The organism is Psychroserpens citreus, assembly GCF_055686305.1.
This window is the reverse complement of record NZ_CM145999.1, coordinates 320858-551543: the sequence shown is the minus strand read 5'-3', so window position 1 is coordinate 551543 and position 230686 is coordinate 320858. Positions and strand designations below refer to the sequence as shown.

Sequence of the window (230686 nt, the reverse complement as noted above, 5' to 3'; positions counted from 1 at the left end):
AAAGTTATTGAACGCTCATTATAAGATTAAAAATGAAGGACTTGAAGAGTTAATTGGTAAAACACTAAACTGGAACTAATTTTATGATGAAGTTATTTAATAAGAATAGCGGCTTAAAGATATTTTGTGTTGGACTTAATAAAACAGGAACAACTACTATTGAAAAAGTTTTAAGTGACTTTGGTTATAGATTAGGACAACAGTCTGAGGCAGAACTTCTTGCTCGAGATTGGTATAATAGAGACTTTAAAAGAATAATTAAATTTTGTTCAACTGCTCAGGCCTTTCAAGATATTCCTTTCTCGCTACCTTATACTTATGCCTTTTTAGATGAGCATTTTAAAAATGCTAAGTTTATTTTGACAGTTAGGGATAATCCTAATCAATGGTATAATTCCATTACAAAATTTCATTCAAAATTATGGGCAAATGGACATGATTTGCCTACAATACAAGATTTAAAAAATGCTAAATATCGATATAAAGGATTTGCTTATGATATAAATAGATATATGTTTAATACACCTAAAGAAGCTCCGTATTTCAAGGATACTTTAATTGAGTATTATAACAATCATAATTATTCTGTTATTGAATACTTTAGAAGTAGGCCAGATAGGCTTGTGATAATTAATGTTTCAGAAGAAAAAGATTATTTAAAATTGTGTAACTTTCTTAATAAAAAACCAATCCATAATGGATTCCCGTGGGAGAATAAAACAAGTAATATTTAGTTTATGATCAACGTAACCAAAACTTTTTTGCCGCCAATAGAGGAATATCAGGCTATTTTGAATTCGGCATGGGAAAAGGGCTGGATAACAAACAGAGGTGCATTAGTTTTAGAGTTAGAACATAAATTAAAACACTATTTAAATGTAAACAATATTATTATTACTAATAATGGAACGATTCCATTACAAATAGCATTAAAGCTATTTGGTGATCAAGGTGAAATTATAACAACACCATTCTCTTATGTGGCAACAACTTCCTCCATTATTTGGGAACATTGCAAACCTGTTTATGTGGATATTCATCCTGAATATCTAACTATAGATGAAACTAAGATAGAAGCAGCAATTGGGCCTCAAACTAAAGCTATATTAGCAACCCATGTGTTTGGTAATCCATGTCATGTAGAGGTTATTGAAACCTTAGCAAAGAAGTACAAATTAAAAGTCATTTATGATGCAGCACATTGTTTTGGTGTGACATATAAAGGAAAGTCTATTTTTAACTTTGGAGATATTAGTACCTGTAGTTTTCATGCTACAAAATTATTCCAAACAGGTGAAGGTGGTGCTATGTTTTGTAATGATAAAAAAGTTTATGATAAACTATATTATAGCCACAATTTTGGTCACGATGGTCCTTTAAATTTTCATGGTTTAGGTATTAATGGTAAAATCTCAGAGCTTCAAGCAGCTATGGGACTTGCGGTTTTTCCATATTTAAATACAATATTTAAATCGCGAAAATATGTAGTGGATTATTATTTTGAACACCTAAAAAATGTAAATGTAAAATGCTTAAAAATTAGAGCGCATACGAAATGGAACTATAGTTATTTTCCAATTATTTTTGAGACAGAAAAAATATTATTAAAAGTTGAAGAGACTTTAAAAGCACAAAAGATTTTTCCAAGGCGTTATTTTTATCCTTCATTAAATTTATTGCCTTACGTAGAGGGATCAGTTATGGAAATTTCTGAATCTATATCGTCTAGGGTTTTATGCTTACCTCTATATGTAGGTATTGAAGAATTTCAATTAAGTAAAATTGTAAGTATTATAAAGCAAGAGTTAAAATGATAATAGTTGGAGCCAAAGGTTTAGCAAAAGAATTGTTGCAGATTGTTTCTGTTGATATGAAGTTTCCTGATAAGGATATTGTTTTTTTCGACAATATAACTCAGGACTTAACTCAAAGGATATACGATAGATTTGAAATTTTAAACTCTTATGAATCAGTAGAAGCCTATATGTCTAAATCTGAAGCTAATAGTTTTGTATTAGGACTTGGTAATCCAAAACTAAGAGCTCAACTCTTTAATCAATTTATTCAGTTTGGAGCTAAGCCCCTATCAATTATTTCCAACACTGCTGAAATAGGGCATTTCGGAGTAACAATTAATGAAGGAACATCAATTATGTCTGGAGCAAGAATATCTAACTCAGTAAAAATTGGAAAGGGTTGCTTAGTATATTATAATTCTATTATAACTCATGATTGTAAAATCGGTGACTTTGTTGAGGTGTCTCCAAACGTAACAGTTTTAGGTAGATGTAATATTGGTGATTATACAACTTTAGGGGCCTCAAGTGTGATTTTGCCTGATGTAGTTGTTGGGAAAAATGTAACTGTTGGAGCAGGAACAGTTGTTACAAAGGATGTTTCAGATAATTGCACAATTATGGGCGTTCCTGGTAGGGTTGTTTTAAAAGAAGAAAATAAATGATGGTTTCAGTTTGTATGATTACTTATAATCATCAAGAATATATTTTACAATCTTTAACAAGCATTTTAAATCAAAAATGTAATTTTGAGTTTGAAATTATATTGTCAAATGACTGTTCTACAGATGCAACAAATACCATAATACAAGACTTTGTAAAGCAACATGACTTGCACAAAAAAATAAGATATTTTAATCAAAAAGAGAACTTAGGTATAACTCCAAATTTTATTTTTGCAATAAAACAATGTCTTGGTAAATACATAGCTATTTGTGAAGGAGATGATTTTTGGACTGACCCTTTAAAATTGCAAAAACAAGTCGATTTTTTAGAGCAGTATTCTCATTTTTCAGGTATAGCTACAAACGCTTTAGTAACCTATGACAATTCTAAAAGAGAACATTTATTCAAAGCTAAAATAAAACCTGTTTTAGAAACGAATGATTTATTGGAAGCTAGGCATTTTCATACTGCAACTTTTATGTTTAAAAATGAGAGTTTTAAGGAGGATTTTCCTGAAAAAATATTGTCTGCAGATAGAACATTGTTTTTATTGGTATCTTGTTTTGGCCAAATAAAAGTATTGAATGATGTTACCGCAGTATATAGAAAAAATGATGGAGGAATCTCTAGAAAAGTGACATCAACACAAATGAAATTAGATTATAAAATTGTCAATTTTATAAAAAAATACAATTCAGAATTTAATGTCGATAAACTTAAAAGCTTCATTTCAACAACGGTCTTGGATTACTCATTTAAAATTTATTTTTTAGATTTTATTAAAGCTTCTTTTGTGCTTGTTTTGTATAGGGTTAGAATGGCTAAAGACATGAAAAGTAAATTTGTTTCTATAAAAAAGAGTTTAAGAATTATTAAAAATAATCTAGATAAAGTTATTTTAAATTGAAAGCTGTAGAAAAATATAAACGTACCTTATTAGGGTTTCTTAAATCTTTTTATCCTGTAGATAAATTTTTGTATTTAAGACATCTTTCTCACTCAAGAATGCATTCAGACGATTTTATATTAATTTATACAATGGGCAAAGTGGCCTCTACATCTGTATTCAAATCTTTAAAAAAAACGTTTCCCAACAGAGATATTTTTCATTTGCATAGACTAAATTCTTCATATCTCAATGAGAGAGAACAAATGATAAAGCGTGAGTTTTTTGGAAAAAAGCAATACTCAAAGCATCTTACTACAGATTTACTATGGAAACCTCAATGGGTTAAGGCAATTGTCAAAAAAAAGGATTTTGAAACCTTAAAACTCATAACTATTGTTAGAGAGCCTATTAGCAGAAACATATCATTATTTTTTCAATGGATAGATTTTAATGAAAATGAGGATAGCTATAATTTTAAATCAAGAAATAGAAATTACCCATTCAATGTTACTACACCAAAGCATGATTTGTCAAAACTTTATGAATTATTCTATAATAAATTTGTTGTAAATTCCCATTTAGAATGGTTAGATTCTGAAATGAAACATGTTTTTAATTTAAATCTTTTAGATATCTCTTTTGATAAAAGTAAAGGCTATACGATGTATAATAATGATGATGTTGAGTTGTTAGTGTTAAAGTTAGAAAGTATGAATGATTGTTTTCAAATAGCAATGAAGGGATTCTTTAATCAAGATATTGAACTCATGTCTGCAAATATAGCAGCCAATAAAGATATTCATAAAGTTTATGTCGATTTTAAGAAGCAAATAAATCTTCCAAAAGATTATTTGAACCAGATTTATGACTCAAATTATATGAAACATTTTTATACAGAATCTGAAATTAATAGCTATAAAAATAAATGGTTTAAAAATTAATATGAATTGGTTTATATAGTAATAGTAACATATAATGGTCTAAAATGGATTGATAAATGCTTGAAGAGTATAGACTTTGATAGCTATAATGTTGTAGTTATTGACAATGCTTCTAATGATACAACGGTATCTTATATTAAAAATAACTATCCAAGAGTTATATTATATGAACAACAAAGAAATTTAGGTTTTGGACAGGCCAATAATATTGGTATTAAGCATGCCTTAAATGCAGGTGCTAATCATGTCTTTTTGCTTAATCAAGATGCCTATTTAATAGACGCAGTTTTAGATAAATTGGTGGATTTTCAAAAACAAAATTCTCAATTTGGTATTTTAAGTCCTATACATGTTACTAGAAACAAGAAAGCATTGGAAAGAAGTTTTTCTAAATATATGCGACAAGAATTGACTGGGCAGTTTTATTCAGATTTTGTACTTGATAATCCCATTTCTTCAGCATATCAAGTTCCATTTGTTAATGCTGCTGCATGGTTGATTTCACGTCAATGCATAGAAAGAATTGGTGGGTTTGATCCTTTATTTTTTCATTATGGAGAAGATGATAACTATTGTCAACGAGCTAATTATCATAGCTTTAAGGTTGGTGTTTTGCCAAAAGTCTATGTCATTCATGATCGTGAGCAGAAAAAACAAATAAAGCCTCCAAAGTTTAGTCCAGACTATTTTAAACATATTGAGAGGTCATATAAAATTACTTTTGCGAATATAAATACAGAAAATGAACTCAATTTACTTGAAAATAAACTGCGTAATTCTATTTTTAGACTTCAAACAAAATTGAAGTTTAAGCAGGCGGCTGGGTTTAAAAGAGAATTAGCACTTTTATTAAGAATAAAACCGTTAATTAAAAAAAGTAGAACCATCAATAAAACTAGAGGAATGCATTATTTACAATAGTACATTTTTTAATAGGCATGAATACATCATTACCATTAGTAAGTATAATTATTCCATCTTATAATTCTAAAGATTATATAGCAGAAACGATTAATAGTGCTTTATGTCAAACCTACAAACCTATTGAAATTATTGTTGTAGATGACGGGTCTACAGATGAAACTTGCCAATTGTTTGCAGAATTTGAAGCCAATGGAATTGCTTGCTATCAAATTGAAAATGCTGGTGCTTCTAATGCGCGTAATTTTGGATTAAAAAAAGCTTCGGGAGACTATATTCAGTTTTTAGACGCCGATGATATATTAGATAAGTTTAAAATTGCCAAGCAGATGGAGTTAATGATTGCGAGTAAAGCAGATGTATGTTATACACCCTGGATCGACTTTAAAAAACAAATAGGGGATTCTCAATCACAATTCAAATTTTCACACTTGAACCATAATATGAAAAGGTCAGGTATAGAGCTCATGATTAGCTTCGGTCAAGACAATTGGTTCATACCAACAGTGTCTTGGCTAGTAGATAAAAGATTGATTGATTTAGCTGGAATCTGGGATGTAGAGATGTTAATTAATAATGACGGAGAATATTTTTCAAGAGTTTTGTTTTGGGCAAAGCTAGTAGTTTGCTGTAATACTCCTCTAGCTTATTATAGATTGACTCCTAATAGTTTAAGTAAATTAAATAGCGTGCCTAAAATAGAAGCGGCATTTAAAAGTTATCAGAAAATAGAAAAATTACTTGCTCCAATTAACAATATTAATTTAATGAGTTACCCTAAACGGCTATATTACAAACAATATACGTTTACAAAAAAAAAATACCCTGCATTAGCAAAAAGAGCAGCAATTCATTTTGACCAAATTAAGGCGCCTTGTTTTTTAAGTCAGCAAAAAAAAATACTGGAAATTTATTGGTATTCTTGGACTATATAATGGGACTAAAATTTATAAGATGTTATTACCTATTCGAAATATGTTTAGAAAAAAATAAATAACAACATATGAGTAATAATAGATAACTAGTTAATCAATGAAAAAAATTTGCTTCGTATTACCTGTTTTTCCGGCCGTTTCTGAAACGTTCATAACGAATCAAATTATTCAGTTAAAGCAAAAGGGTTACGATGTAGTAATTCTAACTCATAAGTTGCAATCGATAGAAGAATCGTCGCAAAAGGAATTAATACTGAAATACGATCTATTAAAAAAAGTGATTGAGGTTGATTATGAAATCCCAATATCTAAGCTAAGCCGCTTAATTAAAGGTCTTTTGCCAATTGTTAGATATTTAAAAAGCTGGGTAAAAACACCCAATATTTCATTTAGACATCGATTCATTAATTTGCCTTACCTCCTAAAGTTTTATGGTAAATTAAGGCATATTGATGTATTTCATATTCAGTTTGCTGTTGGAAGTAGAGGGATTGCTGAAATGACAGAAAATGGCTTGTTGAATGCTAAAGTTGTCACAACCTTTCATGGCTATGACGCGCATTATTCTAATGAAAACCAATTAAATAGTTTGAAAGCCAGATATAAGACTTTGTTCGATATTTCAGATTTTATAACCGTAAATACTGGATATTTGGTTCCTAAAGTTATTGCCCTAGGTTGTGATAAACAGAAAATCAAGACTATTCCCATGGGAATTGATGTTAACTATTTTAAATCGACCGATGTAAAGCAACTGCCTTTAAATGATGTTGTTCATTTGATTTCTATTGGTCGCTTAAAAGCACTTAAAGGTTTTGAGTTTGCAATAAAGGCAGTGAAATTATTAATAGATCAAGAGGTAAAAGTGAATTATACTATTGTTGGTGTTGGAAATTTATACAATCGATTGCAAGCGCTAATAACACAATTGGGCCTAGATAATGAGATTCAATTGGTTGGGAAAAAAAGTCAGGACGAACTAAAAACACTTTTAAAAACTCATCACATTTATTTAATGAGTTCAATTACAAACGCAAAAGGGCAATCTGAAGCACAAGGTCTTGTAACTGCTGAAGCTCAAGCTTTAGGTTTGCCTGTTGTGGCATTTAATTCTGGAGGATTGTCTGAGACTATTCTAAATAATGAAACCGGTTTTCTTGTACCAGAAAAAAATATTGAAGCTTATGCAAATGCAATTTTAAAATTAATTAATGACCCAGATCGTTATCAAGAAATGAGTAATCTTGCTAGAGATTTTGTTGTTGAGAAGTTTTCTAATGAATTGATGACATCTCGCTTTATAAAACTTTATAACGCCAATTAGAATATGGTAGAAGATCCTTTAGTTTCAGTTGTTGTTCCAATTTTTAATAGGAGAGATCTATTAATGAATACACTAAAGTCTGTGAAGTGTCAAACATTTTCAGATATAGAAGTATTATTAATTGATGATGCATCTGAAGAGATTTTCAACATTAAAGAATTTGAAGATTTTTTTGAACATATTTCTGTAACCTATCATAAACTGAAAATAAATGGAGGACCAGGAAAAGCCAGATCTATTGGAAGAAATTTAGCTAAAGGAAAATACATAGCGTATTTAGATTCCGACGATTTATGGGAATCAACTTTTCTAGAAAAAACGGTTGCAGTGCTTAAAAATGATTCTAGTATTTCGATGGTCTTTACAAATGTGTTATTAAAAAGAAAAACCAATGCTTCCCTACGTTTATCATTAAAATCAGGAATATATGATTTTTTCGATTTAACATTCGAAACAAAAATCTATTGGGCTACAGGAGCTGCCTTGTGGAAAAATGATATTAGTTTAAGTAGTCATTGGTATAGCTTTAGAGACCATGAAGATTATGTTCATGATATTTTGAGCTTAATTAATAAGCCAAAAATTTATCATATTGAGGAAGCCTTGTGTATTGTTAATAAAAATGAAGTGCTTGGTATTTCAAGATCTAATACCCAAATGCTTAAAAGTCTTTCGCTAATTTCAAAATCAAAAAAAGTATTTCAAAAATTCTCTGAAAATAACAAGAAAGACTTGTTTTTAAGTTTTGTGTTTTGGCGATTATCTAAACGACATTACAGAGTTGGTGATCTTTTTTCTCTTTTTTCTCTATATATAAATCTAATGAAATGGTCTAAGGATAAAAAAGATTTAACTATTACTTTTTTGAGATTAATCAAACATAAATTAAAATAATTAAGTGCTATTAAAAGGATGGTAGATAAGTGTCAATTACCAAAATATATTTTTGATAACTTTACTTTTTTTGAACTTGGTTTACATTATTAGGGTCAAGTTAGTGCTAGAGGCATTTAACAAAACACGAATCACAAATTAATTACTATTAATGAGATAAGTATATATGTTTAATAAACTACATGCATATTGGTATTCCATGGAGAGGGATGATAATAAAAATAATTATGGAGATGCTCTAGCACCTTATATAATAACAAAATTATCTGGAAAAAAAGTGAAACGATATATTCCAAAAAAGTATCACTTTAATTTTTTTATCAAACCATATTTTACGGTTGGAAGTATTCTCAAAACAGTAGATAAGAATTCAATAGTTTGGGGTAGCGGTATAAAAAAGAGAAATGTAAAAGTGAAGAATGCTACTTTTTGTGCCGTTAGAGGTCCATTAAGTAGACAAAGATTATTGGAACTTGGACACGACGTCCCTGAAATGTATGGAGATCCAGCATTGTTAATGCCACAGTTTATCTCAAATAATGAAAAACAAATTTATGATTTAGGGATTATACCTCATTATGTTGATTATGAAAACATGATAGCCAATTTCCCTGGTGATGATAAATATCAAGTTATAGATTTTATTACTGATGATGTAGAGAAAACAACTAAGGAAATTCTAAAATGTAAACGTATTATTTCTTCTTCATTACATGGTGTTATTGTTGCTCATGCTTATAATATTCCGGCATTATGGGTGAAATTTTCAGATAAGGTTACAGGTGATAACGTTAAATTTTTTGATTACTTTGAATCAGTAGGTATAAGTTATAATAAAGAGTTTTCTTTTAATCCAGATAAGGAACCTCTCACTGAATTGATAAGTTTATTAAATGAAAATCAAGATTCGCTATTGGCAGATGAGAAATTATTAAAATTGAGACAGAAGCAATTAATAGAAAGTTGTCCGTTTATATAATTTGTTAATTCTTATTTGTTGAGGATGATTTTGTTGATTTCCGATTAATTTGGTTTTCAAACCATTTTGAAAATTTTAGAGCTCCTTTGTAATTGAGGTGCTGTAAATCACCGTATTCAGAATCTTCCAAAATAAAATCCTTAAAATCTAAAAAAACAATATCTTTAAAATGCTTTTCGCGATACTTTTGGAATAGAACTTCATATTTCCTACCGATGAATTTTGAATGATAAGGACTTCTTACAAATTGAATATTTATGCTTTTAAGGTTACATAAATCAATCATTTTTTTTAAATATTCAATATCATAGAGCGATGTTTTTTTCTGCTTTTCCGAATACTGAGTTTTTACATCATAGCTTAAAGTGTCTAGAATTGATGCCATATGATTCCATTTTACACGACGGTAACCTCCAATGGAGTCAATAAAATTATATTCATTGTTTACGATTCTGTTAAGGTTGCGTTTTAGCCCTTTTAGTAAGGCCTGTTGATACCCCATATGGTTTTTGGTGGCAAGTATTTTATGATCAGAAAAATTGAAAAAAGAAAGGTTATTAGGGACTTGATGTTTAATAAAACGATCTTGCCAAATTTTTTCATCTTCTCTAATAAGAATAGTTGTTGGATTTAGTTCTATAAATACGGTATTTATTTGCGGGTTTTGTTTTAAAACTTGTTTAAGTTTTTGGTAACTATAAAAATAAGATTCTCCTGAATTTGCTAAATTTTTAAACTGAGATATTAAAGTGTCATCAAAAGCACATTCAGGCTGTGAATTACCTAATACTATTTTTGTAATATGCGGTGAGAGTTTGAAGTTTGCATGTTTATTAATTGCATAGCTACTAATAGCTACAAGGATTCCCATACTTCCATATAAAAATAAAAAAAAGAGTAACGTTTTTTTTAAAAAGACCTTCATGACTTAAAACTGAAAATAGATAAATGCTTGTTCGTTTCTATTAAACCAAAAAATAACAATAATTAAAATATAATAAAATCCTAACCTAATTGGGCGCTTCCATTTTATTCCTATCGATTCAATTGCATACTGATTGCGTCTTCCAATCCATTCTATGACAAGAAACAAGGTGATCAGAAAAATTAAATATGTTGGTCTAATTTCTGGTATTGAGAATATAGACCAATCACATAGCTCTTTTAAATAGCTTAGGGCATGACTAATACTTTCAGCTCTAAAAAAAATCCAAGCAATAGTGGTTAACCCAAATGTAAGCAGTATACCTAATAGTTCTTTTGTTGAAGGCCAGTTTTTGTCATGGGCAACAACATCTAAATGGCGCCTGTTTTGTTTGGCTAATAATAATGGTAAAAAATAGACCGCGTTAAGCGCTCCCCAAACTATATATGTCCAGTTGGCGCCATGCCAAAATCCGCTAATAATAAATATTATAAATACATTTTTTATCACCTTTAATGTTGTGCCGCGAGATCCTCCTAAAGGGATGTATAAATAGTCTCTAAACCAAGTAGATAAGGAGATATGCCATCGACGCCAAAACTCAGCAATATCTCTTGAAAAATATGGAAAAGCAAAGTTCTGTTTAAGATTGAAACCAAAAAGTCTGGCCGTTCCAATTGCAATATCTGAATATCCTGAAAAGTCACCATAAATTTGAAAAGCAAAAAAGATAGCTCCTAGAAGTAAGGAACTTGCTGTATATTCATAATGATTGTCAAATATGGTGTTTACAAAAACAGCACAATTATCAGCAATAACTATTTTTTTAAAGAATCCCCAAAGCATTTGTCTCAAACCATCCACGGCTTTATGCTGGTTAAAAACTCTTTTTTTGTAAAACTGTGGTAATAAGTTAGTGGCTCTTTCAATTGGACCTGCTACAAGTTGTGGAAAGAAACTAACAAATGCTGCGAAAGCAATAATGTCTTTAGTAGGTTCTAGCTTTTTTCGATAGACATCTATAGTATAACTTAATGTTTGAAATGTATAAAAACTAATACCAACAGGCAGGATGATGTTTAAAGTGTTGGTATTAATTGGAGATCCAAAAAAGGAAAATACCGAAATGAAGTTGTCTAAGAAAAAATTGTAATATTTAAAGAACCCTAAGAATCCAAGATTAGCAAAAACACTAAACCATAAGAGCACTTTTCGTTTATTATTGTTTATCTCTTTTTTAAGGTATAATCCAATGGTGTAGTCTATGAGAGTGCTAATAATAATTAAGGATAGAAAGCGCCAATCCCACCAGCCATAAAAAACATAACTAGCTAGGACAATTAAAAAGTTTTGAAGTTTTAATTGCCTGTTAGTAACAAACCAATACAATAAAAATACAAGTGGTAGAAATAAAGCAAAATCAATCGAATTAAATAACATAATTATATTTTACTACTTATTTCTTTTTTAACGTTTTAAAAAAAAGTCTCATTTTTCTAATAACATAATATTGAATAGAATGTGAATGTTTGTAAGTTATTTTTTTAGTAGATCCTTCTTTTGTTTTGTTAGCCCAAGCCCAATCAGAATCTTCTTGTATTATAAAGTTCCCATAATTTGGGTGTTGCATTACAAGTAGATCGAAAATCTCTTTGATATGTGGTGTGATAAGCTCATCTTCAGAAAGGCCTCTATGTGTTATTCCATCTGTAGCTTCTTTTCTCTTATCAGCTCTAGCATAAGTCCAATTAAAATCGTCCCAAATAATCCAGCCGTTTTCATTCAGCAGTTTATCACATAAAAAAAAGGAACTACTATCTATAGTCCAATTCTTGGGACCATCTATTATTATTAAATCATATTTAGGTTTACAAATGTTGTCACTATTTTTTGAGCAGGTTTTAATCTCATCATGTAAAAACCAATTGTATCCAGATTTCATTCGATAAACATCGACATATTGTTTTAAGCTCAAACTGTTTAATTGTGTTTCAATTGATGGCTTAAAAGAGTCTTTTACTGCCTCTAAATCTACTGAAACTAATTTGCCGCCACCAATTTCATCTAATGCTGCAGCCATATAACAACTTGCAGTACCATGCGCAACACCTAATTCAAGAATATGCTTAGGTTTATGTTTTAAAATAAAGTTATATAAAGACTCAGCATTATTTTTAGAAATGTACGGAACGTCTTTTACACTATTGTATACCTGATCAAATGTCATTTTAGTCGGTTATTTAGCTTAAAAATTAATTTCAATCTGCAAGATTATCTCAAAGATAACTTTTATCTTTTTTCATAATATAAATTTGGTTTTTTTTTGATTATAAAATGTAGTAGTTTATACATAATTGGAGAATTTTATATGTAAATACATAAAAGTTTTTCTAATAGACTATGTCTTGCCATAGATTATTTTAAATTTACCATTAAAGATGAATCTCGATGAGTACTAATTTTGATACACCTAATTATCAGCGTTTTTTTTATAACAAAAAGAAACGCCTTTATGGTAGATCATTACTAGAGGTTTACGATCAAAATCCATTGTCAATGGAAGGATTGAGATGGTTTTTAGAGTTAGGTTATATACCTGGAAATATGACTTTATTTGAAGATATAGAAGTAATAACAGACTTTCATACCAGAGCATTGGTCAATAATAAAGAATTAAAACTCACCAAGTCGTATAATTTTGAAGATGTAATAGATACAAAGATTCACGAAGGAAAATCTAAGGAACAATTGATCTCTGAAGGCGGTAAACTTTTTAATCAAGTTATTGATAAATTGTATGAAAGCCAAACAAAAAGCGTTGTCTTACCAATTACCTCTGGACTTGATAGCCGTATTATACTTGGAGGATTGCTGGAGTGTACTGAAGCTAAAAATATTACGGCATTAACTTGGGGTTTTCCCAAGAGTTATGATTTTGAAACAGGTATACGTATCAGTAAAAAATTAGGTATAAAGCATCATGCTTTGAATATTGATGATTATCAAATAACCGAACCGCGTTTAAAAGCATTTGCAGAATCATCTGATTTCTCAGTACCTTTATTTGATCATTGGCCTAAAGATTGGGTTAAACAAATTGTAGATGAAGTTGACGGCTCACTTTGGATGGGTTTGTTAGGAGGAACATTGTCTGGTTCTAATTTGCCACATTCTTTTGTTGATGATGCGTTGACAAATTTCTTGAAAACTAATAAGCGTATTAATTCGGTCATAAGTTTGAGTACAGCAATGCTTGGAGAAAAACCGAATAGAAGTGACTTAGAACAAATTGTACGTGGTTTTGAGTCTGTAAATACTGATGCGTTAGATATTTATTTACACCATCATCATTTAATAGCTCCAACAAAGATTCATCGTGACTTGAGTTATGTTTTGCCGTTTACAAGTCCACAACTCATGCGATTTTTTCTTTCACTTCCGCAAAAGTATCGAGCAAATAGAGGTCTTTTACGTGATATAATTATAAACCAATATCCATATTTATCGAGATTCCCAAGTAATCGAAATGGTGGTTTAGGTCTAGAAGTAAAAGGTAAAAAAAGGGCTTTAATAAAACGTTATAGACAAGTTTTTGGTGATTGGGATACACCTAATAAGAGACGAAAATATCTGTCCTTAAATAAATTAATGAATCAAGATAATAACGTTGCTAATTTGGTTAATGAAAAATTAGAAAGGTTAAAGTCGAGGCGTATACTTAATAATGATAGAATGACTATTCTAAATCAAGAATTTTTAGGTTTGGGCCAAAGAAAAATTGATCATAGTAGAGCTATAGATGCATTAGTATCATTGGAAATTATATTAGAAATGGTTGAGTCGAAAAGGTGAAAACATAATTGTCAATTTCTATACATTTGTCGTACTTATAAAAGAAAATTTTTTAATCTAACAGTTAGGTAAATTAATGCAAAACAACCTCAGTAAATCATTAGCAATTATTGTAAGAGCATCTGGCGAGTCTACAACTCATATACTTTTAAAGCAGCTAGAGAAACAAATTACAATTAAAGATTGTTTACATGTTTTGGATGAAGAAGAGTGTTTTGAAGATAAATTAAAACACGGATTTGAACTAGGGTTGAAACAAGAAAAGACATTTACTGTATTTATTGATGCAGATATATTATTAAGGAAAGATGCATTAAAAAAAATAAGAAAGTTAATACCCAAGCTCAGCGACACTGAATTAGGTTTTGGGTTGCGTTTATGGGATAAATTTTATGATAGACCTAAATTTAGAGGGCTTCATGTTTACAGAACTGAATTATTGAAAAAAGCACTTCAATTTATTCCTGAACACAAGAAATCTTTGAGACCTGAAACATATGTAAAGCAAAAATGTGAAAATATTGGATTTAAGTGGCGAAATGATATATCCTTATATGTTGCAGGAATACATGATTATTTTCAGAAGCCAGATGATATATATTACAAGTTTCTCATTAGATCAAAAAGATCTGAAAGCCATTTAAAACATTTAAAACAAAGTTTTCGTGCGTCGATTGATTATGAATTTAAAATCGCGTTAAAAGGAATTGAAGATGGAGAACGATTGACGGATATAACTAATAATAAATTTTTATATGCAAATACGGTTGATGGATTTTCAGAATTGAATCAGAAGTCCATTTATAACAACGAATCCATTGATCGGTTGGTGATTTTAAAATTATTAAAACATTATAAACTGAATCAACTTTTTTGGAAATCAATTTAATTCGAAAACCTAAATTTTTTAAGCATTAAATAATTCTAGCTGTATATAATTATGACTTTAAGTATTATTACACCACATTATAATGAATATCAAGGGTTGGTTAGGATTTATGATTGTTTACTCAAGCAAACAAATGATGCATGGGAATGGATTATAGTCGATGATTTTTCGGAGAGTATTATGCTTAATAATGTAAAAAAATGGTACGAGAAAATTAATGATAATCGAGTTAAGCTTATTTGTAATTCAACTAAAACTAACGGTTCGGTATGCAGGAATAAAGGAGCAGAATCATCCCAAAATGAACTTCTAGTTTTTTTAGATGCTGACGATTATATTACTAATGATTTTGTAGAAAATAGGCGAGTAGAGGTAAATGAATTTACTGTGTTTAAAAACATAGCTGTAGATGATAAATATGAAGGGATAATACCGTTACCCAAAAAAACAGGAAATTATTTAGATTATTTTTTAAAAACACAATTTATTTGGTTAGTCACGTCCATAGTATGGGATAGACATTATTTTTATAAAATTGGAGGATTCAATCCTAAATTAAAAAGATTGCAAGATGTAGAATTAAGTATTAGAGCATTGCAGAAAAGTTCTAAATATACTGTTCTAGATAATACAATAGATTTTTATTATCGTGTTAAGCCAATTCGGGAGCGAAAGAGTTTTGTTAAGCCTGTTTGCGATTCAGTCTATTTGTTCATTACCGAGTTGTTAGATGTGTCAAATTTAACTACACATCAACTGTCATTATTATCTAATTATTATTATTTCTGTATTAAGTATTTAGAGCGCTCTGAAAGCTTTGAAGATGTTGATTTGGTAAGGCGTAATCTTACTTTGTTTTATGATAAACGATATATAAACATATGGTCTTATTTCATTGGGGCTATGATATTGAAATTATATGTTTCAAAATACCTTTCGAGCCAATTGTTTTTGCGTATAAATAGATACCTTTTTAAATCTCAATAAGGTATTTGAGCCTTGGATTTATGAAAAAATTTATCAATGATTTGTTTATAAAAACCTCTAGCTGTTGGCTGATATTTTGTTATATTAGTCCCACTATTAAGCATGACTATAGCGACCACAATTCTACCTCATAAGCAAGAGTTTGCAAAAAGACTGCAAGCTGAACATGTACTAAACCTTGAAGCTATTTGCATTTATGTAGCAACAGGTTTTTTCATGGATGATGATACGTTCTGGAAAGATATAATTTGCTTGCTCCCAGCGCACAATCATGTTTTAGATGCAAATGGATGTCTAATAGAGAGTGAGTTTAATTTTAAATGGCATTATAAACCAAGAGACATTACCTTTGAAATGGCTCTTGATGAATATGTTGAATTGCTTACTAGAATTATTAAAGAACAGGTAGGAGATTCACGAGTTATTTTGCCGCTATCGGGAGGGCTAGATAGTAGAAGTCAGGCATTAATATTAAAAAACTTACCAAACCAAGTTCAAGCTTTTAGTTATGCCTTTCAAAATGGTTATCCAGAACATAAATTAGCTCAGCAAATTGCAAGCGCATGTAATTTTGATTTTAAATCTTTCAAAATAGCAAAAGGATATTTATGGGATTCGATAGACGAATTATCAACAATTAATGCATGCTATTCAGAATTCACTCACCCACGTCAAATGGCTGTAATCAATGAATTAAGGAATATGGAAGGTGTATTTTCATTGGGGCATTGGGGAGATGTGTTTTTTGATAGAGGCATTCCTCAAGGTAAAAATGAGTCTGATGTTGTTCCGTACTTATTAAAAAAAATGGTTAAACCCAAAGGCTTAAAACTAGCTGAACAGTTATGGCAGGTATGGGGACTAAATGGTGATTTTAAAACCTATTTGATTTGTCGAATAGAATCGGCTTTGTCAGAGATTAAAATTGATAATCTAAGTGCTAAGGTTCGAGCTTTTAAAACTAGTCAGTGGGCGCATAGATGGACCACAACAAATTTATCTGTATTTGAAGCTACACATCCAATAACAATGCCCTATTATGATAATCGTATGTGTGAATTCATTTGTACTGTACCTGAAGAGTTTTTAGCAGATAGACGACTCCAGATTGCACATCTAAGACAGGATAGTAGTTTATCTAAAATTACCTGGCAAGCTCATAGACCGTTTAATCTTAATAATTATCATAATAATAAATCGCCATATAATTTACCTTTTCGTATTTTTAATAAAGCCAAAAGAGTAACACAAGAATTAATAGGAAAACCTTATGTGCAGCGTAATTGGGAATTGCAATTTTTGGGTAACAATAACGCTAAACATTTGGAGCGTTATTTATTTGATGATCGTTTTTTAGAATGGATACCTAAGGCGGTAATAAAATCATGTTATGATGATTTTAAAAATGGAGATAGTGTTGCTAGCTCTCATGCAGTAAGTATGTTACTAACCTTATCTGTCTGGAAAAAAAAATATGACGTTGTAAATTTTAATTACCAATGATCAAATTAATATGTTGCTAAATAGATGAAACATAAACGAAAGAGAATTTTATATACAATTCCAAATTTTAACACTTCTGGTAGCGTAAAATCAGTTTATGACTTAGTTGAAAAATTAGATAAGTCAATGTTTGAACCTGAAATATGTTGTTTTCACGATAAAGGACCATTTTTTAAGGAAGTGGAAGCACTTGGAGTTAAGATTCACTTATTTCCGTTTACTACACATTACAGACCTTGGTCAACATTTTTGTTTCGAGTATTGAAAATCAAAAAGTTTTTTAAATCCAATAAATTTGATATTATTCACTCATGGCATTGGAGTTCTGATATATCAGAACCTTTAGCAGCAAAGTTAGCTGGAATTCCATATGTGTATACAAAAAAAGCAATGGGCTGGGGAAATAGATTTTGGAAATGGCGTTCACAATTAAGTTCTAAAGTGATTGTTGTTAATGAAGATATGGTGAAATTATATTTTGAAAGCATGCTTGATAAAATAACAAGATTCCCATTAGCCATTGATGTAAATCGCTATATACCAATTCAACCTTCTGAGAGTTTAAAAGAGCAATTAGGTATAAAACCCGATGATTTTATAATTATAACTGTTGCAAATTTAGTAGAAGTAAAAGGGATAGAAACACTACTTGAGGCAGTAAAAGTATTGAATAATACGAATATTAAAGTGCTTGTTGTTGGAGGGGATTCTAGCGACTACGCTCAGGGCTTAAAATCGCGTTACAGTACTTGTAATTATGTCAAATTCCTTGGAAAACAAATGGATGTGAGGCCTTATATTAGTGTATCTCATTTGTTTGTTATACCAACTAAAGATGAAGGTCGAAGAGAGGGGATTCCTAATGCGCCATTAGAAGCTATGGCAATGAATAAAATTGTTTTGGGTTCTGATATTTATGGCATAAGAGATATTCTAAATGTATTTCCAGATTATATGTTCAAAGCCGATGATATTATAGAATTAGCTGAAAAAATCAACAAAATAATCAATATGCCTATAAAAGAACGAATGCAAATGGAAACCCAAATGAGAGCACGTGTAGTTGAAGAATTCTCTATAAAAGACTTTATAAGTCGTCATCAAGCTTTGTACTTGGAATTATCTGATTCTAAATAGCATAAGTCGCTAAAAGATTTATAACTTTAAGATTATTAAAATTAAGTTTTGGAAAAACCTCTAAAAGTAGCCATATATACAGGAGTTACTAAAAGTACCACATTTATTGAACGATTAGTTAAAGGGTTAGCTGTTTGTGGGACATCAGTTTATGTTTTTGGAGCATATTCTGGAAAGTTATCTAAAACTAAAAATGTGAACTATATATACCATAAAAAGAAGTGGCATAAATTATGGGTGCTTTTAAAGTATACTATTTTGCTTATCCTTTTTAAGCCCAAAGAGCGTAAAACTTTGGATAATTTTATTAGTACTAAACAGAAAAATAAACGCCTTTTACGACTTAAGTATTACCCGGTTTTATATCATAAACCAGATATATTTCACATACAATGGGCTAAAAGTATTGATGATTGGATTTGGGTAAAAGATTTTGGAATGGCCCTAGTTGTAAGTTTGAGAGGAGCTCATATTAATTATTCGCCTATTCTCGATGTGCAATTAGCTTCAACATATAAGAAGTGGTTTCCAAAAGTTGCTGCATTTCATGCGGTATCTTCTGCAATTGCTTTAGAAGCAACAAAATACAATGCACCTTTAAAGCACATAAAAGTAATAAAGAGTGGTTTAAAATTAGATGAATTCAAATTTGAATTAAAAGAATTTAATTGCAATTCGCTACTCAATATTGTATCTGTTGGTAGAGATCACTGGAAAAAAAACTATACAATGTCTTTAGATGTGATGTCTAAGCTTAAACAAAATGGTATTGCATTCCATTATACTATAATTGGAACAGATCAAAGTGAACCACTAATTTATCAAAGAGCACAATTAGACTTAATTTCTGAAATAAGCTTTGTGGATGCTTTGCCTTTTGAAGAGGTGCAATCCGCTATTAAACGTGCTGATGTTATGCTGCTTCCTAGTGTAGAAGAAGGAATTGCAAATGTTGTGCTTGAAGCTATGGCTCTTGGGACATTAGTGATTAGTACTGATTGTGGTGGGATGGCTGAAGTTGTAATACCAAATAAAACGGGGTTTTTAATACCAAATAGGGATGTACAATCTGCCTTTGAAGCTATTAAAAAAGTATCGCAATTGTCTGCAACAAGTTATCGGGAGATAACAAAAGAAGCAAGAGCTTATATCGAAAAACACCATAATGAAAACTTAATGGTAGAACAAATGCAAAATTTGTATACCAATCTAAAATTTATGAGGCTATGAAAATTGGATTGGTTTTAGCTTCGGCTCCAGGGTATTCAGAAACTTTTTTCTTCTCTAAAATAAAAGGACTTCAAAACTCTGGACATAATGTGTGTGTGTTTTGTGCAGATAATTCTAAAAATTTTAGTGCATGTCAAGTTGTTTTGTTTCCTAAACTACACACTTCTACTTTTATACAATTATTCATGTTATTAAGAGTTTATTTGAGCTTGATACCTTATTTAAAACCGGTTTTAAAATTCATTAAACTAGAAAGAAAAGATGGTGTTTCTTGGTTAAGATTATTAAAACGTATTTATAATTATGCACCAATTTTTAAAATACAACTAGATTGGTTGCATTTTGGATTTGGTACATTGGCTATAGGTGGTGAAAACCTTGCTGAATCTATTTCCGCAAAAATGGCCGTTAGTTTTAGGGGCTTCGATATTGGAGTTTATCCGGTGAAATATCCAAATTGTTATCGTAATATTTGGGACAAAGTTGATAAAATACATGTCATATCTGATGATATCTCTGAATTATTATATCAGAATGGATTTAATGATCAAGCTCCAGTTATCAAAATCACACCAGCAATAAATACAGCATACTTTAGTTCTACCAGCAATCACACCTTAAAAAAAATGCCAATACAACTTATTTCAGTAGCTAGATTGCATTGGAAGAAAGGGCTACATTATACCATAGAAGCACTGTCATTATTGAAGCAAAAAGGTGTTAATTTTCAATACCGAATTATCGGTACAGGTATAGAAGAAGAAGCTTTAAAGTTTGCAGCTTATCAATATAATTTGCAAAATGAAATCATATTCATGGGGAAGCTTAAACACGAAAGTGTAAAGGATGAGCTAACTAAATCGGATATCTATATTCAATATAGTGTTCAGGAAGGCTTTTGTAATGCTGTTTTAGAAGCTCAAGCCATGGGTTTAATGTGTGTGGTTTCTAATGCTGAAGGCTTATCTGAAAATATTCAAGACAAGCAATCGGGCTGGGTGGTTCCTAAACGAAACCCTATTGCTTTAGCAAGCAAACTGTTTGAAGTTATAAACTTATCTGAGGCTAAAAAAAATGAGATTAAAACTTTTGCAATATCACGGATTCAAAAGGAGTTTAATTTAACTAAGCAAGAGAAGGAGTTTATTGCTTTTTATGAAGATTATCTGTGAAATTCTGTTTGTTCTTTTATGTGCCATACATTTTGTAGACCTTTCTAGTCTATAAATAGTCATTAATTGACTATTTTCGCTTCATTGAAATTGACATAAACTGAATTTTAATGCGCTTAAAAAATAAACTTAGGACAATTATTCGCAAACTTATAACCCAAGAGCAAAAATTGATATCCAAAGAGTTAATTGGTGTTTCTTTAAAAGTAGTTCCTGGGACTATTAGAGATAAAGTAGATCAAGATGATGCATGGTGGTTTTACTTAGCAAAACACCATAATACTATATTTGACATTGGATGTAATGTTGGATATACTTCTTTGTTAGCATTGATTCAAAATCCAAATCGGCGTATGGTTTTAGTAGATCCAAACCCGAAGGCACTTCAAGTGGCTGCTCAAAATTTAATTCAGAATGGCATTGGAAATAAAGTTCAATATTTGGCCGCTTTTGTAGGTGACAAGGTAGATGATAATGTGAAGTTTTATACTGTAGGGTCAGGAGCTGCTGGTAGTATGCATGCTTCGCATGCTCAAACGGCTGCATCTTTAAATGCGTTTATTAATGTCAAAACTGTAACTTTAGATTATTTGTATGAATATTATGATTTATATCCTGATATAGTAAAAATTGATGTTGAAGGAGCTGAATTGTTAGTGATGGATGCGGCAAGAAAATTTGCTCATGATACAAAGTGCTCTTTTTTTATTGAAATGCATGATATTCCCGATTTAGGTATGGAAGCATCTGGTCAATTTATGATAGATTGGTGTAAAAATCAAGGTTATAAGGTTTGGTATCTTAAATCTGGAAAAGAACTTACAAATGCTGAAATAATAAAAAATCGTGGTAAGTGTCATTTACTTCTCATGCCAGAAGAAAAGTTATATCCTGATTATTTAAAAGGTATTTCTCAATATGCCGAACTACCTGATTATGTGTAATGATTTTTGAATTTTTAAAATATTTGCAACCTACCCATTATTTTCAACTTAAAATTAATGGCAAATATATATATCCAATAATTGAAAGTTTACCTGATGATATTAAAGCTCAACTTTCAGTAGATTATTCATTTAAAACTCATGAGGCACAAGAATATGATTTGTCATGGCAGGCTATTTATAAAGGATATATTGGTGTAGCTCCTACCTATGAAAGTTTTAAAAATGTGACTCTTTTTGATAATTATCATTTTATTCGAAAATATTTTCATCCAGCTTGGGTGTTATATGTTTTAATAATACGGTTAGTTACATTTCATAACCCTTTTAAAGAAATTACCAATTGGTTTAAAACTAGACATGTAAAAAGATCTACTAGCATTAATGAACCCATAGTTTATGAACAATGGGAAACTTTTCAGTCACCTTTAGTAATGCAAAAACTTAAAGTGAGTGTAATTATACCAACTTTAAATAGATATCATTATTTAAAAGATGTATTAAAGGATTTAGAGGCACAGGATTATTCAAATTTTGAGGTTATAGTGGTGGACCAATCTGATAATTTTAATCCAGAATTTTATAATGCTTTTAGTCTTAATTTTCAAATAGTTCAACAAGAGGAAAAAGCCTTATGGTTGGCTAGAAATAATGCAATAAAAAGATCGAAAGGTGATTTTGTAGCATTGTCTGAAGATGATGTTAGAATTGAACCTGATTGGATAAGCTCACATCTAAAATGTCTCGATTTTTTTAACGCTGAAATTTCAGCCGGAGTATTTTATCCAGATGGGCAACAAATTCCGAAAGAACGATCCTTTTTTGCTGTGGCGTCTCAATTTGCTACTGGCAATGCTATGCTTTATAAAAAAGTCTTCCAAAGCGTAGGGTTATTTGATAGACAATTTGAGAAACAACGGATGGGAGATGGAGAATTTGGGTTACGTAATTATTTAAAAGGTGTAAAAAGTATTTCTAATCCATTTGCTTCATGTGTAGATGTGAAAGCGGCAACAGGTGGTTTAAGAGAAATGGGGAGCTGGGATGCATTTAGACCTTCAAGTTTTTTAGCACCAAGACCTATACCAAGTGTATTGTATTTTTTTAGAAGATATTTTGGAAATAGAGCATCAAGGTATGCAATGTTGCGTACTGTACCAATATCTATTATTCCTTACCAGTTTAAAAAGAATAAACCTTTACTAGTGATTGGGGTTTTATTGACAATATTAATTTTCCCATTCATTGTATACCAAGTTTTTAAATCTTGGAGTCTTGCTAGTAAAAAAATAAATGAAGGACCAATAATTAATGACTTGGAATGAATAATAGTTGTAAACATATTGTTATTGTAACCTCCGAGTTTCCTCCGCAGCCAGGTGGTATAGGAAATCACGCTTATCATTTGGCATTAAGTTTATCACAAAACGACTTTAAAGTTACAGTAATTGCTGATCAACGTGAATTTTCTAATGATTCTGAACATGATTTTGATGCGAACTTACCATTTTCAGTCAAAAGGATTCAAATGCGCAAGTTAAGAGTATTGATGTATGTTGATAGAATTATAAAAACAATGCGAATAATGAAAAAAACGGATGTCATTATGGCAACTGGTAAATTTTCGCTTTGGAATGTGGCGCTATGTAATACGTTTTATAAACTGCCAAATTTGGCTATAATTCATGGAACAGAAGTTAATTTTAAATCACCAATTGTTAGATCTATGATAAATAAATCGCTTAAGCGGTTTAAACGTATTGTTGCTGTGTCTAACTACACAAAGCAATTAGTCTCTCATCTAAAAAAGGATGTTGTAGTTATACCTAATGGCATTGCTATAAGTTCATGGACAATGCCTTCAACAAAATTAAAACTTAAAGGATATCCAGTACTAACTACTGTGGGGCGTGTGAGTATTAGAAAAGGACAATTGCAAGTGATAAGATTATTGCCGCATTTACTCAAAGCATATCCCGAAGTACATTACCATTGTGTTGGATTGCTTGGAACTATGGATGATTGTCTTGCTGAAGCAAAACGCCTTAATGTAGCATCACATATTACCTTTCATGGTGTGCTAAGCAATGAAGATTTAAAAAATGTTCTTGCTAATACTAATGTTTTTGTAATGTTAAGTCAAGAGAGTCCAACTGGAGATGTAGAAGGTTTCGGTATTGCTATATTAGAAGCAAATGCCATTGGAATCCCAGCAATTGGATCTGTAAATTGTGGTATAGAAGACGCTATTGATAATGGAGTTACAGGGTTTTTAATTGATAGTCAAAATCAAGAAGACTTTAAAACCAGTATTGATCAAATATTAGATAATCAACATGTATTTGAGAATAATGCTCTTGAATGGGCAAAACAACATGATTGGAATGAGATAATAAAACGTTACATTACTTTAATATCATGAAAACCTTAACCATAATTTCTCATACAGAACATTATAATCAACCAGATGGTACTATTGTTGGGTTGGGTTCTACTGTTACAGAAATTAATCATTTATTGGAGGTTTTTGATAAAGTCATCCATATAGCAATGTTGCATGCTGGAGCTCCACCGCCAAACACTTTACCTTATGCTTCAGAATATATAGAATTTGTTCCTTTACCTGCGGTTGGAGGTACTAAGGTTATTGATAAACTTTTAATTATAAAAAATGCTCCACGCATCATAAAAACGATACGGAATGCGATGTGCAAAACCGATTATTTTCAGTTTAGAGCACCAACAGGAATAGGGGTTTATGTTATTCCATATTTAATATATTTCAGTAAAAAAAGTGGATGGTTTAAATATGCTGGAAATTGGAAACAAGAACAGGCTCCAATCACTTATCGTTTTCAGCGTTGGCTACTTATGCATCAGAATAGAAAGGTTACTATTAATGGTTTTTGGGAAAGTCAACCTAAACAGCGTTTAAGTTTTGAAAATCCCTGCTTAACGCAGAATGAAATTAAAAATGGTCGTTCAATCGTAGCAAATAAAGTCTTTAAAAGAGATACTCAATTATGTTTTGTTGGCAGGCTTGAAACTGCTAAAGGCTTAGATTTAATTATTGATGCGCTTGAAAGTTTTAATGCTGATGAGCTGTCAAAAATTCAAAAAGTACATGTTGTTGGTGATGGCCCTAGAATTGGAAATTATAAGAAGAAAGCAGTTGAAAAGAAACTGCCATTAATTTTTCATGGTTATTTGCCAAGACATGCTGTTCATGAAATTTATAAAAAATGTCATGCTATAATATTACCCTCAGCATCCGAAGGGTTTCCAAAAGTGATTTCTGAAGCCATGAATTATGGTTGTGTGCCTATTGTCTCTAATGTGTCATCAATAGGTCATTACATTAAAGAAAATGAAAATGGATTTTTAATTGAAACTTTGAATGCTCAAACGGTTTCTAAGGTACTTCATAACTTTTTAAGTATATCAGAAGCTGAATATAAGAGCTTAATTAATTGTGATGAGGATGAGGTAACTAGGTTTAGCTATGCTTATTATAATGAACGTATTAAAACTGAAATACTTTAGCTCTACCTTTGAAATTCATTTTTATCTAAACATTGTATTTTTTTAATGATTACTAAAAGTATCTCCCAGTTAGTTTTAATACTTTTAACTTTTTCTCGTAATTTGTTCTCAACTCAATTAAGAATAATTGCTGTTACATATTACAGCTAATAGATTGAGAATTGAATCGGTTGCCATTTTATGATTAAATCAATAAAACTCATAAGAGAGAATTTAGAACAAGAGCTTAACTTTGTTCAAGTTCATCAGCATCAAATTGAACTTGATTCTAATTTTATAGATGAGTTTTCTGCAACCTTGAAAATTGAATTTGAACTTCCAATTTTTCAATTTAGGAATCATGATTATACTTGGATGCCATTGATGAAAATTCAATATTCTAATTGGTATTCTCCAAAAATAATTAAACTACAAAATGATCAACTTATACAAGCTAATCAACATATTGGGGTTTGGGAAGTTAATGCTAAGACACCTAAGATTTTATTTTGGCATTTTAATCCTTCTAAATCTAGTCCTATTGCAAAGTATGATTCGCAGTATTCAAAATATATAGTTGAAGCACAATCTAAAATTAAAGCAATACAGCCCCTAGCTTTAATGTTTCCGAATAATCATGGCATAGAAATTAGTAGATCCAAAATTCCGTTTTCATCTATTGCCTGTTTTACCGACCATTGCGATTTTGACACCTTGACTAATTTGAAACAGCAACGACAGTTTTTTAATAAGTATCAAATAAAGATTACCAAAGGTTTTTTTCTAAATGATTTTTCGAAGCGATCAGATACTGCATCTTTTAAGTTACATAGCGAAGAGCTAAAAAAGTGGCTTGAGGAAGGTCATGAATTGGCTTATCACTCCATATCACAATCTATAAAACCTTTAAATGAAGGTTTTGATGATTTTGAAGCATTTTGTCCACCTTTAGATGGGATTAGTTCGTGGATAGATCATGGTTTTCAGCCTTACAATACGTCTTTATACCAAAATCATGAACGTATAAAGGAAAATTATAGCGAACTATTGAAAGAAAAAAAGATTAAAACATTTTGGAATTATATAGATTCTGGTACTGTTGTACAAGGAGTTATTAACCAATTAAATTCAAATCAATTTACTTTAGGGACGTATTATAAAGGCATTAAACATTTAAAAGCAAAGAAATTACTTCCTTTACTTATAAAGAACATCATTTTTCATTACTATAATTCTGATGATAGTTTAAAGCTTTATAGGGAATTAGCTAGCTATTTTAAAGACTTAAGTGCTAAGAAACCTGTAAAAAAACATTTTGGAGTTATTATCAACTTATTTAAACTAACTAAGTTGTTGTTACCCATCTTTTTCTTTTGGAAGCAAAAAAAACATGAAGTTTACCCTTTGGCAAGATATGCTCCGGTTACTTTTAAGCAAAACATCTCAGGTAATACATTTACTGTATTTCAAACCATAGAAATGGTTGATTTTAAAAACGGTCTTAGCCCAGTTAATTTAGATATTTTTATAAAAGAAAGAGGGTTGTTTATTGCGCATACATATTTTTCAGCTCCTATGAATTATCATCATGGGAAGTTGTTTGGAAGTAAACATAAAATAGATAAACAAGTTGATGATAATTTTTTCTATTTATCAAAGAAAATTGCTTCTAACGATATATGGAATCCAACTTTAAAGCAATTAATTAGTCAATTACAAAAATTAAGTGAGGTAAGATTTAATTGTAACATAAAGGGAGAAATAACAATCATAGACGAGAATCAATTAGAATTTAGAAAAGTGTAATGAAGAACTATATTTTTACACAAGAAGAAAGTTGGATTCAAAAGTGGGATCAATTTGTGTCTAAAAACGATAAAGGGAGTCATCTTATGCTTTCTGATTGGCTAAAATCTTATAAATCTTATGGTTTTGATTATGAGATTGGTCTCATTCTCGAGAATGACAAGATTATGGGAGGATATGGCGCAGTGATTCCAAAATTTTTAGCCTTTAAGTTTTATATTATTCCTCATGGACCTATTTATAATTATGGGTGCGAATCCTTTTTGAAAGAACATATAGTAGATATTAAAAGTCATGCTAAATCAATAGGTGCTTGTTATATGCAATTGAGTATGCCTATTTCTTCAAATGAAAAAGTAAGTAAGTATGTTTATCCAAACGAAGTTGCTGATGTCCTTAGCAAAATAATGCAACCTGGTAAGCATTTCTCTTACGTGTATTCATCTTATGGTATAAATTGGGTTGATTTATCTAGGTTTGATAATGCTGAATCGTTTTTAAATCATTTGACACCAAAAGTTAGGAGAAATATCAGGATGCCTTACAATAAAAATGCACAAATAAATTTTGTAACCGATATCAATGAAATAGAACAAGGTTATCAAGTTATTGAAGAAAATGCTAAGCAAGGAAATTACAATGTGCGCGCATTTAAAGAATTTAAAGATACAATTGAACAATTAATAGCTAAAGGACATGCTTTTTTTATAACTTCTGAAGTTGAGGGAACTATTAAAGCTGCTGCTTTTTTTGTGAGCAATGAAGGCTACATTACGAATATCACGGGAGGTGTTTTTAGAGAAAAGCCAGATATTAAGTTAGGGTATATGTTGCAGTGGGAAATGATTAAAAAATCTTTCGAACTTGGTTTACAAGGCTACAATATTTCTATGGGTGGTTCTCAAGGTGTTCAAGAGTTTAAAACAAAATTTGGTGCAGAAGCAATACATTTTGAAACACCTCACTATCATATTATATTAAAACCATTATATTACAAGTTGTATGCTGTTTTTAATAAGTATCTTAAACCGTATAAGGCTCAAATATCCAAATTATTGGCTCGTATTAAATAATGAATAAAATTTTAAAAAGGTTTAGAATTGTTGATATTGATGTTTTTGTTTACAAAATTGAGCATCAAGTTAAATTTGATTTACCAGACTTTTCTTATGATATAAAGAAATCACGTTTAAAAAATAAATGGTACTACAGCATAATAAATAACAATACTTTAGTGCATGCAAGTTATTTGTATGATTCGGTTTATTTACTTAGATTATTGAAAAGAAAAGGCCCAGTAATAGGTGATTGTTTTACTCATAAAGCCTATCGCGGGCAATCCATATACCCTTATGTGATCAATTCAATTGCTTCTGAAAATTTAAGCAAAGGACTTAAAGAAATATTTATAATAGTGAATCAAAAAAATATAAGTTCAATAAAAGGGATTGAAAAAGCTGGCTTTAGTAAATTTGTAGCCATTAAAGGATCAAGATGGCTCTGGTTTTATTTAAAAAAACAAATAACTCACTTTTGAAATATAACTATCATAACTATTTATGAACTCTAAACTAACAACTAAATTTAAAATATTTTTATCTAAAATTCTTGTGAATTCTGATAGGTTTCGCTATTTGTTTTGGCTTCCTAAACTTGAGGAGTTTCACAAAAATTATGGACGACATGGCGCCACTGTAAAAAGTAGAAACCGACTTTATGCCTATATTAATAAAGCAATTGATAATGAGGCTATAACCTATTGCGAATTTGGTGTGTTTGAAGGAGCAAGTATAAAGTATTGGTCAACATTAAATACTAATGTATTGTCAAAGTTTTTTGGTTTCGACACATTTAGTGGTTTGCCTGAGAGTTGGGATAACTTTACTGGAGGCCTTAAAAAAGGTTTTTTTGATACCAAAGGAGAGACGCCAAATATTGACGATACAAGGGTTTCTTTTTATAAAGGATTATTTCAAGATACGTTACCAGGGTTTTTAGAATCCTATGATTCTAATAATGTATTAATTGTAAATATTGATGCAGATTTATATTCATCTACTTTGTTTGTTTTAACTCAAATGCATAAACATTTAAAGAAAGGGTCAATAATTATTTTTGATGAATTCTCTAGTGTTTTACATGAATTTAGAGCCTTTGAAGATTATTGTCTTGCTTATGATGTTAAATTTGAAGTGATTGCAAGTAGTAAAACTGCTAAAAGCTATTATGCTCATGTAGCAGTGAGAATTATTTAAAGCTCTGATTTATTAGTATTAAGACATTTTTTTTACATATTTTTAACACTTGCTATTGATTTAATTTTTGTTGATGATTTTTAAGAAGATACTTTGGACATTTAAACGGCATCCTTTTTTATACCGATCCCGATTTAAATTGCTTTCCAAAAATTCAAGTGTTAGTGAGATTAATGCATATTCCTACAATAATATAAATAGGAAAGATGAAATACCTAAATACTTTTTTGAGGTTAATAATTTGATTTTTTCAAATGATCGCCCGTCCTCTGAGTTTGAACTTGTAAAATCTTTAGTAGATTGGCTTGGGATAAATGTTAAAGGTGGACCAGGTTTGAGTTTTCCGTCTGAAGAAGCTCTTCGAGTGATGCTCGAAGGTAAAGGAGGTGTTTGTAGTGACATGGCTCAAGTGTTTAATAATTTTTGTGTAATTAATGATATCAAAGTCAGAGAATGGGGTTCTACTAGAGCACCTTATGAAAAAGAATTTGGTGGACATTCATTTAATGAAGTTTACATTAAAGAATGGCAAAAATGGGTGCTAATAGATGTGTCATACGGTATAATGTTTTATCATAATAATCAACCGCTATCAGTTATTGAATTATATCAGCTATTCCGGAAAGGCGAGGATGTAACTTATAAAGCATTTGTGAATTCTGGAAGTATGTATGAATCGAGTGTTCAAAGAAATTATTTAAACCCAAAAACGGTCCCTTTTTTAATATGTAATTATTCTAATAAAACTTATGACAAGTTTTTGAATTACACAAGACCATATTTACCGGTGTTTATTATTCACTTTATGCTGTATGTTTTAAATAAAAGCTACCATTATAGATTTCCGTTAAATGATTATAAAGAAATCTTCTAAAATAATACAGTAATAATGATTTCATCTAAAAATAAATTTAAGATATTTATTGAATTAATAGCGTAATTCCTTCATCATTATAATTAGAAAGTGAAAACCAATATCACATATCCTATTGCCGTTGGGCTTCATGTCGCTATTGGATTAATAATCTATCTTAATGAAAGTTTGTCTAAGGTTTATTTTGCTTTGGCTTTTACATTTTTTATGTATAGAATAATCTTAATTGGAGACAAAAATAGGACTTTTGAGATTTTAAAAGCCTGTGCTTATTTTGTTGGTGCTGAAGTTTTTTTTAGAACAACACGTGGAGCTATCTCTTATGAAGCTGGAAAATACTTAGTAATTCTTTTTATATTGATGGGAATGTTCTATAAAGGAATTTCAGGTAAATCCTACCCTTATTTTATATATTTAATGCTTTTAATTCCTTCAATATTCGTGGCTTCAACTACACTAAGTTTTGATGCTAACTTTAGAACTAATATTGCATTCGTATTGAGCGGTCCATTATGTTTGGGTTTATCAGCATTATTCTGTTATGAAAAGAAGATAACGTTTAATCAGATTTCAAAAATCTTATTATTTATGTTGCTTCCTATTATAGCCCATACGGTATACGTGTATTTTTATGCACCAAACCTACAGGATATATTAAGAAGTACGGCATCAAATCGAGAAGCCGCTGGAGGATTTGGTTCAAATCAAGTTGCAACAGCTCTAGGTCTTGGAATGTTTATAGTTGCGATTCGATTGTTTTTAAATTCTGCTACCATCGGTATAAAGTTGTTAAATGTTCTACTTTTGGTCTTTATCTCCTATCGAGCAGTAGCAACTCTAAGTAGAGGAGGTGTGGTGGCTGCGTTAATGTGTATTGGAATATTTTTGATATACTATTTTGCACAGGCAAAACCTAAGATTAGAAATAAAATCATTAGTGTTTTTGTGCTATTTGTTGGGGCATTAGCAATAGCTTGGTTTGTGAGTTCTAATGAAACAAATGGGCTTACAGAAAAGCGCTATGCAAATCAAAATGCGAGTGGAATCAAGAAAAAAGATATTACCACTGGTCGAACTGATTTATTTCTAGGGGAAATTGAAGGTTTTATTAGCAACCCGTTTTTTGGAATTGGTTCGAGTCGTGCAAAAGATAGACGTATTGAAGAAGAAGGCCAAGGTGTAACCTCTCACAATGAGGTGAGCCGAACATTAGCTGAACATGGTATTTTGGGAGTTGTGATTTTGTTAATACTTATTTTTAAACCACTTGATTTACGAACTAAAAATAGGCAAAATTATTACTTTTATGCATTTATGGCTTTTTGGTTTGCCACTATAAATCACTCTTCAATGAGGATAGCAGCGCCAGCATTTGTATATGCATTAGGGCTTTTAAAAATAGTTAATGAAAAAAATCCTTTACATAGGAAACAATTTAAGAAGTCATAACTCTAATTTATCTGGAATACAAGTTTTAGGAGGCTTGTTAGAACAGGAAGGGTATGAGCTTTATTATGCGTCTTCTTATTCTAATAAAATTATGAGAATGCTAGACATGATTTGGTCTTGTTTAGTGTTATTTAAAAAAGTTGATATTGTATTAATAGATACTTATAGCACTCAAAATTTTATATATGCACGAATTATAGCTAAAATTTGTAGACTCTTAAGACTACCTTATGTGCCTATTTTGCATGGTGGTAATTTACCTAGCCGATTAAAATCAAATCCTAATCAATCTAAACATTTGTTTGGAAATGCTTACTATAATATAGCTCCATCTCATTATATACAACAAATTTTTGAAGATTTCGGATTTAAAAACATGGTTTGTATTCCTAATACTTTGGAAATTGAGAATTATCCGTTAGTAAATAAATCTTTTGAAACGCCGCATCTTCTATGGGTAAGGTCATTCTCAAGTATATATAATCCTTCTCTTGCGGTAAAAGTTTTTAAATTAGTTAAAGAGAATTACCCTAATGCTACCTTATGCATGGTAGGACCAGATAGTGATGGAAGTCTTAATGAAGTTAAAGAATTAGCTCAAACTTTGAATGTTGATGTTAAGTTTACTGGCAAGTTGAGTAAACAACAATGGGTTGAATTGTCAAAAGATTACAACATTTTTATCAATACAACAACTATCGATAATATGCCTTTGAGTGTTATTGAAGCCATGAGTTTAGGTTTGCCAGTGGTTTCAACAAATGTTGGAGGAATACCATACTTAATTACAGATAAGAAAGATGGGTTTTTAGTAGAATCCAATAATGCTAATGAGATGGCCAAAGCTATTGTTAAAGTACTTAATGAAGAACTAAATCGTCAAATTATAATAAGAAATGCCAGAGAAAAAGTCTTAGAGTTTGATTGGAAAGAAATAAAAAAACTCTGGTTTAAAGTCTTAGCTATGGATAATTGTTAACTTATAACTTATTATCTTTACAGGATTCTTAACCAACTAATGAGCCGAAAAAAAGATATACATTTTGAAATTTCTGAGCGTAAAGTATTATTACGTATTCTAGATTTGTGTATGGTAATACTGGGGTTGTACCTTTTACAAATCAGTATAGATTATGATTACCTCACAATAGAAGGTGATAATTTTGTTCCATTACTCGTTTTAGGTGTTTATATTACAATTTTTGGAACTGTATTTGAAATTTATGATCTACAAAAATCGAGTAAGTTAGATGTTACATTTAGAAATATTGTTTTAACAGCATCTACTACGGTGTTATTTTATTTGTTAACACCATTTTTAACGCCTTTTCTTCCAGAGCAGAGACTTCAGATTATTTATTTTTATCTATGCATCATTACGATGATTTTTATTTGGAGATGGGCATATATTGCATTTATTTCTAGCCCAAGATTCTATAAAAAAGTTCTTTTAGTTGGTGAGATTTCAAATATTGAAAATATAATAAAACCATTAAATCGAGTTGATCCAAATTATAAGATTGTTGGGTTTATAAATTCTGAATCTGAAGTTGAATCTCCAATAAAGTTTAAAGGTTTAAAAGAATTTGCGTCTGCCGATTTGATGAATGTTATTAGGGATGAAAAGATTTCTGAAGTTTTAGTAGCAACTTACAATTCTGAATCCATTACTCCGGAAATTTATCACGATTTAATTGCATTACTAGACCAAGGATTTACTATTCGCGAGTACACACAAGTATTTGAAGAGATAACTTATAGGGTGCCCATTCAATTTGTTGGGAAAGATTTTTATAAATATTTCCCATTTAGCAGAAGTAATCAAAATACATTATATCTCTTTTTTCATAGGACCTTCGATATTTTGTTTTCAATTTTAGGACTCTTGTTTGGAATAGGTATATTACCCCTAATTTTAATTGGTAATGCGATTGCTAATAGAGGCCCATTGTTTTATTTTCAAGAACGTGTTGGGCAAAATGGTAAGCTTTTTCAGATTGTAAAATTAAGAAGTATGATTGTTAATGCTGAAACAGGAAGTGCTAAATGGGCTCAAAAGAATGATTCAAGAATCACAACTTTTGGAAAGTTTTTAAGACGCTCCCGAATTGATGAAATTCCGCAATTTATTAATGTGCTTAGAGGTGATATGAGCATAATTGGTCCAAGACCTGAGCGACCATTTTTTGTTAATGAGTTGTCTCGAATTATACCATTTTATGAAACTAGACATATTGTAAAGCCAGGTCTTACTGGTTGGGCACAAGTAAATACACGTTATGGCGCATCGGTAGATGATAGCTTAACCAAGTTGCAGTACGATCTATATTATATCAAACACAGAAGTGTGTTTTTAGATATTAATATTATTGTTAAAACCCTAAGTACTATATTGTATTATAGAGGACAATAGTTCTTATTCTTTTGGTCTTCGGAAAAAGCCGATTAAGAATATAAATATTAAAATAAAAATACTTATTCTGGCAATATAATCGCCAGCTATGACATAAAAAGTCTTTCTATTATTAGTGATGACTTGTCCCGACAAAGCCCCTTTTTCTCCATAATCAAGACGTTTAGTAATTTCTCCTTTAGCATTGATAATCGCAGAAATTCCAGTATTGGCACTTCTAGCAATATCACGTCTAGTTTCTATAGCACGCAATCTTGCATAACTCAAATGTTGTTTATGGCCTTGGGTTTCATTCCACCAAGCATCGTTTGTAATAATAGTTAGAAAGTTCGCCTCATTTCTCACATATCCAGTAACAAATTCACCATAAACCGATTCATAACAAATAATAGGAGCAGCTTTATATTTTGAATTAGAAGATGTAAAAACGCCTCGATGATCTTGAGTAGTTTTCATCGCAACTGTGCCACCAAGATCAATCATAACATCACCTAGAATTGGTTTCAATATGTCTTGGTATGGGAAGTTCTCTATGCCAACTACTAATTTTGATTTGTTGTATTGCTGTACAGTATCTGAAGTGTTTAAAAGTATAGCCGAATTATAATCATCATACCATGTATTTGGACTATGTCTATAAACGTTGGTTTCTTTTCGAATCCTACTTTTATCTTTAAACATATCATAAAACGAAATTCCAGTTAAGAGATTCGCATTTGGGTATTCTAGTATGTAACGTTTTAAACGACTTTTTAATAATGAATGGTCAAATTGTTTAAGTCTAGTACTTTCAGCTAAAAAGGTTTCTGGAGCAATAATGAAATCAGTAGAATCGGTGATTTTTGAATTTGATAATTCAATGAGTAACTCTGTGAATTTAATATTGGTCATATTATACTTTTCAGAATAAGGATCAATATTAGGTTGTATTGCAATAATATTTACAGTGTCACCTTCATGTGAATATGTGTTGTAGATAATCAATGAAATACCAATAGGAATAATAATCAAGCTAGCACATTTCAGAAGTACTGATTTCATTATTGATTTTGATGGTGTTTTTAGATAAGATAGTAGACCTTTAAACATTATAGCATTTATAATCCATACCCAAAGTGTACCTCCAAAGGTGCCAGTATATTCATACCATTGAATCCACGTGATGTATTCTGAAAATCCATTACCTAGATTAAGCCATGGCCATGAAAATTCCCAACCCAAATGTAATTTTTCAAAACTAATCCATAGTGTTACTAAAAAAAGTAGAGCTCTGTTTTGTGACTGTCGCTTGGCATATTTATGATAAAGAAGAAAAAGTAATGCCATTAATGCCGAATTTACAAAAACAGCAAAAGCTGCCCCAAAAATATCAGCAAATCGTAACCAACTTGTGGTAATAAGGTTCCAAATCACAAAAGTGAGATAGGAGAGTCCGAAAATTTTGAGTCCTTTTCGTTTTACATCAGATAAACGCAGTTGTTGCTCTGCAAGAAGTAAAGGGACAAATGCAACAAATAATAACAAAGGAAATCCATAAGTTGGCCATCCGAGTGTTAATATAAGTCCTGAAGCTAAGGCGAGTAATAGTTTATTCACTATCTAAAGATACTAAAATCGAGTTTTAATGAAAATACATTAGAGTACAAAGCGGCACTTTGATCTCCAATGTCTGTAAATGCATAATCTATTTGAATTCCTCTATACTTAAATCCTAATCCTAAACTAGGCTGAAATGTTAAGTCTTCAGAGTTATCTATTTGTAGTTCATTTTGAAAATTACCAACTCCTGCTCTCAAAAACACGAGGTCAGTATATCCAAACTCAAAACCTAACGCAGGATTAACACTGGCAAAAGAACTTGAGAAAATATCATTGTTCTCTTCAAAACGCACATTCAAATCAAAAGAGGTGAGTAATGAATAATCGTAATGAAAGATGAATTTTTTAGACATTCCAATTTGTAGTTTAGGAATTGTAATTTCAGTATCTTCAGGAACGGTCTGATTTTGACCTTCTATAGCATTTTGAATATCTTCAAGTTTATCATCGTCAAACGACCATGCATTAAACGTGGTAGTGATGTCTCGAGCCATAATTCCAAATTTCCAATTATTTTTGGTTTCAAACTGAATTCCAGCATCTAATCCAAATCCCCAAGAATTTGCAAAATCACCAATAATACGTCTAACAATTTTAGCATTAACACCATAACTTAGTCCATCTAGCGGTAATTTTCTGGCATAAGAAAAGGTTAAGGCATAATCTGAAGTGGAGAATAAACTCACTCTATCATAATTGATATTACCCTGATCATCTATTAACTGAGTGGTATCAAGAATATCATCAACACCAAAGCGAATAAGTGATAAGGCTACTGCACTTCTGTCATCTAATGGTTTTGCAAATGCGATATAGTTATAGTTAGCAATATTAGCAAAATAGCTAGAATGTAATAAGGCTAGTTGATTATCTTCTAGATGCACAAGCCCAGCTGGATTCCAATATCCAGAATTTACATCAGCGGAGTGAGAAACTACACTATTACTCATGCCAAGAGCTGCTGCATCTACACCAATATTCAAAAATTCATTAGAATATTTAGTCTGAGCAGTACATAAAAACATAATCAAAGTCGAAGCGATGAATAAGTATTTTTTCAATAGCAAAAATTTTTACAAAGATGCACAATTTTATTCACCTATTAAACTGTAAATATGGCTAGATATTGTACATGACTTGCAATAGTCGCAAATAGTTTGCTATTTTTACACAAATCTAAATGAATGGCTTTAAAGAACTACATTCCAAATTGTATTACACTACTCAACTTACTCTCAGGAAGTATTGCAGTTATATTTGCTGTTCACAATAATTTTGTAGCTGCAGCATTATTCGTTTTCTTAGGGATTTTCTTTGATTTTTTTGATGGTTTATTGGCAAGAAAACTGGGTGTTCAAAGTGATTTAGGTGTGCAATTGGATTCTCTGGCCGATATGGTGACAAGTGGATTAGTGCCTGGGATAGTAATGTATAAATTAATTTCAATGAGTATTAATGCTCCGGAAATAGTAACGCAAAAGAATTGGAGTTCTAGTTTTAGTTTTTCTAATATAGACATAGCTCCAATTGCCGTTATTGGATTGTTTATTACGTTAGCTTCTGGTTATCGATTGGCAAAATTCAATATAGACGAAGATCAACAAAGCTATTTTAAAGGCTTACCAACACCTGCAAATACATTGTTAGTGATGTCATTGCCTTTAATTGTTGAATTTCAGAATAGTAGCTTAGTGACTTCATTAATTTTAAATCAATGGTTTTTAATAGTGTTTACACTAATAAGTTGTTTTTTATTAACATCTAATATGAAATTACTTGCATTAAAATTTAAAGATTTTAGCTTTAATAATAATAGCTATCGATACATTCTCATTGTTTCTGCAATTGTATTATTAGTGTTGTTCCATTTTATTGCTATTCCATTTATTATTGTATTATACATTATATTATCATTGCTCGATAATTTAACAACTAAATAATTTTTACTCATGTTAGAAGTCATTTTTACATTATTAATGCTTGTAATGTTGCAAGCAGTTTTAGGATTTGATAACTTACTTTATATTTCCTTAGAGTCTAAAAAAGCACCATTGTCTGATCAAAAACGGGTTAGAAAAGTGGGGATTTTAATTGCTATTGTACTTAGAATTGTTTTGCTGTTTGTATTAGTGTCGATTATAGATTTTTTTCAAGAACCGTTTTCTTTTCTAACTGGTCATATAGATAATGTGTTAGATTTTGCTTTTAATGGACATAGTCTAATCGTTCTTGCTGGAGGTGGATTTATCATTTACACCGCTATCAAAGAAATATGGCACATGATTGCGAAACATGATTTGTCTGAAGCTGTTGAAGACAATGGAAAAGGAAAGAAATCATCTAATGCTGTTATTGCTAGCATAGTTCTCATGAACTTAGTGTTTTCTTTTGATTCTATTCTCGCAGCAATTGGGTTAACAAGTGATATAGAAAACTCAACAACAGCTTTTATCGTGATGGCTATTGCAATTGTATTGAGTGGAATTTTAATGTTAGTATTGGCTGACCGAATTTCAACATTTTTAGCAAAAAATAGAATGTATGAAGTATTAGGATTGTTTATTCTATTTATTGTAGGTATAATGTTGGTTACTGAAGGTGGACATTTAGCACATTTAAAAATCTTCGGAAATGAGATTGTTCCAATGAGTAAGACGACCTTCTATTTTGTAATAGCTATATTGGTAGTAACAGACGTTGTTCAAGGACGTTATCAGAAAAAATTGATTGCTGAGCAAGATCGTAAAAGTGCACTAATAGATGCAAAAAAGGAGGACATTTAAAACTCTAACTTCTTTTTGCGAAGTTCAAAGTTCTGTCCTAAGTAGACTTTACGTACCATTTCATCACTAGCTAGTTCTTCAGGCTTTCCAGCTTTTAAGATACTTCCTTCAAACATGAGGTAAGTTCTATCTGTTATGGCTAGAGTTTCTTGAACATTATGATCAGTAATTAGAATACCGATGTTTTTCTTTTTTAGCTGAGCAACGATACGTTGGATATCCTCAACAGCAACAGGGTCAACTCCAGCAAACGGTTCGTCCAAAAGAATAAAATCAGGATCTGTAGCCAAGGCACGTGCTATTTCTGTACGTCTTCGTTCACCACCAGATAATAAATCACCTCTGTTAGTTCTAATATGACCTAAACTAAATTCTTCTATCAGTGATTCCATTTTGGCTTCTTGTTCTTTCTTACTTAATTTGGTCATTTGAAGCACACTCAAAATGTTGTCTTCAATGCTCAATTTCCTAAAAACAGAAGCCTCTTGAGCTAAATACCCAATACCATTTTGGGCTCTTTTATACATTGGGAAACTTGTAATTTCAGTGCTGTCTAAAAAGATGTTGCCACCATTAGGTTTAATTAAACCAACAATCATATAAAAAGAGGTTGTTTTACCAGCTCCATTTGGTCCTAGCAATCCAACAATTTCTCCTTGGTTAACTTCTAACGATACATCTTTAACGACTTTTCGTCCGCTATAAGATTTCATTAAATTATCGGCTCTTAATTTCTTCATGATGGCTAAAATAGTAAATTCAAAAAGACTAACTTTTTAGTTTATTATAAGTTTAACGCTCAGATTCTAATGCATCCCAGTATTCGTATGCTTTTCGTAAATGTGGAATCACAATGGTGCCGCCTACTAAGGTCGCAATACTTAAAGCTTCTACTACCTCTTCTTTTTTGAGACCTACTTTGTAACTAGATTCAAGATGATATTTAACACAATCATCACAACGTAAAACCATAGAGGCCACAAGACCTAAAAGTTCTTTTGTTCTCTTATCTAAAGCGCCTTCAGTAAAGGCATTAGTGTCTAGGTTAAATATACGCTTAATGACTTTATTATTATCTTCTATAATTGCATCGTTCATTTTTGAACGATAGGCATTAAATTTGGAAACGATATCAGACATTGACTTTTAGTTTTTTGTTTTGGTTACGAACAACAATTTTTGAAATATAAATACTTACTTGATATAAAATCAATATTGGAATAGCAACAATCACTTGACTAGCTAAATCTGGTGGCGTAATGATAGCTGAAAGAATCAATACGATAACCAACGCAAATTTTCTATATTTCTTCATGATTTGAGGTGTAACCAATCCTATTTTAGTTAAAAAATAAATAATTATTGGTAATTCAAATACAAATCCAGATGCCAGACAAGATGATCGTAACGTCGATATATAAGAACTAATATCAAACTCATTAGATATTTCTGGGCTCACACTATAATTCGCCAAGAAATTTATAGATAGAGGTGTCACGATATAATACCCAAATAATACACCTAAAAAGAATAAAAAGGAGGTGGTGAAAATAAAACCTCTAGAGTGTCGTCGTTCTTTAGCGTGCAAACCTGGACTAATAAAGCTCCAAAACTGATAAATGATATATGGGAACGCAATAACAAATCCAGCATAAATAGAGGTCCAAATATCAGCCGAAAACTGTCCTGCCATAGTTCTACTTTGAATTTTAAAAGGGAACTCAGTAGCACAAAAAGTGACGTCATTAATTCCTATAAATTGAGAAGCCTGGCATAACCATTTATATGTTGGGAAGTCCATGCGCTTTGGCGCAAAGATTATATGTTCAAAAATAAATCCACTAAAAATAAAAGCGATCGTTGCGCAAATTAGTATAGATAATGTAATTCGTATTAAATGCCATCTTAAGTCTTCGAGATGATCCAAGAAAGACATTTCATCAGTATTTTTTTTAGCCATTATATAATACCTTCTTTAATTAAATCATGAATATGAATAACTCCAGCATATTCACCATTGCGCTCAACAAGTAGTTGAGAAATACCATGCTCTTCCATAAGCTCCATGGCATCAATTGCCATAGCATCCTCATTAATTCGTTTCGGGTTACTACTCATGATATCTTTGGCTGTTAAATGAATAAAGTCTTCACTTTTAGAGAGCATACGTCGTAAGTCACCATCTGTGATGATTCCTTCAATTTTATTCTGATTAACCACGGCAGTGACACCAAGCATTTTTTCTGAAATTTCTACAATCACGTCCTTGGCACTTGTTGTTAATTCTACCTTTGGTTTTTTGTTAACCGATGATAGGTCACTAACTCGTAAATACAGACGTTTACCAAGAGCACCGCCTGGATGATACTTCGCAAAGTCTTTACTTGAAAACCCTCGGAGTTCTAATAAACAAACCGCTAATGCGTCTCCCATAACTAATTGGGCTGTTGTACTTGTTGTAGGAGCCAAATTATTAGGGCAAGCTTCTTGTTCCACATGAGCATTCAGAATAAAATCGGCTTGTTGTGCTAAAAAGGATGTATTATTGCCTGTGATAGCAATCATTTTGTTCTTTGCATTTTTAATCAATGGCACTAAGACTTTAATTTCTGGAGTGTTTCCACTTTTTGAAATGCAAATCACGACATCATCCTCTAAAATAAGTCCTAAGTCTCCATGAATAGCATCTGCAGCATGCATAAATACTGATGGTGTACCTGTAGAATTCAAAGTGGCAACAATTTTGTTAGCGATGATAGCACTTTTTCCAATACCTGTGATGATGACTCTGCCTTTAGAATTATAAATTAAAGATACTGCATTAGCAAAGTCATCAGTAAGTAAATGACTCAAATTGGCAATGGCATCACGTTCTAAATCTATAGTTTTTTTTGCGGTTTCAAGAATAGATTGAATACTGTTCAAAATTAATTTTTTTAGAGTTTGATGGGTATAAAGAAATTGTTATCTTTAGGTTTATGCAAATGTATCAAAAATACTAATAGGGATTAATGAGTATAAAAGAAATTGATATACATTCTGCACTCAAACAATACTTCGGTTTTTCGCAATTTAAAGGACTTCAAGAAAGTGTTATTAAAAGTGTTGTTTCTGGTGAGGATGTATTTGTTATTATGCCAACAGGAGGTGGGAAGTCATTATGTTATCAGCTTCCAGCATTAATTAAAGAAGGCACAGCAATTATTGTTTCACCATTAATTGCCTTAATGAAAAACCAAGTTGATGCTATTCGAGGTGTTTCTAGTGAAGAAGGCGTAGCTCACGTTTTAAATTCTTCTCTCAATAAAACTGAAGTCAAACGGGTTAAAGAGGATATCACCAATGGTGTTACAAAACTTTTGTATGTTGCACCAGAATCACTTACTAAAGAAGAACATGTTGAGTTTTTAAGAACAGTTACCATTTCATTTATGGCTGTCGATGAAGCACATTGCATCAGTGAGTGGGGACATGATTTTAGACCAGAGTATAGAAATCTGAGACATATTATTAAACGTATTGGAGATAATATTCCTATTATTGGTTTAACAGCAACAGCTACCCCTAAGGTTCAAGAAGACATTTTAAAAAGCTTAGATATTCAAAACGCAGTAACATTTAAAGCGTCGTTTAATAGGCCAAATTTGTATTACGAAATACGTCCTAAGACCAAAAATGTAGATGCCGATATTATTCGTTTTATTAAAAAGAATGAAGGAAAATCTGGCATTGTCTATTGCTTAAGTAGAAAACGTGTTGAGGAATTAGCACAAGTTTTGCAGGTTAATGGTATTAAAGCGGTTCCTTATCATGCAGGTTTAGATCCTAAAACGCGAGTGAAGCATCAAGATATGTTTCTTATGGAAGATTGCGATGTTGTAGTGGCAACTATTGCTTTTGGGATGGGAATTGATAAGCCTGATGTTCGATTTGTAATACATCATGATATACCTAAAAGTATCGAAAGCTATTATCAAGAAACTGGTCGTGCAGGGCGTGATGGTGGAGAAGGACATTGTTTGGCTTACTATGCATACAAAGACATAGAAAAATTAGAAAAGTTTATGTCTGGAAAACCTGTTGCCGAACAAGAAATTGGTCATGCTTTATTGCAAGAGGTTGTCGCTTTTGCTGAAACATCTGTGTCTAGGCGAAAATTTATTCTACATTACTTCGGCGAAGAATTTGATAATGCTACAGGAGAAGGTGGTGATATGGATGATAATGTTCGTAATCCCAAAAAGCAACATGAAGCGAAAATAGAGGTAGTAACGCTTTTAGAAACAGTTGAAAAAACCAATGAGAAGTATAAATCTAAAGATTTAGTACAAGTGTTAATTGGTCAAACAAACGCTTTAATTTCATCTCACAAAACCGATGGGCAACCATTTTTTGGTGTAGGTAAAGATAGAGATAAACGTTATTGGATGGCTTTAATACGTCAAGTGCTTGTAGCGGGCTACCTCAAAAAAGATATAGAGACTTATGGTGTTTTAAGATTATCTAATGAAGGTCGTGAATTTATACAATCACCGCAAACCTTTATGATGACAGAGGATCATGTTTTTGATATTGAAAGTGATGATGGTATTGTTACAGCAGCCAAAGGTGGAGGTGGAGTTGCTGATGAAACTTTAATGAAAATGCTGAAAGATTTGCGTAAACGAAATGCGAAATCATTAGGAGTTCCACCATTTGTGATTTTTCAAGATCCTTCATTAGAAGATATGGCTCTTAAATATCCAATTACTATTGAAGAAATGAGTAATGTTCATGGTGTTGGAGAAGGGAAAGCAAAAAAATATGGTAAAGATTTCGTTGCATTAATTGCTCAATATGTTGATGACAATGATATTGTTAGACCAGACGATTTTGTAGTGAAGAGTACTGGATCTAATTCAGCAATAAAATTATATATCATTCAAAATGTAGATCGTAAATTGCCATTGACAGATATAGCTTCATCTAAAGGGATGACCATGCCTGAATTTATTAAAGAAATGGAAGCCATTGTGTATTCTGGAACCAAATTAAATATCAATTATTGGTTAGATGATATTTTGGATGAAGATCAGCAAGAAGAAATTCATGACTACTTTATGGAATCTGAAACTGATAAAATTGATGTTGCTATCGATGAATTTGATGGTGATTATGACGATGAAGAGCTTCGTTTATATCGTATTAAGTTTATTAGCGAAGTTGCCAATTGATTGTTAAGGTGTTTTTTCCTATTGATAGTCGTTGATACAATATACAATTGTCTGCTGCTGGACATAAGATGTTATCTAAAATTCATGATTTTGCAAATCCGCTAAAATCTCAAATAGATAAGGTTGACCAATTAGGTTTAGAATCATTATTTAATACATTGCGGCCTTATTTATAAATTGAACCAAAATGGTGTATTAACAGTTCAGCGTACTTGTTTTGGTTGTAAGTTTTATCAAAAAAATAACGATACCGATTATTGTGGTTTACTTGAAAGTGTTTTACTCAATAAGGATATTAGGTTAGACTGTCCAGAATTTGAAGCAAAACCTTAAGATGGTTTGTTTTTTTTAGCTATGGTTTTGAACGTTAGATCATAGCTTTTACATTGTAATATTAATTCATCAATAGTCACAGGATCTATTTTGGCAGCATCTTTTTCTTCAATCTGAAAATCGATTTTAGTGATGCTTCTTCCTTTTACATCTGTTGGATCAGATTCAAACTCTACAGATTCTGAATCGAGCTCAAGAGTGAAATTTTTACTTTTAATAGTCAAATGTCCTCCTTTTTTAGTTTTTACTTTGAAATTCCCACAGATAACTGTTTGAAACGAATAATAACCGCCAAGTTCGTTTAATCCAGCATACAACACATTACTTTCAGAAATAGCAAATGGCTCATGTTCTATGGCAGCCATTATGGCTTCAATAGTATCCGAATTGGATGTAGAGGTTTCAGTTTTAGAATTTCCGAAAGTAGATTTCAATTTATTAATAAATCCCATGTGATGAATATTTTTTACAAAACTAAAGTAAATAGAAATAATTCCAAAGGTTTGTATTTATAGTGATTGTAGAATCAAATTCTTTATACTGCTTCTCACTTCTAATAGAGTTTGTTATCTTTGCACCTCAATTAAAATAAAACACGATGCAAGACGGTTTATACGCAAAATTTAATACCACAAAAGGCGAAATTTTAGTCGCTTTAGAATATCAAAAAACACCAGGAACAGTAGGTAATTTCGTAGCATTAGCAGAAGGAAATTTAGAGAATGCTGTAAAACCTCAAGGTACTCCATACTATGACGGTTTAAAATTTCATAGAGTTATTCCAGATTTTATGATACAAGGAGGATGCCCACAAGGCACAGGAACTGGTAATCCAGGATATAAATTTGACGATGAGTTTCATCCTGATTTAACTCACAACGGACCAGGTGTATTGTCTATGGCAAATGCAGGGCCAGGAACTAATGGAAGTCAGTTTTTTATCACACATGTAGAAACACCATGGTTAGATAATAATCATACTGTTTTTGGAAAAGTGATTGAAGGTCAAGATGTGGTTGATGCTATTGCTCAAGGTGATGCAATCGAAACGCTTGAAATTGTTAGAGCAGGATCTGATGCCGAAAATTTTAATGCAGTAGAAGCCTTTAGAACTTTTGAAGGAGCAAGAGAGAAACGTATTGAAGCAGAACGCGAAGCGGCAAAAGCGGAGTTAGATAAATTGGCTTCGGGATTTGAAGAGACTAAAAGCGGATTGCGTTACCAAATCATCCAAAAAGGAAATGGTAAAGCAGCCGAGGCTGGCAAGATGGTATCTGTACATTATAAAGGTCAATTAGCAGACGGAACCGTATTTGATTCGTCGTACAAAAGAAATGCACCTTTAGATTTTCAAGTAGGTGTTGGTCAAGTTATTCCAGGATGGGATGAAGGCATTTGCTTGTTAAATGTTGGAGATAAAGCACGTTTAGTAATACCAAGTGATTTAGGTTATGGTTCTGCAGGTGCAGGAGGCGTAATACCTCCAAATGCAACCCTGGTATTTGATGTAGAATTAATGGATGTGAAATAAACTTCACGATACATAAAAGTAAAAGCACCAATTGTTGGTGCTTTTTTTATGAGAAGATTTAAAGTAAATCAATTGTTTTTATAGGTTAAGTTAACGGTTAGTTCACCTGTTTTTTGATTAAAAATCACCTTATATGTAGAGTGCTTATTGTCGTTTTCTTTGATATATAAATTATCAATAAGCGAAAAATTATTTCGAGTTACATAACGTTCAAGATCTATGGTTGCAATATCGACTATAAATTTTGAAATTTTAGTATTGTTTTTACATTCACAATCGGTTGAGATCACTTTAGGGATGTCTACACCTGTTCTTAATTCAATATTGTCTATGTTAAAACTACTGCAAGATTGCGAATTAAATATATGCCATCCAAAGAGATGGATGCCTCCATATAACAGTCCAAAAAAGACAAAAACCAGTGTGATACCAATAGCTACTTTTTTCATGTGGTCAATTTTTATTATAACGCTAGTAAAGACTAGTTTAGTATTTCCACGAAACGTATTAATTAAAAATATAAAGTTGAAAATGAAAAATAAAAAAGCACTCTTATTAAGAGTGCTTTGAATATATAATATAAAGTAATAATTACTTACGTTTAGCTACAAATGTACCATTGGGTTGAATCATTTTCATTTCCTTTATTGTACCATCTTCAGATTCTAAAAATTCGATTTTAAAACCTTCCATAGTCTTAAATGAAAATTTATGTTTAGCTGTAGGTATTTGTTCGTATTCAGGTTGCCCTTTTACAAATACATAGAGAGCATCTTTTTTAGTATACACTTTTATTTCTGTACCTGACACATCATATGCACCAACATACATATCTAGAGTTTTAGTGTCAACATCAATCGTGTTAGGTGTGCGTTTAAATACAACAGGATCTACTGTTGGTTCTATTTTCATTTTTGCTCCAGAAATGTCCCCGGCGTCATTGGTCATAAATGTTACTTTTATTGATTTTCCATATTGGGTTGTATCTATTTTGTTGTCAACTACATCTATAAGTTCAAAAACATCATAATGATAATGATGCAAATAGATATCATCATCATTAACTTTAGTAAATAAGGAATCATTTTTTGATATAATCTCAAATGTGCCATACCCTCCATGAGAGTAACTTCCTGTATAGTCTAAATTAATATGTGAAGGTTTTGTATTTTTAACATAAGAGCTTTCAGTATCTTCTTTGAGTTCAGCCTGAGCTTTTTTGTTTTTTTCTAAGCGCTTCTGATAACGTCCAATCCAATCAGAACGTTCCAAACCGAGCATACGGTCTGCAATTGTATTTCTTACTAGTGAAGGAACAGCCGATCCGTTTTGATTTGTTAATACAACGATGCCAATTTTGTCACTAGGGAAGAAAGCAACATTTGCTGAGAAACCATTAATGTTTCCTCCATGCTCAACACGATAGTGGCCTTTGAACGATTGTAAAAACCAGCCATAACCATAATTTGCAAAATGAATATCTGGAAACTCATCGTCTGGAGTATTAGCATTTACAACCATTTGAGAACTCAAAGCTTCATTGATATAGTTTTCAGGGATAATTTCTTCACCTTTAAACTTCCCATCATTAATCCATGTGATTAGCCATTTAGACATATCATTTACGCTACTATTAATACTTCCAGCAGGAGACATTCCGGCAATATCATAATAATCCATTTTTTTAATAACATCATCTTTTAACTCATAACCAAATGCTGCATTTGTACTTGATTTCATCTCAGCAATAGAGGTGTTAGACCTGTTCATGCCTAAAGGCTCGAAAAAATAGTCATTGATATTATCTTCCCAACTTTTACCAGTGATTCGTTCCGCAATAACACCTTGAGCTAAAAAACCAAAATTATTATAATACCATTGTTGTCTTATTCCTGTAAAAGGTTCTTGATATTTTATTCGCATTAAAAGAGAGTCTTTGTTATGTGTTGGGAAATAATACCATGAACCATCATGTCTAGGAAGCCCAGTACTATGACGCATCAGATCTTTAATAATTATGTTATTATTCATGTTATCATTGTAGAACTCTAATTCTGGAATGTGTTGTCTGGGATTATCATCAAAAGATAGTTTGTCCTCCGCACGTAATAACCCTAAGATAGAAGACGTAAATGCTTTTGAAGAAGAACCAATAGCATATAAAGTATTTGCATCTGCCGCAACTTTATTTTCGTAATCACTATAACCAAAGCCTTTTGCATAAATTAGCTTGTCACCTTCAACAACGGCCACAGCAAAACTAGCTGCTTGGGTGGTTTCTAGAATCTTATTTAAATCTTTATCGATACCTTTTAAACGTTTGTCTTGAGAATGTGTCAGATTCAAAACGAATAGACAACATAAAATAATAGCTAATTTCTTCATAACGTTAATGTTTTTAATTTCAATAGATGTTCTATAAGTAGTAAAGTCACAACATAAGTTACTCGTTTTTTTAATTTTTTCACAATTCATCCATAAAAAAATACAATTCGGTCATTCCCTTTTTTATGAACTAGTGTATTACTAGATATTTGTCTCATCAATCAAGCTGGAGCAATTTCACAGCGCAAATCAATAGTATTATGCAAACCATTGTAAAAATTATCATCTTCTTATTATGTAGCCACTTACTACATGCTCAAGATATGAAAGAGCAAGATGTAACTGTAGTAGTCAAAAATCTTGATAGCAATACAGGAAAAGTATTCATTTCAATTTATAATTCAGAAGCCTCTTTTTTGGGTAAAGGATTTAAAGGAACCAGTAGCGACATTAAGAATAATAGCTGCGAAGTTACTTTTAAAAGCATACCACCAGGAGTGTATGCAATCTCATTGTTTCATGATGAAAATGAAAACAACAAGTTAGATAGTAACTTTTTAGGAATTCCAAAAGAAGATTATGGTTGTTCTAATAATGCAAAAGGATTTATGGGACCACCAAAATGGGAAGATGCCAAGTTTGAAATAAAAGATAAATCAATAACACAAATCATAACACTTTAACATCATGAAAAATTTAATGATCATTGCATTTGTATTAATTTCAGGATTAACTAATGCACAAACCAATTTTGAGAAAGGCATGCAAAAGGCGTTTAGTCTTTGGCAAGAGAATAAAATGGACGAAGCAGAAAATATGTTTGAACGTATTTCAAATGCTGAAACAAATCAATGGTTGCCTCACTATTATATTGCTCAAATTAATAGTTTAAAGAGCTGGAACATTAAGGATGAAGCAGTATTGAAAGCGCAGCTAGAAAAGGCTCAAGAACATATTAATAGTGCTATGGCAATTAGCGAGAATAATCCAGAAATTATGGTAATGCAAGCACATGTTTTAACAAATTGGGTTGCTTTTGATGGGATGACTTATGGTATGAAGTATTCTGCTAAAATAGCTGAATTATATGCGAAAGCTGAAAAGCTAGCACCAGAGAATCCTAGGGTTATTTTTGGAAAAGCTGAATGGGGAATGGGTAGTGCTAAATTTTTTGGACAAGACACAACGCCTTATTGTGAGGCGATAGAAAAATCCATAGATCTTTTTACTAACTTTAAACCAGAAAGTGAATTGCATCCAAATTGGGGAAAAAATAGAGCTGAGCAGGTTGCGAAATCTTGTAAAGAGTAAATTAGAACACAATGTCAAAGTCAATTAAAAATATTATTATAACGTTCATTATTGGATGTATTGTTTTCATCATAGGGAACCTGTTTTCTGATGGGTTTCAATTTGAGACAGTAAATGATTTCTTAATTGATTTTGGATTCTATCAGTTGTATTCATTTGTTTTAGGGTATTCTAATATGGCGTTTTTTGATTATATGGAACATATAAGCTGGAAAAAAGGAGATACTATAAAACGAATAATCATCGGAATTATAGGTGCAGTAATTATTACACTAATTGGAATATTTTTATTGAGAGCTTTCATATCGATCATCATATATGATGCTACTTGGAACTCTTTTATAGAAAGAGAAAGCTGGCAAGGATACAGTTTTGGGTTATGGATTACCTTAACAATTGTTTCTGTGTTTCATGTCATATTTTTCTATAATCGTTATCAAAAAAATAAGATTAAAGAACAGAAAGTAATTGCTGGAGCTGCAAGTGCTACGTTTAATGCTTTGAAAAATCAGTTAGATCCACACTTTTTGTTCAATAGTTTAAATGTACTAACAAGCTTGATAGAAGAGAATCCAAAAAATGCTCAAAAGTTTACAACCTCATTATCTAAAGTCTATCGTTATGTACTTGAACAAAAAAATAAGGACTTAATTACTGTAGATGAAGAATTAGATTTTGCCCGAACCTATATGTCGCTCCTTAAAATGCGCTTTGAAGATAGTATTATTTTTGATATTCCAGATAAAGCGCAAAATCCAGATAGTAAGGTAGTCCCATTGTCTTTGCAATTATTATTAGAAAATGCTGTAAAACACAATATGGTTACTAGTACTAAACCATTACATATTAAAATTTATGAGGCTGGAGGAAATCTCGTAGTAGAGAATAATTTACAACCAAAACAAATTGTAAAAAAGAGTAGTGGTGTTGGATTAGAAAACATCAAACAACGCTACAAACTATTATCAAATAAAACAGTATCAATCAATCAACAAGCAAAACGTTTTGCAGTTGCAATACCAATGCTTACTAAACAAGTATCAATCATGAAAGCAATAGAACCAAAAACAAATTTTGACGATAGATATATCAGAGCACGCAAGCGTGTAGAAGATATGAAAGAATTTTATTATAGTCTTATATCATACTTTGTTGTGATACCATTTTTAATATTTATTTGGTATCGTTATACACCGCATACCATTCAATGGTTTTGGTTTCCAATGTTAGGTTGGGGTATGGGATTAGTATTTCATGCTTACAAAGTATATGTGAATGATGGTGTTCTTGGGAAGACATGGGAAGAGCGTAAAATTGAAAAGTTTATGCGCGAAGAAGAAAAGGAACGCTGGAATTAAATTATAAAAACAATGGAAAAAAGTATAGAACCTTACGACAAGCAAAGATCAGCTAGAAACACTTTTGGAAGAGAAGAAGCTTATTTGAGAGCACAGAAAAAAGTAAAAGCACTCATGGGATTTTATTGGCACCTCGCTTCATATATCATTATTAATATTTTTATCATAAGTATGATTGTAATTAATGGAGGGCGGTTTTGGAGCTTTGGTACATTTGCAACAGCCTTCTTTTGGGGCATCGGACTATTTTTTCATTTCCTTGGTGTATTTGGTCCCGACTTTTTGTTTGGCAAAAATTGGGAAGAGCGTAAAATAAAGGAGATGATGGATAAAGACAATAAATATTGGGAATAATGGAAGCAAAACATTCAATAAATCAGGAGCGTTATGAGCTTGCTGCAAAACGCGTAAAACGACTCAAAGGGTATTATTTTCATGTAATGATTTTCATCATTATTAATACCATAAGTGCTGCTATAAATTATCGAAGCTTAGATGATGGTGAAAGTTTTTTTCAATGGCATAACTTTATTAGTCTATCCATTTGGGGGCTAATTTTACTTATTCATACGGCCTCAGTATTTTTGCCAAATATAATTTTTGGTAAAGGTTGGGAAGCCCGTAGGATTAAAAAGTATATGGAAGAAGAGCATCAGCATTGGGAATGATTAACTTAAGTTTTTATAAGTATGAAATTAAGTCAAGACGAAAAAAGACACTTAAAAGCGAAAGATAGAGTTCACAAAATAAAAATATTTTACATACATCTAGTATTTTATGTTATTGTTGTTGCGCTTATCTCCTACAATTTCTATATTATAGAAGAGGGCCCATATACAAACAATATCACAGCGTTAAATGTTTCTGTATTGGTATTATGGACCTTATTTATTATAATCCATGGATGGTCTGTGTTTAAAGGCCGTTTTCTATTTAAGAAAAGCTGGGAAGATAAAAAAATCGAGAAACTTTTGCATGAAGAGGAAGAGGTAGTGGAAACAACATTTTGGGAATAACACTTAGTATAAAGTTTGAAAAAAAATAAGCAATGAATGTTATTATTATAGAAGACGAAAAGCCTTCAGCTAGACGATTACAGCGCATGTTAACCGAACTTAATATGGAAACGCAAACTATGTTGCATTCTGTTGAAACGTCTCTAGAATGGTTTAAAAACAATGAGCATCCCGACTTAATATTTTTAGATATTCAGTTAAGTGATGGATTATCTTTCGAAATTTTTGAGATCATAGATATTAACTCGGCAGTTATATTCACTACTGCTTATGATGAATATGCACTTCAAGCTTTTAAACTTAATAGTATAGACTATTTATTAAAACCTATTGATGAAGATGATCTCGCTAAAGCGGTAACAAAATACAAAGAACGTACGCCACAACAACAGTCGGTGACTTTAGATTTTAATGATATTAAAAAGTTGTTGGTAAACCCTATTGAACGCGAATATAAAAAGCGCTTTTCGGTAAAAGTAGGCCAGCATTTAAAACTTATAAATATAGATGATATTGAGTGTTTCTACAGTGAAAATAAAGGAACTTATGCCTATACGTCTGAAGGCAGAAACTATTTGCTAGATACCACCTTAGAACAACTTGAGGAAGAACTTGAACCTCATAAGTTTTTTAGAATTAGCCGAAAGTTTTTTGTTAATGTCAACGCTATAAACGATATGGTAAGCTATACAAATTCAAGACTACAGATTAAACTAAATACGTTTAAAGAACAAGATGTAATTGTAGCTAGAGAACGTGTTAAAGATTTTAAACAATGGTTGAGTTAAAAAATATCGAAGATATCACCAACATCTCCTAAAGAATCTCCAATATCACCTAGAAAGTCGCCTGCACCAGTAAATAAACCGCTAAACCCAGCTTCAAGAAAAATATCTAAAAGTAGTAAATCGGTAAGTGATGTATTCCAGTAATCTTTAGACTTTTTTCGAGACTCTTTTTTCCATTCTTTATACTGTTCTTCTGCTTTAGGTTTGATAATTACAGGTGTGTTGGACTTAGCATTGCCTAACATTTTATCATAAGCGTCTCGCTTTTTTTGATTCGATAAAATCTCAAAACCTTCAACGAGCATCTCAAATCGTGTTCTGGCACCTTCAGATTTATTATTATCTGGATGGTATAAAGCAATTTCTGTTCTAAATGCTTTTTTGATGGTATCCAAATCAGCCGATTGGTCTACATGTAATAATTGGTAATAATTATGTAATTGCATGATGTCATAAGTTTGAAAGATGATGGTCTACCAGTGATTTGAATTCTTGATGATTATCTACAAATAATAGTAGTTTAGTATAAGATTTTGGTTTTCCATAAAGATAATGTAACTGCTGAGGCGTTTTTAAATGTATCATTATGTTACTCTGCTCTAGTTCACCTAAAAGTGACAGTGTTTTTGTGCCTTTGTTTTTATCAAAATCTGATGACTTTGCAAATTGTACACTTTCAATAGTATTATAAGCAATTGTCGTGTTGCTTAACATTCCAAATTGTAATACCAGATGATTAGTATCAATCACTATCGGACGTTTAGGAACCGATCTAATGATGCCAATTAATTGTAAGGCTGAGTAAAAACTTAAAATAGTTAATACCCAAGCAACTATGATATTCCATTTTGCTACAAGAACATGAACTGTAATCATTTCAATGCCAACTACAAAAATAAATGCTCCAAGAGTAGACAAGATTCCAGAACCTTTAAAATTGGAAAATTCGTTGTTTTTCAATGCGATTTTTTTGAAATTAAAAAAACCATAATAAAATAAAGCAATTTCGTTAGCTACAAGTTTTGCCGCTATTTTTGGGAATAAAGAATTGCAAGTTTCAACCAAAGTACTGTAAAAATCATGATGCTGGGTTGCAACTGCTTTATAGGTATTTACAGCTTTCCGTACCTTCAGTATAACTAAGGTTAACACGCTTATTTCCACAATTGGTATTAACCAAGTTTTAGCTATACTAAGTAAGTTTTGATGCTCTGTAGGAATGACATAAGATGCAATAACTACTGAAGCAATTAAGAAAGGCGCTACAGTGAGGTTTGAAATATTTCGTTTCCGAATCAATAAAAAATAAATCAAAGGAATGGTGATGATAAAATCTATTGTAATAAATGTGGAGAGTTGATTTTGATTGGCTAGATATAGATTTGAATTTAAAAGAAAAACTAAACTCAATATCAGTGCTAAAGGAATTAAAAAAACGATGGCGTTTTGCTTCAGTGTCATAGTTTTAGTCATAATGTATCCACTTTATTTAATCGTCTATAGGACGCAATTTAACCCAAAATGTTACGTTTTTTGGCAGTTAATTCTTTAAAAACTGTAACTGAGCAGATTTATTTGTTTATGGCTAATCAAAACTTTAGTTTTCGATTACAAAAATTTAGTTATGTCACTAAAATATAAGTTTTTAGTTTTGATGTGTGCTATTGGTACACTCACTTTTGCGCAAGATTGGAAAACCTATCCCTATAATCCAAGTGGTCAAATTGCCTTTCCTTTAGATGAAGGCAGGCATACTGCTGAACCTATAGAGTGGTGGTATAGTTCAGGGCATCTTGTTGGGCAAACCTCAGGGAAGAGTTATAGCTTTATGTATACGTTTTTTCACTATCCACAGTCTGGTTTTGATGGTTTCAGAATTTTGAATATTACCGATGATGATACAGGAACTTTTTATCAGGATGTAAAACCTTTAAACTATACAACTTTATCAACGTCTGGTTTTGATATTGAAGCTGATGTGTTTTTAGCAGGTACAGAATATTGGCGTAATGCTGTAGATGGGGCCAATACACCAATTCCATTTGAATATGAACTGTTTGCATTGACCTCTAGTGCTGGCTTAGATATTATGTTTGAAACCTTAAAACGGCCACTTATTCTTGGCGATGATGGGTTTTTAAATCAAGGATTAAGTAACTATACCTACTATTATTCACAAACGTCTAATGCCATAACTGGATCGATAACTTTTGGTGGAACAACCGAATCTGTAATTGGTACAGGGTGGATTGATAGACAATATGGAGACTTTAACCCTTTAACAGGTGAAAAATATGAATGGTTTAGTATGCAATTGTCTAATGGAATGGATCTTAATATGTGGAATATTTTTACTGCAGATCGATTAATCCCTAATACCGAAGCATACAAAATTTTGTCAGCTTATGTTGATGAAACTACACAATATACAACCGCCGATTTTCAAATTGAACGTTTAGCTTATAATTGCATGCCAGATGGAGAGCGTTGCTATTCTAAACAATGGCGATTAACATCCGTAATCAATGACCTAGATCTTACAATTACTACCTTGCACGATAATACCGAAGTAAGCTTGCCATTTCGTTTTTTTGAAGGCGCAACCTCAATTACAGGTACAGTAAATGGTTTAGCAGTAACGGGAATTGGTTTTACAGAATTATTACACGATTATCAACATCCAGATATTACAATTACTACACCAAATTCTGGAGTCTATGATACGAGTTTGCCAATTACTTGGGAGTTAAATAATCCCGATGATGGTCGTCAAATTTTTTATGATGTTGCATATAGTATCGATAACCAATCGACTTTTACTACGATTGCGTCAGGTTTAACAGATACGTCTTATCTCTGGAATAATCCTACAATTTCAGACGGAGACTCTATATGGTTTAGAATTTCAGCATATTCTATTGATGGTGTATTAAATAATACAGTTATTAGTGATGTGGCTTCAACGACCACCTTATCGTTAGATACCTTGACAATGAATTCCATAAAAGTAGTGTTTCCAAACCCAGTAAGTCATACTTTTACGATTCAATTAAATGATGTAATTAATGGAAGTTATTCGGTTGTAGATATAAGTGGACGTGTAGTGTTTACTTCGGAAATATTAAACACCAATACAATTGCTATTGCAACAAACGATCTAAATTCTGGAGTTTATGTGGTGCAACTTAGGGCTGAAAAAGGAACTTCAAGTTCGTATAATGGCCAAATAAACCTAAAGTTTGTAAAACAATAAATTTAGTCTTCGATACGATTGTCATCAAAAGCAGAAGGCAATAAATTAGGAATTAATTTTGCGAAAAGTGGTAATAAAATAGCACCTCCTGGTAACATGAAAATAGCCAAACTTGGTATAGTTTTTAGCATATCCAACAGTTGATCTTGCATCTGTTTTTGCTCTTCTTTACTCAAATCGGTATGAGTAGATTTTGAAATCAATAACATCAAATCTTTACTTTGACGCATTTCTTTGACCAAACGTTTACTATTACGTCGAATAAGCTTGTTTACCAATTGTGATGAATTTTCATAGAAGTTTCCCATTGGGTTTGTTTGTAAAAACAACATCACCTCTTTTTTATGAGCATCATGAAATTTAGAAACACATAAAATAGAATCATGTATTTCGGAAGCATCTAGGTCTAATTGCTTTGCCAATTGTTTTAAGAATTGATATTCCGATTTTTCTAAGATTTCATCATCCCAAACCGAAAGGCACATCAAATCTAAAAGATATTTCTTTTCATTATACTTGATGTCATAATCAATATCGAAAATAAGGTCTTCAATGTCAATATCGCTATTATCTAAAAAAGCTGTTGAAGATTCAAAAATGTCTATAATTTCTTTATCATAATCACTAATCTTACTTTTAGAATTTAGCGATTGGTATAATGTTCCTATAATGATGCTTTCAAGTTTTGCAGCATAAGATTTAGGTTCGATGTCTTCTACTAAAAATGCTTGGAATGTAAGTATATCAGCAAATAACAATGAATTGGTGATCGATTTGTTAAAATTTCTGGTTAAAACATTATCATCAATTTTTACTCGATCATGAATGAGGCGTTCCAGCATTGAGGTTTCACTTTTGCCAATAACCAGTTTGTCCCAAAGTGATAAATCTGATACTTCAAGTGCTTTATAAAATCGTAATAAATCTGTAATGAACTCCTTTTTTGAAAAGTTGTTGTTTTTAAAATAGTACACCTGATATAAGCCTGTAATTAAATTGACTTTTGCCAACTCGTCTTCAGAGTAATTATGAATCTGTTCAATATTATCTGTTATGGAGACATTAACTCCATAGATAAACCCATAATCCTTTAAGCTACTATAAAGGTCGCTATAGTGCTCAAAAGGGATGCCTTTTTTTGACAATTGTGAACAGAATTTTTCAATCCAACCACTCGCAGATGGGTTCATGACTTCAATGTTTTAATCTTCACAAATTTAAATTTTTATCTGGTATAAATTGGGTTTTAATTCTCAATGAGCTCTTCTTCATCAAAATCATCATCGGCTTTAAGAAAGAACTTCCCAATTAAAATAGGAGTAAGCATACAGATAATTCCAATGATTGATTTTATATCAAAATCTGCAACAAAATTCATGACAATAAGATAAATACCTGAGAGTAAGAGAATACTTTTAATCCATGTCTTATTCCAAGTAAAGGCACCTATGATATAGCATATTCCTATAAGGCTATACATAGCAGTGTTGATGATATCATTGGTTTCTGGAGCATATCTAAAAAACCAATTTGAGATTTTAGCTAGTAAGACTAGAATTAATAAGCTCATTAGAATAATGTATATGACTTTCTTCATGGTTTTTATTGAGTTTTAAAATTAAATGACCATTCTATGTATTTATAATTCAAAAACCTTAGCGTACTGTTGCTAACTAGTTCGACTCAAACAAATTTTATAGGTTTAAGTGTCTCTATATTAGATGTATAAAGTACTGATTTCTTTCCTAAAACTACAAAAAAACCAAATACAAAATTTACGTAGAAACTACGTATTTTTATAATAAAAAACGCCAGACTTTCGTTTGGCGTTTTGTCTATATTTATGTGGTATTTTGCTTATTCTATAATGCCACCACAGCTAACACGACTTCCTGCTGCTCCAGAAGGTTGCGAGGTAAAATCATCAACACCTTGGTGTACGATAATCGCTTTTCCAACAATGTCTTTGGTCTCATCTCCACAGCCAATACACCATTCGTCTGTAATTTTTGTGATGGTAGCATGACCATTAGCGTCTGCTGTTAAATTTCCAATATCACCTTTGTGATAACCCGCTTCAGCTCCCCATTTGCCGTGAGGTTGTCCTGTTGGGTTCCAGTGACCTCCTGAAGATTTACCATCGTCAGAAGTGCAATCTGCCTTTTCATGAATATGTATAGCATGAGTGCCTTCTGTTAATCCTCCTAATACAGCAATCATAGTCACCACACCTTGATCTTGAGTAAATACGATATTTCCTGTTACATTACTATTACTTTTAGACTCTAGCGCAACAGTTATTTTTTTCTTGTCGGCATAGTAGGCTGGTTCGTCATTGGCAGTAGGACGTTCACTGGCTTTCTCAGTAGATTTGGTGTCTGTGGTTTCGGTATCAGTTACCTTCGGAGTGGCTTCTTTTTTATCAGATTTACAAGAGAATGTCAAGCCTAATACTAAAATGCTAATGTATAATATCGAACGTTTCATGGGTTTTGTTTTAAGTGTTATTTAATGTTGAAAGATAATCAATATTTAAATCGTAAGAAAATTTTTCAATTTATTTTCAGGACATGATTTATGTCATATTTTGTCTCATGTAATGGCTGTAATTTTGACTTAAATATAATTGTTTAGGTATGTGCAATTCATTAGTCAATAAGTATAATGTGGCTGGCCCTCGTTATACAAGTTATCCAACTGTTCCGTATTGGGACAACGCGTCTTTTTCACTTAAAAAATGGAAAACGTCATTGTCCTTATCCTTTAATGAAAGTAATAGTTCAGAAGGTATTAGCCTGTATATTCACTTACCATTTTGTGAGAGTATGTGCACCTTTTGCGGTTGTAATAAACGTATTACAAAACGTCATGATGTCGAAGAACCATACATAAAGGCAGTTCTCAAAGAGTGGAGTTTGTACTGTGAATTGTTAACTGGTCGTCCAAAAATAAAAGAGCTTCATTTAGGTGGAGGAACTCCAACATTTTTTTCTCCAGAAAATTTAGAGGTCCTTATAAAAGGCATTTTGCGAAAAGCACATTTAGCCGAAGATTATGAGTTTAGTTTTGAAGGGCATCCTAATAATACCACTAAAGCGCATCTACAAACTTTATTTGATTTGGGTTTTACGCGTGTGAGTTTTGGAGTTCAGGATTATAACGACACCGTTCAAAAAGCGATCAATCGCGTGCAGCCTTTTGAAAATGTTAAAGCTGCGACCTTAGCAGCAAGAACTATTGGATATACCTCTATTGGCCATGACATTATTTTTGGCCTGCCATTTCAAACCGAAGCTCATGTAGCAAAAACGGTTGAGCTTACTAAAGCATTAATGCCAGATAGGATCGCATTTTATAGCTATGCTCATGTACCATGGCTGAAAGGTAATGGACAACGCGGTTATAAGGATTCCGATTTGCCTTCTGGTGATTCTAAACGTGCTCAGTATGAATTAGGAAAGGATTTGTTGAGTGCAGCAGGATATCATGAAATTGGAATGGATCATTTTTCTTTAAAAACTGATGCTTTGTATCAAGCGATGAATTCTAATAGCTTACATCGAAACTTTATGGGTTATACAGCTTCTAAAACCCAAGCGATGATTGGTTTAGGAGTTTCTTCTATAAGTGATAGCTGGTATGGTTTCTCTCAAAATGTTAAAGGGATTGAGGAGTATTACCATTTAGTAAACCAAGATATTATTCCTGTATATAGAGGACACATTCTAAGTGATGAAGATCTTATCGTAAGACAGCACATTTTAAATTTAATGTGTCATTTTGAAACCAGTTGGGCCGATCAATCATTATATATTGAAGCTTTAAAAGATATCGTCTTCAAATTACGTGAAATGGAGGAGGATGGCTTAGTTGCATTTGAAAAAGAAGGTCTTAAAATAACACAAAAAGGGCAGCCTTTTGTAAGAAACGTATGTATGGTTTTTGATGTGTTGCTCCAGCGTAACCAACCGCAAACAAAATTGTTTTCAATGACAGTTTAAGTCATGAAACCACACATTTAAATAATATAACAAACACTAAAACATTTTATTATGAATAAGATAATTGTACCAATAGATTTTTCTGAATATTCTGAATACGCATTAGAAACCGCTGCGATTTTAGCAAAACGAAACAACGCCGAATTACTCGTGTTACACATGCTAGAAATTGATAGAGGACGTGTGACAGATTCTAGCAATGAGCATAATGAGAAGATGGTATTCTTCTTGAAATTAGCCGAAAGAAAATTTGACGAATTCTTGTCAAAAGACTATTTAGAGGGTGTGAATGTCACTCCAATTGTAAAGCACTTCAAAGTATTTAGTGAAGTCGCTGAAGTTGCTGAAGAACATGACGCAGATATGATTGTTATGGGGTCACATGGAACCAGTGGCTTATCTGAAATTTTTGTAGGTTCAAATACAGAGAAAGTTGTGCGATACTCAGAACTTCCTGTATTAGTTGTAAAGCAAAAACCTGAAAATTTGAAATTTGATACCGTCACCTTTGCTAGTGATTTTTCAGAGCAAATGGTTGAGCCTTATATTAGGGCACGTCAATTGTTTGATAACATTAAATTAATTCATGTTAATGTGCCAGGAGAAGGCTTTAAGAGTTCTTCGGAAATGGAAGCTAATGTTGTAAGTTTTCTTAATAAAGCTGATGGTAATTTAGATAAGCTGAATGATGTACATTACACGTCTGATTATACAATTGAAAAAGGAATTCTCAACGCGTCTAACTTATTAGGTGCTGATTTGATTGCAGTTCCTACTCACGGAAGAAAAGGCTTAGCACATTTTTTTACAGGCAGTGTTTCTGAAGATGTGGCAAATCATGCGACATTACCTGTGATGACATTTAAAATATAGTTTTAGTTAGTTATTAGACTCCTTTAACTAAAACGGGAAAAGCTTGAGCATTTGCTCAAGCTTTTTTATTTTTTATGATGCTACATTAAAGAGATTAATCTAATTTAAATGCTTTAATATCTTTAAATGGGTTGGTTTGTAGGGCTTCCATTTTTGAGCGATATGGTGCCCAAGTATCATTAAAAAAGGTATTGGTCTCGTTAAGAACTTCTTCCAAAGCTACTTTCGCATTGTTAATCAATGTTGTTTCTGTAGACGAGATACCATTTTGTCGGCTACCAACATAACTTTTAGCTAAATTTAAACGTTGCATCACAGTAACTTCTGGGTTTCTAGTAATCCCTTGGCGTTTGTCTTCTTTGCCTAAGAATTTATTGACAATACTATCAATGCTTTTAACAATGTCGCCAGAGGCTTTGATATCATCCTTGTATTTGTCTTTGTCTAATTTTTTCAATAGCGATTGGTACTCTTTGGCAATCGTTTTGTTTTCTACCAATTGCTTCACGGCATCTGCAGCAGTTTGCTGCATGGACTCTATTGATTTGTAATGATCGTAAACTTGATTAATATTTGCCATTGAGGCTTTAATTCTTGGATCTAATTTTACAGTAACCATAACTTCTGAAGACTGATCTCCAAAGCTCATAACAGCTTTGTAATTTCCAGGTTTAACACCAATACCACTAGGCTCTCTGGTACGTTTTCTGATGCGTTTTGATGGATAATCTACACCAGCTTCGTCCATAAACCATGTCCATTTGTATACGCCAGTTGAATCCGGTGCTTTTTGTTTTAGAGTTCTAATTAAACGATCACCATCATAAATATTGAGATAAAGAGAATCCCATTTTATCTTAGTCTCTTTGATTTCAGAATCGTCTATTTTCTCATCTGTCTTTTGGTCTTTTTTGTCATCTAAAGCTTTTTTCTTCTCCTCAATTTTTACAAAATAAGAAAGCCTAGCTCCATAACCTCTATTTTCACCATGATACATGGCATCTGCTCCAAATCGACTCCCTGTAGGTTGTTGATATGCGGCTTGATACACCACGGGAGGATCAAATAATTTGAGTTTATTATTGATGATTTGTTTATTCTTAGCTATGGCACGTAATGGACGAATATCATCTAATACCCAAGCTGCTCTTCCAAAGGTCCCAATAATTAAATCGTGTTCTCTTTGATGAATAACTAAATCCTTGACAGAAACTGTTGGGAAACCATTGGTCCATTTGGTCCATGAATTTCCTGCATCAAATGAAATATAAAGTCCGTCATCTGTTCCTAAAAATAACAAGTTAGATTCTACAGGGTCTTCTACAATGGATAAGGTATAACTTTGTACATCATTATTATCTACAATACGAGTCCATGTTTTACCGTAATCTTTAGTTCTGTAGGCATAAGGTGTGTAATTAAAACGTCTATAATCGTTAGCTATTAATAAGGCTTCTCCTTTGTTTTTGTTTGAAGCTTTGATTTGAGCAATCCAACTTCCATCAGGAAGTCCTTTGATATTTTTGGTGACATCGTTCCAAGTGTTGCCACCATCTGTTGTGTAATGTACCTTTCCATCATCGGTTCCTACCCAAAGCATATCACGTTCAAGTTCTGAAGGCTCAATAACTAATATAGTGGTATGATTTTCTGCTCCAGTTGCATCCATGGTTAATCCACCGCTTTCGGATTGCTTTTGTTTTTCTGGATTATTGGTGGTTAAATCGGGAGAAATAATTGTCCAAGTATCTCCTTTATCTGTCGATTTATGTACAAATTGACTTCCGAAGTAAATTGTACTATTATTAAACGGGTCTATATTTATAGCAGAGTTCCAGTTAAAACGCAATCTAATGTCTGGATCTGGATGTGTAGGTCTCACTAAATAATTGTTACCCGTTTCCCAATCGTAACGACTCACATAACCTTGTTGACTCATAGACCAACCATAACGTGAGTCGTCTCTGTCAGGAACCACGTCAAAGCCATCACCAAAGCTTATTTCTTGCCAATAACTATTACGAATCCCTTGTACTCTCCATGTATAGGATGGACCTCTCCAAGAACCATTGTCCTGCATGCCTCCATAAACATTGTATGGAATTTCATTATCTACATTAATATGATAGAATTGAGCCACTGGTAAATTTCCAATAAAGCGCCATGATTTACCACCATCTTTGGTAATATTCATACCACCATCATTTCCATCAATCATAAAGTTTCCATTCTTTGGATGAATCCACCAAGCATGATGATCTGGATGAACACCATTACTAACTCCATAAGCAGGCATTAATTGTGTAAAGTTTTTTCCACCATCTTCCGAAACATTAACATAGGTATAAATAGAGTATATTCTATTTTCGTTCTGCGGGTCTACATAGATTTCAGAATAATAAAAAGGTCGGTTTCCGATATCGTTTTTATCATTGATTTTCTGCCAATTGAAACCACCATCTTCACTTTTATAAAGCGCATTTTTCTTAGCTTCTACCAGCGCATAGATAATGTTTGGTTTGTTAGGCGCGATGGCCACTCCAATACGACCTAAATTTCCTTCAGGAAATCCGTCTTTATCTGTAACTTTTTTCCAAGTGTCACCACCATCATAGGTGATATGTAATCCTGAACCTTCTCCACCAGAGTTGAAGAACCATGGATCACGTTTATGCTCCCACATTGCAGCGATTAATTTGTTCGGATTGGTTGGATCCATTACTAAATCTGCTGCTCCTGTTGTATCATTTGCATATAATATTTTGTTCCATGTAAGTCCGCCATCAGTGGTTTTAAATACGCCTCGTTCTGGATGTTCACCCCAAGGCGAACCAATAGCGCCAACATACACAACATCTGGATTTGTAGGATCGATAATGACGCGATGAATATGTCTTGTGTTTTCAAGACCCATAGCTTTCCAACTTTTGCCGCCATCTAGTGATTTAAAAATGCCAAAACCACCATTTAAACTATTTCTTGGATTTCCTTCACCTGTTCCAACCCAGATTACGCTTGGGTTTGACTGTTGAATAGCAACAGCCCCAATCGAGGCAGTAACTTGATCATCAAAAATTGGTGTCCAAGTAATTCCGCCAGATTCACTTTTCCATAAACCACCAGAGGCTGTACCAACATACATAATATCTGGATTGGAATGTACAGCATCTATAGCAGTAACACGTCCAGACATTCCTGCTGGTCCAATATTTCTAGGTGTCATGGTTTTTAATAAATCAAGAGATATGTCCTGTGCAAATAAAGAAAGCGACGCTATAAATAGCGTCAGAAATAGAGATTTTTTCATTTGTTTTTGGTTTAGCTGCTCTAAAGATAAGCAAACACCAGGTCTATATAAAACATCAAGATTGTATTAATGATATTTTAACAAATTTAGGTATTAGAAACTGCTGCTAATTTAATTAGGATAAATTTATCCGAAATATGATAAATGTCATAATTTTTGGCAGTTTTAGTCTCTAAATTTGTGAAATAAATTAACGCAATATGAAGACAACACTAAAACTAATGATGGTATTATTTGTAACACTGCTTATAAGTTGTGGAGGCAAAGAAGAGAAAGAAAAAGAGAAAATTTCTTATGGTAAGAAAGAAGCTCCTGCTAAAGTTGAAACACCAAAAAAAAGTGGGACACCAGCGTCTAAAAAGGTAGATTTAGCAAATAAAGGAGTTGGCCCAATTACTTCTTTGACCCTAAACCCTGAAATCGATCAAAAAATGGCGGCTGAAGGTGCTGAGGTTTTTAAGAAAATGTGTACTGCCTGCCATAGACCCAACAAGAAGTTTATTGGACCAGCTCCAAAAGGATTATTAGAACGTCGTTCACCTGAGTGGATTATGAATATGATTCTAGATCCAGAAGGAATGGTGAAAAATGATCCTCTTGCTAAAGAATTATTGATTGAGTTTAATGGATCTCCTATGGCGAACCAAAACTTAACAGAAGCAGAGGCAAAATCTGTACTAGAATATTTCAGAACACTATAACACTATAAATTATGAGAATAGCCAAAACACTCGTTTTAGTTTTTACATTAGCTGTTTTTGTTTGCTCATGTAAAAATGAAAACAAAGAAGTAACATCGAACTCTACAGTTACCCAAGCTGATAAGGAACCTACAGAAAGAACTGGTCAAGCATTTATCAAAGATGATGGAAGTACGACAGTATTGAGTATTGCAATAGGATCTAAAGACCATTCTACATTGGTTGCTGCCGTTCAAGCAGCACAACTAGAAAATGCGTTAGTAAATGCTGGACCATTGATGGTGTTTGCACCAACTAATGATGCTTTTGCAGCTTTACCTGAAGGAACTGTTGAAAATTTATTACAACCAGAAAATAAAGATGCTTTAGCAAATATCTTAAAGTATCATGTGACTCCTGGAAATTATTCTAAAGACTTTTTAAAGAAGTTTAAGAAACTTGGTCAAGCTAATAATCAATACGTTAATGTAAAAGTAGTAGATGGAGAGCCTATAATTGGTGGTGCAAAAATACTAGGAAGTGTAAAAGCAGGTAATGGCATTGTACACGTAATTGACAAAGTATTATTGCCACCAACCGAAGACTAAAAAAACACTAATCTAATTTAAGTACACATGAAGAATTTATTAAAATTAACTATTGCTCTTGTATTTGTATTTGGTATCTATACGAGCTGTAATAATTCAAAATCATCAGATAATACATCTGGTGCGTTGGCAAGTAATGTTGCCGAAAAAGTATATGTTGCTCCTGGAGAGCATGATGAGTTTTATGCGTTTATATCTGGAGGATTTAGCGGGCAATTATCAGTATATGGTTTGCCTTCAGGGAGACTTTTTAAGGTAATCCCTGTATTTTCTCAAGATGCTGAAAAAGCCTATGGATATAATGAGGAAACCAAGCCCATGCTAAATACATCTCACGGATTTGTGCCTTGGGATGATGCCCATCACCCAGACATTTCTCAAACTAATGGTGTTGTTGATGGACGTTGGGTGTTTATTAACGGAAATAATACTCCAAGAATTGCTAAAATTGATTTGTCAACTTTTGAAACAACTGAAATTATAGAAGTGCCTAATAGTGCTGGTAATCACAGTTCATCTTTTGTTACAGAAAACAGTGAGTATGTAGTAGCTGGAACCCGTTTTTCAGTACCTATTCCTCAGAAAGATATGCCAATAAAGGATTACAAAGGAAACTTTAAAGGATCATTGACGTTTATCTCTGTTGAACCAGAACATGGTCACATGGATATCAAATTTCAGTTAATCATGCCTGGATTTGATTATGACTTAGCGCATCCAGGACGAGGAGCTTCTCATGGATGGTTCTTCTTCTCAACGTATAATTCTGAAGAGGCAAGTACACTTATGGAAGTGAATGCTTCACAAAATGATAAAGATTTTATTGCAGCTGTGAATTGGAAGAAAATTGAAGAGTATGTCAATAATGGTGGTGGAACAAAAATGGCTACCAATTATGCACATAATGTCTACGATGAGTCTACACATATGGCAACATCTACCATGAAAAAAGAAGTACTAACTGTTAATCCGTTAGATGTTCCTGGAGCCGTTTATTTATTGCCAACTCCAAAATCACCTCATGGTTGTGATGTGGACCCTACAGGAGAATATATTGTTGGTAATGGTAAATTATCTGCAAATTTAACTGTACACTCATTTACTAAAATGTTAGATGCTATCGAGAACGAAAAGTTTGCAGGTGATGCTTATGGCATTCCAATCTTAAACTTTGAAGATGTATTGGCAGGTGTTGTAGAACAACCAGGTTTAGGACCTCTGCATACTGAATTTGATGGTAAAGGAAATGCGTATACTACCTTCTTTATTTATTCTGAAGTTGTAAAATGGAAAGTCGGAACATGGGAAGTTTTGGATAGACAACCTTGTTACTATTCTGTTGGTCACTTAATGATTCCTGGAGGTAACTCGCAAAAGCCTTGGGGAAAATATGTCGTTGCCATGAATAAAATTACTAAGGATCGTTATTTGCCAACAGGTCCTGAGGTGACTCAATCGGCTCAACTTTATGATATTTCAGGTGATAAAATGGAATTGTTATTAGATTTCCCAACAATAGGCGAACCACATTATGCTGCTGGTTGTCCTGCCGATTTAATAAAACCGCGTTCTAAAAAGATTTTTAATCTGGAAGATAACAAACATCCATACGTTGCTAAAAGTGAAATGGACACAAAAGTGGTGAGAGAAGGCAATGTTGTTCATGTCTATATGACTACAATTAGAAGTCACTTTTCTCCAGATAATATTGAAGGCATTAAAGTAGGAGATAAGGTCTATTTCCATATTACCAATTTAGAACAAGATTATGATGTGCCGCATGGTGTAAGTATGATTGGAGCCAATACATCTGAATTGTTAATCATGCCAGGACAAACTGAAACCTTCCTTTGGGAACCAAAACAAGTTGGCGTTTGGCCATTTTACTGTACAGATTTCTGTTCGGCACTTCATCAAGAAATGCAAGGTTATGTTAGAGTCTCTCCTGCAAATTCTAATACACCATTAAAATGGTCTTTAGGAGAAGATATTGAATAAACAATTTAGGGGAATTTTGTTTTAGTGTTTATTTCCCTATGACAAAGGCGAGGGTTAACTTTTCGCTCTCGCCTTTCTTTTAAAACACTATAAAATCACTAATTCTCATACGATGAAAAAGTCAAATGCCATCATGCTGCTAGCAGCTATTCTGCCCTTAGGATTGTTTTTATTTCCGCTTTGGAAAATTACGTTAGAAGCGCCTCAATATCCTACACCTTTAGGAATGTATATTCATATCAATGACTTTTCAGATGCGAATCCACATGACATTAAAAATATTAATTTAATGAATCATTATGTTGGAATGCAGTACATACCAGAAGCTATTCCTGAATTTAAAATCTTTCCTGCAGGTATTATTATCACAAGTATTTTGGGATTATTAATTGCATGGAAAGGTAATTATAAGTGGTTTTTGGGCTGGTTTATTTTAATGATTGTTTTGAGCATTGCTGGACTTTATGACTTTTATTTATGGGAACATGATTATGGTCATAACCTCGACCCTAAAGCGATTATGAAATTTACAAATCCAGACGGAACTCAAATGGGATTTCAACCACCACTTTTTGGGAGTAAAGATATTCTCAATTTTAGGGCACATTCATACCCGCAATTAGGAGCATTATTCCTAACTCTAGGCATAGGAGCATCATTTGTTGCTTTTTTGATAGGAAAGAAACAACATAAAATGGTCTAGGTCAAATACTGATTAAAAAACACTAAACACTAAAATCATGAAAACACTAAAATATTATATAAGCATTACATTGCTGTTGCTCTTTTTCAGTTGTAATGTGTCACCTAAACCGATAGATTATGGTAGTGATGGCTGCCATTTTTGTAAAATGACTATTGTAGACAAAGTTCATGCTGCTGAAATCGTCACTAAAAAAGGAAAAGTCTATAAGTTTGATGCAACAGAATGTATGATCAATTTTATGAATGAATTTGACACTTCTGAAATCGCTCTGTATCTATCAAATGACTATACAACACCTGAGATACTTATTGATGCCACTAAGGCTACGTTCCTTATAAGTGAAAATATTCCGAGCCCAATGGGTGCATTTTTATCGGCTTTTGAGCATCAAGTTGATGCGCAACAAGCTCAATCGGAAAAAGGAGGCGATTTATATTCATGGAACGAATTACTAGCACATTTTAAAGACTAGTAAAATGAAAAGCATATTAATTTATTGTTTTGTCATTCTTTGGGTTGGCTATATAAATGCATTTCAGATTGAAGTCTGTGGTAATTGTCCAATTTCAACAGTGAAAGAAGCCATAAGCCTAGCTAAGGACTTTGATACTATTGTTGTAAAAAAAGGCACTTACAAAGAGCATGATATATTAATTGATAAGCCACTTACTATTATTGGTGAAAATTACCCTGTAATAGACGGTGAATTAAAAGGTGAAATTATAACTATTATTTCCGATAATGTTACTGTAGATGGCTTGTTTATAATTAATGTAGGTACTAGTTATACAGAGGATTATGCCGCTATTCGTGTGAGACGCAGTAAACACTTTGTCATTCAAAACTTAGTACTAGAAAAATTGTTTTTCGGAATTTATATTGAGAAATCTAATTACGGAAAAGTGTTTCATAATAAAGTGATTGGTGATGCCGTAGAAGAATATAACTCGGGAAATGGAATACAATTATGGTATAGTAATCATATTGAAATTGAGCATAATTATGTAGAGCATGTTAGAGATGGAATTTATTTAGAGTTCTCAGATGATTGCTTAATTAAGAATAATGTAAGTGCCTTGAATTTGAGATATGGCTTACACTTTATGTTTTCTAATAATGATGTATATCAAGACAATATATTCGAAAATAATGGAGCAGGTGTGGCAGTTATGTTTTCAAAAAAAATCAAAATGTTCAATAATACATTCAAAGAAAATTGGGGAACAGCTTCATATGGTATGCTTCTCAAAGAAATAAACGATGCCGAAATTATTGGTAATACCTTTGAAGAAAATACCATTGGAATTAACATTGAAGGATCAAATCGTATCGTTTATAAACATAATAACTTTAAGAATAATGGTTGGGCAATAAAGGTTAGAGGCGCTTGCTATACTAACCAATTTACAGAGAATAATTTTTTATATAATTCTTTTGACATTGCCTATAATAGTAAAGTAAACGACAACGAATTTGATAAAAATTATTGGAGTAATTATACGGGTTATGATTTAGATAAAGATGGTATAGGTGATGTGCCTTATCGACCTGTAAAGCTATTTTCCTATATCGTAAATCGTACACCAGAAACCATTATTTTATTGCGTAGTATGTTTATTGATATCATAGATTTTTCTGAAAAAGTATCTCCAGTATTTACACCTGATAATCTTTTTGACCTTCACCCACTAACAAAGAAAGTCACATGGTAAATATTATAGGATTACATAAAGCATTTGGAAAGAACCGTGTGTTGAGCGGACTCGATTTAACAATAAATGATGGAGGCATTTTTGCAGTGCTTGGCCCTAATGGTTCAGGAAAGACAACTTTGATTAAATCAATTTTAGGGATGGTTATTCCAGATAAAGGCCACATTAATGTGCTGGGAGAGGATATCAAGAAAAATTCGAAGTATCGACATAAAATAGATTACTTACCACAGATTGCCAATTTCCCAAGTAATTTAAAGGTAAGAGAACTCATTAGAATGATAAAAGATCTTCGGCAAAGTACTGATGACGATGTACGTTTAATTAAACTCTTCAAATTAGAGCCATTTTTAAATAAGAAATTAGGAACACTCTCAGGAGGAACTAAACAAAAAGTAAACATTGTATTAACCTTTATGTTTGATAGTCCGTTAGTGATTTTAGACGAGCCTACTACAGGTTTAGATCCAATATCATTAATACGTTTAAAAGACTTAATCCAAGCCGAAAAAGCTAAAGGTAAAACCATTTTGATTACATCACATATTATGAGTTTTGTTGAAGAAGTTTCCGATGAGATTGTCTTTTTATTAGAAGGTAAGATTTACTTCAGAGGCTCTATTTCAGAATTAAAAACTAAGACCAATCAGCCAGATTTTGAACATGCAATTGCGTCTATATTATCCGATAATCATGCTTAAGATATTAAAATATAGTTTTTTTGATTTAATGCGTAGTCGTTGGAGTTACGTCTATTTTGCATTCTATTTATTGTTAGGAATTGTGCTTTTATTTTTAAATAACGATTTATCAAAAGCTGTCATTACCTTGATGAATGTAATTATTGTTTTAGTTCCTTTAATCGGAACCATTTTTGGTGTCATGTACTATTACAATTCTAAAGAGTTTACTGAACTTCTATTAGCACAACCGTTAAAACGTTCATCTATATTTCTTGGACAATATTTAGGTGTAGCTTTATCATTATCTATAAGTTTGATTTTGGGTTTAGGAATACCATTTGTGTTTTATGGATTATTTAAAAGTAACGTCATTTGGGATTTCTCACTATTACTAATTACAGGAACTTTTTTGACCTTAATTTTTACAGCCTTAGCATTTAATATTGCCTTGTCTAATGAGAATAAGATTAAAGGTTTTGGCTATGCGATCTTGTTGTGGTTATTTTTGGCGGTGATATACGATGGCTTATTCTTAATGACCTTAATTATGTTTGAAGATTACCCTTTAGATAAAATATCATTAATAGGAACCATGCTTAATCCTATAGATCTATCCCGAACATTAATCCTTTTAAAACTAGATATTTCTGCATTATTAGGATACACAGGAGCAGTTTTTAAACAATTCTTTGGGACAAGCTTAGGTCTCATAATATCTTTTGTTATGTTAACAGTTTGGGTAGTATTACCAGTATTTAGAATTATTTATAAATCAAGAAAGAAAGATTTTTAACAGTTAGTCTAAAGTAGATAAAGCTAGTTCAATCATTGTATTAAATGTAGACGCTCTTTCATCTGCTGAAGTGTGTTCTCCAGTAACTAAAGAATCTGAAATTGTTAATATAGACAATGCATTAACGTTATGTTTGGCAGCTATGGTATATAGGCCTGCAGTTTCCATTTCTACACAAAGGACCCCAAAATCTGCCCATTTTTTATAAGATTCATAATCATCCTGATAGAATTCGTCTGAAGACAATACATTTCCAGCTTTGATAGTAATATTATGTAGTTTCGCATATTCAGCAACTTTCATAAATAAGTCAAAATTTGCAGTAGGCGCATAATCGGCATTGATAAACCTTGAATTGTTAATGCCCGAGTTTGACGATGCAGCCATAGCAATAACGATGTCTCTAAGTTTAATGTTTTCTTTATACGATCCAGCAGATCCTACTCTAATTAAGTTTTTGACACCATAATCATTGATAAGTTCATGAGCATAAATTAAGCAGGAAGGAATTCCCATTCCAGTACCTTGTACAGAGACAGGCTTGCCCTTAAAAGTTCCTGTATATCCTAGCATACCCCTAACGTCATTATACAATTTTGGATGATCTAAATAAGTTTCTGCAATCCATTTTGCTCTCATGGGATCTCCTGGTAACAGTACAGTGTCTGCGATATCGCCTTTTTGTGCTTCTATATGTATGCTCATTATAATTTTTTTAGGTGATTAAATTTTTAAAAATGCCGAACCTTGTTGTAAATCTAAAGCCAATTCTTCTAGGTTTGTATGCTCTAGCATATGTTTTAAATTGTGTCTTATCGATTTAAATTTATCATGCAAAGGACAAGGATGTGCCTCGTCGCATTTTTCTAAGCCAAGACCACAACCATTGTAAATACTATTTCCATCTATAGCTTCTACAATTTGTGATAGTTTTATTTTAGAAATGTTTTCTTTTTCGATTTGAAAACCACCATAGGCACCTTTTGAAGAATTTATAATATTGTGTTTAACAAGAGCTTGTAAAATCTTGGCAGTAAAGGCCTGAGGTGAATTAATCTCCTCAGAAATTTTTTTAGGACTCACTCTATGTCCTTCAAATGAGTTTTTGGCAATAAAAATGGATGCCCTAATCGCATATTCGCAAGCTTTTGAAAACATTTAAAAGATATTTTATACAAATAACGAATAATATTTTAATTAGGATACTATTATCTGAATTAAATAATACATCCTGAAAAATCACTTAGACTTTTCAGGATGTAACGTTTTAATGATGACACACTAAAACTGTTCAATCAGGAAATTTATCAAGTCTGTAGTTGTTACAATTCCAACTAAAGCATTGTTGTCAACTACAGGTAATGCATGAAATTCTTTTTTAGCTAATAGTTCTGCAACTTCTTTTATTGTGGTATTTGAACTAATACTTACCAAGTTTTTTGCCATCACTTGTTCAATGGTAAACATATTATATACTACAGTGTCTACATCTTGTTCACCATCATCTATAGCATCGGCAAAGCTAATTCTAAGTAAGTCGGTATAACTCAACATGCCTATAATTTCATCGCCACTTACTACTGGGATATGTCGGATCTTATTTTTTTTGAAAAGAGACTCAGCGATCTCTAAGTTATCTGTTAGATTTAAGGTGATGACCTCTGTGGTCATTATTGCTGAAATTGGTGTTCTTTTTTTCATGGTCTTAGGTTTTAATTCTTTATTAAAGTTACCATTTGACCGTTTTAAAAACTATGATAAATGTCAGTGTATGTGAAAGATGTTCTTATTTTTTGAATGTTTTTGCAAAGGTTTCGCATAACTCTAAAGTAGCTTTAACATCTTCAAAAGTTGTTCTAGGATTTATAAGGCACATTCTAAGTACTATTTGATTTTGCAAGACAGTAGTGACTAATAAAGCCTCTCTCGAAGCCACAACACTTTGCGAAATTTGTTGATTCAATGTATCTAGTTCTTTTTCAGAATATGAATACCCAATGGGATTGTACCTGAAATTAATAACAGCTAAGGTTGCTGGTGATATGACTTCCCAATTGGAGCTTTGTCTCAAGTGAGATTCAACAGTCTCTGTTAAAATTATAGAATAAGAGATGGCATGTTTAAAAGTATTCAAGCCAAATGTCTTCATCGACATATAAAATTTTAAAGCTCTAAAACGACGCGTTAATTGAATGCCATGATCATAGAAATTTATTTCGGAAGTGTTACCTTCAATATCTCTTAAGTATTCAGGTTTTTCACTGAAGGTTTTACTTAACCATTTATGATTTCTCACTAATAAACATCCCATCTCATAAGGTTGAAACATCCATTTGTGAGGATCAATAGTAAGTGAATCAGCTTTTTCAATACCTTTTAATAAACCTTTTCCTTTAGCAGATAAGATGGCTGGTGCACCATAGGCACCATCGATATGAAACCATAAGTTTTCGGCTTTACAAATTTTAGAAATCTCTTGAAGTGGGTCAATACTACCAGTATTTGTGGTTCCAGCAGAAGCGATAATGCAAAAAGGTTGTAAGCCTTCTAGTCGATCTTTAGCAATTGCATTTTTCAGCTTATTGATGGCCATTTTAAATTCGATATCTGTTGGGATAATTCGTACCTGTTCTTTTTTAAAACCTAATACACGTATAGCTTTGATGTTTGAAGAATGTGCTTGATCAGACATGTATACAATGGCTTTAGAGAAATCATCTCCGCAACGCTGTCTTCTGGCCGTTACCAATGCGGTTAAGTTGGCCATAGAGCCACCACTTGTAAAAATGCCTCCACCTTTTTTAGTTGGAAATTTAAAAAGTTTTAGTAGCCAATTCATAGTTACGATTTCTAATTCTGCAGCAGCAGGTGATGCAGCCCATCCTCCAGAAAACACATTGAATCCTGTTGCCAAAGTATCAGCCATAACACTTACATAATTGCTTGGTCCTGGTACAAAAGAATAAGATTTTGGATGGGATACAATATTACTATTAGGAATAACTTTTTGTACTACAAAATCAAAAACTTCTTGATAATGTGTCTCTTTTTCTGGGATTTCAATATTGAAAAGGAAATCCATTTCATCTCTCGAAGCAAAAGCTACTGGTTGTTTGGTATGTTCGGTATCAAAATGATCTACTATAGCATCTATAACTTGATAGCCGTAGGATTTCATATCCTCTTTTGATAGTTGTAATTTGTTAATACTGATGTTGTTTAAGGGCATGATGTTAGTTTGAAAGGCTTTGAATATAGTGATTTGTAAGGTCTTAATGGCAGTCTATTGTACTAGAAGCCATCTCTGCGACTGGTGCAGGTGAGAGGTAAGGAATACCTAATCCTAAACCACGAACGATAAATAATAAACCAATAATGACAATCACAACAGGAATTGCCTTCTGAATACGTTGCTTGAGTGTTGAATTTAAAAATTTACCTAAATAAATTGCAGTGGTCATTAACGGGATTGTTCCTAAACCAAATAAGATCATGTATAAACTACTATGTGCTACATGCTGAGTAGCAATAGACGCAATAACAGCCATATATACTAGACCACAAGGTAGAAAACCATTAAGAAAGCCAATCGTTAAAAAAGTGTCTGCTGTTTTCTTTTTAAGAGCCTGACCTAGTGACGATTTTACTTTAGAGATAAGTTTGTAAATTGGTTTCGAAAAGTTATACTTGTTGAACGTTTGTATTGGTATAAACACTATAGCAATCATCAAAATTCCAATGACTATGGATAGTTGTTGCTGCACTCCAAAGATGTATAACCCTTTTCCAACGAGACCAAAGATGAGACCAATTATGGCATAAGCCATAAGTCTTCCAAAATGATAGGCGACTATTTGAAATACCTTTTTAGTGGAGTTATTACGATCTACAGGTAGCATAAAGGCAATAGGACCACACATTCCAACACAGTGGAAACTTCCTAATAGACCAAATATGAGAGCAGACCAAAGCATTTAATTCATTCTTTAGTAAGTAATCTCTTTTTTGTAGAGATATGATTTTCCATTATATTGCCAATCCACTTTAATGTTCCAACGACCATCTAACAAACGTTTGTCAGGTATGAGCAAATTGTGATTAGACAATGAAATTGCAGTTTCAAAGTCTACGTGTTCATTAGATGGTCTATATAGGAACACTTTTCCAGTGATTTTATTGATGTCCATAGTTTCAGGGAACCTAAGTTCTAAACCCTTATCTGTACGTTTCCATAAGATATTTGTGGTTAAATCGTTAGCATTAGTTTCCTTGTCTATATCATTTTGATATTCTAATTCTTCTTTATAGTAATCTTCTGTGACTAAAGATGTATTGTATTTTTTTGATGCATTCATATTGACTACGAAATACATGATAAAGCTTATAAATGCTATAAAAGCTATTACTATTCCGGTTCCCCAATTTATTTTCATAATCTTTGTTTTTTATGGCATTTCCCACTTTCGTATGCACTTCAGAGGGTCAGGCTTTCCACTGTATCTTTTTACTTGCTTACCTCGACTACGCTCAGCCTCCAAATAAAAAGGATGTCGTTTCAATCCTTAATGCATGTTACATTGCCTTTAATTATAGCTTCTAGGGCCTAAAAAGTTAACAGTTGTGGTTTCAATAATTTCATTTTCGTTATAAACCTCAATCATTAATTTGTTTTTATCGCCCGAGAGTTCGCTTTTATCAATTTCAATAAATAATGTGCCTTCAGCAGATCCTTGAGCTGGTACTTCAAAATTATCTGAAGTTGAAACCAACTTAATTTTTCCTTTATACTTACGTAATTTAAAACTCACATTAGAAATAGTGTCTGTTGTTTTATTTATCAATTTATAGGTAAATACATTACTAATAATATTACCTTCTTTATGTTCATACAATTGACCTGGAAGTCTTAAAATTCTGGCTTCAAGATCGGTTCTTAGCAATAGCATGCCAACTAAAACACCAGTTAAGATAAAGAGTACAGCAGTATATCCTTTTAATCGTGGTGTGTATTCAAATTTCTTTTTTTTCTCAATGTTATCTTCGCTGGCGTATCGAATTAAGCCTTTAGGCAAATTAATACTGTCCATTATATGGTCACATTCGTCAATACATGCGGTACAGTTAACACATTCTAATTGGGTGCCATTTCTAATATCAATTCCAGTTGGACAAACATGTACACATTGCAAACAGTCAATACAATCACCATGACCTAAAGCTTCACGGTCTTCATTTTTTCTAAACTTTTTTCGACCATTGTCACCTTCGCCTCGTTTGTGATCGTAGGCAACTACGATAGATTTGTTGTCTAATAGTACACCTTGAAGTCTACCATAAGGACACGCAATAATACATACTTGTTCTCTAAACCAAGCAAACACAAAATAGAATACTCCAGTGAATATAATCAATGGAAATAAAGTGCCTAAATGTTCAAGAGGTCCATCAGTGATATATCTAATGAGTTTATCACTCCCAATAAGATAGGCTAGAAATACATTTGCAATTAAAAAGGAAACGACCAAAAAGATGAACCATTTTAATACACGTTTTCTAATTTTTTCTGCATCCCATTGTTGTCGATCTAATTTACGTTGCTTATTTCTGTCACCTTCAATCCAATATTCTATTCTACGAAATACCATTTCCATGAAAATTGTTTGCGGGCAAATCCATCCACAAAAAATTCGCCCAAATCCTACAGTAAATAGCGTGATAAAGACAACGCCAATAAGCATTGAAATCACAAATAAGTAGAAGTCCTGAGGCCAAAATGGAAACCCAAAAATATTGAAACGACGTTCCAATACATTAAACATCAAAAACTGATTTCCATCAACCTTGATGAAAGGTGCTGTAAATAAAAATGTTAAAAGAACGTAGCTTACGATTTTTCGTTTATCGTAATACCGACCACTCGGCTTTTTTGGGTACACCCAAGCACGTTTGCCTTCTTTATTTACAGTACCTATAGAGTCTCTAAAGGATTCGTTATTGGGTGTTTCCATGCGTTATTTTTCTTCTATTACAGAAATTGAATCTGCTTTTACTTCTATAGTTTCAGTGGCTTCATCAACTACAGGAGCATTCTCATCGATCCAAATATCACCTTCAGGTGCTTTAGGTTCTGCTGGAGTAGTGCCTTCAAATTGAAGAACATAGCTCGCTACTTGGGCCATTTCTGATGGTTTTAAGCTTTGTTTCCAAGCAATCATACCTTTACCATCACGACCACCTTCAGAAATCGTTTTAAATACATTCTTGATACCACCTCCTAAAATCCAATTTCTATCAGTAAGGTTAGGGCCAATGCCTCCACCGCCATCAGCTTTATGACAAGCAACGCAGTTCATTTCAAAAATGGATTTGCCAGCATTTAAATCTGCCGCATCTGTTAACACTGTCACCGTGTTGAAATCAACTAAATCTTTTGCTGTTTTTTTATATTCTTCAATATCAATTTTTGCTTGAGCTATATCAGCTTCTAACTCATCATATTGAGTGTCTCCATTAAAAATGTGATATTTAGTAAGATAAATTGCTCCAAAAATGATTGACGCATAAAACCCGTAAAGCCACCAAGGTGGTAAATCGTTGTCTAATTCTTTGATGCCATCATAGTTGTGATCTAAAATGATATCGTGTTCTTCTTCTAACGGTTTTTGACCTAATGATTTTTTGTATAACGACTTAATCCAAGCTACAAATTTTGAAGGCTCAGATTTTTTTGCCTTATATCGCGTTTTAGCTTCTGCATCTAAACTTTGGTATAATACATTATCTAGTGCGCCAACAATAGCTTCTATGGCTACAAGAATTAGAAATACAAGTAGTAAGAATAAGCCAACTAATGGTTCTGATATAAATGCCGGCTGATCTCCAGAATCAATGAAGTATTCTGTAAGTCCTAAAATGATAAAGAATACTACAGGTACTCTTATCCATGATGGTATATGTCTCATAGTTCTGATGGATTTTGGTTATCTAAAGGAAGGTTACTCACCTTAGTGATATAGTCTTTTTTTGCAGTAATTACCCACCAAAATAAGATGACGAAAAAACTGAAAAATATAGTTAAGGAAATCAGAGGATAGATTTCTATTCCTGTGATACTTTCCATGTGATTTTTTACAAATTTTAGCATGATAAATTAGTTTTGAGTTGAACTTATATCTTGATCTTTCACTTTAATATCTGTGCCAAGACGCTGTAAATAAGCAATGATGGCTACAATTTCCCTATCGCGCATTTGGATAAATGCATCGCCACCAGATTCTTTATCAGCTTGGTAGGCTGCCGCAAAATCTGGATCAGTATGAAGATTTTGTTCTATTTGAGTGCCTTGTGCTGTCATAGACTGTTGGGCATTAGCTATGTCTTCCTCAGAATACGGAACCCCTAATTTTACCATAGCTCGCATTTTGGCTTCAGTTTGTGATTTATCAAGTTCATTTCTTACTAGCCATTGATATGCTGGCATAATAGAACCTGATGAGGTGCTTTGTGGATCATACATATGATTTAAATGCCAGTTATCTGAATACTTTCCACCAACACGATGTAAATCTGGTCCAGTACGTTTACTTCCCCAAAGGAATGGATGATCATACACATATTCTCCTGCTTTAGAGTATTCTCCATAGCGTTCAACTTCGTTTCTAAATGGTCTTACCATTTGAGAGTGACAACCAACACAGCCTTCTCTTATATAAATATCTCTACCTTCAAGTTCTAAAGGAGTGTACGGCTCTACACTTGCGATTGTTGGGATATTAGACTTTACTAATAAGGTTGGTACAATCTGTACAATACCACCAATCAAGATTGCTACAGTAGCAAAAATGGTTAATTTAATAGGCTTACGCTCTAACCATGTGTGCCATCCTTCTCCAGCTACACGTTTTTTAGATACGCGTTGAAGTGCAGCTGCTTCAGCTAATTCATCACTTACTTTACTACCATTTCTTATGGTAATAATTACGTTAACAATCATAATAATCATACCAGTTAAAAATAGAGTCCCACCAATAGCGCGCATCCAATACATTGGCATAATTGCAGTAACCGTTTCTAAGAAGTTACCATATTCTAACGTTCCATCCGGATTAAACTGTTTCCACATTGCCCATTGTTGGAATCCTGCCACATACATTGGTAAGGCATAGAAAATGATTCCTAAAGTACCTATCCAAAAATGGAGGTTAGCTAGAGCGAGCGAGTGTAATTTTGTTTTAAATAATTTTGGTACTAAATAATAAATCATACCAAAGGTTAAGAAGCCATTCCAGGCCAAAGCTCCAACATGCACATGGGCAATAATCCAATCGGTGAAGTGTGCCATGGCATTCATGCTCTTTAAAGAAAGCATTGGACCTTCAAAGGTTGCCATACCGTATCCGGTAATCGCAACAACCATAAATTTCAACACTGGGTCTGTTCGTACTTTATCCCAAGCACCACGAAGTGTTAGGAGTCCGTTAATCATACCTCCCCAAGACGGCATTAATAGCATTACTGAAAAGGCAACACCTAGATTTTGAGCCCATCCTGGAAGTGCTGTATATAATAAGTGGTGAGGACCAGCCCAAATGTAAATAAAGATTAAAGACCAAAAGTGAACAATTGATAGTCTATAAGAATACACAGGTCTATTTGCTGCTTTAGGAACAAAATAATACATCAATCCTAAAAAAGGCGTTGTTAAAAAGAAAGCCACCGCATTATGACCATACCACCATTGAACTAAGGCATCTTGTACACCAGCGTATACGGAATAACTTTTAAGTCCGCTCACTGGCATTTCTAAACTATTGAAGATATGAAGTACCGCAACAGTTACAAATGTGGCTAAGTAAAACCAGATGGCTACATATAAATGACGTTGTCTACGTTTAAGAATAGTTCCAATTAAGTTCCATCCAAAAACGACCCATATGACTGCAATCGCAATATCAAAAGGCCATTCGAGTTCGGCATATTCTTTAGATGTTGTATAACCAAGAGGCAATGTGATTGCCGCACCTACAATAATAGCTTGCCATCCCCAAAAGTTGATTTTACTTAGAGTATCGTTGAACATTCTTGCTTTTAATAAACGTTGTGTCGAATAATAGACACCGGCAAAAATGGCATTTCCAACAAAAGCAAAAATTACTGCATTGGTATGTAATGGTCTTAAACGACCAAAACTTAACCACGAAATACCGTCAGTGAGGTTTGGGAATAAAAACATGAACGCCAATAGGAGACCTACTAACATTCCTACAACTCCCCAAAGCATTGTGGCATAGAGGAAATTTTTTACGATTTTATTATCGTAGTGAAACTGTTGAACTTCCATAATAATTTAATTAGTCTTTTTTATTTTAACAGATGGTTTTGGTTGCTCTTTAACGAGTTCGTCTTCAAAAAGCATTCTAACAGAAGGCGTATAACTATCATCAAATTGTCCTTTTTTTACTGCAGTTATAAATGCAATAAAGAACACAACAGCAACTATAATGCTGATACTTAATAAAATATATATAACACTCATACCTATTAGAAGTTATAGTTCAAAAATACAGTTGAACCAGTTCTTAAAACATGATATAAATCATGTTTAAAAAATTAATTTCAACTTTTTATAATCTCTTTTTTATTTTAATGTTCTTCCCATAAGATTAGTAGCAATGGTTGTAAATATCACAATGCTTATTGAACTTAAAGGCATTAATATTGCTGCAACTACAGGAGCTAGTTGTCCAGTCACTGCAAAATAGAGCCCGATGACATTATACATAAACGATAATGCAAAACTCCATTTTATGATATTGATAGCACTTTTTGAAGCGCTTATAAATTTGTTAAGTTGATTAAATTTTGTCGCATCTAAAATGGCATCACAAGCAGGAGAAAACACATTTACATTTTCTGATATTGCGATACCAATATTACTTTGAGCTAAAGCACCTGCATCATTTAAACCATCACCAACCATTAATACCCTAGCGCCTTCACTTTGATGATATTTAATGTACTCTAATTTGTCATCTGGTTTTTGATTGAAAATTAATTTGGTTTTGGATGGAAGTAACTTTCTTAGATTTTCTAATTCACCTTCATTGTCACCAGATAAGATGACCAAATCATATTGCTTTTTCAGTATATTAAATAATTTGGCTAACCCTTTTCTATAGCTGTTATAAAAGATGAATTTTCCCTTGTAGTTATTATTAGTACTTACATGTACAGTGGTGTTTAGTACAGATGTTTCAGTGGTGCCAACAAAGCTCGCCGATCCAATTTTGATTTGATTAGACTTATGTGTTGCTTCAATACCCTTACCTAAATGTTCTTCAAAATGGTTTAGTGAAATGATGTCATGTTCATCTAAGATATCATAAAGCGTTCTACTCAACGGATGATTTGATCCTCTTAAAGTATTTTTTAGGAGTACTTTTTCTGAAGGGTTTAAGGTAATGCCTTCATAATCAGCGGTGCTTTTTTTATTAGAAGTAATTGTTCCGGTTTTATCAAATATGATGGTGTTAATAGCTGCTAACTGTTCGATGACTGCTGCGTTTTTAACGTAGAATTTTAGCTTTCCGAAGATACGTAGCAAATTTCCGAAGGTAAAAGGAGCCGATAATGCAATAGCACAAGGGCAAGCAATTATTAAGACTGCAGTAAAAACATTCATGGCTTTTGAGGCATCTACAACTAGCCAATATGCTGTAGCTATAATGGCAATGCTTAAGACGGCTAAAGTGAATTTTTTACTAATCTTATTTGTAAGTGTTGTAAAGCCATCTTCTTTATTTTTATTGAAAACATCATTACTCCATAATTGGGTAAGATAGCTTTGTTCAACAGATTTGATAGCTTCCATTTCAAGAACACCAGAAGTTTGTTTGCCTCCTGCATACAACTTGTCGCCAGATTGTTTGCTTACAGATTCTGATTCGCCAGTAACAAAGCTATAGTCTATTCTAGCCTTTCCATTAATAAGTATACCATCTACTGGAATCAATTCTTCATTTCTAATTAACAAGCGGTCTCCTTTTTTTATATCATAAACTTGTATTGGTGTTTCATGACCATCTATAGTAATTTTAGTTACTGCTATCGGGAAGTATGATTTATAGTCGCGTTCAAAAGATAAAAAAGTATAAGTTTTTTGTTGGAAGAACTTTCCGAGTAATAAAAAGAAAACAAGACCAGTTAAACTGTCAAAAAAACCAGAGCCAAGGTCGAGTATGATTTCGATGGAGCTTCTAAGAAATAAAACTGCGATTCCTAAAGCAATTGGTACATCTATATTGAGTAATTTAGATCGTAGGCCTTTGTAAGCTGAAATAAAATAATCTTGTCCGACATAAAATACAACAGGTAAAGAAAAGGCAAACATCAACCAACGAAATAGGTGTTTGTATTTCTCTAACCAAAACTCACCCACTTCGAAATACTCAGGAAATGATAAAAACATCACATTTCCGAAAGCAAAACCAGCAATTCCTAATTTATAGATTAAACTGCGATTAACATTTTGTTGTCCAGTTTTGAAATCGTTTAACGAAATATAAGGCTCATATCCTATAGCGCTAAGAAGTAATACCACTTTTTTGAGTGAGAATAATTCAGAATTATAGGTGACTCTTACCGTTTTCTTGCCAAAGTTAACCTGAGAAGATGTTACATCTGGGTTAAGTTTATTGAGGTTCTCTAATATCCAGATACAAGAACTACAATGAATGTGAGGAATATATAAGGTTGTTATTTGAGTTTTACCATCGTTAAATTCAGTCAGTTTTTCAATGATTGACTCTTGACTTAAAAAGTCGTATTTCCCTTGAATTTCTTTTGGAACAGCCCCTGGAGCAGCTTGCAAATCATAATAGCAAGTTAAGTCGTTTTCTGAGAATATCTCAAAAACGGTCTTACAGCCATTGCAGCAGAAGTTTTTATTGTCAAAGGTGATTGTTGTTGTGTTGCAATTATCACCACAGTGGAAACAAGTAACCTTGTCCATAATATTTGCTCATTTATACCTGATGCAAATATTGAAAATGAACGCCTCAAATAATATGATTTTTGTCATGTTTTGATTATTTTTACATAACTACTTAAAGTTGAAGTATGAGTAAATGCGAACAGTGTATAGTTAGACAATTTAATTCGTTAAAAGCGTTGACCAAGGACGAGTTGGTGAGAATTTCAAATTGTCGAACATCGAAAATTGTAAAGAAAGGAGAAGTCATTTTTGAAGAAGGCGAAACTATAAATGGTGTGTTTTGTATTAAAGATGGTGTATGCAAATTATCGAAGTTGAGTGCTAACGGAAAAGATCAAATTGTGAAGTTAGTAGTTAAAGGAGATTTATTAGGGCAACGTTCATTAGTGGGAAATGAATCTGCAAATTTAAGTGCAGTAGCACTTAATGATATGGAGGTTTGTTTTATTCCTAAGAGTGAAATTATGAATGACCTTAAAAATAACTCTAAATTCTCAATGGAAATACTTCAGCAAATGGCTCAAGACTTAAAAGGTTCTGAAAATGTCATTGTAGATATGGCACAAAAATCTGTGAAGAATCGATTGGCAGATGTCTTGGTGTATATTCACGATAATTTTGGTCTTACCGATGAGGGTTTTTTGTCGATAACCCTATCTCGTGAAGATTATGCAAATATTGTTGGTACGGCTACAGAATCGGCAATAAGAATTATATCTCAATTTAAAAAGGAAGGCTTGATTTCTACTAAAGGAAAACAGATTAAAATAGAAAACCTTCAAAAACTAAAATTTGTCGAATAGTTACTACTAAGAATTTGATTCTTAATGTTAAATTCGGATTTTAACTATAATTTAAATAAGGATTGTACTTACCAATTACCTCTACTTTTAATATTAGCTTCGCATAGTTTAATTATTTCTGTAATCCGATTTTGTCTTGTAATTTCTCTCTTCGCATTAAATAACCAATATAAATACCCTTTTCTATAGGAAGGAGCAAAGTTGTTATAATTTTCAAGGGCCTTAGGATTGTTGTTAAATGCTTCTTGTAACTCTGATGGAATAATTCCTTTTTCCACATTATCTAAAGCTGTCCAACTTCCATTTTCTTTGGCGATTTTAATAGATTTTAAACCACTTTCATGCATTAAGTTGTCTTTAATTAATGCTTTTATATGTTTTTTATTGACTGCACTCCAAACACTTTTAGGTTTTCTGGGACAGAAATATTGTTTCCGTTTCCCTTTGCCTAAACTTTTTACAGTAGAATCAATCCAACCATAACAAAGTGCTACTTTTACAGCTTCTTCCCAACGCATAGAAGCTTCTTTGTTTTCAACTTTAAAAAATATTAAATAGATGCCATTAGATTTATCATGATTATTTTCTAACCAATGTCGCCATTCTAAATTGTTTTTGAAGTAATATTCCATAAACTGTAAAATTTTGTAGTAAAATTAAGGCATTTATCGCTATAACTTATTGGTTTTATAGTTTTTAAGCTTCGATTTTTGTAGGAATAATAGGCGTGTTTTGGCGATATTTTTAACAAATTTATGCATTTCGTCGAATTTATTATGCTTTTAATCGATTTTATACGTATGTTTGTTTTGCGTAAGTATAATTTTACGCAGTTATTGAAATTACGGAAATTATATTCTGTAATTAAATATTTGGCCCCAAGCCTATGAAACATAAATACCTAATTAAAACAGTAAAAACTGTAACGTTGTGTCTTATCTATTCCTAGTCTGTTTTCAGATAAATCAGGAAATTTTAGTTCATTATCGTCATATTAACTGGTACTACATTTCATAATATTGTTTCAATATCTAATTAATCTATAATACTTTTCGTAATAGCAAAGTATTCTCCCTCGTTGTGTTATCTACTATTATAGCTAGTAGTGATACCACAGTATTTGACAAATAACATTATTAAAAACAAAAGTAAGGGAGATTTTACTTAACCAAATGATGCGACACATCATTAAAAACTATTATTATGAAAACTATTAACAATTTTGGAAGTTCTACTTTTACAAAATTATGTATCCTAATCTTCTTATTAGTATTTAATACAGTTATTGTATTTGCTCAATCACCAGGTAAAGTGCCTGGTAGCCTTCAACTATGGTTAAAAGCAGATGCTTCTACAAGTACAACAACTAATAATCAACGTGTAAATAGTTGGGGGGATAACTCTTCTAATGCATTTAGTATAGTCAAAGGATCAACTAATGGGCCTACTTATCTTACCGATGCTATCAATTTTAATCCTGCTTTGCGATTTACAAGAAGTGGAGGAGAGTATATGAAAATTCCAACAGCAACTGTTTCAGGTACAGGATTAGATATTACGCCTTCACCAGATGCTGCTATTACAAACCCTTCTAGTATGTCTATTTTTGCTGCATTTTTAACAGATCAAAGTGGTGCTGGAACAATATTATCTCGAGCTACTGGAAGTAGCAGGAGTTATCAACTATGGTTAGGTGATAGAGATAGGGTAGTTCATTATACATTAGCTAGAACATCAGGTACAGGACAAGGTGATCCTAATAGTGGAATAAACTACGGTATTACACATGCAAGAAATGATCCAAAAATTTCTTCTTTAGTGGTAGATATTAATGGTGCTTCACTTGTTAATGACCCAAATGAAGCTACAGGCAAAATAAAAAAATATGTCAACGGCTATTTAGATCCTCTAACAACATATACAGATGGTGATGCTGGATTTGGTACTGGAGAAACAACTGACAAAGATGTCATCATTGGAGGAAGACGTAATAGTAGTAATACAGACATTGGAAATCTATTGCAAGGTAGAGTTGCAGAAATCATTGTTTATAATAGGGCATTAACGGCACTCGAAAGGCAAAGAGTAGAAACCTATATGGCAATTAAATATGGTATTACACTTGGATATAATGACGAGTATTATAGATGGGAAAATTCACCAAATCATACAACTACTTTTGGATATTCTGGTACAAGTAACGATTATGTGCTTTCAAATAACTCTTATGCTTGGGTAGGTTCAAATAATGCAGGATTTGGATATAATGTTTTTGGAATAGCAAGAGACGATGATTCTGGGTTATTACAGCTAAAATCTAAAAGTGTTCACGTGGCCGAAATCACAAAAGAGACTTCTGTATTAACTATGGAAGACGAATCGGGTTCGATTACTAATGATAGAGATTATCTATTGGTTGGAAATAACGGATCAGATATTGAATTAAAAACTTCAGGTGTTCCAGAACGTGTATATAGTACAATCGGAAGAGTTTGGAAAGCTAGAGAAAGTTCAAATGATGTTGGTACTATAAAATTAGATTTTGATTTAAGTCAATGGAGTATTTCTGGGATGTCTGATTTGGAACTAATCGTATCAAATAATAGTGATTTATCTAATTATAAAAATATTACTGGAACATATAATTCTACTACAAAGACAGTTTCTTTTACTGGGTTAGATTTAGATGATGGAGAATACTTTACATTGGCTAAGTTGCAAGAGATGCAAGATTCTTATCATTTTAGTTTTGATGGGACATCAACATATGTTGATTTAGGAGATAATTTTGATTTAAATACATCTGGTTTTACTATTTCAGCTTGGATTAATAGAGATATTAATTCTGGTGGACGTACAATTATTGCTAAGCGAGACAATGCTAATACAGAGGGCTTCGATTTTAAATTAAATAATACAGGAAAGCTATTAATGAAATGGAGAAATACTTCCGGTGTTTATCAAACATCTGTCGCTAATACAACAATTCCTTTTGATGAATGGCATCAAGTTGCTGCTACCTATGATGGTAGTACACTAAGAATGTATATCGATGGTGTATTATCACATACTGAGTCTAGGACTCAGCCAACCGCATCTAATAACTCATTGTACATAGGAGCTGCTGGTGACACACCAGATAAGTATTTCTCAGGATATATTGATGAAGTTCGAATTTGGAATACAAAACTATCAGAAAAGCAATTACGTTACATAATGAACCAAGAAATTGAAAATAAATCTAATAAAGTTAATGGCTCGTATTTCGAAAAGCAAAATGTGACACCAACTAAAAATGATATTGGAACAGTAGATTGGAATGACTTAGAGTTATACATGCCATTTTCTCATTTAAGAGGAAACTGTCTATTCAACAAATCTTCTCAGACTAATTTAAATGGAAGGTTGTATAACTTACCAAACAGTTCAATTGATGATCAAACAGCACCATTGCCTTATAAGTCAACTCAAAATGGAACTTGGAATTCGAGTTCTACTTGGGCAAATGGTAGTGTACAAACAATACCAGGCGCTAAATCTATTGTTAATAGTGCAGTTAATGTTGAATGGAATATCGTTGAAACGTCTCATAAAATTTCAATGGATAATTCAACTGTAAATTCTAAAAATAGATCACTTCTTGGGTTAATTGTAAATTCTAATGAATTAACTATATCTGGAAGTAATGCTTCTAAATCTGGTGGCGGACTTACGATAACTCACTATCTTAAATTAGATGGGGATATAGATTTGGAAGGTGAGTCTCAATTAATACAAACTGAAAATAGTGATTTGGATATAACTAGTTCTGGTGAATTAGAAAAAGATCAACAAGGAACAAAAGACAAGTTCACTTATAATTACTGGTCTTCACCTGTAGGGTTGACAAGCACAACAGCTAATAATACAAACTATACTATAAAAAGTACATTTAGAGATGGAACTAATTCAGCATCTCCGCAAAATATAAATTTCATAACGAATAGTTATGATGGAAATTCAGGACCACCAATTGGTATAGCAGATTATTGGATTTGGAAATTTGCTAATCAGCCAGATGATGATTACTCAGCATGGCAGCATGTAAGAAGTACAGGTACAATGAAACCTGGAGAAGGTTTTACAATGAAAGGTATCACTGATACATCTGGAAATGTATCATTAGAGCAAAATTATACTGTAAACGGAAAACCTAATAATGGAGATATTACATTACCACTTAATGCAGGTAATGACTATTTAGTAGGAAATCCTTATGCTTCAGCAATTGATGCGCATGAATTTATATTAGATAATGGACCAACAATTGATGCACCAGGAAATACAACTGGAACCATTTATTTTTGGGAACATTGGGGAGGTGGATCTCATGTGCTTTCTGAATATCAGGGTGGTTATGCAACATATAATTTGGCAGGTTCGGTACCAGCAGTTGCTTACGGAACTCCAGATCCTGATGTTGATCAGAGTAGCTTAGTTGGAACAAAATTGCCAGGAAGATACATTCCTGTAGGACAAGGGTTCTTCGTTGTAGGTGAAAATACTGGAACCATAAAATTTAATAATAGTCAGCGTATTTTCGTTTCTGAAGCTGGAAGTTCTTCAACATTTATGCGTACTGATGGTACTAATACTGAAGCAAATGCTAATTCACAAGATCAAGCTGAAGAAGATACACGATTAAAAATTCGTTTTGAATTTAACTCTGCTGGAACTTATAGTAGAAAGATACTGGTTACGGTAGATGACAATGCAACCACTGGGTATGATTGGGGTTATGATGCCGAGCTATATGATAATCAAGTTGATGACATGTACTGGCTAATTGATGAAGGGAAATATGTAATTCAAGGTATAGATAATATTAATGCAGATACGGTGCTTCCGTTAGGCGTTAATTTGAATCAAGCTGGGATGCAAAGCATTTCTATGCAGTATGCTGAAAACATAACAGATCCAATTACTATTTATTTACATGATATTGAGTTAGGGATTTATCATAACTTAAAAAATGATGGTGCCTATAATTTTAATGCTGGTCAAGGAGTTTATTTAAACCGATTTGAAATTGTATTTCAAAATAAAGATGTATTAAGCGTTGAATCTGCTGAAGTTGAAGATGAATTAGATGTCTTTTATGATTTAGATGATGAAATCATAACCATTAAAAATCCTAAAAATTTGACTATAGATAGTATAGAAATATTTACGATTCTTGGACAATCAGTTTTTGCCTCTGATGACTATTCAGTAAATAATGAGTTTAACATTGAAGCAAAGACATTTAGCACAGGAACATATATAATAAAGATTGAAACTGAGACTGGAAGTTTCACTAAAAAGATATTAGTTAATTAGTTAGTTTTTTAATTTTTATGTCAACTTAAAGACTGCCTTATGGCGGTCTTTTCGTTTTTTATGACCAGCGTTTTGTTAAAATACTTTATCATTGGTAATAGTTAGCTTTTTGTAGGCTTTATTTGTTGATTAATAGTGGTTTGTGTTCTGTTTTTAAAGTCAAAAAGATATGCATTTAATCGATGTTTTATGTAGCACATTGCATTTAAACGAGTATATTTTTCATGTAATCGAGTATTTGATATGGACCTGTTTGGCTGCTCTATATTTGACTTGTTATTGAAATTGTTAGTTTTAAAACAAGCAATTAAATATTTGGCCCCAAGCCTATGAAACTTAAATACCTATTTACACTTTCATAATATTTTTTTCAATATCTGATTAATCCAAAATACTTTTCATAATAGCGAAGTATTCTCCCTCAACGTGTTATTACCATAACGCAATTTTAATTAAGAACAAGAGAATTTAACTAAGCAATGGCGCCTGTCATTATTAAAAACTATTATTATGAAAAAAACTACTAAAAATGTTACAGTTTTATTAGCATGTATTATGCTAAGTTTACCAAATGTGTTCGCTACAAACACTACAGATTCTGGAGATGAAAGAATGAAAATTAGATTAAAGTTTAACTCTGCTAATTCATCAACTAGATTAATAAATGTATTAGCTGATGAAAATGCTACTGCTGGATTTGATGCTGAATTTGATGCTGAAATGGAAGATATTCAAGCAGATGATATGTATTGGTTAATTGATAGTGGTAAGTATTTAACTCAAGGCGTAAATGCTATTAATGAAGATACAGTATTAGCATTAGGAATTAATACAAACGGCTCTGGTATGCATTCGATTTCAATTGATAAATTAGAAAATATTCCTAATACATTAGACATTTTCGTTCATGATAAAGCTGAAGGTATTTATTTTAATCTTAAAGATGAAGCTTACCAATTTAATTTAGGTGTAGGAGCATATTTTAATAGATTTGAGATTGTATTTATGCAACCAGATACATTAGGAGTTAATGATTTTCAAACCAATGAGAAGCAATTAGATATTCGTTTTGATATGAGCTCAGATATAATCAAAATATCAAATAATTCGAATTTAAAGATAGATGGTGTTGAGGTATATTCCATTCTTGGACAATCTGTTCATAGATCTAATACGTCTAATACAAATAGTGAATTAACCATTAATGCAAGTCAAATGACTACGGGTACTTATGTAGTAATTGTGAAAGCTGAAAATGGAGTAAACACAAAGAAGATTTTAGTTAATTAGTTAGTTTTTTAAATTAGTTTTACTCAGAGACCACTTTTACAGGTGGTCTCTTTGTTTTTATTCTAATAAAAAAGCAAAATCACTTCCTTTATAAATTAATTTATAATCCTCAGTATTAAGTAAGTTATAAATAGCTTGAGTTTTGTCTTCTTGGTTGTTGTAATATGATTTAGAAATTAAATAACCAAAAGTATACCCTAAATCATAAGGCCTATCTTCAATCTCACCATTATAAAGCCATTTAGAATAATCTAACGTATAGCGATCTTTAATAAAATCATCGCAAACCATTTTTAAATTTGCAGGATCTTCTAAGAATTCAGTATTCTTATTGCTTAATTCAGAACCTGTACAAAGCTCAACCATAAAATCACAAACACCTTCCATAAAAACACTTCCCAGAACATTCTGAGCATTCTCTTCATCTCCATAATTTTGCTGAAAATGCATGAGTTCATGTATGATTAATTTTGGTAAATCACTTGTGTTTGAAATAGCTCCTTTTTCCCAATCTGTCATTCCATTCATAGGCATATTTTCGCTTTTTCCATACATATCACCTCCAACGAACATGCCCATTTCAGAAGCTGTTCCTCCAGAATTTAATAAACCAGGTACAACGTAAACCTTTGGAAATACAGCATCATTGTATATGGTCTTAAAATTTTTCATCCATTCTGTAATACGTGTTTTTAAAGCATAAATACTATCCTCACTAAATTGCGTCTTTAAATAGGTGTAATACTCTGGAGTAGTTTTAATAATCTGAGAAGTCATTGCATCTAAATTATTGTAACGTATCGTATAATAGTCTCTTAATTCTCGGTGCTCACTAAATACAAATTCCTTAAAAATAGAATTGGCATTAGATGTATCTGCTTTAGCACGATCAAAATATGCCCAAAATTCTTGCATAGATCCCAATTCGATACCAAAATTATTAATGCTTTTTAGCTCATTTTGAATTGAATCTAAACGTCTCTGTACATCTATGAAATTTGAATCACTGTCTATACCAAACTTTGAAAGAATTTTCGGATTTGACATCCCATTATCTATGGCCAGATTGACCATAAGAGCAGAGGAATCCATTAATTTTGCCTGACTATACATCCAAGCTGCATAGACATACATTTCAGAGGATTGTAAATCTCGATTGTTTAGATATAACTTATTAGCAAATTTCTGATATTGTTTAGTGCTATCCAATGTATTAAAATCTTCAAAGAGTACATCTAAATCTGGAAGATGTAAACTAGAAATGTCTTTTGGTGCAATAGGTGTTTCTTTTTTGCATGTAAACAGAAAAAATATGGCAAAAAGTAGTAAGCAAGTAATATGTCTCATAATAGTTATCTCATTATTTTATTCGGAAATACAACAACACTTTCAAAGCCGTCTTTACCAACAGCAGCGACACCAAAATAGAAATTATCGATAACAATACCGTCTAAGGTGAATTCTGTGATATTGCCAACATGTCTACTGTGATCCCAAGTAGGAGAAGTTGTGTCTCTCCAATATATTTTATAACCAGTAGCGCCATCAACAGGGCTCCATTTTAATTTTGCAGAGGGTTCAACAATTCCTCCAATTTCAACAGTTGTAGGTGATGGTGGAGCAGAAGCTAAACTTGCCAAATTAATAGCATTAACTGCTGTTAATTTTTTGGCATATCCAAAGTTGACATGCTCAAATGTATCTCCATAATCAATGCCGTTTTCGGTTCTAATATCTTGATGTTGTTGGGTGTAATTTTCATGAGCTTCCATGATTCTTAAACCAGGAAACCCAGCATCATTAAAAGGCCTGTGATGTCCACCACGACCAAAACGATCTAATCGGTATACAAGAATTGGGTTCATTTCTGGCATATAAATCTTAACTGTTTTATGAACATATCTAGCTAACTGTCTAGAAATCCCATCAACTTCACCACCATAAAAACGACGTGCTCTAGCTTGGCGAGCTAAGATTTCTGGGTCAGTTTCATCGGTTGTAATAGGTTCAGAAAAGATTCTAAACGAACGATTGTCAATAACGCCATCCACACCTGTAATATTTCCAATCATATCATTATTGAGAACACCAATAATATCCCAATTATTATCTTTTGCGTATTTGGCTAGCCCTTGTCCGCCAAATAAACCTTGTTCTTCGCCAGAAAGTCCAACATAGATGATGCTACTTTCAAATTGATATTTTGATAATACGCGTGCAGCTTCAATAGCACCAGCCATTCCAGAGGCATTGTCGTTGGCGCCAGGAGAATCTGATGTGAAATTGTTTGGGTCTGACACTCTTGAGTCAATATCTCCACTCATAATAATAAAGCGATTTGGATATTTACTGCCTCGTTGTATTGCGACTACATTAACAACCATGACATCGTGTGTGATGCGTTCGTTAGTGTCTTTTTTCACCAAATCTTTTTGATAAAAAACCTCTAAGCAATTGTTACAGTCATTAGAAATACTTTCAAACTGATTTTTTATCCATCGTCGTGCGGCTCCAATACCTCTCGTTTGCGATAGGGTATCACTTAAGGTATGTCGCGTTCCAAAATTTGCTAAATTTTTCACGTCTTGACGTAAGCTTTCTTCAGAAATAGCATCGATGATGTCATATATTTTCTGTTGTGTTTGTGCTTCAGAAATAATGATAAAAAAAAGGAATGTAATAAGACATAAGTATTTCATTAGTTGTGCTTTTTATAGTTGAATTTGACAATATCAATGTCTCCTTTATCATTTTCGATATCCACATAGACATTCATTTCTGTATCGCTTACTTTTTCAAAACTCATACCTTTAAAAGCAACCCTATTTGGTGTGATAAATAATAATGGAAAATCGACAGTTTCATTTTTGGTTTCCCATCCTTTGAGATCGTCATCAAAATGTTTGAGTTGAAGTACAAGGGAGTTTTCAATTTCTCTGATGATTTCAATTTCATAGAAAGACACTTTACCATCATTAATCAATTTGAAAGTTGCCATCATAGAACCTCCAGAAGGTTCGCTCCAATTCTCTTCAGTTTGGCCTCCAAAGGCTTCTCCTTTCCAATTTCCGGAGATCCACTTAATGTTACTAAGCTTAGGAGCTAATGTGTCTTTAGGAATTTCAATCCCTGATTGCGCATAACCTGATAAGCAGAATAAAAAAACAAGACTAAGTATAGACTTCATATTTATGAATTTATTGCATGAATGTTACTTTCACAATTTTCCCATTCTCAACCTCATAAATGGCGACAGCATTTAAAATTTTTCCATTGGCAGTAACTTGTTCTTCATCGATAACTTTGTTACCAAATACGATACGTTTTTTAACAAACGCTCTCAAATCTTTAACGCGATTAAACCAATCTTGATAGCCTTTTCTCATGGCCTCTTTGCCATCTGTTTGTAAGGTATTAGGATAAGCATAAAGTTTAACGTCATCGGCATAATCGGCCATAAATGCATCAATGTCTCTAGCGTTATAGGCATCGAGATTTCGTTGTACAATGGCTTCAACTTCAGAAACATTAGTATTGGTTTCTGTTGAAGCTTCTTCTGTACTATTTGAGTCTGAATCTGATGTGGTTTCTGAAGATTCTTCAGTCGTTGTAGCTGTGGCGTTGAGGTCTCCTGCGATTAATAATTTTGAACCTTCAGGATTAGTAGATAATCGTGTAATTTTTGTGATACCACTAGACGATAAATCTGCAACTTGTTTCCAATCATTATCACGTTGTAAAGTTAATTTGTATAAGATATTATCTTTTCCAGATAGTATAGTTTTGTTGTTTAACCAGCAAATATCTTCAACACCTGCAATTGTATTTGCGATCACTTTGGTGGCTCCAGTAGCTGGATTTAAAGATTTAATTTGCCATTGGTTGTCATTGTCTTTAGAAATATAACTTACTAAGTTGGAATTTGGAATGTTATGAAAGGAACGTCCAACTTTATTTTGATGTTTTGTATTAGTGCCATTTTGAAGATTTGACACATATAAATTGAGATCGTCATTTTCAATAACGGCAGAAACAATAGTATGCTCATTCGCCCAAGTGTAATAGGCTACAACCATATCTTTGATTAATTCTCTGGAGTCACCATTACTCATGTTATATGCATATAAGCGCTGCAGACCATCCTTATCTAGTCTTACAGCAGACACTTCATTGGTGTTTGGAATTTTTAATGGTGTGTATTCTCCGCCTTCTGTAAAGTTGAGCCATGATTTTGAATCATAACGCATATCGTATTTAGCGATATCTGTTTGACCATTTCTTGTAGAGGCAAACAAAATATAACGATCATTTAAAAAGGAGGGTTGATTGTCGTAACCTTCATTATTAGAAAGGTTTTTGCTATTGCTCAATTCAATTTTAGAATTGTTAGTGTCTAAATCGAACAAAAATACTTCGGTATTAGATTGTGCATTTATATTAAAAACTAATACAAATATGCATAAGAAAGAGTTTAAGAATTTCATAAAATAAGATTTAGTATAAAGATATAAAAGTTTTAAACCTATTGTGAAAAATTTGGATATGTGAATTTTATTACTACATTTGTAGTATTAAAACTATATTTGTGGATATAAAACAATTAAATAAATCGGAGTTGCAAATCATGAAATACCTTTGGGTTCTAAATAAAGGATTCATGAAAGATATTGTAGAACAATTTCCAGAGCCTAGACCAGCTTATACGACTATTTCAACCTTGCTTAAACGTATGTGTGATAAAGATTATATAGGTTTTGATAGGTTAGGTAGAGACAAACAATACTATCCTATTTTGAAAAAAAACGATTACTTCTCAAAGCAAGTTAATGGTATGATTAGACATTTTTTTGATGACTCAAAATCTCAATTTGCATCTTTTTTTACTAAGAATGCAGATTTATCTGTTACCGAATTAGAAGAATTACAGCAACTATTACAAGAAAAAATTAATCAAAAAAAGAAATAAATGATTGACTACATGTTTTACACTTTGGTGAGTTTGGGTGGTTCTTATTTGGTTTACCACTTTGTTTTAAAAAAACAAAAGACTTTTCAATTTAATCGTGGTTTCCTTATTGTAACATTACTATTGTGTTTAATAGCTCCAATTTTAGAAATTGAATTGTTTGAAACTGTTCCAAGTATTACTGAAATTTCAATTCAACCTTCAGATGATGATGTAATATCACATCAAGTTATGAATGGTGTTTCTGTTACAGAAATTAAAAGACCTAGTTATACATTTTATGATATTATTTGGTATATATATTTAGGAATCTCTGTATGCTTTGCTATACGATTTTTCAGGAATTTGATTACTATTTTTAAGCTTACTCAACGACAGTATTCGGAAATAAATGGTTTGAGGGTGATAAAGACAAATGATAATAAAAATGTATCTAGTTTCTTTAATTTTTTATTTGTTAATTCTGATAGCCTTGATGATGAGAACTATTCAAAGTTAATGTTACAGCATGAACTTATTCATTATAAGCAGAAACACAGTTTAGATATTTTAATCACTGAAATAATTATATGTATCCTTTGGTTTAATCCATTTGTTTGGTTGTATAGAAACGTTATTGTTCAAAATCACGAGTTTATTGCTGACAGTTATACAGTACAATCAGGAATAGATATTAATAATTATTCTCAAACTATTATTAGTTCAGGTCTTACGGAACACCGCATTCCATTAAGTAGCGGGTTTAATTTCATTCAAATCAAAAACAGAATCATTATGTTACATCAATCAAAATCAACAGTTTTAAAACGCTCATTAAAAATCACATTTGCGTTATTATTATTTTCCGGAGTATTCATTTTTAGTTCTTTTAAAAGTTTAAACAAACCTATTATTGTTGTCGTAGATGCTGCTCATGGTGGTAAGGATTCAGGTCATCAAAATGAAAAAGATATTGTGCTGAATATTTCAAATGCATTGGCACAATTAAGTGATGATAAAGTGAAAATTATCACATTAAGAGATAAAGATGAATTTTTTAGCTTAAAGGATAGAGTTAGATTTGTAAATGAGCTGCAACCAGATTTTTTGTTAAGTTTACATTGTAATGCAGCTCCAAAGCCTGATGCGAATGGTGTAGAAATTTTTGTTACTGATAATAGCAAGCATCAATTGGTTTCGTTTGGATATGGATGGTTGTTGTTAGACGAACAATTAAATAGTAAAATTATAGATAAGGGTGATATGAAAACGGCAAGTTTTAAAATTTTAAAAGATATTGACTGTCCAGCTGTAGTTATGGAACTTGGTTTTTTGACTAATGATATAGATAAAACAAGACTTAATGATTTAGAGCACCAGAACGATATTGCCAAAGGTCTATATGATGGATTGTTTAAGGCCAGTAAAATAAAGACTAGATTTTAATCTTTTTGGAATTGAGACTCTAAAATATTTAAATAATATTGTCTTACGTGTTGTTCTTTAGCTATAGAGATTGCTTGCTCTAAATAGGAATTTACAGTTTTAATATCTTTTTTTAGAACTGCAATTTTTGACAAACCTTCCATCGCTTTAAAAGATTTAGGATTTGAAAACAGGCAAGTTTTAAATAGTTTTTCGGCATCTTCTGTCATTTCAAAACTTAAATAAGTGTTTGCTAATTGTATGTAATATTCTTCTAGACTAGCAGGAAAATGAGCTTTTATTCCATCCTCTATAAGCTTTAAATTATCTAGTTGTTTGTTACGCAAGTAATAGTATGTGATATTTCCTAAGCTATACCAAGGTAATAGAAATTCTGAATCATATCTATCATTCAATGTTTTATAATGGTTCACAACTTCGTTTCCATTTTTAAACGTATAAAAAGTGTCACGATCTAAATCCCAACCATCAAATATAGTATTTAATACATCAGTGATAGCTTTAACATGTAGCGAACCATGATTGTCATTAGGATAAGCATTAAGTTGCCAATAGATGTTATCTGGATCTTCTTTCTTTAGCACAACAACTAATTCATCAATACCCATATCTTTTGTGCTAGCTTGAGCAATAAAAAGTTTTGCGTTAGGTACAAACCCATTTTTGAATTCGCTCTCTAAACGTTTCACAATCTCATACTCATTAAACCAATAGGACGGATCTATAGCTAAATACATGTCAAAATCATTAGAGTTTTTCATCCAATAATGTGTTGCAAATAGTCCAAATTTTGAATGCCCTACAAGTATATCTAAGTTTGTTGTTCGGTAGGATGCATTGATAAGTGGTTTTAATTCTGATTGTATATATTTAATAAAATTGTCAGCATTTTTTTGTGGATTGCTATTTTCTAATTGTTTTGTACTTCCTTTATCAGAAATTCCAATTAATATGAGTTCTGGAATGGTAAATGCCGAATTAGATAAAAACTCAATGGTACCACTATCATAATGAAAATTATAATCTCCATCTAATAGATAAACTACAGGGAAATTGGCGTCAGGATTTGTGTAATAACTAGGCGGTAAATAGACTTGGTAAGAGCGTTCTTCGTTTAATATTTCAGAATTAAAGCTATGACGTTGGCCAATAGAGACATTTTGAGCGAAAAGAAGACCAGAAATGATAAAACAAATAAGAAAACAAGTTTTAGAAAGGGATGTCATAGTTATTGTATTTTACATTCGAAGATAGTAAAAATAAAAAAGCCAATTCCACCACAGAATTGGCTTTCATTGTTTAGAAAATTTGAATTAGCCTTAAATTTTAAAAACAATATTGTCAGTTTATACACAACCTACATGTTATGTTATAGGGAATGGTTGCATTTAAATTGACAACTCAACTAAATATTTTAAAAGCAGTATTTATTTTCTGCTTTTACTTTTTCAGCAATTTCATTACGTAAATCAACAATATCAGGATAATTTTGATATTTCGTAAAACGTTTAAGTCCCATTAATAACATACGTTGCTCATCACCTTCAGCAAAAGAAATGATACTTTCTTTTCCTTTTTCTTCTATAATATCTACTGCGTGGTATAAGTAAAGCTTTGACATTGCGATTTGAACAGATTGAGCTTCTTCACCAAAACGTTTAGCATTTTTTTCTGTTCTTAAAATTGCAGATTCTGCCATATAAATTTCAATTAAGATATCAGCAGCAGCAATAAGTAATTGTTGGTGATCTTCTAATTGAGGACCATATTTTTGTACAGCACCACCAGCAACCATTAAGAAGGTTTTCTTAAGTTTCTTAATCATTTCCTTTTCTTCTGAAAATAATTCTGAATAATCAGGAGTTTCAAAAGAAGGAATACCCATTAATTCTTCTTGAACAGCTTGAGCTGGACCTAATAAATCAACATGACCTTTCATCGCTTTTTTAACTAACATACCAACAGAAAGCATTCTATTGATTTCGTTTGTTCCTTCATAAATACGTGCAATACGAGCATCTCTCCAGGCAGCTTCCATAGGTGTCTCTTCAGAGAACCCCATACCGCCAAAAATCTGAATCCCTTCATCTGCAGCGTTTTGTACATCTTCAGAAACCGCAACTTTTAAAATAGAGCATTCTATGGCATATTCTTCAACACCTTTTAACTCCGCTTCTTGATGTGTGTTTCCAGAGGCTTCACGAATCGCAATACGATCTTCAATGTTTTTAGCAGCTCTGTATGTTGCAGACTCTCCAGCATAAGCACTTGTAGCCATTTCAGCTAACTTGACTTTTATAGCTCCAAAATCTGAAATTGGTGTTTTAAACTGTTTACGTTCATTAGCATATTCAACAGCAGTAGTTAATATACGTCTTTGAGAATCTAAGCAAGCAGCAGCTAATTTAATACGACCAACATTAAGTGCATTCATTGCAATTTTAAACCCTTCACCACGACCAGCTAACATGTTTTCAACAGGCACTATAGTATCGTTAAAAAATACTTGACGCGTTGAGCTAGCTCTAATACCTAATTTGTGTTCTTCCTCACCAAGAGTAATTCCATTTGGATTTTCACCATCATATTCTACGATAAAACCTGTGATATTTTTATCATCTTCTATACGAGCAAAAACAATCATCAAACTACAGAACCCTGCATTTGAAATCCACATTTTTTGTCCGTTAATTTTATAAGATGTCCCATCTGCTGAGAGCTCGGCAGTTGTTTTACCAGAGTTTGCATCAGAACCTGCACCTGGTTCTGTAAGACAGTAAGCTCCAAACCATTCTCCTGTTGCTAATTTTGGCACATATTTTTTCTTTTGTTCCTCAGTTCCATATAAGGTAATTGGCATTGTCCCAATTCCTGTATGCGCACCAAAAGCAGTACTAAATGAACCTGTTCCAGAAGAGATATAGTCGCATGTTAAACAAGTAGATACAAATCCCATTCCTAATCCACCATAAGCTTCAGGTACTGCAACACCTAAAAAGCCTAACTGCCCTGCTTTAACCATAACCTCTTCGGTTAATGCATAATCTTTAGCTTCAAATCTAACTTTATGTGCAATGATTTCACGTTCGTTGAATTCCATTACAGCCTCTTTCATCATTCGTTGTTCTTCAGAAAAGTCTTCAGGAGTAAAAACGTCTTCGCATTTAGTTTCTTTTACTAGGAATTGACCACCACGTAGGATATCTTTTTCAGTTGCTTCCATTTTATATACTTGTATTTTGTTTTTTTAATTTAAAAATTCGAATATTCCGCAGGCACCTTGACCCGTTCCAACACACATGGTTACTGCACCATATTTGCCTTTCATGTCACGCTTACGCATTTCATCAAATAATTGTACAGATAATTTTGCTCCAGTACAACCCAATGGATGACCGAGTGCAATGGCACCACCATTAACATTAATAATATCTGGATTAAGATCTAATTCTCTTATGACCGCTAATGATTGTGAAGCAAAAGCTTCATTTAATTCTATTAACTCTAAGTCAGATTGTTGTAATCCGGCCTGTTGTAATGCTTTCGGAATTGCTTTAACTGGTCCAATTCCCATAATACGCGGTTCCACACCTGCAGCAGCATAGTTCACTAATCGCGCTATTGGTTCAATATTTAACTCTTTTACCATGTCTTCACTCATAACCATAACAAATGCAGCACCATCACTCATTTGAGATGAGTTCCCGGCAGTAACACTTCCTCCAGCAGCAAACACAGCTCGCAATTTTGCTAATGCTTCTTTGTTTGTTCCTTTTCTTGGACCTTCATCTTTTGTTACGGTATATGATTTTGTCGCTTTTTTACCATTTGCATCAATATACACTTGCTCAACATTGATAGGAACGATTTGATCTTGAAAACGATTTTCAGCTTGCGCTTTCAAAGCTTTCATATGTGAATTATAAGCAAATTCATCTTGATCTTCACGTGACACTTTGAATTGATTGGCAACAGCTTCTGCAGTATTACCCATTCCCCAATAATATTCTTCATGTCCTGCTTTTACCGTATCATAATTAAGCTCAGGTTTAAATCCTGTCATAGGAACTGAGCTCATACTTTCAGAACCTCCTGCAATAATACAATCTGCCATTCCGGCTTGAATTTTTGCAGTGGCAATACCTATGGTTTCTATTCCTGAAGAACAAAAACGATTAACAGTTACACCTGGTACATCAACACTGTTAAGTCCGATTAAAGAAATAAATCGTGCCATATTTAACCCTTGAGAACCTTCTGGCATTGCATTTCCAACAATAACGTCATCTATTCTAGAGACATCAAGATTTGGTAATTCTTTCATCATATGCTGAATGGTTTCTGCACCTAATTCATCAGCTCTTTTAAAACGGAACACACCTTTTGGTGCTTTACCAACAGCTGTTCTATATGCTTTTACTATATATGCTTGTTTCATTGTTTTAATTTCTTAAAGGTTTACCTGTTTTTAACATGTGTTGAATACGTTCCAATGTTTTACGCTCAGTACATAAGGATAAGAACGCCTCGCGTTCGAGGTCTAATAAATATTGTTCACTAACTAAAGTTGGCTCAGAAAGATCACCTCCAGCCATCACATATGCCAATTTATTGGCAATTTTTTGGTCATGTTCACTAATGTAGTTACTTGCGTTCATGGCATCTGTACCTACTAAGAACATTCCTAGTGCTTGTTTTCCAAGAACCTTAACATCTTTGCGCTTTACTGGTTGGGTGTATCCAGCGTCAGCTAGTAATTTCGCATGTGCTTTTGCCGTCGCAATTTGGCGGTCTTTATTGACTACTACTACATCTTTTCCTTTCTGAAGAACTCCTAAATCGAAAGCTTCATATGCTGATGTAGCTACTTTAGCCATTCCGATGGTTAAGAAATATTCTTGAAGTACATTCAATTCAACATCTCCTTTTCTGAAGGTATCTTGGGCTCGTAAAGCCATTTCTTTAGAACCTCCACCGCCTGGAATTACACCAACACCAAATTCTACAAGTCCTATATATGTTTCGGCAGCTGCAACAACTTTATCAGCGTGCATAGATAACTCACATCCACCACCAAGTGTCATTCCGTGAGGTGCAGCGATGGTTGGTATGGATGAGTATCTCATGCGCATCATCGAATCTTGGAAATATTTAATAGCCATGTTTAACTCATCATATTCTTGCTCTGCTGCCATCATGAAAATCATGCCAATGTTGGCGCCTACCGAGAAATTAGCTCCTTGATTTCCAACTACTAATCCAGCAAAATCCTTTTCTGCAATGTCAATAGCTTTATTAAGACCAGCTAATACATCACCACCTATAGTATTCATTTTCGATTGGAATTCTACATTTAAGATTCCATCTCCTAAATCTTCAACAACAACACCAGAGTTTTTATATACTTCAGAAGTTTTTCTAATATTATCTAAAATGATAAAGCTGTCTTGACCTGGTATTTTTTCTTGAGATTTTTTAGGTATATCATAAGCATAGGTTGCACCATTTTTAACAGTATAGAATGACGAACTCCCAGCTGCTAACATATCATTTACCCAAGAATTAGGCTCTAGTCCTTCGGCTTTCATCATTTCGATTCCATTCTCCACACCAATGGCATCCCATATTTGAAAAGGACCATGTTCCCATCCAAAACCAGCTTTCATCGCATCATCAATTTTATATAAATCGTCTGTGATTTCTGGAATACGATTTGACACATAAGCAAATAACGCAGCAAAGCTCTTTCTGTAGAATTCTCCTGCTTTATCTTTTCCTTTTACTAATATTTTGAAACGGTCAACAACTTTATCAACAGTTTTAGTAAGCTCTAAGGTTGCAAATTTTGCGCGTTGTTTTCCTCTGTATTCTAAAGTATTAAGATCTAATGATAAGATTTCCTTTTTTCCTTCGGCTGAAACAGATTTCTTATAGAATCCTTGTTTGGTTTTACTTCCTAACCATTGGTTCTCCATCATGGTGTTGATGAAATCTGGTAATTGAAAAAGCTCATGTCGCTCATCATTAGGACAGTTTTCTCTAATTCCATTAGCTACATGAACTAAAGTATCTAAGCCAACCACATCCACGGTTCTAAAGGTCGCTGATTTTGGACGACCAATAACTGGTCCAGATAATTTATCAACTTCTTCAATGGTTAAATCTAAATCTTTAACAGCATGAAATAGACTCATGATACTAAAGATTCCAATTCTATTTCCAATAAATGCAGGTGTGTCTTTAGCAATAACCGATGTTTTTCCTAAGAATTGTTCACCATATCCATTTAAGAACTCTAAAACTGTAGCATCAGTTTTAGGGCCTGGGATGATTTCAAACAATTTTAAATATCGCGCAGGATTAAAGAAATGTGTTCCGCAGAAGTGTTTCTGGAAATCTTCACTTCTTCCTTCACTCATAAACTTTATTGGAATACCGGAAGTATTAGATGTAATTAGTGTTCCTGGAGTTCGATGCTGTTCTAGTTTTTCAAATACTTGTTGTTTGATGTCTAATCGTTCAACTACAACTTCCATAATCCAGTCTACATCTGCTACCTTAGCAATATCATCTTCTAAATTACCAGTAGTAATACGATTTTTAAACGAGGGATGGTAAAGTGGAGCAGGTTTTGATTTAATAGAAGTTGTAAGCGCATCATTAACCAAACGGTTTCGCACTACTTTATCTTCAAGATTTAAACCTTTTGCTTTCTCTTTATCATTAAGTTCTCTTGGAACAATATCTAACAATAAAACATCAACACCAATATTAGCAAAATGGCAAGCTATACCGCTACCCATAATTCCAGAACCAATAATGGCGATTTTTTTAATTCTTCGTGTACTCATCTTATTTTAAGGTGTGTTCTTTTTGATTGTATATCTGTTTATTTGAAATCATATTATTAATGACTTCTGCAACTTTATAAAAATTAACCAGTTCTTCTTCAGAAACATTATCTCTAATCGTCTCATTAAATGTGAGTACTTTTTCTCTAGAGTATGTTCTTTTTTCTCTGCCAAATTCGGTAAGGTGAATTAATACACCTCGGCCATCTTCTGGATTTGGTTTACGAATAATTAGGCCTTTTTCTTCCATGGTCTTAAGTGTACGTGACAGGCTAGTTGCTTCCATACCCATTTTTGGTCCAAGTGAAGTGGAAGGAGTTCCGTTTTCTGGATCAATACTAAGCAGTGCAAATCCTGTAGCCATGGTTGTTCCAAATTGTGAAGCCTCTTCATTATACATCTTATTGACGGCTAACCAAGTGGTGCGAAGTACGTAATCGATCGTTTTGTCCTTCATATTTTGAATTTAGAAACCCAAAGATAATAAAAAAATACTATGCATGCATAGTATTTTGTTTAAAATTAATGAATAAAAAAAGCGTTTCGAATAGAAACGCTTCTATACATGTATGATTGCTTTTATTTTATTTTACCATTTATAAGACCTACGATAGCACCTACACCTGCAGCCATAACAATAGATATAATTAATTCTAATCCATATCTTTGATAATCTATTTCAGTTTGATTGGCCATGTTAAAGAATATTGTAATCAATCCCATAAAGAGACCAATTATAGCTCCTGATTTTGCACCTGTTGCCAAAGTCGTAATTTGTGCCCACTTATTAAATATATAAGAAATAAAGAACCCAAAAGTAAAACAGCCAAGTGTAATAAATAACATCGCATTAGTACCTTCTTGAGGTTGCGGAAAGGTATCCGCAAATAAAATTCCATAAAATAACCAGCCTAATAGCCAATCTATTATGCCACCAATAAGACCTGCAACAACAAAAGTTTTTGTTTTCATAATTATTGATTTAATTAGATTGCTAAAAATACAATTTTTAACATAAAAATTAAAAAATCAACAAAAATCCAATGCTATTTATAAAAATAAAGCAATCGAGTTAGTTGCGATAAATTTTATCATAAAGGTCTTGATAAATGTCTTTAATAACTTTTCGTTTCATTTTCATAGTAGGTGTAAGATGACCACCGTCGATAGACCATACATCTGGAGTGAGTTCAAAGCGTTTGATTTGTTCCCATTTTCCAAAATGTTTATTATACTTATCGATTTCCTTCTGAATACGTTTAATAACTAAGTCTGAATTTGCTATTTCGGCATCAGATGTTCCAATATTATGACCTTTATGGTCAATCCAATCTCTAACAAAATCAAAATTTGGTTGAATGATAGCAGCAGGCATTTTTTCGCTTTCTCCAACAACCATGATTTGTTCTATGAAAAGCGATTGCTTCATTTCATTTTCAATAAGTGGAGGGATTACATATTTACCGCCCGAAGTTTTAAACATTTCTTTTTTACGTCCTGTAATTTTTAAAAACCCATCAGCATCAACTTCACCTTTGTCGCCAGTGTGGAAATAATCACCAGTCATTACGCTTGCTGTTTTTTCAGGATCTTTAAAATAACCTTTCATTACATTGGGACCTTTAATTAAGATTTCACCGTCATCAGCAATTTTAACTTCTACATTATTTATGACTTTTCCAACAGAGCCAATTTTAAAATAATTATCCTTATACATTTCAACAGATACAACAGGAGAAGTTTCAGTAAGACCATAGCCTTGCATGACTTTCATTCCAGCTGCACAAAATATTCTTGAGAGTCTTGGTTGAAGAGGTGCGCTTCCAGAAACCATGGTAGTTAATTCGCCTCCTAAGGCTTCTCTCCATTTGCTGAATATTAACTTATTAGCAATTTTTAGTTTGAATTCATACCACGCCCCATTCTTTCTATATGGTTCCCATTGTTCACCTAATTTAACAGCCCAAAAAAACAATGCTTTTTTTATACCCGTAAGATCTTCTCCTTTTAGCATGATTTTATCAAAAACTTTTTCAAGCAATCGAGGAACAACACTCATGAGATTAGGCTTGATTTCTTTAGCGTTATCTCCAATTTTGTCAATACCTTCAGCAAAATAAATTGACACACCAGCGTGCTGATATATATAAATAAGAACACGTTCGAAGATATGACAAATGGGAAGGAAACTTAGTACTCTTGGATTTCCATCAGAAAGCGGTAATCTAGGAATACTATTTAATACATTACTTGTTATGTTATCATGAGTTAACATAACGCCTTTTGGTTTTCCAGTAGTACCTGAAGTATAGATTATAGTGGCGAGATCTTGAGGATTAACATTATTTTTTCTGTCTTCAACTTCAGCTTGGGTGCTTTCATCTTTTCCGAGTTCAAATAATTCGGAATAGTGCTTGCAACCTTCAATATGATTAAATGAATAAACTTCTTTCAGCTTGGTATTGCTTATTACTTTTTTAACTTTTTCATATACTTCAACATCTGAGACAAAGCAATAGATAGATTCACTGTGATTTAGAACGTATTCATAGTCTTCAGCACAAATAGTAGGATAAATTGGAATATTTTGAGCTCCAGTTTGGAGTATGCCTATATCCATAATGTTCCATTCGGTTCTATTCGTACTAGATATAACAGCAATTTTATCGTTTTTTTGTACACCTAATTTTAATAGAGCTCTACTTATAGCATTAGCTTTGTCTAGGTATTCTTTGGTAGACATTTTCACCCATTTGCCGTCATATTTTGTGACTAATGCGGCATCTAAATTGTGAACGTCTAATTGATAATAGGGAAAATCGAAAAGTCTCGTTATTTCTGTCATTGTCTCTGAAAGGATTGTAGTATTGCAAATTATGAAATAATAAGCGAATTACAAATGTGTTCATAAAAAAAGGAGTTGCAATGACACAACTCCTTAATTTTTTGAATTTTACTAAAATGTAAATCTTTTAATTTTATACTACAAATAACTAAAACTAATAAACCCTATATTAATTAGCTGACAAGATTAACATAATAGTAAGCAAATTTAAAACTTCTTGCCTGTATAATGGTGTAAAAAATCGTAAATACTTAACTATTTTTAAAAACAGCTTTCATTAATGGGTAATCCTTTTTGAAATAAGATTTAGGAGATTCATTCATGAAAAGTTTAAAATCTTTAGAAAAATGGGATCTATCATAATAGTCAAACATATACATTAAATCTTTTATTGCTATTTCTTGACTTTCGTATTTACGCATGAGTTTAATAAAACGAAATAACCTAACGTACTTTCCAGGTGTTAATCCAACAATTTTTTTAAACTGGGTTTCTAAAGTCTTTTGAGAAATATTAATGTGGTCTAAAATTTCATTAATACTTAGTAAACCTTCTTTATTCTTAATCAAATCGATTGCTATATCTATGTTTTTTGTGTTTTTATTGGTAGTAAGGTTTAAACTTGAAATACACTTGTCTAAATTTTTCACTATCTTTTTTGGTTCTGAAAAACTCTCAAAAACTGGCTTAATTTTAGTATAAAATTCTGGTTGAAATTCTTGTAATGAAATATGCTTGTTTTCTAATTTAGAAATATCTGTATTTAAAATTTTAAATAAGGCTGTTGGATGAAAGCTAATTCCAAATGACATTGATGCCGACATACAATGCAATTGGTAGGATCTAAAAAACTGACCACTAATTATGGTGCTTTTTAATGGCATTTCATTCGAATTTAAAACAGCTTTTTGCTCACCATAGAAGATATGTGTCAAATGTGTAAGGCCTATTGGAAGTATAGTAGATTGAAATGGCACAGTATTATCATCAAAAGATAACTGGTAATATTCTTCCACCAAGTGTGGAACACTATTATCAAAATAATTGAGTGTCATGAATAAGGATTAATTGTAGGTAAATTAACACATTAAATTGAATAACGGAAATATGCTTTGGAAATAAAAACGGATTTAATCTTTCAATATTTTATATGTGTCAGAATCTTGATTAGATTCATTAGGTAAATGCCCTTTATATATTCTGAATAACTTATAGGTAGATTGCATGTATTGTATTGTATTGTATTCTGTAAAGAATAATGGTTATCTATGGCTTAAATTATTAGGAGATTTAGCGTAAAAAACATGTACGAGTTTTATTTTATAAAGGATAGTATGAAATTTGTTTTGTTGTTTTCAGAATTAAAGAAAATCTTACCATTATGAGCTTCCATAATGCTCTTTGAAAGTGTAAGACCTATGCCAGATCCATTTTTTCTAGTGGTAAAATATGGTATAAATATATTGTCTTTAATATCTTCTGAAATACCAATCCCATTATCAGAAACGCTTAAGATTATTTTTTTGTTTTCTTCAAAAATATGGATTTCAATTTTTGGATCTTTGCTGTCAACCAAAGCATACAAGCAGTTTGAGATTAAATTTATGATAATCTGCTCTACTTGTTGTTTATCGGCATTAATTAGATAATCTTTTTTAGCTGTTATATGAATTGAGATTTGCTTAGTATTAAATTCTTTTTCAAATAAAGAGAGTGTGTTATTAACCAAATCGGTAAGGTTAATTTCTGTTTTGTTAGGTAAAGGTAATTCGGTTAGTTTTCTGTAGGTATCTACAAAAGAATTTAAATGATGCGATCTTTTTTTTATGATGCCCAAGCCATGTGATAGTTCATTAAGTGTGACTTCATCAGGAGTATCTTCTTGTAGCAAAGATTCAAGATTTTCGGCCAAGCTACTAATAGGTGTTATTGTATTAATGATTTCATGACTCATCACATTCATAAGTTTGTACCATGCTTCTTTTTCTTTCTTGTCAATAAGTTGCTGAATGGTTTCTAATGAGATGATTAGATACTGTAATTCATTGGTTTGCGTTGCTGAGGTTTTTAGGAAGAAATCTTCTGTTTTATCATTAACATTTATAGAAACAGTATGACGTGAGGATTGCCAATTTTCAATTAAATTTACAAGAGGTGTGATTTTTTCTTTAAGCAAATTCCAATTATAATACTTTGGGATGTTTAAAAAACTGGTAAAAGCTTCATTAATTTGAAAGACATCAATGTGTTGCTGTTTATCTCTTCTAAGAATAAGAATGCCAATGGTTAAGCTTTCAATAATATTAGTAAAAATTAATTGTTCTGAAGATTGTTCAAAGGCTCTCATTTTATGTTTTTCAATAAGCAAAGCTGTTTTGTCGTATAACGAATTATTGCGTTTATAGGTAGGTATAGAGACAGAATAATCATCATATAATAAGCAATCGATCGATTTTTCTACATCATGGAATAAACCTTTTATGTAGTCTAAAAACATTAGGATTTGGAAACAGAATAGAATACCAAAGACAATTAATGAAATTGTAAATCCACGTTCAAATACATAGAATAAAGCATAAGTGTTTGCTATCAAGAACAAGATTCTAAGTATGGTTTGAATGTAAACGCCTTTATTCATGTTTATAAGTTATACTTTTCTAAACGTCTGTACAAGGCTGCTCTTGTAAGGCCTAAGTCTTTAGCTGCTTTACTAATATTACCTTGATGTTTGTCTATGGCATTTTTAATAAGTAGTTTTTCGGTGTCTTCTAAATTTAAATTTGTAGTTGAAGCAATTTCAAATTTTTTAGTTGAAAAATGTAAGTCTTCAATAGTAATTTCATTTCCATCGGTAATGATAACGGCACGTTCAATAATATGTTCGAGTTCTCTAATATTACCAGGCCAATGGTATGTGTTTAAAGCTTCAATAGCTTCTTTAGAAATACCTATAATATGTTTTCGATATTTCTGTGTTAATGTTTTTAAAAAATGATTGGCTAATAGTAATATATCTTCTTGACGTTCACGCAAAGGAGGTAAATCTAATTCTATAGTATTGATACGATATAGCAAATCCTGTCTAAAGGTTTGTTTCTCTACCATCTTATGAATATTGGCGTTAGTGGCACATAGAATACGTACGTCTATGTTTCGTTCTGTCGCCTCACCTAAACGAGTTATCTTTTTATTCTGAATAACGGTTAGTAATTTTGATTGCAAGTGTAAAGGTAGGTTGCCAATTTCATCTAAAAAAATGGTACCGCCTTTGGCCAATTCAAAGCGACCAAGTGTGTCTTTATGAGCATCAGTAAAGGCGCCTTTTGCATAACCAAATAATTCACTTTCAAATAGGTTTTCATTGAGAGAACCTAAATCTACATGAATAAACGGATGATGCTTTCTGTTAGACTGTAAGTGGATTTCTTTTGCAAATACATATTTTCCAGTTCCATTTTCACCTAAAATCAAAATATTTGCATCAGTAGGCGCCACTTTATGTAAGAGTCTTATTGCATTATTCATAGTTGCGGAAGTACCAATAATATGTTCCGTTTGCTTATGAAAATCGGTGTTTTGTTGTTCTATTACAGTTTCTAATTGTGTGTTTTTTCGTTTAGAGCGTGAGAGCTCAACACCAGCATTTACTATAGTATATAGCTTTTCAGTATTCCAGGGTTTGAGAATGAAATCTGTGGCACCTTGTTTTATGGCATCTACTGCAAGATTTACACTTCCAAATGCCGTCATTAAAATAACAGTAGTCTCGGGACTAACCTCTTTAATATGTTTTAACCAATACAAGCCTTCTTTACCATCTTCAAAGCCAATACGATAATTCATGTCTAATAGCACAACATCAATAGTTTGTGATGTTAAATGATTACTTATGGTTTTCGGATTGTTGGTTGAAATAATCTGTGTGAAGAATTTTTTTAAACTAATCCTTGCAGAGAATAAAATATCGTCATCATCGTCTACTAAAAGTATGTTGGCTTCCTTTTTTCGCATATGCATAGTTACAACCCTGTTTGAAAACGAACAAATTATTGTCCGAAAATGAACACTATGAAAAATGTATGATTTTTTAAAAATCTGAAAATCAATTTATTACAATTTATTCTTTCATGGCATATTTGTGGCATGTTGTATATCAAACAAAGTACAAACGTTATGGATAAGCAAATTCAACCAAAACAAAAACGAGTAAAAAAAATGACATTGATAGGTGTTCTAGTGTTGGTAGTGTTGGCAATTACAGTATTGAACATGACTAGAAAAAAGCAAGTCAATTTAGATAAGACAACCTTGGCATTACGCGAAGTTACAAAGGGTGACTTTGAAGATGTTGTATTATTTAATAGTGTTGTACAACCTAAGACTTCAGTACTAATTAATATTGTTGAGGGTGGTTCAGTTTCAGAGATATTTGCTGAGAGCGGCCAAATAGTAAAGCAAGGTGACCCCTTGTTAAGAGTATATAACCCCAATGCTGAGTTAAATTATTTAACACAAGAAACAGCTATTGTAGAGCAAATAAACAACCTCAGAAATATTAGAGTAAATATTAAAAATCAGCAATTGAACCTTAACGAGCAATTATTGAGTATAGACAATTCATTTAAAAATGCAAAGCGACAATATGTAATAGATACTACATTATATAAAAAGGATATTATCGCAAAGAATGATTACGAGTCTTCTGTGCAAGAATTTAAATATCAAAGCGAACGTAATAAAGCAATAAAGCAAAGTGTGTCTCAAGAAAAGAAAGATAGGAATGTACAATTGACTCGAATTAATGAATCTATTAAAAACATGCAAAAGAGCTTAGAATTATTAAGGCAAAATAAAGGGAACTTTATTGTAAAAGCACCAGTAGATGGATTGTTGTCTTCATTTAATCCTAACCTGGGCCAAAGTTATAATCAAGGAGAATCTGTTGGTAAAGTTGATGTTTTAAATGGTTATAAATTGGTGGCCAGAGTTGATGAATATTATAGTTCTAAGCTCAATGAAGGTATTATGGGTATAGTGTCAACGAATAATCAAAAACAAGATGTAAGTATTTCCAAAATTCATCCTGAAGTAGTTAACGGACAGTTTGAAATGGAGTTGAAATTTGTTAAAGATTCTACTTTAAACAATATCAAGCGAGGTACCTCATTGCAAACCAAAGTGTTTTTGTCTGGAAATACTAAAGCGCTTATGGTTCCTAAAGGTTTATTCTATCAGAGTACGAACGGAAAATGGGCTTTTGTATTAAATTCTGAAAACAAAGCAGTAAAACGCAATATAAAAATTGGTCGTGAAAACCCTTTTTATTATGAAGTATTAAGCGGATTACAAGAAGGTGACAAAATAATTACATCGAGTTACGATGATTTTATAGATGTGGAAGAAGTGAATATTAATTAAAATGAATAAAATGATACAACTATTAACGCTACTAGCGATAAAAATTATACTCATAGTAGTATTTCATTAATCAAAAAATAGAAATTATGAAAACAGCAATCAAACTTAAAATGCGAATCGTAATCCTGATATTGTGTATTCCAATTTTAGTAACAGGACAACAAAATAGGTCTAATAAATTAAATGTTGTAACCTTTAATAAATATAAAGATTATACTAATGTTGATAAGGGGTTTTGGACAGCAAAGATTGAAGACGATACAATCTGTGTAACGTTTACAGATCATACAAATGATAGAAAACAAACTTATCTTATAGTTAATTGTTTTGATGCCTTAGGTGTCAAGATATTAACTGAAGATAGTTCAGAGTTTAGTATTGATCGTTTGGCCGGAACACTTCGGTTTAAAGGGGCATTTAACGGACATAAAGGAAGTGGAACTTTTAGCTTTCAAAGGCATGACGTTTTTGAGAATTTCTTGAAGCAAGAAGGTTTTGATGTTACTGATGAGTTGTATTATTTCAAACTATATTTAGGTGATATTTCCAAAGATTATATTTTAGGAATAAAAGCTTTAGGGTATCAACCATCAATTAGAGAATTAGGAAGGTTAGTATATCATGATGCAAGTTTGGATTACATTACAGATATCACTAAACTCTTTAATAAGGAAATAGCTTTAGATATGATTTCTAGTTTTGCAATTCATAATATTTCAGTGGATTATATTAAGGCATTGAAACAATTAAAAGGATTAGAAGCTGCGCCACAAATGATTAAGAAATTAGCAATTCATGAGGTGAGTGTTGATGATGTTAAATCACTACAGGAGTTTGGTTTTGAGGATTTTTCACTCCATGAAATTAAGAAAGCTAAAATTCATAATGTCAACTCTACGTTTATAAAAAACGCCCAAAAAAGAGGTTACAATTATACTAAACTACACGATTATATAAAACTTAAAATTCATAATAAAGAACAATAACATGATTCAGATAAAAGACTTAGTTAAAATTTATAGAACAGAAGAAGTTGAAACCACAGCATTAAACAAATTGAGCCTTAATGTAAGTCAAGGCGAGTTTGTGTCGATAATGGGAACTTCAGGTTGTGGTAAATCAACACTCTTAAATATTATTGGCTTACTTGATTCTCCTAATAACGGAAGTTATTTATTTGATGGTGAAGAAGTAGCACATTATAATGAAAAACAGCGCGCAGGATTGCGAAAGGAAAGTATTGGCTTTGTATTCCAGAATTTTAATCTCATTGACGAACTCTCTGTGTACGAAAATATAGAACTACCATTAATCTATAACAAAGTAAAAGCTTCAGAACGTAAAGACCGTGTTAAAACCATTTTAGAACGTGTTGGTATTGCACATAGGGCTAAGCATTTTCCATTGCAATTATCTGGTGGACAGCAACAACGTGTTGCTGTAGCTAGAGCTTTAGTGACTAATCCAAAACTAATTTTAGCAGATGAACCAACTGGGAATTTAGATAGTAAAAATGGTAATGAAGTTATGGAGTTGCTTACAGAACTCAATGCACAAGGTACTACTGTAATTATGGTAACGCATTCATCATATGATGCTAAATTTTCGAGCCGAATAATCACCTTGAAAGATGGTGAGATTATTTCGGAAAAAGAAAACAAACATCATATAGATGTTCTAGTACAGTAAAATTTTTTAGTCAATCATAATCAATCAAAAAACGAACAGTAAACAATAAATAGCATGTTACAAACGTGGTTTAAAATATTTTTTAGGAATAGCAAGCGCAATTGGCTTAATGTGTTTATCAACATTTTAGGGCTAACATTGGGACTTGCAGGATTACTTATAGTGTTATTATTCTTTAACGATGAATTGAGTTATAATCAATGGAATCCAAACAAAGATGATGTATATAGGATTACGAATAAATCGAGAGAAAATGGATTTTGGTTTTCGAGTACAGCTGGGCAAATGATATTTTACAAAAGTGATATCCCAGAAGTTGAAGCTACCCTTTTAACAAGTCCGTTTTATAGAGGACGTGTGGTCTCTTTTGGAAATAAAAATGTATTCACTGAAAAGTCAACCCATACAGAGCCTAATTTTTTTGACTTTTTTCCTTTTGATGTGACCGATGGATCTTACCAAAAATTTTCAGAGAGTAGAACACATATTGCTATTTCTGAAGGTATGGCTGAACGTCTTTTTGGTGCAGAAACTGCCATTGAGCAAGTTGTAGATATTGGCGGATATGATTATGTAATTACTTGTATATACAAAATACCTAACAATTCTCATTACGAACCAGAACTTCTGATGCAATACAGTAAGCCCTTTGAAGTACATTGGGGGAATTTTCAAAATGAACTTTTTGTTAAGTTGACTAAAAGTACCAATCTCGCTGCTGTAAAGCAGAAAATGGATAACGTCATTATAGAACGAAATGTTAAGCCGATGTTGGAGGCCGAAGGTCTTACCTTAGAAGAAGCGAGAGAACGCTATGGATTTATGGAGTCGTTTTTAGAAAAATTAGATACCATTAGATTGCATCATATTGCTGATTATGCTGGTCCAGAAGGCAAAGGAAATTATCAATTGTTACTCATTTTATTAAGTCTTTCGGTTTTGTTGATAATCATTTCTTGTGTTAATGTTATTAACCTTTCTACGGCTTCAGCAAGTCAACGAGCCAAAGAAGTTGGTGTTAAAAAAACATTGGGATTATCAAAGAATACGTTAATGTTTCAATATATATTTGAAATCGCTATTCAAGGTATTCTTGCTTTGTTTTTAGCATTGGTTTTGGTAGAGTTTGTATTACCATACTTTAATGAATTTATGGGGAAAGAGATATCTATTCTAGAGCCAACCATTTTATTAAAAGTTACTGGTATAGCCACCCTTATAGCTTTTTTGGTAGGTGTAATTCCTGCCTTATATCTGTCAAATTTTAAAACGATTGAAGTTTTAAAAGGAAATTTTTCAAGAAGCAAAAAAGGTGTTATAATCCGTCATGCAATGCTAGGTTTACAATTTCTTATTTCTGGGTTTTTCCTTATTGGTGTGTTGGTTATCTATAATCAGATGAGTTATATGATGAATAAGGATTTAGGATTTAAAAACCCACAAACCATTGATGTTGAGGTCTTTAATATTAAAGATGAATACAGAAAATATATGTTGACAAGACAAGTAATGTCTCAACATGAAAATGTTATAGATGTTTCTACATGTATGTTAGTGCCAGGTGAAGGGAATGTCAACGGAACAGCATTAAGATATAAGGATAAAAGTTTTAATACAGCTTCGAACACTGTCGATTTCAATTATACAGATTTTGCAGGATTAGAGTTTGTTAAGGGGAGAGGTTTTTCTGAAAAATTTGCTTCAGATACAATCTCTAGTATTTTAATTAATGAAACAGCAGCAAAACGTTTGGGTATTTATGATAATCCAATTGGAAAGCATGTAAGAGTTGGATGGATGGACGATGATGACGAACGAAAGTTGGAAGTAGTTGGTATGGTTAAAGATTATCATTTTGATGGTTTTGACGTTAAAATAGACCCAATGTTCTTTGTGCATATGAATACTTTTCCATTTACAAAAGATTGGATTCATTCTATCCAGTTCAAAGTAAAACCTCATAATATTTCAAAAACCATTGCAGACATTGAAACCTTTTGGAAGCAGAATGTAGACAGTAAGTTTCCTTTCCAATATGAGTTTATAGATAAGAAATTTGCAGAAACTTATGAGAAGTATCAAAAGCAGCAAACCATGTTTTTAATTGTATCTGTTATCGTTATTCTTATTTCTCTATTAGGACTTTTTGCTTTGGCAACGTTGACCATTCAGCAACGTTTAAAAGAAGTAGCTATTCGCAAAACTTTAGGTGCTTCAGTCAAAGAAATTATCATCCAACTTATTAAGCAGTTTTTGAAAATTATTGGTGTTGCATCAATTATCCTGTTGCCAATTGCCTACTACTTTATGCAAAATTGGTTGGATAATTTTATATATAGAATAGATATGCCAATTTGGCCATACATAGTAACACCTATTGTGTTATTAATATTGGTGTTTACTGTAGTTGGTTTTAAGGCCTACAATGCTACAAAAGTAGATTTGATTAAGTATTTAAAATTTGAATAATATGTGGCAGATATGGTTTAAACTCTTTTTTAGAAATAGTAAGAAAAATTGGTTGCACACATTTATTAATATTTGTGGATTAACCTCAGGTCTTATAGGATTAATATTAGTGCTTCTTAACTATAATAAGGAGTACTCATACGACCAATGGAATCCTTATAAAAATGTTATTTATAAAGTAGGTCATGCATGGGGAGATGGACAGGTTTTTGATGATACTACACAACCTGAAGGCCCAAAAAGTACCGAAGTTATTCCTGAAATTTTAGATTATTTCACCATGCCTTCTTGGTATGAGAGTTATATGTTAAAGGTTGGTGATAAATCAGTTTATACTAAAAAAACAATCTTTGGAGCTAGTAATTATTTCGAATTTTTTCCACACCCAATTTTGGAAGGCAATCCAAAAGAAATTTTAGCATCTAAAGATAAGATTGTGATTTCAGATCAAATTAGAACACAACTTTTTGGTAATGCACATGCTTTAGGAAAATCCATTACAATTGGTGAAAAAAACTTTACGGTTTCAGGAGTGTTTAAGCTTATGCAACCTTCAATTTTGGAACCAAACGTGATTATTAACAGCCCTAAAAATACAAGTATGAAAGAGAATTGGGGGTCGTTTTCAAATCATACCTATTATAAAATAGCTGAAGGAACAGATATTAAAGAACTCGAACAAAAATTACTACAAGTTTTTATTAATAATTATTATAAGGAAGATGCTAAAAAAGAAGGTCTTACCTTAAATGAATATATGAAAGATTTGGGTTCTACACCTTTCTTAGAACGTTTAAATGGATTGAGATTGCATTCTAAAGGTGATTTAGGTCCTTTAGAAGGTAAAGGGAATTATCGATTTTTAATGATAATGTTGGGACTTTCAATACTTATAATAATTATTTCCTGTATTAATTTTATTAACCTTTCGATTGCTTTAGCTAGTCAGCGAGCTAAAGAAGTTGGAATTAAGAAAACCCTTGGTATTTCTTCAAGTAAATTAATGTTTCAGTATGCTTTGGAAATTATTACACAATGCATAGTAGCCCTTTTATTCGCTTTGATTATTGTTGAATTGGTATTGCCAATTTTTAATGATTACCTCAATACATCCTTAAAACTAAACAGTCCGAAGTTATTATTGCAAGTAACAGTATTAATTTTGGTTATCGCATTTTGTATTGGGACTTTGTATGCTTTTTATATGTTTAAATTTAAGACTATAGAAACATTAAAAGGTAATTTTTCAAGGAGTAAGAATATGGTGTTTTTAAGGCATCTTATGTTAGGATTACAGTTTGTTATTTCTGGTTTTTTTCTCATTGGAGGATTGGTGGTGTATCATCAGGTAAGTTATATGAATTCTAAGAAGTTGGGGTTTGCTGGTGATCAAGTTATGGTTGTTGAGTTTGCTGATAGTTATAACCGATGGAAACATTACCAGTTAGTGAAAAGTGTATTTAAGAATGATCCTAATGTAATAGATGTGTCAACCAGTTTAGAAACACCTGGAGTTGATGAAGATTTTTCTCAAAGTATCACTTATGAGGATAAGATTGTGGATACTAAATTTATTCCGTTAGATTTTGGGCATTTGGAAATGTTACAAACCGAAATGGTGTACGGAAGACATTTTTCAAATCAGTTTGCTTCCGATACTATTAGTAATATTATTTTAAATGAAACCGCAGTAAAACGTCTTGGGTTAAAAAATCCAATCAATAAAACAGTTGCTGCATTTGGCAGAGACTTCAAAATAGTTGGTGTTGTGAAAGATTATCATACTAACGGGTTTGATAAGCAAATTAAGCCTATTTTTTATTTGCATTTTAATGTTTTTTCTTGGATGAAAAACAATGTAAGAAATGCTCAGTTTAAGCTTAAGCCTGAGCAAATGGAACAAACTGTAGCTAAGATTGAACGTTTTTGGAGTACAGAATTAGAGCCAAGTTTTCCGTTTAACTATTATTTTGTAGATAAGCAATTTGCTAAAACATTTGAAAAATACAAACAGCAACAAACGCTGTTTACCATTTTAACAGTTGTGGTGATTTTTATAGCATTACTAGGTTTGTTTGCCTTAGCTTCTCTAACCATTCAACAACGCTTAAAGGAAGTAGCTATAAGAAAAACTTTGGGAGCTTCAGTTAAAGAGATTATGTTTCAACTTGCCCAAAGTTTTATTAATATCGTTTTGATAGCTTCAGTTATTTTGATTCCTGTAGCATTCTATCTGATGCAAAATTGGTTGAACAATTTTGTGTATCGTATCGATATGCCAATATTACCATATGTGATTGCACCAATAGTATTAATTCTATTGGTAATAATAGTTGTTGGCTTTAAAGCCTTTAATGCCACAAAAGTAGATTTAATTAAATATTTAAAATTTGAATAAATAAGATACTATGAAAAGAATATATTTAAAATTAACAGTAATTATAGTCGTATTTTTAACGTTTATGATTGGTGCACATGCACAAAACGAGACTTATACTTTTGAAAGTTTTGATAAGGTAATTATTAGCCCATATATTGAAGTTGAATTCAGGCAAGCTGATGAAGAATCGGTTGAGATTATAGAAAACAAAGAACCAGGTAAATTTAATATGGAGCTTAAAAACAGAACCCTACATTTATATCTTGAAGGTGCTAAAATAACATCGCCAACCGAAAAAATAAAGATGAATGACTATAAGAAAAAAGTGCCTATTTATAAAGGTACGATGGCAAAAGTCATTGTAAGGTATAAACACGTAAACGTATTTGCTTTAAGAGGTGAAGAACGCTTTGATTTTACAAGTCTAATTGAACAGAATAAAATTGAATTTAGAATTTATGGAGAATCTGAAGTGTATCTTAATAAAATAAACTTAAATGATTTAAGAGTTACTATTTATGGGGAAAGTTACATGGAAATAAAAGAAGGGAAAACCAAATCTCAAAAATTCACTGCTTATGGTGAGAGCAGAGTTAATGCTTTACAAATAGAAAATAAACAAACAAAACTGACTGCATATGGTGAAGGGGATTATCAATTTAATGTTTTCGATAGATTAAAAGTAACAGCTTATGGCGAAGCCAAAGTACGTTATCAAGGAGATGCAGAACTGAAAAAAGGAATTATAATTGGTGATGCTTCTATAAGACGATTATAATAACAAAAAAGGAGTTCAATTTTGAACTCCTTTTTTGTTTAATTATTCTTTTCTTCTATCCAAATCCTAGCATTCACAAAAGCCTCTAACCAAGGAGATACTTCATCTTGTCGACCTTCTGGATAGTTAGCCCAATTCCACTGAAATGTGGAACGCTCTATATGCGGCATCATCACTAAATGACGACCAGTCTTGTCGCAAAGCATAGCCGTATTGTAATCTGATCCATTAGGATTTGCTGGATAACTGTCGTAGCCATATTTTGCAACAATGTTATATTGGTCTTCTGCCTTTGGTAAATTGAATTTACCTTCACCATGGGAAACCCAAACACCTAAGGTAGAGCCTTCTAATGATGATAGCATCACAGAATTATTTTGTTGTATTGCTACCGAAGTAAAAGCGCTTTCATGTTTTTGCGAATCATTATGATGCAACTTGCCATGTTCATCATGATCTGGATTAATTAATTCTAATTCCATGAACAGTTGACAACCATTACAAATACCAATAGATAGCGTGTCTTCGCGCTTAAAGAAATTATTAATCACTTTATTGGCTTTTTGATTGTACTTAATAGCGCCTGCCCAACCTTTAGCAGACCCTAAAACATCAGAATTTGAAAATCCACCAACAGCACCTAAAAACTGAATATCTTCTAATGTTTCTCGACCCGAAATTAAATCGGTCATATGCACATCTTTTACATCAAAACCAGCCAAATACATCGCATTTGCCATCTCACGTTCAGAATTACTTCCTTTTTCCCGGAGAATGGCAGCTTTTGGTCTTGATTTAGAAGTGTCTATTTTTGGTAAAGATCCTGTAAAATGCTTCGGAAATTGATATGCAAGAGGTTGTTTTTTATAGTTTTCAAAACGAGCATCTGCTAAGCCATTAGCTGTTTGTTTACGATCGAGTAGAAGTGAGGTTTTGTACCACATGTCTCTTAGTCGAGAAATAGTCATGGTAAATACCTCACTGTTATTAATAATACTTAATACATCATTAGGTGTTACGTTTCCAATATTAAAGAATTCAATGTTGGCATCAGAAAGGGCGCCTTCAATTGAAGCATCTTTTGATTGAAAGACAATGCCTGAGTTTTCAGCAAATAACAACTTCATCGAATCTTTTTCTTGCAAATCTGTAAGGTCTAATTCGGCACCTAAGTTAGTATCAGTAAAACATAGTTCTAATAGAGTAGTAATTAAACCTCCAGAGGCAACATCATGACCAGCTATAATTTGATTTGTTTTGATTAAACCTTGAATAGTGTCAAATACAGTTTTTACATAAGTTGCATTTTTAACATTAGGAGTGTCGCTACCAACAGTATTTAAAATTTGAGCAAAAGAACTTCCGCCAAGTTTAAAATCATCTTGTGATATATTGATATAATAAATGCTACCTGCATCTTTTTTAAAAACTGGTTCAATAACTTTCTTTATGTCATTACAATTAGCTGCAGCAGAAATGATAACCGTACCAGGAGAAATAACATCTTCGCTTGGATATTTCTGTTTCATAGATAATGAATCTTTTCCTGTTGGGACATTGATTCCTAAATCTATTGCAAATTCTGAAATGGCTTTTACTGCTTTGTATAAACGAGCATCTTCACCTTTGTTTTTACAAGGCCACATCCAGTTTGCAGATAGTGATACACTTTGTAACCCATCTTTTAAAGGCGCCCAAATAATATTGGTAAGTGCTTCTGTGATACTATTTCTGCTTCCAGCTTCAGGGTTAATTAATCCCGAAATTGGAGAGTGTCCAATAGAAGTGGCTATACCTTCTTTGCCATTATAATCTAAGGCCATGACACCAACATTATTCAATGGCAATTGTAAAGGTCCTGCGCACTGCTGCTTTGCAACTTTACCACCTACACAACGATCAACTTTGTTTGTTAGCCAATCTTTACAAGCTACAGCTTCTAGTTGTAATACTTGATCTAAATAATCATAAAAATCCTCAGAATTATATGCTACATCCTTATAGTTTCTGTTTAGGGAGATGTCTGTCATTATAGTTTTTGGAGAGCTTCCAAACATATCTTCTAATGCCAAATCCATTGGAGTATTTCCTTTGGTTTCAGATTTAAAACAAAAGTGTTTGTCATCAGTGACATTTCCAACGGTATATAACGGAGAACGTTCACGTTCAGCAATTTTACTGATATGGTCTAGATGTTTTTCGGCAATTAATAACCCCATGCGTTCTTGAGATTCGTTACCTATAATTTCTTTATCTGAAAGCGTAGGATCTCCAACAGGCAATTTATCTAAATCGATACATCCTCCAGTATCTTCAATAAGTTCACTTAAGCAATTAAGATGTCCACCTGCACCATGATCGTGAATAGAGATAATGTGGTTTTCATCACTTTCAACCATACCACGAACCACATTGGCAGCACGTTTTTGCATTTCGGGATTAGAACGCTGTACAGCATTCAATTCTATACCAGATGAGAATTCACCAGTATCTGCCGAAGATACTGCAGCTCCTCCCATTCCGATACGGTAATTTTCTCCACCTAGAACTACTATTTTATCTCCTGATTCTGGTGTTGCTTTTATAGCTTGGTCTAATTTGCCATAACCAATGCCTCCAGCTTGCATGATGACTTTATCGAAACCTAATTTGCGTGCGTTTTCTTGGTGTTCAAAGGTAAGTACAGAACCACAAATTAAAGGCTGCCCAAATTTATTTCCAAAGTCGGATGCTCCATTACTTGCTTTTATAAGGATATCCATAGGCGTTTGATATAACCATGGACGTGCTGGTAGTTTTTGTTCCCAAGGGCGATTCGCTTCTAAGCGCGAATACGAGGTCATATACACAGCTGTTCCAGCTAAAGGTAAGGAGCCTTTACCACCAGCTAGTCGATCCCTGATTTCGCCACCAGATCCAGTAGCAGCTCCATTGAAAGGCTCTACAGTGGTCGGGAAATTATGAGTTTCGGCTTTTAGAGAAATTACAGATTCAAAAGTTTTGGTTTCATAGAAATCAGGAACATCTGCGCGTTTAGGTGCAAATTGTTCAATTATTGGGCCTTTGATGAATGCCACATTATCCTTATACGCCGAAACAATATCATTAGGATTTTGTTTTGATGTTTCCTTGATCATTTTAAATAATGACATCGGTTGTTCTTCTCCATCTATAATGAATGTGCCATTAAAAATTTTGTGTCTACAATGCTCTGAATTAACTTGTGAAAAACCGAAGACTTCAGAATCTGTAAGTGGACGACCAATCTTTTTGGATACACCTTCTAAGTATTCAATTTCTTCATCATTTAAAGCTAAACCCTCTTGTTGGTTATAAGCTGAAATGTCTTCAATGTTTAAAATATTTTCAGGCTCAATATCAATAGTAAAAGATTGTTGGTTTAAGCCATTAAACTTTTCAGAAATCATTGGGTCGAAGTCTTTAAAGTCTTCAGAACTTGATTCAAACTCTTCAATACGAATAATACCTTCAATCCCCATATTTTGTGTAATCTCAACGGCATTGGTACTCCAAGGCGTAATCATTGCTGCACGAGGGCCAACAAAAAAAGCATCGAGTGATGCTTGTTCTAGTTTTGGTTGGTTGCCAAATAGCCATGTCAATTTAGCTATAGTTTCTGTTGATAATTCTTTTGTTGCTTGAACAGCAAATACTTTACTGTTTTGGTTTCCGAAGAAATGAATCATTATATCGTATTTAGTATAGATTTTTTGAAAGCCCAAATTTACACTTTTTCGATGTAACTTTTTTGGATTATACTATTGAAAATTAAGAGTTATCCACTAAATAATTCACAACGGCTTGTTCTCTATCTGATTATAATTATTTATTTTTAATTTTCTTAAATTAATTTTATGTATACCAAACGAATATTTCCTGTAACAGGCGTGATAAGATGGACACGTCGTCATATTTTTTTATTCTTAATATTATCTTCAATTCCAGTAGTTTTATTTGATATTCTTGGGCTCAAATGGTTACATGTACCTTGGTTGCCTCTTGGTGTTTTGGGTACTGCTGTAGCCTTTATAGTTGGTTTTAAAAATAATGCATCTTATGATAGGTTGTGGGAAGCACGAAAGATTTGGGGAGGTATTGTAAACGCATCACGCTCTTGGACCATCATGGTGAAAGATTTTATTAATAATGATCATACTAAAGTAAGATTAAGTGATAATGATTTAAATGCAATTCATAAAGAATTGGTTCATAGACATGTTGCCTGGTTAACTGCGCTGCGTTATCAATTGCGTGCTGATAAGCCTTGGGAACAGCATTTAAAATCTGGTAAATCAAACCAAGAATTTAGAGAAAAAAACTATCTCGTTTGTGAGGATACTATTCCTATTAAAGATGCGATTAAAGAATATATTTCGGATGCCGAATACAATGAAGTATTTGCAAAAGGGAATCAAGCTTCTCAGTTATTAGGTGTTCAATCTAGACGTTTAAAAGAGTTAATGCAACAAGGCGCTATTGAAGATTTTAGACATATGGAGATGAATAGTATGCTTACTGAATTTTATACTTTGCAAGGGAAAAGTGAACGCATTAAAAACTTTCCTTATCCAAGGCAATATGCAACCATGAATTATATTTTTGTTTGGGTTTTTATCATTTTATTGCCTTTTGGTATTATGCAAGAGTTTGAATCTATTGGAGAACATATAATAGCAGATTTGGTAAATCATGAATCACATACGTCTACATTACATCAAATACAAGAGTTTATTGCTCGACATTTTGTGTGGTTTTCAATTCCGTTTAGTACCTTGTTAGCATGGGTGTTTCATACTATGGAGGCTATTGGGGAAAATACAGAAAACCCGTTTGAAGGCGGTCCAAACGATGTACCAATAACCAATATGAGTCGCGGTATAGAAATAGATATTAGACAGTTAATCGACGATACGAATATACCTGAGCCTTATGTATGGAAAAATGATATTATTATGTAAAAAAAAGCGACTCATTGAGTCGCTTTTTTTATTTGAAATTTAACTTATTGTTTAATTAATTTCTTTGTAGTACTTCCTTTTGAGGAATTTAGTTTAACCAAATACACCCCTTTTGATAAGGAAGAAATATTTAATGTTTTTTGGTTTGCTGTTATCTTTTGAACCGTTATTTTTTTACCTAAAATATTGTATACTTCGGCTAATATATCTTGATTAGAGACAATGGTTACTTCATTTCCATTAGCAGGATTAGGGTACATTGTTATAACATCTTGTTCAAACTCTGAAACAGAAAGGCTTTCCCATCGGTTTTCAGCCGCAGGTCCTCCCCAAATTAGTGTAGCTAAATAAGGATTATCAATAAACGGATTTCTATTACCTTGAGCATATTGGTTATTAGTATCGGCATGGTAACTGTTTCTTATATCTTCTAAACCTCCTTCAATAACTGGGTCTTCAGCATTCCATTCTAAGAATAAATCAATCATATCATCAGGTGTTGCTGCATTGCTACCTATACCTACAACTGAAGGAAGACAACGATCACCATATCTTAAATACATGTACATTATTATTCTTGCACAATCGCCTTTCCACTCATCACCTGGATACCAACCTCCATTGGCATTACCAGATTCACCATTTGGATATTGACCAGCACTTTTTTCTGCGAATGGTGAATTTGCTCTTTGTCCATTACGTTGTACATCACTAGGTCTAAGCATATGCGCATCAGAACCTGGTCCTGTAGATCCTAAATCTGGATTTCCTAAAGACCTTGGATATACATGCTCTCTGTTCCAGTCTCCAACATTACCTCCGTTATCGAATTTACCTCTAGTGCGATCTGTAGTTACGTTACCATCAAAAGGAGGGTCGTCATAACCATAAATTAAAAGTATATTACTTGAATTGTTAGGGTCTTCGTCAGTTATTCTTAAGACATCCCAAACTTCACTATAACTCAAAAAGTTAGTATGATTACTATTGGTAAGATTGATTAACTCACCTTTTAACGTTAGTCCAGTACTATTGATTTCCATACCGTAATAAGATTGCAGTTCAGCAGGAGGTGTTAACTGAGCAAATGCAGTAGATGTAAATAGTATTGTAATTATAAAGTAAATGTGTTTCATGTGTGTAATTTTATTTATTCTTTTCTAGTAAGGCCATGTAAAACCCATCATATCCTGATTTATGAGACAATATACTCTTGTCTTTTACAAAGGTAAAATCTTTTCCCATTTCTGATGTTAAGAAAGTGTCAACTTGTTTTTTGTTTTCCGAAGGTAAAATAGAACAAGTAGCGTAGACGAGCTTTCCTCCATTTTTTACAATTCGAGCGTATTGCTGTAAAATGTCTTGTTGTGTGATTTTTATACTTTCAATAAATTCAGGTTGTAATTTCCATTTCGCATCTGGATTTCGTCTTAAGACACCTAATCCAGAGCAAGGAGCATCAATGAGAACACGATCTGCTTTATCGTATAGTTTTTTAATTACTTTAGTTGATTCAATTGGTCGCGTTTCTATATTAAAGGCACCATTTCGTTTGGCTCGCCTTTTTAGTTCATGTAATTTATTAGCATAAATATCTAATGCAATTACTTGACCTTTATTTTCCATTATCGAGGCTAAATGTAATGCCTTGCCACCAGCTCCTGCACAAGTATCAACAACACGCATCCCTGGTTTTACTTCTAAAAATTCTGCCACTAATTGAGATGATGCATCTTGAACTTCGAAATAGCCATTTTTAAAGGCTTCAGTTTTAAAGACATTGGCTCGTTCTTTAAGTTTAAGTGCATTTGGATAGCCTTTAATACTTTCGGTTTCTATACTGTCATCAAATAGTAAGGATTGTAATTTTTCCTTTGTAGTTTTAAGAGTATTGACTCTTAAAACTACATCTGCTTGTTCATTTAAGGCAGCAATTTCTTTTGACCAAATAGATTCGCCTAATTCTTTAACACCTAAGTCATCTAACCAATCAGGTATGGCTTCTTTAAACTTTCTTGTCTGCGATAATTCATCAAAACGTCCTTTGATTTTTCGTTGAGGTGTGTTTTCAAAATATTTCCAATCGGGTAATTTAATACCTCTTAAAGTGGCCCAAACTGCAAAAATTCGCCATAAATTATCACGATCATAAGGCGCTTTTACTTCAGCAATTTCAACATATAAGCGTTTCCAACGAACAATGTCGTAGGTCGTTTCGGCAACAAAAGCTCGATCTCGACTTCCCCAACGTTTATCACGTTTTAAAAGCTGTTGTATAACTTTGTCAGCATATTTATCCTCATTGAAAATGAGTGTTAATCCATCAATAACTGCAAAGCATAAGTTTCTGTGTAAGCGCATTATAAAAAAATTAGCATGCAAAGGTACATTAAAAATTGAGATGGGTTGTTATTGTTGTATATTTATGAGAATTTATAAAAATGAAAAAGATACTTGTTCTGTTATTAGCTTCTTTGCTAATTGTTGGATTAGGAAGTTGTGGGATGCGCAAATTTAACCAACGTTATGAACGACTTTATAATGTAATTAAATCCGTTGAAATTGAAACTTTAATGCAAGATTCACTGCTCAATGTTAGAGCTTTGGAGGTTGATAAAGCTGGAACTGGAATTTTTGCCACATCAAGAGGTCAAGTTGGTTTTATTTATACATCCAAATATTTGAGTTTAGACTATACTAATGAAGAAGAACTGGTTTGTGATATCTTATACGAATTTAATTATACAAAGGACTCTATTCCAAATTTTAGATCTGTTGCAAAAACAAAAAAACAACTTTTTGCATTAGCTATTGGTACTCCTGCAGCTATGTTTACAGCACATAGCGATAAAATTTGGCCAATCGTTTACAAAGAAGATCATCCAAAAACGTTTTATGACTCGATGGAGTTTTGGAACGATGAAGAAGGTATTGCTATAGGTGATCCAACCGAAGATTGTATGAGCATTATCATCACTAGAGATGGAGGAAATACTTGGACTAAATTATCATGCGATGATTTGCCGAAAGTTAAAGATGGAGAAGCTGCATTTGCAGCAAGTGACACTAATATAGCTATAGTTGGCGATCATGCTTGGGTAGCGACAGGAGGTAAGGCAAGCCGTATTTTATATTCGTCAGATAAAGGGGGAAATTGGGAGGTTTTTGAAACACCTATTGTTCAAGGTGTAGAAACTACAGGTATCTATTCTATAGATTTTTATGATGAATTAACTGGTTTTGCAATAGGAGGAGATTATACTAAACCTGCAGATAGTTCAGCTAATAAAATGAGAACCATAGATGGTGGAAAGACATGGCAGCTGGTTGCTCAAAATCAGTCACCTGGTTATCGTAGTTGTGTTCAGTATATTCCAAACAGTAATGGAAATGAATTAGTTGCTGTTGGATTTAATGGAATTGATTATTCTGCCGATCATGGCAATTCCTGGACCCATTTAAGTGACGAAAGTTTTTATACGATTAGGTTTTTAAATGATAGTGTTGCTTATGCTGCAGGAAAAGAACGAGTGTCAAAGCTGGTGTTTAGAAAATAAAAAGAAGTCAAATTGACTTCTTTTTTTATTAATTCTTTTTAAACTGTTCTCGTCGTTTTTTCATCTCTTGAAGCATACGCTTATTAAACTGTTCTTCTACTAGTTTGAGTAGAATGACTTTTTTAGCGGGAATCACCCTGAGCAAATCATTTATTTGTTTACTTCGAAGGTTATGCTTTCTATTTTCAATGCCAAGCATATCAGTGATAAGTTTATTAGCTTCATCATTTGTTAAGCTTTCAAAATCTATACTTCGACGTAGTTTTTGAGTTTCTTTCCTCAGTGTCTCTTTTTTTGTTTCAATGGCATTATATACTGGCCAAAATTTTTGAGCTTCGGCTTCAGTGAGTTCCAATTTTTCTGTAATGAATGCAACTTTTAAGGCTTTAATACGTTCTAGTCGTTCTTTGCGTTGTCCAAACGAATAGAGTGTAAGCGCTAAAAATAATAAAGTTATAAGTGTTTTTTTCATTGTATTTGTTCTGTTGTTAGGTCTTCAATATCAACATTATCTAGTAGATAATCTTCGATGTTTTCTTCAGATAATTTGTTGTCTATAAAATTGTCTTTATTTAGTTCATCTTCAGTTAAAAGAGAGGCTAATTCATCACCGCTATAATCTTCATCTTCTAAATAATCTTCAATTGCAGCAGTTTCAATAGTCTCAAAAGTTAAAGGTTCTGAGCCTTGAAATATGATGTTGAACATTAATACCAAACATGCCGCTACTGCTCCTACATACATGACTTTTTTCCATTGCATTAATGAAATAACTTTAGTGTCGTTTTCTTTAGTAATGTTTGCGAGAATGTTTTGCTCAACAGTATCAAAATATCCGTCAGGAGTTTCAAAACCTGAAGTTTCAGTTTTATCTATTAAGTGAACCTCATTAAATATCTGTTCCTCTAATTGAGAAAAGTAATTCTTAGGAGTCTTAAAACCAGAATTTTTATTAATACTATCTAATGTGTTCTTTTTCATATTAGTAAGACTTAAATGTCTGTAATTGGTTTAATCTTGAGTAAAAAATGCTTCTATTTTTTTTACCGCAATATGATAAGACGCTTTTAAAGCACCTTCACTAGTCTCTAAAATATCTGACATGTCTTTATATTTAATGTCCTGAAAATATTTCATATTAAAAACAAGTTGTTGCTTGTCTGGTAAGGTAGCAATAGCCTGCTGTAATTTGTATTGTATATCATCACCATCGAAATATACATCTGCTTTTAAGCTGTCTACCATGTAATTCTGAGTTTCTTCATTATTTATACTTAATCGTTTTGCATTTTTTTTAAGCAGTGTTATAGATTCATTGGTTGCAATGCGATACATCCATGAATACAGTTTACTATCTCCTTTAAAGTTATGGATATTTTTATAGATTTTTATAAAAGTATTTTGTAGTACATCGTCGGCATCATTATGTGATTTTACAATATGTCGAATATGCCAATACAAGCGCTCCTTATACAATGATAGGAGTTCTCTAAAAGCAACTTCTTTTGTAGATGAGGTCTTAAGTCGTTTTATGAAATCTTGCTCGTTATCCAATTAAATGGTTTTTCATTTAGACACTTCAATGTACTGAAAGTTTAATAAAAATAAATAAATATTATAAATGCTTGATAATCACAAAATTAAAACAAATAACATCGATTAAGTGTAAAAAAATAACGATGAAATGCATTTTTTTCTTGCATAGACCATTAATTTAATTTATGTTTGTCACAGCCTAACCTACTTAAGTATTACCATTGTCCCCAAATATGGTAATAAAAACGAAAAGGATGCGACATTGAGTTGCATCCTTTTCTGATTTATAAGCGTTTTGACTTTCTCTGAAGACCTCATTCAAAGCTCTGCATATCTACCAGTTTTTTATAAATACCTTTTTTTGCAATGAGTTCATTGTGAGTGCCTTGTTCAGCAATTTCACCTTTATGCATCACAATAATTTCATCTGCATTTTGAATAGTAGATAAACGATGGGCAATCACAATTGATGTTCTGTTTTTCATCATTTTTTCTAAAGCATCTTGAACCAATCGTTCGCTTTCAGTGTCTAGAGCCGAAGTAGCCTCATCTAATATCATAATTGGTGGATTCTTTAGTACAGCTCTTGCAATACTTAGTCGTTGTTGTTGTCCGCCAGATAATTTTCCGCCAGAATCTCCAATATTAGTATCTATGCCTTGTGGTAAGTCTTTTACAAATTCCCAAGCGTTTGCAATTTTTAAGGCGTCTATAATCTCTTCATCTGTAGCCTTCTCTTTACCAATGAGTAAATTGTTTTTGATACTTTCGTTAAATAGTATCGAATCTTGAGTAACGAGCCCCATTAAGCCTCTTAAAGATTGTTTTTTTAGATCTCTTATATCAATGCCATCTATAGAAATATTTCCATCATTAACATCATAAAATCGTGTGACTAAATTGGCAATGGTAGATTTTCCGCTTCCAGATTGTCCTACTAAAGCGACACTTTTTCCTTTAGGTACTTTAATACTAAAATGTTTGAGTACTAAATCATCCTCATATTTAAAAGATATATCATTGAGTGAAATATCAGAATTAAAATCAGATTTAGTTTGAGCATTCACGCGATCGGCTAATGGACTTTCAGTTTCTATGATTTCAAGAATACGGTCTGCAGCAGCATTTCCTGCTTTTACTTTATAACTTGCTTTACTAATAGCTTTTGCTGGTGTTAAGATTTGCCAAGCTAATCCTATGTAAACAATGAAAGCTCCACCTGATAATGTTTTGTCAACTAAAACCATGCTGCCTCCATACCAGAGTAAAACCGCAATGGTAATTATTCCTAAGACCTCACTCATTGGAGATGCTAAATTTTGACGGTTCATTAAAGTGTTAGAGAAATTGTAAAAGCGTTTTGTAGACTTTTGAAATGACTCATTAAATCGGTTTTCAGCATTAAAACCTTTAATAACTTTAAGTCCGCTAAGCGTTTCCTCTAAGGTAGATAAAAAGATACCTTGTTCGGTTTGGACACGACTAGATTTCTTTTTTAAACTTTTACCTATTCTCGAAATGATAAATCCTGAAATAGGAATAAATAAAAATACAAATATTGTGAGTTTTACAGAGGTCGCAAACATCGCAATAATGGCAAACAATATTGTTAATGGTTCTTTTACGATGAGTTCTAAAATAGCTAGTAAAGAACCTTTCACTTCATTCACATCTCCCGAAATCCTAGCAATGATATCTCCTTTTTTCTTTTCTGAATAATAGGAAATGGGTAATCGTGTAACCTTGTCATAAATTTCGTTTCTCAAATCTTTCAAAACACCATTACGCAAAAAGGTGATAAAGTATAAACCAAGATAGTTAAACAGGTTTTTAAGTAAAAATAATGTGATGATTAAAACTATCATATACAGTAAAGAACGTTGAGGACCATGAGTCTCCGACGTTGTTGTGATGATGTAATTAATATAATCTTCCCCGTAATCTTTTATTTTCGAAATACCAGAATAAATAGGCTTTTCTGTAACTCTTTCTCCTTCTCCAAATAAGACGTTTATCATTGGCATTAAAGAAATCATGGCAAGCGTACTAAATAATGCATAGAACACATTGGCAATGATATTTAAAATGCCATAACGTTTATAAGGAATAATAAAACGAAAAAGTTTTTTTATATAATCCATTTAATTGAGATTCATATCCTTGAGGATGTTGTCAATACGACGCTCCAATTTTTGTTCCGTAGCGTTAAATGCTGTCACATTGTCTAAAGTAGTATTAACGCTAATGTAGAACTTAATTTTGGGTTCAGTTCCACTTGGGCGTAACGCAATTTTGCTTCCGTCTTCTGTATAATAGATCAGAACATTAGATTTTGGTATGTCAATGCTAGTCTCTGTTCCATAAACAAGGTCTTTTATTGTAGATAGTTGGTAATCTTCAATACGAATTACTTTTGACCCATTTACTTCTTGTAATGGGTTTTCTCTAGCATCAATCATCATTTGTTTGATTTCCTGAGCGCCTTCGATGCCTTTTTTTGTAAGTGACACTAAACGTTCTTTAAAGAACCCATGTTCAATATACAGCTGAATGAGCTGTTCATAAACCGATAGGCCATTTGCTTTCGCTTGGGCTGCAATTTCACATGCTAGAAGAGTAGATGTTACTGCGTCTTTGTCTCTTACAAAATCACCTACCATAAAGCCGAAACTTTCTTCGCCACCACCAATAAAATCAAGAGTAGGGAAATCTTTAATCATTTTTGCTATCCATTTAAAACCAGTTAGCCCAATTTTACATTCTACGTTATACGACTTGGATAGAACAGACATCATAGGTGTAGACACAATTGTCGAGCCAATAAATTGATTGCCATTAATTCGATTAGCATTTTGCCATTGTTTTAATAAGAAATCTGTCATTAAAATCATGGTTTGGTTTCCATTGAGGATGACCAATTCATTATCTAAGTTTCTAACAACAACACCAAGACGGTCACAATCTGGATCGGTACCAATAACAATATCTCCATCAACAGTATTAGCCAATTCCATTGCCATTTTAAGGGCCTCTGGTTCTTCTGGGTTTGGTGACTTTACGGTTGGAAAATCTCCATTAGGTTCACGTTGTTCTTCTACAATATAAACATTGGTATACCCAGCACGTTTTAAGGTTTCTGGTACAGCAGTAATTGATGTGCCATGTAGAGAGGTGAAGACCACGTTTAAATTTTGTCTTGCTTCTGTTGAAGTGTCAAAACTTCCATTTTTAACAGATTCATTGATAAATACATTGTCAATATCTTGACCAATATATTCAATGAGTGATTCATTGGCTTCGAATTGTATTTCAGAGTAATCTAAACGATTAATTTCTGTAATAATCTCTGCATCTTGTGGTGGAACTAATTGCCCTCCATCTTGCCAATATACTTTATAACCATTGTATTCTGGTGGGTTATGAGATGCGGTTAATACAATGCCACAATGACAATTTAAATGCTTCAGGCTAAAAGATAATTCGGGTGTTGCTCGTAAATCTTCAAACAAATACACATGAATACCATTTGCAGAGAACACATTAGCAACAACTTTAGCTAAAGATTTGCTATTATGTCTGCAGTCGTAGGCAATAGCAACTTTCAATTTGTCTCCTGGAAAAGATTGTTTTAAATAATTACTCAAACCTTGGGTGTTTTTACCCAATGTGTATTTATTGATTCGATTGGTGCCAATTCCCATTATACCACGCATACCACCAGTTCCAAACTCGAGATCTTTGTAAAAACTCTCTTTTAAATCGGTTTGGTTGTTGGCAATTAAATCTTTTATATGGTTTTGAGTCTCCTGATCAAAAGTTGGAGTTAACCATGTGTTAACCCGTTTTAATAATTGAGGTTCAATATGTATCATGTCTAATATTTATGCTACAAAAGTAAGTAATTGAAAGAATTTTGGGTAATAAGATTTAATAAATTGAACTACAGCGTTTGCGTAAAAACGGGGTTGCTCTAAAAGTTAAGCTCTTGCTTTATGAGATAGCGATTTGTATCATTTTTACTACGCAAGATAATTTCACCTAAAAAACCAGCAATAAAAAATTGAGACCCTAATATCATTGTTGTTAGCGCAATATAGAATTGAGGTCGTTGTGTTATGAGTCTTCCTGTTGGATTTAAGAAGAGTTTATCAATCCCAAGATATAAAGCAAAGGCAAAGCCAATACCAAACATGATAACACCTAAAGCGCCAAAAAGGTGCATTGGACGTTTCCCAAATCGGGATAAAAACCAGATAGTAATTAGATCGAGAAAACCATTGACAAATCGATCCATTCCAAATTTCGTTTCTCCATATTTTCTAGCCTGATGCTGCACAACTTTTTCTCCAATCTTTGTAAAACCAGCATTTTTTGCTAGAACAGGGATGTAACGATGCATTTCGCCATTAACATCAATGTTTTTTACAACCGATTTGTTGTAGGCTTTGAGTCCGCAGTTGAAATCATTAAGCTTAACTCCAGATGTACGTCTTGCTGCCCAATTGAACAATTTAGAAGGTAAGTTTTTTGCTATAACAGAGTCGTAGCGTTTTTTCTTCCACCCAGACACCAAATCAAATTTTTCTACAACAATCATATTATAGAGTTCAGGGATTTCTTCTGGATTATCTTGTAAATCGGCATCCATAGTGATGATAACATCTCCTTCTGCTTTTGCGAAACCAGCATGTAAAGCTTGAGATTTTCCGAAGTTTTTTAAGAATCTAATCCCTTTGACATTTGGATTATTTTGAGATAATTGCATGATAGTGGACCAAGACTCATCGGTACTACCATCGTCAATAAAGATGATTTCATATGAAAAACGATTGGACTGCATAACAGATGCAATCCAATCGTGTAATTCTATTAGTGATTCTTGTTCGTTAAGTAGTGGTATGACTACTGATATGTTCATCGAGTGTTTTTGAATGTTTAAAGTTCAAAAATACTGAAATAATTTAAGAGTTGCTTTTCATTATCAAGCCACCAATTAAGGACCAAATTAATCCAAAAAGTGCACTAGCAGCAATCCATATTGCTGAACCAATTAATGGGTTAAACATAACTTCCATGAATTTAATGCTTTGGTCAATTTGTGCTTGAGGCATGTCAGGGTTTTGTTCAATCATATTATCAATAGTAACTTCCATTAATTCTGGCATGAATTCGGGATCAATAACATAATTAAAAAGGAAGCCATAAAGAATGTATACAATAGCGCTAATGATTCCAATAACAACACCTAACTTGATGGCATTTCCAAGAGTTAGTACGTTTGCATTGTGCTTTTTATATTTACTAATAGCAAATATGATCACTACAGGGAAAACTACATAATAAATAAGTTGAGGCCATTGAGCGCCTTCCATTGCTTGACCTGTAACGTAGCTTATAACATTAAGCGCAATCATTACGACACCTAGGATAATACCATAATTCATTGCAAACTTTCCTGTTGACATTCGTTCTGTTTCCATAATTTGAGTTGATTATTTAGTTAATATGTTTGGTTAGTGTACATTTGTCTTAAAACGTTACATTTCCGAAGAAAATAAAAAAAGAAATAATTTATTGGTAATTTACAAAAATTACTTAAATTTGCACCTCCAAAATAGTAAGGATTTTAAAGATTAAAGAGATGAAAAAAGGAATACATCCAGAAAATTATAGATTAGTAGCATTTAAAGACATGTCTAACGATGACGTCTTTTTAACTAAATCTACTGCTGAAACTAATGAAACAATTGAAGTTGACGGTGTTGAGTATCCAGTAATTAAATTGGAAATTTCTAGAACATCTCATCCATATTACACTGGTAAATCTAAATTAGTAGATACTGCTGGTCGTATTGACAAATTCAAAAACAAATACGCTAAGTTTCAAAAATAAACTTAGATTATATCATATTAAAAGCCTTCAGGATTTATCTCGAAGGCTTTTTTGTTTTCTATAATTGATTTACTTTTAACACTAAACTAGAATTTCATTATGAATTATATTCTTTTTGATGGTCCATCACGTAATAATTTGTTGCCGTTTACTTTTACAAGGCCAGTTGCAGACATTAGAGTGGGCATTCTCACTATTAGAGAAAAATGGGAAAAACACCTAGGGTTTACTACTACAACACTTACCGAAGAGTATTTGTCTGAAAAATTCCCTATGGTAGAGTTGAATGAAAACATAATGATTAATGCTTCGTACTTGCCAAATTATGAGTTGGTAGCGTTGATTAAGAGCTTGGAAGAGAATCAAGCGATTTTTAAAGGTGAAGATGTGATAGCTTTTTATACAAAAGATACTCAAGAGGATATTGATTTTGAAACTTATGACGCAATAGAATATGATAATCCAATATTGACAATAGAGCATACATGGGATATTTTTTCTAATAACGGAAAAGCTATTGAGGCCGATTTTGAATTGCTAACCCAAGGTCGAAATTCGCAACCAATACCAAGTTCTAATAATGTACTCGCAGCAGAGCATATTTTTATAGAAGAAGGTGCTAAACTAGAGTTTGCAACATTGAATGCTAATTCTGGTCCTATATATATTGGAAAAGATGCCGAAATAATGGAAGGCAGTATTATTAGAGGACCGTTTGCGCTTTGTGATAATGCAACTGTTAAATTAGGAGCCAAAATATATGGTCCTACTACAGTTGGGCCACATAGTAAGGTTGGAGGTGAAGTCAATAACTCTGTGATTTTTGGATATTCTAATAAAGGGCATGATGGCTTTTTAGGAAATTCTGTGCTTGGTGAATGGTGCAATTTAGGAGCAGATACCAACAATTCTAACTTAAAAAATAATTATGCAGAAGTGAGACTTTGGAATTATCAAACGCAAGGGTTTGCTAAAACTGGTTTGCAGTTTTGTGGACTCATGATGGGAGATCATAGTAAATGTGGTATTAATACGATGTTTAATACTGGTACAGTTGTTGGAGTAAGTGCTAATATCTTTGGTAGTGGTTTTCCAAGAAATTTTGTTCCAAGTTTTTCTTGGGGAGGATATTCTGGAGTGACAACATACCTAACCAAGAAGGCTTTTGAGGTTGCGGAAGTGGTTATGAAACGCCGAAATATTGAGTTTTCTGAACTAGATAAAGCAATTTTAGAGCAGGTCTTTGAAGAAACTAAACAATGGAGAAAAAGTTAATCTAAATTATAAAAACATGAAGTTTGTTTGCAGTATTCTATTTGTATTGACAATTAATTTCGGGTTTTCCCAAACCTACACCATTAAAAACATTGGTATTAATGACGATAAGAGCCAGTACGGTGTAGTATTTTATAAAGGTGATAAAGTGTATTATACCTCTTATATGCTAGATAACAGAAATCGAGCCAGACGAGATAAAGATAAGAGACTCATTTTTACCATGTTTGAAGGCGAAAAAACTTCCGATGGGGAAATCATAAATACTAAGCAATTTATCAAATCGGAAGATTTTATATTCAATACATCTAGTGCAGGTTTTAGTCCAGACGGAAAATATATGTATATCACGACTAACTTTATGAAGCGTGGTAAATCATACAAGCGAAAATTGAAATCTATAAATCTTAATATTCAAAGGGGAGAGTATATTGAAGGTAAAGGATGGACTAATTTTGAACCCTTACCATTTTGCTTACCAAAATATAATTATGGTCATGCTGTATTAAGTCCAGATGGATCTACGCTGTATTTCACGTCTAATGCCCATGGTGCTCATGGTCAAACCGATCTATTTAAGGTTAAAATTTTAGGAAATGGAGAGTATGGTGAAGTGGAGAATTTAGGTAAGAAAATCAATTCTCCGCGTAAGGATATGTTCCCATTTGTAAGCAAAGATTGTATCTTGTATTTTTCTTCCGATCGTGTTGGAGGTGTTGGTGGCTTAGATGTGTATAGCTACAATTTAAAAGGAGATCCAGAAACTGAAGAACCTAAATTACTACCTAAACCAATCAATAGTAGAAGTGATGATTTCTGTTATATTATTAATGACGATAAAACAGAAGGATACTTCTCATCCAGACGACCTAGAGGAAAAGGTGAAGATGATATTTATTACTTTACACTTAAGGAGTAGATTTCTTTACACGTTTAAGATCTAGTAGATTAATTGGATTGATTCCTAACCCAGATACATTTTTTCGAGTAAAACGTACAACTTCATCATAAAACAATGGAACTACAGGTGTTGATGTCATCACTAAACTATCCATTTTTGTGTAAAGTGTTTCTCGTTCTTTTATGTCGGTAATTGTAAATGCTTCTTGATACCAGGAGTCAAATTGTTCACTTTTGAAATGTGTGTAATTTGGTCCATTTGGAGCAAAATTCTGGCTTGAATATAAGGATAGATAGTTTTCTGCATCTGGATAATCGGCTACCCAACTTGCTCTAAACATATCTAATTTACCATTAGCTTTGGCATCTTTTAAAGTGGCGGCAGGTACTACGTCTATAGTAACCGTGATTCCAATTTTTTGAAGTTCACGTTGGATATATTCACAAAAACTTAAGTAGTTACCTATAGTCGTAATAGTAATTTTAGGATTTGAAATGCCTGTTTCAGTTTTAAATTGTTGTACCAATTGTTTTGCTCTTTCTGGTTGAAATGTAAAACCTACAGCATCATCATAACCAGGTAAACCTTTAGGGATAAAACCACCATGAGCAGGAATACCAATACCATTTCGCAAATAGGTCATCATTTTTTGCTTATCAAAACCATAGTTAACGGCTTGACGAAGATATCGTGATTGTATTTCAGGAATATCAGAATCCATAAAAAATGCTAAATATTCAGTATTTAGATATGGTCCACGAATCATATTTACCTCATTTATATAATTATCACGAAGGTGTCCTGTTGCTGTTAAGATATCGTCTTTGTAGGAGGCATCTAAACCAGAAACAAAATCAATATTTCCTTGAGCAAATTGTAGAAACTCACTTTGTTTGTCTGGTAAAAAAGTAATGGCTACGGCTTCCAAATATGGTAATGGATTACCATTAGCATCATTTTCAAAATAATGGTTATTTTTTCTAAAGACAAGTTTAAGATTTTCTTCCCAGCGTTTAAATTTAAAAGGGCCAGTGCCTATTGGGTTCGATCTAAAGTCACTTTGATAATGTTCTACAATTTCCTTAGGAACTACAGAACAATATTTCATGGTTAGTAAGCCTAAAAAAGCAGGGAAAGGTTGTTTGAGTTGTACTTGAAATATGGTGTCATTAATGGCTTTAAATTCTGCTACTTTTTTAAGCGTCCATTGTCCAGGAGATGCCACTTTTTTGTCTATAAGTCGATTGAAGCTATATTCAAAATCTTTAGCGGTTACGGTTCTTGTAGAATCGTTTCCAAATAATTCATGTTTATGAAAGGTAACATCGTTTCTTAAGAAAAAGGTATAGTTTAACGCGTCATCAGAAATGCTCCAGCTTTTAGCGATACAAGGTTGAACATTAAGGTCTTCATCCATTTGAACTAAACCATTAAATAGTTGATTAATAGCCCAAATATTGGCATTGTCTTTTGCAAAGGCTGGGTCTAATGAACCAATATTTTTGTGTTCGTTATAACGAAATACCAAATGTTCTTTTTTGGAGTTAGTGTCATTTCCGCAGGAAAACATAAAAAAACAAACTAAAACTCTCAAAATTAGCTTGTAAAATGAATATTTACGATCTGCAGATTTCAGCATATTGCTCATTAATTGTAAATTTGCGCACTTTAAATTAGAAACGAGTAAATATAATTAGATATAATTAGATTTCTGTGCTAATAGAAATTAATGTCACATGAATAAAAAAGTTGCATTTTATACATTGGGTTGTAAACTCAATTTTTCGGAAACATCTACGATAGCTCGTAATTTTTCTTCGGAAGGTTTTGAACGCGTCGACTTTAAAGAGCATGCCGATATTTATGTGATTAATACCTGCTCTGTGACTGAGAATGCAGACAAACGTTTTAAATCTATTGTAAAACAAGCTCAAAAAATTAATCCAGATGCCTTTGTTGCGGCTGTAGGCTGTTATGCGCAATTAAAACCTCAAGAATTAGCAGATGTCGATGGTGTAGATTTGGTACTTGGTGCAACCGAGAAATTCAAGATTACAGATTACCTAAATGACCTTTCTAAAAATGACATGGGAGAAGTCCATAGCTGTGAAATTGAAGATGCCGATTTTTACGTTGGTAGTTATTCTATTGGAGATAGAACACGTGCATTTTTAAAGGTTCAGGATGGCTGTGATTATAAGTGTACCTATTGTACAATTCCGTTGGCTCGAGGTATTTCTAGAAGTGATACTCTGGAAAATGTTTTGGAGAATGCTAAAGCTATTTCAGCTAAAAATATTAAAGAAATCGTGCTCACTGGAGTAAATATTGGCGACTATGGTAAAGGTGAATTTGGTAATAAAAAACATGAACATACCTTTTATGAGTTGGTGCAGGCATTAGATGATGTTGAGGGTATTGAACGTTTACGAATTTCGTCTATAGAGCCTAATTTATTAAAAAATGAGACTATCGATTTTGTATCTCAAAGTAAAACCTTTGTACCCCATTTTCATATTCCGTTACAAAGTGGAAGTAACGAATTACTCAAGTTGATGCGTCGTCGTTACATGAAAGAATTGTATGTAGATCGTGTAGCAAAAATCAAGGAAGTGATGCCTCATGCCTGTATAGGCGTTGATGTGATTGTTGGATTCCCAGGAGAAACAGATGAGTTATTTCTCGAAACGTATAATTTCTTAAATGCCTTAGATATCTCTTATTTGCATGTGTTTACCTATTCAGAAAGGGATAATACCGTAGCTGCGTCTTTGGAAGGTGCAGTACCAAAAAAAGTGAGAGCTAAACGAAGTAAAATGTTGCGTGGTTTATCTGCAAAAAAACGCCGAGCTTTTTACGAAAATCAAATTGGCTCTAAACGAACAGTCTTATTTGAAGGTGAAAATAAAGAAGGTTATATACATGGCTTTACCGAAAATTATGTGAAGGTTAAAGCACCTTGGAATCCTGATTTAGTAAATTCATTACAACATGTTGAACTCACTAATATTGACGACGATGGATTAGTGCGATTTGAGTTTATGGAAACGCAAATTGTCTAAGAATTTTCTTATATTTTTTAGTAAAATTTTAGCATTTCTATTGGTCTCTTTTTTTACATTTGAGCCTTAATCAAAACAACATTATTTTATTATGAAAAAATTCTTTCTTAATCTATTTATTTTATCAGGGTTAGTTTTATCAACAGCATGTTCTAGTGATGATGATGGCGGTGGGTCTGATGGAGATGCTACGGTAACAGGAACTTGGAAACTAACATCGTTACTTACCGAGACGAGTATTGATATCAATAATGATGGTAATGCATCAAACGATCTACTAGTTGAATCAGATTGTTATCAAAACGAAACTATAACGTTTAATGCAGATGGTAGTGGTTCAATTAATACGAATTCATATTTAGAAGTTGAAGCAGAATTGGTTGAAGGATCGACAGACGAATATACCTATAGTATTAACTGCTATATTGAAGACGATGTCTATGCTATGGATTATACGGTAAACGGTAACTCGGTTACAATTATTGATGAAGACATGTTTGGAGTTATTGGTACAGTTAGTGGAAATACAATGACTGTAGTTATCGCAGAAGGTTATGAAATTCTTGGCGATGATTTTGAAGTTATTTTAGAAGAAGATTTAACTTTTATTTATACAAAGCAATAGTATTGCAACATAGTATAAAAAAGAAATCCGAAGCTCAAAGCTTCGGATTTCTTTTTTGATTTATATTCTAATACCAACAGGTAACATTTTTTTATATTTTCTATGCCGTCTAATAAATTTTGCAATTTCTGGGCTTGTAGGCACAACGCTAATATTTCTCTCTGAAATGTTTTCAAATACTAGAGTAAGGAACTCTTCTTCAAAATCATCATTAGAAATACCATCTGGTATGATAAGCTTAGTCAAGAAAATTTTTCGATCTTGGAGCGAGTATTCAATTTTAGCAAGTTCACCGTCTACTTTTAGTTCGAATTGGCGTAAAAAGTCATTGTCTGTTAATTCAGCAGCATCAATCATAATAATTTATATTTAATTCAATGGTCGGTAGGGTAGAACTATACTTTTGCATAGTTTTGTAGTGCAAATTTACGAAAAATATCATAGATATTAAAGCAGAATTAGTTTAAACACTTATGCAACAAGAAATTATACATGTGTATTTAATGCCTGGAATGGCAGCAAACCCTACAATATTCGAACATATAAAACTACCAGAAGATCAATTTGAAATTCATTGGTTAGAATGGTTAATTCCTGTTAAAAATGAATCACTAGAGGTGTATGCTAAACGAATGATAAAACACATAAAGCATGATAATGTTGTCTTATTGGGTGTGTCTTTTGGAGGTGTTTTGGTGCAAGAAATGAGCAAATATATGGATTTGAGAAAGTTGTTCGTAGTATCAAGTGTCAAATCCAAACACGAATTGCCAAAACGTATGAAAGTTATGAAATATACTAAAGCATACAAAATACTACCAACGCAATTGGTGAGCAATATTGATGTTTTAGCAAAGTATGCTTTTGGAGAAACAATTACCAAACGTGTTGAATTATATAAAAAATATTTATCGGTGAGTGATAAGCAATATTTAGATTGGGCCATAGAAAATGTCATCGAATGGAATCAAGAGACGCCCAATAACAAAGCAATTTATATTCATGGAGATAAGGATGCAGTTTTTCCTCACTCGTGTGTTGGAAATTGTATTGTATTAAAAGGTGGATCTCATATCATGATCATCAATAAGTACAAATGGTTTAATGAAAACTTACCTAAACTAATCTTGCAAGACACTTGAAAACAAGTATTTAATTTTATACATTTATAAAAAAAGAATTATGAAGATGATTAAAAATATACTAGCAGCAATTGGTTTAATATGTGTATCTGGCTTATTTATTTTTGCGGTGCAAGCCGAAGAAAAAAGTCCATCAGATAACGAAGTTGTAAAACAATCAAAACTTATTAATGATTATAATGTGTACGCTATATCTGTGCCTGATGATTTAAACTTTGCAGACGAAAGTGTTCCTTTAGAAAATCCTGATATACTTGAAAGAATGGATAGGGAGCTTTTAGTTAATACATATTGGCAATCTAATGGACTGCTTATGTTTAAGCGTGCCGAAAAATACTTTCCAATTATTGAGCCTATCCTAAAAAAGAATGGCGTCCCTGAAGATTTTAAATACCTAGCAGTAATTGAGAGCGGACTTACAAATGCAGTTTCTCCTGCTGGAGCCAGAGGCGTTTGGCAAATTATGAAAACTACAGGTCGTGAAAATGGACTAGAAATTAACGCCAATGTTGATGAAAGATACCATTTAGAGAAGGCTACCGAGGTGGCTTGTAAGTATTTAAAACGAGCGAAGCAAAAATTAGGATCATGGACTTTAGCTGCTGCTGCCTATAATGCTGGTAACGCAGGAGTGTCTAGACGTTTAAAGGAACAAGGGGTAACTAATTATTACGATTTATTATTAGGAGAAGAAACAGGTCGCTATCTTTTTAGAATTGTAGCTCTAAAGGAGATATTGAGTAACCCTAAACAATATGGCTTTAATTTTACGAGTCAAGATTTATATAAAACTATTCCTACATATAAAGTAGAGGTAGATACTGTTGTTACTGATTTTACCAAGTTTGCACAACGCTTTGGAATCAATTATAAAATTTTAAAAATTCACAATCCTTGGTTAAGAGAGCCAAAGCTTAACAATGCTTCAAGAAAAAAATATTATATAGAGATTCCTAAAGAAGGGTATTATTCTGTTAAGCCTTAATGTATTGTAGTAATAATACCTTCGTTGGTCTTTTTGTCTTCAAAAAGAATTAATTTGATTTGTTGGTGTGCAGCTTCAAAAGCTAATTTTGGGTCATCTATACTTAAGTTTACCGTGAATTTTCGGTCAATATTTAGCAGTTGTTTTTCTTCGGAAATAAAAAAACATGTTGGTGCACCAAAAGAATGTTTATAAGGCTTGATAATATGATTAGAATTATTTTCACGCTCATCGATATAAGTTACTGTTACCAAAGAACTAAAATCACTCCCTCTTTGCTTAGCAATGGATTTTGAAGTCCAAAATAATACAACAATATCTATTTGACCTTTGTACATTTTAGACATTCTATTAATGGCTTCAATTTCTTTGTCATCTATCTGTTCCCACGCAGATTTTGTAATCAAAAGAAAAGCATTTTTAATTTTTGAAGTGCGTAAGGTTCCTCCATGTATCTTCTTTAGTTTTAGTTCTGAAATGTAACTAAACTTCAAATGATTGTTCACTAAAGAATCAAACAGAAAATCGGCATAAGCTTTATCATTATTTTGAATGGCTAATTCAGATTTGTTTTTGTACGTTTTCAGATGCTTTGATATTTCATATTCAAAGTAGGTCTTCGGCTCCTGCGGAAATGCCAAAAACACAAATAGAAACGTTATGATGGTTACATACACTCGCATGCCTAAGTTTTATTTTAGACAAAATTAGAGTCGTTTCAATTTTTATTGAAAAATAGTCGTTAAAGCGTGTGAATTAATAGAGTAAACAACAGATGTGTTCAATTAAACCGACGATTGACCATTATTAGCGTCTACGCATGTTACGATTACCATAATGTTGTTTAGGTCCTTGAGATTTTTTCATTCCATCTTTCATCATTTTAATCTGATCACTCAAAATGCCTCTTTTGTCCAGTTTTTGAGCCTCATTTAGCAATTGTTTTGCCTCTATTGGTCGGCGTTTACTAAATGCAATTCCAGCCAGATTTAATTTAGCCATTGCAACATCATGATCCATAGATAAACCTAAGCCTAAAGCCTTTTTGAAGTATTTTTCAGCCTCATTCATATTGCTTTGGGCAACCATGACACCATGTAAATAATTGTAATAGCCTTCTTGCTTTTTTACCAATGCACTAGAAGGATTTTTAATTTTGTTTAACCAATTTTTAGCTCCTTCAAAATCTTGCTTTCTAAGTTTTAAAAAAGCCAATAATATAAATTCATTTTTAAAGTAAAGAAAAATAAAGATGAGAGATAATAATATAAACATGATACCATTTCCAATATAACCTTCGGTAAATTGATAAACAGCATACGCTATAATTAAAACAGCTATTACTAATTTTATATTTTTATTGAACATTTTTTGAAATTAAAATTAAGGCCTCAAAGTTAAGAAAAACAATTGTAAATTTTTTCATTATTACGTTTGTCAAAGTAAAAACTCTTTGTATATTTGCACCCAGTTTTGAGAAAGCTCTCAACGTATTAAAAAAGAAAATTAGATTATAAAAATATAAGACAATGCCAAAAAGAACGTTTCAACCGTCAAAAAGAAAGAGAAGAAACAAACACGGTTTCAGAGAAAGAATGGCTTCTGTTAACGGAAGAAAAGTTTTAGCACGTAGAAGAGCTAAAGGAAGAAAGAAATTGTCTGTATCATCTGAAACAAGACATAAAAAATAATGATTAACAATTGTTAATATTTTAGAGGTGTTACTTAGGTGTAGCACCTTTTTTTGTACCTATATGTTACCTATTTTTGAACACTTAAAAAAACTGACATGCCAAAGAACGACAAATTAAAATCTATTCTTATTATCGGCTCTGGGCCAATAGTTATTGGTCAAGCCTGTGAATTCGACTATTCTGGATCACAAGCGCTTAGGTCGCTTCGTGAAGATGGAATTGAAACGATTCTTATCAATTCTAATCCTGCTACTATAATGACAGATCCAACCATGGCAGACCATGTGTATCTGTTACCATTAACTACCAAATCAATTATAAAAATCTTGAAAGAACACCCTCAAATTGATGCGGTTTTGCCTACAATGGGAGGGCAGACAGCTTTAAATTTATGTATTGAGGCAGACGAAAAAGGTATTTGGGGAGATTTTGATGTTGATATTATAGGAGTAGATATTGATGCCATTAATATTACTGAGGATAGAGAAAAATTTAGAGAATTAATGTTAGAAATAGGTGTTGGCATGGCACCTCAAGCTACAGCAACGTCATTTTTAAAAGGAAAAGAAATAGCCCAAGAGTTTGGCTTTCCTCTGTGTATTAGAGCGTCTTTTACATTAGGTGGAGCTGGAGCTTCAATTGTATACAATGAAGAAGAATTTGATGAATCATTAACGAGAGGGTTAGAAATTTCACCTATCCATGAAGTTATGATTGATAAGGCAATGATGGGATGGAAAGAATACGAATTAGAGCTATTGAGAGATAAAAATGATAATGTTGTTATTATTTGTACCATAGAAAATATGGATCCAATGGGAATCCACACAGGTGATTCTATTACAGTAGCTCCAGCGATGACACTTTCTGATAAAACCTTTCAGAAAATGCGAGATATGGCTATTCATATGATGCGTAGTATTGGAGATTTTGCAGGTGGATGTAATGTGCAGTTTGCTGTAAGTCCAGATGAAGAAGAAGAAATTATTGCCATTGAAATTAACCCACGTGTATCACGTTCATCTGCATTAGCTAGTAAAGCTACCGGATATCCAATTGCAAAAATTGCAGCTAAATTAGCTTTGGGGTATACTCTAGACGAGTTGAATAACCAGATTACGAAATCTACTTCTGCTTTATTTGAGCCAACTTTGGATTATGTTATTGTAAAAATTCCACGTTGGAATTTTGATAAGTTCGAGGGGTCAGATAGACAATTAGGTCTTCAAATGAAAGCTGTTGGAGAAGTAATGGCTATTGGTCGTTCATTTCAAGAAGCATTACATAAAGCTACACAATCATTAGAAATTAAACGTAACGGTCTTGGTGCAGATGGTAAAGGGTATAAAGATTACCAGCAAATTATAGATAAACTGACACACGCAAGCTGGGATCGCGTATTTGCAATTTATGATGCTATTCAAATGGGAATTCCATTGAGTCGAATTCATGAGATTACAAAAATTGATATGTGGTTCTTAAAGCAATATGAAGAACTACATGAGTTGGAAAAAGAGATTTCAACGTATACTATAGACACTATCGAACGTGATTTATTGCTGGAAGCAAAGCAAAAGGGTTATGGAGACCGACAAATTGCGCACATGCTTAAATGCTTGGAAAGTGAAGTCTATAAAAAACGTGAAGATTTCAATATTAATCGTGTTTATAAGCTAGTAGACACTTGTGCTGCAGAATTTAAAGCGCAAACACCATACTATTATTCAACTTTTGAAAATGAAGTTGAAACACAAAGTGGAGAGAAATTCTCTGCAAATGAAAGTATTGTTTCTGATAAAAAGAAAATTATTGTATTAGGATCTGGCCCAAACCGTATCGGTCAAGGTATTGAGTTTGATTATTGCTGTGTTCATGGGGTGTTAGCTGCGTCAGAATGCGGCTATGAAACCATTATGATTAATTGTAACCCGGAAACCGTTTCTACAGATTTTGATATTGCAGATAAACTCTATTTTGAGCCTGTTTTTTGGGAACATATTTATGACATCATTCGTCATGAAAAACCTGAAGGCGTTATTGTACAACTTGGTGGACAAACTGCTTTGAAATTGGCAGAAAAGTTAGATCGCTATGGTATTAAAATTATTGGAACTACATATCAATCTCTTGATTTGGCCGAAGATAGAGGCTTGTTTTCTAATTTGCTGAAAGAAAATAACATTCCATATCCTGAATTTGATACAGCATCTACAGCAGATGAAGCACTTGCTGTTGCAGATAAATTAAATTTCCCAATTTTGGTTAGACCTTCTTATGTCTTAGGAGGACAGGGCATGAAAATTGTGATTAATAAAAAAGAATTAGAAGAACATGTTGTCGATTTGTTACGAAAAATTCCAAATAATAAATTGCTCCTAGATCATTATTTAGATGGTGCCATTGAAGCCGAAGCTGATGCTATATGTGATGGAGAGAATGTATATATTATTGGCATCATGGAACATATTGAACCATGTGGAATTCATTCTGGTGATAGTAATGCGACGTTACCTCCTTTCAATTTGGGAGAGTTTGTGATGCAACAAATTAAGGATCATACTAAGAAAATTGCATTAGCCTTAAATACTGTAGGATTAATTAATATTCAATTTGCAGTTAAAGATGATATGGTTTACATCATTGAAGCAAATCCAAGAGCCTCTAGAACTGTTCCATTTATAGCTAAAGCTTATGGAGAACCTTATGTGAACTATGCAACTAAAGTTATGTTAGGAGATAAAAAAGTAACTGATTTTGATTTTAATCCTAAGTTAGATGGTTTTGCAATAAAACAACCTGTATTTTCATTTAATAAGTTTCCGAATGTGAATAAACAACTGGGGCCAGAAATGAAGAGTACTGGTGAAAGTATTTTGTTTATTGATAGTTTAAAAGATGATGAGTTTTATAATTTATACTCTAGACGAAAAATGTATTTGAGTAAATAAGTTATTTTTTGGTTAATCCTTTTGTTGTAATCCCTTTTTAATTACTATTTTTAGTTTGAAATTATAGAATTGTTAATTTGGAATCATTGTTGATGTATATATATGATAATGAGCTCGATTGAAATATAGATTATGAAAACAAAACTACTTTTTTTATCATTGTTATTAACCACTTCACTTGCTCTTTCTCAAGTAGTTGGAGGCCAGGTTGATGATTTTCAAAGTGACACAACAACTCAGAATTGGATTATTGGTAGTCCGGGTTCAGCAGTATCACCTCCAGCTCATGTTTCTGGAGGAGGACCAGCTGGTGGAGAGGATAATTATTTGACTTATACGGCAATATTTCCTGAAAACATGCCATATGCAGGAAGTAAAATGGTTATTTTTAATGCTGGTGCTCAATGGTCAGGTGATTTTACAAGTGAGGGAATTGTTGCTATCGAATTTGATGCTAGAGTGACAACGAGCGATTTAAACTTGCGTGTTGCTTTTCAAGGACCTAACGGACGTAGAATTTGTACAACTAATGCTGTTAATGTAATTGCAGGATCAGGATGGCAATCTATTTCAATTCCAATTTCTGCGGCTGATTTTACAGCTGTTGGTGGTTCTGGTTCTGTAACTATTGAACAAGTTTTAGCTGCTGTTAATACCATGAGGATTTTAAGTAGTAGTGTGCCTACATGGGTAGATGTTGATGATTTTCCAGGATCTTCTTCAACTTTAGATCTTGATAATATTACAGCGTCTTTAACTTTAGGTGTTGGTACTATTGAGGCTAAAAGTGAATTTGAAATTTCTCCAAACCCGGCAACATCTAAACTCAATATTAATTTATCTCAAAACTTAGATAATGCAAATATTACGGTTTATAATGTTCTTGGGAAAAAAGTATATACAAGAAGTTTAGATACTTTAACGTCTTCTATAGATGTGTCTAATTGGAATTCAGGAATATATTTAGTTAGAATTTCTACTAATAGCAAAACGATTACTAAACGTTTTGTTAAACAATAAAATATAGAGATAATTTTAAAAGCCATCATTTTATTTTGATGGCTTTTTTTTAATTAAAATGGTAGAATTACCATCGATTGTTATTTTTTCTGTTTGAGCTCAAAATCGAATGTGATTATGATATCTTCTGAAATTTTATTCCGTACAATTTTTGGGATGTCAATACTAAAATCAGATGCCTTTGTTTTAAAGTTACCTTTGATAACTATTGTATCATTATTTAGTTGAAACTCTATAGCAATTTGTTCTATATATTTTGATTTTCCATGAAATGTAAGCGTTCCATTTAGTACATAGGCAGTTTGTATGTTTTTATTATCAAATTCTTCTATTGTTCCTTTAAAGGTTGCCTTTGGAAAACGATCAGATTCAGCATAATTTTCATTAAAATGCTCTTCCATTAATGCGTTTTTAAACCTAAAGCTTTTAATGAGTAAAAGAGCTGCTATGTCTCCATTTTCGACATTCATTATTGCAGTTGCTGAATTACTTTTTGCAGCTACTTTTTCAAATGAAGGCACTGAAGCCTCAAAATCTATTGTGCCAGTTTTGGTAATGTATTTGTTTTGAGAAAAAGCGGTAAAACTTAATACGAATAATAAGTATAATAAATTTTTCATAGCTACTTTTTGAATTTTAAAATCAGTTTTCTAATAAACCATCTGCTTCCCATTGTACGATGATGTCGATTAAATTTTGTGGTAAACGCGGCCCTCCAAAAGGCATTAAAAATCCTTGGTCATTAGATGAGATTCGAGCAATTAGATCATTGCTTTCTATAGCAGTTCTAACATCAGTATAAGTTATTAATGATATTGGAGCTCCATTAATTGGAGGGTTATTATGGCATGAAATACAGTTATTATCAATAATAGATTTTACATTATCATTATAAGATACTACAGTTGGGATAGGTGTGGCATCAATTAAGTCTTCTTCACTTACACTAGTACAACTACATAATAGTGTTGCTAATAAAACAAATAGTTTAGATGTGTTGTTCATAATTTTTTATTTAAAATACGCGACTAAGGTTAAATCCAAAATAGATGTTACCATCGCTCCAGTCACCGGTTGCTTGGCCAATAAAACCATTAGTATTCATAGCTTGAGCATTGGAAAAATGCATTTGGAATACATGTCCGCCAGTTTCTAAGTCGAAGCCAATAGATAACGGATTCTTAAATGGAGAATGAGAAGTTCTGTTTAAATGCCAACCATAATCAGCATTTATTGACCATCGTTTGGATAGTTTATAACGGGTTCCAAACCCAAGAGCAAATTGTGAGTTGTCTTGATTATTTTGTTGTACATAGTTGTCATGAAAAAAAGTTGGAGCCAATTCTACTGAGAAATTAGTATTTACTTTTCTTGAAATCAATAATTGAGCAGTATATCCAATACGATGTTTAAATTCTAGTTTTGGTAAGTTATCTTCCTCTAAAGCAGTATTAATTAGTATGGAATTAAAACCCACAATTGTAAATGGAAAGCCTTTATTTTGTTGTCTAAAGATTCTATATTTCGCAGAAGCTTCATAAATCTTCTGAAAAGAACTTCGAGAAATGCCCACATTAAAACCGTCTGAAATTCCATAAACAAAATTTAAACGTGTAACAGCATCGTCTAGTCCGAAAAAGCTGTCAAATCCATTTTCAATGCTTCCAAATCGATGTGATACTATGAATGTGAATTCTTGTTTGGCAACAAGTTTAGTAGATTCAAAATTAACAATTTTCAAGCCTTTAAATGTTGCGCTAACCGATTGATTGTCAATAGTATTTATATCAATTTCATCTAATAAATCATTTTGAGCTATCGCTAAAATAGGGATGCAGAGTATGAGTATGAATAAATTTTTCATAGAGAATAAATTAGAATATTAATATATGTTGCGCTTCTGTTTAAATAGCGAAGCTAATGCAAGCACTTATTTAGTTTAGAGGAGAAATAATCTTTTAAATAGAGCCAAATACCAATTGTTGGTATTTGGCTTATTGATATAATTTAGTTTTTGACAAAACGTTTCGTTTCAGATGCATCACCAGATGATATTTGTATTAAGTACAGCCCATTTGTTAAATTTGAAACATCGATTTGAGATAGCCCATTTTCCATAGCTTTTCCACTAATAATTTGTTTTCCTAAAACATCAAACACTTGGTATGTTAAGTCAGATGCATCGTTTTGTGTTTCTATATGTAATACAGTAGATGTTGGGTTTGGGTAAAGATTTAGATTTGATAAAGTATTAAGATCGTTTACACTTAATAGCGTATCCCAAAAGCCTACCCCAAAATCAGTAGCTCCACCATTAAATTGATATGGAGGTGCAACATTTATAAATGTACCAGCCGTCCAAAATCCGTTAGATACTGCTAGACCTTCTCGTCCGTTTCCACCGCTTCCCCATTGAGTGAAATCAATCATATTTGCTGCAACTCCAAAACTTCCTGTTGGAAGATATAAGCCTAAATCGGCAGCAGAGTCATTTAACCAATTGCCAGCTATTGATACAGTGACTTCTGCATTAGGAGCTAGATTAAATGAACCTTCAACAATGGTAGTCTGTGAAGATAACGTTCTGTAGGTAATGAGACTACACAGTCTGTGTGAACCAACATTTTCAGTTGTATTTCCAAAGTTTTTAATCGTTACTGTGTCTGCAGCAGGATCAACCTCTACAATTCTAAATTGCGCATAGCTATTAGCGCTCACAAAGGCTATTGTAACTAGTGTAAATAATGTTTTAGTAATGTAATTTGTTTTCATAGTTCTATTGTATTTGGTGTTAATTAATAATGCATTGATCTAATTTTACTTGCTCCAATAAGTCATCATATCCAATCACTCTTCCTTTAATTACAAGATAGGAATCGTTATTTACGGTTTTATTAAATGAGTTTGTAAATTGACAAAAGACTTTATCTTCAAGCGTAATTGTATTGTTTTCAATCTCTGATACTTTACCAGAAATTTTAATAGTAACGTTAATGTATTTAGTGTCTGCAATGCTTAAATTTTCTGAAAATTGCTGAGCAATGTCTGTAGCTAAAACGGTGTATTCGGCAGTTTCACTTTCTACATCTCTATGGTCTTGATAGATATAATTATATCCAACAATACCAATAATAATTACTGTGATAATCAAAGCAATACGTTCTCGCATGTTTTTAGTTTTTTTGGGTTATAAACTGCTTCAATAATTCAACATCAAAGCAGTTTATTTTCATAACAATTTAAAATCCCTAATTATTAATAATTAACCCTATTTTCTTTTTCAATTTTTTTCAAATGTTAGTATATCTGTTCCTCCATTTCCGCCACTTACATCTAATAAGTCTATTACAGTGCTTGAATACATAACAATATCCCAATCATCATTTAAATCTTCAAAGTCATTATCTTCGGAAACCGGAAAGAATATATTAAAGTCAATATCGTCACTACTACTACTACTACTACTACTATCAGTAACAGACCAAGTACCTGTGTATGTTGTGACGCCATTGTTTGCAGTTAAAGTTCCATTAGTTTCAAAAGTGAAATCATAGCCATTAAAATCATTTGTTTCATTATCTCCAGAGTCTATATAGCTTGTAATTTGCCATGTTCCAGAAATTACAGTGTTTTCAATTTCAGTGATTTCTATACTGTTGTCATTTGGACTTCCGTCATCGTCGTCTGATGAACATGTTGATGACATTAATGAGAAACTTAACATGAGCATCAATCCGTAAAAAAATGTATTTTTCATGATTAATTATTTTATATATGATTAATTACAATTGTTTTCATAGCGTAATCTATCATCATCACCTTCTCTTAAATCAACTTTAGTGTCACTGCTTGCTGTATCAATTTCATGTAAGTTCCAGTTCAAGTTACAAAGTGGTAAAGCAGGAATATTGATATCTACCGTAATATTATTACCAGTTCCAGAAGTAGACCAAGTACCGTAGACTGTGGTTGTATTCCAAAACACTGAAAGTGTTCCATCACTAAAGAAATTAAAGAGATAGCCATCATAGGCATCATCATAATTGGTGTCATTACGTTCAAGTTTATCTACTTCCCAATCTGGACAATCAATTAATATGGTTTCCAATTCTTCAGGAGTACAAAAATCACAATCGTCGTCATTGTAATCATAATCATCATCTTCATCACAATCATCTTGATAGTTTGAGATAATAAATTGTAAATCAGATAAAGAGTTCACTTCAACTTGAGATCCATCAGATAATATTACTGATATTGGAAAGTTTAAGGTGATGATGTCATTTTCAGAAATACCATTAATAAATACGTAGAGTTCGTTATCATTATTGAAAATTTCTGTAGAGATTAGCTCATTTTCGATATTGAAAATTGATGCTGAAAATGGATACACAAAATCAATACATTCAATATCCTCGTCACTAATATTTTCGCCATTACATGTAGCAGCAAAATTTGCTAACTCTGTTTCATTATTAACAATAATTTCAGAGAAATTACTAAATATAATCGTTATTGGGTAAGTTATAACTAAGGTGTCTGTATCGTCATCAGAATTGTCAAAAATGGATTCAACTAAGGCATAATCAGATTCAGAATTAACAATAACTTCAATAGAATTGGCTGTGACAGTGACTGGAAGTTGAATATTAAAACAATTCGCCAAATCCAAGATATTATCATTAGATCCGTCGTTAGTAGCTGTTCTTAACATTAAATTAGTAACTAAAGCACTAGGTGTTAAAAGGTCTTCTGGCGGAGTTTCAATTAGCTCAGTTTCTTCTTTTCTACAGGATGTAAAAAACATTATTGATGAAAGAAGACCTATAAATACTATTTTAATTGTTGATTTCATAAATTCTGCATTTGGTTATATCTAATGCATTTTAATATACAACAACTCAACTTTACAAACTCCTGAAAAAAAATAAATATTTATTTACCTTTAGAATCTAAAATTGGACAATTGCCTAAAGACCTTCAAGATAATATATGTGATGCCAAAGTTTTTGAGCATATATATAATAGGTATTCAAAGGATATTCATGATTTCCTATATTACAAATATGGAGCTCAATTTAATCCTAAGGATAAAGCACAGGATGCCTTTATCAAATTATGGGATAATTGCCAAAAAGTGCCATTAAGCAAAGCAAAGTCGTTTTTGCTTACCGTTGCAAATAATATGGTGCTCAATGATATTAAGCATAATAAGGTCGTACTCAATCACCAAAAGTTTCAACCTAAATCTCATACTAATGAAACTCCTGAATTTATTTTAGAACAAGAAGAATATCTTCAGCGTTATAAAAAAGTATTAGAAGGTTTAAGCGAAGAACAGCGTGTCGCTTTTCTTATGAATAAGGTTGACGGCAAGAAACATCAAGAGATTGCTGATTTGCTTGGTGTCACAAAAAAGGTGGTAGAATACCGAATCTATAGTGCGTTTAATATTCTGAAAAAAGAATTAGAAGGATTTAAAATAAAATAGTCAGGAGAAATGAAATTGAAGTTGTTATATATTTAGAAGACGGATGTATGGATAGAAAAGATCTCTTACAAAAATGGTTAAATGATGAACTGTCACCTGCTGAAAAACAAGTGTTTGAGCAAGGCGATGACTTTGCTATGGAAAAAGCCATCATAGAAAATGCAAAACATTTTAAGGCTTCCAACTTCTCTCAACCTAAAACTTTTGAGGCCTTTCAATCGTATTATCAAAACAAGAAACCTACAAAGGAAACATCAAAATGGTTTAGACCATTGTTGAAAATTGCTAGTGTTTTGGTCATTGCATTTGGGGTTTATTTCACGTTTTTTTATAATAACCTCACTCATGTGCAAACTATTGCTGGTGAACAAACCATAATAGAACTGCCAGATGCATCTCGAGTGATTCTAAATGCAGAGTCAACCATTGAATACAAGGTTTCTAATTGGGATATAAATAGACGTTTGCATCTTGACGGAGAAGCTTATTTTAAAGTTGCAAAAGGTGAAACTTTTGAAGTTGTCACAACTCAAGGTGTGGTAACTGTTGTAGGTACTGAGTTTAACGTAAAACAGCGACAGGATTATTTCGAAGTGCAATGTTTTGAAGGGGTTGTGAGTGTCACTTCCAATGATATTACTAAAAAATTATTAGCAGGAGATACCTATAGAGTATTGAATAATAAGTTTAGCCAAGATAAAATAACTCAAGTATTACCAGAATGGACTCAAAATAGAAGTACATTCAAAGCAATTCCATTTACAGCCGTGGTTGCTGAAATGGAGCGTCAGTATGGTGTAATAATCTCTATAGAACAAGTTGATGCTAACCGTTTGTTTACAGGTGGTTTTATCCATGATGATATAGATAATGCATTATTATCAATTACACAGCCTATGAGTTTGTCCTATAAAACTAATGCCTCTAATGACATTATAATCTATGACAATAAAAAATAAACTATATTTTTTATGTTTCCTTTTTATGATGTTTTCTTTTGAAATAAATGCTCAAGAGACCGCAAAGAAATTACCTTTGTCTGAAGTATTCAGGCAGCTACAAGCACAGTTCAATATTCAATTTAATTATGCTGAGGATAGTATTGAAGATGTCACTATAAGTTTGCCTCCTCAAAGTCTTACCTTAGAGGATGTTTTGACATATTTAGAGGCAAATACCAAATTTACTTTCGAGAATTTAGATGGGACATTTATTCTAGTGAGTTTAAAGGAAAAACCGTTTGAGTTACAACAACTCTCAGAAGTAATTCTTTCCAAATTTATTGTAAGAGGTATCAATAAACTAGATAACGGAACTTATGAAATCGATTTTAAGCAGTTTGATATTTTACCTGGGCTTATTGATACTGATGTTTTGCAGGCTGCGCAGGCGTTTCCTGGTATTCAAAGCAGCAATGAAACAGTGTCTAATATCAATATTAGAGGCGGAACCCATGATCAAAACTTAATTTTGTGGGATGGCATCAAAATGTATCAATCTGGTCACTTTTTCGGATTAATATCAATGTTTAATCCACAAATTACGCAACGGGTCAATGTGATTAAAAATGGTTCTGAAATTCAATTAACAGACGGTGTTTCTGGAACTATATCTATGGAAACTAGCTCCAAAATAAACAACAAGTTTAAAGGGAGTTTAGGACTTAATTTTATTGACACTAATGGTTTTGCAGATATTCCACTTAGTGAAAAATCATCTATCCAATTGGCAGCCCGGAAATCTGTAAATGATATTGCAGAAACACCAACATACTCTAATTATTTTGATAGAATATCTCAAAATACTGAGGTAGACCAAAATATGAATGACCTTATAAATTCAGATCAAGAATTTGATTTTTATGATATGTCTTTGCGTTGGCTATATAATATTACTGAAAATGATCAACTCCAGGTTAACTTTTTGAATGCTAATAATGAGTTGCGATTTAACGAAAACTCAATAATTAATGCTACTGAAATTTCTAAAGAAAGTAGTTTAAGACAGCAAAGTATTGCTGGAGCTGTTCATTATAATAGATTATGGAATGATAGATGGGAAACAGCACTTGAAATTTATGAAACCGATTATAAGTTAAAAGCTATCAATGCTAATGTGTCAGAAGAACAGCGATTTTTACAAGAAAACATAGTGTCTGAAACTAGTGCGAAATTTATAGCAAATTATAAATGGAATGAGCAGTTTCAATGGCGAAATGGTTATCATTTTGTAGAGACAGAAATCACCAATGTTGATGACGTAGATACTCCACGATTTAGATCGTTAGTATCTGAAGTTGTTAGAACACATGGTGTGTTTTCTCAAATAGATTATAAATCCAAGTCTAGAAAAACCAATTTAAATATAGGCTTGAGACATAATTATATTGATAAGTTTAGTAAGCATATTTTTGAGCCAAGACTTACTATTACGCATCAATTTTTGGATGATTTTTCGGTTGAGTTTTTAGGTGAACTCAAACATCAAAACACCTCTCAGATTATTAATTTTCAGAATGACTTCTTAGGAATTGAAAAAAGACGATGGCAATTGTCAAATGATAAAGATATTCCTGTTCTTAGAAGTAAACAAGCCTCTTTAGGTTTGAGTTATAGTAAAAAAGGCTGGTTAGCGAGTGTTGATGGCTATTATAAATATGTTAAAGGGATTACTAGTCAAAGTCAAGGATTTTTAAATCAATATGAGTTTGTAAGAACGATTGGAAGTTATGATGCATATGGTTTGGATTTTATATTGAGAAAGCAAATTTCAAACTTCAATTTTTGGATGAGTTATGCATATATGAAAAGTGATTATGCATTTGAAGACTTACCCGAAATGAACTTTCCAAACAATTTTGATATTACACATGCTATAACCTTTGGATCTGCTTATACTTTAGAGCATTTTAAGTTAGCATTAGGATTACATTGGCGCTCTGGACAACCTACTACCGAACCTATTGCAGGAAATGAAATAGATACTGATATTGTGAATTTTGAAGCCACTAATTCTAGTCGATTAGATGATTATTTACGTGTAGACATATCTGCACTTTATGACTTTAAACTATCAAATGCTACAAAAGCAGATATTGGAATTTCAATCTGGAATGTCTTAAATAAAGACAATGAAATTAATAAGTTTTATAGGGTTTCTGATGGATTTGCCAATGAGACCACTCAAACCTCTCTAGGCTTAACACCTAATGCGGTATTTAGAGTACACTTTTAATTATCGGGAAGCTCTATTTTTACACGATATTTTTGTAGTTCTTCAAGATAATCGGTGTGCGAAAAATTGACGCTGTCAAACTCTTTTTTTCTAGAGCGCTTTGTTTCTATACGTTTTATTGATTTCAGTAGGCGTTTTACTTCAGTTTTATCATTAATGATCAATCCAGGAACTTCAACAGATTTTCCATTGTCGTCCTTGGCAACCATTGTGAAATAAGACGAATTACAATGTTTGATTTCACCAGTTCTTATATTTTCAGATTCTACACGAATACCAACAACCATAGAGGTACGACCAACATAGTTAATAGAGGCTTTCATAGTGACGAGTTGTCCAATTTCTATCGGACTTAAAAAATCGACGGTATCCACAGAAGCAGTTACACAATAGGTTTCAGAATGTTTAGATGCGCATGCAAATGCAATTTGATCCATAAGATTTAATATATATCCTCCATGAATCTTACCTCCAAAATTAGAATGAGAAGGTTGCATTAATTCTGAAATACTAATCCGAGAAGAATCTATTGTTTTATACGTCATACTTATTCACTTGCTTTTGCACGTTTAATAATAGTTTCTGGAAGTGACTTTTTAGCTTTTGCTCCCATTTTTTTGAGTTTTTCTACACTAGTAATTAAATTACCACGACCTTCAACCAATTTATTCATGGCAGAAGAATAATCTCGTTTTGCATCGTCAATTTTTTTGCCAACACCAGTTAAATCTTTAACTAAGCCTTCAAATTTATCATATAATGCTCCAGCTTGTCGGGCAATCTCAATAGCATTTCGTTGTTGTTTTTCATTATTCCACATCGTGTCAATTGTGCGGAGTGTTGCCAATAATGTAGAAGGAGTTACTATAACAATATTTTGTTCAAACGCTTTGTTATACAAAGAGTTGTCTTCATTGATGGCAACAGCAAAAGCAGGTTCTATTGGAATGAAAAGTAATACAAAATCTGGCGACTCGATATCGTACAAATCTTGGTAGTTTTTTTCAGATAATTGATCTACATGTTTTTTTATAGAATTGATATGCGCTTTTAAATACAAAGTGCGCTCTTCTTCATCGGCATTGACATAACGCTCGTAGTCGGTTAATGATACTTTACTATCAATAATCATCTTTTTATTATCAGGCAGATGTAAAACTACATCAGGAAGTACTCGCGTACCATCAGCTAATGTAAAACTCTGCTGAACGTAATATTCTCTGTCTTTTTCTAATCCTGATTTTTCAAGGACACGCTCTAATACCAATTCGCCCCAATTACCTTGCATTTTACTATCTCCTTTTAAAGCTTTAGTGAGGTTTGTGGCTTCCTTAGTCATTTGTTGATTAAGGTCTTTTAATCCGAGTAATTGCTCTTTTAAGGCTGAATGCATAGAGATGCTTTCTTTTTGAGTGTCTTCAACTTTTTTCTCGAATACTTGAATTTTTTCTTGTAGCGGATTTAAGATGTTCTTGATATTTTCTTTATTCTGAAGTGTGAATTTTTCAGATTTTTCATCCAATATTTTAGTAGCTAATAGTTCAAAATCTTTTCGCAATTGCTCTTGGCGTTCCTCTAATTCTTCATCACGTTTAAGGTTTTGTTGCTGAAGGTTTTCATACTCCGTGTTTTTTCGTGCCAACTCTGTATTTAAAAATTCTTTCTCACGTCTTATGGCTTCACGCTCACTTTCTAAATTTGATAGCTTGTGTTTTAGTTCTTCAATAGTGGAAGACATCTGATTCTGACGCTCTTCTAAGGTACTCTGTTCACTTTTACTTTTCAGTTTAATAAAAAGCATACCAAGATAAGCACCAAGACCTCCTGAAATAAGAATAGCGAGAATGAGTATAAGATTGTCGTTCATAAAGTAATTAGAAATTTAACCAAAGATAGGTAATTGAGGTGTTTAATATAAATTAATAATTAATGATTTTGTTGCTTTTTGTTCTACATGTAGGTACAAATACGCATTTTAATAATTGGGTATTTGCTTTCTGAAATAATGACATTAATTAATAGTATTTTACATAAATAATTAAAGTTTAGAATCATGTCACAAGAACAAAGCCAAGAATACAAAGAAACAGTTTTTCTTAATGACGAAGAAATTTCATTTCGGGAAGGAACCTTAGAACAACTAAATTTTGAAGAAGAAAAATGCCTTGTTGCTAGACCTCCAATGTTAAGTAAGTCTAAAGTTGATGATGCAATCAAAGTTTCAAAATTTATTTGGGATATTATTAAGGATTCTAAAGCAGAGGCTGTGACTTCGGCGACAACAACACGAGTACTATCGTCCAAAGATAGTGATTGGAAAAACTATGAGTATGCTGAGGACTTTTCGTCTGATAAAGTAACTTACAAGTTAGATAACTTTGCTGGAGTCAATTGTTATAGTGTAGAGTTTAAGGTCGCAGGAACTTATCGCGCCGTAAACCCAGATTTTGGTGGAAAATGGATTCCAAATATTCATATTACTTTTTTTGAATGCCATGCCAATTTTCCTTGGAAAATAAATGGGAAAGTTGTTATTGATGATAAATTTGTTTCGAACATGGGATCTAAAAAAGACCCTATACCACAACTTGTGCTAAATGTTAAAATAAAAACCGACGCCAAGTTTGCGCTTAATTGGGAAAGCCATGAACGTACATTTGAGTTTACTATGAATGGACAAGATGGTGTAAAGTTGGTTAAATAAAATATCTATCTCTTCACTTTAAAACTCCCAGTTTTATTATCAAAACTGATCAAATCTTCAGGGAAAAGGGTTTCGAAGACACCTTGCTCTATAAGTTGACATGGCGAGTTAGAGATTACACTGTTATTGGTCATGACAACCATAGTATTACATAATTGAATCGCTAAATCTATTTCATGAGAAGAGAATAATATGGTTTTATTCGTGTCTTTAACCAATTGCTGTAATAGTTTTAGAATGTAGGCTTTGTGGTACATGTCTAAATGTGTGGTAGGTTCATCTAAAATAATGAGATTAGTGTCTTGAGCCAGTGCTCGCGTAATCATCACTTTTTGTAATTGTCCATCACTTAATTCATAACATTTACGATGGGTTAAATCTGAAATGTTAGTTTGTTCTATACAATTGTTAATGACTGATATATCTTTTTCTGTAAGGTTGCCTACCCAATTGGTATAGGGTTGTCTCCCTAATGCAATTAATTCATAAACTGATAAATTTTTTGATAAGAGTTGCTCAGTCAATACCAAACTCATGGTTTTGGCTAATGCAACACCAGAATAATTGCCTAGTGACTTTCCGTTTAAAATAATGTTACCATTTAAAGGTTGTTGAATCGTCGTAAGTGTTCTTAATAAAGTTGATTTACCAATACCATTTGCGCCAACTAATCCTATGAGCTCTCCTTGTTTGAGTTCAATATTGATATTCTCTGCAATTACAGATGTATTGTTTTTCGATGTATATCCAATAGCTAGTTGCTGTGTTTCTAAAATGATATGAGCATTGTTTTTTTCCATTTAAAATACCATTTTTCGTTGTCTAACTAGTAACCATACTACAATAGGAGCTCCAATTAAGGAAGTTATCGCATTAATGGGTAAGGTATAATCGCTTGCAGGCAATTGGGCAATACTGTCACATATGAGCATAACGATAGCTCCAAAAATAAATACAGCGGGTAGCAATATTTTATGATTAGATGTATGAAATACTTGCCGAGCAATATGTGGAATAGCCAAGCCTATAAATGCAATTGGTCCTGCAAATGCGGTAATGGTTCCTGCAAGCAAACTTGTAGCTAAAATAATAATTAATCGACTTTGCTTTATGTTTAGCCCTAGGCTTCTAGCATAGTTTTCTCCTAATAATAAGGAATTCAGTGCTTTGATAGATATAATCGTCAAAATTATTCCTAAAGCATAAATCATAAATAAAATAAAGAGCTCATGCCATGATAAATTACCTAAACTTCCAAAACCCCAAAAGATATATTGTTGCAATTGTTCGGCTGAACTGAAATAGGCTAGAACACTTACTACTGCAGCTGTAATGCTCCCAAACATTAACCCTATTATTAATATCGCCATGGTATCTCTCACTTTTGAGGATACTAATAATACAGCGAGAAGCACCAAGAAACTCCCTAAACTTGCAGCGATGATGATACTCCACTTAGAAATCAAAACGGTAGCTATAACACCTCCAAAAAGTCCAGAGCCTAAAATAACCAAAGCCACACCTAAGCTTGCCCCAGAACTAATACCAAGTACAAATGGACCAGCTAAAGGGTTTCTAAATAAAGTTTGCATGAGTAAACCAGAAACACCTAAGCCAGAGCCAACTAATATGGCAGTTAATGCTTTTGGTAATCTGTAATTTTGGATGATGTAATTATCAGACATACCAAAAAGACTATTAAATACTTCGGAAACCGGAATACTTACTGAACCCAGACTAATATTAACTAAAAAGCAAAGCAGCAATACTGCGATTAAAATAACAAACGAATATGTATATGTTTTATGCAATTACTTTAAAGGTTTATAAAATGTCGTTTCGTAATCTGATAGTAATTCAGGATGGCAAATTTTAATCAGGTCTTTGAGTACCAAATCTGGTCTTGCCGCACCTATTTCATAATACGTCATCCCGCCAGTTTCACCTATAGTATTTGAAAACGTATACATATTTTTATGTTGAAATGCGTCAAATTCAGCATAATGAGAATTTGCAGTCTTTAAATCGGTATAGCTTGTATAGTATGATGGACTTAACCATAGTTGCGCATCTTTAGCTTTTTCAAAAACAGCTTCAAAACTTAATGATAAACTACCAGTGGTTTTAGTATCACTCCATAAATAATTAGTGTTCGCATCTTTCAATAGTTGTGCTTCAGGGCTGGTGCCATTGGGTAAATACCACACATCTTTATACATCGCTCCAGAAAGTACAGTTGGTTGTGTTAATGCCTTTTGAGCAATCAATTTGGCTTCTAAATAATCTGCCTCAATTTGATTAAATATAGAATCTGCTTCCTTCTCTTTGCCATATAACACACCAAAAAATTTAATCCACTCAGCTTTTCCTAAAGGTGTTTTTTCAACCCAATCGCCATTGTAAATAACTGGAATTCCCGCCTTTTTAATAGTCTCCATGCTTTTATTTGTACCATCAACTCCAAAGGCAACAACTATGTCTGGATGTATATCTAATAAGGCTTCTGTGTTAATACTTTCGTTTTTACCAAGTTCTCTAATAGTTCCATTGTCAATTCTTGCTCTAGTTTTTTTAGAAGAAATATAAGAAGTACCCGGAAATCCAACGAGTGTTTGTTCCACGCCAAGGAGCTCTAAAGCAGGAATGTGAGTGGTTGAGGTTACTACGATTTTTTGAATAGGCGTTATTATAATGCCATCATATTGGTCTTTTGAGAATGATGTTTTGGCCGCCTCTTTTTGAGAAATTAATACGTATTTGAATTTTTGTTCACTTTTGGGCCATGGATTTTTTACAGTTAGAATTTTATGATTTCCTGAAGAATTTATTGAGAAACCTTCGGCATGTTTTAAAGCAGTAGTTTTTGATACTGTCTCAAGAGGAGGCAATGTTCTCGAGAGTCCTTTATCTTCTTTACAAGAAAATAATGCAAAGCAAATCATTAGAAGAAATAATAGTTGTTTCAAAACTTAATTGTTTTCTCCAAAAGTAATATTATTTCAAGTTTTCAAGGAATACAAGTACAAAATGTTTACTTTCGCAGTGAATTTAGGTTCTAGTTGATTATACAACTAGATTAAAAGGGAATCTGGTGCGATACTAATTTTCAAATCCAGAACTGTTCCCGCAACTGTAAGCTATAATGCTTGTTATTACCTTCATTGTCACTGGAAATATTTCTGGGAAGACCAATAACAAGACGCAAGTCAGGAGACCTGCCTTAATTCATAATCAAAATAACTTTCGGGAGAAAAGTATTTGAAGTATGAAACGTATAGCCTTTTTTTATTTAGTATTGCTGATAGGTAATATAGCGCAAGCTCAAGTAATTACTGATTCAATTCAGCAATTGGATGAAGTTGTGTTGAGTGATGTGAAACTCAAGCGCTACGCTAATGGTTATAAACTTACGGTGTTGTCTGATTCGTTATTAAGAAAGAATAATGCATCATTGACTAATGTTTTACGCTTTAATTCCAACTTATATTTCAAAGAAAATGGTTATGGAATGGTGTCTTCTCCATCGTTTAGAGGTACTAATGCTTCTCAAACAGCAGTTATTTGGAATGGCATAAATATTAATTCGCAGCTTAATGGACAAGTTGATTTTAATACGATTTCATCGTCAAATTATAATACTATAAGTGTTAGAAGTGGAGGAGGAAGTGTCCAATATGGAAGTGGTGCTATTGGAGGGACAATTCATTTATCTAATGATTTTGATTTTCAAAGTCATTTTAATCACAAGGTGCAATTGGGATACGGCAGTTTTAATACTAAAGATGCAACGTATAACTCGTCTTTCGGAAAAGATAAATGGGCAGGTAGTATGGGAGTGGCTTATGTTGATTCTGATAATGACTACAAGTTTTTGGGAACAAACAGACGAAATGATAATGGCGCTTTTGATAACTTAGACCTTAGTTTTAATTTAGGATATGTATTGACCGATAAAGATGTGCTTAAACTCTATCATCAAAATTTCAAGAGTAGCCGTGAGTTTTCATCGACATTATTGGCGCCTTCAAATAGTAAATACAAATCCCACGATTTTCGTAGTATGCTCGAATGGGCTCACATTGCAGAACTCTACACATCTAGCCTGAAAGTTGTACATTTATTAGAGCAGTTCAAGTATTTTGAAAATAAAAATTCAGATAATTTTTCTGAAGGTAAAGCCAATACTTGGCTTGTAAAATATCATTATAAGCGTGAATTTTCTAAGCGATTAGCCCTAAGTCTAATTACAGATTATAGTTATATAACTGCCGAGGGCAATAGCTTTAATGATCCTAAAAGAAATGCCTTCTCTACAACTGCTGTTCTAAGCCATCGTCCATCAGCTAAGCTTCAGTATACATTGAATCTTAGAAAAGATGTTATTTCAGATTTTAAAAGTCCGTTAGTATTTTCAGGAGATCTAAGTTATCGATTATTGCAACCATACACTTTAAAATTCAATGCTTCAAAAAACTTTAGAGTGCCTACGTTTAACGATTTGTATTGGAATCCTGGTGGTAATTTAGATTTAGAGCCTGAAACGTCTTATCAACTAGATTTGGGGCACGAATTAATATTTCAGAATATCAATATAAAACTGAATAGTTTTTATATAGAAACTTCAGATTTAATCCAATGGCGACCAAATAATAACTCTGGATATTGGAATCCTGTTAATATTGCGAATGCCAAGCATTATGGATTAGAAGCAGAAGTTCAATTAAAAAAGCAATTTCAAGATCATATAGTTCACTTATCATCTGCGTATTCTTACACAGAAACCGAAGATGTTGAAAAAGATCAGCGTTTGTTTTATGTGCCTGTTCATAAAGTCAATGCTAATTTATCCTACAACTATAAGTCGTTCTCAGCCTTTTATCAGCATTTATATAATGGTGATGTTGCTATTATAGGAGATACTCTTGATGGATTTGATGTTGGCAATTTAGGAATGTCATACGCATTCAAAACTAAAGGAGAATTGATATACATTACCGATTTCAGAATTAATAATATTTACGATACTTATTACGAAAATGTAGCATTGCGACCAATGCCAAATAGAAACTTCAATATTAAATTAACACTTAAATTTTAAATCATGAATACCAAAAAAATTGCTTTTCTTTTTTTATCGATCGCTTTGATGATAACCTCATGTAGTAACGATGATGATACAACTCCTAATGTGCCATTAGGCGATTATGAAAATGGGATATTAATTTCGCATGAAGGAAACTTCGGGCAAGGAAATGCGTCTGTCTCTTTTGTGTCTTTTGATTTGATGACTACTCAAAATAACATTTTTAGTACAGTTAATTCAAGTCCGTTAGGCGATACAGCGCAAAGTATTGCTTTCAATGGAAATTTAGCCTATATCGTTTTAAATGTCTCTAACTCAATTGAAATCGTTAATAGATACACTTTCGAATCTGTAGGAACGATTAACACAGGATTAAATAATCCAAGATTTATAGCCTTTGCTAATGGTAAAGGATATGTTACCAATTGGGGAGATGGTGGAGTTGCTACTGATGATTATCTCGCTGTCATTGATTTAGCTACTAATACATTAGAGGCTCAAACAATTACTGTTGAAGAAGGCCCAGAAGAAATCGTATCTAACGGAAATACACTTTATGTGGCGCATCAAGGTGGTTTTAGTCAAAATAATATCGTATCAGTTGTAGATGCAAGTTCAAATACAGTAGTTACAACCATTACTGTTGGTGATGTTCCAAATTCTTTGCAATTGGATAGTACAGGAAACTTATGGGTCTTGTCTGGTGGGAAACCAGCTTGGACAGGTGATGAAACAGGAGGAATGTTATCCAAAATTAATACGAGCGATAATAGCGTAACATCAATAGATTTTGGAACAACAGAACATCCTAATTTTTTATCACTTGATAATGGTTCTTTATATTATAATATTGGCGATTCTGTTTTTAAAATGGATAGCTCGGCAACAACTTTGCCTACAACTGCAGAATTATCAGGAGTTAATTTTTATGGTATGACAGTTAGAAACTCTATGTTGTATGGAGTAGATGCTGTAGATTTTACAAGTAATGGTGAGTTGTATATTTATGAACTAAATACAAACTCATTTGTAGACTCAGTGACTTTAGATATTATTCCTAGTGGTATTTACTTTAATTAAAGTACTATAGAATTCAATTAAAAAAAGCCACTTTTAAGTGGCTTTTTTTAATTTTTTATTCTAAACCTAAACGATCGAAGTTCACATCATTATCAATATACATGGCTTCTTCATAAGGTTTAATATTGATATTGGTTTTGATAGATTGAAACTCACTAGGTGTAAACGGACTAATGCGCCCAGAACCTTCAATAGAAGCTAAAGCTAAAGCTAGAAGCGGTTCGTTAACATCGCCTAAAGTGCCAAAGTTTCTTGGTGATTCTACTAAAGTTATATCCGGTATGATACCAGAAGATGGTACTTCAGTTTCATTAACATTAACCGAATTTGCAACTAAAGGTTGCATGGCATAAGTATGGTTTGGGTTGATATCTTCAGGAGATAATTCTGGTGAATCATAAATGGTTACTGAAGCTTGAGTCTTTCCTGTAGTGGTGTCACCAATTTGTACCACATCTATATAAGGGCTTAAACTGTTAATGACTAATTCACTTGCAGAAGCTGAACGATTGGTTGTTAACACATAAACTCTATTTAAATTTAAACTGTTAATTGTACTACCATTAAAACTGTTGACGAAATCAAAATCTCTATTAGCTGCTTGCTGATTTGGGTTGTAAAATAATTTAGAAAACACATCACCTGTAAACTGACCAGTAATCATACTACCTAAAAAAGATGCAACATCTATTCGGCCTCCTGGATTATATCTTAAATCGAGTACTAAATGCTGCACGTTATTGGCTTGAAATTCTCCAAATGCATCGTTGAGCTCGTTTACAAAACTTGCATTAAACCCATTATAGACTAGATAGCCTACATTTTCTCCGTCTACTTCAATAATATCGGCTTGATGTACTGGGTTTTCGGTATACGTTTGTTTTGTTAATTCTTGGCTATCTGTTGTTGGTACTATGGTGTCATCATCTACTGTTTCTGTCCCATTATCATCATAAGTTGCAAAATTAAGCGTATAGGTATCTTGGTTTAATAGACTACCTAAATTATCTTCAGTTAAAGCTGTTCCGTTTACAGCATCGAATATTTGTCCGCGTTGTAATCCTAAATTATCTGCTACACTATTATTGAGTACTAAGCGTATAATTCCGAACACTTCTGTAGAGCTTCCAGGCTTAAAGTAGAAATTGAATTCCAAACCGTTACTTTTAGAAACTCCAGAAAGTAACTGTTCAAATTCTATATAATTTGGAATGATAACACTAAAACGGTCTACAGTTTCTCTTTCGTAGATTAAACTTTCAAATAATGATTCGGGAGTGTTAAAACTGTTTAAATAATCGGCATATTCACCATTAGACGAAAAGCGGTTATTCGCTAAATCTGGAATATTTTCTTGATATAAATAGACTGCATTCATGCCTTTCCATACAAAGTCGTTGATTTCACTTGCAGATACGGCATTGTCATCTCGATCTTCAAAGCAGCTAGTCACTGATAGTGAAAGAAGTAGTAGGAGACTAATCTTTAATAATTTTATCATTATTGGGTGTTTTAAAATTTCCGAAGTAAAATACAAACCGCTAGCAAAACGATAAGAACTTTAGAAATATGATATTAATTTTCTTTTTCAAACCTAATAACAAGCTCATAAGAGCTTTGTCTAGTAAACTCTAAATTTACTTACATTATTGTAAATTAAAAAATTTTAGGCGCACCTTTATTTTGTCTGTTCGAACAAAGTTGGGAACTATTTGTAAACATTTCGACACTTCGACTACGTTCAATACAGGCTGTATTAATATGACAAATTAAAATAAATTTAATAGGTGTTGTAACAAAATTGAAATAGGCTCGTCGTAACTATAAGAAGCAGAAATAATCAGCTGTTTTAAACTAACAAACCAAAAATGACACAAACTGATTTCACAAAATTGGTAATGCCTTTTAAGGATAAAGTCTTTCGTTTAGCAAAAAGACTTCTAGTTTCTACCGAAGAAGCTGAAGATGCAACGCAAGAAATTTTGATGAAGTTGTGGCGTAATAAAGAGAAAATAGCTGAATATAAAAATGTAGAAGCCTTTTCGATGACCATGACAAAGAATTTTTGTTTGGACAGACTAAAATCAAAACAGGCACAAAATTTGAAAATTGTTCATAGTAATTATCAAGAGAACAATACACCGCTAGAAAAACAAGTAGAAGCAAAAGATAGCGTTAATTGGGTATCACGAATAATTGAAGAATTACCAGAACAACAAAAAATAATATTACAGCTCAGAGATATAGAAGAGTACGACTTTGACGAAATAGCAAAAGTAGTAGATATGAACCCTACAGCCATTAGAGTCGCGTTATCAAGAGCTAGAAAAACAATAAGAGAAAAATTAACTAATACACATCGCTATGGTATTAAATAGTATAGAACAATTACTGGAAAAGTATGACAATGGCGAAACAACGCTAAAAGAGGAGCAAAGACTCAAATATTATTTTGCTCAAGAAGAGGTCGCTCCCCATTTAGAGTCGTACAAATTCATGTTTCAATACTTTAACAGCACAAAACAAGAACTATATACAAAAGACGTTCCATTAAAACCTAGAAAAAGCTATATCTATCAATGGATTTCTGTCGCAGCAGTTGCGGTTCTTATGTTAGGAATTTTAATTCCGAATGTTTTTGGAAACGGTCCTGTAACTCCTGAAGTTGTTTACACAGCAGAACAATTAGAAGCTTACAATCAAACCAAAAATGCCTTATCGCTTTTGTCTACAAGTTTTAATGATGGGGCAAGTAGCGTAGGCACATTGAGTCTGGTATCTACCAATTTTGAAAAAGGTACCGAAAAAGTAAATCATATCAATGAATTTGCTAAAACAACAAACAAATTAGTAAAAAAGAACAAAAAAAGTAAAAACTAGAAATCATGAAGAAATTAATATTAATCCTTGCAATAGCACTAACATCAACAGTCTCTTTTGGTCAGAGTATCTTTGATAAATATGAAGATAATGAAGAAGTAATGTCTGTTATCGTAAATCAAAGAATGTTTAAAATGCTCGCTACAATGGGCGTAGATGTTGATGATCCTGAAGCTCAAGAGTACATTGATATGGCAAAAAATATCACTGGACTTAAAGTATTCACAACTGGAGATGCTAGCATCTCTGCCGATATGAAAGCTACTGTATCAAGTTACTTAAAAACATCAAAATTAGATGAGTTGATGCGTATTAAAGATGGAGATCAAACGGTTAAGTTTTATGTGAAAGAAGGAAAAGACGAAAACCATGTAAAAGAGCTATTAATGTTCGTTAACGGTTTGAAAGAGTTAACTAATGGTCAAGATATTACCATTAATGGTAAGAAAAGAGAAGTAGAAACGGTATTGCTATCATTAACAGGTGATATCGATTTAAGACAAATCTCTAAGTTGACAAACCAAATGAATATGCCAGGAGGAGAGCAGTTAAAGAAAGCTGGAAAAGATAAAAAATAAGACATGCATACATCAATCAAAACAATAATCAAGATGGTAATTTTGGTTGTGACTTTACAAAGTTGCAACCAAAATTTATCGTTACAATCTTACTACGTAGATAGTGAGCTAGCACCAGGATTTACAAGCTTAGACGTACCAACCAGTATGCTTAAGATTGATGAAGATCAATTAACTGAAGCGCAAAAAGAGGCGCATGAGTCTATAGAAAAATTAAGTCTTTTAGCTTTTGTTGTAGACGAAAGCAATAAAGAAACGATGGATATAGAATTGGCTAAAGTAAAAACCATTCTAAAAGACCCTAAATACGAAGAATTAATGCGTGGAGGGAATTCTACCGATGGAAAATTCGTTGTGAAATGTATTGGCGATGGCGATAATGTTGATGAGTTTATTCTCCTCGGAAATTCAAACGAGTCAGGTTTTGTCGTTGTAAGAGTCTTGGGTGACGATATGAATTTCAATAAAATAATGGAGTTAGCATCTATATTTGATGAAAATAGTATTGAAGAAAGTCAATTCAAGGACATCACTAAGTTTTTTAAATAAACACTTATCACAGATATTTATTTAAATGTTAATGAACCACTTTAAGTCTGACTACTTAAGGTGGTTTTTCTTTTCAGAATCTTTTAAAACCATCAAAATAAGATACACAGCTAATGCTGCAAAGGCTGTGAATAAAATGGCTTTTACAATGAGGTAGTCTAAAATACCCAAAATTCCAGATACAAAGAAGCCTGCTACTATAAGTCCGGAGAAAACCAATGCTAATGTGTTTCTAGAAGGCATTTTGATGTTTTATATTCCTGTATAATTACTTGGATTAATGGCTTTTAATTCTGCTTTAATTGCTTCAGAAACGTCTAAGGTATCAATAAAATCTGAAATAGAACCTTCGTTGATTGTTTCATTAGTTCTAGTTAAGCCTTTTAAAGCCTCATACGGATTTGGGTAAGCTTCGCGTCTAAGAATGGTTTGAATGGCTTCTGCAACAACAGCCCAATTGTTTTCCAAGTCTTCAGCGAACTTTGACTCATTGAGTAATAATTTATTCAATCCTTTTAATGTGGATTTAAACCCAATCAAGGTATGCCCAAACGGAACTCCAACATTTCTTAATACTGTACTATCTGTTAAATCACGTTGTAGTCTAGAAATTGGAAGCTTAGCTGCAAGATGTTCAAAAATTGCATTAGCGATGCCTAAGTTACCCTCTGAGTTTTCAAAATCAATTGGATTTACTTTATGTGGCATAGCACTACTACCAACTTCACCTTTTTTTATTTTTTGTTTGAAATACTCCATAGACACATAGGTCCAGATATCGCGATCCAAATCTATTATGATGGTGTTGATACGTTTTAAAGCATCAAACAAGGCAGCCATATGATCATAATGCTCAATTTGAGTGGTAGGGAATGAATGTTGTAAGCCCAATTTTTCTTGAACAAATGCCGTTCCAAAAGCTTTCCAATCTACATTTGGATAAGCTACTTTGTGAGCATTAAAATTGCCTGTCGCTCCTCCAAATTTTGCAGCACTTGGCACATCGTTTAATAAATTAAACTGCTCTTCCAATCGGGTTACAAATACTTGTATTTCTTTTCCTAAACGCGTTGGAGAAGCAGGTTGTCCATGCGTTCTTGCTAGCATTGGGATATTGGTCCATTCTTCGGCCAATGATTTGAGTTTTTTAAGCACTTCAAAATATGCAGGCACATACACATCATTCATAGCATCTTTAATGCTTAAAGGAATCGCTGTGTTGTTGATATCTTGAGACGTCAATCCAAAGTGGATAAATTCTTTATAGGCACTTAAGCCAAGTTTGTCAAACTGTTCTTTTATAAAATACTCAACCGCTTTTACATCGTGGTTGGTTATAGCTTCAATATCTTTAATAGCTTGTGCATTTTCCGAAGAAAATGAGGAGTAAATAGCTCTTAAATCATTAAAAACTGATGTGTCAATATCGGAAAGTTGAGGTAGTTTAGCTTCGCACAATGCGATGAAATATTCAATTTCTACTAAAACACGATATTTTATGAGGGCTTCTTCCGAAAAATAAGGTGCAAGGTTACTAACTTTATTTCTGTATCGTCCATCTATTGGAGAGATAGCATTGAGAGATGATATTGACATTGGTTGTGTGTTTTGAAGCTGCAAAGATAGTTTATTTCATGTGAAGTAGGAAGCTAGATATTGAAGATTTTAATGCGATATTAGCTTATATTAAGCAATTTATAAGCTCAGTTATTTTTTGAGTTTTTTTAAAATATGTCTGGCTCTAGCTTTAAAACCTGAGCTTTGCATTTGATAGTCACGTTCTAAAATCATGATCAATTCTGGATGAATCCAATCATAATCTTGACCTAAGAGGAACAGTGCATTCATTGCGTAAGCTTTTGGAGCTATTTTTTCGTCATTAATCATCCAATCAAAACAGGCTTCTACTATACGTTCTTTATGCTGTGGAAGAAGAGACGTTTTGATGTTATTATTCACTTTAGAATAATAAGCTTTAATTAAATATTCGCAAACTTTTGCTACTGGACGAACTGCAGAATCTAAATGCACTTTGTGCATGTTGGAGGTAAATTGATCCAAATAGGGTATAGAAGCTTCAAGTTGTTCACTACACATAAATTCAAAAACCCAAGCTGCTCGACAAGATATTTTGTCATTAACCATGAATAAAATGTCTAGAAGTTCTGGAATTAAATCAGGATTGTCAATCACTAAATTAGCATAATGTAATCGTTTCTCTCGTGAATGATTTACATAGCTTAATTCTTCATAAAGTTCTTTTGTAGTCACTTCTATTTTCTTATTTTAGAGTTTCTAAATTACATAAAAATTAACAGATGAAAATTCTAAAAAAGATACTTGTCGCTTTATTAATTGTGTTTATCATTATGCAGTTTTTTAGACCAGATAAAAACCAAGGTGATATGGCTTCAATAGATGCTTTTATAGCAGATACGCAGCCACCAGCTGATGTTCATGATATCTTAAAAAACACCTGTTTTGATTGCCATAGTGATGTGACAAGATATCCTTGGTATAACAGTATTACACCTGTTAATTATTGGTTGGCAGATCATATAGAACACGGAAAAGGACATTTTAATGTGTCGGCTTGGGATACCTATGATAAAAAGAAACGGAAGCATAAATTTGATGAACTTGTAGAGGAAGTGACTGAAAAGAAAATGCCTTTGCCTTCGTATACATATACGCATGCTGATGCTAAACTAAGTGATGCTCAAATCAAAGCAATTAAAGATTGGGCAGATAGAGTCAGATTTAGATATATGTTCGATTCTGAAGAGCAATAGTGTTATGACAAAATCATTGCTCATTATAGGCTTTGTATGGCCAGAACCTAAAAGTTCTGCTGCAGGAAGCCGGATGATGCAACTCATTTACTTTTTTAAATCTCTAGATTATCAGATTATATTTGCAAGCGCTTGTGCTAAAAGTGAGAATGCGTTTGACTTGTCAGAAATTGGAGTTGATAAAGTAACGATTCAACTTAACCATTCGAGTTTTGATGATTTTGTCCTAAAATTGAAACCAGATGTAGTACTTTTTGATCGGTTTATGACCGAAGAGCAGTTTGGATGGCGAATATCTGAGCATTGTCCTAATGCTATCAAAATTTTAGATACCGAAGACCTACATTTTTTAAGACGTGCAAGGCATCAAGCTCATAAAAACAATTCAAAAGTTACTGAAGATAGCTTATTTAATGATACAACTAAGCGTGAAATAGCAAGTATCTATCGTTGTGATTTGAGCTTAATTATTTCTACTACCGAAATGCAACTACTAAAAACTGTTTTTAGGATAGATGACACATTGTTGTTGTATTTACCTTTTTTAATTGATGCTGTTTCTGAATCTAAAAAAAGTAAGCTTCCTACATTTGATGAGCGGCACCATTTTATGACTATTGGCAACTTTTTGCATGAACCTAATTATAATGCTTTAGTGTATTTAAAAGAAACACTTTGGAAGCCTATTAAACAACTATTACCTCATGCTAAATTACATAATTATGGAGCTTATGCATCTCAAAAAGTGACCCAATTGCACAATGAGAAAGATGGGTTTTTAATTAAAGGGTTTGCAGAAGATGTAAGCGAAGTGATGCAGCAATCTAGAGTGTTATTGGCTCCCATTAGATTTGGAGCTGGATTAAAAGGAAAACTATTTGATGCGATGGAAAATGGGACGCCTTTTGTTTCTACTTCGGTTGGAGTAGAAGGGATAATTGAGGATATAGAACAAGATTTTGTTTGTGATACGGCTGAGGAATTTATTAATCATGCAGTAGCATTATATAAAGACCACCCTAAATGGTTAACACAACAAAGTTTGGGCTTTGAAGTATTACAAACTCAGTTTGGTAAATCTAAATTTGAGGAGAGCTTCTCTGAACGATTGACTGTTTTATCTCAGAAATTGGATAAACACCGACAAAAAAACTTTATAGGACAACTATTACAGCATCATACACTGCAAAGTACAAAGTATATGGGTAAATGGATAGAAGCCAAAAATTCGTGAGTGCTTATTAACATTGGTCACTGAGTGTAGCCGAAGTGACATGGTGATTAATAATTTAAACGCTTTATTGTGTGTTTTTTTGAACTATAAATTGATATTCACTAGTCTTCAGTAGACTCTTCCATAGTATGATAGACGTTTTGTACGTCGTCATCCTCTTCAATTTTTTCTAGTAATTTTTCAACATCGGCAGTCTGTTCAGGAGTCAATTTCTTTGTAACCTGAGGAATACGTTCAAAGCCAGACGATAGGATTTCGATCTCTCTAGATTCTAGTTCAGCCTGAATCGCTCCAAAACTTTCAAATGGTGCGTAAATAAGGATACCATCATCATCGGCAAAAACTTCTTCGGCACCATAATCAATAAATTCTAGCTCTATGTCTTCTGGATCAAGTCCGTCAGCATTTATTCTAAAATTGCAGGTGTGATCAAACATGAAAACTACAGAACCCGATGTGCCTAGGTTACCATCACATTTGTTAAAATAACTTCTAACATTGGCTACTGTTCTAGTATTGTTATCTGTTGCAGTTTCAACAAGCACAGCAATACCATGAGGAGCATAACCTTCAAATACAACCTCTTTAAAGTCACCCTGACTTTTATCTGAAGCACGTTTAATGGCGCGTTCAATATTGTCTTTAGGCATATTAACCGCCTTGGCATTTTGAATTACAGCACGTAACCTAGAATTAGAATCGGGATCAGGTCCTCCTTCTTTTACAGCCATCACAATGTCTTTACCAATACGTGTAAAGGCTTTGCTCATTGCCGACCATCGTTTCATTTTTCTAGCTTTGCGAAATTCAAACGCTCTTCCCATTATCGTTCTGTTTTATTAGTTTAATCTGGTTTCAAAATTATCGAAATTAAATCGAAAAGACAATAGTAAAAAACTAGTCTTTTGGGATGTGTTTCGATAGAAAATTTGAGTTCGTATTATTTAAACCATTGATGATATTTTGCCTTTTAGTATTTAATTCGGCATTCACCTTATTGTAATTTTTAGCGCCTTTATTAATAACTTTAACCTTCTTATTATAATTGTCTATGAGTTCTTTGGTACGCTTACGTTCTGGTGTTTGCTCAATCGTGTTTTTGATGCTTTCAAAATCTTCATTTAGAATTAAAAACTCGGTAATTTGTGGAATCTTAACTTCACTTTCTTCAATGAAAAATTCGAATGCTTTTTTTGTAGCATTAATTATTGAATTATCTTTTTTATAGGTGGTTTTAGTTTTTAATATTTCCAAACCTTCTTTGGCTGCAGTGCTCAAAGCATTGGCGTTTTGCTGTATAGCACTAACGTCATTAGCTTGAATAGCATCTAAAAGGTAAACCTCATTGATATATACCTTAAAATAGGTTAAATACAAATCATTATAGTGTTCAAAAACTTCATTCGAAATGGCCATTTTTTTGCCAAGATCTGAGTCACTTTCAATAATTTGAATATTATGTTTAGCTGCAAACTCATAGAAGTCTTTTTCATAGTCGCGTTGAGATTCTTCCATTTTTTGATCAGCTAGTTCTTGTGCTAAAATATACGCTTCCATTAAGTCATAAGATTGCTCAGCAACCTCTTTCATATCAATAATTTTAGCATAATCTTGATTGAGCAAATCCCTATTGAAAGTCATATGCTTTAAAACTTTGTTTTTATAATCATCTCCATCAAACCCTTCAGCTTTGGTGATTTTTGCAATGGCTTTGTCGACGGTTTTTAACAAGTTTTTTCGTTTGCCGTTGATACTTCTATCACTTTTGCTATGCGCTACCGCTTTTGTGTATTTCCACATGCTTTTTGTAACGGCTTGTTGTTCTTTTCCAACAAAATCTAGATAGGCAGAAGCGTTGTCAAAACTTTGCGCATTTAGTGTTGCAACAATGCAAAATAAGAACATGGTAAGTTGTAATGTAAATGTTTTCATCTTTAGTTTAGGGAATTTAATTTGAGTAAGTCTTGAAGAATAGCTTGGGCTTCTTCAATATAAATATCTTGTTTTATATCTTTTAAAATAGCATCATTAATGAGTTTTTGATCTTCATCATAACTTACGACCTCTTTAGTAAATGCCGAATTCTTTACCTCAAAATTTGAAGTATGAGATAATATAGGTTTGTTAATGGTTCTCCATTGATTTCTATAACCTATCATTTCGTTATATACATTGTCTAATGTTAATAAATACTCTGAATCCAAGTCAAAATAATTGTCAATAATTAATTGGTTTAGGTCTTTAATTGCTTTAAAAGGAATATCGTCACTTATACGAGTTAAACTTTCTTTTTGCAATATTTTAATTGGTAGCGATTTTAGCTTCGGAAATTTCCGTAAACCGCTAATAGAATCATTTTGAAGCGCGTAAGCTTCGTATTGTTCTTGAGTTTTAAAGCCATCATACATGCTTGGTAATTTGATGTCTGGAATAACACCTTGAGATTGGTGACTTTGGCCTGTTATTCTATAGAATTTTTCGACCGTTAATTTTGAAAAGCCTAAGCTTTCATTTTTGTCATCTAAAGGTAGGATAACTTGTGCTGAAGCTTTGCCATGTGTAGTAGCACCAACTACGATGGCTCTATTATAATCTTGCATTGCTGCAGCAAAAAATTCGGATGCAGAAGCACTGTAATTGTTAACTAAAATCACAATTGGTTTATTGAACAGCGACCCTCTGTTTAGGTCTTTCATTGTTGATGTTGATCCATTATTGTATCTTAAAATGGATAAAGGGCCTCTGTTGATAAACATTCCTGAAAGATCAGCAGCTTCTTTCATTGAACCACCACCATTGAATCGTAAATCTAAAATAAGTCCTTCGATGTTTTCTTTTTGAAGTTTGTATAATTCTTTAGCTACGTCGTTGGCTAATCCTAATCCATTAGGTGATTCAAAATCTGAATAAAAGCTCGTGATATTGATATAACCTATTTTGGAGGTGTTATCGATAACATAGCCAGAAACCGAGTTGTCTTCGGTTTTGGTAATCGTTTTTGTAAGGGTAATATTTTTTATTTCACCGTTTTGCTTTTTAATCTTAAAAGTTACTGTGTTATGCTTTTGATCACTTGTGAAGGCCAATACATCATCGTTGGATACACAGTACGTTTCTAGAATATCTGTATTAGATGTTAGCGACTTTATAACATCGTTAACGTCAAAGTTTCCATCATTAAAGGCGGCACTTCCTGGAGTAATATGTGCAATTATAATATCACCATTGTCATTTTTTGCTGTTATAATTCCAAATGAATATTGATCATTAGACAACGCGTTTTCAAACATTTCCTTTTCCGTAGGATTGAAGAACGATGAATTGGGATCCTGATAATGTAAATAAGCGTTTAAGAAACTTTCTTTGACAAAATTTTCAAGACTTCCTAAACGGTTTTGTAATTCTTCCAGTTTGCAGATTTCTTTTTGAATTAGCTTAGGTTTTAATTCTGTTTCAAGTGTTTTAAAATTCTGTTTAATATGCTCTATTGTTGAATCATTTTCAACCATAGTATACAAAATATTGTATCGCATTCTCTTACTCCAATATCGTTTTACAGCAGCTTGATTTTTAAAAAACTTGAATGTAGATTCAGGTTTAAAACGAAGCGTGTCTTTCCCAGAATAATCAAAACTTTCTTGTTCTAAATCACGTATAATTGTTTTAGATACTTCAATGCGTTGTGATAAAGTTGTCGTATATTTTTCAATAAAAGAACAACTATCATCTTTAATATAGTTATCTAGTTTATAGCGATCTACCTCAAAAGTTTTGAGATCTTCTTGAGTAAAAAGTCGTTTGCGTTCATCTAAGGTTTTAATAAATAAATCAAATACATGGCTAGATAAACTATCATTAACAGCTTTTGGTTGATAATGATGTTTAGTAACTGTCTTTTGTAGCGCCTGTAATTGCTTACAAAACATATTTTGTTCCTGACTTTGAGAGAAGGCGCAACACATGAGAGTTAATAAAAATGTATGTATGGATTTAAGCATAAAGGGTGTGTATCTAAACTATTTATTCAAAAATTGAACCAGAAATTAATCTTGAACTTCTACAATAGCTTCTATAGCTTCGGCAAGTTTAAAATCTTTTTCGGTAACACCATCAACATTGTGTGTTGATAATGAAATTTTTAGAACGTTGTATACATTAGTCCATTTGGGATGATGATTTTGGGCTTCACATTCGAATGCAATTCTACTCATTGCACTAAAACAATCTTTAAAATTATCAAATTCAAACTCGGCATTTAAGCTATTGTTTCTGTATTCCCAATCAGGAAATCGTAATAGGCGTTTTTCAATATGTTCGTTAGTCATCAGGCTCATATGTAGGTATTTTATTTAAAAATACGGTAATTTGTTGTAAAATAATAGTTATCGTAGTTTGAAACTATAAAAAAAGATAAAGCGATTGGTTTTTACTACAAGATGCCAAAAATTACTATTTAGATAGCTCTTTCAATACCTCCTTGCTAGTAATTTCTAAATGTTTTGGAAGTTTATTATATTTCGGTAGTACTGCTAAATAGCGATCTTCATTTGTGGTATAAACATGTTTGTAAGTGACTCCGTTTTTGGATGAAATTTGCCCAATGATATCTTTAATGTATTCATCATGATGCACCAAATCTATACTCCCTAAATGGAAAATTCCATGTTTATTTCGGTTTATAATATAATGAATTTGTTGTGTCACTTTGGAGTCGGTAGTGACATTCATAATGATATTTGGAAAGATTTCTATAGCAGTTTTATCTTGTAAGTGTTGTTTTATTTCTTTTAGTCTGGGAGATTGTGATCCCAACACCATAGGTAAGCGAACGATGGTTACTTTTTTCTTCGGAAGACGGAGTAACATATTTTCGATCTTAATTTTGAAATGACCATAGATACTGCCACTTAAGGTTTTATCGAGCTCATAACTAGGATATTTACTATAAGCATCAAATACATTAGCTGAGGATAAGAAAATAAGTTTACACTTGTGGTCTAATACATATTCTGAGATATGTTGATGAGCAATAGTTTGAGCTCTAAAATCACCACGTAGGCTCGAAATAATAATTGTCGGTCTTGTTGCATTGAGAACTTCATAGACGTCGTCTTCTTCAACATTATATTGAAAAAAATGATGATTGTCTTCATAGATTTTTTTTGGAACACGATAGGTGCCAAAAGTTTTGAAATAAGTACATAGTTCTTTGTAGATGGCATTCCCAATAAAACCACTTGCACCAAGAACTAAAATTCTATGTTTGCTTTCGTTCTCCTTCATTCTTCATCAATACTGATAAATAATTACCCTTTGTAAAATGGTAATTTAACGACTGTAGCGGGTACGGCATTTTTACGAATTTGTATATTGATTTTACTACCAGCTTCAGTAAAAATTGTTGGCACATATCCCAAGCCAATACCTTTACCTAAACTTGGAGACATTGTTCCTGAAGTTACATTTCCAATGGTTCTTCCGCTAGAATCTACAATGTCATAACCTTGACGAGGAATACCACGTTCATCTAACTCAAAAGCAACGAGTTTACGTTCTGGTCCACGACGCTTTTCGTCTTCTAAGGCTTCAGAATTTGTAAACTTTTTTGAGAATTTTGTAATCCAGCCTAAACCAGCTTCGATTGGTGATGTTGTGTCATCAATATCATTTCCGTAGAGGCAATAACCCATTTCCAAACGTAAGGTGTCACGTGCAGCTAATCCAATAGGTTTAGCACCAGCGTCAACTACTTTGTCCCAAATTTGTTTGACTTCAGCATTTTTACAATAAATTTCAAACCCGCCACTTCCTGTATATCCTGTAGCTGAAATAATCACATGATCTATGCCTGCAAAATCACCAACAATAAAGTTGTAAAATTTAATTTCCGATAGGTCATGACTCGATAAACTTTGCATAGCTTCTACCGCTTTAGGACCTTGAATAGCTAACAATGAATACTCTTCGCTCAAATCACGCATTTCGGCACCAACATCATTTTTTGAACTAATCCAGTTCCAGTCTTTTTCAATATTACTAGCATTAACAACCAATAAATATGTGTCTTCTTTTACTTTGTAAACAATAAGATCATCAACAATACCTCCATCATCATTTGGTAAACAGCTGTATTGCGCTTTTCCAATAGTTAATTTAGAGGCATCATTACTACACGCTTTTTGGATTAAGTCTAATGCGTGTGGACCTTCAATTAAAAATTCGCCCATATGCGAAACATCAAAGACACCTACGCCAGTTCTTACGGCTTCATGTTCGATGTTTACTCCGTCATATTGAACAGGCATATTATATCCTGCAAATGGTACCATTTTAGCACCAAGAGCCTCATGAGTTGCGGTTAAAGCAGTATTCTTCATAGGTAATTATTTAATTGAAATTAATTAGAAATCTAGATTCAAAATTGCTAACGCAAAAGTATCAAAATAATTATTTTGCTAGATAGATATCATTGATAAATAGATGAAAAAAATGTTAATATGATATTTTGTGTTCTCTGAAATATAGATTAATTATTATTTTCGATAAAAAAATAAAAGCATGAAAGTACTACTTACTATAGTTTTCTCCACTGTTTTTTTTAATGTTAGTTTTGGTCAAAATGGAACTCCTGAAGATTTTCTAAGCAAAGAATTTCATAAAGAACGAAGAGCGTCATTTCGCAAAAAGATGCCTGATAATAGTGTTGCTGTGTTTTTTGCAAATCCAGTCAGAAATCGTGCAAATGATGTAGAGTATGTTTATCACCAAGATCCTAATTTTTATTACCTAACTGGTTACAAAGAGCCACATTCGGTTTTGGTTATTTTTTCTGAAATGCAAACAAACTCAGAAGGTGATAGTTACAACGAAAAAATCTTTGTTCAACAACGAAATGCTAGCGAAGAGCAATGGACTGGTAGACGATTAGGGGTTCAGGGTGTACAGGAAGATTTGGGATTTGAACAAGTAGATAATGGTATAGAATTTTTAAACTCAAATATAGATTTCACTGCTTATGATAAAGTGATATATACAGATTTTAAAGATGATTATAGAGATACAAAAAATAAAGCAGATCTGTATGATTTGATTCAATCATTTAAAAAGCAGATAAAACTTGTTGATGATTTTGCAATTCAAAATAAGACTGATGATATTGAAATTGATTTAGAATCTAATATTGTAAGTCAAACGGTTCAAAGAGATGTTACAATTATGCCAAGAATAATGGCAGAGTTACGAGAGGTCAAAACTACTGAAGAATTGGTGTTATTAAAGAAGGCTGTGCGAATTTCTGCAATGGGCCAGCGTGAAGTGATGAAGGCTATGCATCCTGGTATGTCTGAAACAGAAATTCAAGGCATTCATGAATACGTTTATAAAATTTATGGAAGTGAATATGAAGGTTATCCTAGTATCGTTGGAGCTGGAAATAATGGTTGTGTTTTACATTATATAGATAACAATAAAATGAAGGTAGAAAATGATTTAGTGCTTATGGATCTAGGAGCAGAATACCATGGGTATACGGCAGATGTAACCCGAACAATTCCTGCAAATGGTACATTTAATACCGAACAAAAATTAATTTATGATATTGTATATAAGGCTCAAGAAGCAGGTATTATGGCTGCTGTTATTGGTAATACAACACGATCAGCAGATAGTGCAGCAAGGCAAGTGGTGTATAAAGGGTTGATAGACTTAGGTATTGCAAAAAATATTAAAGATGCAAGACAATATTTCCCGCATGGGACTTCACACCATTTAGGATTAGATGTTCACGATCCAAATACAAGAGGACCTTTGCAGGCTAATATGGTTATTACAGTAGAGCCTGGTATTTACATTCCAGAAGGAAGTGCTTGTGATCCAAAATGGTATGGTATAGCTGTTAGAATTGAAGATGATATCTTGATTACTGAAAGTGGTCCCATAAATCTTTCTGAGGAAGCACCAAGAACAGTTCAAGAGATTGAAAAATTAATGGCAAAACAAAGTGTATTAAATAGACTTAAATTACCGAAATTGGATTAATTATTAGAACTGTGTAATAAAAATGACTTTAAGTCTTCATAACTTGAAATTTGAGTCGCTACTTTATTCTTATGCATAACCGCTTTAATTTGAGTAGGTAAATCGACCGTAGTACCAATAACCTCTTCAACAACATCTAAAAATTTGGTTGGATGTGCTGTTTCTAAAAAGACACAGTGCGCATTTTCGTTAGTTTTTAGATAATCTTTACAGCCTAAATAACCAACGGCACCATGAGGGTCTGCAATATAGTTATACGCCTTATAAATTTCTGATAGAGCAGCTTTAGTCTCCTCATCGGTATATGAAAATGATGACAAGTTGTGTTTTAATTTATCAAAGTTGTTCTTGTAAATTTCTTGTATGCGAATAAAATTACTTGGGTTCCCAACATCCATCGCGTTACTAATAGTTTGTACAGAAGGTTTTGGGTTATAGCGTTCGGTTTTTAAATACTCTGTTACTACATTATTTGCATTATTAGAGGCTATAAAATGTTTTACTGGTAAACCTAATTGTTGAGCCATCATTCCTGCGCAGATATTTCCGAAGTTACCACTAGGGATCGAAAATACTATGTCTTTATATTGGTTGTGCAATTGCTTGTAAGCAAATATAAAATAGAAGAGTTGTGGCAACCATCGTGCGACATTAATCGAGTTGGCAGATGTGAGTTGCATTTTACTTGTAATAGACTCATCAAGAAAAGCTTTTTTTACCATATCTTGACAATCGTCAAAAACACCATCAACTTCCAAAGCTGTAATGTTTTTCCCTAAGGTGGTGAGTTGTTTTTCCTGAATATCACTCACCTTTCCTGAAGGGTATAAAATCACAACCTTAACCCCTTTTACTCCAAGAAACCCATTAGCAACAGCTCCACCTGTATCTCCAGATGTCGCAACTAAAACAGTTACATCTCTGTCATTATTCTGATTAAAATAGCCTAAGCATCTTGCCATAAATCTCGCACCAACATCTTTAAAAGCCATAGTTGGTCCATGAAATAGCTCTAGAGTCGAAATTTGATCATTCAATTTAACAACAGGAAAATCAAAGGATAAGGTGTCTTCCAAAATATCTTTTAATATATCTTCTGGGATTTCATTTCCTACAAATTGTTTAATTGACTCATAGGCAATTTCGGTATATGACTTATCATCAATAGTTTCAAAAAAAGATTTTGATAATGGTTTAATATATTCTGGAAAATATAAACCTTTGTCTGGTGCAAGTCCTTTAATAACTGCATTTGCAAAAGTTGTATTTGGTGCTTTTCTATTTAAACTGTAATAATTCATTTATAGTATTTTAATGCCCTTTGTATTGATTTCTGAAATGTAAATTTCGAATGGAATATCTGTTTTTGAATATATATATTTGATGGTTTGGGCTACATTTTGAGCATTTTCTTTTCCGTGACATAAACTGAAGATTGAAGGCCCAGATCCTGAAATTCCACAACCTAAAGCACCATGTTGTATGACATTTTGCCTCACCGTTTCAAATTGTGGAATTAGCTGACTTCGATGCGGCTCTACAACAACATCAATTAAAGATTTGCTGATTAATTCATAATCACTTGTATGCAAAGCATGAACTAAACTTCCTACATTAGACCATTGTGTAATGGCATCATTAAGAGCTATGTGTTTTGGTAATATGGCGCGTGCTTCAGATGTTTTAATTTCAATTTGTGGATGAATAATAACAGCAAATAAGTTGCTAGGAGTTGGTAATTGTAAAATTTTCAATGGAGTTACAGATTTGACCAAAGTAAATCCACCAAAAATTGCAGGAGCTATATTGTCAGCATGTTCACTTTGGCTGGCCAAGGCTTCACCTTTCATTGCGAAATATGTTAGCTGTGTTTTGTCATATGGTTTACCTAGTAATTCATTCATCCCAAAAACACTACCAACTGCACTTGCCGAACTACTTCCAATACCACTTCCAGGTTTGATGTTTTTGTAAATTTCAATTTCAAAACCACAATCTGGTTGTGCGTCTTCCAGCATAGCTAAAGCTGAAACACCAGCGACATTTTTTTGAGCATCGAAAGGTAAATCATACCCTTCTATTTTGGTGATGTGAATGCCTTTTTTATCCGTTTTTTTTATAATCATCTCATCTCCAATACTGTCTAAGCAAAAGCCTAGTACGTCAAATCCGCAAGCAACATTTGCTACGGTTGCTGGTGAGAATATTTTAATTTCTTTCATTTAGTTGTTTCCTATTCTAATAATGTCAGCAAATAGTCCAGAAGCTGTGACATCAGCTCCAGCTCCAGCTCCTTTAATAATAAGAGGTTGCTCTGGATATCGTTCTGTATGAAACATAACTATATTATCTTTACCTTTTAAATTATAAAATGGATGACCTTCTGGTATTTCTTTTAAACCAACGCGAGCTTTTCCTTTTTTGAACTCGGCTACATACTTGAGCTGACAGGCTTTTTGTTTTGCTGAAGCGTAAAGTTTTTGGAAATGATTTTCATCTGCTATTAAACTGTCATAAAAATCATCTACAGAGTCACTTTCTAGATTGTTTTTTGTTAAAAACGTATTGTTTTCAATATCTTCAATTTCCATTGCCATGCCATTTTCTCTAGCTAAAATTAGCATTTTCCTAGCAACATCAATACCACTTAAATCTATTCTTGGATCGGGTTCAGTATAACCTTCAAATTGGGCTTGTTTTACTGTATCATGAAAGTTGTTCTTGTCACTAAAATTATTAAAAACAAAATTTAAACTTCCAGATAAAACAGCTTCAATACTTATTACTTTATCACCAGAAGCAACTAAGTTGTTTAATGTGTTGATGACTGGTAAACCTGCTCCAACATTAGTTTCAAACAAAAACGGAGCATTGTATTTTAATGAGAGTCTCTTTAAATTTTTATAACTATCATAAGCACTAGCACATGCTATTTTATTACAAGCAACAACTGCGATACTCTGTCTTAAATAATCGTCATAAATATTAGCTACTTCTTCATTCGCCGTAATATCTACAAAGATGCTATTCCTTAAATTAAGAGCAATTACCTTATCATAAAAGCCCCTTAAACTTGATTTATCAGCATAGTGAAATTGTGATGCCCAATTCTCTAAATCAATTCCATTTTCATTAAAAATCATTTTACGAGAATTAGCCATTCCAACAATTCTTACATTAAGTTTTAATTTTTCCATTAAAAAGGAATGTTGTTGCTGAATTTGGTCAATGAGTTTTTCACCAACATTGCCTATTCCAGTAATAAAAACATTTAGTTGCTTCGTTTCAACTTCAAAAAAGCGTTCATGCAAGGTGTTGAGTGCTTTCTTAACGTCTTTATTGGCAATAACTGCAGATATGTTTCGTTCTGAAGCACCTTGAGCAATGGCTCTAATGTTAATATTGTTCTTTCCTAAACTCCTAAACATTTTGCCACTAGTACCTTGATGGTTTTTCATATTATCTCCTACTAGAGCAACTATCGAAAGGTCATTTTCAACAAGGATAGGATCAATTTTATGAAGTGATATTTCATATTCAAACGAGTTATCTATGGCTGCTTTTGCTGCAGGTACATCTTTTTGGTTAATACCTAAACAGATTGAATGCTCTGATGAAGCTTGAGTAATTAAAATGATATTAATTTTTTCATTAGCTAGTGTTTCAAACAGGCGTTTTGAGAACCCAGGAATACCTACCATTCCACTTCCTTGTAAAGTAATTAAAGAGATGTCACTAATATGACTAATTCCTTTAACGGTTAATCCATTTTGTGCTTTGGACTTTGAGATGAGAGTGCCTTTATCATTTGGTTTTAAGGTATTTTTTATAAGTATAGGAATCTCTGCATCTAGTACAGGCTGTACCGTTGGGGCATATAAAACTTTAGCTCCAAAATGCGATAATTCCATCGCTTCTTGGTAAGTTAATTTTTTAATAGGAATGGCCTGTTTTACTAATTTTGGATTTGCTGTAAACATACCGCTAACATCCGTCCAAATTTCAAGTTGATTTACCTTTAGGGCAGAAGCAACAATAGCTGCTGTGAAATCAGAACCTCCACGCCCCAAAGTTGTGATTTCTCCAGATTCAGATGTAGATATAAATCCAGGTAGAATCGTAATTTGTTGTTTGGCATTGGAGAAGTATTGCAATATTTTAGTGTTGGTTTGCTCAAATATGACTTCTGCTTTAGTGAAATTTGAGTCCGTTATAATGAGTTCTTGACTGTTTTTTCTAAGACAATCCAAACCTCTTTTTTTCATTGTTTCAGCAATCATAAAAGAGGATAATAACTCTCCAAAACTGACTAGTTTATCAGAGGTTTTAGGAGATATTTCATTGATGAGAAAGATACCATCTAGCAAGCTTTTTAATTCCTGTAGCTTACTTTCCAAATGCTCAGTAATTGTCTCATTTTTAGAAGGAATAAGCTCGGTTAAAATTGAATGATGAATCGCAGAAATTGTATCAAATTGTATCTTGTAATCTTTGTTTTTTTGTTGTGCTAATGCTCCTGCATTTAACAACTTGTCTGTAATACCTCCAACGGCAGAAACAACACAAATAACCTTGTCGGTTTTTGAGTAATTTTCTAATATTGAAATGACATTATTTATATTTTTTGCTGAACCTACTGAAGTCCCTCCAAATTTTAAAACGTTCATCTGTGGTTATTTAAAAGTATTTAGGTTGATTTTTTGTAAGAATACGATGGATTTGTAGATATATAGACTAGTAACCCCAAAGGGTTGTCATAATAATAGCCGTCTCAAAGCCAATTGGGCTTAAATGAGATAATATTTGTTTGTCCTTTTGCATTTATAGTAGTCTATACCTTTCAAAAGTATTATTTTTACAAGAATAAAAAAACTTAATAGGGTCGTTTTGCGTTTTTTTCAGTTTAACACAAAAAAAATGATGTAATCTACTTTATTAGTAATTTAAATTGATAATTCAACAACTGATTCTAAACCACATACATGAAGATTTTTTCTAAAGCACAAATTTATGAAGGTGATCAGCTCACTTCAAAAAAACAAAATATCTCGTCTACCGAATTAATGGAGCGAGCAGGAATCCAAATTTTTAATTGGCTGCATTTTCGTATGCAAGGAGCTCAAGTTCCTATTCATGTATTTTGTGGTATTGGTAATAATGGAGGTGACGGACTAGTTATTGCTCGTCATTTAATTAATCATGGTTATAATGTGAAGACCTACATTGTGAATTGTAGTGATAAGCGTTCTAAAGATTTTTTAATTAATTATGATTTGATTAAACAAACCACCAAAAAATGGCCGGATATGTTGGCTTGTGAGGCTGATTTTCCTGAAATACAAAAAGAGGATATTATTGTAGATGCTATTTTTGGAATTGGGTTAAATAGACCAGCTAATGATTGGGTGAAATCATTATTTGTTCACTTTAGAAAAAGCCAGGCATTTACGTTAGCTGTAGATGTACCTTCAGGGTTATACACCGATAAAGTGCCGGAAGATGAAAATGGAGTGGTTTGGGCCAATTATACGCTTAGTTTTCAGTCTCCTAAATTAGTGTTTTTTTTACCCGAAACCTCAAAATATACTGTGCAGTGGGAAGTACTTGATATTGGTATTGATAGGGAGTTTTTGTTCATAACTGAAACCGAAGCAGAACTCATAGGAAAGCATGAAGTTTTGCCCATTTATAAACCACGAGAGAAATATGCACATAAAGGTGATTTTGGACACAGCGTAATCATTGGTGGATCTTATGGAAAAATTGGTTCTGTGCTTTTAGCAAGTCGAGCTGCATTATCTATAGGAGCTGGTTTGGTAACGTCGTATATTCCTAAATGCGGCTATCAAATTTTACAAACTGCGTTCCCTGAAGCTATGGTAATTACTGATGAAGGAGAACATTATATCTCAAATATATCTTTTGATATTGAGCCTAAAGTTGCTGGACTAGGGATAGGTATGGGAACAGAAACCGAAACGATTTCCGCTTTAGAAAATTTTTTAAAATCGAATACAATCCCACTAGTAATTGATGCCGATGGATTAAACATATTAGCAAAGAAAAAAGCACTTCTAAAATTATTGCCAGAACAGACAATTTTAACACCACACCCAAAAGAATTAGAACGCTTAATTGGTAATTGGAAAGATGATTTTGACAAGTTAAAAAAAGCTAAAGATTTCTCGAAAAAGCATAAGGTTATTTTGGTTATTAAAGGTGCTAATACAATCACTGTTTTTAATGAAAAGTTATATATTAACACAACGGGAAATCCCGGTATGGCAACTGCCGGAACAGGTGATGTGTTAACAGGCGTTATTACAGGTCTAATATCTCAAGGCTATGACGCGCTAGCCGCTACTGTTTTTGGAGTATATCTACATGGAAAAGCTGCAGATATTGCTATTGAAGATGTTGGGTATCAAAGTTTGATCGCTACCTACATCATTGAAGCTTTAGGTGAAGCCTATATTGATTTATTTAAGCAGCCAGAGCAACCCCAAGTTGAGGAGCCGGGAAATGAAGAGTCTTAAAACATAAAAAAAACCGCTAACTTAGCGGTTTTTTTTATGTTTCTATGAGGATTGAATTACGGTTGAATTTTAAGTTCTTCTTCTAACATTTTGACTAGTTTAGGATCAGATGGTCTAGGAGCATCTGCACTAACAATATTTCCATCTGGATCTATCAAAATAAATCTTGGAATACCTTGAATAGCATAATCAGTTACAAATTTAGAACTCCAGTCATTATCTGCCATAAGTTGCACGCCTTCTAATTCTTTTTCATTAACCATATTTACCCACTTATCATGATCGCTAGCTTTGTCAATTGATGTACTTACAAAAGCAATATTCTCATTGTGAAATTGTTTTTCAACTTCTTTAAGAGAAGGGATTTCTCTAATACAAGGTCCGCACCAAGTTGCCCATACATCTACATAAACATATTTACCTTTTAAGTCTGCTAAAGACATCTCTCCGCCTTTATGGTTTTCATAATTTACAAATTGTGGTGATGGCTTTCCTCTCACTAAATCTTTGTTTTTTTCAAAGGTCTCTGTTAATGCCTTTTTAGTATCATCATTAGTTGTGTTCTTTTTGAAAAAGTTATAGATAGATTCCATATTTGGGTTTGCTGGAGATACCAAAAAATTGCCTAAATAATCTATAACATCATTTTTTAATGCAGTTACCTTAATGTTTTCTATGCTTTTTAAATCTTCAGAAGTTATGGCATTTGTATCATCACCCAAGGTTTCAAACAAATCATCTAAGGTTTGACCAAAGGCCATGCTTTTATATGATTGAGATGATTTATAAGCATTTGCATCATCAAAAGTCATAGATTTTAATTCCTCAGGAAAAAAGTTTTCTGATACTTCAAAATTCTCCTTTTTAGTATAATAACCATGTCGCTGGGCATAATTCTTTAACATGGAATAGTTGTCGTAAATAAGATTCTGCTTTTCTGTGGCTAAAAAAGATTCGTCGGCATTTACTAATTCATTGAGACGCGCCTCATTTTTTAATTTGATATCATCAATAGTTTTTTTGAAAGCAGCTTCTTCAGCAGAATAAAATTCAACTGTATTTGCAGTAGTCTTTATATTCTCCAATGTTTTAGCAGCTAGATAGTTGTTTTCAATAGCACCTTCGCCAGTGTAATTGATACTTTCGTCAAATTTTTTGACATCAATAGTTACATTTAAGTTATCACCTTTGTCTAGGTATATAGGTGTATATTCTCTTCCAACAGAAAGGGAGTAAAATCCATTTTCAGGTATAACTAGTGTATCTGAAAACACACCGTTTTCATCTATCGCTAATTCTGTCTCAAAATCGGCATTTTTGATAGTCACAGCTTTAGCTTGAGAATTTTCTAATGTACCAGAGACTATAGCATAATCAATTTTTGGTTCTTGCTTGCAGGCAATAATAGAAATTGCACATAGAGCAATGATTAATCTTTTCATAATTTTTAGATGTTTAAGTTCTTCAAAAATACAGATTATTAGATTTTTAAAAGAATCTTTATTAATTATTAACATTTGTTGCAAAGTAGAGATGTTATTCTGAATTTTGATATCGTAAAACCTAACTATGAATGCAACTCATTTTATTTCCTCGGAAATTTTAGAATTATCTACAATTCGCGATATCATCTTTCAAAATAAAAAAATAGAATTGTCTGCAGATGCTATTTCTAAAATAGAAGCATGTAGAACGTATCTGAATGATAAAATTAAAAATCAAGAAAAGCCCATTTACGGAATTAATACCGGATTTGGTTCGTTATGTAATGTTGAAATTTCAAAAGACAAACTTACTCAATTGCAAGAGAACCTAGTAATGTCTCATGCTTGTGGCGTAGGAGATAGGGTTCCCAATACTGTGGTGAAATTGATGCTCTTACTTAAAGTACAATCGTTGAGTTATGGACATAGTGGAGTGCAATTGCAAACGGTTCAGAGATTAATTGATTTTTTTAATAATGATATCTTACCAATTGTTTATACTCAAGGCTCTCTTGGAGCTTCTGGAGATTTAGCACCTTTGGCACATTTAGCACTTCCATTAATAGGTAAAGGGGAAGTAGAATACAATAATAAGGTTTGTGGAGCTAAAGACATATTGTCAACATTTAATTGGGAATCAATACAATTGCAATCCAAAGAAGGGTTAGCATTGTTAAATGGGACACAGTTTATGAGTGCTTATGGAATTCATCTTCTTATAAAATCATTTGAACTTTCTTATTTTGCGGATTTAATAAGCAGTATTTCTCTAGAAGCCTTCGACGGAAGAAAAGAACCATTTAATGCCTTAGTGCATTTTGTTAGACCTCATAAAGGACAAATAAAAACTGCGGAACGAATTAGAGAGTTTTTAGAAGGAAGTGAATTGATTGAACAAGATAAAGAGCATGTGCAAGATCCGTATTCGTTTAGGTGTATACCTCAAGTTCACGGTGCAACAAAAGATACTTTAGACTTTGTGCATAAAGTTTTTAAAACGGAGATAAATGCTGTTACCGACAATCCAAATATTTTTGTGAGCAACGATGAAATTATTTCAGGTGGAAATTTTCACGGACAACCCTTAGCACTTGCTCTAGATTACCTTAAAATTGCAATGGCCGAATTAGGGAATATTTCTGAAAGGAGAATTTATCAATTAGTTTCTGGTATTAGAGGTTTGCCTGCATTTCTAGTGGATAATCCAGGAGTGAATTCTGGCTTTATGATACCGCAATATACAGCCGCCAGCATTGTAAGCGCCAATAAGCAGTTAGCTACACCAGCAAGTGTAGATAGCATTGTGTCCAGTAATGGTCAAGAAGATCACGTGAGTATGGGGGCTAATGCAGCAACCCAATGTTATAAGATCATTTATAATATTGAACGTATTCTATCTATAGAGTTATTGAATGCATCTCAGGCAATTCATTTTAGAAAACCTACTAGATCTTCAGATTTAATAGAGTCTTTTTTAGATAGTTATACTAATGAAGTTGAATTTGTTAAAGAAGATCAAGTATTTTACAAATTAATTGAAAAGACAATACATTTTATCGAAGATTTTTACATCGAAAATGATTTAATTTTCGATTAAATGCAAAAAAAAATGTTCAACTGTTTATTATGAAAAAAAAGAATAAATTTATTTGGCAGTCAGTATTTTATACTATATTTTTGAAAGTAAGTTGAGGTGAATTCTGTTCATTCTCAACCTAATAGTAAGCTAATCAATAGCCTAGTGGCTTACTGTTCTTACCTTAAAATTGTTTAATAGCACAACAATTGATTATTAGCATTTATTAATTACAGAGCTATTTATGCTCTGATTGATGTTCTGTGTATTCAGTACATCAATGTTATTATTTTGAAGCTTACATGTAAATCTTGTATTTACAATTTTGCCGACAATACGTGTATTGTCAATAATATAAATGTTAAGATAATTTTAATTTAAAACCAAAATGTTATGTTTATGAGCAATTTTACTCGAAGTGGTAGACGAGCCAAAATTTGGCAATCTATCACGAACCTATCGTGTTGTAGCATTGATCTTATGACTAAACAAAGTAAAAGCATGAAGGCATTTGTCTTTATCATGCTTTTTGCGTTTAGTAGTGTTTCAGTGTTCGCACAAGGCTCGGAACGAAGTACATTCTTCAACCGATGTCAGGCAGATGCGCCTCCAGGTCCTACAGAGGCCGATGTGGCAAATCTCTATTTAAACCAATGTGGTGATATACCAGCCGAAGTCATTAAGTCGACTTTAATGGAAGGTAATGACTGTGCTTGGAATGTTGAATACACTTATGATATTAAGTGTGGAAGCTTTGAAGAGCAAATCAAAATATCATACAATGGTGGAGATTTAACAGTACCAGTATTGAATGATGGCGCAGTGTTGCCAACAGGTGGTGATAATTTGAATTTTTGCTATAATGATATTCCAGTCGGGCCATCAATTGGAGATATAGCTGCACTATACAGTGATAACTGTAGCGATGTAGTTGTGACCAAGTCAGGTGAACCAGAAGGAGGAGATTGTTCTTGGGCTGTAACCTACACCTATACAATTGCGGATGCCTGTGGTAACCCTGCTCCTGATGTGCAAGTTACTTACAGCGGTCGTGACAATGAGCCGCCTGTCTTTAATAAAGACATGCAAATTCCAACAGGTGCAACTGGTTTAAACCTTTGCTTTGTAGATAAATCTCAAGGTCCTACTGAAGAAGAGATTGCTGCAATGTTTGAAGATAATTGCGGTAATGTAAATGTTGAAAAAACAGGATACTCTAAAGGGAGTGACTGTAAATGGATGGCTGAATACACTTATACAATCCAAGATGATTGTGGTAACTTTGCTGCGCCAATTGTTATTATGTACAGCGGTGGAGACAATGAAGCTCCAGAATTAGCAGGTGTGCCTGATGATATAACAGTAAACTGTGCTGATTTAGTGCCAGAACCAGATTTCAAAAACGTTTCTGCATCTGATAATTGTACAGATAAATTAGAAATTATGGTTTCTGATGATCCTAGTCAATTAGATCCTTGTGTGGGCGGAGTAATTACAAGAACATACTCTGTTACTGATGATTGTGGACTTAGCGATTCGGCAACACAAACTATTACTGTGTTACCTACTCCAGAAGCTACTTTAGAAGCACCTGAGTTTCCAACAAATATTTCTTGCGAGGAAGCTGCAGCTTTTACAGCTCCAGCCGCAGAATATAATAATGGTATTGATGGTGGAGCTTGTGCTGTTTCAGGATCTATAGAAGCAGATGTGAATGCTCAATTTAATGAATGTGGAGGAACAATTACAGTATCTTACGATGGTGTAGATTCTTGCGATCGTCCATTAAGTGCTGGTCCTTATACTATTACGGTAGACCCAGCACCAGCTGCTGAATTTGAAACTGCATTTGAAGTTAATATTTCGTGTGAAGAATTTAATTCATTTGAAGCAGAAGATTTAAGCTATTCTAATGGGGCTGCAGGAGAATGTGAGATTTCTGGATCAGTTTCTGGAAACGTACCAGCATTCGATCCAACTTGTGGGGGAACATTTTATGTAGACTATATATTCACAGATGAGTGTGGACGTACAATTACTGCAAAGAGAACTGTAAATGTATCACCAGCACCAATGGCCGAGTTTGAAGCTGTTGAAAACATGGAGATTACATGTGAAGAGGCTAATGGATACGAAGCAGGATCATTATCATATACAAATGGTGGATCTGGAGCATGTGAGATTTCAGGATCAGTACCAGGTGAATTAAGTGGATCATACAATGAGTGTGGTGGAACACTTACAGTAAATTGGACATATACTGATGAATGTGATAGAACGATAGATGCAAGTAAGACAATTACTGTATTACCAGCGCCAATGGCTGAGTTTGAAGCTGTTGAAAACATGGAAATGACATGTGAAGAAGCTAACGGATTTGAGCCAGGATCATTATCATATACAAATGGAGGAACTGGAGCATGTGAGATTTCAGGATCAGTACCAGGTGAACTAAGTGGATCATACGATGAGTGTGGTGGAACACTTGAGGTTGATTGGTCATATACAGATGAGTGTGATAGAACGATCTCAGTTAAGAAAACAATCACAGTATTACCAGCGCCAATGGCTGATTTTGAAGCTGTTGAAGATATGGAAGTGTCTTGTGAAGAAGCTGCTTCTGTTGAGGCAGGATCATTATCATATACAAATGATGGAACTGGAGCATGTGAAATTTCTGGTGAAGTTCAAGGAGAATTAAGTGGATCATACGATGAGTGTGGTGGATCTTTTACAATTAATTGGTCATATACTGATGACTGTGATAGAACAATCACAGCGAGTAAAACGATTACTGTATTACCGGCTCCTGCTGCAGAATTTGAAGAAGTTGAAAACATGGAAATTTCATGTGAAGAGGCTATCGGATACGAAGCAGGATCATTATCATATACAAATGGAGGAACTGGAGCTTGTGAGATTTCAGGATCAGTACCAGGTGAATTAAGTGGGTCATACAATGAGTGTGGTGGTACTTTATTTGTTGATTGGACTTACACTGATGATTGTGATAGAACAATCACAGCTAAGAAAACAATCACAGTATTACCAGCACCAATGGCTGAGTTTGAAGCTGTTGAAGATATGGAAGTGTCTTGTGAAGAAGCTGCTTCGGTTGAGGCAGGATCATTATCATACACAAATGGTGGAACTGGAGCATGTGAGATTTCTGGTGAAGTTCAAGGAGAATTAAGTGGATCATACAATGAGTGTGGTGGAACACTTACAGTGAATTGGACCTATACTGATGAGTGTCAAAGAACAATCACAGCGAGTAAAACAATTACTGTATTACCAGCACCAATGGCTGAGTTTGAAGCTGTTGAAAATATGGAAATTTCATGTGAAGAGGCTAATGGATTTGAGCCAGGATCATTGTCATATACAAATGGAGGAACTGGAGCATGTGAGATTTCAGGATCAGTACCAGGTGAATTAAGTGGATCATACGATGAGTGTGGTGGAACACTTACAGTAAATTGGACATATACTGATGACTGTGATAGAACGATAGATGCAAGTAAAACAATTACTGTATTACCAGCACCAATGGCCGAGTTTGAAGCTGTTGAAAACATGGAGATTACATGTGAAGAGGCTAACAATTTTGAGCCAAGTTCATTATCATATACAAATGGAGGAACTGGAGCATGTGAGATTTCAGGATCAGTACCAGGAGAATTACTTGGATCATACGATGAATGCGGTGGAACACTTTATGTAGATTGGATATATACAGATGACTGTGGTAGAACAATCACAGCTAAGAAAACTATTATCGTACTACCAGCACCTGCTGCAGAATTCGAAGAGGTTGAAAACATGGAAATGACATGTGAAGAAGCTAACGGATTTGAGGCAGGATCATTATCATATACAAATGGTGGATCTGGAGTTTGTGAGATTTCTGGATCAGTACCAGGTGAACTAAGTGGATCATACGATGAATGTGGTGGAACACTTACAGTAAATTGGACATATACTGATGAATGTGATAGAACGATAGATGCAAGTAAAACAATTACTGTATTACCAGCGCCAATGGCTGAGTTTGAAGAAGTTGAAAACATGGAAATTTCATGTGAAGAGGCTAATGGATACGAAGCAGGATCATTATCATATACAAATGGTGGATCTGGAGTTTGTGAGATTTCAGGATCAGTACAAGGAGAATTAAGTGGGGCATACAATGAGTGTGGTGGTACTTTATTTGTTGACTGGACATACACTGATGATTGTGATAGAACAATCACAGCTAAGAAAACAATCACAGTATTACCAGCGCCAATGGCTGAGTTTGAAGCTGTTGAAGATATGGAAGTGTCTTGTGAAGAAGCTGCTTCTGTTGAGGCAGGATCATTATCATACACTAATGGTGGAACTGGAGCATGTGAAATTTCTGGTGAAGTTCAAGGAGAATTAAGTGGATCATACGATGAGTGTGGTGGAACACTTACAGTGAATTGGACCTATACTGATGAGTGTCAAAGAACAATCACAGCTAGCAAAACAATTACAGTATTACCAGCACCAATGGCTGAGTTTGAAGCTGTTGAGAACATGGAGATTACATGTGAAGAGGCTAATGGATACGAAGCAGGTTCTTTAGGATACACTAACGGTGGAACTGGAGCATGTGAAATTTCTGGTGAAGTTCAAGGAGAATTAAGTGGATCATACGATGAGTGTGGTGGAACGTTATTTGTTGATTGGACGTATACTGATGATTGTGATAGAACAATCACAGCTAAGAAAACAATCACAGTATTACCAGCACCAATGGCTGAGTTTGAAGAGGTTGAAGATATGGAAGTGTCTTGTGAAGAAGCTGCTTCGGTTGAGGCAGGTTCTTTAGGATACACTAACGGTGGAACTGGAGCATGTGAAATTTCTGGTGAAGTTCAAGGCGAATTAAGTGGATCATACGATGAGTGTGGTGGAACACTTGCAGTAAATTGGACTTATACTGATGATTGTGATAGAACAATCACTGCTAGCAAAACAATCACAGTATTACCAGCACCAATGGCTGAGTTTGAAGCTGTTGAAAACATGGAAATGACATGTGAAGAAGCTAACGGATTTGAGCCAGGATCATTATCATATACAAATGGTGGAACTGGAGTTTGTGAAATTTCAGGATCAGTTCCAGGCGAATTAAGTGGATCATACGATGAGTGTGGTGGAACACTAGAAGTAGACTGGACGTATACTGATGACTGTGATAGAACAATCACAGCTAAGAAAACAATCACTGTATTACCAGCACCAATGGCTGAATTTGAAGCTGTTGAAAATATGGAAATAACATGTGAAGAGGCTAATGGATTTGAGCCAGGATCATTGTCATATACAAATGGTGGAACTGGAGTTTGTGAAATTTCAGGATCAGTACCAGGCGAATTAAGTGGATCATACGATGAGTGTGGTGGAACATTATATGTAGATTGGACGTATACTGATGATTGTGATAGAACAATCGAGGCTAGAAAGACAATTACTGTATTGCCAGCACCAATGGCTGAGTTTGAAGAGGTTGAAAACATGGAGATTTCATGTGAAGAGGCTAATGCATTCGAGCCAGGATCATTATCATATACAAATGGTGGAACTGGAGCATGTGAGATTTCAGGATCAGTACCAGGTGAATTAAGTGGATCATACGATGAGTGTGGTGGAACACTTTATGTTGATTGGACGTATACTGATGATTGTGATAGAACAATCACAGCTAAGAAAACAATCACAGTATTACCAGCGCCAATGGCTGAGTTTGAAGCTGTTGAAGATATGGAAGTGTCTTGTGAAGAAGCTGCTTCTGTTGAGGCAGGATCATTATCATACACTAATGGTGGAACTGGAGCATGTGAAATTTCTGGTGAAGTTCAAGGAGAATTAAGTGGATCATACGATGAGTGTGGTGGAACACTTACAGTGAATTGGACATACACTGATGATTGTGATAGAACAATCACAGCTAGCAAAACAATTACAGTATTACCAGCACCAATGGCTGAGTTTGAAGCTGTTGAGAACATGGAGATTACATGTGAAGAGGCTAATGGATACGAAGCAGGTTCTTTAGGATACACTAACGGTGGAACTGGAGCATGTGAAATTTCTGGTGAAGTTCAAGGAGAATTAAGTGGATCATACGATGAGTGTGGTGGAACGTTATTTGTTGATTGGACGTATACTGATGATTGTGATAGAACAATCACAGCTAAGAAAACAATCACAGTATTACCAGCACCAATGGCCGAGTTTGATGAAGTTCAAGATATTTCTATTGCTTGTGAATTAGCAAGTCAATATGAAGTAGGTTCATTATCATATACAAATGGAGGAACTGGAGCTTGTGAGATTTCAGGATCAGTACCAGGCGAATTAAGTGGATCATACGACGAGTGTGGTGGAACACTTTATGTTGATTGGACGTATACTGATGACTGTCAAAGAACAATCACAGCTAGAAAAACTATCAATGTAGAGCCAGCACCAATGGCTGAGTTTGAAGCTGTTGAAAATATGGAGATGACATGTGAAGAGGCTAACGGATTTGAGCCAGGATCATTATCATATACAAATGGTGGAACTGGAGTTTGTGAAATTTCAGGATCAGTTCCAGGCGAATTAAGTGGATCATACGATGAGTGTGGTGGAACACTAGAAGTAGACTGGACGTATACTGATGACTGTGATAGAACAATCACAGCTAAGAAAACAATCACTGTATTACCAGCGCCAATGGCTGAATTTGAAGCTGTTGAAAATATGGAAATAACATGTGAAGAGGCTAATGGATTTGAGCCAGGATCATTGTCATATACAAATGGTGGAACTGGAGTTTGTGAAATTTCAGGATCAGTACCAGGCGAATTAAGTGGATCATACGATGAGTGTGGTGGAACATTATATGTAGATTGGACGTATACTGATGATTGTGATAGAACAATCGAGGCTAGAAAGACAATTACTGTATTGCCAGCACCAATGGCTGAGTTTGAAGAGGTTGAAAACATGGAGATTTCATGTGAAGAGGCTAATGCATTCGAGCCAGGATCATTATCATATACAAATGGTGGATCTGGAGTTTGTGAGATTTCAGGATCAGTACCAGGTGAATTAAGTGGATCATACGATGAGTGTGGTGGAACACTTTATGTTGATTGGACGTATACTGATGATTGTGATAGAACAATCACAGCTAAGAAAACAATCACTGTATTACCAGCACCAATGGCAGAGTTTGAAGCTGTTGATAATACAACAATTACTTGTGAGGAAGCTAATGAGTTTACCGCATATTCTTTATCATATACTAATAATGGAACTGGAGCATGTGAGATTTCTGGTGAAGTTGAAGGTGAGTTATCAGGTGAGTATTCTGAATGTGGAGGTCTATTATTTATTGACTGGACTTATACTGATGATTGTGATAGAACAATTACTGCGAGACAGCAAATAAAAGTTAATCCAGCACCAATGGCTGAGTTTGAAGAAGTTGAAAACATGGAGATTACATGTGAAGAGGCTAATTCATTCGAGCCAGGATCATTAGGTTACTCTAATGGTGGAACAGGCGTTTGTGAGATTTCAGGATCAGTACCAGGCGAATTAAGTGGATCATACGATGAGTGTGGTGGAACATTATTTGTTGATTGGACATATACTGATGATTGCCAAAGAACAATCACAGCTAAGAAAACAATTACTGTATTACCAGCACCAATGGCTGAGTTTGAAGAAGTTGAAGACATGGAGATTTCATGTGAAGAGGCTAATTCATTCCAAGCAGGATCATTATCATATACAAATGGTGGAACTGGCGTTTGTGAGATCTCAGGATCAGTACCAGGCGAAGCTACACCAGACTATGATGAGTGTGGAGGAGTAATTATTGTTAACTGGACATACACTGATGATTGTCAAAGAACAATCACAGCAAGTAAAACAGTTAATGTATTACCAGCACCAATGGCCGAGTTTGAAGAGGTTGAAAACATGGAGATTACATGTGAAGAGGCTAATTCATTCGAGCCAGGTTCTTTAGGATACACTAACGGTGGAACTGGAGCATGTGAAATTTCTGGTGAAGTTCAAGGAGAGTTAAGTGGATCATACGATGAGTGTGGTGGAACACTAGAAGTAGACTGGACGTATACTGATGACTGTGATAGAACAATCACAGCTAAGAAGACAATTACTGTATTACCAGCACCAATGGCTGAGTTTGAAGAGGTTGAAAACATGGAGATTTCATGTGAGGAAGCTAATTCATTCGAACCAGGATCATTAGGTTACTCTAATGGTGGAACAGGCGTTTGTAATATTTCAGGATCAGTACCAGGCGAATTAAGTGGATCATACGATGAGTGTGGTGGAACATTATTTGTTGATTGGACATATACTGATGACTGTGATAGAACAATCACAGCTAAGAAAACAATCACTGTATTACCAGCACCAATGGCTGAGTTTGAAGAAGTTGAAGACATGGAGATTTCATGTGAAGAGGCTAATTCATTCCAAGCAGGATCATTATCATATACTAATGGTGGAACTGGCGTTTGTGAGATCTCAGGATCTGTACCAGGCGAAGCTACACCAGACTATGATGAGTGTGGAGGAGTAATTATTGTTAACTGGACATACACTGATGATTGCCAAAGAACAATCACAGCAAGTAAAACAGTTAATGTATTACCAGCACCAATGGCCGAGTTTGAAGAGGTTGAAAACATGGAGATTACATGTGAAGAGGCTAATTCATTCGAGCCAGGTTCTTTAGGATACACTAACGGTGGAACTGGAGCATGTGAAATTTCTGGTGAAGTTCAAGGAGAGTTAAGTGGATCATACGATGAGTGTGGTGGAACACTAGAAGTAGACTGGACGTATACTGATGACTGTGATAGAACAATCACAGCTAAGAAGACAATTACTGTATTACCAGCACCAATGGCTGAGTTTGAAGAGGTTGAAAACATGGAGATTACATGTGAAGAAGCTAATTCATTCGAACCAGGATCATTAGGTTACTCTAATGGTGGAACAGGCGTTTGTAATATTTCAGGATCAGTACCAGGCGAATTAAGTGGATCATACGATGAGTGTGGTGGAACATTATTTGTTGATTGGACATATACTGATGACTGTGATAGAACAATCACAGCTAAGAAAACAATCACTGTATTACCAGCACCAATGGCTGAGTTTGAAGAAGTTGAAGACATGGAGATTTCATGTGAAGAGGCTAATTCATTCCAAGCAGGATCATTATCATATACTAATGGTGGAACTGGCGTTTGTGAGATCTCAGGATCTGTACCAGGCGAAGCTACACCAGACTATGATGAGTGTGGAGGAGTAATTATTGTTAACTGGACATACACTGATGATTGCCAAAGAACAATCACAGCAAGTAAAACAGTTAATGTATTGCCAGCACCAATGGCCGAGTTTGAAGAAGTTGAAAACATGGAGATTACATGTGAAGAGGCTAATTCATTCGAGCCAGGATCATTAGGTTACTCTAATGGTGGAACTGGAGTTTGTGAGATTTCAGGATCAGTACCAGGTGAATTATCAGGTACATATGATGAATGTGGAGGAAAACTTGAAGTTGATTGGACTTACACTGATGATTGCCAAAGAACAATCACAGCTAAGAAGTCAATAACTGTATTACCAGCACCAATGGCTGAGTTTGAAGAAGTTGAAGACATGGAGATTTCATGTGAAGAGGCTAATTCATTCCAAGCAGGATCATTATCATATACTAATGGTGGAACTGGCGTTTGTGAGATCTCAGGATCTGTACCAGGCGAAGCTACACCAGACTATGATGAGTGTGGAGGAGTAATTATTGTTAACTGGACATACACTGATGATTGCCAAAGAACAATCACAGCAAGTAAAACAGTTAATGTATTACCAGCACCAATGGCCGAGTTTGAAGAAGTTGAAAACATGGAGATTACATGTGAAGAAGCTAATTCATTCGAGCCAGGATCATTAGGTTACTCTAATGGTGGAACAGGCGTTTGTGAGATCTCTGGATCAGTACCAGGAGAATTGAGTGGATCATACGATGAGTGTGGTGGAACATTAGAAGTAGATTGGACTTACACTGATGATTGTGATAGAACAATCACAGCTAAGAAAACAATTACTGTATTACCAGCACCAATGGCCGAGTTTGAAGAAGTTGAAAACATGGAGATTACATGTGAAGAGGCTAATTCATTTGTGCCAGGATCATTATCATACACTAATGGTGGAACAGGAGCATGTGAGATCGCAGGATCAGTACCAGGTGAATTATCAGGTACATATAATGAATGCGGTGGAAAACTTGAAGTTGATTGGACATTTACTGATGAGTGTGGTAGAACAATCACAGCTAAGAAGTCTGTAACAGTGTTGGCAGCGCCAATGGCTGAGTTTGCAGAAGTTCAAGATATTTCTATTGCTTGTGAGTTAGCAAGTCAATATGAAGTGAATCCGTTAAGCTATACAAATGGCGGAACAGGAGCATGTGAGATCGCAGGATCAGTACCAGGTGAATTATCAGGTACATACGATGAATGTGGTGGAACACTTTATGTAGATTGGACATTTACTGATGATTGTGGAAGAACAATTACAGCTAGAAAAACAATCAATGTTGAGCAAGCTGATATGGCAGAATTTGAAGCTGTAGAAAACATGGAAGTTTCATGTGAAGAGGCTGGTTCTATCGAAGCTGGATCATTATCTTACTCTAATGGAATTGATGACGATGCTTGTAATATTTCAGGATCAGTACCAGGCGAATTAAGTGGATCATACGATGAGTGTGGTGGAAAACTTGAAATCGATTGGACATTTACTGATGACTGCGGTAGAACAATCACAGCTAAGAAGTCAATTACTGTATTGCCAGCACCAATGGCTGAGTTTGAAGGCGTTGAAAACATGGAGATTACATGTGAAGCAGCTAATTCATTCCAAGCAGGATCATTATCATATACAAATGGTGGAACAGGAGTTTGTGAGATCTCAGGATCTGTACCAGGCGAAGCTACACCAGACTATGATGAGTGTGGAGGAGTAATTATTGTTAACTGGACATACACTGATGATTGTCAAAGAACAATCACAGCAAGTAAAACAGTTAATGTATTACCAGCTCCAATGGCTGAGTTTGAAGAGGTTGAAAACATGGATATTACATGTGAAGAGGCTAATTCATTCGAGCCAGGATCATTAAGCTATACTAATGGTGGAACAGGAGCATGTAATATTTCAGGATCAGTGCCAGGAGAATTGAGTGGATCATACGATGAGTGTGGTGGAGAGCTTGAAGTTGATTGGACATATACTGATGAGTGTGGTAGAACTATAACAGCTAAAAAGTTGATTAAAGTTGCACCAGCACCTCCTGCAGTATTCGAAAACGCGCCAAATGTTGAAATTTCTTGTGAGGAATTTGATGGATATCAAGACTCATTATCATACACTAATGGAGGAACAGGCGTTTGTGAGATCTCAGGATCTGTACCAGGCGAGGCTCAACCATTCGATGGAAGTTGTGGATCATTTGAAGTAGATTATACATTTACTGATGATTGTGGACGTACAATTACAGCAAAACGTACAGTGACTGTAATTGATAGTGAAGCACCACAACCAACTGGAGTTTGTGATGATGAAGAAATGAGAATGGAAGGTTGCCCAGCTACTGCTGAAATCTCTTTACAAGTTGGAGATGAGATTAGTATTGCTGATAGAGACTGGACTGTTGGAGGAGTATCTATAGAAGATATGAACGGAACTTTAGCACCATGTTTCGCAGATAACTGTGCTGCAACAGAAGATTTAACTTTCAGAGTTATTTCTAAAGGAGCAGAAAGAACAGATTGTGAAGCAACGTTAACTGTTACATTTGAAGTTGAAGATACTTGTGAAAATGTATCTGAACCATTTACATGTACGTTTATTATTGAAGATACAACAGACCCTACATTTGATGGAGATCTTCCAGAAGATTTAGAACTTGAATGTGGTGAAGCTATTCCAGATGCGCCAGTATTAACAGCTAGTGATGATTGTTCGGATGTTACTGTAGAGTATGATCCAGGAATGAATAAGAGAGTTTGTAAAGCAGATGATGCTAGCAACCATACATTATGGATTAGCAATAAAGCTGGATTAGACGCTACTAACAAGAACTGGACAGCAACTAGTGCTACATCATTTGAGCAATATCCAAATGGTACAGCTAAGCTTGAAGGAACTGTTGCTAATGTTGATGATGCAACTCAGATATTTGAATTTGTAGCATGGTTTAAAGATGCGAGCACTTACGAAGAGTGGACATCTACGCCAAATGCAGCATCTTCAACTGGATTCCGTCAGCCTAAGCTTAATGCAGGTACTACTAATGGAGCTACACTAGCTGATGCTGAAACTTGGACTTATTACCTAATGGATGAATCTAAAGATAACAAATTAGTTGGTCAAGGAGCTTATGCAGGAGTAGAGTTGTCTCTATCTCATAACCCAGCTAACTTAGTATTTGGATTACAATATGGTGAGAAAGCAAGTTTACAGAGCAATGGTCTAGGAGTATCTACTTGGATTAGAATTAATGGAGAATACAATGGAGAAGATTTCTACAGTAAAGGAGACTTTAATGTAGCGTTATCTGACTGTGTTGAAGAACCAAACTTCGATCCAAATGGAGGATGTGATCAAACTATCGTTCGTACATGGACTGCTACAGATGCTTGTGGTAATGAGGCAACTCATACACAAACTATCACAATTACTGATGGTGAAGCACCAGTAGTGGATTGTCCAGAAGATGTTGACTTCGGTATAGTTGATGAGACGCCAACTCAGTTCGCTGATAAGGCACCTTATTCAGATAATTGTAGTGCTGATGGTCAAACGCAAGTATACACTGATAGTGATATTGTTTCAGAATGTACAAGTGTTCAGGCTAGTACTGAGTACAGATTCATCTTTGAAGCTGGATATATCCTTGATTTAGGAGATGGACCTGCAGGAGTAATTAACGATCAGCCATATTATAATGGTGTTGTTACTGATTACAATGGAAATGTGTTACCATCTTATGGTACATTCCAAGTAGTATTTAATCCTGAAGCTAATCAGTTTGATGTATTACAAGACTTTGGAAGTGGACAGTTTGTTGCGGGTAGTGCAACGGCAGATGCCTTCAATAACTGTGATGCTGATGATTGGTACTTTGAGTCTACAAATGGACACAATAAAGCGTTCACTATTGAATGTGGTGATTACGTGACTGTATATACATATTCATTTACTCGTACGTTCTATGCAACTGACGATTGTGGAAATGTTGGAGAATGTGAAGTTGACTATAGCTGGTCAATCGAGCAAGAAACTGCACCATGTGAAACGGCATTTGCTAAGGATCCTAATAATGATATCAGCGAATGTTTCATCCCAACATTTAACAGATGGGGTTGGACTAATACATATGCTGGAGAAGGAGTTTATACTCTAGATCTTTATGCAGGAGCTGCACACTGTAATTACCAAAACCTAGAACCTGTAGGAGAGGTAGTTGTAGATTATACAGATGGATTTGTAACTGTGACTTATGAGATATTTGATGGTTTCGCAATGAGTGAAGCACAAGTATACATTGGTTGTGATGCTTATCCTACAAATAATGGTAATCCAACAGTTGCTCCAGGACAGTATAATTTCTTACCAAACTTCAGTGGAAGTGTTCAGAATTATACAGTTGGTCCTATCGCAGCAGATGGTCCTATTACAGTAATTGCTCACGCAACGGTATGTGGTACAACTTGTGATACCGTTCTTTCTGACGATGAAAATGGAATCTTTACTCCTGATACAAATGAAATTGTAGGATGCGGAGAGATTTTTGCAGCAAGAGAGACAGCAGAGATAGACTTTACAGCTTATCCAGTACCATTTGATAAGGAAGTTAATATTGCTTACTCATTTGAGTTTGATACTAATGTAACTATTGAGTTATTCGATACTAAAGGTCTATTGATCTTAAAAGAGACTAACGATAGATACGTTAAAGGTTCTGATGCTAAATCAACGTTTGATTTATCAAGAATCTCAAACCAAATGTTCTATGTGAAGTTAACTACTAATCAAGGTTCTATTACTAAGAAGATTGTATCTTCTGGTAAGAAGTAATTAGATAAATAATTAGGGAATTTCCCTAAGGGTAAATAAAAAAGGCAGCTATTTATAGCTGCCTTTTTGTATGTATTATATTTGATGATGTTATTTTGGTTTGTGATGTAGAGTGTTAAGTTTAAGGTACTATTTTAAGTTGCTATAATTCTAAAAATGGTACACAAGCGTAATGTGAGGAATTGTTATAGGTTAAAAGAAAAGAAAAAAGGGTGTAATATTTTATTTAGTGACAGAGCGTGCCCATTCGATAGCTTCAGTTAAAGTATCGAAAATTTCAAAAGGCTTATTAAGAAATAACTTTTCTATTTGAGCGGCACTTTTTGCCATATAATTTTTTGAAACCACACAAAAGCCTACTAAATTACTGATTTTTGAAGTGTCTTTATAAACAGCTGGGTCTACAGAATATGAATGTACACGATGTGTGATATAAACAAACGGTTTGTTTTTAAAATAGGTGTCAGCTATATTTTTTAGAACCTCATTGTGATCTGAAGTAATATTAACACCAGTATTTACGGTAACTACCATATAGTTATCATAAATGTGAATGTCACAAAAATCTAATGTTAACTTATCTGTCATATTCTAAAGTTAATCAATCTGAAAGCTAGAAACAAAAAAAAAGCCTCTTTATTTAAAGAGGCTTTTTGATATATGTATTTAAAATTATGACTCTGTTTGAGTTTCAGACTTTTCTATTTTAATCGTCAATTCATCAGATTTTGTATCTAAATCCATAGTAATAGTGTCGCCTTCATGCAATTGAGAATTGATAATCTCTTCCGCAAGAGCATCTTCAATATATTTTTGAATCGCTCTTTTTAATGGTCGTGCACCATAGTCTTTGTCAAAGCCTTTTTCAGCAATATAATCTTTAGCTTTTTTACTTAGTTTAAGCTTATACCCTAAATCTTTAATTCGTTTAATAAGATGCGCTAATTCAATGTCTATAATCTTATTAATGTCTTCTTTTTCGAGCGCATTGAATACCATTACATCATCAATTCTGTTTAAAAATTCAGGAGCAAATGCTTTTTTAAGTGCATTTTCGATAATGCTTCTGGAATTGTCGTTAGCTTGAGCTGCTTTTGCAGAGGTTCCGAAACCAACACCTTGACCAAAATCTTTAAGTTTTCTTGCTCCAATATTAGACGTCATAATGATAATAGTGTTTCTAAAATCTATCTTTCGTCCTAAGCTATCTGTTAAATAACCGTCGTCTAAGACTTGTAATAGCATATTAAAGACATCTGGGTGAGCTTTTTCAATTTCGTCTAGTAAGATAACAGCATAAGGTTTACGACGAACTTTTTCAGTAAGTTGTCCGCCTTCTTCATATCCAACATAACCCGGAGGAGCTCCAATTAATCTCGATATGGCAAATTTTTCCATGTATTCACTCATGTCGATTCTAACTAGCGCTTCTTCACTATCAAATAGTTCACGAGCAAGAACTTTGGCTAATTGTGTTTTACCAACGCCTGTTTGCCCTAAAAATATAAATGAACCAATGGGCTTGTTTGGGTCTTTAAGTCCAGCACGATTACGCTGAATAGCCTTGACGACCTTTGCAACAGCTTCATCTTGCCCAATAACTTTGCCTTTGATTAATTCTGGTAGTTGAGCTAACTTATTGCTTTCTGTTTGAGCAATCCTATTAACGGGAATTCCTGTCATCATTGATACCACATCAGCAACATTATCTTCTGATACGATTTCGCGATGTTGCTTGGTTTCTTCTTCCCATTTTTCTTGAGCAACTGCTAACTCTTTTTCTAGACGTTTTTCATCATCTCTTAATTTTGCAGCCTCTTCATATTTTTGCTTTTTAACAACCTTATTTTTGGTTTCCTTAACTTCTTCTAACTTTTTCTCTAATTCTAAAATTTGTTTAGGAACATCAATGTTGGTAATATGTACACGAGAACCAGCTTCATCCAAAGCATCAATAGCTTTGTCAGGAAGGAAGCGTTCTGTCATATATCTATTGGTTAATTTTACACAAGCTTCAATAGCTTCATCTGTATAATCAACATTATGATGTTCTTCATATTTACCTTTTATGTTGTTAAGAATTTCAATTGTTTCTTCAACAGAAGTTGGTTCAACAATGACTTTTTGAAAACGACGCTCTAGGGCACCATCTTTTTCGATGTATTGTCTATATTCATCTAAAGTTGTTGCTCCAATACATTGAATTTCACCTCTAGCTAAAGCAGGTTTAAACATATTAGAAGCATCTAAACTTCCTGTTGCACCACCAGCACCAACTATGGTATGAATTTCATCAATAAACAAAATAATATCATCGTTCTTTTCAAGTTCATTCATTACTGCTTTCATACGCTCTTCAAACTGTCCACGATATTTTGTTCCAGCAACGAGGCTAGCTAAATCTAATGTGACCACACGCTTGTTAAACAGGATTCTTGATACTTTTCGTTTTACAATTCTAAGGGCTAATCCTTCAGCAATGGCAGATTTACCAACACCTGGCTCACCAATTAATAAGGGGTTATTTTTTTTGCGTCGACTCAAAATTTGAGAGACACGTTGTATTTCTTTCTCTCTTCCAACAACGGGGTCAAGTTTGCCTTCTTCGGCCATAGCAGTAAGATCTCTACCAAAGTTGTCTAAAACAGGTGTCTTAGATTTTTTTGTTGATTTTGCTGATGTTTGTCCAAAAGGATTTTCTTTGCCATTGTCCTCTTCTGTAGGTTCATCATCAGAGAAGGATTCAGATTTTGGAAGATCTATATAATCGTCATCATTTGTAATCATAAATTTGAATTGTTCTTTTACATTATCATAATCTACTTTCAACTTATTCAAAAGTTTAGTAGTAGGATCGTTTTCATTTCTTAAAATGCACAGTAATAAATGTGCTGTATTGATAGAGGTGCTTTGAAATAATTTGGCTTCTAAAAATGTGGTCTTTAAAGCACGTTCTGCCTGTCGAGTAAGATGCAAGTTTTTTTTCTCATTTGAAGCGACAGTAATATTTGGATTTGCAGGACTCAATATTTCAACCTTTCGTCTTAAATGATTAAGGTCTATGTCCAATGCATTTAATATATCTATAGCTTTACCATTACCATCACGAAGAAGCCCCAACATTAAATGTTCGGTTCCTATAAAATCGTGACCTAATCGCAACGCTTCTTCTTTACTGTACGCAATTACATCTTTAACTCTTGGGGAAAAATTATCATCCATAGTAATCTCTTTCTGCATTAAAAATAATAAAATCTATATATAAAAAGGCAAAAACTATACCTTAAATATAGCACTGCCACTAATAGAGTGAAAAAAGTTTACAAATTCAAAGTATTTAACAGGATACTTATTAAAAATTAGGTTAAAATTTGTTAATAAATAGTTTTAAATTTCGAGTATTTGAGTCGCTTAAACACTAAGGAAATCCTTATCTTAGCACGATTTGAAAACCTACAAAAATCTAATTTATATAATATATGGAAGAAGGAGAGAAATTGATCCCTATAAACATTGAGGATGAAATGAAATCTGCCTACATTGATTATTCAATGTCGGTCATTGTGTCACGTGCATTACCAGATGTAAGAGATGGTTTAAAACCTGTACATAGACGTGTGCTCTATGGTATGCATGAACTTGGTGTTAGGTCAAATACTGCTCATAAAAAATCAGCAAGAATTGTTGGGGAAGTATTAGGTAAATATCATCCACACGGAGATACATCTGTATATGATGCAATGGTTCGTATGGCTCAAGAATGGAGTCTGCGATACATGCTTGTTGATGGTCAAGGGAATTTTGGTTCGATTGATGGTGATAGTCCAGCAGCAATGCGTTACACAGAAGCCAGAATGAAAAAGATATCTGAGGAAATGTTAGCAGATATTGACAAAGAAACGGTTGATCATAAACTCAATTTTGATGATACCTTACAGGAACCGACTGTGCTTCCAACAAGAATACCAGGACTTCTAGTCAATGGAGCCTCTGGAATTGCAGTAGGTATGGCAACTAATATGCCACCACATAATCTTTCCGAAGTTGTTGATGGAACTATAGCCTATATTGATAATAATGATATAGAGATTGATGAACTTATTCAACATGTTAAGGCACCAGATTTTCCAACGGGAGGAACTATTTATGGTTACGATGGTGTTCGTGAAGCATTTAAAACTGGACGAGGGCGAATCGTTTTACGAGGTAAAGCAATTATTGAAGAAGTTCAAGGTAGAGAATGTATCATTGTAACAGAGATTCCTTATCAAGTCAATAAGGCAGATATGATTAAAAAGACTGCCGATTTAGTTAACGACAAAAAGATTGATGGAATTTCGCTTATTAGAGATGAATCCGATAGAAAAGGAATGCGTATTGTTTATGTATTAAAGCGTGACGCTATTCCAAATATTGTCTTAAATAAATTATATAAGTATACAGCATTACAATCGTCTTTTAGTGTTAATAATATTGCCTTAGTTAATGGTAGGCCTCAGTTATTGAACCTTAAAGACCTTATTCATTATTTTGTTGAGCATAGACATGAAGTTGTTGTAAGGCGTACTAAATATGAATTACGTAAAGCTGAAGAACGCGCACATATTTTAGAAGGTTTAATTATAGCTTCAGATAACATAGATGAAGTGATTGCACTTATTCGTGCCTCTTCTAATGCTGATGAAGCACGTTCAAAATTAATTGAACGCTTTAAGCTTTCAGAAATTCAAGCGAAGGCAATCGTTGAAATGCGATTGCGTCAACTTACAGGTTTAGAACAAGATAAATTACGTTCTGAATATGAAGAGTTAATGAAAACTATTGAAGATCTTAAAGATATCCTTGACAAAAAAGACCGTCGTATGGATATTATCAAAGAAGAGCTTCAAGTTGTAAAAGAAAAGTATGGCGATGAACGTCGCTCTCTTATTGAATATGCAGGAGGTGACTTGAGTATTGAAGATATGATTCCAGACGAACAAGTAGTGATTACTATTTCTCATGCTGGTTACATTAAAAGAACATCGCTTACTGAATACAAAACACAAAATAGAGGAGGTGTTGGTCAAAAAGCCTCGACGACAAGAAATGAAGACTTCTTAGAGCATTTATTTATTGGTACAAACCATCAATATATGTTGTTTTTTACACAAAAAGGAAAATGTTTTTGGATGCGTGTGTATGAAATCCCAGAAGGGAGTAAAACTTCTAAAGGTAGAGCTATTCAGAACTTAATCAATATAGAACAAGATGATAAAGTAATGGCTTTTATCTGTACTCAAGATTTAAAAGATGAAGATTACATCAATAGTCATTATGTGATTATGGCTACTAAAAAAGGTCAGGTGAAGAAAACATCTTTAGAGCAATATTCTAGACCTAGAACCAATGGAATTAACGCCATTACCATTAAAGAAGATGATGAACTTCTAGAAGCTAAATTAACGACTGGAAATAGTCAAGTTATGCTAGCTCTTAAATCGGGTAAAGCGATTCGATTCGAGGAAGAAAAAACGAGACCTATGGGTAGGAATGCCTCTGGTGTAAGAGGGATTCGATTGGCAAATGATAATGACGAAGTTATCGGTATGATTGCTATTGAGAACTCACAAGAGGAGTCTGTTTTAGTAGTATCTGAAAAAGGCTATGGAAAACGAAGCTATATAGATGATCCTGAAGATGGAGAAGCAATTTATAGAATTACTAATCGAGGCGGAAAAGGAGTGAAAACAATTTCTGTGACTGAAAAAACAGGACATTTAGTAGCTATAAAATCAGTTACTGATGAAGATGATCTAATGATTATCAACCGATCTGGAATTGCTATTAGAATGGAAGTAAAAGACTTAAGAGTTATGGGAAGAGCAACTCAAGGCGTGAAACTTATCAACTTAAAAGGGAGTGATTCTATTGCGGCTGTTGCAAAGGTCATGAAAGAAGATGAGGAAGAAGAAAATGATATTTTAGATACTGATATTCAGGATATTAACGAAAATGGCACAACTATTGATTCTTCGGAAGAAGAATAACATACATTAACACTTAAAATAACTAATAATGAAAAAACAAATTGTAGTTGCTTTAGCACTATTGATAAGTACTATTTCATTTTCTCAGAAAAATGAGTTAAAAGCTGCTGAAAAAGCAATTAAAACTGGAAATTTTGCTGATGCAAAATCGGCAATACAATCTGCTGAATCCTTAATTGGAAGTGCAGATGCTAAATTGAAAGCAAAATTCTATTTCCTAAAAGCAAAAGCACTTTATGCTAATGGAACAGGATCCAATTCGGATATTGATAAAGCCATTGAAAGCTTTAATAAAGTTGCAGATGTTGAGGGGTCTAGTAAAGGTAAATATACAGTACAGGTGAATACTTTGAAATCTGAAATTTTAAATAACTTTTTAACTAAAGCAAACTCAGCTTTACAAAGTAAAGATTATGTAAAGTCTTCTGAAGGTTTTGATAAAGCCTATAGAATGTCGCCACAAGACACGTTATATCTTTATTATGCAGCATCTACAGCAGTTACAGGACAAGATTATGAGACTTCATTAAGATATTATGAGGAGCTAAGAGATTTAGGTTACCAAGGTATTGAAATGGAATACACTGCGATGAATAAGGAGTCTGGTGAGGAAGAGTTGTTTGATACAAAAATTATGCGTGATGCTTCGGTACGAGCTGGAAGTCATATTACACCTAAGGAAAAGCAAACAGAATCTAAATCTGCAGAGATTGTAAAGAATATTGCTCTTATTCACTTAAGTAATGGTGATAATGAAAAAGCTGTTGCTGCAATGAAAGATGCTAGAGCCCAAAATCCTGATGATTTAGGCTTATTAATCTCAGAAGCTAACGTTCAGCTTAAAATGGGAAATAAGGACGAATTTAAGGCCTTGATGCAAGAAGCAACAACTAAAGATCCTAACAATGCTGAATTACAATATAACCTTGGGGTTATTGCAGGCGAGGCTGGAGAGTTTGATTCGGCTAAAGCGTATTATGAAAAAGCAATATCATTAGATCCTTCTTATGCTGATGCTTATAATAACATGGCTGTTTTGATTTTAGGTCAAGAGAAAGAAATTTTTGATAAGATGAATGCTTTAGGTACATCTGCTGCAGATGATAAAAAGTATGATGAGCTTCAAAAAGAGAAGCAATCACTTTACGAATCTGCTATTCCATATTTAGAAACGACTTTAAAATTAAAGCCTAAAAGCGTACAGGCTGCGAAAACACTAATGAATATTTATAGTGCACTTTCAATGACTGATAAGTTTAAAGCAATGAAAACAAAAGTAGAAGAACTAGAAGCAGGAAACTAGTTTTGATATTAGGTTAAAAAAAAGCGTCCAAATATTCTGGACGCTTTTTTTATTGAATAATTTTTTTGATTACCCTAAGTTTGTGTGTGTGAAGACGTTTGTCAACATTATAAATTCCTGAATGATCTAATCGATCTATACGCACTTTTCCATGGGCATGAATTATGTAATTATCTTCCATAATAATTCCTACATGTGTGATATGCCCATCTTGGTTGTCAAAAAATGCTAAATCTCCAGGTTCGCTTTCTTCAATAAAACTTAAGGCTTGACCTTGAGTTGCTTGTTGGGATGCATCACGTAAAATATGATAACCATTTAATTTATACACCATTTGAGTAAAACCAGAACAATCGATGCCAAAAGGTGTTTTTCCTCCCCATAAATAAGGTGCATTGAGGTATGTAAATGCAGTTTCAATTATGTTAGATCTATCTTGCTTGTTTGAAATTTGATTGCCATCGTAGCTGTGGTTTAGTAATTTTAAACCGTTTAATGATGAACCTATTGGAATCGTATATAATTGCTGATTTTTATCTTGGATATATTCGATTAAGTCTTTCGTCAAGATATGCTCTTGCAGCTTAATCATTTTATAATTCTCCTCAGAGATTTCTACATACTGTTTGTTATCTATCCAACCTTCGTATTTGTCAAAAGCCAAACGAATTCGACTCCAAGATTTACGCTGTTCTAATACTTTGAAAATTTCACCATAGAGCACCTGCGATACTAACTCACTAGAATCATTTGCTTCTATTCGAAGAGGAACAATACTCAGATGACAAATTCCGTATTGCATTATTCCTTATTAATTACGTTCAATAACAATAGCAGAAGCACCTCCTCCACCATTACAAATAGCAGCAGCTCCTAATTTTGCATTGTTTTGTTGTAGTACACTAAGCAGTGTGATTATAATTCTTACTCCAGAGCAACCTAAAGGATGTCCTAAAGATACAGCGCCACCATTTACGTTAACATTACTATCAGACAATCCTAGTATTTTCATATTTGCTAAACCAACAACCGAGAAGGCCTCATTAAACTCGAAATAATCAATATCATTAAGAGATACACCAGCTTTATCGAGTGCTTTAGGTAATGCTTTAGCTGGAGCAGTTGTAAACCATTTTGGTTCATGCGCAGCATCAGCATAACTTTTAATTGTTGCCAATGGGCTTAACTCTAATTCTTCAGCTTTGTCTTTACTCATTAAAACCATAGCTCCCGCACCATCATTTATTGTAGATGCATTTGCAGCTGTTACAGTTCCGTCTTTAGTAAATGCAGGTCGCAATGCTGGAATTTTATCCATCTTTACATTACTATACTCTTCATCTTTAGACACTACAATTGGCTCACCACGTCGTTGAGGTACTTCAACTGGAGTAACTTCATTATCAAATTTTCCAGCATCCCAAGCTGCAGCAGAACGATTATAAGACTGAATTGCGAAGGCGTCTTGATCTTCTCTAGAAAACTCATATTCAGCAGCACAAGCATCTGCACATACGCCCATAGCATTCTGATCATAGACATCAACCAAACCGTCTTTTTGCATACCATCTTCCATTTTGGCTGGACCAAATTTTGTGGCAGATCGAGCATGATAATAATGCGGAATTAAGCTCATGTTTTCCATGCCACCAGCAACTACAATGTCGGTATCACCTAAAGCGATAGATTGAGCAGCTTGCATGACAGTTTTCATACCTGAGGCACACACTTTATTAATTGTCGTACATGGTACCGTATCAGGAATACCAGCAAAAATAGCAGCTTGACGAGCAGGAGCTTGGCCAGTTCCAGCCTGAACGACATTGCCCATTAAAACCTCTTCAACTAATTCTGGTTTTAAGTTTATTTTCTCTAATGCAGCTTTAATTGCTATAGCTCCCAATTTAGGAGCGGGAATAGTTGATAAAGCCCCTAAAAAACTACCAATTGGAGTTCTTGCTGTTGATACGATGACGACGTCTCTATTCATTTTAATTTTATTTTGTTTGTAGCTGCAAAATTAATCATTTTTTAATTAAAAGACCTCGTGAATGTAATTACATCAGTTCTATTATATTTTCTTACTTTTGAAAGATTAAGCGACATTTTCAAGCCCTTATTTTATCTCTAAATCCGCTTAAATAGATCTAATAATGAATGATTTAATCAATAAATGGTATAAAAATCATGCGCTTTTGTATAAGGTGCTTTTGTTTTTAAGTACTACATTTTTAATTGTTTATTTATTTCCGAAGAGCGGAAAATTTAAATATGATTTTGATAAAGGTAAACCTTGGCAGTCTGAAAATCTCTTAGCGCCTTTTGATTTTGCTATAAAAAAATCTTCTGAAGAAATCAACCTTGAACATATAGAAGCTTCAGAAAAAAGCCCTTTATATTTTGATATTGATACTTCGATTAAGTCTTCTGTGATTAGCGATTATACCCAAAAATTTGCAACTTCATTTGCAGATAGTATAATTAGACAAACTCCCAATTTATTTAGAATAGGGGAATTAGCTTTAAATGAAATTTATAAATATGGAGTTTTAGATGAAGCCTATGAGTATTCAGAAAACAAGAGCGCTATATTAATTAATGATCGTACTCAATTTGCAGAAACACAATTTTCAAAACTAACCAAATTAGATGGTTTTAGACCCCTTATTGAAGGTGTTTTGGAAGAGAACAATCTAGCACATTATAATGCCACATTTGTATCAGTATTCTTTGATGTCATAAAGCCCAATTTAAAATTGAATTCATCATTAACTCAAAATGCTCTTGATGAAACTCTTGAAACTATTTCTACAGTAAGGGGGAGTATCGAAAAAGGAACACTTATAATATCTAAAGGTGAAATTGTTGAGGGTAATAAATATGATGAACTAAAATCATTAGAGGCGGAGTATGAGTCTCAAGTTTGGAACGAATCTAATTATAATTTAATCATTTTTGCATATGCCTTATTGGTAGCTTTAGCATTGTTAATGTTATTGCTATTTCTTAGGAAATATAGAATAGATGTGTTTTTAGACAATACTAAAGTAACGTTTATTTTCTTTAATATTCTATTGATGATTTTGTTAACAACATTGGTCATAAATTATAATTCTCAATATGTTTATGTAGTCCCGCTATGTATTCTGCCATTAGTACTCAAGGCCTTTTTCGATGCTAGATTAGGCCTATTTGCACATGTTTTGACTGTCTTGTTATTAGGGTTTATAGTGCCAAATAGTTATGAGTATATGTTTCTTCAAATTATTGCTGGAATAGTTACGATTTTAACGGTTTCTGAACTATATAAGCGCGCAAACCTTTTTATATCTGTAGGGCAAATTACACTCATTTATATTATTGCTTATTTTGCTTTTTATGTGATACATGAAGGAAATATTACAAATTTAGATCCAACAACATTTGGATTATTTGTTTTATGTGGTTTGGCTACATTATTTGTTCAGCCATTGATTTACATTTACGAAAAACTCTTCGGATTAGTTTCTGATGTGTCGTTGTTGGAGTTATCTGATACTAATACAAAACTTTTAAAAGAACTATCCAATAAAGCACCAGGAACGTTTCATCACTCACTTAATGTAGCTAATTTAGCTGAAGCCTCTGCGAATGAAATTGGAGCTAATGCTATGCTTATTAGAGTAGGTGCTTTATATCATGATATTGGTAAGATGAAGAATCCTACGTATTTTACTGAAAATCAAGCAACAGGTATTAACCCACATGATGAATTGTCTTCTCGAGAAAGTGCTAAGATGATTATCGATCATGTATTGGACGGTATTGAAATCGCAAAGAAAAATAATTTGCCAGATCGCGTTATTGATTTTATAAGAACCCATCACGGAACGAGTATGGTATATTACTTTTACAGAAAAGAGAAAGAACTTAACGAGAATACGAATGAAGCTGATTTTAGATATTCTGGACCTCAACCCTTTAGTAAAGAAACTGCAATTTTGATGATGTGTGATAGTGTTGAGGCTGCATCTAAGAGTTTAAAGGAACCAACAACAACTAAGATTGATGCATTTGTTGAAAGTATTATTGCAAAACAAATGGATGACGGACAGTTTTTAAATGCAAATATTACTTTTAAAGAAATACAAGCTATAAAGAAAGTATTAAAAACGAAGCTCGCTAATATATTTCACCTCCGAATTGAGTACCCAGAATAAAAATTCTGAATAAAAAATTCAAAAAATAGTTGCGTTCTTTGTAATGATGCGTTACATTTGCATCCGCAATTTATTGCAAAGTTCATATATAACGGAGAGGTGCCTGAGTGGCCGAAAGGAGCGGTTTGCTAAATCGTCGTACCTAGAAATAGGTACCCAGGGTTCGAATCCCTGTCTCTCCGCTATTTTTCCTAATTTATTTAGTACAAAAGATAATCAATTCGGGGTGTAGCGTAGCCCGGTTATCGCGCCGCGTTTGGGACGCGGAGGTCGCAGGTTCGAATCCTGCCACCCCGACAAAATAAAGCCTAAGTGTTTTGTAGAAAGCTTACTTTCTTAAGAAAATGTTTAGGCTTTATTTATTAAAGCGAAGCTTTAATCTGTAACTACCTATAACAAGATAACCTTAGGTAATCCTGCCACCCTAACTAAAATTATTATCTGTAACCAAACTAACAATATACTGCTCCCAAACCACGAAAAATCAGTTAATTTGTATAATAAAACAAGATCACACTTGTCTTCAGGTTATGAGACATCATATATGTAATATAAATTAATAGCATAAAAATCACTTTTAGTCGGCATTCATAATTTAGGACTAAATATTCCTAAATTATTGAATAGAAATTAAGCAAATATTTAAAGTAAATTTGTTAAATATATTTAGCCAATGGAAACGGAACATATACTTATTCTTCTAATATGCGGCCTTGGAATTATTCACGGGTTTATACTTGGGCTTTATCTCTTGTCTAAAAAAGAATCTAAGTGGATTTCTAATCAAATTTTAGGAATTTTACTTATTCTATTTGGTGTTAGAATTAGTAAATCTATCTTTTTATACTTTACTAGTGATCTCGATTTTATTCTTATCACTTTAGGCTTAACTTTAATTCTTTTTTTTGGTCCTCTCTTTTATTTTTATACAAAAAGTTACCTTTTAAAGGACTTTGGGGTAAAAAAGAAAATGCTACTACATGGCGTTCCTTTTTTGTTACTTCTTGTACTAAATAGTTTTACTTTACTATCAAAAGAGTTTTATGTTAATTTTGGTATTTATGTAATATATCTACACTTTTTAGGCTATATTTTAATTTCCTTTTTCTGGAAAAAAAAATATCTAAAAAAAGAAAATGATGTTAGTGTTATTAGAAGAAAATGGCTCAATTTAATTCATTTGGGCATTGTTTTTATCTGGGTTTCTTATTTTATTTTCCTCTTAGGAGATTATATTCCATATATACTTGGTCCGCTAACTTATTCTATCGTAGTTTATTCTTTAAGTATTTGGGCAATAGCCAATAAAGCACTAAAAGAGAGTGAAAAAAAATATCAAAACTCTAAATTGAGTAGCGAAAAATCTAGTGAGATTTTCAAAAAGTTAGAGAATTATTTTATTAACGATAAACCTTTCTTAAATCCAGATTTAAAATTACAAATGGTAGCTTCAGAGTTACATGTTACATCTCACACACTCTCTCAGTCTGTTAATGAAAACTGTAATCAAAACTTTCAGCAATACTTAAATTCTTATAGAATTGAAGAAGCAAAACAAGTATTATTATCCGACGAAAATAAATTAGTTACCATTTCTTCTATTGCTTACGATTGTGGTTTTAATAGTATTTCTGCTTTTAACACTGCGTTTAAAAAGTTAGAAAACAAAACTCCTTCTCAATACAGAGATTCAGCGAACAAATAAGTTAAACCGCTAACAATCAGTATTTCTATTTCATAATTCACTCTTACTGAATTATAATTCAGATAGATTTTTATGTCTTACAGTGCTTTATTTGCAAGGGTTAAATTTTAAAAAGATGAAGCTGAAAAACTTTTGCAGGAAATCAAAAGTTAGTAATGCTTGTTTTTAAAATATCGTTAAAAATAAAAACACAATAAAACATAAGATGAAAATAGATTATAAGTATCTCATACGTTTAACAACCCTTCTTGTTTTGGTGAATTTATTAGTGAGTTGTAGTGGTGGTGGCGGTTTAGAAAGATGGATTCATGAAGATGTTAATGAGGATTTCACCAGTAGAGTTTTTGGTAAAAAAGCACTTCAAGAAGATTTAGAGTCTTTGAAGAATCAAATGATTGCAAAGCATCCAGTCTATAATGAAATCATAGACAAAAAGGCAATTAATGCAAAGTATACTAGTCTTAAAAGTAATATCAAAGAGGGCATGAATCGCCGAGATTTTTTTCAATTGATTGGTAAACTCACTCCATATTTTAATGATGGACACAGCATAATTTTTCCACTTTTAGCTGAAGGCACCTATGCAAAAAATGACGGACAGTATTTATTTCCTTTTGGAGTTCTTGTAAATAACGAGTCTTTATATATTAACAATAAATACACACATAAATCCAAGCCAATCACCATAGAAAAAGGAACTAAAGTTTTATCTATCAATGGAATTCCAGGGGAAACTATTTTGAAAGAATTAGCACAATATGGTCATGGTGAAACGGCTAACTTAAGAATGCATATGAGTTCTTTACTTTTCCCTTATTGGCTAAATGCTATTTATGACTGGAAAGAAGATTTTCAACTCGTTTTAGAGTTTGAGAACAAACAGAAGAATATTACTGTTTCCAACCCTGAGGATTGGAATAAAGAAAGCAATGACCTTGGAGATAACTGGTTAAAGGTAATGCCTAATAAGGTCGCTTATCTAAGACTTGGCACTTTTGATGTAAGTGAGGAAGCAGGATATGAAGACTTTGTTCAAAATGCTTTTGAGGAAATTCAAAAAAACCAATTATCCAAATTGATTATTGACGTAAGAGGTAATACTGGCGGGCAAACAGCTGCTGGTACAGAAATTTTACAATACCTAACGGATAAAGAACTAAATCAAGCATCTTCAGCTATTGAAAAATTAACCGAGGATAGCAATGGATTCTTAGGATACAAGGGAGATCCAGGAGAAATAATCAAAATTGATGTTACAGATAGTAATCTGGTAAAACCAGTTGAAGAAAACAAAAGATTTAAAGGAGAAGTGATTGTACTTATTGATGAAATGTCCTACTCTGCAACAATTGTTTTTGCCACTACTATTCAAGATCATAATTTGGCAAAATTGGTAGGTCAACCTACTGGTGGAAACGCGAATCAAACAGGAAATTTAGCACCATTTTATCTACCCAACACCAAATTACTGATTTTGGCACCTGGTCGTTACATCACTCGAGTTTCTGGAGATACCAGAAAGCAGAGCGTGCAACCAGATGTTATTGTTACTAAAGATGAAAACCCTGCAATAGATAAAACATTACAAGTTAGTCTAAAGCTTTTCGGAAATCAATAGAAAAATCACTTTAAAAACATCTTGAAAAAGAACTTGTTACCACATTTAAACTAAAATGCCTTAAGTGAAAAGTTAAAATTCTGTAATTGAATTTTGCGTTAATGTAACAAAGTCTTTTTTCATTCGTGTTGTTTATCTAAATCAATAAAAAAATGAAAAAAATAGTTTTAACAATCGTTCTTTTTTTACCTATCGTACTTTTTTCTCAATCAAATGATATTCAGAAAAAAATCTTAATGATAGTGAGTAGTTATGGAAAGGATATGGGAGCAGTAAGACCAGGTTATGAGTTTGATGAATTCTCGCAAGCCTACCTCATCTTTAAGAATAATAATCTTGCTATTGATGTAGCAAGTCCAAAAGGAGGTAAAGTAGAAGCAGATAAGTTCAATGAAGACAAACCTTATAATAAAGCAATTTTGGAAGACAAAGTAGTTCTAGATTTATTAGATAATACAAAAACCACAGCAAGTATAAACCCAGAAGATTATGATGCTATTTATATCGTTGGCGGAAAAGGCGCTATGTTCGATTTACCGTACGACCCATCACTTCAGGATATTGTATTAAATCTTTACAACAGAGACGGAACGGTAATTTCTTCGGTTTGTCATGGGCCAGCATCTTTTGTAAACATAAAAAACAACGATGAGTATATCATTAAAGATGTAGAAATGACAGGGTTCTGTAATCTAGAAGAAGACCTATTTGGAAAAAAATGGGTTAAAGAATTCCCTTTTAGTTTAGAAGATAAATTAAAGTCTAGAGGTGCTATTTTTAAGCAAACAGACTTTATGTTATCAGAAGTTGCTGTTTCAGGAAAGTTCGTAACAGGGCAAAATCCATTTTCAACCACTAAATCTGCCGAAGCTGTAATAATATCTTTAGGACTTAAACCAGTAGAAAGAACTTTATATAAGGATGAAAAAAGTGTCTACTTAATTCAAGATGTATTAGACAAAAAGAAAACCATAGAATGCGCAGAAAAAGAATTGGCAACAAACAAAGCTGATTATGATATCCAAATTATTGCTGTATATGGCTACTATAAAATATTAGCGGCAAAAGATAATAAAGAAGAGCTCTTAAAAGGGATTGAATTAGTTGAACTCACTTCACCTCACTTTTTTAATGAAAACTTACAGTTATTAGTTGCTCAAACCTATGTTACGTTGGATAATAAAGTCAAGGCAAAATCTATCTTAAAGGATTTAATTGCTAAAAACTTAGTAAAAGAGCAAGCAGAAAAGTTGCTTAAAGAATTGAATTGATTTTTTATTAATCCTTTTAAGCGAAAATTCACAAACTATTAACTTTTAAAGTAAATCGTTTAGACGGATTAATCATAGTTTCGTTTCATAAACTTTAATTACAAAAACTATAATTTCAGAACAGTATCTATAATCACTCTATTAAGCTCTTGTATAGACAATTCACAGAAAGTAGAAAAATGTTTTCCGATAATCTAAAAAGACTATTAACCTCAATGATACACAAATCAATAATGAATAGAATAAAACCAATATTAATAATTAGCTTAAGTTTATTCTTTCAACATTTTGCAAATGCTCAGATCAAACAAAATATCCAGTATTTACAAAATATTGGTGTATTAGATAGTGTATATTCTAATGTTTTAAAAGAGCATAGAGAAATATATGTTCAACTCCCTGCAAATTACAATCCAGCTGCAAATCAAAAATATCCTGTAATATATGTTTTGGATGGGGAAATGTTTTTACCCACTGTTACTAATGTCCAAAGTTTTTATAGTGGTGGATTTACGCCCGAAATGGTCATTGTTGGTATTTCTAATAATGCTAACAGAATGCGCGACTTGACCACCTCAAAAGTAACAGAAATGTACGGAATACCTTTTGAACAGGGCAATGGCGAAGCGGCAAGCTTTAGTGAATTTATAAAGAGTGAACTTATCCCGTTTGTAGAAAATAAATATCCCGTAACTAAATTTAGAACCTTAATAGGGCATTCCTATGGAGGTTTGTTTACGATTTACACACTGATTAATCATCCCGAATTATTTTCAAATTATATAGCCATTGACCCGAGTTTAGATTGGGACAGCCAAAAACTATTGAAAGAGGCAAAGGAAAAACTCTACAGTCAAAACTATAAAGGTAAATCCCTTTTTATGTCTTTAGGAAGTCAATTGCACATGCAAAATCCTAACGTAACTATAGACAATGTGATGCAAGATTCATCAGATTTTACGCTATTTGCGCGTTCAAATATTGCGTTTTCAGATATGATAAAGCAAAATAAAAACAATGGATTGGCTTTTAAGTGGCAATTTTACCCTAGAGATTTACATGGTACAATACCATTTCCTTCTATAATGGATGGTTTAATCTTTGATTTTGAATGGTACCAGATGGAAAACACCGATAAGTTTAATTCTCCAGAAACTTCCAAAGAAGAATTATCTACCATCATAAACCATAGAGCGAATAAATTGAAACGTTATTTTGGCTATGTCGTTCCGCCTTATCCGCATGACTTATTAAATGTACTTGGCTATATGAGTTTAGATATGGAACAATTAGAAAAATCTAAAATGTTTTTTGAATCAGCCATTAAATTTTATCCAAACAGCGCAAACGCTTATGATTCTATGGCTGATTATTACGAAAGAACCAAAGATTACAAAAGTGCTTTAAATTTTGTAACCAAAGCCTTTACGATAAGTGGAGATGAAAGGCATGGAAATCGAATTAAAGATTTAAAACAGAAAAGTAATTAAACAAATTTAAATGTACCCTATGTTAAAGCCAATAATCAAAACCCTAGCAATTTTATCGGTAATTTTTCTTCTTAGCTCATGTAACGACGACTCAAAAGAAGCAAGTTTAAAAGAGGAAAATAACTCTCTAAATTCTCAAATTTCTAAACTTAAAGAACAACAAGATATTCTTGAAAAAAACAAAGAAGTTGTAACCAGTTTTTATCAAGAGTTCTTTGGAGATTTTAATTTCGATGCAGCTAACACATATATTGGTGATACTTATGTTCAACACAACCCAGCAGTTGCCGATGGTAAGCGAGCACTTGTAGATGCGGCAAAAGTTTGGTTTAAAGACGCGCCAAAGAAAAAAATAAACTTCAATTTGGTAATTGCCGAAAACGATTTGGTATTTGTACAGATTATCGATGAAAGAGACGGAAACAGATTCTCAACGATGGACGTATTTAGAGTAACCAATGGTAAAATCTCTGAACATTGGGATGCTTTTGCAACCTTTAAAAAGAATGCGGTATCTCAAAATGAAAATCCTTTGTTCTAACTTTTAAAAACTAATGATGAATAAATGTTTATTATCCATTTGTTTTGTGTCTATTTTAACACATTCAATAAATGCACAAACAAAGCAAGATTCATTGGCTATAAAGCAAGTAGCTTTAGACTATATAGAATCACAGCATAACGTAAAACAATCACAAATGGAAGGTGCTTTACATCCAAAAATGATAAAGCGAACCTTTTGGAAAGATAAATCTAAGAAAGAAGACTTTCTGCTTGAAACCTCAAGAGAAACTATGATTAATGTTGCTAAAACCTATAATAAAAATGGTGTTGGATTTCCTAAAAACCCAAAAAAGGAGGTAAAGATTTTAGATGTTTTTGACAGAACAGCTTCTGTGAAATTAATTGCTGATGATTGGGTAGACTACATGCATATTGTAAAAACAAATGACAAATGGACCATTGTAAATGTGCTTTGGCAATACAAGGATTCTTCTAAACAGCAGTGATATAATAAAAAAACATTTCATCCATCAAAATTTACAATTCGGTAAAACTTGGCTTCTTTTTGCTGAATATTATTGCATATTTGCTGCTTTATTAATTGTTATTATAATGAAACTAAATAAAATTTCTACTTTATTATTAATAGTATTTACTGTCTCTTTTGCAAATAATTTTTATGCCCAAAAATTAGAACCTCAAAAACCTATACTTGAAGAAAATCATACAGTTAAGTCAAAAATAATGGATACAGAGTATCAATTATATATGTCTTTTCCTTCTTCGTATAATTCAAAAGACACCTTGAGTTATCCTGTTTTATATGTGCTAGATGGAAAGTATATGTTTTCAATATTAGATGGAACTCGTGTTAATTTAGATTTTGAAAATAAAATTGAGGATGTCATTATTGTTGGTATTGGTTCGGGTGATGATTTAGAATCTTGGCAGGCCAATAGAACCTATGAATTTACACCTTCAGAAGACAAAAGCGTTAAAAGATTTAAATCTGGGGGAGCAAAACAATTTTTAGAATGCATACAAACTGAAATAATACCGTTTGTAGATAAACATTATAAAACCAATGGTGACAACGGAATTTTGGGACATTCTCTAGGAGGCTTATTTACAACCTATGCGTTTTTAAATGATACAAATAGTTTCAAAAGATACGGAATCAGTAGTCCTTCGTTAATGTGGAAGAGAAATGAATTATTAAATCAAGCTGAAGATATAGTAGCCAACACCAAAACCTGGGATATTCCTTCTACTAAGGTGTTTATTTCTGCTGGTGGAGATGAGGAAGAAGCTATGACTTCAGGAATGACAAAGCTCTACAGTTTACTAAAAAAGAATAGTAAAAATCTTCAAATTAATACAACGATTTTTGAAGACGAGTCACATTTATCTGTAGTTTCTGCAATGATAAGTAGAGCCCTTTTTGTTTTGTATAATAAAAATGATAATGTCAGAAAATAAAAGAACACTAGAAGAACAACGTTTTGAGTTTTCAAATAGAAAATTTTTAGCAACTCCTTTAGCAGGATTAATTGTTTGGTTAATAATAGGCATTTCAGGAATCGTTTTGCCACCTAAAGTGACGGTTTGGGTGTTGTTTATTGGCACTGGAAGCATCGTATATCTCGCCTTGTTCATATCGAAATTTACAGGTGAGCATTTTTTAGACAAAACAAAACCTAAGAATGAATTTGATGGACTCTTTCTATATACTGTAGCACAAGCGGTTTTGGTCTATGCCATTGCATTACCTTTCTTTTTAATTGATTATACGTCGCTTCCGTTAACCGTTGGAATTTTAACCGGAACGATGTGGATTCCTTTTTCATGGATTGTAAAACATTGGATAGGCATTTTTCATTCTGTTACTAGAACTATTTTGGTATTAGTGCTTTGGTATACATTTCCAGAATTACGATTTATAATAATTCCTTTTACAATAGTTTTGATTTATATCATTACCATGATAGTTTTGAAAAATAGAAAAGATGATTTATCAGTTAGTGAAAATCTATAAAGGGAATAAGAATAACGAAGTAAATTGTATTTGTTTAAATATTAGAGTAACCCTCTCAATGATTGATTTTTTGTATTAATACGTATTTCACTCAATACGCCTATAATTCTCGGCATAAATACGGTTACCATCATCATCAATTTCTATTTGACTAAAGGTATCTCTATTTATGATAAGCTCATGTTTAAACTCTTTTTTCTCTTCAATAATTTTACTCATCATTTCCGATCCATATTCTAGGACTTCAATTAATTCATTACCATTAACTGTATAGCTACCATAACCAAACCATTCGGATGAATCTGTTGGAATATATTTGCTCCACATGACTTTCGACGATGTGTACATTTTTACTTGCCGGTAACCTTCGCTAGTTTGAAAAGAGTCAATGACTTTATTGTCAAGGTAGTTATAATAACCAATAAGTTCCCAAGCACCTTCTAAAGGATTTATATTAGGGACATTTTCAACTTCAATAACAGAATTTGTTATTTCAGGTTCAGCATTTTGTTTACAAGAAAAAATCAACAGCATAATTAGGAATAGTGGGAGTGCAGCTTTCATAATAAGATGATTTAATAAGTGATAGTTTTAAATTTACGAAAAATTGATCACTATTACTAAAAATATTGATTCTCAACGGTTTGAAGTTTGAGAGTTTACTATAGAAAACACTAATGTGACTATGCATACTGTTAATAACTTTGATGTAAGTTTTTAATCAAAAAACCTACTTTTGTTATATCAATTTGAAACAATATATATGTCTGATACAATAGAACAAGTAAAGTGCCTAATTATAGGTTCGGGACCAGCAGGATATACTGCGGCAATCTACGCTTCAAGAGCAAATATGGAGCCAGTACTATATCAAGGAACACAGCCTGGTGGACAATTAACAACGACTAATGATGTTGAAAATTTCCCTGGATACCCAGATGGAATCACAGGACCAGCAATGATGATCGAATTACAGAATCAAGCCGCACGTTTTGGAACTGATATTCGTGATGGTTGGATTACTAAAGTTGATTTTTCTGGTGATATTCATAAAGTTTGGGTTAATGAAACTAAAGAGATTCATTGTCAGACTGTGATTATTTCTACTGGAGCTTCTGCTAAATATTTAGGTTTGGAGTCTGAGCAAAAGTATTTAAAACTTGGAGGCGGAGTTTCTGCTTGTGCCGTTTGTGATGGATTCTTCTATAGAAATCAAGAAGTAGTTATTGTTGGGGCAGGAGATAGTGCTGCTGAAGAAGCTCATTATTTATCGAAGCTTTGTACAAAAGTAACTATGTTGGTTCGTAGAGATGAGTTTAGAGCATCTAAAATTATGGCAAATAGAGTTATTAATACGCCAAATATTGAAATTTTGTATAACACTGAAACAGATGAGGTTTTAGGAGATGGACAAGTGGTTACAGGTGTAAGAGCATTTAACAATAAGACTAATGAAAAGTTTGAGATTCCAGCTACAGGATTTTTTGTTGCTATTGGTCATAAGCCTAATACAGATATTTTTAAAGACTTTTTAGATTTAGATGAAACGGGATACATTATTAATGTTCCTGGAACAGCAAAGACCAATGTTGATGGAGTTTTTGTATCTGGTGATGCTGCAGATCATGTCTATCGCCAAGCCGTTACTGCGGCTGGTACAGGTTGTATGGCTGCGTTAGATGCTGAGCGTTACTTAGCGGCTAAGGAGTCTGATTTTGAAGTCAGCACTTCGACTTACAATTAAAAAAAACACACTATAAAAAAATGCCTAAAGATTAACTTTAGGCATTTTTTTTGACCTTATAAATACCTTATAAGGTTTCAGGAAGTGTATAGGTTCTTCCTTTATTTTGTTCTTTTAAATACTCCATTAGTGGATTAAAATATTCTAACATAGGCTTAGCACTCATTTCACTACTAACACTTTCTTTAAGTAATGTTCTCCAATCATTATTAGCACCAGTTTCTAAGACACCTCTTAAAAATGTACCCACTTCTTTACTTCCAAAATAGTTTGTAGCATGCGGGTCTTGCTTTAAAATGTTTTTTGAGATGTGATCATGAAATTGAAACAATAAGATATAAGACACTGCATAATCATAATATTGAGCAGCATCGTTATTGATATGTGTTTTAGAAGCCGCATCACAAAACTCTTCTCCACGATCAGATGGAGGTACCATACCTTGATATTTCTTAGCTAATTCCCACCACTTCTTGTTAAACTCATCTTTTGGTAAGTTTTCAGCATATAAAGCATTTTCAAACTCGGTCATTACACCAGCTGAGAAAGGTAGGAATACAATATTACTTAACGCTTCTTTTAATAAGTTTTGAGTTTCGTCAATTTCAGCATTTGGATCTACTAAACCTTTGTTTGCTAAGAAAGGTTTTTGCATGGCAGCAAAACCTAATAAACTTCCAATTGCTTCATGATATCCACGATTAGCTCCTTCTCTCAATAATGGAGGAACATTAGGATTGGTATACGCTTGGTAATAATAGATATGACCTAATTCATGATGAATGGTTTCATAGTAATCTGCATTAGGCTCAACACTCATTAAGCAACGTAAATCATTTTCTAAATCCATATGCCAAGCAGAGGCATGGTTGTTTTTCTTATAGGGTGCATCTGCAGGTAATGGGTACATACTTGACTTTTCATAGAAACTTTCTGGTAATGCGTCAAAACCAATACTCTTATAGAAGTTTTCTCCCTCTTTCAAAATCCATTCAGGATCCTTGTCTGCCAACACAGCATCTATATCTAAACCTTCAACACTTACAAGAGAACTCCAGTCTTGACCCCAACGATTAGGCAGCCAGTGTGCTGGAAGATATTCGGGAACTTCAGCATTGAATTTTTTAGCCAATTCATATCTTGCCCATGTATGTAATTCTCTATATAAAGGCCAAACTTCTTTCACCATTTTATTCATTTCATCACGCATGTCTTGTCTAGTCATACCATAACTAGATACTTGATATGAGAAATAATCATCATAGCCTAAGGCACCTACAGTTTTGTTACGTAGATCTCTCAAATTTTCTAAGCCATCTTTAAGTCCTTTTCCAACATCTTTAGAAGCTTCCCAATTGGTTAAGCGTTCTGCTTCATTATTTGATTCACGTAGTACTTTATCAATATCTCCAGTAGTAACAGAGTTTCCATTGACTTTGAAATCGTACCCGAAAAGTGCCTCGTTTTGAGCGTTTTCAGCTGTAATACGCTCTTTTACCAAATCTGAAACTGTTTCAGGATTGTTTGCTGCAGCATATAAAATGGTGTTGAGTTGACGCACTTGAACAATATCTAAATTGTCTTTATCTTCAAGAAATTTTCGAGTTTTCTCAATAACATCTGAACTTCCTGTAAATTTAGCTAAGGCTTCATTAGCTTGCTGTACCTTATAAGCATTTGTGGTATCACCAGCAATAATTTTTGTGTTTGCATCCCATTCTGCAAGGGCAGAATCATAATACAACTTAGTGAAAGTTGCTGTGTATTCATCTAGAAAAGATTGTACTTCTTCTTTTGATACAGTTGTTGTATCATTTTTTGTTGTATCATTTTTACATGATGCAATTGAAACAAGAATAGCTAATATTAAGATTGTTTTCTTCATCTTATATCGGTTTGAATTAAAATTAGTTGTAATAAAATCAGATTATTTTTCTTTCTTCTGGAGCTTTACAGTGTCTGTAAATGTATTGATGGTAATCTTCGGATTTCCGTAGAGATACACCTCGCTAGCACCTGAAGCATTGATAACAATATTCTCAATAACTTCTAAATAAACATCACTAGCTATTTCTGCAGTAACGGTACAGGTTTTTGATGTGAAATTTTTACCATTAAACTTTGAGTTATTATCAGCCCTTAGTGTTAAGTTGTCGATAGTGCCTTCAATATCAGCACTAGCACGTTGGTATAAGTCCATTTTTACCTCGGTAGCATTAATTAAGGCATCCATTTTTGTATTATCGCTTATTTCCGCAGAG

Annotated in this window: 195 protein-coding genes, 2 tRNA genes and 1 riboswitch (2 of these 198 cut by a window edge); of the genes, 105 read left to right on the top strand and 92 right to left on the bottom strand. The window is 33.0% G+C overall.

Annotated elements, in window-relative coordinates; translation table 11 throughout:
- From ACTU6T_RS02630 to ACTU6T_RS02580, 11 genes are all read left to right on the top strand, one after another.
- A protein-coding gene (locus ACTU6T_RS02630; RefSeq protein ID WP_460220735.1) for a sulfotransferase domain-containing protein crosses the window boundary here: on the top strand, positions 1-79 show its final stretch. It extends 743 nt beyond the left edge of the window; the window shows 79 of its 822 coding nt (coding positions 744-822); the start codon falls outside the window, past its left edge; the stop codon is at positions 77-79.
- A 4-nt stretch (positions 80-83) separates the two neighbouring features.
- Entirely contained in the window at positions 84-734 is a 651-nt protein-coding gene (locus ACTU6T_RS02625; protein ID WP_460219714.1) for a sulfotransferase, read from the top strand.
- A gap of 3 nt (positions 735-737) precedes the next feature.
- Complete coding sequence (locus ACTU6T_RS02620; protein WP_460219713.1) at positions 738-1814, top strand: DegT/DnrJ/EryC1/StrS family aminotransferase; 1077 nt, start codon at positions 738-740, stop codon at positions 1812-1814.
- Positions 1811-2461, top strand: coding sequence for an acetyltransferase (locus ACTU6T_RS02615; protein ID WP_460219712.1), 651 nt, complete (start codon positions 1811-1813; stop codon positions 2459-2461). Before ACTU6T_RS02620 ends, ACTU6T_RS02615 begins: the two co-directional genes overlap by 4 nt.
- Positions 2458-3369 carry a glycosyltransferase gene (locus ACTU6T_RS02610; RefSeq protein WP_460219711.1) on the top strand — a complete coding sequence of 304 codons (912 nt, stop codon included), beginning with the start codon at positions 2458-2460 and terminating at the stop codon, positions 3367-3369. The genes ACTU6T_RS02615 and ACTU6T_RS02610 overlap by 4 nt, the downstream gene beginning before the upstream one ends.
- Positions 3366-4292, top strand: a complete 927-nt coding sequence (locus tag ACTU6T_RS02605; RefSeq protein ID WP_460219710.1) for a putative capsular polysaccharide synthesis family protein — start codon at positions 3366-3368, stop codon at positions 4290-4292. Before ACTU6T_RS02610 ends, ACTU6T_RS02605 begins: the two co-directional genes overlap by 4 nt.
- Before the next feature lie 6 nt (positions 4293-4298).
- On the top strand, positions 4299-5213 hold the full coding sequence (locus tag ACTU6T_RS02600) for a glycosyltransferase family 2 protein (protein ID WP_460219709.1): 915 nt from the start codon (positions 4299-4301) through the stop codon (positions 5211-5213).
- Between the two features lie 17 nt (positions 5214-5230).
- Complete coding sequence (locus ACTU6T_RS02595; protein WP_460219708.1) at positions 5231-6148, top strand: glycosyltransferase; 918 nt, start codon at positions 5231-5233, stop codon at positions 6146-6148.
- Positions 6149-6245: 97 nt separating this feature from the next.
- Positions 6246-7472 carry a glycosyltransferase gene (locus ACTU6T_RS02590; protein WP_460219707.1) on the top strand — a complete coding sequence of 409 codons (1227 nt, stop codon included), beginning with the start codon at positions 6246-6248 and terminating at the stop codon, positions 7470-7472.
- Between the two features lie 3 nt (positions 7473-7475).
- Positions 7476-8366 (top strand): glycosyltransferase family A protein, encoded by an 891-nt coding sequence (locus ACTU6T_RS02585; protein WP_460219706.1) that lies wholly within the window; start codon positions 7476-7478, stop codon positions 8364-8366.
- A gap of 166 nt (positions 8367-8532) precedes the next feature.
- Positions 8533-9345: a polysaccharide pyruvyl transferase family protein gene (locus ACTU6T_RS02580; RefSeq protein WP_460219705.1), complete on the top strand. Its 813-nt coding sequence runs from the start codon at positions 8533-8535 to the stop codon at positions 9343-9345.
- Positions 9346-9349: 4 nt separating this feature from the next.
- Here the strand turns inward: ACTU6T_RS02580 and ACTU6T_RS02575 are convergent, their stop codons facing one another.
- The 3 genes from ACTU6T_RS02575 to ACTU6T_RS02565 are packed head-to-tail and all read right to left on the bottom strand — an operon-like array spanning position 9350 to position 12497.
- Positions 9350-10270 (bottom strand): hypothetical protein, encoded by a 921-nt coding sequence (locus ACTU6T_RS02575; protein WP_460219704.1) that lies wholly within the window; start codon positions 10268-10270, stop codon positions 9350-9352.
- A gap of 3 nt (positions 10271-10273) precedes the next feature.
- A complete protein-coding gene (locus ACTU6T_RS02570; RefSeq protein WP_460219703.1) occupies positions 10274-11710 on the bottom strand; it encodes an MBOAT family O-acyltransferase in 1437 nt (478 codons plus the stop codon).
- Positions 11711-11726: 16 nt separating this feature from the next.
- Entirely contained in the window at positions 11727-12497 is a 771-nt protein-coding gene (locus tag ACTU6T_RS02565; RefSeq protein WP_460219702.1) for a class I SAM-dependent methyltransferase, read from the bottom strand.
- A 221-nt stretch (positions 12498-12718) separates the two neighbouring features.
- Between ACTU6T_RS02565 and ACTU6T_RS02560 the strand changes: the two genes are divergently transcribed.
- From ACTU6T_RS02560 to ACTU6T_RS02470, 19 genes are all read left to right on the top strand, one after another.
- Positions 12719-14122, top strand: coding sequence for an asparagine synthetase B family protein (locus ACTU6T_RS02560; RefSeq protein WP_460219701.1), 1404 nt, complete (start codon positions 12719-12721; stop codon positions 14120-14122).
- 76 nt (positions 14123-14198) lie between these two features.
- Complete coding sequence (locus ACTU6T_RS02555; protein ID WP_460219700.1) at positions 14199-15011, top strand: hypothetical protein; 813 nt, start codon at positions 14199-14201, stop codon at positions 15009-15011.
- Positions 15012-15062: 51 nt separating this feature from the next.
- Complete coding sequence (locus ACTU6T_RS02550) at positions 15063-15998, top strand: glycosyltransferase family 2 protein (RefSeq protein ID WP_460219699.1); 936 nt, start codon at positions 15063-15065, stop codon at positions 15996-15998.
- A 102-nt stretch (positions 15999-16100) separates the two neighbouring features.
- The gene (locus tag ACTU6T_RS02545; RefSeq protein ID WP_460219698.1) at positions 16101-17501 is read left to right on the top strand and encodes an asparagine synthase-related protein; all 1401 of its coding nucleotides are present in this window, start codon (positions 16101-16103) and stop codon (positions 17499-17501) included.
- Between the two features lie 24 nt (positions 17502-17525).
- Positions 17526-18638: a glycosyltransferase gene (locus tag ACTU6T_RS02540; RefSeq protein WP_460219697.1), complete on the top strand. Its 1113-nt coding sequence runs from the start codon at positions 17526-17528 to the stop codon at positions 18636-18638.
- Between the two features lie 48 nt (positions 18639-18686).
- Complete coding sequence (locus tag ACTU6T_RS02535) at positions 18687-19868, top strand: glycosyltransferase family 4 protein (RefSeq protein WP_460219696.1); 1182 nt, start codon at positions 18687-18689, stop codon at positions 19866-19868.
- The gene (locus ACTU6T_RS02530) at positions 19865-21040 is read left to right on the top strand and encodes a glycosyltransferase family 4 protein (RefSeq protein ID WP_460219695.1); all 1176 of its coding nucleotides are present in this window, start codon (positions 19865-19867) and stop codon (positions 21038-21040) included. The genes ACTU6T_RS02535 and ACTU6T_RS02530 overlap by 4 nt, the downstream gene beginning before the upstream one ends.
- Positions 21041-21150: 110 nt before the next feature.
- Entirely contained in the window at positions 21151-21984 is an 834-nt protein-coding gene (locus ACTU6T_RS02525) for an FkbM family methyltransferase (protein WP_460219694.1), read from the top strand.
- A complete protein-coding gene (locus ACTU6T_RS02520; protein WP_460219693.1) occupies positions 21984-23309 on the top strand; it encodes a glycosyltransferase family 2 protein in 1326 nt (441 codons plus the stop codon). Before ACTU6T_RS02525 ends, ACTU6T_RS02520 begins: the two co-directional genes overlap by 1 nt.
- A complete protein-coding gene (locus ACTU6T_RS02515) occupies positions 23306-24406 on the top strand; it encodes a glycosyltransferase family 4 protein (RefSeq protein ID WP_460219692.1) in 1101 nt (366 codons plus the stop codon). Before ACTU6T_RS02520 ends, ACTU6T_RS02515 begins: the two co-directional genes overlap by 4 nt.
- Positions 24403-25527 carry a glycosyltransferase gene (locus tag ACTU6T_RS02510; protein ID WP_460219691.1) on the top strand — a complete coding sequence of 375 codons (1125 nt, stop codon included), beginning with the start codon at positions 24403-24405 and terminating at the stop codon, positions 25525-25527. Before ACTU6T_RS02515 ends, ACTU6T_RS02510 begins: the two co-directional genes overlap by 4 nt.
- A 180-nt stretch (positions 25528-25707) precedes the next feature.
- The gene (locus tag ACTU6T_RS02505; protein ID WP_460219690.1) at positions 25708-27312 is read left to right on the top strand and encodes a hypothetical protein; all 1605 of its coding nucleotides are present in this window, start codon (positions 25708-25710) and stop codon (positions 27310-27312) included.
- A complete protein-coding gene (locus ACTU6T_RS02500) occupies positions 27312-28385 on the top strand; it encodes a lipid II:glycine glycyltransferase FemX (RefSeq protein ID WP_460219689.1) in 1074 nt (357 codons plus the stop codon). The genes ACTU6T_RS02505 and ACTU6T_RS02500 overlap by 1 nt, the downstream gene beginning before the upstream one ends.
- Positions 28385-28849, top strand: a complete 465-nt coding sequence (locus tag ACTU6T_RS02495) for a GNAT family N-acetyltransferase (RefSeq protein ID WP_460219688.1) — start codon at positions 28385-28387, stop codon at positions 28847-28849. Before ACTU6T_RS02500 ends, ACTU6T_RS02495 begins: the two co-directional genes overlap by 1 nt.
- Positions 28850-28871: 22 nt before the next feature.
- Positions 28872-29567 (top strand): TylF/MycF/NovP-related O-methyltransferase, encoded by a 696-nt coding sequence (locus ACTU6T_RS02490; RefSeq protein ID WP_460219687.1) that lies wholly within the window; start codon positions 28872-28874, stop codon positions 29565-29567.
- 73 nt (positions 29568-29640) lie between these two features.
- Entirely contained in the window at positions 29641-30441 is an 801-nt protein-coding gene (locus ACTU6T_RS02485) for a transglutaminase-like domain-containing protein (protein ID WP_460219686.1), read from the top strand.
- Between the two features lie 90 nt (positions 30442-30531).
- Positions 30532-31890 carry an O-antigen ligase family protein gene (locus ACTU6T_RS02480; protein ID WP_460219685.1) on the top strand — a complete coding sequence of 453 codons (1359 nt, stop codon included), beginning with the start codon at positions 30532-30534 and terminating at the stop codon, positions 31888-31890.
- Positions 31847-32869, top strand: coding sequence for a glycosyltransferase family 4 protein (locus tag ACTU6T_RS02475; RefSeq protein ID WP_460219684.1), 1023 nt, complete (start codon positions 31847-31849; stop codon positions 32867-32869). The genes ACTU6T_RS02480 and ACTU6T_RS02475 overlap by 44 nt, the downstream gene beginning before the upstream one ends.
- A 39-nt stretch (positions 32870-32908) precedes the next feature.
- Positions 32909-34303, top strand: a complete 1395-nt coding sequence (locus tag ACTU6T_RS02470; protein WP_460219683.1) for a sugar transferase — start codon at positions 32909-32911, stop codon at positions 34301-34303.
- Positions 34304-34306: 3 nt separating this feature from the next.
- Here ACTU6T_RS02470 and lnt read toward each other — a convergent pair whose 3' ends face one another.
- Together lnt and ACTU6T_RS02460 are read right to left on the bottom strand one after the other, a co-directional pair.
- A complete protein-coding gene (gene lnt / locus ACTU6T_RS02465; RefSeq protein WP_460219682.1) occupies positions 34307-35899 on the bottom strand; it encodes an apolipoprotein N-acyltransferase in 1593 nt (530 codons plus the stop codon).
- Positions 35899-36963, bottom strand: a complete 1065-nt coding sequence (locus tag ACTU6T_RS02460; protein WP_460219681.1) for a putative type IX sorting system protein PorV2 — start codon at positions 36961-36963, stop codon at positions 35899-35901. Before ACTU6T_RS02460 ends, lnt begins: the two co-directional genes overlap by 1 nt.
- Before the next feature lie 123 nt (positions 36964-37086).
- On the opposite strand from ACTU6T_RS02460, the gene ACTU6T_RS02455 reads away from it, so the two are divergent.
- Positions 37087-37842: a CDP-alcohol phosphatidyltransferase family protein gene (locus ACTU6T_RS02455; RefSeq protein ID WP_460219680.1), complete on the top strand. Its 756-nt coding sequence runs from the start codon at positions 37087-37089 to the stop codon at positions 37840-37842.
- A gap of 9 nt (positions 37843-37851) precedes the next feature.
- Positions 37852-38685 carry a TerC family protein gene (locus tag ACTU6T_RS02450; protein WP_460219679.1) on the top strand — a complete coding sequence of 278 codons (834 nt, stop codon included), beginning with the start codon at positions 37852-37854 and terminating at the stop codon, positions 38683-38685.
- On the opposite strand, the gene lptB is transcribed toward ACTU6T_RS02450, so the two are convergent.
- From lptB to ACTU6T_RS02430, 4 genes are read right to left on the bottom strand one after another with little or no spacing between them, the layout of a single operon-like run.
- Complete coding sequence (lptB, locus tag ACTU6T_RS02445) at positions 38682-39425, bottom strand: LPS export ABC transporter ATP-binding protein (RefSeq protein ID WP_460219678.1); 744 nt, start codon at positions 39423-39425, stop codon at positions 38682-38684. The two genes, ACTU6T_RS02450 and lptB, sit on opposite strands and share 4 nt — an antisense overlap.
- Positions 39426-39477: 52 nt before the next feature.
- Positions 39478-39825 (bottom strand): carboxymuconolactone decarboxylase family protein, encoded by a 348-nt coding sequence (locus ACTU6T_RS02440; RefSeq protein ID WP_460219677.1) that lies wholly within the window; start codon positions 39823-39825, stop codon positions 39478-39480.
- Positions 39818-40645 carry a twin-arginine translocase subunit TatC gene (gene tatC, locus ACTU6T_RS02435; protein WP_460219676.1) on the bottom strand — a complete coding sequence of 276 codons (828 nt, stop codon included), beginning with the start codon at positions 40643-40645 and terminating at the stop codon, positions 39818-39820. Before tatC ends, ACTU6T_RS02440 begins: the two co-directional genes overlap by 8 nt.
- Positions 40645-41610, bottom strand: a complete 966-nt coding sequence (locus ACTU6T_RS02430) for a KpsF/GutQ family sugar-phosphate isomerase (protein ID WP_460219675.1) — start codon at positions 41608-41610, stop codon at positions 40645-40647. Before ACTU6T_RS02430 ends, tatC begins: the two co-directional genes overlap by 1 nt.
- An 86-nt stretch (positions 41611-41696) precedes the next feature.
- On the opposite strand from ACTU6T_RS02430, the gene recQ reads away from it, so the two are divergent.
- Positions 41697-43898: a DNA helicase RecQ gene (gene recQ / locus ACTU6T_RS02425; protein ID WP_460219674.1), complete on the top strand. Its 2202-nt coding sequence runs from the start codon at positions 41697-41699 to the stop codon at positions 43896-43898.
- A gap of 329 nt (positions 43899-44227) precedes the next feature.
- Here the strand turns inward: recQ and ACTU6T_RS02420 are convergent, their stop codons facing one another.
- Positions 44228-44683 carry a hypothetical protein gene (locus ACTU6T_RS02420; RefSeq protein ID WP_460219673.1) on the bottom strand — a complete coding sequence of 152 codons (456 nt, stop codon included), beginning with the start codon at positions 44681-44683 and terminating at the stop codon, positions 44228-44230.
- Between the two features lie 146 nt (positions 44684-44829).
- Here ACTU6T_RS02420 and ACTU6T_RS02415 point away from each other — a divergent pair, with 146 nt between their 5' ends.
- Complete coding sequence (locus ACTU6T_RS02415) at positions 44830-45762, top strand: peptidylprolyl isomerase (RefSeq protein ID WP_460219672.1); 933 nt, start codon at positions 44830-44832, stop codon at positions 45760-45762.
- Between the two features lie 68 nt (positions 45763-45830).
- Here the strand turns inward: ACTU6T_RS02415 and ACTU6T_RS02410 are convergent, their stop codons facing one another.
- Positions 45831-46211: a hypothetical protein gene (locus ACTU6T_RS02410; RefSeq protein ID WP_460219671.1), complete on the bottom strand. Its 381-nt coding sequence runs from the start codon at positions 46209-46211 to the stop codon at positions 45831-45833.
- Positions 46212-46353: 142 nt separating this feature from the next.
- A complete protein-coding gene (locus ACTU6T_RS02405; protein ID WP_460219670.1) occupies positions 46354-48147 on the bottom strand; it encodes a serine hydrolase in 1794 nt (597 codons plus the stop codon).
- Between the two features lie 200 nt (positions 48148-48347).
- On the opposite strand from ACTU6T_RS02405, the gene ACTU6T_RS02400 reads away from it, so the two are divergent.
- Genes ACTU6T_RS02400 through ACTU6T_RS02370 form a run of 7 tightly spaced genes read left to right on the top strand, consistent with a single transcriptional unit; the run spans position 48348 to position 52560 of the window.
- The gene (locus ACTU6T_RS02400) at positions 48348-48770 is read left to right on the top strand and encodes a DUF2141 domain-containing protein (RefSeq protein WP_460219669.1); all 423 of its coding nucleotides are present in this window, start codon (positions 48348-48350) and stop codon (positions 48768-48770) included.
- Positions 48771-48774: 4 nt separating this feature from the next.
- Positions 48775-49398: a tetratricopeptide repeat protein gene (locus ACTU6T_RS02395; protein ID WP_460219668.1), complete on the top strand. Its 624-nt coding sequence runs from the start codon at positions 48775-48777 to the stop codon at positions 49396-49398.
- A gap of 11 nt (positions 49399-49409) precedes the next feature.
- Positions 49410-50756, top strand: a complete 1347-nt coding sequence (locus ACTU6T_RS02390) for a histidine kinase (RefSeq protein WP_460219667.1) — start codon at positions 49410-49412, stop codon at positions 50754-50756.
- A 12-nt stretch (positions 50757-50768) separates the two neighbouring features.
- Positions 50769-51110 carry a 2TM domain-containing protein gene (locus tag ACTU6T_RS02385; RefSeq protein WP_460219666.1) on the top strand — a complete coding sequence of 114 codons (342 nt, stop codon included), beginning with the start codon at positions 50769-50771 and terminating at the stop codon, positions 51108-51110.
- Positions 51110-51424 (top strand): 2TM domain-containing protein, encoded by a 315-nt coding sequence (locus tag ACTU6T_RS02380; RefSeq protein ID WP_460219665.1) that lies wholly within the window; start codon positions 51110-51112, stop codon positions 51422-51424. The genes ACTU6T_RS02385 and ACTU6T_RS02380 overlap by 1 nt, the downstream gene beginning before the upstream one ends.
- 21 nt (positions 51425-51445) lie before the next feature.
- Positions 51446-51772 (top strand): 2TM domain-containing protein, encoded by a 327-nt coding sequence (locus ACTU6T_RS02375; RefSeq protein ID WP_460219664.1) that lies wholly within the window; start codon positions 51446-51448, stop codon positions 51770-51772.
- A gap of 32 nt (positions 51773-51804) precedes the next feature.
- Complete coding sequence (locus tag ACTU6T_RS02370; RefSeq protein WP_460219663.1) at positions 51805-52560, top strand: LytR/AlgR family response regulator transcription factor; 756 nt, start codon at positions 51805-51807, stop codon at positions 52558-52560.
- On the opposite strand, the gene ACTU6T_RS02365 is transcribed toward ACTU6T_RS02370, so the two are convergent.
- Together ACTU6T_RS02365 and ACTU6T_RS02360 are read right to left on the bottom strand one after the other, a co-directional pair.
- Positions 52557-53006 (bottom strand): J domain-containing protein, encoded by a 450-nt coding sequence (locus ACTU6T_RS02365; RefSeq protein ID WP_460219662.1) that lies wholly within the window; start codon positions 53004-53006, stop codon positions 52557-52559. The two genes, ACTU6T_RS02370 and ACTU6T_RS02365, sit on opposite strands and share 4 nt — an antisense overlap.
- A 4-nt stretch (positions 53007-53010) precedes the next feature.
- Positions 53011-54033 (bottom strand): hypothetical protein, encoded by a 1023-nt coding sequence (locus ACTU6T_RS02360; protein ID WP_460219661.1) that lies wholly within the window; start codon positions 54031-54033, stop codon positions 53011-53013.
- A gap of 151 nt (positions 54034-54184) precedes the next feature.
- On the opposite strand from ACTU6T_RS02360, the gene ACTU6T_RS02355 reads away from it, so the two are divergent.
- Positions 54185-55813 (top strand): lipocalin-like domain-containing protein, encoded by a 1629-nt coding sequence (locus ACTU6T_RS02355; RefSeq protein ID WP_460219660.1) that lies wholly within the window; start codon positions 54185-54187, stop codon positions 55811-55813.
- A gap of 2 nt (positions 55814-55815) precedes the next feature.
- Here ACTU6T_RS02355 and ACTU6T_RS02350 read toward each other — a convergent pair whose 3' ends face one another.
- From ACTU6T_RS02350 to ACTU6T_RS02340, 3 genes are all read right to left on the bottom strand, one after another.
- Positions 55816-57003: an LETM1-related biofilm-associated protein gene (locus ACTU6T_RS02350; RefSeq protein ID WP_460219659.1), complete on the bottom strand. Its 1188-nt coding sequence runs from the start codon at positions 57001-57003 to the stop codon at positions 55816-55818.
- A gap of 56 nt (positions 57004-57059) precedes the next feature.
- Positions 57060-57410 (bottom strand): hypothetical protein, encoded by a 351-nt coding sequence (locus ACTU6T_RS02345; RefSeq protein ID WP_460219658.1) that lies wholly within the window; start codon positions 57408-57410, stop codon positions 57060-57062.
- A gap of 260 nt (positions 57411-57670) precedes the next feature.
- Entirely contained in the window at positions 57671-58300 is a 630-nt protein-coding gene (locus ACTU6T_RS02340; RefSeq protein ID WP_460219657.1) for a superoxide dismutase family protein, read from the bottom strand.
- 149 nt (positions 58301-58449) lie between these two features.
- On the opposite strand from ACTU6T_RS02340, the gene hemN reads away from it, so the two are divergent.
- Both hemN and ACTU6T_RS02330 read left to right on the top strand, forming a co-directional pair.
- A complete protein-coding gene (gene hemN / locus ACTU6T_RS02335) occupies positions 58450-59814 on the top strand; it encodes an oxygen-independent coproporphyrinogen III oxidase (protein WP_460219656.1) in 1365 nt (454 codons plus the stop codon).
- Positions 59815-59865: 51 nt separating this feature from the next.
- Complete coding sequence (locus ACTU6T_RS02330; protein ID WP_460219655.1) at positions 59866-60687, top strand: universal stress protein; 822 nt, start codon at positions 59866-59868, stop codon at positions 60685-60687.
- Between the two features lie 94 nt (positions 60688-60781).
- Here ACTU6T_RS02330 and ACTU6T_RS02325 read toward each other — a convergent pair whose 3' ends face one another.
- Complete coding sequence (locus ACTU6T_RS02325) at positions 60782-63994, bottom strand: WD40/YVTN/BNR-like repeat-containing protein (RefSeq protein ID WP_460219654.1); 3213 nt, start codon at positions 63992-63994, stop codon at positions 60782-60784.
- 200 nt (positions 63995-64194) lie between these two features.
- Between ACTU6T_RS02325 and ACTU6T_RS02320 the strand changes: the two genes are divergently transcribed.
- The 8 genes from ACTU6T_RS02320 (at position 64195) to ACTU6T_RS02285 (ending at position 71174) form a co-directional block, all read left to right on the top strand.
- On the top strand, positions 64195-64695 hold the full coding sequence (locus tag ACTU6T_RS02320) for a c-type cytochrome (RefSeq protein ID WP_460219653.1): 501 nt from the start codon (positions 64195-64197) through the stop codon (positions 64693-64695).
- A gap of 11 nt (positions 64696-64706) precedes the next feature.
- Entirely contained in the window at positions 64707-65282 is a 576-nt protein-coding gene (locus ACTU6T_RS02315) for a fasciclin domain-containing protein (RefSeq protein ID WP_460219652.1), read from the top strand.
- Between the two features lie 27 nt (positions 65283-65309).
- On the top strand, positions 65310-67280 hold the full coding sequence (gene nosZ / locus ACTU6T_RS02310) for a Sec-dependent nitrous-oxide reductase (protein WP_460219651.1): 1971 nt from the start codon (positions 65310-65312) through the stop codon (positions 67278-67280).
- A gap of 112 nt (positions 67281-67392) precedes the next feature.
- Positions 67393-67983, top strand: a complete 591-nt coding sequence (locus ACTU6T_RS02305; protein ID WP_460219650.1) for a hypothetical protein — start codon at positions 67393-67395, stop codon at positions 67981-67983.
- A gap of 37 nt (positions 67984-68020) precedes the next feature.
- Positions 68021-68458: a nitrous oxide reductase accessory protein NosL gene (locus ACTU6T_RS02300; protein WP_460219649.1), complete on the top strand. Its 438-nt coding sequence runs from the start codon at positions 68021-68023 to the stop codon at positions 68456-68458.
- 4 nt (positions 68459-68462) lie between these two features.
- On the top strand, positions 68463-69698 hold the full coding sequence (locus tag ACTU6T_RS02295) for a nitrous oxide reductase family maturation protein NosD (protein ID WP_460219648.1): 1236 nt from the start codon (positions 68463-68465) through the stop codon (positions 69696-69698).
- Entirely contained in the window at positions 69692-70399 is a 708-nt protein-coding gene (locus ACTU6T_RS02290; protein WP_460219647.1) for an ABC transporter ATP-binding protein, read from the top strand. The genes ACTU6T_RS02295 and ACTU6T_RS02290 overlap by 7 nt, the downstream gene beginning before the upstream one ends.
- Positions 70392-71174 carry an ABC transporter permease gene (locus ACTU6T_RS02285; RefSeq protein WP_460219646.1) on the top strand — a complete coding sequence of 261 codons (783 nt, stop codon included), beginning with the start codon at positions 70392-70394 and terminating at the stop codon, positions 71172-71174. Before ACTU6T_RS02290 ends, ACTU6T_RS02285 begins: the two co-directional genes overlap by 8 nt.
- A gap of 3 nt (positions 71175-71177) precedes the next feature.
- Here ACTU6T_RS02285 and deoD read toward each other — a convergent pair whose 3' ends face one another.
- The 12 genes from deoD to ACTU6T_RS02225 form a co-directional block, all read right to left on the bottom strand.
- Positions 71178-71879, bottom strand: coding sequence for a purine-nucleoside phosphorylase (gene deoD, locus ACTU6T_RS02280; protein ID WP_460219645.1), 702 nt, complete (start codon positions 71877-71879; stop codon positions 71178-71180).
- 18 nt (positions 71880-71897) lie between these two features.
- On the bottom strand, positions 71898-72332 hold the full coding sequence (locus tag ACTU6T_RS02275; protein WP_460219644.1) for an RrF2 family transcriptional regulator: 435 nt from the start codon (positions 72330-72332) through the stop codon (positions 71898-71900).
- A gap of 123 nt (positions 72333-72455) precedes the next feature.
- Positions 72456-72875 carry a CBS domain-containing protein gene (locus tag ACTU6T_RS02270; protein ID WP_460219643.1) on the bottom strand — a complete coding sequence of 140 codons (420 nt, stop codon included), beginning with the start codon at positions 72873-72875 and terminating at the stop codon, positions 72456-72458.
- 85 nt (positions 72876-72960) lie between these two features.
- Positions 72961-74403 carry a pyridoxal phosphate-dependent decarboxylase family protein gene (locus tag ACTU6T_RS02265; protein ID WP_460219642.1) on the bottom strand — a complete coding sequence of 481 codons (1443 nt, stop codon included), beginning with the start codon at positions 74401-74403 and terminating at the stop codon, positions 72961-72963.
- Positions 74404-74446: 43 nt separating this feature from the next.
- Positions 74447-75148, bottom strand: coding sequence for a sulfite exporter TauE/SafE family protein (locus tag ACTU6T_RS02260; RefSeq protein WP_460219641.1), 702 nt, complete (start codon positions 75146-75148; stop codon positions 74447-74449).
- 12 nt (positions 75149-75160) lie between these two features.
- Positions 75161-75607: a FixH family protein gene (locus ACTU6T_RS02255; protein WP_460219640.1), complete on the bottom strand. Its 447-nt coding sequence runs from the start codon at positions 75605-75607 to the stop codon at positions 75161-75163.
- Between the two features lie 150 nt (positions 75608-75757).
- Entirely contained in the window at positions 75758-77182 is a 1425-nt protein-coding gene (ccoG, locus tag ACTU6T_RS02250; protein ID WP_460219639.1) for a cytochrome c oxidase accessory protein CcoG, read from the bottom strand.
- Positions 77183-77185: 3 nt separating this feature from the next.
- Positions 77186-78136 (bottom strand): cbb3-type cytochrome c oxidase N-terminal domain-containing protein, encoded by a 951-nt coding sequence (locus tag ACTU6T_RS02245; RefSeq protein ID WP_460219638.1) that lies wholly within the window; start codon positions 78134-78136, stop codon positions 77186-77188.
- Positions 78133-78318: a CcoQ/FixQ family Cbb3-type cytochrome c oxidase assembly chaperone gene (locus ACTU6T_RS02240; protein WP_460219637.1), complete on the bottom strand. Its 186-nt coding sequence runs from the start codon at positions 78316-78318 to the stop codon at positions 78133-78135. Before ACTU6T_RS02240 ends, ACTU6T_RS02245 begins: the two co-directional genes overlap by 4 nt.
- Positions 78319-78324: 6 nt before the next feature.
- Positions 78325-80514 (bottom strand): cytochrome-c oxidase, cbb3-type subunit I, encoded by a 2190-nt coding sequence (ccoN, locus tag ACTU6T_RS02235; protein ID WP_460219636.1) that lies wholly within the window; start codon positions 80512-80514, stop codon positions 78325-78327.
- 6 nt (positions 80515-80520) lie between these two features.
- Complete coding sequence (gene ccoS / locus ACTU6T_RS02230; RefSeq protein WP_460219635.1) at positions 80521-80709, bottom strand: cbb3-type cytochrome oxidase assembly protein CcoS; 189 nt, start codon at positions 80707-80709, stop codon at positions 80521-80523.
- A 102-nt stretch (positions 80710-80811) separates the two neighbouring features.
- Positions 80812-83184: a heavy metal translocating P-type ATPase gene (locus ACTU6T_RS02225; protein WP_460219634.1), complete on the bottom strand. Its 2373-nt coding sequence runs from the start codon at positions 83182-83184 to the stop codon at positions 80812-80814.
- 107 nt (positions 83185-83291) lie between these two features.
- On the opposite strand from ACTU6T_RS02225, the gene ACTU6T_RS02220 reads away from it, so the two are divergent.
- Positions 83292-83969, top strand: coding sequence for a Crp/Fnr family transcriptional regulator (locus ACTU6T_RS02220; protein ID WP_460219633.1), 678 nt, complete (start codon positions 83292-83294; stop codon positions 83967-83969).
- A 68-nt stretch (positions 83970-84037) separates the two neighbouring features.
- Here ACTU6T_RS02220 and ACTU6T_RS02215 read toward each other — a convergent pair whose 3' ends face one another.
- A complete protein-coding gene (locus ACTU6T_RS02215) occupies positions 84038-84601 on the bottom strand; it encodes a YdeI/OmpD-associated family protein (RefSeq protein ID WP_460219632.1) in 564 nt (187 codons plus the stop codon).
- A gap of 571 nt (positions 84602-85172) precedes the next feature.
- Here ACTU6T_RS02215 and ACTU6T_RS02210 point away from each other — a divergent pair.
- Positions 85173-89327, top strand: a complete 4155-nt coding sequence (locus ACTU6T_RS02210) for a DUF8202 domain-containing protein (protein ID WP_460219631.1) — start codon at positions 85173-85175, stop codon at positions 89325-89327.
- A gap of 510 nt (positions 89328-89837) precedes the next feature.
- A complete protein-coding gene (locus ACTU6T_RS02205) occupies positions 89838-90617 on the top strand; it encodes a T9SS type A sorting domain-containing protein (protein ID WP_460219630.1) in 780 nt (259 codons plus the stop codon).
- A 57-nt stretch (positions 90618-90674) separates the two neighbouring features.
- On the opposite strand, the gene ACTU6T_RS02200 is transcribed toward ACTU6T_RS02205, so the two are convergent.
- The 4 genes from ACTU6T_RS02200 to ACTU6T_RS02185 are packed head-to-tail and all read right to left on the bottom strand — an operon-like array spanning position 90675 to position 95101.
- Positions 90675-91964, bottom strand: a complete 1290-nt coding sequence (locus tag ACTU6T_RS02200; RefSeq protein WP_460219629.1) for a DUF2268 domain-containing putative Zn-dependent protease — start codon at positions 91962-91964, stop codon at positions 90675-90677.
- A 5-nt stretch (positions 91965-91969) separates the two neighbouring features.
- Complete coding sequence (locus ACTU6T_RS02195) at positions 91970-93316, bottom strand: M28 family metallopeptidase (RefSeq protein ID WP_460219628.1); 1347 nt, start codon at positions 93314-93316, stop codon at positions 91970-91972.
- A complete protein-coding gene (locus tag ACTU6T_RS02190; RefSeq protein WP_460219627.1) occupies positions 93316-93804 on the bottom strand; it encodes a DUF6265 family protein in 489 nt (162 codons plus the stop codon). The genes ACTU6T_RS02195 and ACTU6T_RS02190 overlap by 1 nt, the downstream gene beginning before the upstream one ends.
- A gap of 10 nt (positions 93805-93814) precedes the next feature.
- Positions 93815-95101 carry a nuclear transport factor 2 family protein gene (locus tag ACTU6T_RS02185; protein WP_460219626.1) on the bottom strand — a complete coding sequence of 429 codons (1287 nt, stop codon included), beginning with the start codon at positions 95099-95101 and terminating at the stop codon, positions 93815-93817.
- 101 nt (positions 95102-95202) lie between these two features.
- On the opposite strand from ACTU6T_RS02185, the gene ACTU6T_RS02180 reads away from it, so the two are divergent.
- Together ACTU6T_RS02180 and ACTU6T_RS02175 are read left to right on the top strand one after the other, a co-directional pair.
- On the top strand, positions 95203-95583 hold the full coding sequence (locus ACTU6T_RS02180) for a BlaI/MecI/CopY family transcriptional regulator (protein ID WP_460219625.1): 381 nt from the start codon (positions 95203-95205) through the stop codon (positions 95581-95583).
- Complete coding sequence (locus tag ACTU6T_RS02175) at positions 95584-97008, top strand: N-acetylmuramoyl-L-alanine amidase (RefSeq protein ID WP_460219624.1); 1425 nt, start codon at positions 95584-95586, stop codon at positions 97006-97008.
- Here the strand turns inward: ACTU6T_RS02175 and ACTU6T_RS02170 are convergent.
- The 10 genes from ACTU6T_RS02170 to ACTU6T_RS02125 all read right to left on the bottom strand — a co-directional run bounded on the left by ACTU6T_RS02170 (position 97005) and on the right by ACTU6T_RS02125 (position 110715).
- The gene (locus ACTU6T_RS02170) at positions 97005-98234 is read right to left on the bottom strand and encodes an alpha/beta hydrolase-fold protein (RefSeq protein ID WP_460219623.1); all 1230 of its coding nucleotides are present in this window, start codon (positions 98232-98234) and stop codon (positions 97005-97007) included. The two genes, ACTU6T_RS02175 and ACTU6T_RS02170, sit on opposite strands and share 4 nt — an antisense overlap.
- Before the next feature lie 188 nt (positions 98235-98422).
- Positions 98423-100231 carry an acyl-CoA dehydrogenase family protein gene (locus ACTU6T_RS02165; RefSeq protein ID WP_460219622.1) on the bottom strand — a complete coding sequence of 603 codons (1809 nt, stop codon included), beginning with the start codon at positions 100229-100231 and terminating at the stop codon, positions 98423-98425.
- Positions 100232-100255: 24 nt separating this feature from the next.
- Positions 100256-101446 (bottom strand): acetyl-CoA C-acyltransferase, encoded by a 1191-nt coding sequence (locus ACTU6T_RS02160; RefSeq protein WP_460219621.1) that lies wholly within the window; start codon positions 101444-101446, stop codon positions 100256-100258.
- 4 nt (positions 101447-101450) lie between these two features.
- A complete protein-coding gene (locus tag ACTU6T_RS02155) occupies positions 101451-103859 on the bottom strand; it encodes a 3-hydroxyacyl-CoA dehydrogenase/enoyl-CoA hydratase family protein (protein WP_460219620.1) in 2409 nt (802 codons plus the stop codon).
- 1 nt (position 103860) lies between these two features.
- Entirely contained in the window at positions 103861-104316 is a 456-nt protein-coding gene (locus ACTU6T_RS02150; RefSeq protein ID WP_460219619.1) for a MarR family winged helix-turn-helix transcriptional regulator, read from the bottom strand.
- A gap of 122 nt (positions 104317-104438) precedes the next feature.
- A complete protein-coding gene (locus ACTU6T_RS02145) occupies positions 104439-104831 on the bottom strand; it encodes a hypothetical protein (protein ID WP_460219618.1) in 393 nt (130 codons plus the stop codon).
- 100 nt (positions 104832-104931) lie between these two features.
- The gene (locus ACTU6T_RS02140) at positions 104932-106704 is read right to left on the bottom strand and encodes an AMP-dependent synthetase/ligase (RefSeq protein ID WP_460219617.1); all 1773 of its coding nucleotides are present in this window, start codon (positions 106702-106704) and stop codon (positions 104932-104934) included.
- Between the two features lie 251 nt (positions 106705-106955).
- Positions 106956-107759, bottom strand: a complete 804-nt coding sequence (locus ACTU6T_RS02135; RefSeq protein WP_460219616.1) for a helix-turn-helix domain-containing protein — start codon at positions 107757-107759, stop codon at positions 106956-106958.
- Between the two features lie 260 nt (positions 107760-108019).
- Positions 108020-109342: a sensor histidine kinase gene (locus ACTU6T_RS02130; RefSeq protein WP_460219615.1), complete on the bottom strand. Its 1323-nt coding sequence runs from the start codon at positions 109340-109342 to the stop codon at positions 108020-108022.
- Positions 109343-109344: 2 nt separating this feature from the next.
- A complete protein-coding gene (locus ACTU6T_RS02125; RefSeq protein ID WP_460219614.1) occupies positions 109345-110715 on the bottom strand; it encodes a sigma-54-dependent transcriptional regulator in 1371 nt (456 codons plus the stop codon).
- Positions 110716-110877: 162 nt separating this feature from the next.
- On the opposite strand from ACTU6T_RS02125, the gene ACTU6T_RS02120 reads away from it, so the two are divergent.
- The 6 genes from ACTU6T_RS02120 (at position 110878) to ACTU6T_RS02095 (ending at position 119438) form a co-directional block, all read left to right on the top strand.
- On the top strand, positions 110878-112122 hold the full coding sequence (locus tag ACTU6T_RS02120; RefSeq protein WP_460219613.1) for an efflux RND transporter periplasmic adaptor subunit: 1245 nt from the start codon (positions 110878-110880) through the stop codon (positions 112120-112122).
- A gap of 86 nt (positions 112123-112208) precedes the next feature.
- Entirely contained in the window at positions 112209-113108 is a 900-nt protein-coding gene (locus ACTU6T_RS02115) for a hypothetical protein (RefSeq protein ID WP_460219612.1), read from the top strand.
- Position 113109: 1 nt separating this feature from the next.
- A complete protein-coding gene (locus ACTU6T_RS02110; protein ID WP_460219611.1) occupies positions 113110-113811 on the top strand; it encodes an ABC transporter ATP-binding protein in 702 nt (233 codons plus the stop codon).
- A 54-nt stretch (positions 113812-113865) separates the two neighbouring features.
- Positions 113866-116280: an ABC transporter permease gene (locus ACTU6T_RS02105; protein WP_460219610.1), complete on the top strand. Its 2415-nt coding sequence runs from the start codon at positions 113866-113868 to the stop codon at positions 116278-116280.
- A 1-nt stretch (position 116281) separates the two neighbouring features.
- Positions 116282-118678 (top strand): ABC transporter permease, encoded by a 2397-nt coding sequence (locus tag ACTU6T_RS02100; protein WP_460219609.1) that lies wholly within the window; start codon positions 116282-116284, stop codon positions 118676-118678.
- A 10-nt stretch (positions 118679-118688) separates the two neighbouring features.
- Entirely contained in the window at positions 118689-119438 is a 750-nt protein-coding gene (locus tag ACTU6T_RS02095; protein ID WP_460219608.1) for a GIN domain-containing protein, read from the top strand.
- Positions 119439-119476: 38 nt separating this feature from the next.
- Here the strand turns inward: ACTU6T_RS02095 and purL are convergent, their stop codons facing one another.
- Entirely contained in the window at positions 119477-123145 is a 3669-nt protein-coding gene (gene purL / locus ACTU6T_RS02090; protein WP_460219607.1) for a phosphoribosylformylglycinamidine synthase, read from the bottom strand.
- Between the two features lie 168 nt (positions 123146-123313).
- Between purL and ACTU6T_RS02085 the strand changes: the two genes are divergently transcribed.
- A complete protein-coding gene (locus ACTU6T_RS02085; RefSeq protein ID WP_460219606.1) occupies positions 123314-124417 on the top strand; it encodes a bestrophin family protein in 1104 nt (367 codons plus the stop codon).
- Positions 124418-124461: 44 nt separating this feature from the next.
- On the opposite strand, the gene ACTU6T_RS02080 is transcribed toward ACTU6T_RS02085, so the two are convergent.
- Both ACTU6T_RS02080 and ACTU6T_RS02075 read right to left on the bottom strand, forming a co-directional pair.
- Positions 124462-125553 carry an endonuclease gene (locus ACTU6T_RS02080; protein WP_460219605.1) on the bottom strand — a complete coding sequence of 364 codons (1092 nt, stop codon included), beginning with the start codon at positions 125551-125553 and terminating at the stop codon, positions 124462-124464.
- A 10-nt stretch (positions 125554-125563) separates the two neighbouring features.
- A complete protein-coding gene (locus tag ACTU6T_RS02075; RefSeq protein WP_460219604.1) occupies positions 125564-126778 on the bottom strand; it encodes an RsmB/NOP family class I SAM-dependent RNA methyltransferase in 1215 nt (404 codons plus the stop codon).
- An 80-nt stretch (positions 126779-126858) separates the two neighbouring features.
- Here ACTU6T_RS02075 and ACTU6T_RS02070 point away from each other — a divergent pair, with 80 nt between their 5' ends.
- The gene (locus ACTU6T_RS02070) at positions 126859-127974 is read left to right on the top strand and encodes a WD40/YVTN/BNR-like repeat-containing protein (RefSeq protein WP_460219603.1); all 1116 of its coding nucleotides are present in this window, start codon (positions 126859-126861) and stop codon (positions 127972-127974) included.
- Between the two features lie 28 nt (positions 127975-128002).
- Here ACTU6T_RS02070 and ACTU6T_RS02065 read toward each other — a convergent pair whose 3' ends face one another.
- From ACTU6T_RS02065 to ACTU6T_RS02035, 7 genes are all read right to left on the bottom strand, one after another.
- A complete protein-coding gene (locus ACTU6T_RS02065) occupies positions 128003-128446 on the bottom strand; it encodes a sensor of ECF-type sigma factor (RefSeq protein ID WP_460219602.1) in 444 nt (147 codons plus the stop codon).
- Positions 128443-128955 carry a hypothetical protein gene (locus ACTU6T_RS02060; protein ID WP_460219601.1) on the bottom strand — a complete coding sequence of 171 codons (513 nt, stop codon included), beginning with the start codon at positions 128953-128955 and terminating at the stop codon, positions 128443-128445. The genes ACTU6T_RS02065 and ACTU6T_RS02060 overlap by 4 nt, the downstream gene beginning before the upstream one ends.
- Before the next feature lie 30 nt (positions 128956-128985).
- Complete coding sequence (locus tag ACTU6T_RS02055; RefSeq protein ID WP_460219600.1) at positions 128986-129528, bottom strand: RNA polymerase sigma factor; 543 nt, start codon at positions 129526-129528, stop codon at positions 128986-128988.
- Positions 129529-129824: 296 nt separating this feature from the next.
- Positions 129825-131651, bottom strand: a complete 1827-nt coding sequence (locus ACTU6T_RS02050) for an ABC transporter ATP-binding protein (protein WP_460219599.1) — start codon at positions 131649-131651, stop codon at positions 129825-129827.
- On the bottom strand, positions 131652-133382 hold the full coding sequence (locus ACTU6T_RS02045) for a phospho-sugar mutase (protein WP_460219598.1): 1731 nt from the start codon (positions 133380-133382) through the stop codon (positions 131652-131654).
- Between the two features lie 98 nt (positions 133383-133480).
- Positions 133481-134428, bottom strand: coding sequence for a glycosyltransferase family 2 protein (locus ACTU6T_RS02040; RefSeq protein WP_460219597.1), 948 nt, complete (start codon positions 134426-134428; stop codon positions 133481-133483).
- Positions 134429-134471: 43 nt separating this feature from the next.
- Positions 134472-134990 (bottom strand): DUF4199 domain-containing protein, encoded by a 519-nt coding sequence (locus tag ACTU6T_RS02035; protein WP_460219596.1) that lies wholly within the window; start codon positions 134988-134990, stop codon positions 134472-134474.
- 161 nt (positions 134991-135151) lie between these two features.
- Between ACTU6T_RS02035 and ACTU6T_RS02030 the strand changes: the two genes are divergently transcribed.
- From ACTU6T_RS02030 to ACTU6T_RS02020, 3 genes are all read left to right on the top strand, one after another.
- Complete coding sequence (locus tag ACTU6T_RS02030) at positions 135152-135403, top strand: type B 50S ribosomal protein L31 (protein ID WP_460219595.1); 252 nt, start codon at positions 135152-135154, stop codon at positions 135401-135403.
- A 99-nt stretch (positions 135404-135502) separates the two neighbouring features.
- Positions 135503-136678, top strand: a complete 1176-nt coding sequence (locus ACTU6T_RS02025; RefSeq protein WP_460219594.1) for a GlmU family protein — start codon at positions 135503-135505, stop codon at positions 136676-136678.
- A gap of 16 nt (positions 136679-136694) precedes the next feature.
- A complete protein-coding gene (locus ACTU6T_RS02020) occupies positions 136695-137597 on the top strand; it encodes a TolB family protein (RefSeq protein ID WP_460219593.1) in 903 nt (300 codons plus the stop codon).
- Here the strand turns inward: ACTU6T_RS02020 and ACTU6T_RS02015 are convergent.
- Positions 137587-139218: an ABC transporter substrate-binding protein gene (locus tag ACTU6T_RS02015; RefSeq protein WP_460220734.1), complete on the bottom strand. Its 1632-nt coding sequence runs from the start codon at positions 139216-139218 to the stop codon at positions 137587-137589. The two genes, ACTU6T_RS02020 and ACTU6T_RS02015, sit on opposite strands and share 11 nt — an antisense overlap.
- Before the next feature lie 97 nt (positions 139219-139315).
- Here ACTU6T_RS02015 and mtaB point away from each other — a divergent pair, with 97 nt between their 5' ends.
- Together mtaB and ACTU6T_RS02005 are read left to right on the top strand one after the other, a co-directional pair.
- Positions 139316-140641, top strand: coding sequence for a tRNA (N(6)-L-threonylcarbamoyladenosine(37)-C(2))-methylthiotransferase MtaB (gene mtaB / locus ACTU6T_RS02010; RefSeq protein ID WP_460219592.1), 1326 nt, complete (start codon positions 139316-139318; stop codon positions 140639-140641).
- 91 nt (positions 140642-140732) lie between these two features.
- Positions 140733-141266, top strand: coding sequence for a DUF5004 domain-containing protein (locus tag ACTU6T_RS02005; protein WP_460219591.1), 534 nt, complete (start codon positions 140733-140735; stop codon positions 141264-141266).
- 60 nt (positions 141267-141326) lie between these two features.
- On the opposite strand, the gene ACTU6T_RS02000 is transcribed toward ACTU6T_RS02005, so the two are convergent.
- The gene (locus ACTU6T_RS02000; RefSeq protein ID WP_460219590.1) at positions 141327-141623 is read right to left on the bottom strand and encodes a GNAT family N-acetyltransferase; all 297 of its coding nucleotides are present in this window, start codon (positions 141621-141623) and stop codon (positions 141327-141329) included.
- A 116-nt stretch (positions 141624-141739) separates the two neighbouring features.
- Between ACTU6T_RS02000 and ACTU6T_RS01995 the strand changes: the two genes are divergently transcribed.
- Together ACTU6T_RS01995 and ACTU6T_RS01990 are read left to right on the top strand one after the other, a co-directional pair.
- Complete coding sequence (locus ACTU6T_RS01995) at positions 141740-142408, top strand: alpha/beta hydrolase (RefSeq protein WP_460219589.1); 669 nt, start codon at positions 141740-141742, stop codon at positions 142406-142408.
- A 40-nt stretch (positions 142409-142448) separates the two neighbouring features.
- A complete protein-coding gene (locus ACTU6T_RS01990) occupies positions 142449-143393 on the top strand; it encodes a lytic transglycosylase domain-containing protein (protein WP_460219588.1) in 945 nt (314 codons plus the stop codon).
- Here the strand turns inward: ACTU6T_RS01990 and ACTU6T_RS01985 are convergent.
- A complete protein-coding gene (locus ACTU6T_RS01985) occupies positions 143390-144076 on the bottom strand; it encodes a hypothetical protein (protein ID WP_460219587.1) in 687 nt (228 codons plus the stop codon). The genes ACTU6T_RS01990 and ACTU6T_RS01985 overlap by 4 nt on opposite strands.
- 124 nt (positions 144077-144200) lie before the next feature.
- Positions 144201-144761: a DUF2892 domain-containing protein gene (locus ACTU6T_RS01980; RefSeq protein WP_460219586.1), complete on the bottom strand. Its 561-nt coding sequence runs from the start codon at positions 144759-144761 to the stop codon at positions 144201-144203.
- A 161-nt stretch (positions 144762-144922) separates the two neighbouring features.
- On the opposite strand from ACTU6T_RS01980, the gene rpmH reads away from it, so the two are divergent.
- From rpmH to ACTU6T_RS01965, 3 genes are all read left to right on the top strand, one after another.
- Positions 144923-145084, top strand: a complete 162-nt coding sequence (gene rpmH / locus ACTU6T_RS01975) for a 50S ribosomal protein L34 (protein WP_033961596.1) — start codon at positions 144923-144925, stop codon at positions 145082-145084.
- A gap of 98 nt (positions 145085-145182) precedes the next feature.
- Positions 145183-148035: a carbamoyl-phosphate synthase large subunit gene (carB, locus tag ACTU6T_RS01970; RefSeq protein ID WP_460219585.1), complete on the top strand. Its 2853-nt coding sequence runs from the start codon at positions 145183-145185 to the stop codon at positions 148033-148035.
- Between the two features lie 132 nt (positions 148036-148167).
- Entirely contained in the window at positions 148168-149055 is an 888-nt protein-coding gene (locus ACTU6T_RS01965; protein ID WP_460219584.1) for a T9SS type A sorting domain-containing protein, read from the top strand.
- 80 nt (positions 149056-149135) lie between these two features.
- Here ACTU6T_RS01965 and ACTU6T_RS01960 read toward each other — a convergent pair whose 3' ends face one another.
- From ACTU6T_RS01960 to ACTU6T_RS01930, 7 genes are all read right to left on the bottom strand, one after another.
- Complete coding sequence (locus ACTU6T_RS01960) at positions 149136-149675, bottom strand: YceI family protein (RefSeq protein ID WP_460219583.1); 540 nt, start codon at positions 149673-149675, stop codon at positions 149136-149138.
- Positions 149676-149697: 22 nt separating this feature from the next.
- Entirely contained in the window at positions 149698-150060 is a 363-nt protein-coding gene (locus tag ACTU6T_RS01955; RefSeq protein ID WP_460219582.1) for a hypothetical protein, read from the bottom strand.
- A gap of 10 nt (positions 150061-150070) precedes the next feature.
- Entirely contained in the window at positions 150071-150919 is an 849-nt protein-coding gene (locus ACTU6T_RS01950; RefSeq protein ID WP_460219581.1) for a DUF5777 family beta-barrel protein, read from the bottom strand.
- 143 nt (positions 150920-151062) lie between these two features.
- Entirely contained in the window at positions 151063-151827 is a 765-nt protein-coding gene (locus tag ACTU6T_RS01945) for a T9SS type A sorting domain-containing protein (protein WP_460219580.1), read from the bottom strand.
- Positions 151828-151846: 19 nt separating this feature from the next.
- The gene (locus ACTU6T_RS01940; RefSeq protein WP_460219579.1) at positions 151847-152224 is read right to left on the bottom strand and encodes an OB-fold protein; all 378 of its coding nucleotides are present in this window, start codon (positions 152222-152224) and stop codon (positions 151847-151849) included.
- A 111-nt stretch (positions 152225-152335) separates the two neighbouring features.
- Positions 152336-152812 carry a hypothetical protein gene (locus ACTU6T_RS01935; RefSeq protein ID WP_460219578.1) on the bottom strand — a complete coding sequence of 159 codons (477 nt, stop codon included), beginning with the start codon at positions 152810-152812 and terminating at the stop codon, positions 152336-152338.
- A gap of 21 nt (positions 152813-152833) precedes the next feature.
- Positions 152834-153910 (bottom strand): hypothetical protein, encoded by a 1077-nt coding sequence (locus ACTU6T_RS01930; protein ID WP_460219577.1) that lies wholly within the window; start codon positions 153908-153910, stop codon positions 152834-152836.
- Between the two features lie 111 nt (positions 153911-154021).
- On the opposite strand from ACTU6T_RS01930, the gene ACTU6T_RS01925 reads away from it, so the two are divergent.
- From ACTU6T_RS01925 to ACTU6T_RS01915, 3 genes are read left to right on the top strand one after another with little or no spacing between them, the layout of a single operon-like run.
- A complete protein-coding gene (locus tag ACTU6T_RS01925; RefSeq protein ID WP_460219576.1) occupies positions 154022-154546 on the top strand; it encodes an RNA polymerase sigma factor in 525 nt (174 codons plus the stop codon).
- Between the two features lie 47 nt (positions 154547-154593).
- Positions 154594-155505: a FecR family protein gene (locus ACTU6T_RS01920; RefSeq protein WP_460219575.1), complete on the top strand. Its 912-nt coding sequence runs from the start codon at positions 154594-154596 to the stop codon at positions 155503-155505.
- A 25-nt stretch (positions 155506-155530) separates the two neighbouring features.
- Positions 155531-157780 (top strand): TonB-dependent receptor plug domain-containing protein, encoded by a 2250-nt coding sequence (locus tag ACTU6T_RS01915; protein WP_460219574.1) that lies wholly within the window; start codon positions 155531-155533, stop codon positions 157778-157780.
- On the opposite strand, the gene ACTU6T_RS01910 is transcribed toward ACTU6T_RS01915, so the two are convergent.
- On the bottom strand, positions 157777-158325 hold the full coding sequence (locus tag ACTU6T_RS01910; RefSeq protein WP_460219573.1) for an acyl-CoA thioesterase: 549 nt from the start codon (positions 158323-158325) through the stop codon (positions 157777-157779). The two genes, ACTU6T_RS01915 and ACTU6T_RS01910, sit on opposite strands and share 4 nt — an antisense overlap.
- Before the next feature lie 2 nt (positions 158326-158327).
- Complete coding sequence (locus ACTU6T_RS01905; RefSeq protein ID WP_460219572.1) at positions 158328-159647, bottom strand: DNA recombination protein RmuC; 1320 nt, start codon at positions 159645-159647, stop codon at positions 158328-158330.
- 186 nt (positions 159648-159833) lie between these two features.
- On the opposite strand from ACTU6T_RS01905, the gene ACTU6T_RS01900 reads away from it, so the two are divergent.
- Complete coding sequence (locus ACTU6T_RS01900; RefSeq protein WP_460219571.1) at positions 159834-160484, top strand: hypothetical protein; 651 nt, start codon at positions 159834-159836, stop codon at positions 160482-160484.
- Positions 160485-160489: 5 nt separating this feature from the next.
- On the opposite strand, the gene ACTU6T_RS01895 is transcribed toward ACTU6T_RS01900, so the two are convergent.
- The 3 genes from ACTU6T_RS01895 to ACTU6T_RS01885 are packed head-to-tail and all read right to left on the bottom strand — an operon-like array spanning position 160490 to position 163450.
- Positions 160490-161284 carry an ABC transporter ATP-binding protein gene (locus ACTU6T_RS01895; protein WP_460219570.1) on the bottom strand — a complete coding sequence of 265 codons (795 nt, stop codon included), beginning with the start codon at positions 161282-161284 and terminating at the stop codon, positions 160490-160492.
- The gene (locus tag ACTU6T_RS01890; RefSeq protein ID WP_460219569.1) at positions 161285-162295 is read right to left on the bottom strand and encodes a FecCD family ABC transporter permease; all 1011 of its coding nucleotides are present in this window, start codon (positions 162293-162295) and stop codon (positions 161285-161287) included.
- A complete protein-coding gene (locus tag ACTU6T_RS01885; RefSeq protein WP_460219568.1) occupies positions 162296-163450 on the bottom strand; it encodes an ABC transporter substrate-binding protein in 1155 nt (384 codons plus the stop codon). It abuts the gene before it with no gap.
- A 67-nt stretch (positions 163451-163517) separates the two neighbouring features.
- A riboswitch (cobalamin riboswitch) is annotated at positions 163518-163721 on the top strand.
- Positions 163722-163749: 28 nt separating this feature from the next.
- Between ACTU6T_RS01885 and ACTU6T_RS01880 the strand changes: the two genes are divergently transcribed.
- The gene (locus ACTU6T_RS01880; RefSeq protein WP_460219567.1) at positions 163750-165582 is read left to right on the top strand and encodes a TonB-dependent receptor plug domain-containing protein; all 1833 of its coding nucleotides are present in this window, start codon (positions 163750-163752) and stop codon (positions 165580-165582) included.
- A 3-nt stretch (positions 165583-165585) separates the two neighbouring features.
- Positions 165586-166647: a YncE family protein gene (locus ACTU6T_RS01875; RefSeq protein WP_460219566.1), complete on the top strand. Its 1062-nt coding sequence runs from the start codon at positions 165586-165588 to the stop codon at positions 166645-166647.
- A gap of 55 nt (positions 166648-166702) precedes the next feature.
- Here the strand turns inward: ACTU6T_RS01875 and ACTU6T_RS01870 are convergent, their stop codons facing one another.
- Positions 166703-168148, bottom strand: a complete 1446-nt coding sequence (locus tag ACTU6T_RS01870) for a S41 family peptidase (protein WP_460219565.1) — start codon at positions 168146-168148, stop codon at positions 166703-166705.
- Positions 168149-168515: 367 nt separating this feature from the next.
- Between ACTU6T_RS01870 and ACTU6T_RS01865 the strand changes: the two genes are divergently transcribed.
- From ACTU6T_RS01865 to ACTU6T_RS01850, 4 genes are read left to right on the top strand one after another with little or no spacing between them, the layout of a single operon-like run.
- The gene (locus ACTU6T_RS01865) at positions 168516-169025 is read left to right on the top strand and encodes an RNA polymerase sigma factor (RefSeq protein ID WP_460219564.1); all 510 of its coding nucleotides are present in this window, start codon (positions 168516-168518) and stop codon (positions 169023-169025) included.
- The gene (locus ACTU6T_RS01860; RefSeq protein ID WP_460219563.1) at positions 169012-169527 is read left to right on the top strand and encodes a hypothetical protein; all 516 of its coding nucleotides are present in this window, start codon (positions 169012-169014) and stop codon (positions 169525-169527) included. Before ACTU6T_RS01865 ends, ACTU6T_RS01860 begins: the two co-directional genes overlap by 14 nt.
- Positions 169528-169532: 5 nt before the next feature.
- Positions 169533-170105 carry a DUF4252 domain-containing protein gene (locus ACTU6T_RS01855; RefSeq protein WP_460219562.1) on the top strand — a complete coding sequence of 191 codons (573 nt, stop codon included), beginning with the start codon at positions 169533-169535 and terminating at the stop codon, positions 170103-170105.
- Positions 170106-170108: 3 nt separating this feature from the next.
- Complete coding sequence (locus tag ACTU6T_RS01850; protein ID WP_460219561.1) at positions 170109-170654, top strand: DUF4252 domain-containing protein; 546 nt, start codon at positions 170109-170111, stop codon at positions 170652-170654.
- A 51-nt stretch (positions 170655-170705) separates the two neighbouring features.
- On the opposite strand, the gene ACTU6T_RS01845 is transcribed toward ACTU6T_RS01850, so the two are convergent.
- The 3 genes from ACTU6T_RS01845 to ACTU6T_RS01835 all read right to left on the bottom strand — a co-directional run bounded on the left by ACTU6T_RS01845 (position 170706) and on the right by ACTU6T_RS01835 (position 172925).
- Complete coding sequence (locus tag ACTU6T_RS01845; protein WP_460219560.1) at positions 170706-170897, bottom strand: hypothetical protein; 192 nt, start codon at positions 170895-170897, stop codon at positions 170706-170708.
- Positions 170898-170906: 9 nt separating this feature from the next.
- A complete protein-coding gene (purB, locus tag ACTU6T_RS01840; RefSeq protein WP_460219559.1) occupies positions 170907-172250 on the bottom strand; it encodes an adenylosuccinate lyase in 1344 nt (447 codons plus the stop codon).
- Positions 172251-172361: 111 nt separating this feature from the next.
- On the bottom strand, positions 172362-172925 hold the full coding sequence (locus ACTU6T_RS01835) for an adenylosuccinate lyase (protein WP_460219558.1): 564 nt from the start codon (positions 172923-172925) through the stop codon (positions 172362-172364).
- 47 nt (positions 172926-172972) lie between these two features.
- On the opposite strand from ACTU6T_RS01835, the gene ACTU6T_RS01830 reads away from it, so the two are divergent.
- Together ACTU6T_RS01830 and ACTU6T_RS01825 are read left to right on the top strand one after the other, a co-directional pair.
- Positions 172973-173446, top strand: a complete 474-nt coding sequence (locus ACTU6T_RS01830; RefSeq protein WP_460219557.1) for a heme-binding domain-containing protein — start codon at positions 172973-172975, stop codon at positions 173444-173446.
- Positions 173447-173450: 4 nt separating this feature from the next.
- Positions 173451-174680 (top strand): glycosyltransferase, encoded by a 1230-nt coding sequence (locus tag ACTU6T_RS01825; protein ID WP_460219556.1) that lies wholly within the window; start codon positions 173451-173453, stop codon positions 174678-174680.
- A gap of 101 nt (positions 174681-174781) precedes the next feature.
- Here ACTU6T_RS01825 and ACTU6T_RS01820 read toward each other — a convergent pair whose 3' ends face one another.
- The 6 genes from ACTU6T_RS01820 to gcvT all read right to left on the bottom strand — a co-directional run bounded on the left by ACTU6T_RS01820 (position 174782) and on the right by gcvT (position 181057).
- Complete coding sequence (locus tag ACTU6T_RS01820) at positions 174782-175504, bottom strand: YebC/PmpR family DNA-binding transcriptional regulator (RefSeq protein ID WP_460219555.1); 723 nt, start codon at positions 175502-175504, stop codon at positions 174782-174784.
- A gap of 73 nt (positions 175505-175577) precedes the next feature.
- The gene (locus tag ACTU6T_RS01815) at positions 175578-176612 is read right to left on the bottom strand and encodes a hypothetical protein (protein ID WP_460219554.1); all 1035 of its coding nucleotides are present in this window, start codon (positions 176610-176612) and stop codon (positions 175578-175580) included.
- 2 nt (positions 176613-176614) lie between these two features.
- Positions 176615-178606 carry a S41 family peptidase gene (locus ACTU6T_RS01810; protein WP_460219553.1) on the bottom strand — a complete coding sequence of 664 codons (1992 nt, stop codon included), beginning with the start codon at positions 178604-178606 and terminating at the stop codon, positions 176615-176617.
- 117 nt (positions 178607-178723) lie between these two features.
- Positions 178724-179014, bottom strand: a complete 291-nt coding sequence (locus tag ACTU6T_RS01805; protein ID WP_460219552.1) for a 4a-hydroxytetrahydrobiopterin dehydratase — start codon at positions 179012-179014, stop codon at positions 178724-178726.
- 115 nt (positions 179015-179129) lie between these two features.
- Positions 179130-179963, bottom strand: a complete 834-nt coding sequence (locus ACTU6T_RS01800; protein ID WP_460219551.1) for a sugar nucleotide-binding protein — start codon at positions 179961-179963, stop codon at positions 179130-179132.
- Positions 179964-179986: 23 nt separating this feature from the next.
- Positions 179987-181057, bottom strand: a complete 1071-nt coding sequence (gene gcvT / locus ACTU6T_RS01795) for a glycine cleavage system aminomethyltransferase GcvT (RefSeq protein WP_460219550.1) — start codon at positions 181055-181057, stop codon at positions 179987-179989.
- A 181-nt stretch (positions 181058-181238) separates the two neighbouring features.
- On the opposite strand from gcvT, the gene ACTU6T_RS01790 reads away from it, so the two are divergent.
- The gene (locus ACTU6T_RS01790; RefSeq protein WP_460219549.1) at positions 181239-182717 is read left to right on the top strand and encodes an aminopeptidase P N-terminal domain-containing protein; all 1479 of its coding nucleotides are present in this window, start codon (positions 181239-181241) and stop codon (positions 182715-182717) included.
- On the opposite strand, the gene thrC is transcribed toward ACTU6T_RS01790, so the two are convergent.
- The 3 genes from thrC to thrA are packed head-to-tail and all read right to left on the bottom strand — an operon-like array spanning position 182714 to position 187384.
- A complete protein-coding gene (thrC, locus tag ACTU6T_RS01785) occupies positions 182714-184018 on the bottom strand; it encodes a threonine synthase (RefSeq protein WP_460219548.1) in 1305 nt (434 codons plus the stop codon). The genes ACTU6T_RS01790 and thrC overlap by 4 nt on opposite strands.
- Positions 184019-184939 (bottom strand): homoserine kinase, encoded by a 921-nt coding sequence (locus ACTU6T_RS01780; protein ID WP_460219547.1) that lies wholly within the window; start codon positions 184937-184939, stop codon positions 184019-184021. It abuts the gene before it with no gap.
- Positions 184940-187384, bottom strand: a complete 2445-nt coding sequence (gene thrA / locus ACTU6T_RS01775) for a bifunctional aspartate kinase/homoserine dehydrogenase I (protein ID WP_460219546.1) — start codon at positions 187382-187384, stop codon at positions 184940-184942. It abuts the gene before it with no gap.
- A gap of 315 nt (positions 187385-187699) precedes the next feature.
- Here thrA and ACTU6T_RS01770 point away from each other — a divergent pair, with 315 nt between their 5' ends.
- Positions 187700-189253: an NAD(P)H-hydrate dehydratase gene (locus tag ACTU6T_RS01770; protein WP_460219545.1), complete on the top strand. Its 1554-nt coding sequence runs from the start codon at positions 187700-187702 to the stop codon at positions 189251-189253.
- Between the two features lie 56 nt (positions 189254-189309).
- Here the strand turns inward: ACTU6T_RS01770 and ACTU6T_RS01765 are convergent, their stop codons facing one another.
- The gene (locus ACTU6T_RS01765) at positions 189310-190695 is read right to left on the bottom strand and encodes a TlpA family protein disulfide reductase (protein WP_460219544.1); all 1386 of its coding nucleotides are present in this window, start codon (positions 190693-190695) and stop codon (positions 189310-189312) included.
- Positions 190696-190822: 127 nt separating this feature from the next.
- Between ACTU6T_RS01765 and hutH the strand changes: the two genes are divergently transcribed.
- Both hutH and ACTU6T_RS01755 read left to right on the top strand, forming a co-directional pair.
- Positions 190823-192334 (top strand): histidine ammonia-lyase, encoded by a 1512-nt coding sequence (gene hutH / locus ACTU6T_RS01760; protein WP_460219543.1) that lies wholly within the window; start codon positions 190823-190825, stop codon positions 192332-192334.
- A 480-nt stretch (positions 192335-192814) separates the two neighbouring features.
- The gene (locus tag ACTU6T_RS01755) at positions 192815-206527 is read left to right on the top strand and encodes a T9SS type A sorting domain-containing protein (RefSeq protein ID WP_460219542.1); all 13713 of its coding nucleotides are present in this window, start codon (positions 192815-192817) and stop codon (positions 206525-206527) included.
- Between the two features lie 222 nt (positions 206528-206749).
- On the opposite strand, the gene ACTU6T_RS01750 is transcribed toward ACTU6T_RS01755, so the two are convergent.
- Together ACTU6T_RS01750 and ACTU6T_RS01745 are read right to left on the bottom strand one after the other, a co-directional pair.
- Positions 206750-207115: a hypothetical protein gene (locus ACTU6T_RS01750; RefSeq protein ID WP_460219541.1), complete on the bottom strand. Its 366-nt coding sequence runs from the start codon at positions 207113-207115 to the stop codon at positions 206750-206752.
- Between the two features lie 84 nt (positions 207116-207199).
- A complete protein-coding gene (locus ACTU6T_RS01745; protein WP_460220733.1) occupies positions 207200-209749 on the bottom strand; it encodes an ATP-dependent Clp protease ATP-binding subunit in 2550 nt (849 codons plus the stop codon).
- A 257-nt stretch (positions 209750-210006) separates the two neighbouring features.
- On the opposite strand from ACTU6T_RS01745, the gene gyrA reads away from it, so the two are divergent.
- The gene (gene gyrA / locus ACTU6T_RS01740; protein WP_460219540.1) at positions 210007-212556 is read left to right on the top strand and encodes a DNA gyrase subunit A; all 2550 of its coding nucleotides are present in this window, start codon (positions 210007-210009) and stop codon (positions 212554-212556) included.
- Positions 212557-212584: 28 nt separating this feature from the next.
- Complete coding sequence (locus ACTU6T_RS01735; RefSeq protein WP_460219539.1) at positions 212585-213859, top strand: tetratricopeptide repeat protein; 1275 nt, start codon at positions 212585-212587, stop codon at positions 213857-213859.
- Between the two features lie 49 nt (positions 213860-213908).
- Here the strand turns inward: ACTU6T_RS01735 and ACTU6T_RS01730 are convergent, their stop codons facing one another.
- Entirely contained in the window at positions 213909-214661 is a 753-nt protein-coding gene (locus tag ACTU6T_RS01730) for a C40 family peptidase (protein ID WP_460219538.1), read from the bottom strand.
- A 9-nt stretch (positions 214662-214670) separates the two neighbouring features.
- Positions 214671-215849 (bottom strand): acetyl-CoA C-acyltransferase, encoded by a 1179-nt coding sequence (locus ACTU6T_RS01725; RefSeq protein ID WP_460219537.1) that lies wholly within the window; start codon positions 215847-215849, stop codon positions 214671-214673.
- A gap of 163 nt (positions 215850-216012) precedes the next feature.
- Here ACTU6T_RS01725 and ACTU6T_RS01720 point away from each other — a divergent pair, with 163 nt between their 5' ends.
- The 11 genes from ACTU6T_RS01720 (at position 216013) to ACTU6T_RS01670 (ending at position 226681) form a co-directional block, all read left to right on the top strand.
- Complete coding sequence (locus ACTU6T_RS01720) at positions 216013-218058, top strand: HD family phosphohydrolase (RefSeq protein ID WP_460219536.1); 2046 nt, start codon at positions 216013-216015, stop codon at positions 218056-218058.
- 93 nt (positions 218059-218151) lie between these two features.
- Positions 218152-218240, top strand: a tRNA-Ser gene (locus ACTU6T_RS01715).
- A gap of 40 nt (positions 218241-218280) precedes the next feature.
- Positions 218281-218355 (top strand) — tRNA-Pro (locus ACTU6T_RS01710).
- A 454-nt stretch (positions 218356-218809) separates the two neighbouring features.
- Positions 218810-219763, top strand: coding sequence for a helix-turn-helix domain-containing protein (locus ACTU6T_RS01705; RefSeq protein ID WP_460219535.1), 954 nt, complete (start codon positions 218810-218812; stop codon positions 219761-219763).
- 205 nt (positions 219764-219968) lie between these two features.
- Entirely contained in the window at positions 219969-221381 is a 1413-nt protein-coding gene (locus ACTU6T_RS01700) for a S41 family peptidase (RefSeq protein ID WP_460219534.1), read from the top strand.
- A gap of 152 nt (positions 221382-221533) precedes the next feature.
- Positions 221534-222652 (top strand): type 1 glutamine amidotransferase domain-containing protein, encoded by a 1119-nt coding sequence (locus ACTU6T_RS01695; RefSeq protein WP_460219533.1) that lies wholly within the window; start codon positions 221534-221536, stop codon positions 222650-222652.
- Positions 222653-222885: 233 nt separating this feature from the next.
- Entirely contained in the window at positions 222886-224142 is a 1257-nt protein-coding gene (locus ACTU6T_RS01690; protein WP_460219532.1) for an alpha/beta hydrolase-fold protein, read from the top strand.
- 19 nt (positions 224143-224161) lie between these two features.
- The gene (locus ACTU6T_RS01685; protein WP_460219531.1) at positions 224162-224683 is read left to right on the top strand and encodes a nuclear transport factor 2 family protein; all 522 of its coding nucleotides are present in this window, start codon (positions 224162-224164) and stop codon (positions 224681-224683) included.
- Positions 224684-224696: 13 nt separating this feature from the next.
- A complete protein-coding gene (locus ACTU6T_RS01680; protein WP_460219530.1) occupies positions 224697-225152 on the top strand; it encodes a nuclear transport factor 2 family protein in 456 nt (151 codons plus the stop codon).
- 106 nt (positions 225153-225258) lie between these two features.
- Positions 225259-226125 carry an alpha/beta hydrolase gene (locus tag ACTU6T_RS01675; RefSeq protein WP_460219529.1) on the top strand — a complete coding sequence of 289 codons (867 nt, stop codon included), beginning with the start codon at positions 225259-225261 and terminating at the stop codon, positions 226123-226125.
- The gene (locus ACTU6T_RS01670; RefSeq protein ID WP_460219528.1) at positions 226112-226681 is read left to right on the top strand and encodes a DUF7010 family protein; all 570 of its coding nucleotides are present in this window, start codon (positions 226112-226114) and stop codon (positions 226679-226681) included. Before ACTU6T_RS01675 ends, ACTU6T_RS01670 begins: the two co-directional genes overlap by 14 nt.
- An 87-nt stretch (positions 226682-226768) precedes the next feature.
- On the opposite strand, the gene ACTU6T_RS01665 is transcribed toward ACTU6T_RS01670, so the two are convergent.
- Positions 226769-227245 carry a hypothetical protein gene (locus ACTU6T_RS01665; RefSeq protein ID WP_460219527.1) on the bottom strand — a complete coding sequence of 159 codons (477 nt, stop codon included), beginning with the start codon at positions 227243-227245 and terminating at the stop codon, positions 226769-226771.
- A gap of 199 nt (positions 227246-227444) precedes the next feature.
- On the opposite strand from ACTU6T_RS01665, the gene trxB reads away from it, so the two are divergent.
- Entirely contained in the window at positions 227445-228425 is a 981-nt protein-coding gene (gene trxB / locus ACTU6T_RS01660) for a thioredoxin-disulfide reductase (RefSeq protein ID WP_460219526.1), read from the top strand.
- A 67-nt stretch (positions 228426-228492) separates the two neighbouring features.
- Here trxB and ACTU6T_RS01655 read toward each other — a convergent pair whose 3' ends face one another.
- Together ACTU6T_RS01655 and ACTU6T_RS01650 are read right to left on the bottom strand one after the other, a co-directional pair.
- The gene (locus ACTU6T_RS01655) at positions 228493-230310 is read right to left on the bottom strand and encodes a M2 family metallopeptidase (RefSeq protein ID WP_460219525.1); all 1818 of its coding nucleotides are present in this window, start codon (positions 230308-230310) and stop codon (positions 228493-228495) included.
- Between the two features lie 42 nt (positions 230311-230352).
- Positions 230353-230686: the 3' end of a GIN domain-containing protein gene (locus ACTU6T_RS01650; RefSeq protein WP_460219524.1), read on the bottom strand. 500 nt of this gene lie beyond the right edge of the window; the window shows 334 of its 834 coding nt (coding positions 501-834); its start codon lies off the right edge, out of view; it ends in the stop codon at positions 230353-230355.

Coding starts and splice junctions, on each gene's coding strand:
- ACTU6T_RS02625 (WP_460219714.1), top strand. CDS start 84: ATGATGAAGTTATTTAATAAGAATAGCGGCTTAAAGATATTTTGTGTT.
- ACTU6T_RS02620 (WP_460219713.1), top strand. CDS start 738: ATGATCAACGTAACCAAAACTTTTTTGCCGCCAATAGAGGAATATCAG.
- ACTU6T_RS02615 (WP_460219712.1), top strand. CDS start 1,811: ATGATAATAGTTGGAGCCAAAGGTTTAGCAAAAGAATTGTTGCAGATT.
- ACTU6T_RS02610 (WP_460219711.1), top strand. CDS start 2,458: ATGATGGTTTCAGTTTGTATGATTACTTATAATCATCAAGAATATATT.
- ACTU6T_RS02595 (WP_460219708.1), top strand. CDS start 5,231: ATGAATACATCATTACCATTAGTAAGTATAATTATTCCATCTTATAAT.
- ACTU6T_RS02590 (WP_460219707.1), top strand. CDS start 6,246: ATGAAAAAAATTTGCTTCGTATTACCTGTTTTTCCGGCCGTTTCTGAA.
- ACTU6T_RS02585 (WP_460219706.1), top strand. CDS start 7,476: ATGGTAGAAGATCCTTTAGTTTCAGTTGTTGTTCCAATTTTTAATAGG.
- ACTU6T_RS02580 (WP_460219705.1), top strand. CDS start 8,533: ATGTTTAATAAACTACATGCATATTGGTATTCCATGGAGAGGGATGAT.
- ACTU6T_RS02575 (WP_460219704.1), bottom strand. CDS start 10,270: ATGAAGGTCTTTTTAAAAAAAACGTTACTCTTTTTTTTATTTTTATAT.
- ACTU6T_RS02570 (WP_460219703.1), bottom strand. CDS start 11,710: ATGTTATTTAATTCGATTGATTTTGCTTTATTTCTACCACTTGTATTT.
- ACTU6T_RS02565 (WP_460219702.1), bottom strand. CDS start 12,497: ATGACATTTGATCAGGTATACAATAGTGTAAAAGACGTTCCGTACATT.
- ACTU6T_RS02560 (WP_460219701.1), top strand. CDS start 12,719: ATGAGTACTAATTTTGATACACCTAATTATCAGCGTTTTTTTTATAAC.
- ACTU6T_RS02555 (WP_460219700.1), top strand. CDS start 14,199: ATGCAAAACAACCTCAGTAAATCATTAGCAATTATTGTAAGAGCATCT.
- ACTU6T_RS02550 (WP_460219699.1), top strand. CDS start 15,063: ATGACTTTAAGTATTATTACACCACATTATAATGAATATCAAGGGTTG.
- ACTU6T_RS02545 (WP_460219698.1), top strand. CDS start 16,101: ATGACTATAGCGACCACAATTCTACCTCATAAGCAAGAGTTTGCAAAA.
- ACTU6T_RS02540 (WP_460219697.1), top strand. CDS start 17,526: ATGAAACATAAACGAAAGAGAATTTTATATACAATTCCAAATTTTAAC.
- ACTU6T_RS02530 (WP_460219695.1), top strand. CDS start 19,865: ATGAAAATTGGATTGGTTTTAGCTTCGGCTCCAGGGTATTCAGAAACT.
- ACTU6T_RS02525 (WP_460219694.1), top strand. CDS start 21,151: ATGCGCTTAAAAAATAAACTTAGGACAATTATTCGCAAACTTATAACC.
- ACTU6T_RS02520 (WP_460219693.1), top strand. CDS start 21,984: ATGATTTTTGAATTTTTAAAATATTTGCAACCTACCCATTATTTTCAA.
- ACTU6T_RS02515 (WP_460219692.1), top strand. CDS start 23,306: ATGAATAATAGTTGTAAACATATTGTTATTGTAACCTCCGAGTTTCCT.
- ACTU6T_RS02510 (WP_460219691.1), top strand. CDS start 24,403: ATGAAAACCTTAACCATAATTTCTCATACAGAACATTATAATCAACCA.
- ACTU6T_RS02505 (WP_460219690.1), top strand. CDS start 25,708: ATGATTAAATCAATAAAACTCATAAGAGAGAATTTAGAACAAGAGCTT.
- ACTU6T_RS02500 (WP_460219689.1), top strand. CDS start 27,312: ATGAAGAACTATATTTTTACACAAGAAGAAAGTTGGATTCAAAAGTGG.
- ACTU6T_RS02495 (WP_460219688.1), top strand. CDS start 28,385: ATGAATAAAATTTTAAAAAGGTTTAGAATTGTTGATATTGATGTTTTT.
- ACTU6T_RS02490 (WP_460219687.1), top strand. CDS start 28,872: ATGAACTCTAAACTAACAACTAAATTTAAAATATTTTTATCTAAAATT.
- ACTU6T_RS02485 (WP_460219686.1), top strand. CDS start 29,641: ATGATTTTTAAGAAGATACTTTGGACATTTAAACGGCATCCTTTTTTA.
- ACTU6T_RS02475 (WP_460219684.1), top strand. CDS start 31,847: ATGAAAAAAATCCTTTACATAGGAAACAATTTAAGAAGTCATAACTCT.
- ACTU6T_RS02470 (WP_460219683.1), top strand. CDS start 32,909: ATGAGCCGAAAAAAAGATATACATTTTGAAATTTCTGAGCGTAAAGTA.
- ACTU6T_RS02455 (WP_460219680.1), top strand. CDS start 37,087: ATGGCTTTAAAGAACTACATTCCAAATTGTATTACACTACTCAACTTA.
- ACTU6T_RS02450 (WP_460219679.1), top strand. CDS start 37,852: ATGTTAGAAGTCATTTTTACATTATTAATGCTTGTAATGTTGCAAGCA.
- lptB (WP_460219678.1), bottom strand. CDS start 39,425: ATGAAGAAATTAAGAGCCGATAATTTAATGAAATCTTATAGCGGACGA.
- ACTU6T_RS02440 (WP_460219677.1), bottom strand. CDS start 39,825: ATGTCTGATATCGTTTCCAAATTTAATGCCTATCGTTCAAAAATGAAC.
- tatC (WP_460219676.1), bottom strand. CDS start 40,645: ATGGCTAAAAAAAATACTGATGAAATGTCTTTCTTGGATCATCTCGAA.
- recQ (WP_460219674.1), top strand. CDS start 41,697: ATGAGTATAAAAGAAATTGATATACATTCTGCACTCAAACAATACTTC.
- ACTU6T_RS02420 (WP_460219673.1), bottom strand. CDS start 44,683: ATGGGATTTATTAATAAATTGAAATCTACTTTCGGAAATTCTAAAACT.
- ACTU6T_RS02415 (WP_460219672.1), top strand. CDS start 44,830: ATGCAAGACGGTTTATACGCAAAATTTAATACCACAAAAGGCGAAATT.
- ACTU6T_RS02410 (WP_460219671.1), bottom strand. CDS start 46,211: ATGAAAAAAGTAGCTATTGGTATCACACTGGTTTTTGTCTTTTTTGGA.
- ACTU6T_RS02405 (WP_460219670.1), bottom strand. CDS start 48,147: ATGAAGAAATTAGCTATTATTTTATGTTGTCTATTCGTTTTGAATCTG.
- ACTU6T_RS02400 (WP_460219669.1), top strand. CDS start 48,348: ATGCAAACCATTGTAAAAATTATCATCTTCTTATTATGTAGCCACTTA.
- ACTU6T_RS02395 (WP_460219668.1), top strand. CDS start 48,775: ATGAAAAATTTAATGATCATTGCATTTGTATTAATTTCAGGATTAACT.
- ACTU6T_RS02390 (WP_460219667.1), top strand. CDS start 49,410: ATGTCAAAGTCAATTAAAAATATTATTATAACGTTCATTATTGGATGT.
- ACTU6T_RS02385 (WP_460219666.1), top strand. CDS start 50,769: ATGGAAAAAAGTATAGAACCTTACGACAAGCAAAGATCAGCTAGAAAC.
- ACTU6T_RS02380 (WP_460219665.1), top strand. CDS start 51,110: ATGGAAGCAAAACATTCAATAAATCAGGAGCGTTATGAGCTTGCTGCA.
- ACTU6T_RS02375 (WP_460219664.1), top strand. CDS start 51,446: ATGAAATTAAGTCAAGACGAAAAAAGACACTTAAAAGCGAAAGATAGA.
- ACTU6T_RS02370 (WP_460219663.1), top strand. CDS start 51,805: ATGAATGTTATTATTATAGAAGACGAAAAGCCTTCAGCTAGACGATTA.
- ACTU6T_RS02365 (WP_460219662.1), bottom strand. CDS start 53,006: ATGCAATTACATAATTATTACCAATTATTACATGTAGACCAATCGGCT.
- ACTU6T_RS02360 (WP_460219661.1), bottom strand. CDS start 54,033: ATGACTAAAACTATGACACTGAAGCAAAACGCCATCGTTTTTTTAATT.
- ACTU6T_RS02355 (WP_460219660.1), top strand. CDS start 54,185: ATGTCACTAAAATATAAGTTTTTAGTTTTGATGTGTGCTATTGGTACA.
- ACTU6T_RS02350 (WP_460219659.1), bottom strand. CDS start 57,003: ATGAACCCATCTGCGAGTGGTTGGATTGAAAAATTCTGTTCACAATTG.
- ACTU6T_RS02345 (WP_460219658.1), bottom strand. CDS start 57,410: ATGAAGAAAGTCATATACATTATTCTAATGAGCTTATTAATTCTAGTC.
- ACTU6T_RS02340 (WP_460219657.1), bottom strand. CDS start 58,300: ATGAAACGTTCGATATTATACATTAGCATTTTAGTATTAGGCTTGACA.
- hemN (WP_460219656.1), top strand. CDS start 58,450: ATGTGCAATTCATTAGTCAATAAGTATAATGTGGCTGGCCCTCGTTAT.
- ACTU6T_RS02330 (WP_460219655.1), top strand. CDS start 59,866: ATGAATAAGATAATTGTACCAATAGATTTTTCTGAATATTCTGAATAC.
- ACTU6T_RS02325 (WP_460219654.1), bottom strand. CDS start 63,994: ATGAAAAAATCTCTATTTCTGACGCTATTTATAGCGTCGCTTTCTTTA.
- ACTU6T_RS02320 (WP_460219653.1), top strand. CDS start 64,195: ATGAAGACAACACTAAAACTAATGATGGTATTATTTGTAACACTGCTT.
- ACTU6T_RS02315 (WP_460219652.1), top strand. CDS start 64,707: ATGAGAATAGCCAAAACACTCGTTTTAGTTTTTACATTAGCTGTTTTT.
- nosZ (WP_460219651.1), top strand. CDS start 65,310: ATGAAGAATTTATTAAAATTAACTATTGCTCTTGTATTTGTATTTGGT.
- ACTU6T_RS02305 (WP_460219650.1), top strand. CDS start 67,393: ATGAAAAAGTCAAATGCCATCATGCTGCTAGCAGCTATTCTGCCCTTA.
- ACTU6T_RS02300 (WP_460219649.1), top strand. CDS start 68,021: ATGAAAACACTAAAATATTATATAAGCATTACATTGCTGTTGCTCTTT.
- ACTU6T_RS02295 (WP_460219648.1), top strand. CDS start 68,463: ATGAAAAGCATATTAATTTATTGTTTTGTCATTCTTTGGGTTGGCTAT.
- ACTU6T_RS02290 (WP_460219647.1), top strand. CDS start 69,692: ATGGTAAATATTATAGGATTACATAAAGCATTTGGAAAGAACCGTGTG.
- ACTU6T_RS02285 (WP_460219646.1), top strand. CDS start 70,392: ATGCTTAAGATATTAAAATATAGTTTTTTTGATTTAATGCGTAGTCGT.
- deoD (WP_460219645.1), bottom strand. CDS start 71,879: ATGAGCATACATATAGAAGCACAAAAAGGCGATATCGCAGACACTGTA.
- ACTU6T_RS02275 (WP_460219644.1), bottom strand. CDS start 72,332: ATGTTTTCAAAAGCTTGCGAATATGCGATTAGGGCATCCATTTTTATT.
- ACTU6T_RS02270 (WP_460219643.1), bottom strand. CDS start 72,875: ATGAAAAAAAGAACACCAATTTCAGCAATAATGACCACAGAGGTCATC.
- ACTU6T_RS02265 (WP_460219642.1), bottom strand. CDS start 74,403: ATGCCCTTAAACAACATCAGTATTAACAAATTACAACTATCAAAAGAG.
- ACTU6T_RS02260 (WP_460219641.1), bottom strand. CDS start 75,148: ATGCTTTGGTCTGCTCTCATATTTGGTCTATTAGGAAGTTTCCACTGT.
- ACTU6T_RS02255 (WP_460219640.1), bottom strand. CDS start 75,607: ATGAAAATAAATTGGGGAACCGGAATAGTAATAGCTTTTATAGCATTT.
- ccoG (WP_460219639.1), bottom strand. CDS start 77,182: ATGGAAACACCCAATAACGAATCCTTTAGAGACTCTATAGGTACTGTA.
- ACTU6T_RS02245 (WP_460219638.1), bottom strand. CDS start 78,136: ATGAGACATATACCATCATGGATAAGAGTACCTGTAGTATTCTTTATC.
- ACTU6T_RS02240 (WP_460219637.1), bottom strand. CDS start 78,318: ATGCTAAAATTTGTAAAAAATCACATGGAAAGTATCACAGGAATAGAA.
- ccoN (WP_460219636.1), bottom strand. CDS start 80,514: ATGGAAGTTCAACAGTTTCACTACGATAATAAAATCGTAAAAAATTTC.
- ccoS (WP_460219635.1), bottom strand. CDS start 80,709: ATGAGTGTTATATATATTTTATTAAGTATCAGCATTATAGTTGCTGTT.
- ACTU6T_RS02225 (WP_460219634.1), bottom strand. CDS start 83,184: ATGGACAAGGTTACTTGTTTCCACTGTGGTGATAATTGCAACACAACA.
- ACTU6T_RS02220 (WP_460219633.1), top strand. CDS start 83,292: ATGAGTAAATGCGAACAGTGTATAGTTAGACAATTTAATTCGTTAAAA.
- ACTU6T_RS02215 (WP_460219632.1), bottom strand. CDS start 84,601: ATGGAATATTACTTCAAAAACAATTTAGAATGGCGACATTGGTTAGAA.
- ACTU6T_RS02210 (WP_460219631.1), top strand. CDS start 85,173: ATGAAAACTATTAACAATTTTGGAAGTTCTACTTTTACAAAATTATGT.
- ACTU6T_RS02205 (WP_460219630.1), top strand. CDS start 89,838: ATGAAAAAAACTACTAAAAATGTTACAGTTTTATTAGCATGTATTATG.
- ACTU6T_RS02200 (WP_460219629.1), bottom strand. CDS start 91,964: ATGAGACATATTACTTGCTTACTACTTTTTGCCATATTTTTTCTGTTT.
- ACTU6T_RS02195 (WP_460219628.1), bottom strand. CDS start 93,316: ATGAAATACTTATGTCTTATTACATTCCTTTTTTTTATCATTATTTCT.
- ACTU6T_RS02190 (WP_460219627.1), bottom strand. CDS start 93,804: ATGAAGTCTATACTTAGTCTTGTTTTTTTATTCTGCTTATCAGGTTAT.
- ACTU6T_RS02185 (WP_460219626.1), bottom strand. CDS start 95,101: ATGAAATTCTTAAACTCTTTCTTATGCATATTTGTATTAGTTTTTAAT.
- ACTU6T_RS02175 (WP_460219624.1), top strand. CDS start 95,584: ATGATTGACTACATGTTTTACACTTTGGTGAGTTTGGGTGGTTCTTAT.
- ACTU6T_RS02170 (WP_460219623.1), bottom strand. CDS start 98,234: ATGACATCCCTTTCTAAAACTTGTTTTCTTATTTGTTTTATCATTTCT.
- ACTU6T_RS02165 (WP_460219622.1), bottom strand. CDS start 100,231: ATGGAAGCAACTGAAAAAGATATCCTACGTGGTGGTCAATTCCTAGTA.
- ACTU6T_RS02160 (WP_460219621.1), bottom strand. CDS start 101,446: ATGAAACAAGCATATATAGTAAAAGCATATAGAACAGCTGTTGGTAAA.
- ACTU6T_RS02155 (WP_460219620.1), bottom strand. CDS start 103,859: ATGAGTACACGAAGAATTAAAAAAATCGCCATTATTGGTTCTGGAATT.
- ACTU6T_RS02150 (WP_460219619.1), bottom strand. CDS start 104,316: ATGAAGGACAAAACGATCGATTACGTACTTCGCACCACTTGGTTAGCC.
- ACTU6T_RS02145 (WP_460219618.1), bottom strand. CDS start 104,831: ATGAAAACAAAAACTTTTGTTGTTGCAGGTCTTATTGGTGGCATAATA.
- ACTU6T_RS02140 (WP_460219617.1), bottom strand. CDS start 106,704: ATGACAGAAATAACGAGACTTTTCGATTTTCCCTATTATCAATTAGAC.
- ACTU6T_RS02135 (WP_460219616.1), bottom strand. CDS start 107,759: ATGACACTCAATTATTTTGATAATAGTGTTCCACACTTGGTGGAAGAA.
- ACTU6T_RS02130 (WP_460219615.1), bottom strand. CDS start 109,342: ATGAATAAAGGCGTTTACATTCAAACCATACTTAGAATCTTGTTCTTG.
- ACTU6T_RS02125 (WP_460219614.1), bottom strand. CDS start 110,715: ATGCGAAAAAAGGAAGCCAACATACTTTTAGTAGACGATGATGACGAT.
- ACTU6T_RS02120 (WP_460219613.1), top strand. CDS start 110,878: ATGGATAAGCAAATTCAACCAAAACAAAAACGAGTAAAAAAAATGACA.
- ACTU6T_RS02115 (WP_460219612.1), top strand. CDS start 112,209: ATGAAAACAGCAATCAAACTTAAAATGCGAATCGTAATCCTGATATTG.
- ACTU6T_RS02110 (WP_460219611.1), top strand. CDS start 113,110: ATGATTCAGATAAAAGACTTAGTTAAAATTTATAGAACAGAAGAAGTT.
- ACTU6T_RS02105 (WP_460219610.1), top strand. CDS start 113,866: ATGTTACAAACGTGGTTTAAAATATTTTTTAGGAATAGCAAGCGCAAT.
- ACTU6T_RS02100 (WP_460219609.1), top strand. CDS start 116,282: ATGTGGCAGATATGGTTTAAACTCTTTTTTAGAAATAGTAAGAAAAAT.
- ACTU6T_RS02095 (WP_460219608.1), top strand. CDS start 118,689: ATGAAAAGAATATATTTAAAATTAACAGTAATTATAGTCGTATTTTTA.
- purL (WP_460219607.1), bottom strand. CDS start 123,145: ATGATTCATTTCTTCGGAAACCAAAACAGTAAAGTATTTGCTGTTCAA.
- ACTU6T_RS02085 (WP_460219606.1), top strand. CDS start 123,314: ATGTATACCAAACGAATATTTCCTGTAACAGGCGTGATAAGATGGACA.
- ACTU6T_RS02080 (WP_460219605.1), bottom strand. CDS start 125,553: ATGAAACACATTTACTTTATAATTACAATACTATTTACATCTACTGCA.
- ACTU6T_RS02075 (WP_460219604.1), bottom strand. CDS start 126,778: ATGCGCTTACACAGAAACTTATGCTTTGCAGTTATTGATGGATTAACA.
- ACTU6T_RS02070 (WP_460219603.1), top strand. CDS start 126,859: ATGAAAAAGATACTTGTTCTGTTATTAGCTTCTTTGCTAATTGTTGGA.
- ACTU6T_RS02065 (WP_460219602.1), bottom strand. CDS start 128,446: ATGAAAAAAACACTTATAACTTTATTATTTTTAGCGCTTACACTCTAT.
- ACTU6T_RS02060 (WP_460219601.1), bottom strand. CDS start 128,955: ATGAAAAAGAACACATTAGATAGTATTAATAAAAATTCTGGTTTTAAG.
- ACTU6T_RS02050 (WP_460219599.1), bottom strand. CDS start 131,651: ATGGATTATATAAAAAAACTTTTTCGTTTTATTATTCCTTATAAACGT.
- ACTU6T_RS02045 (WP_460219598.1), bottom strand. CDS start 133,382: ATGATACATATTGAACCTCAATTATTAAAACGGGTTAACACATGGTTA.
- ACTU6T_RS02040 (WP_460219597.1), bottom strand. CDS start 134,428: ATGAACATATCAGTAGTCATACCACTACTTAACGAACAAGAATCACTA.
- ACTU6T_RS02035 (WP_460219596.1), bottom strand. CDS start 134,990: ATGGAAACAGAACGAATGTCAACAGGAAAGTTTGCAATGAATTATGGT.
- ACTU6T_RS02030 (WP_460219595.1), top strand. CDS start 135,152: ATGAAAAAAGGAATACATCCAGAAAATTATAGATTAGTAGCATTTAAA.
- ACTU6T_RS02025 (WP_460219594.1), top strand. CDS start 135,503: ATGAATTATATTCTTTTTGATGGTCCATCACGTAATAATTTGTTGCCG.
- ACTU6T_RS02020 (WP_460219593.1), top strand. CDS start 136,695: ATGAAGTTTGTTTGCAGTATTCTATTTGTATTGACAATTAATTTCGGG.
- ACTU6T_RS02015 (WP_460220734.1), bottom strand. CDS start 139,218: ATGCTGAAATCTGCAGATCGTAAATATTCATTTTACAAGCTAATTTTG.
- mtaB (WP_460219592.1), top strand. CDS start 139,316: ATGAATAAAAAAGTTGCATTTTATACATTGGGTTGTAAACTCAATTTT.
- ACTU6T_RS02005 (WP_460219591.1), top strand. CDS start 140,733: ATGAAAAAATTCTTTCTTAATCTATTTATTTTATCAGGGTTAGTTTTA.
- ACTU6T_RS02000 (WP_460219590.1), bottom strand. CDS start 141,623: ATGATTGATGCTGCTGAATTAACAGACAATGACTTTTTACGCCAATTC.
- ACTU6T_RS01995 (WP_460219589.1), top strand. CDS start 141,740: ATGCAACAAGAAATTATACATGTGTATTTAATGCCTGGAATGGCAGCA.
- ACTU6T_RS01990 (WP_460219588.1), top strand. CDS start 142,449: ATGAAGATGATTAAAAATATACTAGCAGCAATTGGTTTAATATGTGTA.
- ACTU6T_RS01985 (WP_460219587.1), bottom strand. CDS start 144,076: ATGCGAGTGTATGTAACCATCATAACGTTTCTATTTGTGTTTTTGGCA.
- ACTU6T_RS01980 (WP_460219586.1), bottom strand. CDS start 144,761: ATGTTCAATAAAAATATAAAATTAGTAATAGCTGTTTTAATTATAGCG.
- rpmH (WP_033961596.1), top strand. CDS start 144,923: ATGCCAAAAAGAACGTTTCAACCGTCAAAAAGAAAGAGAAGAAACAAA.
- carB (WP_460219585.1), top strand. CDS start 145,183: ATGCCAAAGAACGACAAATTAAAATCTATTCTTATTATCGGCTCTGGG.
- ACTU6T_RS01965 (WP_460219584.1), top strand. CDS start 148,168: ATGAAAACAAAACTACTTTTTTTATCATTGTTATTAACCACTTCACTT.
- ACTU6T_RS01960 (WP_460219583.1), bottom strand. CDS start 149,675: ATGAAAAATTTATTATACTTATTATTCGTATTAAGTTTTACCGCTTTT.
- ACTU6T_RS01955 (WP_460219582.1), bottom strand. CDS start 150,060: ATGAACAACACATCTAAACTATTTGTTTTATTAGCAACACTATTATGT.
- ACTU6T_RS01950 (WP_460219581.1), bottom strand. CDS start 150,919: ATGAAAAATTTATTCATACTCATACTCTGCATCCCTATTTTAGCGATA.
- ACTU6T_RS01945 (WP_460219580.1), bottom strand. CDS start 151,827: ATGAAAACAAATTACATTACTAAAACATTATTTACACTAGTTACAATA.
- ACTU6T_RS01940 (WP_460219579.1), bottom strand. CDS start 152,224: ATGCGAGAACGTATTGCTTTGATTATCACAGTAATTATTATTGGTATT.
- ACTU6T_RS01935 (WP_460219578.1), bottom strand. CDS start 152,812: ATGAAAAATACATTTTTTTACGGATTGATGCTCATGTTAAGTTTCTCA.
- ACTU6T_RS01930 (WP_460219577.1), bottom strand. CDS start 153,910: ATGAAATCAACAATTAAAATAGTATTTATAGGTCTTCTTTCATCAATA.
- ACTU6T_RS01920 (WP_460219575.1), top strand. CDS start 154,594: ATGGATAGAAAAGATCTCTTACAAAAATGGTTAAATGATGAACTGTCA.
- ACTU6T_RS01915 (WP_460219574.1), top strand. CDS start 155,531: ATGATGTTTTCTTTTGAAATAAATGCTCAAGAGACCGCAAAGAAATTA.
- ACTU6T_RS01910 (WP_460219573.1), bottom strand. CDS start 158,325: ATGACGTATAAAACAATAGATTCTTCTCGGATTAGTATTTCAGAATTA.
- ACTU6T_RS01905 (WP_460219572.1), bottom strand. CDS start 159,647: ATGAACGACAATCTTATACTCATTCTCGCTATTCTTATTTCAGGAGGT.
- ACTU6T_RS01900 (WP_460219571.1), top strand. CDS start 159,834: ATGTCACAAGAACAAAGCCAAGAATACAAAGAAACAGTTTTTCTTAAT.
- ACTU6T_RS01895 (WP_460219570.1), bottom strand. CDS start 161,284: ATGGAAAAAAACAATGCTCATATCATTTTAGAAACACAGCAACTAGCT.
- ACTU6T_RS01880 (WP_460219567.1), top strand. CDS start 163,750: ATGAAACGTATAGCCTTTTTTTATTTAGTATTGCTGATAGGTAATATA.
- ACTU6T_RS01875 (WP_460219566.1), top strand. CDS start 165,586: ATGAATACCAAAAAAATTGCTTTTCTTTTTTTATCGATCGCTTTGATG.
- ACTU6T_RS01870 (WP_460219565.1), bottom strand. CDS start 168,148: ATGATAAAATTATTAAAGATTAGTCTCCTACTACTTCTTTCACTATCA.
- ACTU6T_RS01865 (WP_460219564.1), top strand. CDS start 168,516: ATGACACAAACTGATTTCACAAAATTGGTAATGCCTTTTAAGGATAAA.
- ACTU6T_RS01860 (WP_460219563.1), top strand. CDS start 169,012: ATGGTATTAAATAGTATAGAACAATTACTGGAAAAGTATGACAATGGC.
- ACTU6T_RS01855 (WP_460219562.1), top strand. CDS start 169,533: ATGAAGAAATTAATATTAATCCTTGCAATAGCACTAACATCAACAGTC.
- ACTU6T_RS01850 (WP_460219561.1), top strand. CDS start 170,109: ATGCATACATCAATCAAAACAATAATCAAGATGGTAATTTTGGTTGTG.
- ACTU6T_RS01845 (WP_460219560.1), bottom strand. CDS start 170,897: ATGCCTTCTAGAAACACATTAGCATTGGTTTTCTCCGGACTTATAGTA.
- purB (WP_460219559.1), bottom strand. CDS start 172,250: ATGTCAATATCATCTCTCAATGCTATCTCTCCAATAGATGGACGATAC.
- ACTU6T_RS01830 (WP_460219557.1), top strand. CDS start 172,973: ATGAAAATTCTAAAAAAGATACTTGTCGCTTTATTAATTGTGTTTATC.
- ACTU6T_RS01825 (WP_460219556.1), top strand. CDS start 173,451: ATGACAAAATCATTGCTCATTATAGGCTTTGTATGGCCAGAACCTAAA.
- ACTU6T_RS01820 (WP_460219555.1), bottom strand. CDS start 175,504: ATGGGAAGAGCGTTTGAATTTCGCAAAGCTAGAAAAATGAAACGATGG.
- ACTU6T_RS01815 (WP_460219554.1), bottom strand. CDS start 176,612: ATGAAAACATTTACATTACAACTTACCATGTTCTTATTTTGCATTGTT.
- ACTU6T_RS01810 (WP_460219553.1), bottom strand. CDS start 178,606: ATGTTTTGTAAGCAATTACAGGCGCTACAAAAGACAGTTACTAAACAT.
- ACTU6T_RS01805 (WP_460219552.1), bottom strand. CDS start 179,014: ATGAGCCTGATGACTAACGAACATATTGAAAAACGCCTATTACGATTT.
- ACTU6T_RS01800 (WP_460219551.1), bottom strand. CDS start 179,963: ATGAAGGAGAACGAAAGCAAACATAGAATTTTAGTTCTTGGTGCAAGT.
- gcvT (WP_460219550.1), bottom strand. CDS start 181,057: ATGAAGAATACTGCTTTAACCGCAACTCATGAGGCTCTTGGTGCTAAA.
- ACTU6T_RS01790 (WP_460219549.1), top strand. CDS start 181,239: ATGAAAGTACTACTTACTATAGTTTTCTCCACTGTTTTTTTTAATGTT.
- thrC (WP_460219548.1), bottom strand. CDS start 184,018: ATGAATTATTACAGTTTAAATAGAAAAGCACCAAATACAACTTTTGCA.
- ACTU6T_RS01780 (WP_460219547.1), bottom strand. CDS start 184,939: ATGAAAGAAATTAAAATATTCTCACCAGCAACCGTAGCAAATGTTGCT.
- thrA (WP_460219546.1), bottom strand. CDS start 187,384: ATGAACGTTTTAAAATTTGGAGGGACTTCAGTAGGTTCAGCAAAAAAT.
- ACTU6T_RS01770 (WP_460219545.1), top strand. CDS start 187,700: ATGAAGATTTTTTCTAAAGCACAAATTTATGAAGGTGATCAGCTCACT.
- ACTU6T_RS01765 (WP_460219544.1), bottom strand. CDS start 190,695: ATGAAAAGATTAATCATTGCTCTATGTGCAATTTCTATTATTGCCTGC.
- hutH (WP_460219543.1), top strand. CDS start 190,823: ATGAATGCAACTCATTTTATTTCCTCGGAAATTTTAGAATTATCTACA.
- ACTU6T_RS01755 (WP_460219542.1), top strand. CDS start 192,815: ATGAAGGCATTTGTCTTTATCATGCTTTTTGCGTTTAGTAGTGTTTCA.
- ACTU6T_RS01750 (WP_460219541.1), bottom strand. CDS start 207,115: ATGACAGATAAGTTAACATTAGATTTTTGTGACATTCACATTTATGAT.
- ACTU6T_RS01745 (WP_460220733.1), bottom strand. CDS start 209,749: ATGGATGATAATTTTTCCCCAAGAGTTAAAGATGTAATTGCGTACAGT.
- gyrA (WP_460219540.1), top strand. CDS start 210,007: ATGGAAGAAGGAGAGAAATTGATCCCTATAAACATTGAGGATGAAATG.
- ACTU6T_RS01735 (WP_460219539.1), top strand. CDS start 212,585: ATGAAAAAACAAATTGTAGTTGCTTTAGCACTATTGATAAGTACTATT.
- ACTU6T_RS01730 (WP_460219538.1), bottom strand. CDS start 214,661: ATGCAATACGGAATTTGTCATCTGAGTATTGTTCCTCTTCGAATAGAA.
- ACTU6T_RS01725 (WP_460219537.1), bottom strand. CDS start 215,849: ATGAATAGAGACGTCGTCATCGTATCAACAGCAAGAACTCCAATTGGT.
- ACTU6T_RS01720 (WP_460219536.1), top strand. CDS start 216,013: ATGAATGATTTAATCAATAAATGGTATAAAAATCATGCGCTTTTGTAT.
- ACTU6T_RS01700 (WP_460219534.1), top strand. CDS start 219,969: ATGAAAATAGATTATAAGTATCTCATACGTTTAACAACCCTTCTTGTT.
- ACTU6T_RS01695 (WP_460219533.1), top strand. CDS start 221,534: ATGAAAAAAATAGTTTTAACAATCGTTCTTTTTTTACCTATCGTACTT.
- ACTU6T_RS01690 (WP_460219532.1), top strand. CDS start 222,886: ATGAATAGAATAAAACCAATATTAATAATTAGCTTAAGTTTATTCTTT.
- ACTU6T_RS01685 (WP_460219531.1), top strand. CDS start 224,162: ATGTTAAAGCCAATAATCAAAACCCTAGCAATTTTATCGGTAATTTTT.
- ACTU6T_RS01680 (WP_460219530.1), top strand. CDS start 224,697: ATGATGAATAAATGTTTATTATCCATTTGTTTTGTGTCTATTTTAACA.
- ACTU6T_RS01675 (WP_460219529.1), top strand. CDS start 225,259: ATGAAACTAAATAAAATTTCTACTTTATTATTAATAGTATTTACTGTC.
- ACTU6T_RS01670 (WP_460219528.1), top strand. CDS start 226,112: ATGTCAGAAAATAAAAGAACACTAGAAGAACAACGTTTTGAGTTTTCA.
- ACTU6T_RS01665 (WP_460219527.1), bottom strand. CDS start 227,245: ATGAAAGCTGCACTCCCACTATTCCTAATTATGCTGTTGATTTTTTCT.
- trxB (WP_460219526.1), top strand. CDS start 227,445: ATGTCTGATACAATAGAACAAGTAAAGTGCCTAATTATAGGTTCGGGA.
- ACTU6T_RS01655 (WP_460219525.1), bottom strand. CDS start 230,310: ATGAAGAAAACAATCTTAATATTAGCTATTCTTGTTTCAATTGCATCA.